Annotated in this window: 205 protein-coding genes, 4 tRNA genes, 1 other RNA gene and 2 pseudogenes (2 of these 212 only partly in view); 123 read left to right on the top strand and 89 right to left on the bottom strand. The window is 71.9% G+C overall.

The features are described 5' to 3' along the window. Positions 1-64 carry the 3' end of a preprotein translocase subunit SecA gene (gene secA / locus JQN84_RS01240; RefSeq protein ID WP_204956564.1) on the top strand. Its footprint begins 2864 nt before the window's first position, so only the last 64 of its 2928 coding nucleotides appear in the window; its start codon lies beyond the left edge, outside the window; it ends in the stop codon at positions 62-64. A 194-nt stretch (positions 65-258) separates the two neighbouring features. Here the strand turns inward: secA and JQN84_RS01245 are convergent, their stop codons facing one another. Together JQN84_RS01245 and JQN84_RS01250 are read right to left on the bottom strand one after the other, a co-directional pair. Beyond that, the gene (locus JQN84_RS01245) at positions 259-840 is read right to left on the bottom strand and encodes an Rv3235 family protein (protein ID WP_204956565.1); all 582 of its coding nucleotides are present in this window, start codon (positions 838-840) and stop codon (positions 259-261) included. A gap of 102 nt (positions 841-942) precedes the next feature. Further along, positions 943-1170, bottom strand: a complete 228-nt coding sequence (locus tag JQN84_RS01250; RefSeq protein ID WP_067306191.1) for a helix-turn-helix domain-containing protein — start codon at positions 1168-1170, stop codon at positions 943-945. Between the two features lie 197 nt (positions 1171-1367). On the opposite strand from JQN84_RS01250, the gene JQN84_RS01255 reads away from it, so the two are divergent. Next, positions 1368-1877: a DUF6912 family protein gene (locus tag JQN84_RS01255; protein ID WP_204956566.1), complete on the top strand. Its 510-nt coding sequence runs from the start codon at positions 1368-1370 to the stop codon at positions 1875-1877. A gap of 16 nt (positions 1878-1893) precedes the next feature. Here JQN84_RS01255 and JQN84_RS01260 read toward each other — a convergent pair whose 3' ends face one another. Beyond that, entirely contained in the window at positions 1894-2880 is a 987-nt protein-coding gene (locus JQN84_RS01260; protein WP_204956567.1) for a hypothetical protein, read from the bottom strand. Between the two features lie 418 nt (positions 2881-3298). Here JQN84_RS01260 and pruA point away from each other — a divergent pair, with 418 nt between their 5' ends. From pruA to JQN84_RS01300, 8 genes are all read left to right on the top strand, one after another. After that, positions 3299-4927, top strand: a complete 1629-nt coding sequence (gene pruA / locus JQN84_RS01265; protein WP_204956568.1) for an L-glutamate gamma-semialdehyde dehydrogenase — start codon at positions 3299-3301, stop codon at positions 4925-4927. Between the two features lie 218 nt (positions 4928-5145). Next, positions 5146-5661 (top strand): PadR family transcriptional regulator, encoded by a 516-nt coding sequence (locus tag JQN84_RS01270; protein WP_067306179.1) that lies wholly within the window; start codon positions 5146-5148, stop codon positions 5659-5661. A gap of 64 nt (positions 5662-5725) precedes the next feature. Then, complete coding sequence (gene prfB / locus JQN84_RS01275; protein WP_204956569.1) at positions 5726-6847, top strand: peptide chain release factor 2; 1122 nt, start codon at positions 5726-5728, stop codon at positions 6845-6847. Between the two features lie 118 nt (positions 6848-6965). Then, a complete protein-coding gene (gene ftsE, locus JQN84_RS01280; RefSeq protein WP_088642977.1) occupies positions 6966-7646 on the top strand; it encodes a cell division ATP-binding protein FtsE in 681 nt (226 codons plus the stop codon). A gap of 70 nt (positions 7647-7716) precedes the next feature. Next, positions 7717-8592, top strand: coding sequence for a permease-like cell division protein FtsX (ftsX, locus tag JQN84_RS01285; protein ID WP_204956570.1), 876 nt, complete (start codon positions 7717-7719; stop codon positions 8590-8592). A gap of 161 nt (positions 8593-8753) precedes the next feature. After that, the gene (smpB, locus tag JQN84_RS01290; protein WP_204927317.1) at positions 8754-9233 is read left to right on the top strand and encodes an SsrA-binding protein SmpB; all 480 of its coding nucleotides are present in this window, start codon (positions 8754-8756) and stop codon (positions 9231-9233) included. A gap of 105 nt (positions 9234-9338) precedes the next feature. Next, positions 9339-9714: a transfer-messenger RNA gene (gene ssrA / locus JQN84_RS01295) on the top strand. 384 nt (positions 9715-10098) lie between these two features. Further along, entirely contained in the window at positions 10099-11079 is a 981-nt protein-coding gene (locus tag JQN84_RS01300) for a hypothetical protein (RefSeq protein WP_204956571.1), read from the top strand. Positions 11080-11247: 168 nt separating this feature from the next. On the opposite strand, the gene mdlC is transcribed toward JQN84_RS01300, so the two are convergent. Both mdlC and JQN84_RS01310 read right to left on the bottom strand, forming a co-directional pair. Then, positions 11248-12843 carry a benzoylformate decarboxylase gene (gene mdlC / locus JQN84_RS01305; protein WP_204956572.1) on the bottom strand — a complete coding sequence of 532 codons (1596 nt, stop codon included), beginning with the start codon at positions 12841-12843 and terminating at the stop codon, positions 11248-11250. Between the two features lie 158 nt (positions 12844-13001). Continuing rightward, on the bottom strand, positions 13002-13805 hold the full coding sequence (locus tag JQN84_RS01310) for an S-methyl-5'-thioadenosine phosphorylase (RefSeq protein ID WP_204956573.1): 804 nt from the start codon (positions 13803-13805) through the stop codon (positions 13002-13004). 141 nt (positions 13806-13946) lie between these two features. Between JQN84_RS01310 and JQN84_RS01315 the strand changes: the two genes are divergently transcribed. Together JQN84_RS01315 and JQN84_RS01320 are read left to right on the top strand one after the other, a co-directional pair. Next, positions 13947-14546 carry a YqgE/AlgH family protein gene (locus tag JQN84_RS01315; RefSeq protein WP_204956574.1) on the top strand — a complete coding sequence of 200 codons (600 nt, stop codon included), beginning with the start codon at positions 13947-13949 and terminating at the stop codon, positions 14544-14546. Between the two features lie 84 nt (positions 14547-14630). Then, positions 14631-14703, top strand: a tRNA-Ala gene (locus JQN84_RS01320). 446 nt (positions 14704-15149) lie between these two features. On the opposite strand, the gene JQN84_RS31870 is transcribed toward JQN84_RS01320, so the two are convergent. After that, positions 15150-15278, bottom strand: a complete 129-nt coding sequence (locus JQN84_RS31870; protein ID WP_255553766.1) for a hypothetical protein — start codon at positions 15276-15278, stop codon at positions 15150-15152. Between the two features lie 518 nt (positions 15279-15796). On the opposite strand from JQN84_RS31870, the gene JQN84_RS01325 reads away from it, so the two are divergent. Genes JQN84_RS01325 through JQN84_RS01340 form a run of 4 tightly spaced genes read left to right on the top strand, consistent with a single transcriptional unit; the run spans position 15797 to position 19373 of the window. Further along, the gene (locus tag JQN84_RS01325; RefSeq protein WP_204956575.1) at positions 15797-16762 is read left to right on the top strand and encodes an ABC transporter substrate-binding protein; all 966 of its coding nucleotides are present in this window, start codon (positions 15797-15799) and stop codon (positions 16760-16762) included. Between the two features lie 51 nt (positions 16763-16813). Beyond that, positions 16814-17665, top strand: a complete 852-nt coding sequence (locus tag JQN84_RS01330; protein ID WP_204956576.1) for an ABC transporter permease — start codon at positions 16814-16816, stop codon at positions 17663-17665. Further along, positions 17662-18504, top strand: coding sequence for an ABC transporter permease (locus tag JQN84_RS01335; RefSeq protein ID WP_204956577.1), 843 nt, complete (start codon positions 17662-17664; stop codon positions 18502-18504). The genes JQN84_RS01330 and JQN84_RS01335 overlap by 4 nt, the downstream gene beginning before the upstream one ends. A 23-nt stretch (positions 18505-18527) precedes the next feature. After that, positions 18528-19373, top strand: coding sequence for an ABC transporter ATP-binding protein (locus JQN84_RS01340; protein ID WP_204956578.1), 846 nt, complete (start codon positions 18528-18530; stop codon positions 19371-19373). A 230-nt stretch (positions 19374-19603) separates the two neighbouring features. Here the strand turns inward: JQN84_RS01340 and JQN84_RS01345 are convergent, their stop codons facing one another. From JQN84_RS01345 to JQN84_RS01355, 3 genes are all read right to left on the bottom strand, one after another. Further along, positions 19604-20317: an EcsC family protein gene (locus JQN84_RS01345; RefSeq protein WP_204956579.1), complete on the bottom strand. Its 714-nt coding sequence runs from the start codon at positions 20315-20317 to the stop codon at positions 19604-19606. A 214-nt stretch (positions 20318-20531) separates the two neighbouring features. After that, on the bottom strand, positions 20532-24620 hold the full coding sequence (locus tag JQN84_RS01350; RefSeq protein WP_307820942.1) for an Ig-like domain-containing protein: 4089 nt from the start codon (positions 24618-24620) through the stop codon (positions 20532-20534). Between the two features lie 299 nt (positions 24621-24919). Next, on the bottom strand, positions 24920-27148 hold the full coding sequence (locus JQN84_RS01355) for a DUF4153 domain-containing protein (protein ID WP_204956581.1): 2229 nt from the start codon (positions 27146-27148) through the stop codon (positions 24920-24922). 124 nt (positions 27149-27272) lie between these two features. Between JQN84_RS01355 and JQN84_RS01360 the strand changes: the two genes are divergently transcribed. Next, on the top strand, positions 27273-28250 hold the full coding sequence (locus tag JQN84_RS01360) for a lytic polysaccharide monooxygenase auxiliary activity family 9 protein (protein WP_204956582.1): 978 nt from the start codon (positions 27273-27275) through the stop codon (positions 28248-28250). A 39-nt stretch (positions 28251-28289) separates the two neighbouring features. On the opposite strand, the gene mgrA is transcribed toward JQN84_RS01360, so the two are convergent. Further along, a complete protein-coding gene (gene mgrA / locus JQN84_RS01365) occupies positions 28290-29279 on the bottom strand; it encodes an L-glyceraldehyde 3-phosphate reductase (RefSeq protein WP_204956583.1) in 990 nt (329 codons plus the stop codon). Positions 29280-29525: 246 nt separating this feature from the next. Here mgrA and JQN84_RS01370 point away from each other — a divergent pair, with 246 nt between their 5' ends. The 3 genes from JQN84_RS01370 (at position 29526) to JQN84_RS01380 (ending at position 33498) form a co-directional block, all read left to right on the top strand. Continuing rightward, a complete protein-coding gene (locus tag JQN84_RS01370; protein ID WP_204956584.1) occupies positions 29526-30998 on the top strand; it encodes a magnesium chelatase ATPase subunit I in 1473 nt (490 codons plus the stop codon). A gap of 2 nt (positions 30999-31000) precedes the next feature. Next, positions 31001-32956: a vWA domain-containing protein gene (locus tag JQN84_RS01375; protein WP_204956585.1), complete on the top strand. Its 1956-nt coding sequence runs from the start codon at positions 31001-31003 to the stop codon at positions 32954-32956. Positions 32957-33018: 62 nt separating this feature from the next. Beyond that, positions 33019-33498: a hypothetical protein gene (locus tag JQN84_RS01380; RefSeq protein ID WP_372445908.1), complete on the top strand. Its 480-nt coding sequence runs from the start codon at positions 33019-33021 to the stop codon at positions 33496-33498. Here JQN84_RS01380 and JQN84_RS01385 read toward each other — a convergent pair. Continuing rightward, entirely contained in the window at positions 33463-34494 is a 1032-nt protein-coding gene (locus JQN84_RS01385) for a GlxA family transcriptional regulator (RefSeq protein ID WP_239484619.1), read from the bottom strand. The genes JQN84_RS01380 and JQN84_RS01385 overlap by 36 nt on opposite strands. Before the next feature lie 70 nt (positions 34495-34564). On the opposite strand from JQN84_RS01385, the gene JQN84_RS01390 reads away from it, so the two are divergent. Next, on the top strand, positions 34565-35863 hold the full coding sequence (locus JQN84_RS01390) for an MFS transporter (RefSeq protein ID WP_281900287.1): 1299 nt from the start codon (positions 34565-34567) through the stop codon (positions 35861-35863). 22 nt (positions 35864-35885) lie between these two features. Here the strand turns inward: JQN84_RS01390 and JQN84_RS01395 are convergent, their stop codons facing one another. Beyond that, the gene (locus JQN84_RS01395) at positions 35886-36617 is read right to left on the bottom strand and encodes an RICIN domain-containing protein (RefSeq protein WP_204956588.1); all 732 of its coding nucleotides are present in this window, start codon (positions 36615-36617) and stop codon (positions 35886-35888) included. Between the two features lie 55 nt (positions 36618-36672). Further along, entirely contained in the window at positions 36673-36957 is a 285-nt protein-coding gene (locus JQN84_RS01400) for a DUF427 domain-containing protein (protein WP_204956589.1), read from the bottom strand. Positions 36958-37128: 171 nt separating this feature from the next. Here JQN84_RS01400 and JQN84_RS01405 point away from each other — a divergent pair, with 171 nt between their 5' ends. The 10 genes from JQN84_RS01405 to JQN84_RS01450 all read left to right on the top strand — a co-directional run bounded on the left by JQN84_RS01405 (position 37129) and on the right by JQN84_RS01450 (position 48650). Beyond that, on the top strand, positions 37129-38511 hold the full coding sequence (locus JQN84_RS01405) for an FAD-binding oxidoreductase (RefSeq protein ID WP_204956590.1): 1383 nt from the start codon (positions 37129-37131) through the stop codon (positions 38509-38511). Next, entirely contained in the window at positions 38508-39845 is a 1338-nt protein-coding gene (locus JQN84_RS01410; protein ID WP_204956591.1) for a class I SAM-dependent methyltransferase, read from the top strand. The genes JQN84_RS01405 and JQN84_RS01410 overlap by 4 nt, the downstream gene beginning before the upstream one ends. 209 nt (positions 39846-40054) lie before the next feature. Then, on the top strand, positions 40055-40960 hold the full coding sequence (locus tag JQN84_RS01415; protein ID WP_239484620.1) for a S1C family serine protease: 906 nt from the start codon (positions 40055-40057) through the stop codon (positions 40958-40960). A 104-nt stretch (positions 40961-41064) separates the two neighbouring features. Then, positions 41065-41298: a zinc-ribbon domain-containing protein gene (locus JQN84_RS01420; RefSeq protein ID WP_204956592.1), complete on the top strand. Its 234-nt coding sequence runs from the start codon at positions 41065-41067 to the stop codon at positions 41296-41298. A 258-nt stretch (positions 41299-41556) separates the two neighbouring features. After that, entirely contained in the window at positions 41557-42645 is a 1089-nt protein-coding gene (locus tag JQN84_RS01425) for a hypothetical protein (protein ID WP_204956593.1), read from the top strand. After that, on the top strand, positions 42642-44138 hold the full coding sequence (locus JQN84_RS01430; RefSeq protein WP_204956594.1) for a hypothetical protein: 1497 nt from the start codon (positions 42642-42644) through the stop codon (positions 44136-44138). The genes JQN84_RS01425 and JQN84_RS01430 overlap by 4 nt, the downstream gene beginning before the upstream one ends. A gap of 83 nt (positions 44139-44221) precedes the next feature. Further along, positions 44222-46528 (top strand): putative bifunctional diguanylate cyclase/phosphodiesterase, encoded by a 2307-nt coding sequence (locus JQN84_RS01435; protein ID WP_281900272.1) that lies wholly within the window; start codon positions 44222-44224, stop codon positions 46526-46528. A 120-nt stretch (positions 46529-46648) separates the two neighbouring features. Next, positions 46649-47407: a MerR family transcriptional regulator gene (locus tag JQN84_RS01440; RefSeq protein ID WP_204956595.1), complete on the top strand. Its 759-nt coding sequence runs from the start codon at positions 46649-46651 to the stop codon at positions 47405-47407. A gap of 62 nt (positions 47408-47469) precedes the next feature. After that, positions 47470-47754: a putative quinol monooxygenase gene (locus tag JQN84_RS01445; protein WP_204956596.1), complete on the top strand. Its 285-nt coding sequence runs from the start codon at positions 47470-47472 to the stop codon at positions 47752-47754. Between the two features lie 119 nt (positions 47755-47873). Further along, positions 47874-48650, top strand: a complete 777-nt coding sequence (locus tag JQN84_RS01450; protein WP_204956597.1) for a hypothetical protein — start codon at positions 47874-47876, stop codon at positions 48648-48650. Between the two features lie 35 nt (positions 48651-48685). Here the strand turns inward: JQN84_RS01450 and JQN84_RS01455 are convergent, their stop codons facing one another. Next, positions 48686-50236, bottom strand: coding sequence for a GntT/GntP/DsdX family permease (locus tag JQN84_RS01455; protein WP_204957272.1), 1551 nt, complete (start codon positions 50234-50236; stop codon positions 48686-48688). Between the two features lie 48 nt (positions 50237-50284). Then, positions 50285-51838 carry a gluconokinase gene (locus JQN84_RS01460; RefSeq protein WP_307820946.1) on the bottom strand — a complete coding sequence of 518 codons (1554 nt, stop codon included), beginning with the start codon at positions 51836-51838 and terminating at the stop codon, positions 50285-50287. 243 nt (positions 51839-52081) lie between these two features. Between JQN84_RS01460 and JQN84_RS01465 the strand changes: the two genes are divergently transcribed. After that, entirely contained in the window at positions 52082-53173 is a 1092-nt protein-coding gene (locus JQN84_RS01465) for a hypothetical protein (protein ID WP_204956598.1), read from the top strand. Between the two features lie 83 nt (positions 53174-53256). Next, complete coding sequence (gene yidD, locus JQN84_RS01470) at positions 53257-53643, top strand: membrane protein insertion efficiency factor YidD (RefSeq protein ID WP_204956599.1); 387 nt, start codon at positions 53257-53259, stop codon at positions 53641-53643. A gap of 58 nt (positions 53644-53701) precedes the next feature. Here the strand turns inward: yidD and JQN84_RS01475 are convergent, their stop codons facing one another. Next, complete coding sequence (locus JQN84_RS01475) at positions 53702-53920, bottom strand: hypothetical protein (protein ID WP_239484622.1); 219 nt, start codon at positions 53918-53920, stop codon at positions 53702-53704. A gap of 115 nt (positions 53921-54035) precedes the next feature. On the opposite strand from JQN84_RS01475, the gene JQN84_RS01480 reads away from it, so the two are divergent. The 5 genes from JQN84_RS01480 to JQN84_RS01500 all read left to right on the top strand — a co-directional run bounded on the left by JQN84_RS01480 (position 54036) and on the right by JQN84_RS01500 (position 61945). Beyond that, the gene (locus JQN84_RS01480; protein WP_281900231.1) at positions 54036-54737 is read left to right on the top strand and encodes a TetR/AcrR family transcriptional regulator C-terminal domain-containing protein; all 702 of its coding nucleotides are present in this window, start codon (positions 54036-54038) and stop codon (positions 54735-54737) included. A gap of 54 nt (positions 54738-54791) precedes the next feature. After that, on the top strand, positions 54792-55952 hold the full coding sequence (locus JQN84_RS01485; RefSeq protein WP_204956600.1) for a phosphotransferase family protein: 1161 nt from the start codon (positions 54792-54794) through the stop codon (positions 55950-55952). 96 nt (positions 55953-56048) lie between these two features. After that, a complete protein-coding gene (locus JQN84_RS01490) occupies positions 56049-60350 on the top strand; it encodes a PDDEXK-like endonuclease domain-containing protein (RefSeq protein WP_204956601.1) in 4302 nt (1433 codons plus the stop codon). Between the two features lie 195 nt (positions 60351-60545). Next, on the top strand, positions 60546-60845 hold the full coding sequence (locus JQN84_RS01495; protein WP_204956602.1) for a helix-turn-helix domain-containing protein: 300 nt from the start codon (positions 60546-60548) through the stop codon (positions 60843-60845). Between the two features lie 95 nt (positions 60846-60940). Continuing rightward, positions 60941-61945 carry a trypsin-like serine peptidase gene (locus tag JQN84_RS01500; RefSeq protein WP_204956603.1) on the top strand — a complete coding sequence of 335 codons (1005 nt, stop codon included), beginning with the start codon at positions 60941-60943 and terminating at the stop codon, positions 61943-61945. Between the two features lie 127 nt (positions 61946-62072). Here JQN84_RS01500 and JQN84_RS01505 read toward each other — a convergent pair whose 3' ends face one another. Next, complete coding sequence (locus JQN84_RS01505; protein WP_204956604.1) at positions 62073-65135, bottom strand: DEAD/DEAH box helicase; 3063 nt, start codon at positions 65133-65135, stop codon at positions 62073-62075. A gap of 120 nt (positions 65136-65255) precedes the next feature. Between JQN84_RS01505 and JQN84_RS01510 the strand changes: the two genes are divergently transcribed. Beyond that, positions 65256-66335: a hypothetical protein gene (locus tag JQN84_RS01510; protein ID WP_204956605.1), complete on the top strand. Its 1080-nt coding sequence runs from the start codon at positions 65256-65258 to the stop codon at positions 66333-66335. A gap of 42 nt (positions 66336-66377) precedes the next feature. Here JQN84_RS01510 and JQN84_RS01515 read toward each other — a convergent pair whose 3' ends face one another. Both JQN84_RS01515 and JQN84_RS01520 read right to left on the bottom strand, forming a co-directional pair. Then, entirely contained in the window at positions 66378-67196 is an 819-nt protein-coding gene (locus JQN84_RS01515) for an inositol monophosphatase family protein (RefSeq protein WP_307820948.1), read from the bottom strand. Further along, positions 67193-67954 (bottom strand): DUF5919 domain-containing protein, encoded by a 762-nt coding sequence (locus JQN84_RS01520; RefSeq protein WP_204956606.1) that lies wholly within the window; start codon positions 67952-67954, stop codon positions 67193-67195. The genes JQN84_RS01515 and JQN84_RS01520 overlap by 4 nt, the downstream gene beginning before the upstream one ends. A gap of 399 nt (positions 67955-68353) precedes the next feature. Between JQN84_RS01520 and JQN84_RS01525 the strand changes: the two genes are divergently transcribed. Beyond that, positions 68354-68632 carry a globin family protein gene (locus tag JQN84_RS01525; RefSeq protein ID WP_204956607.1) on the top strand — a complete coding sequence of 93 codons (279 nt, stop codon included), beginning with the start codon at positions 68354-68356 and terminating at the stop codon, positions 68630-68632. Further along, positions 68629-69588, top strand: coding sequence for an FAD-binding oxidoreductase (locus tag JQN84_RS01530; RefSeq protein ID WP_204956608.1), 960 nt, complete (start codon positions 68629-68631; stop codon positions 69586-69588). Before JQN84_RS01525 ends, JQN84_RS01530 begins: the two co-directional genes overlap by 4 nt. Positions 69589-69616: 28 nt before the next feature. On the opposite strand, the gene JQN84_RS01535 is transcribed toward JQN84_RS01530, so the two are convergent. After that, positions 69617-70087, bottom strand: coding sequence for a macro domain-containing protein (locus tag JQN84_RS01535; protein ID WP_204956609.1), 471 nt, complete (start codon positions 70085-70087; stop codon positions 69617-69619). 105 nt (positions 70088-70192) lie between these two features. Here JQN84_RS01535 and JQN84_RS01540 point away from each other — a divergent pair, with 105 nt between their 5' ends. Further along, on the top strand, positions 70193-71521 hold the full coding sequence (locus tag JQN84_RS01540) for an AAA family ATPase (RefSeq protein WP_204956610.1): 1329 nt from the start codon (positions 70193-70195) through the stop codon (positions 71519-71521). Between the two features lie 33 nt (positions 71522-71554). Then, entirely contained in the window at positions 71555-71938 is a 384-nt protein-coding gene (locus JQN84_RS01545; protein ID WP_204956611.1) for a globin family protein, read from the top strand. A 6-nt stretch (positions 71939-71944) separates the two neighbouring features. On the opposite strand, the gene JQN84_RS01550 is transcribed toward JQN84_RS01545, so the two are convergent. The 4 genes from JQN84_RS01550 to JQN84_RS32190 form a co-directional block, all read right to left on the bottom strand. Next, positions 71945-72823, bottom strand: a complete 879-nt coding sequence (locus tag JQN84_RS01550; protein ID WP_204956612.1) for a cellulose binding domain-containing protein — start codon at positions 72821-72823, stop codon at positions 71945-71947. A 210-nt stretch (positions 72824-73033) separates the two neighbouring features. Then, positions 73034-73885 (bottom strand): aldo/keto reductase, encoded by an 852-nt coding sequence (locus JQN84_RS01555; protein WP_204956613.1) that lies wholly within the window; start codon positions 73883-73885, stop codon positions 73034-73036. 69 nt (positions 73886-73954) lie between these two features. Continuing rightward, on the bottom strand, positions 73955-75154 hold the full coding sequence (locus tag JQN84_RS01560) for an endonuclease (RefSeq protein ID WP_204956614.1): 1200 nt from the start codon (positions 75152-75154) through the stop codon (positions 73955-73957). 64 nt (positions 75155-75218) lie between these two features. Further along, a complete protein-coding gene (locus JQN84_RS32190) occupies positions 75219-75440 on the bottom strand; it encodes a TM2 domain-containing protein (RefSeq protein WP_281900201.1) in 222 nt (73 codons plus the stop codon). Positions 75441-75586: 146 nt separating this feature from the next. On the opposite strand from JQN84_RS32190, the gene JQN84_RS01570 reads away from it, so the two are divergent. Continuing rightward, positions 75587-76786, top strand: coding sequence for a hypothetical protein (locus JQN84_RS01570; protein ID WP_204956616.1), 1200 nt, complete (start codon positions 75587-75589; stop codon positions 76784-76786). On the opposite strand, the gene JQN84_RS01575 is transcribed toward JQN84_RS01570, so the two are convergent. The 4 genes from JQN84_RS01575 to JQN84_RS01590 form a co-directional block, all read right to left on the bottom strand. Beyond that, positions 76720-78153 carry an amino acid permease gene (locus JQN84_RS01575; protein WP_204956617.1) on the bottom strand — a complete coding sequence of 478 codons (1434 nt, stop codon included), beginning with the start codon at positions 78151-78153 and terminating at the stop codon, positions 76720-76722. The genes JQN84_RS01570 and JQN84_RS01575 overlap by 67 nt on opposite strands. A gap of 125 nt (positions 78154-78278) precedes the next feature. Then, complete coding sequence (locus JQN84_RS01580) at positions 78279-78998, bottom strand: YqeB family protein (RefSeq protein ID WP_204956618.1); 720 nt, start codon at positions 78996-78998, stop codon at positions 78279-78281. A 2-nt stretch (positions 78999-79000) separates the two neighbouring features. Then, positions 79001-79774 (bottom strand): ABC transporter permease, encoded by a 774-nt coding sequence (locus tag JQN84_RS01585; protein ID WP_204957277.1) that lies wholly within the window; start codon positions 79772-79774, stop codon positions 79001-79003. A 5-nt stretch (positions 79775-79779) separates the two neighbouring features. Further along, positions 79780-80679: an ABC transporter ATP-binding protein gene (locus tag JQN84_RS01590; RefSeq protein WP_204956619.1), complete on the bottom strand. Its 900-nt coding sequence runs from the start codon at positions 80677-80679 to the stop codon at positions 79780-79782. 133 nt (positions 80680-80812) lie between these two features. On the opposite strand from JQN84_RS01590, the gene JQN84_RS01595 reads away from it, so the two are divergent. The 4 genes and pseudogenes from JQN84_RS01595 to JQN84_RS01610 all read left to right on the top strand — a co-directional run bounded on the left by JQN84_RS01595 (position 80813) and on the right by JQN84_RS01610 (position 84874). Continuing rightward, positions 80813-82054 carry a sensor histidine kinase gene (locus JQN84_RS01595; RefSeq protein WP_204956620.1) on the top strand — a complete coding sequence of 414 codons (1242 nt, stop codon included), beginning with the start codon at positions 80813-80815 and terminating at the stop codon, positions 82052-82054. Then, a pseudogene (locus JQN84_RS01600) lies at positions 82051-82799 on the top strand (response regulator). The gene JQN84_RS01595 and the pseudogene JQN84_RS01600 overlap by 4 nt, the downstream one beginning before the upstream one ends. A 70-nt stretch (positions 82800-82869) precedes the next feature. Beyond that, the gene (locus tag JQN84_RS01605) at positions 82870-84294 is read left to right on the top strand and encodes an ATP-binding protein (RefSeq protein WP_239484623.1); all 1425 of its coding nucleotides are present in this window, start codon (positions 82870-82872) and stop codon (positions 84292-84294) included. A gap of 88 nt (positions 84295-84382) precedes the next feature. Beyond that, complete coding sequence (locus tag JQN84_RS01610) at positions 84383-84874, top strand: hypothetical protein (RefSeq protein ID WP_204956621.1); 492 nt, start codon at positions 84383-84385, stop codon at positions 84872-84874. Positions 84875-84938: 64 nt separating this feature from the next. Here the strand turns inward: JQN84_RS01610 and JQN84_RS01615 are convergent, their stop codons facing one another. After that, a complete protein-coding gene (locus JQN84_RS01615; RefSeq protein ID WP_281900192.1) occupies positions 84939-85718 on the bottom strand; it encodes a D-Ala-D-Ala carboxypeptidase family metallohydrolase in 780 nt (259 codons plus the stop codon). A 319-nt stretch (positions 85719-86037) separates the two neighbouring features. On the opposite strand from JQN84_RS01615, the gene JQN84_RS01620 reads away from it, so the two are divergent. Then, positions 86038-86673: a DUF6642 family protein gene (locus tag JQN84_RS01620; RefSeq protein WP_204956623.1), complete on the top strand. Its 636-nt coding sequence runs from the start codon at positions 86038-86040 to the stop codon at positions 86671-86673. A gap of 28 nt (positions 86674-86701) precedes the next feature. Continuing rightward, positions 86702-87166, top strand: coding sequence for a PPOX class F420-dependent oxidoreductase (locus JQN84_RS01625; protein ID WP_204956624.1), 465 nt, complete (start codon positions 86702-86704; stop codon positions 87164-87166). 73 nt (positions 87167-87239) lie between these two features. On the opposite strand, the gene JQN84_RS01630 is transcribed toward JQN84_RS01625, so the two are convergent. After that, positions 87240-88472: a serine hydrolase domain-containing protein gene (locus tag JQN84_RS01630; protein ID WP_204956625.1), complete on the bottom strand. Its 1233-nt coding sequence runs from the start codon at positions 88470-88472 to the stop codon at positions 87240-87242. 77 nt (positions 88473-88549) lie between these two features. Between JQN84_RS01630 and JQN84_RS01635 the strand changes: the two genes are divergently transcribed. From JQN84_RS01635 to JQN84_RS01645, 3 genes are all read left to right on the top strand, one after another. After that, positions 88550-89143, top strand: coding sequence for a pentapeptide repeat-containing protein (locus JQN84_RS01635; protein WP_204956626.1), 594 nt, complete (start codon positions 88550-88552; stop codon positions 89141-89143). Positions 89144-89366: 223 nt separating this feature from the next. Then, positions 89367-90266 carry a hypothetical protein gene (locus JQN84_RS01640; protein ID WP_281900183.1) on the top strand — a complete coding sequence of 300 codons (900 nt, stop codon included), beginning with the start codon at positions 89367-89369 and terminating at the stop codon, positions 90264-90266. A 76-nt stretch (positions 90267-90342) separates the two neighbouring features. Next, entirely contained in the window at positions 90343-90780 is a 438-nt protein-coding gene (locus JQN84_RS01645) for a nitroreductase family deazaflavin-dependent oxidoreductase (protein ID WP_204957281.1), read from the top strand. A gap of 13 nt (positions 90781-90793) precedes the next feature. On the opposite strand, the gene dacB is transcribed toward JQN84_RS01645, so the two are convergent. Together dacB and JQN84_RS01655 are read right to left on the bottom strand one after the other, a co-directional pair. Continuing rightward, positions 90794-92377: a D-alanyl-D-alanine carboxypeptidase/D-alanyl-D-alanine endopeptidase gene (gene dacB, locus JQN84_RS01650; protein WP_204956627.1), complete on the bottom strand. Its 1584-nt coding sequence runs from the start codon at positions 92375-92377 to the stop codon at positions 90794-90796. Positions 92378-92474: 97 nt separating this feature from the next. Next, complete coding sequence (locus JQN84_RS01655; protein WP_204956628.1) at positions 92475-93200, bottom strand: MIP/aquaporin family protein; 726 nt, start codon at positions 93198-93200, stop codon at positions 92475-92477. Positions 93201-93415: 215 nt separating this feature from the next. On the opposite strand from JQN84_RS01655, the gene JQN84_RS01660 reads away from it, so the two are divergent. After that, entirely contained in the window at positions 93416-93697 is a 282-nt protein-coding gene (locus tag JQN84_RS01660; RefSeq protein WP_088641796.1) for an adhesin, read from the top strand. A 5-nt stretch (positions 93698-93702) separates the two neighbouring features. On the opposite strand, the gene JQN84_RS01665 is transcribed toward JQN84_RS01660, so the two are convergent. Next, positions 93703-94812 carry a beta family protein gene (locus JQN84_RS01665; protein ID WP_204956629.1) on the bottom strand — a complete coding sequence of 370 codons (1110 nt, stop codon included), beginning with the start codon at positions 94810-94812 and terminating at the stop codon, positions 93703-93705. Between the two features lie 219 nt (positions 94813-95031). On the opposite strand from JQN84_RS01665, the gene JQN84_RS01670 reads away from it, so the two are divergent. Continuing rightward, positions 95032-96381, top strand: coding sequence for a cellulose binding domain-containing protein (locus tag JQN84_RS01670; RefSeq protein WP_204956630.1), 1350 nt, complete (start codon positions 95032-95034; stop codon positions 96379-96381). An 83-nt stretch (positions 96382-96464) separates the two neighbouring features. Here the strand turns inward: JQN84_RS01670 and JQN84_RS01675 are convergent, their stop codons facing one another. Then, positions 96465-97154, bottom strand: coding sequence for a response regulator transcription factor (locus JQN84_RS01675; RefSeq protein ID WP_204956631.1), 690 nt, complete (start codon positions 97152-97154; stop codon positions 96465-96467). A 297-nt stretch (positions 97155-97451) separates the two neighbouring features. Between JQN84_RS01675 and JQN84_RS01680 the strand changes: the two genes are divergently transcribed. After that, a complete protein-coding gene (locus JQN84_RS01680) occupies positions 97452-97859 on the top strand; it encodes a hypothetical protein (protein ID WP_204956632.1) in 408 nt (135 codons plus the stop codon). 248 nt (positions 97860-98107) lie between these two features. After that, positions 98108-98500, top strand: coding sequence for a cupin domain-containing protein (locus tag JQN84_RS01685; protein ID WP_204956633.1), 393 nt, complete (start codon positions 98108-98110; stop codon positions 98498-98500). A gap of 51 nt (positions 98501-98551) precedes the next feature. Here the strand turns inward: JQN84_RS01685 and JQN84_RS32505 are convergent, their stop codons facing one another. Both JQN84_RS32505 and JQN84_RS01690 read right to left on the bottom strand, forming a co-directional pair. Further along, positions 98552-98965 carry a pyridoxal-phosphate dependent enzyme gene (locus JQN84_RS32505; protein ID WP_372445872.1) on the bottom strand — a complete coding sequence of 138 codons (414 nt, stop codon included), beginning with the start codon at positions 98963-98965 and terminating at the stop codon, positions 98552-98554. Then, entirely contained in the window at positions 98962-99798 is an 837-nt protein-coding gene (locus JQN84_RS01690; RefSeq protein WP_372445873.1) for a threonine synthase, read from the bottom strand. Before JQN84_RS01690 ends, JQN84_RS32505 begins: the two co-directional genes overlap by 4 nt. 115 nt (positions 99799-99913) lie before the next feature. Here JQN84_RS01690 and JQN84_RS01695 point away from each other — a divergent pair, with 115 nt between their 5' ends. After that, positions 99914-100696 (top strand): aldo/keto reductase, encoded by a 783-nt coding sequence (locus tag JQN84_RS01695; RefSeq protein ID WP_204956634.1) that lies wholly within the window; start codon positions 99914-99916, stop codon positions 100694-100696. 68 nt (positions 100697-100764) lie between these two features. Here JQN84_RS01695 and JQN84_RS01700 read toward each other — a convergent pair whose 3' ends face one another. Together JQN84_RS01700 and JQN84_RS01705 are read right to left on the bottom strand one after the other, a co-directional pair. Continuing rightward, positions 100765-101892, bottom strand: a complete 1128-nt coding sequence (locus JQN84_RS01700) for a glycoside hydrolase family 12 protein (RefSeq protein WP_204956635.1) — start codon at positions 101890-101892, stop codon at positions 100765-100767. Between the two features lie 154 nt (positions 101893-102046). Further along, the gene (locus JQN84_RS01705; RefSeq protein WP_204956636.1) at positions 102047-102826 is read right to left on the bottom strand and encodes an IclR family transcriptional regulator; all 780 of its coding nucleotides are present in this window, start codon (positions 102824-102826) and stop codon (positions 102047-102049) included. Positions 102827-103022: 196 nt separating this feature from the next. Here JQN84_RS01705 and JQN84_RS01710 point away from each other — a divergent pair, with 196 nt between their 5' ends. Both JQN84_RS01710 and ctaD read left to right on the top strand, forming a co-directional pair. Then, the gene (locus JQN84_RS01710; RefSeq protein ID WP_204956637.1) at positions 103023-104129 is read left to right on the top strand and encodes an FAD-dependent monooxygenase; all 1107 of its coding nucleotides are present in this window, start codon (positions 103023-103025) and stop codon (positions 104127-104129) included. 137 nt (positions 104130-104266) lie between these two features. Then, positions 104267-106024 (top strand): aa3-type cytochrome oxidase subunit I, encoded by a 1758-nt coding sequence (ctaD, locus tag JQN84_RS01715; RefSeq protein ID WP_204956638.1) that lies wholly within the window; start codon positions 104267-104269, stop codon positions 106022-106024. 198 nt (positions 106025-106222) lie between these two features. On the opposite strand, the gene JQN84_RS01720 is transcribed toward ctaD, so the two are convergent. The 4 genes from JQN84_RS01720 to JQN84_RS01735 all read right to left on the bottom strand — a co-directional run bounded on the left by JQN84_RS01720 (position 106223) and on the right by JQN84_RS01735 (position 112145). Next, positions 106223-107449 (bottom strand): MFS transporter, encoded by a 1227-nt coding sequence (locus JQN84_RS01720; protein WP_204956639.1) that lies wholly within the window; start codon positions 107447-107449, stop codon positions 106223-106225. 64 nt (positions 107450-107513) lie between these two features. Next, positions 107514-108095 carry an isochorismatase family protein gene (locus JQN84_RS01725; RefSeq protein ID WP_204956640.1) on the bottom strand — a complete coding sequence of 194 codons (582 nt, stop codon included), beginning with the start codon at positions 108093-108095 and terminating at the stop codon, positions 107514-107516. Between the two features lie 68 nt (positions 108096-108163). Continuing rightward, a complete protein-coding gene (locus tag JQN84_RS01730; RefSeq protein ID WP_204956641.1) occupies positions 108164-109450 on the bottom strand; it encodes a nicotinate phosphoribosyltransferase in 1287 nt (428 codons plus the stop codon). A 16-nt stretch (positions 109451-109466) separates the two neighbouring features. Next, a complete protein-coding gene (locus JQN84_RS01735; RefSeq protein ID WP_204956642.1) occupies positions 109467-112145 on the bottom strand; it encodes a LuxR C-terminal-related transcriptional regulator in 2679 nt (892 codons plus the stop codon). A 197-nt stretch (positions 112146-112342) separates the two neighbouring features. Here JQN84_RS01735 and JQN84_RS01740 point away from each other — a divergent pair, with 197 nt between their 5' ends. From JQN84_RS01740 to rdgB, 9 genes are all read left to right on the top strand, one after another. Further along, the gene (locus tag JQN84_RS01740) at positions 112343-113908 is read left to right on the top strand and encodes a hypothetical protein (RefSeq protein ID WP_204956643.1); all 1566 of its coding nucleotides are present in this window, start codon (positions 112343-112345) and stop codon (positions 113906-113908) included. Positions 113909-114038: 130 nt separating this feature from the next. Continuing rightward, positions 114039-114329: an ATP-dependent Clp protease adapter ClpS gene (gene clpS / locus JQN84_RS01745; protein ID WP_088641781.1), complete on the top strand. Its 291-nt coding sequence runs from the start codon at positions 114039-114041 to the stop codon at positions 114327-114329. A 118-nt stretch (positions 114330-114447) separates the two neighbouring features. Continuing rightward, complete coding sequence (locus JQN84_RS01750; protein WP_204927332.1) at positions 114448-114942, top strand: DUF2017 domain-containing protein; 495 nt, start codon at positions 114448-114450, stop codon at positions 114940-114942. A gap of 55 nt (positions 114943-114997) precedes the next feature. Then, positions 114998-115486 carry a M67 family metallopeptidase gene (locus JQN84_RS01755; protein ID WP_204927214.1) on the top strand — a complete coding sequence of 163 codons (489 nt, stop codon included), beginning with the start codon at positions 114998-115000 and terminating at the stop codon, positions 115484-115486. Between the two features lie 62 nt (positions 115487-115548). Then, positions 115549-115914 (top strand): MoaD/ThiS family protein, encoded by a 366-nt coding sequence (locus tag JQN84_RS01760; RefSeq protein ID WP_204956644.1) that lies wholly within the window; start codon positions 115549-115551, stop codon positions 115912-115914. Positions 115915-115925: 11 nt separating this feature from the next. Beyond that, the gene (locus JQN84_RS01765) at positions 115926-116891 is read left to right on the top strand and encodes a PLP-dependent cysteine synthase family protein (protein WP_204956645.1); all 966 of its coding nucleotides are present in this window, start codon (positions 115926-115928) and stop codon (positions 116889-116891) included. Positions 116892-117083: 192 nt separating this feature from the next. Next, complete coding sequence (locus tag JQN84_RS01770; protein ID WP_204956646.1) at positions 117084-117830, top strand: MBL fold metallo-hydrolase; 747 nt, start codon at positions 117084-117086, stop codon at positions 117828-117830. 54 nt (positions 117831-117884) lie between these two features. Next, the gene (gene rph / locus JQN84_RS01775) at positions 117885-118613 is read left to right on the top strand and encodes a ribonuclease PH (protein WP_204956647.1); all 729 of its coding nucleotides are present in this window, start codon (positions 117885-117887) and stop codon (positions 118611-118613) included. Further along, entirely contained in the window at positions 118610-119224 is a 615-nt protein-coding gene (gene rdgB, locus JQN84_RS01780) for an RdgB/HAM1 family non-canonical purine NTP pyrophosphatase (RefSeq protein WP_088641776.1), read from the top strand. The genes rph and rdgB overlap by 4 nt, the downstream gene beginning before the upstream one ends. 62 nt (positions 119225-119286) lie before the next feature. Here rdgB and hutH read toward each other — a convergent pair whose 3' ends face one another. The 7 genes from hutH to JQN84_RS01815 all read right to left on the bottom strand — a co-directional run bounded on the left by hutH (position 119287) and on the right by JQN84_RS01815 (position 128435). Further along, positions 119287-120825: a histidine ammonia-lyase gene (gene hutH / locus JQN84_RS01785; RefSeq protein ID WP_204956648.1), complete on the bottom strand. Its 1539-nt coding sequence runs from the start codon at positions 120823-120825 to the stop codon at positions 119287-119289. Further along, entirely contained in the window at positions 120813-122003 is a 1191-nt protein-coding gene (gene hutI / locus JQN84_RS01790) for an imidazolonepropionase (protein WP_204956649.1), read from the bottom strand. Before hutI ends, hutH begins: the two co-directional genes overlap by 13 nt. A 54-nt stretch (positions 122004-122057) precedes the next feature. Next, positions 122058-123413: a formimidoylglutamate deiminase gene (locus JQN84_RS01795; RefSeq protein ID WP_204957282.1), complete on the bottom strand. Its 1356-nt coding sequence runs from the start codon at positions 123411-123413 to the stop codon at positions 122058-122060. Then, a complete protein-coding gene (locus JQN84_RS01800) occupies positions 123410-124624 on the bottom strand; it encodes an allantoate amidohydrolase (protein WP_204956650.1) in 1215 nt (404 codons plus the stop codon). The genes JQN84_RS01795 and JQN84_RS01800 overlap by 4 nt, the downstream gene beginning before the upstream one ends. A gap of 173 nt (positions 124625-124797) precedes the next feature. After that, positions 124798-126453, bottom strand: coding sequence for a urocanate hydratase (gene hutU / locus JQN84_RS01805; RefSeq protein WP_204956651.1), 1656 nt, complete (start codon positions 126451-126453; stop codon positions 124798-124800). Between the two features lie 12 nt (positions 126454-126465). Next, positions 126466-127314 carry a MurR/RpiR family transcriptional regulator gene (locus JQN84_RS01810; protein WP_204956652.1) on the bottom strand — a complete coding sequence of 283 codons (849 nt, stop codon included), beginning with the start codon at positions 127312-127314 and terminating at the stop codon, positions 126466-126468. Between the two features lie 80 nt (positions 127315-127394). After that, positions 127395-128435: an LCP family protein gene (locus tag JQN84_RS01815; RefSeq protein WP_307820952.1), complete on the bottom strand. Its 1041-nt coding sequence runs from the start codon at positions 128433-128435 to the stop codon at positions 127395-127397. Positions 128436-128560: 125 nt separating this feature from the next. On the opposite strand from JQN84_RS01815, the gene JQN84_RS01820 reads away from it, so the two are divergent. From JQN84_RS01820 to JQN84_RS01830, 3 genes are all read left to right on the top strand, one after another. Next, complete coding sequence (locus tag JQN84_RS01820; RefSeq protein WP_204956653.1) at positions 128561-129394, top strand: O-methyltransferase; 834 nt, start codon at positions 128561-128563, stop codon at positions 129392-129394. Positions 129395-129531: 137 nt separating this feature from the next. After that, positions 129532-129849: a hypothetical protein gene (locus JQN84_RS01825; protein WP_088641769.1), complete on the top strand. Its 318-nt coding sequence runs from the start codon at positions 129532-129534 to the stop codon at positions 129847-129849. A gap of 63 nt (positions 129850-129912) precedes the next feature. Beyond that, on the top strand, positions 129913-130986 hold the full coding sequence (locus tag JQN84_RS01830) for an expansin EXLX1 family cellulose-binding protein (protein WP_307820953.1): 1074 nt from the start codon (positions 129913-129915) through the stop codon (positions 130984-130986). 157 nt (positions 130987-131143) lie between these two features. On the opposite strand, the gene JQN84_RS01835 is transcribed toward JQN84_RS01830, so the two are convergent. The 4 genes from JQN84_RS01835 to bcp form a co-directional block, all read right to left on the bottom strand. Further along, the gene (locus JQN84_RS01835) at positions 131144-131671 is read right to left on the bottom strand and encodes a GNAT family N-acetyltransferase (protein ID WP_204956654.1); all 528 of its coding nucleotides are present in this window, start codon (positions 131669-131671) and stop codon (positions 131144-131146) included. 85 nt (positions 131672-131756) lie between these two features. Then, positions 131757-131831: transfer RNA gene (locus JQN84_RS01840), tRNA-Leu, on the bottom strand. Then, a complete protein-coding gene (locus tag JQN84_RS32510) occupies positions 131794-132387 on the bottom strand; it encodes an HNH endonuclease signature motif containing protein (RefSeq protein ID WP_088641871.1) in 594 nt (197 codons plus the stop codon). The genes JQN84_RS01840 and JQN84_RS32510 overlap by 38 nt, the downstream gene beginning before the upstream one ends. Positions 132388-132466: 79 nt before the next feature. Further along, on the bottom strand, positions 132467-132943 hold the full coding sequence (gene bcp, locus JQN84_RS01850; RefSeq protein WP_088641767.1) for a thioredoxin-dependent thiol peroxidase: 477 nt from the start codon (positions 132941-132943) through the stop codon (positions 132467-132469). A gap of 250 nt (positions 132944-133193) precedes the next feature. Between bcp and JQN84_RS01855 the strand changes: the two genes are divergently transcribed. The 4 genes from JQN84_RS01855 to JQN84_RS01870 are packed head-to-tail and all read left to right on the top strand — an operon-like array spanning position 133194 to position 135869. After that, complete coding sequence (locus tag JQN84_RS01855) at positions 133194-133913, top strand: energy-coupling factor ABC transporter permease (RefSeq protein WP_145918134.1); 720 nt, start codon at positions 133194-133196, stop codon at positions 133911-133913. Next, a complete protein-coding gene (locus JQN84_RS01860; RefSeq protein WP_204956655.1) occupies positions 133910-134323 on the top strand; it encodes a PDGLE domain-containing protein in 414 nt (137 codons plus the stop codon). Before JQN84_RS01855 ends, JQN84_RS01860 begins: the two co-directional genes overlap by 4 nt. Positions 134324-134337: 14 nt before the next feature. Continuing rightward, positions 134338-135108 carry a cobalt ECF transporter T component CbiQ gene (gene cbiQ, locus JQN84_RS01865; protein ID WP_204956656.1) on the top strand — a complete coding sequence of 257 codons (771 nt, stop codon included), beginning with the start codon at positions 134338-134340 and terminating at the stop codon, positions 135106-135108. After that, positions 135105-135869 (top strand): energy-coupling factor ABC transporter ATP-binding protein, encoded by a 765-nt coding sequence (locus JQN84_RS01870; protein WP_204956657.1) that lies wholly within the window; start codon positions 135105-135107, stop codon positions 135867-135869. Before cbiQ ends, JQN84_RS01870 begins: the two co-directional genes overlap by 4 nt. A gap of 18 nt (positions 135870-135887) precedes the next feature. Here JQN84_RS01870 and JQN84_RS01875 read toward each other — a convergent pair whose 3' ends face one another. Genes JQN84_RS01875 through JQN84_RS01885 form a run of 3 tightly spaced genes read right to left on the bottom strand, consistent with a single transcriptional unit; the run spans position 135888 to position 138212 of the window. Beyond that, positions 135888-136982: a hypothetical protein gene (locus tag JQN84_RS01875; RefSeq protein WP_204956658.1), complete on the bottom strand. Its 1095-nt coding sequence runs from the start codon at positions 136980-136982 to the stop codon at positions 135888-135890. Next, complete coding sequence (locus JQN84_RS01880; RefSeq protein WP_204956659.1) at positions 136979-137695, bottom strand: DsbA family protein; 717 nt, start codon at positions 137693-137695, stop codon at positions 136979-136981. The genes JQN84_RS01875 and JQN84_RS01880 overlap by 4 nt, the downstream gene beginning before the upstream one ends. Further along, on the bottom strand, positions 137682-138212 hold the full coding sequence (locus JQN84_RS01885) for a MauE/DoxX family redox-associated membrane protein (RefSeq protein WP_204956660.1): 531 nt from the start codon (positions 138210-138212) through the stop codon (positions 137682-137684). The genes JQN84_RS01880 and JQN84_RS01885 overlap by 14 nt, the downstream gene beginning before the upstream one ends. Before the next feature lie 352 nt (positions 138213-138564). Here JQN84_RS01885 and JQN84_RS01890 point away from each other — a divergent pair, with 352 nt between their 5' ends. Beyond that, positions 138565-140220: a copper resistance CopC/CopD family protein gene (locus JQN84_RS01890; RefSeq protein WP_204956661.1), complete on the top strand. Its 1656-nt coding sequence runs from the start codon at positions 138565-138567 to the stop codon at positions 140218-140220. Positions 140221-140237: 17 nt separating this feature from the next. Further along, positions 140238-140972 carry a YcnI family copper-binding membrane protein gene (locus tag JQN84_RS01895; RefSeq protein ID WP_204956662.1) on the top strand — a complete coding sequence of 245 codons (735 nt, stop codon included), beginning with the start codon at positions 140238-140240 and terminating at the stop codon, positions 140970-140972. A 216-nt stretch (positions 140973-141188) separates the two neighbouring features. Here the strand turns inward: JQN84_RS01895 and JQN84_RS01900 are convergent, their stop codons facing one another. Continuing rightward, complete coding sequence (locus JQN84_RS01900) at positions 141189-142469, bottom strand: glycosyltransferase family 87 protein (RefSeq protein ID WP_204956663.1); 1281 nt, start codon at positions 142467-142469, stop codon at positions 141189-141191. Positions 142470-142542: 73 nt separating this feature from the next. Between JQN84_RS01900 and orn the strand changes: the two genes are divergently transcribed. Continuing rightward, positions 142543-143133: an oligoribonuclease gene (gene orn / locus JQN84_RS01905; RefSeq protein WP_088641757.1), complete on the top strand. Its 591-nt coding sequence runs from the start codon at positions 142543-142545 to the stop codon at positions 143131-143133. A 99-nt stretch (positions 143134-143232) separates the two neighbouring features. Further along, positions 143233-143305, top strand: a tRNA-His gene (locus tag JQN84_RS01910). Positions 143306-143502: 197 nt separating this feature from the next. Here JQN84_RS01910 and JQN84_RS01915 read toward each other — a convergent pair. Together JQN84_RS01915 and JQN84_RS01920 are read right to left on the bottom strand one after the other, a co-directional pair. Continuing rightward, positions 143503-144759: a L,D-transpeptidase gene (locus tag JQN84_RS01915; RefSeq protein WP_204956664.1), complete on the bottom strand. Its 1257-nt coding sequence runs from the start codon at positions 144757-144759 to the stop codon at positions 143503-143505. Positions 144760-144931: 172 nt separating this feature from the next. Continuing rightward, positions 144932-146206 carry a L,D-transpeptidase gene (locus JQN84_RS01920; RefSeq protein ID WP_204956665.1) on the bottom strand — a complete coding sequence of 425 codons (1275 nt, stop codon included), beginning with the start codon at positions 146204-146206 and terminating at the stop codon, positions 144932-144934. A gap of 187 nt (positions 146207-146393) precedes the next feature. Between JQN84_RS01920 and JQN84_RS01925 the strand changes: the two genes are divergently transcribed. Next, positions 146394-146469, top strand: a tRNA-Lys gene (locus JQN84_RS01925). A gap of 177 nt (positions 146470-146646) precedes the next feature. Here JQN84_RS01925 and JQN84_RS01930 read toward each other — a convergent pair. The 3 genes from JQN84_RS01930 to JQN84_RS01940 all read right to left on the bottom strand — a co-directional run bounded on the left by JQN84_RS01930 (position 146647) and on the right by JQN84_RS01940 (position 148945). Beyond that, positions 146647-146997 carry an immunity protein TriTu family protein gene (locus JQN84_RS01930; RefSeq protein ID WP_204956666.1) on the bottom strand — a complete coding sequence of 117 codons (351 nt, stop codon included), beginning with the start codon at positions 146995-146997 and terminating at the stop codon, positions 146647-146649. A gap of 68 nt (positions 146998-147065) precedes the next feature. After that, positions 147066-147611 carry a flavoprotein gene (locus JQN84_RS01935; RefSeq protein WP_204956667.1) on the bottom strand — a complete coding sequence of 182 codons (546 nt, stop codon included), beginning with the start codon at positions 147609-147611 and terminating at the stop codon, positions 147066-147068. Next, entirely contained in the window at positions 147608-148945 is a 1338-nt protein-coding gene (locus tag JQN84_RS01940; protein WP_204956668.1) for a hypothetical protein, read from the bottom strand. The genes JQN84_RS01935 and JQN84_RS01940 overlap by 4 nt, the downstream gene beginning before the upstream one ends. Before the next feature lie 422 nt (positions 148946-149367). Between JQN84_RS01940 and amcA (JQN84_RS01945) the strand changes: the two genes are divergently transcribed. The 8 genes from amcA (JQN84_RS01945) to JQN84_RS01980 all read left to right on the top strand — a co-directional run bounded on the left by amcA (JQN84_RS01945) (position 149368) and on the right by JQN84_RS01980 (position 155585). After that, positions 149368-149529 carry a multiple cyclophane-containing RiPP AmcA gene (amcA, locus tag JQN84_RS01945; RefSeq protein ID WP_204956669.1) on the top strand — a complete coding sequence of 54 codons (162 nt, stop codon included), beginning with the start codon at positions 149368-149370 and terminating at the stop codon, positions 149527-149529. A gap of 346 nt (positions 149530-149875) precedes the next feature. After that, positions 149876-151012 (top strand): cyclophane-forming radical SAM peptide maturase AmcB, encoded by a 1137-nt coding sequence (gene amcB, locus JQN84_RS01950; protein ID WP_204957285.1) that lies wholly within the window; start codon positions 149876-149878, stop codon positions 151010-151012. Further along, positions 151009-151194 (top strand): multiple cyclophane-containing RiPP AmcA, encoded by a 186-nt coding sequence (amcA, locus tag JQN84_RS01955; protein ID WP_204956670.1) that lies wholly within the window; start codon positions 151009-151011, stop codon positions 151192-151194. The genes amcB and amcA (JQN84_RS01955) overlap by 4 nt, the downstream gene beginning before the upstream one ends. 76 nt (positions 151195-151270) lie before the next feature. Then, the gene (locus tag JQN84_RS01960; RefSeq protein WP_204956671.1) at positions 151271-151933 is read left to right on the top strand and encodes a pentapeptide repeat-containing protein; all 663 of its coding nucleotides are present in this window, start codon (positions 151271-151273) and stop codon (positions 151931-151933) included. A gap of 150 nt (positions 151934-152083) precedes the next feature. Further along, a complete protein-coding gene (locus JQN84_RS01965) occupies positions 152084-152638 on the top strand; it encodes a hypothetical protein (protein WP_204956672.1) in 555 nt (184 codons plus the stop codon). Between the two features lie 124 nt (positions 152639-152762). Continuing rightward, complete coding sequence (locus JQN84_RS01970; protein ID WP_239484626.1) at positions 152763-153314, top strand: helix-turn-helix domain-containing protein; 552 nt, start codon at positions 152763-152765, stop codon at positions 153312-153314. 205 nt (positions 153315-153519) lie between these two features. Beyond that, positions 153520-154875 carry an NsdA family TPR-like regulatory protein gene (locus JQN84_RS01975; RefSeq protein WP_204956673.1) on the top strand — a complete coding sequence of 452 codons (1356 nt, stop codon included), beginning with the start codon at positions 153520-153522 and terminating at the stop codon, positions 154873-154875. 2 nt (positions 154876-154877) lie between these two features. Beyond that, a complete protein-coding gene (locus tag JQN84_RS01980) occupies positions 154878-155585 on the top strand; it encodes an SDR family oxidoreductase (RefSeq protein WP_204956674.1) in 708 nt (235 codons plus the stop codon). 217 nt (positions 155586-155802) lie between these two features. On the opposite strand, the gene JQN84_RS01985 is transcribed toward JQN84_RS01980, so the two are convergent. From JQN84_RS01985 to JQN84_RS02005, 4 genes are all read right to left on the bottom strand, one after another. Beyond that, the gene (locus JQN84_RS01985; protein ID WP_307820954.1) at positions 155803-156300 is read right to left on the bottom strand and encodes an NUDIX domain-containing protein; all 498 of its coding nucleotides are present in this window, start codon (positions 156298-156300) and stop codon (positions 155803-155805) included. A gap of 441 nt (positions 156301-156741) precedes the next feature. Further along, complete coding sequence (locus JQN84_RS01995; protein WP_372445874.1) at positions 156742-157296, bottom strand: HAD domain-containing protein; 555 nt, start codon at positions 157294-157296, stop codon at positions 156742-156744. Between the two features lie 88 nt (positions 157297-157384). After that, on the bottom strand, positions 157385-157714 hold the full coding sequence (locus JQN84_RS02000; RefSeq protein ID WP_204956675.1) for an HflX-like GTP-binding protein: 330 nt from the start codon (positions 157712-157714) through the stop codon (positions 157385-157387). Positions 157715-157842: 128 nt separating this feature from the next. Further along, on the bottom strand, positions 157843-158820 hold the full coding sequence (locus JQN84_RS02005) for a hypothetical protein (RefSeq protein ID WP_239484627.1): 978 nt from the start codon (positions 158818-158820) through the stop codon (positions 157843-157845). A 699-nt stretch (positions 158821-159519) separates the two neighbouring features. Between JQN84_RS02005 and JQN84_RS02010 the strand changes: the two genes are divergently transcribed. Together JQN84_RS02010 and JQN84_RS02015 are read left to right on the top strand one after the other, a co-directional pair. After that, complete coding sequence (locus JQN84_RS02010) at positions 159520-159831, top strand: transposase (protein ID WP_204924187.1); 312 nt, start codon at positions 159520-159522, stop codon at positions 159829-159831. Beyond that, positions 159828-160754 (top strand): IS3 family transposase, encoded by a 927-nt coding sequence (locus JQN84_RS02015; RefSeq protein WP_204956676.1) that lies wholly within the window; start codon positions 159828-159830, stop codon positions 160752-160754. Before JQN84_RS02010 ends, JQN84_RS02015 begins: the two co-directional genes overlap by 4 nt. Positions 160755-160781: 27 nt before the next feature. On the opposite strand, the gene JQN84_RS31880 is transcribed toward JQN84_RS02015, so the two are convergent. Continuing rightward, the gene (locus JQN84_RS31880; RefSeq protein WP_255553767.1) at positions 160782-160904 is read right to left on the bottom strand and encodes a hypothetical protein; all 123 of its coding nucleotides are present in this window, start codon (positions 160902-160904) and stop codon (positions 160782-160784) included. 181 nt (positions 160905-161085) lie between these two features. On the opposite strand from JQN84_RS31880, the gene JQN84_RS02020 reads away from it, so the two are divergent. Beyond that, entirely contained in the window at positions 161086-161670 is a 585-nt protein-coding gene (locus JQN84_RS02020; RefSeq protein WP_204956677.1) for a hypothetical protein, read from the top strand. A gap of 242 nt (positions 161671-161912) precedes the next feature. Here JQN84_RS02020 and JQN84_RS02025 read toward each other — a convergent pair whose 3' ends face one another. The 5 genes from JQN84_RS02025 to JQN84_RS02045 form a co-directional block, all read right to left on the bottom strand. Beyond that, positions 161913-163940, bottom strand: a complete 2028-nt coding sequence (locus tag JQN84_RS02025) for a UvrD-helicase domain-containing protein (protein WP_204956678.1) — start codon at positions 163938-163940, stop codon at positions 161913-161915. Further along, the gene (locus JQN84_RS02030) at positions 163937-166006 is read right to left on the bottom strand and encodes an ATP-dependent nuclease (RefSeq protein WP_204956679.1); all 2070 of its coding nucleotides are present in this window, start codon (positions 166004-166006) and stop codon (positions 163937-163939) included. Before JQN84_RS02030 ends, JQN84_RS02025 begins: the two co-directional genes overlap by 4 nt. A 1018-nt stretch (positions 166007-167024) precedes the next feature. Further along, positions 167025-168287, bottom strand: coding sequence for a 5'-methylthioadenosine/S-adenosylhomocysteine nucleosidase family protein (locus tag JQN84_RS02035; protein ID WP_204956680.1), 1263 nt, complete (start codon positions 168285-168287; stop codon positions 167025-167027). 225 nt (positions 168288-168512) lie between these two features. Further along, positions 168513-169046, bottom strand: a complete 534-nt coding sequence (locus JQN84_RS02040; RefSeq protein WP_204956681.1) for a hypothetical protein — start codon at positions 169044-169046, stop codon at positions 168513-168515. A gap of 192 nt (positions 169047-169238) precedes the next feature. Then, positions 169239-169814 (bottom strand): hypothetical protein, encoded by a 576-nt coding sequence (locus tag JQN84_RS02045; protein ID WP_204956682.1) that lies wholly within the window; start codon positions 169812-169814, stop codon positions 169239-169241. Between the two features lie 155 nt (positions 169815-169969). Between JQN84_RS02045 and JQN84_RS02050 the strand changes: the two genes are divergently transcribed. Beyond that, positions 169970-170179, top strand: coding sequence for a hypothetical protein (locus tag JQN84_RS02050; RefSeq protein WP_204956683.1), 210 nt, complete (start codon positions 169970-169972; stop codon positions 170177-170179). On the opposite strand, the gene JQN84_RS02055 is transcribed toward JQN84_RS02050, so the two are convergent. After that, positions 170176-172659, bottom strand: coding sequence for a tetratricopeptide repeat protein (locus tag JQN84_RS02055; protein WP_204956684.1), 2484 nt, complete (start codon positions 172657-172659; stop codon positions 170176-170178). The two genes, JQN84_RS02050 and JQN84_RS02055, sit on opposite strands and share 4 nt — an antisense overlap. A 227-nt stretch (positions 172660-172886) precedes the next feature. Between JQN84_RS02055 and JQN84_RS02060 the strand changes: the two genes are divergently transcribed. After that, on the top strand, positions 172887-173381 hold the full coding sequence (locus JQN84_RS02060; RefSeq protein ID WP_239484628.1) for a hypothetical protein: 495 nt from the start codon (positions 172887-172889) through the stop codon (positions 173379-173381). Positions 173382-173446: 65 nt separating this feature from the next. Here the strand turns inward: JQN84_RS02060 and JQN84_RS02065 are convergent, their stop codons facing one another. From JQN84_RS02065 to JQN84_RS02075, 3 genes are all read right to left on the bottom strand, one after another. Beyond that, positions 173447-176368, bottom strand: a complete 2922-nt coding sequence (locus tag JQN84_RS02065) for an AfsR/SARP family transcriptional regulator (protein ID WP_239484629.1) — start codon at positions 176366-176368, stop codon at positions 173447-173449. A 172-nt stretch (positions 176369-176540) separates the two neighbouring features. Further along, on the bottom strand, positions 176541-177122 hold the full coding sequence (locus JQN84_RS02070) for a hypothetical protein (RefSeq protein WP_204956686.1): 582 nt from the start codon (positions 177120-177122) through the stop codon (positions 176541-176543). A gap of 328 nt (positions 177123-177450) precedes the next feature. Then, positions 177451-178197 (bottom strand): NADPH-dependent F420 reductase, encoded by a 747-nt coding sequence (locus tag JQN84_RS02075; RefSeq protein ID WP_443673883.1) that lies wholly within the window; start codon positions 178195-178197, stop codon positions 177451-177453. A 182-nt stretch (positions 178198-178379) separates the two neighbouring features. Here JQN84_RS02075 and JQN84_RS02080 point away from each other — a divergent pair, with 182 nt between their 5' ends. After that, positions 178380-179786 (top strand): MFS transporter, encoded by a 1407-nt coding sequence (locus JQN84_RS02080; RefSeq protein ID WP_204956688.1) that lies wholly within the window; start codon positions 178380-178382, stop codon positions 179784-179786. A 96-nt stretch (positions 179787-179882) separates the two neighbouring features. On the opposite strand, the gene JQN84_RS02085 is transcribed toward JQN84_RS02080, so the two are convergent. The 6 genes from JQN84_RS02085 to JQN84_RS02110 all read right to left on the bottom strand — a co-directional run bounded on the left by JQN84_RS02085 (position 179883) and on the right by JQN84_RS02110 (position 188622). After that, positions 179883-180704, bottom strand: coding sequence for an SDR family NAD(P)-dependent oxidoreductase (locus tag JQN84_RS02085; RefSeq protein ID WP_204956689.1), 822 nt, complete (start codon positions 180702-180704; stop codon positions 179883-179885). A gap of 144 nt (positions 180705-180848) precedes the next feature. After that, on the bottom strand, positions 180849-182636 hold the full coding sequence (locus tag JQN84_RS02090; RefSeq protein WP_204956690.1) for an alpha-amylase family glycosyl hydrolase: 1788 nt from the start codon (positions 182634-182636) through the stop codon (positions 180849-180851). Next, positions 182633-184009 carry a maltokinase N-terminal cap-like domain-containing protein gene (locus JQN84_RS02095; protein ID WP_204956691.1) on the bottom strand — a complete coding sequence of 459 codons (1377 nt, stop codon included), beginning with the start codon at positions 184007-184009 and terminating at the stop codon, positions 182633-182635. Before JQN84_RS02095 ends, JQN84_RS02090 begins: the two co-directional genes overlap by 4 nt. Beyond that, positions 184002-185717 (bottom strand): maltose alpha-D-glucosyltransferase, encoded by a 1716-nt coding sequence (treS, locus tag JQN84_RS02100; protein WP_204956692.1) that lies wholly within the window; start codon positions 185715-185717, stop codon positions 184002-184004. Before treS ends, JQN84_RS02095 begins: the two co-directional genes overlap by 8 nt. After that, entirely contained in the window at positions 185714-187678 is a 1965-nt protein-coding gene (locus tag JQN84_RS02105) for a maltotransferase domain-containing protein (RefSeq protein ID WP_204956693.1), read from the bottom strand. The genes treS and JQN84_RS02105 overlap by 4 nt, the downstream gene beginning before the upstream one ends. A 110-nt stretch (positions 187679-187788) precedes the next feature. Further along, positions 187789-188622: a helix-turn-helix transcriptional regulator gene (locus JQN84_RS02110; RefSeq protein ID WP_204956694.1), complete on the bottom strand. Its 834-nt coding sequence runs from the start codon at positions 188620-188622 to the stop codon at positions 187789-187791. Between the two features lie 372 nt (positions 188623-188994). On the opposite strand from JQN84_RS02110, the gene JQN84_RS02115 reads away from it, so the two are divergent. The 9 genes from JQN84_RS02115 (at position 188995) to JQN84_RS02155 (ending at position 197617) form a co-directional block, all read left to right on the top strand. Beyond that, positions 188995-189822, top strand: a complete 828-nt coding sequence (locus tag JQN84_RS02115) for a type 1 glutamine amidotransferase domain-containing protein (RefSeq protein ID WP_204956695.1) — start codon at positions 188995-188997, stop codon at positions 189820-189822. After that, the gene (locus JQN84_RS02120; protein WP_307820957.1) at positions 189819-191462 is read left to right on the top strand and encodes a thiamine pyrophosphate-binding protein; all 1644 of its coding nucleotides are present in this window, start codon (positions 189819-189821) and stop codon (positions 191460-191462) included. The genes JQN84_RS02115 and JQN84_RS02120 overlap by 4 nt, the downstream gene beginning before the upstream one ends. Before the next feature lie 25 nt (positions 191463-191487). Further along, a complete protein-coding gene (locus JQN84_RS02125; protein WP_204956697.1) occupies positions 191488-191922 on the top strand; it encodes a nuclear transport factor 2 family protein in 435 nt (144 codons plus the stop codon). Between the two features lie 79 nt (positions 191923-192001). After that, complete coding sequence (locus JQN84_RS02130) at positions 192002-192460, top strand: nuclear transport factor 2 family protein (RefSeq protein WP_204956698.1); 459 nt, start codon at positions 192002-192004, stop codon at positions 192458-192460. A gap of 68 nt (positions 192461-192528) precedes the next feature. Continuing rightward, positions 192529-193143: a DJ-1/PfpI family protein gene (locus tag JQN84_RS02135; RefSeq protein ID WP_204956699.1), complete on the top strand. Its 615-nt coding sequence runs from the start codon at positions 192529-192531 to the stop codon at positions 193141-193143. Further along, the gene (locus JQN84_RS02140; protein WP_204956700.1) at positions 193140-193577 is read left to right on the top strand and encodes a VOC family protein; all 438 of its coding nucleotides are present in this window, start codon (positions 193140-193142) and stop codon (positions 193575-193577) included. The genes JQN84_RS02135 and JQN84_RS02140 overlap by 4 nt, the downstream gene beginning before the upstream one ends. Then, a complete protein-coding gene (locus JQN84_RS02145) occupies positions 193567-195411 on the top strand; it encodes an AGE family epimerase/isomerase (RefSeq protein ID WP_204956701.1) in 1845 nt (614 codons plus the stop codon). The genes JQN84_RS02140 and JQN84_RS02145 overlap by 11 nt, the downstream gene beginning before the upstream one ends. Next, positions 195401-196282, top strand: a complete 882-nt coding sequence (locus JQN84_RS02150; RefSeq protein WP_204956702.1) for a hypothetical protein — start codon at positions 195401-195403, stop codon at positions 196280-196282. The genes JQN84_RS02145 and JQN84_RS02150 overlap by 11 nt, the downstream gene beginning before the upstream one ends. A gap of 150 nt (positions 196283-196432) precedes the next feature. After that, positions 196433-197617 carry an IS701 family transposase gene (locus tag JQN84_RS02155; protein WP_443673884.1) on the top strand — a complete coding sequence of 395 codons (1185 nt, stop codon included), beginning with the start codon at positions 196433-196435 and terminating at the stop codon, positions 197615-197617. A 59-nt stretch (positions 197618-197676) separates the two neighbouring features. Here the strand turns inward: JQN84_RS02155 and JQN84_RS02160 are convergent, their stop codons facing one another. Continuing rightward, positions 197677-198510 carry an SDR family NAD(P)-dependent oxidoreductase gene (locus JQN84_RS02160; RefSeq protein WP_204956704.1) on the bottom strand — a complete coding sequence of 278 codons (834 nt, stop codon included), beginning with the start codon at positions 198508-198510 and terminating at the stop codon, positions 197677-197679. Between the two features lie 59 nt (positions 198511-198569). Next, a complete protein-coding gene (locus JQN84_RS02165; protein WP_204956705.1) occupies positions 198570-198956 on the bottom strand; it encodes a winged helix-turn-helix transcriptional regulator in 387 nt (128 codons plus the stop codon). A 201-nt stretch (positions 198957-199157) separates the two neighbouring features. Between JQN84_RS02165 and JQN84_RS02170 the strand changes: the two genes are divergently transcribed. Continuing rightward, the gene (locus JQN84_RS02170) at positions 199158-199988 is read left to right on the top strand and encodes a M23 family metallopeptidase (protein WP_204956706.1); all 831 of its coding nucleotides are present in this window, start codon (positions 199158-199160) and stop codon (positions 199986-199988) included. 226 nt (positions 199989-200214) lie between these two features. Here the strand turns inward: JQN84_RS02170 and JQN84_RS02175 are convergent, their stop codons facing one another. After that, a complete protein-coding gene (locus JQN84_RS02175) occupies positions 200215-200499 on the bottom strand; it encodes a hypothetical protein (RefSeq protein ID WP_204956707.1) in 285 nt (94 codons plus the stop codon). Positions 200500-200976: 477 nt separating this feature from the next. On the opposite strand from JQN84_RS02175, the gene JQN84_RS02180 reads away from it, so the two are divergent. After that, positions 200977-202239 carry a DUF6357 family protein gene (locus JQN84_RS02180; protein WP_204956708.1) on the top strand — a complete coding sequence of 421 codons (1263 nt, stop codon included), beginning with the start codon at positions 200977-200979 and terminating at the stop codon, positions 202237-202239. 121 nt (positions 202240-202360) lie between these two features. Here JQN84_RS02180 and JQN84_RS02185 read toward each other — a convergent pair whose 3' ends face one another. Continuing rightward, the gene (locus JQN84_RS02185; RefSeq protein WP_204956709.1) at positions 202361-203332 is read right to left on the bottom strand and encodes an AraC family transcriptional regulator; all 972 of its coding nucleotides are present in this window, start codon (positions 203330-203332) and stop codon (positions 202361-202363) included. Between the two features lie 273 nt (positions 203333-203605). Between JQN84_RS02185 and JQN84_RS02190 the strand changes: the two genes are divergently transcribed. The 12 genes from JQN84_RS02190 (at position 203606) to trpA (ending at position 218683) form a co-directional block, all read left to right on the top strand. Further along, positions 203606-204910: an FAD-dependent monooxygenase gene (locus tag JQN84_RS02190; RefSeq protein ID WP_204956710.1), complete on the top strand. Its 1305-nt coding sequence runs from the start codon at positions 203606-203608 to the stop codon at positions 204908-204910. Positions 204911-204979: 69 nt separating this feature from the next. Beyond that, positions 204980-206455 carry a 4-hydroxyphenylacetate 3-hydroxylase family protein gene (locus tag JQN84_RS02195; protein ID WP_204956711.1) on the top strand — a complete coding sequence of 492 codons (1476 nt, stop codon included), beginning with the start codon at positions 204980-204982 and terminating at the stop codon, positions 206453-206455. After that, positions 206452-207930: an MFS transporter gene (locus tag JQN84_RS02200; protein ID WP_204956712.1), complete on the top strand. Its 1479-nt coding sequence runs from the start codon at positions 206452-206454 to the stop codon at positions 207928-207930. The genes JQN84_RS02195 and JQN84_RS02200 overlap by 4 nt, the downstream gene beginning before the upstream one ends. Before the next feature lie 197 nt (positions 207931-208127). Continuing rightward, complete coding sequence (locus tag JQN84_RS02205) at positions 208128-209051, top strand: SDR family oxidoreductase (protein WP_204956713.1); 924 nt, start codon at positions 208128-208130, stop codon at positions 209049-209051. A gap of 165 nt (positions 209052-209216) precedes the next feature. Then, positions 209217-210914 carry a beta-ketoacyl synthase N-terminal-like domain-containing protein gene (locus JQN84_RS02210; protein ID WP_204956714.1) on the top strand — a complete coding sequence of 566 codons (1698 nt, stop codon included), beginning with the start codon at positions 209217-209219 and terminating at the stop codon, positions 210912-210914. 130 nt (positions 210915-211044) lie between these two features. Beyond that, positions 211045-212232: a monodechloroaminopyrrolnitrin synthase PrnB family protein gene (locus JQN84_RS02215; RefSeq protein ID WP_204956715.1), complete on the top strand. Its 1188-nt coding sequence runs from the start codon at positions 211045-211047 to the stop codon at positions 212230-212232. Further along, entirely contained in the window at positions 212229-213515 is a 1287-nt protein-coding gene (locus JQN84_RS02220) for a flavin-dependent oxidoreductase (protein ID WP_204956716.1), read from the top strand. The genes JQN84_RS02215 and JQN84_RS02220 overlap by 4 nt, the downstream gene beginning before the upstream one ends. Then, on the top strand, positions 213512-214141 hold the full coding sequence (locus tag JQN84_RS02225) for a DsbA family oxidoreductase (protein WP_204956717.1): 630 nt from the start codon (positions 213512-213514) through the stop codon (positions 214139-214141). The genes JQN84_RS02220 and JQN84_RS02225 overlap by 4 nt, the downstream gene beginning before the upstream one ends. A 5-nt stretch (positions 214142-214146) precedes the next feature. Continuing rightward, the gene (locus JQN84_RS02230; RefSeq protein ID WP_204956718.1) at positions 214147-215757 is read left to right on the top strand and encodes an FAD-binding oxidoreductase; all 1611 of its coding nucleotides are present in this window, start codon (positions 214147-214149) and stop codon (positions 215755-215757) included. 19 nt (positions 215758-215776) lie between these two features. Further along, on the top strand, positions 215777-216574 hold the full coding sequence (gene trpC / locus JQN84_RS02235) for an indole-3-glycerol phosphate synthase TrpC (protein WP_443673885.1): 798 nt from the start codon (positions 215777-215779) through the stop codon (positions 216572-216574). A gap of 38 nt (positions 216575-216612) precedes the next feature. Further along, positions 216613-217854 carry a tryptophan synthase subunit beta gene (gene trpB / locus JQN84_RS02240; protein WP_307821023.1) on the top strand — a complete coding sequence of 414 codons (1242 nt, stop codon included), beginning with the start codon at positions 216613-216615 and terminating at the stop codon, positions 217852-217854. Next, entirely contained in the window at positions 217847-218683 is an 837-nt protein-coding gene (trpA, locus tag JQN84_RS02245; protein ID WP_372445877.1) for a tryptophan synthase subunit alpha, read from the top strand. The genes trpB and trpA overlap by 8 nt, the downstream gene beginning before the upstream one ends. Positions 218684-218891: 208 nt before the next feature. Here the strand turns inward: trpA and trpD are convergent. After that, positions 218892-219917 (bottom strand): annotated as a pseudogene (gene trpD, locus JQN84_RS02250) (anthranilate phosphoribosyltransferase); the annotation flags it as partial. Between the two features lie 116 nt (positions 219918-220033). On the opposite strand from trpD, the gene pdxR reads away from it, so the two are divergent. Beyond that, complete coding sequence (pdxR, locus tag JQN84_RS02255; RefSeq protein ID WP_204956721.1) at positions 220034-221455, top strand: MocR-like pyridoxine biosynthesis transcription factor PdxR; 1422 nt, start codon at positions 220034-220036, stop codon at positions 221453-221455. Positions 221456-221471: 16 nt separating this feature from the next. On the opposite strand, the gene JQN84_RS02260 is transcribed toward pdxR, so the two are convergent. Both JQN84_RS02260 and JQN84_RS02265 read right to left on the bottom strand, forming a co-directional pair. Further along, a complete protein-coding gene (locus tag JQN84_RS02260; RefSeq protein ID WP_307820959.1) occupies positions 221472-222047 on the bottom strand; it encodes an anthranilate synthase component II in 576 nt (191 codons plus the stop codon). Continuing rightward, on the bottom strand, positions 222044-223483 hold the full coding sequence (locus JQN84_RS02265; protein ID WP_307820960.1) for an anthranilate synthase component I family protein: 1440 nt from the start codon (positions 223481-223483) through the stop codon (positions 222044-222046). The genes JQN84_RS02260 and JQN84_RS02265 overlap by 4 nt, the downstream gene beginning before the upstream one ends. Positions 223484-223833: 350 nt before the next feature. On the opposite strand from JQN84_RS02265, the gene JQN84_RS02270 reads away from it, so the two are divergent. The 4 genes from JQN84_RS02270 to JQN84_RS02285 all read left to right on the top strand — a co-directional run. After that, entirely contained in the window at positions 223834-225228 is a 1395-nt protein-coding gene (locus JQN84_RS02270) for a class II 3-deoxy-7-phosphoheptulonate synthase (RefSeq protein WP_204956724.1), read from the top strand. A gap of 414 nt (positions 225229-225642) precedes the next feature. Then, positions 225643-228336, top strand: a complete 2694-nt coding sequence (locus tag JQN84_RS02275; RefSeq protein WP_204956725.1) for an RICIN domain-containing protein — start codon at positions 225643-225645, stop codon at positions 228334-228336. A 430-nt stretch (positions 228337-228766) separates the two neighbouring features. Continuing rightward, positions 228767-230137, top strand: coding sequence for a lectin (locus JQN84_RS02280; protein WP_204956726.1), 1371 nt, complete (start codon positions 228767-228769; stop codon positions 230135-230137). A gap of 178 nt (positions 230138-230315) precedes the next feature. Next, positions 230316-230686, top strand: the 5' end (the start) of a protein-coding gene (locus JQN84_RS02285; protein ID WP_204956727.1) for an RCC1 domain-containing protein. 865 nt of this gene lie beyond the right edge of the window; 371 of the gene's 1236 nt are visible here — the first part of the coding sequence; its start codon is at positions 230316-230318; its stop codon lies off the right edge, out of view.

The following is a 230686-nucleotide window of genomic DNA, read 5'->3' on the forward strand; positions in this document are numbered from 1 at the left end:
CTGCCCGTGTGGTTCCGGCCGTAAGTACAAGCGCTGCCACGGCGCCCCCAACGGCGGCGCCTGACACCTCACCGCAACCTGTGCCGGGGACGCCCTCCCGCTCGACAGAGCGGGAGGGCGTCCCCGTCTCTCTCCCCGGCTGCCCCCACCCGCTTCTGCCCGGTGATCAAGAGGTTTGCGTCAGTTCGATCGTCAAAGCTGACTCAAACCTCTTGATCAACACGGCTGGGTAGCCCCACCCGAGCCGGGTCGGGTGGGTCAGATGACCTGGAGGGCGGTGCAGAGCCAGGTGCCGCGACGGTGTTCGAGGCGCAGGGCCATCGCCCAGCTCCGGCCGCCGCCGGTGAGCACGGCGGCCACCTCGACCGCTGCCGGGCGGGGCTGGCACACCCGCAGCCGGAGCAGGTGGACGGCGGGCCGGGTGGAGCGTCGCCGGACCGGCGGGGTACGGGCGGCGGCACGGGCGATCTGCTCGGTCACCTCGACGGTGCGCCCCGGCTCGACCAGGGCCCGGATCTGGCCGGGTGGCCGGTAGCCGTTGAGGATCTCCAGGCAGGTGCCGACGAACCGGTGGGCGGCCCGGGTCGCCTCGGGGGTGCTGGTGGCGGGCGGCGGCAGGGGTGGGGCGGCCGGGTGCCCGGGGCGGGGCCGTGGGTCGGGTCGGCGGCCGGCGGGTCGGCCGGCGGCGGGCCGACCGGTGCCGAACAGGTCGAGGGCGAGCTGGCCGGATGGCCGGGGCCAGAGATCCGGCGCCTCGTCGACATAGGGCGGGTCGGCGACGGGGGCCGGGCGTAACCGGATCGGCGGCCGGGTCGGCCCCGGACGTCGGGAGTCGGCCATCGTTGCCCCCTCGTTCTCTGCGTTTGCCTTCGTTTGCTTCCGACAGCGTCGATTGTCGGACACGGCAATGCCCAGGGTCAATGGCTCAGCGGGATGGCCCGGTCACTCCGGGTCGCGGTCGGTGAGCGGGTTGCCGCGTACCCACTCGGCGGTTTCGGCGTACTTGAGCTGGATGTACTCCTCCAGCCGGGCCCGCTCCACCCGCCACTGCCCCCGTCCGCCGATCTTGATGGCGGGCAGCTCGCCGCTGCGTACCATGTGGTAGACCTGCGAGTCCGACACGTTCAGCTCGGCGGCCACGTCGGAGAGCAGGAGAAACCTCGGCTCCACGGAAACCCCTCGGCTTGGCGTCGTTCGGCCCAGTTTGCCACCGACAGCCTTCCCCGCCCAGCACCGCATGTCCGACCGGTGCGGCGGCTTCCCCCGGGGCGGTGCGCGGTGTATGACGGTCGGGACGTACGGCATGATCGACGTTCGGGGCGGCCACCCGCCGTCCCGGTGGGCGGAGACGACCAGGGGAGACGACGGTGGGCGACGAGCTGGTCCGGGTGTACGTGCCGGCGACCGTGCCGATGCTGGCCCTGCTGCGGGAGCGGGGGCTGCCGGCCAGCGGCGGCCACGCGGTCACCCCCGCCCTGCGCGAGTGGTACGCCGAGGGCGACGAGGAGGAACTGGAGTACGTCGCCTTCACCCGGGCCGCCCAGGACGCCCTACAACTGCTGCGGGAGGACGCCGACGCGCCCCGCCGCCGGGTCGTGGTGTCGGTGGACCTGCCCGCCGGGGCCGTCGGCCGGGGTGACGGTGAGCTGGGCTCCAGCGGGGTGGACCTCGACGGGCCGCTGCCGGCGTCGGCGGTGGCCGCGCTGCACGTGGACGGGGCCGAGGCGGTCGGGGACGTGGCCGCCGCCGTGGACGTGGTGGTCGAGGCGCTCGCCGGTGACCCGGATGCCCAGTTCACGGTCGACGGGGTCGAGGACCACGAGCTGGAGTGGTACGACCCCTCCGAGTGGGAGCTGCTGCTGCGAACCGCGTCCTGACCGGGGCGGGGCCGGGTCAGGACTCGGCAGGGTCCTGCGGGTCGTCGTCGCGCGGGGCCGGGCCGAGGGTGCGGCCGAAGAGGACGACCGTGGTCAACGCGCCCACGAAGAGCACCCAGATGCCGTTGTCGATCCGCGAGGTGCCCATGCTGGTCTGGGCCACCGCGTCCGCCTCGCTCAGCGCGCCGGCCAGATCCAGCAGGGTCCGCCCGCCGATCCGGATGATCACCTCGGTGAGCAGCAGGAACAGGCCGGGCCCGGCCCCGGCGAGCAGATAGGCGGGCCAGCGCGGGGCCGTGGCGTCGGGGGCGTGCCGGACGGCCCGGCGGCGGGCCCAGGTGAGATAGCCGAAGGCGAGCAGCCCGGCCACCAGCCCGCCGAGCAGCGACTCGGTGCGGGAGACCCACTTCGCCGCGCCGACCAGCGACGCCTGGGAGTCTCCCGCGCCGAACAGGTCGAACAGCGGGTCCCGGGCCTGGCTGAACAGCACCACGAACAGCAGCGTGCCGAGGGCGGCGGTGACCACCGCGCCGACCGGGCCCGGGGTACGCGCGCCCGCGAGCGCGCCACCGATGACTGCCGCCGCCGCGCTGGTGCCGGCGATGGTGTTGGTGGTGGCGTTGTCGGCGTACGTCAGGTTGATCGCCAGCGCGGTGCCCAGCCCGACCAGCATGCCGGCCCCGATCGCCGCGGCGAAGCGCAGCGCGGCCCGGTCGCCGAGCCGGCGGGCGGCCAACTCGCTCGCGGCCAGCGCGACGGCAGCCCCGGCGACCAGGGCGGCGGAGATCACCCCGGGCAGGGCGAACGCGGACAGCGTGATCGCGGTGAGGCCGACCGCCGCCGAGTGGATCGCCTCCCGGGTGGACCAGAGCATCGCCGCCAGCCAGCCGAGGGCCAGCACCGCCAGCACGGGCGTGCCCGGGGCGTAGCCGGTGCGCCCGGCCGGCTCCTGCGGCGACCGGTCGATGGACTCGGCCGTCGGGCTGCCGGGCTGGTTGCTCATCGTCTCCCCTTCGACACGGCGCCACCCCGGCACCGGGGCGGGCCCTCGCGCGAACCAGCGTACGCGGGCGGGCCGGACCGCCCCGGGCTGGGCGTGGAGGGCCCTGGCCGGCCCGGGGCGCGGCACCGCCGGCACCGACGCCCGGGCGTGCCGGGGCGGCCGACCGGGTCGGTCTCCCTGCTTTTCTTCGTCCGGATCGCGCTTTCGGTGGGGAATCGTCGCCGTACGGGGGGTGTCCGCCTCGTGATCCACGGTGCGGAGCGGGCGGGGCGTGAGGCCCGCGAGCCGGGCGTGGGAGAATCGCCGGAGGTCCCGCCGCCGCGAACAGCTACCCGCGCGGTGTCCGGCGTCCGGCCGTCCGGTCGGTGCCCGCGGGTCCGATTTCGCCGCCGCTGTCGAGATCGCCCAGGAGCCTGTGATGGACGCCGTGTTCTCCGTACCCGAGCCGCGCAACGAGCCGGTACGCACCTACGAGCCGGGCAGCGCCGACCGGGAGCGGCTGGAGCGGCGGCTGACCGAGCTGGCCGCCGACCGGATCGACCTGCCGATGACCATCGCCGGTGAGCAGCGGATGGCCGGCGGCGACCCGATCGACGTGGTCCAGCCGCACCGGCACGCGCACGTGCTCGGGGTCACCGGTCACGCCACCCACGACGACGCCCGCGCCGCCGTACGGGCCGCCAAGGACGCCGCGCCGATGTGGCGGGCGTTGCCGTTCGAGGAGCGGGCCGCGGTCTTCCTGCGCGCCGCCGAGCTGCTGGCCGGCCCGTGGCGGGACACCCTCAACGCGGCCACCATGCTGGGCCAGTCCAAGACCGCCGTCCAGGCCGAGATCGACGCGGCCTGCGAGTTCATCGACTTCCTGCGGTTCAACGTGCACTTCGCCAGGGAGCTGCTGGCGGCCCAGCCGAACTCGTCGCCGGGGGTGTGGAACCGGTTCGACCACCGCCCGCTGGAGGGCTTCGTCTACGCGGTGACCCCGTTCAACTTCACCGCGATCGCCGGTAACCTGCCGTCCGCGCCGGCCCTGCTCGGCAACACCGTGGTCTGGAAGCCGGGCCCCACCCAGCAGTTCGCGGCGCACTTCACCATGCGGCTGTTCGAGGCGGCCGGCCTGCCCCCCGGCGTGATCAACATGGTCACCGGGCGGGGCGAGGAGGTCTCCGACGTGGTGCTCGCCGACCCCGACCTGGCCGGCATCCACTTCACCGGCTCCACCAAGGTCTTCCAGCAGCTGTGGCGCACGGTCGGCGAGAACATCGCCTCCTACCGGGGCTACCCCCGGCTGGTCGGCGAGACCGGCGGCAAGGACTTCGTCGTCGCGCACCCCAGCGCCGACGTCGACGCCCTGCACACCGCGCTGATCCGGGGCGCCTACGAATACCAGGGTCAGAAGTGCTCGGCCGCCTCGCGGGCGTACGTGCCCCGGTCGTTGTGGTCAGGCGGGCTGCGCGACCGGCTGGCCGCCACCGCCGACGCGTTGACCTACGGCGACGTGACCGATTTCGCCAACTTCGGCGGCGCGGTGATCGACGCCCGCGCGTTCGACAGGCACACCGCCGCCCTGGAGCTGATCGCCGGGGACGACAGCTGCCGGCTGCTGGCCGGGGGCACCGCCGACGACACGGTCGGGTGGTTCGTCAGGCCGACCCTGTTCGAGTGCTCCGACCTCGCCCACGAGACGTTCACCACGGAGTACTTCGGGCCGATCCTCGGCGTGCACGTCTTCGACGACGCCCGCTTCGACGACGTGGTCGCCCAGGCCGAGTCGATCGCGCCGTACGCGCTGACCGGGTCGGTCTTCGCCACCGACCGCCAGGTGATCGACGCGGTGGCCGAGAAGATGCGGTACGCGGCAGGCAACTTCTACATCAACGACAAGCCGACCGGGGCGGTGGTCGGGCAGCAGCCGTTCGGGGGCGCTCGGGCCAGCGGCACCAACGACAAGGCCGGTTCGTGGCACAACCTGGTCCGCTGGATGTCCCCCCGGACCATCAAGGAGACGTTCGTGCCGCCGACCGACCACACGTACCCGCACATGGGCTGAACCGGCGACGGCCGGCGGTGGCGTGCGACGACGTCCCCGCCGGCCGGGCCCGCCCGACCCCGGCGACGGGCCGGCACGCCCTGCGCGGTCGGCGGGGCGGCGGTCGGGGGTGGTCCTGGGAGCACTGTCGTCGGCCGACAGTGCACATTGGAAATCCTCCCGGGTGGCAAATCCGGAAATCCTGGACGCCGGGACGGCAAAGTGGCAGCTTAGACGGCATGGCGGATTCCGGAGTCAACCCCACCGCGGCGGCCCTGCTGGGTCTGTTGCACGAGGGGCCGATGACAGGTGGCCAACTGATGGCCGCCGCTGAGCGCCGACTGGCGCCGTACTGGTCGATGACACGCAGCCAGGTCTACCGTGAGTTGCCGGTGCTGGCTGAGCGTGGTTTCGTGCGGCTGGGCAAGCCCGGCCCGCGGATGAGTCAACCCTACGCGATAACCGCGGCCGGCAAGCGGACCTTCTCCCGCTGGCTGGCGGAGAATCCCGGTCGGGACACCATCCGCAACCCGATCGCCCTGCGGATCGCGTTCGGCAACCTGCACTCGGCCAGCCAGCTCAAGAACCTCTACGCCTCGGCCAACGAATACCACACCGAGGCCCTCGCGTACGTCCGCGAACAGGTCAAGACCGCCAAGAAGGAGGGCGACGAGTACGACGCCAGCGCGCTGGAGTTCGCCGTCGCCTACCACAAGGCCGCGCTGTCCTGGCTCAAGACCGCCCCGGTCGGCTGATCATCGGCCCTGGTAGGTGGTGTGACGTGAGCGGACCGCCGTACGCACAGTACCCTTGTCTGTCGTGACCGCTGCCGATTACGCCGAACAGCTCAAGGAACTCGACGCGACCCTGCGCAACATCGAGGCGGTGCTCGACCTCGACCGTCTGCGGGAGGAGAAGGCCCGGCTGGAGGAGCAGGCGTCCGCGCCGGACCTCTGGGACGACCAGGCCAAGGCACAGCAGGTGACCTCGCAGTTGTCGTACGTCAACGGCGAGATCAGCAAGCTGGGCAGCCTGCGGTCCGGGCTCGACGACGCCCGGGTGCTGCTGGAGTTGGCCGAGGACGAGGCCGACTCCGGGGCGCTGGGCGAGGTCGAGTCCGAGATCGCCACGCTGACCAAGGCCATCCAGGAGATGGAGGTCCGCACCCTGCTCTCCGGCGAGTACGACTCCCGGGAGGCGCTGGTCGCCATCCGGGCGGGTGCCGGTGGGGTGGACGCGGCCGACTTCGCCGAGATGCTGCTGCGGATGTACCTGCGCTGGGCGGAACGGCACGGCTACCCGACGGAGGTCTACGAGACCTCGTACGCCGAGGAGGCCGGCCTCAAGTCGGCCACCTTCACCGTCAAGGTGCCGTACGCCTACGGCACGCTCAGCGTCGAGTCGGGCACCCACCGGCTGGTCCGGATCAGCCCGTTCGACAACCAGGGTCGCCGGCAGACCAGCTTCGCCGGGGTGGAGGTGCTGCCGGTCACCGAGCAGACCGACCACATCGACATCCCGGAGAACGAGGTCCGGGTGGACGTCTACCGGTCCTCCGGGCCGGGTGGGCAGAGCGTCAACACCACCGACTCGGCGGTGCGGCTCACCCACATCCCCACCGGCATCGTGGTGACCTGCCAGAACGAGAAGTCCCAGCTGCAGAACAAGGCCTCCGCGATGCGGGTGCTCCAGTCCCGGTTGCTGGAGCGCAAGCGGCAGGAGGAGGAGGCGAAGCTGGCCGGCCTGAAGACCGGCAGCACCAGCTCCTGGGGCGACCAGATGCGCTCGTACGTCCTGCATCCTTATCAGATGGTGAAGGATCTGCGAACCGAGCAGGAGACCGGCAATCCGTCCTCGGTCTTCGACGGCGAGCTGGACAGCTTCATCGAAGCCGGCATCCGCTGGCGCAAGCAGCAGCAGCTCGCCAACGACGCTGCGTGATCGAGCGTGAACGGGGCGCGTCGTCGATCCCGGGTTGACCGGGCGAATCGATGACGCGCCCCGCATCGGCGGGGCGTGCCACTTGGCTCTGCGGTTACACCGCGTAGACTCACGACCCGTGATTCAGCTTGAGCAAGTGACGAAGACGTACCCGAAGGCGTCCCGGCCTTCGCTCGACAACGTGTCCGTCTCGATCGAGAAGGGCGAGTTCGTCTTCTTCATCGGGCCATCCGGCTCCGGCAAGTCCACGATCATCAAGATGCTGCTGCACGAGGTCGCCCCCAACAAGGGCCGGGTCATCGTCAACGGCAAGGACGTCACGTCGATGCGCTCCTGGAAGCGACCCCACTTCCGGCGCTCCATCGGCTGCGTCTTCCAGGACTTCCGGCTGCTGCCGAACCGCACCGCCTACGAGAACGTGGCGTTCGCCCTGGAGGTGATCGGCAAGACCAAGGCGGTGGCCCGCCGGGTCGTGCCCGAGGTGTTGGAGCTGGTCGGCCTCGGTGGCAAGGAGCACCGGTACCCGCACGAGCTGTCCGGTGGCGAGCAGCAGCGGGTCGCGGTGGCGCGGGCGTTCGTGAACCGCCCGCTGATCCTGCTGGCGGACGAGCCGACCGGAAACCTGGACCCGGACACCTCGATCGAGATCATGCGTTTGCTGGACCGGATCAACCGCACCGGCACGACCGTCGTGATGGTCACACACGACTCCAACATCGTGAACCAGATGCGCCGTCGCGTCGTCGAGATCGAAAGCGGCCGCATCGTGCGCGACCAGGCCCGCGGCGTCTACGGGTGAGCCGGCGCTCCACCCCTGCCGTACGACCTGACGACGAACACCTCACGCCGGAGAGCCGGAGGAACACCCGATGCGGATGAAGTATGTCCTGTCCGAGGTACTGGTCGGACTGTGGCGCAACGTCACCATGACCGTCGCGATGATCATCACGATGGCGGTCTCGCTGACCATGCTCGGCGCCAGTGGCCTGATGTACAAACAGGTCGGCGACATGAAGGACCTCTACTACAAGAACGTCGAAGTCTCGATCTTCCTGAAGACCGACGTCACCGAGCAGCAGCGCACCGACCTCGACGCCAAGCTGAAGAGCGATCCCCTGGTCAAGGAGGTCCTCTACGTCAACAAGGATGAGGCGTACAAGACCTTCAAGGAGATGTACCAGGACGCGCCCGACCTGGTGAACGCCGTGAAGCCGGACCTGCTGCCCGAGTCGTTCCGGCTGAAGCTGGTCAACCCGGAGCAGTACAAGAACATCTACGACCAGTACCAGGGCACCGAGGGGGTCGACGTGATCGTCGACCAGAGCCGGCTGCTGGACAAGATCTTCAACGTGCTCACCGCGATCCAGAACATCGCGCTGGCCGCCGCGGTGGTGATGGCGATCGCCGCGCTGCTGCTGGTCGCGAACACCATCCAGGTGGCCGCGTACAGCAAGCGGCGTGAGGTCGCGGTCATGAAGCTGGTCGGCGCGTCGAACTGGTTCATCCAGGCGCCGTTCGTGCTGGAGGCGGTGGTCGCCGGCCTGATCGGCTCGTTGCTGGGCCTGATCGCGCTGATCGGGGCGAAGCAACTGCTGTTCAGTGGCTCGTTGAAGGCGTTGGAGGGGCTGCTCTCGCCGGTCCAGTGGTCGGACATCTTCCTGATGTTCCCGCTGATGGCCGGCGTCGGTGGCCTGATCAGCGCTGCCACCGCCTGGGTCACGCTCCGCTTCTACCTGCGGGTCTAGTCACGCTTGTGCCTGCGGCTCTGGTCACCGCAGGGCTCTCCGACAAGGACCCTCCCGGGCCGGCAAGAAACGGCGCGGGAGGGTCCTTGTCGTTCGGGTAGCATGATCCCCGCTCACCGGCCGGGTGGTCGGTGCGCGTAGTGGAAGGGAGGTGGCGCCGGATGCCACGGGAAAAGGGTCGCAAGGTGGTCGCCTCCAACCGGAAGGCCCGCCACGACTACGCCATCCTCGACACGTACGAGGCGGGCATGGCGTTGACCGGCACCGAGGTCAAGTCGCTGCGCGCCGGGCGGGCCTCGCTGGTCGACGCGTTCGCCCAGGAACGTGACGGTGAGCTGTTCCTGCACGGCATGCACATCCCGGAGTACACCCAGGGCACCTGGACCAACCACGAGCCCCGGCGTACCCGCAAGCTGCTGCTGAAGCGGATGGAGATCGACAAGTTGATCGGCAAGACCCGCGAGGGGGGCCTGACCATGGTCCCGTTGCAGGTCTACTTCTCCGACGGCTGGGCCAAGGTCGAGATCGCCCTGGCCAAGGGCAAGAAGTCGTACGACAAGCGGCAGGACCTCGCCAAGCGGGACGCCGACCGGGAGATCGCCCGGGTGTCGGGTCGGCGTGGCAAGGGAATGGACGACTGATTCATCCCCTTTGTCCGGCTCAACGGGCCGGACCGGGGCTCGGGATGAAACCCGTTGCGGCAGGCGTTAGTCTGGTCAGTGCCGCCACAACCGGCGGCCCGTCGAGGGGGTGACTGGTTTCGACTTCGTACGCAGCGACAGGGGAAGCGAGCCGAGGAAGCCGACGTCGTCTCGAGAATCGGTCGTCGGAAACCAATAAGCGCCAAGCAAAATCGCGCTGACTTCGCTCTCGCCGCCTGAGGCGAGTAGTGAGTCTGTCGGCCTGGGAACGCCTTCGTCCCAGTTAGCCGGCATCAGCTAGAAGGCTGGCCAATCGGACCCGGTCGCGGGGTCCGTGCGGCGAGATCAATCAGCGACTGGGCCCGTCACACCAACTTGCTCGCGTGAGCGGTGGGGCCGAGTAGAGGCATAGCGAGCTGCGCTCGGAGAAGCCCTGACAAACCGGCGAAGGACCCGGGTTCGATTCCCGGCACCTCCACCACCTCGATGATGCGCCCCGGTCCCCAAGGATCGGGGCGCATCACTGTTCCCCCTCCCGGCACGCCGTGCTCCGCCTTGCCGTGCTCCGCCCCGCCTTGCTCCGCCCCGCCGTGCTCCGCCCCGCCTTGCCTTGTTGATCAAGAGGTTTGCGTCAGACCCGGCGCGGCGGGTGACGCAAACCTCTTGATCACCCGGCCTTGACGGGTGGCGCGTGGTGATCAAGAGGTTTGCGTCAGAATTGGAGATCAACTTGACGCAAACCTCTTGATCACCGGGGCGGGCCCGGGGAGATGGTCTCGATCAACGAGGCGGGCGCGGTGGGCGAGGCGGGGTGAGGTGCTGGGAGGGGAGGGAACCGGGAGGGGTGGGTGGGCGTCTCAGGGGGATGCGGCGACTCGTAGGGCTGGCGTGGGGGTTGGGGCTCGTGGTGGCGGTGGGTGGGTGTGCGGCAGCCGGGTCGGTGCCCGGTGGCGCGGTGCCCGGTGGTGTGGTGTCCGGTGGTGCGGTGGATGGTGAGCTGGGGAAGCAGCGGAAGGTGTTCGACGGGCGGGCCGTCGAGGTCGCCGGGGCCTGGCGGCCCGGTCCCGGGTGGTCGAGCGGATACCTGCCGTTGCAGGACGCCACGGTGCTCATGGGTCAGCCCGGCTTCGACGCCGGCACCGAGGCGGCCTTTCGTGCCGGCTGGTACCGGGACCAGATCGTGCTGCCGACCGATGTGCCCGCCGACGGAGCGATCCGCTTCCCCGATGGTGCCCTGACCGTCCCGCTGATCAGCGCCGCCGAGGCGTACCGGCAGCTCGACCAGGGGGACCCGCCGCCGTGCGAGGGGCGACCCCGGGGACCACGACCCCCCGAACCGACAGCCGGCACCCGGCCGGACGATCCCGTCGCGACCCAGGCTGCCTGCATTCCGCTCACGGTCACCGGAGTCACCCTGGGCACCGCCGAGGTACGTACCAGTCGGGGGGTCGCCGCCGTACCGGCCTGGATCTTCACCGTGGCGGAGCTGACCAGCCCGGTGGCCCGCCTGGCGGTGGCGCCCCGGGCGGTAACCGCCGCACCCGGTCCGGCGGCCCCGGACCGGCCCCTGCCGGACGGGGTGGCCGGTGCCGACCAGCTCCGCCGGGTCGACGGCGCCCGGCTGACGTACGCGGTCGGCCTGGGCGCCTGCGACAGTGGACCCGCCGCCCTGGTGTGGGAGAGCGACGAGGTGGTGGTGGTCGGCGGCGGGGTGGTCCGGGGCACCGGCGAGTGCATCGACCTGGCGGTGTTCAAACCGGTCACCGTGACGTTGGTGGCCCCGCTCGGGAAACGGCCGGTGCTCGACGTCGCCACCGGCCGGGTGCTCACCCTGACCGCCCACTGACCCGGTCCGGGCTTCCCGTCCGAACGTCGCACGCTCGCGTTGATCAAGAGGTTTGCGTCACGTCGGTCGATCAGGATGACGCAAACCTCTTGATCAACGCGGACGGGCGAGCGAGCGGGCGGACAGGCGAGCGGGGGAACAGTGAGTGGGGTGCGGCCAGCATCGCTGTCAGAGGAGGGTGGGGATGGCGGTGCTGATCGGTGTGGGGAGCACCGTGGGGCCGTCGGCACGTAGCGCCCCGGTGAGCGCGTCGGCCAGGTCGGGCAGCGCGTCGACGACGCGGGTGGCGCAGCCGTAGCCCCGGGCGATGGCGGTGAGGTCCAGGCCCGGCAGGTCCAGTCCGGGCACGCCCGGGGTGGACTTCAGCTCGGCGAACGCCTTGAGGATGGCGTACTGCTGGTTCACCGGGACCAGCACGACCACCGGCAGCCGCAGCTGCGCGGCGGTCCACAACGCCTGCACCGAGTAGTGGAAGGAACCGTCCCCGATCACCGCGACCACCGGCCGACCCCGCCCGGTGTCCCGCTCGGCGAGGGCGATACCGACGGCGGCGGGCAGCCCGTAACCGAGCCCTCCGCTGGCCATGGTGAAGTACGACGCCGGGCGGGTCACCGGGAGTCGACGCCGCAACGCCGCGAGGTTCGACGGTGACTCCTGCACCAGCACCCCGTCGGCGGGCCAGCAGGCGGCCAGCGCGGCGAAGAGCGCGTCCGCGTCGGGCGGGTCGTCGGTGCCCGGCGGTTCCGGCGTCGGGCGGGGCGGCGGTGTCGGCCGGTCGGCAGCGGGCAGCAGGTCCAGCAGCGCGGCCAGGGTCAGCCCGGCGTCACCGAGCAGGCTGTCGCCCACCGGGGCCCGTGCGGCCTCGTCCGGGTCGTCGGTGACGTGCAGCAGCCGAGCCCCGGGCGGCAGGTGGTCGCCGGGCACGTGCGGGTAGTAGCGGAACACCGGCGCGCCGACCACCAGCACCACGTCGTGCCCGGTGAGTTTCTCGGCCAGCGGGGCGATCGCGTACGGCAGCACCCCCCGGTAGTGCGGGTGGTGCTCCGGGAACGCGGCCCGCTCCGGTGCCGGCGCGGACCAGACCGGCGCAGCGAGCCGCTCGGCCACCGCCGCCGCCACCGGCCAGGCGGCGGCCCGGTCCACCGCGGCACCGAGCACCAGCACCGGGCTGCGGCTGGCGGCCAGCAACGCGGCGAACTCCCGCAGCCGACGCGGGTCGGGGGCGAACCGGGTGGCCACCGTCCGCACCTGCGGTGGTGGGTCCGCCAGCTGGTGCCAGTCGTCCAACGGCAGGGAGAGGTAGACCGGGCCGCTCGGTGGTTGCGCCGCCGTGGCGTACGCCCGCATGAACGCCGCCGGGACGTCCTGCGCCCGCACCGGCTCGTGGCTCCACTTCACGTACGGCTGGGGCAGCTCGGTGGGGTGCCGGTTGGCCAGCCGGGGCTCCATCAGCAGCATCTCCCGGCTCTGCTGCCCGGCGGAGACGATCAGCGGTGTCCGGTTGTGCCAGGCGGTGACCAGGTTGCCCATGCCGTTGCCGGTGCCCGGGGCGGTGTGCAGGTTGACGTGCGCCGGCCGGCCGGTGGCCTGGGCGTAGCCGTCGGCCATGGCGACCGCCGACGCCTCGTGCAGGGCGTGCACGTAGTGGAAGTCGGCCGGGAAGTCCTGGAGGAACGGCTCCTCGGTCGAGCCGGGGTTGCCGAAGACCGTGGTCAGGCCGAGGGCGCGGAGCAGGTCGTAGGTGGTCTCCCGGACGGTCGCCATCGCCCTCCACCTCCGCGTCCCCGACCCGCCGGTGTCCGCCGGGACCGGGCCCCTGACCTGCCGAATCTATCGGGTGGCAGGCGGCGCTCCGTGCGCTTTGCCGGCTATTGCCCTGTCCGAGGGCTGCCGGGAGCACGTCCGGGCCGTGCGGCGACAGGTCAGGGGAGGGGGAACGGGGTCCGGATGCCGTCCAGCGCGTGCCCGCAGGGGCAGTCGCGGTCGGTGGGCAGGGCGGCCACCGCGTCCAGCAGTACGCCCCGCAGCCGGTCGGTGTTCTCGCCGAAGACCCGGAACACCTCCTCCTGGGTGACCGAGTCGCCCGCCTCCACCCCGGCGTCCAGGTCGGTGACCAGCGCGATGGAGGTGTAGCAGAGGGCCAGTTCGCGGGCGAGCACCGCCTCCGGGTGGCCGGTCATGTTGACCACCGTGCCGCCCATCGCGGCGTACCAGCGGGATTCCGCACGGGTGGAGAAGCGCGGCCCCTCGACCACCACCACCGTGCCGCCGTCGACCGCCGGCACGTCGCGCCCGGCCGCCGCGTCGAGCAGGGTACGCCGCCCCACCGGGCAGTACGGGTCGCCGAACGCCACGTGCACCGCGCCCTGGTCGTAGTAGGTCTGCACCCGGCCGCTGGTGCGGTCGATGAGCTGGTCGGGCACCACGAACGTGCCGGGGCCCAACTCGGGGCGCAGCCCGCCGACGGCACAGGGGGCGAGCACCTGGCGTACTCCCAACGTGCGCAGTGCCCACAGGTTCGCCCGGTACGGAATCAGGTGCGGGGGGTGGCGGTGATCACGCCCGTGCCGGGGCAGAAACGCCACCGAACGGCCGCCCACGGTGGCGATGGTGAGCACGTCAGAGGGGGTGCCGTACGGGGTCTCGACCTGGTGTTCCGTGGCGTCGTCGAGGAGCGCGTACAGCCCCGAACCGCCGATCACCGCGATGTCCGCCGTCGGACCCATCGATCCTCCCTCGACCGCCCTCGATCACCTGTCGGTCAGACCTTAGCCACCACACCGGGTGCAGGCTATGGTGCCAGGCATGGCGGTGACAGCACAGTTGGTCGGTGGTGCCCGGTTGTCGGACCCGGTGCGCGGCTGACGATGTCCGAGACGCAGGGGGAGGGACCGGCGATCAGCGGTCGTGCCGTGGAGTCGATGACCGGGCGGCTGCTGGTCGCGACACCGGCCCTCAAGGACCCGAACTTCGATCGTACGGTGGTGCTGCTGGTCGCCCACGAGGCCAACGGTGCGCTCGGGGTGGTGCTCAACCGGGCCACCGAGGTGGCCGTCGCGGACGTCCTCGGCGAGTGGAGCGATCTCGCCCGGCACCCGGCGGTGCTCTTCGAGGGCGGTCCGGTGCAGCCGGAGTCGGCGATCTGTCTGGCCCGGATGCGTCATCCGATGCGCCGGTTGAAGGGTTTCCAGCCGATCTCCGGCGCGGTGGGCACGATCGACCTGTCCTCCGATCCGGAGCGGATGCGTGACAGCATCGGCGGCATCCGGGTCTTCGCCGGCTACTCCGGCTGGGGGTCCGGGCAACTGGAGCAGGAGATCGAGGACGGCTCCTGGTTCGTGCTCGACGCGCTGCCCGGTGACGCCTTCGTCGACCGCCCGGACGACCTCTGGCCGATGGTGCTGCGCCGGCAGGGTGGCATGATGGCGGCGGTCGCGCACTTCCCGCCGGACGTCGCGTTGAACTGATCGGCAGGGGACCCCCGCGAGATGACCATGCTCGGCCGCGTGTGTATAGTTCTCTCCGTGCCCGGGCGACCGGGACGACCGCAAGGGGCCGTGGCGCAGCTGGTAGCGCACCACACTGGCAGTGTGGGGGTCAGGGGTTCGAGTCCCCTCGGCTCCACCCTTGAGGCAACAGGTCAGCGGCCTGGTCGAGTATCGACCGGGCCGCTTTTCCGTGTCCGGCCCCGGTTGACGACGCCACCCGGGGCACGGGCAGCCTGAGTCGACGGTGGGGTTGACGTCGTCGGCCACCCGGGCACCGGGTCGGTGACGCGGGGTGGCCGGTCGTCGTGACCGCGCCCGTACCGGGCCGGCCACCCGCGCGCTGGGGTGTGGGACCGGCCCACCTGCCCGGCTGGGGTTGCGGGGGTGGGCGGGTCTCCTGCGCCGGGGCCGGCCGCGACGACGCCGGCGGGGCCGTCGGGGGTACGGGCGGGGAACTGCCGCAGTTTCCGGGGTGCTGGGGTCACCGACTACGGGCGGCCCGGCCACCCGGTGGGCGGCAGCGGCCGGTGCGGTAGGTGTTTCCGGATCCGGGCAGGGTGCGCCTGGGCGCGGAGCTGCCGATCAGAACGGGACGAGTGCCTTGCCCGCGCCGGTGCCGGGGCGGATGGCGGGGAACTCCGGTCCCTTCCAGTGGCCGATCGGCGCGCGGGTGATGGCGGGAACGGCCGCGACGGGCTCTTCCACGCTCATGTCCACTCCCGGGGCCGACGGCATCTGGTGGAGAAGCTAGCCGCCGTTGCCGGCCCGGTCAACCACGGGGGATGGATCGTTACCTGCCCGCCGACCTGCGCGTTCGCCGGGTTGCGAGGGCACCGGCACACACCGACTTGGCGTAATGCGAGATATCGTTTCGCATCTTGACAGGGGTTTTCGGGCCCCGTACCTTCGCTGCAAGTCGGCGAGGCGTCAGGGTGCTGCTGGGGTGCAGCCCGACCGCCCGAACCGGCCGTGACCAGCGTTGCCCGGCCATGCCGTGACGCCGTCTGCGGTTCTCGCGGCCCTGATTGATCCCTCCCAATCTGGCAGTTCAGGCATTCCGCACCATCACCGAGTCGATGCAGTTCGCGTCGGACCCGCGCCGCAGCAGCCAGGCGGCCGTATCCGTCGCGGCGGAGCCGTCCCTTCGTACCCACCGAGCCCTCATCCCCGCCGCCGACGTCGGCGGCGGGAGACGTCGGGCCACGCGCGAAGCACATAGGAGCATCACGATGAACACACGACGTACCGGTGCGATGGTCGCCCTTGCCGCACTGCTCTTCACGAGCGCCTGCGGGGGCGCCGAAGGCGCTGCGGACAGCGCGGACGGCACCACGAAGGTTTCCGTCACGACGTTCGGCTGCGAAATCTGGAACACCTGGGCGATCGGGAAGGGCGTCTACGGCAAGCACCGCCTCGACGTCGAGCTGGTCCGCTCCGGAGGTGGCTCGGCGGCGGTCGCCGCAGTCCTGTCCGGCGCGGCCGACTTCGGCTACGTCAACGGCTACACCGCGATCAACGCCTACAACACCGGTTTCCCGATCCAGATGGTGTCCGGGGTGAACGTCAACGCGTTGCCGCCGGCGAAGCCCGCGCAGGGCGTCTTCGTCGGCAAGGACTCCCCGATCAAGGCGGCCGGCGACCTCGCCGGCAAGAAGATCGCGGTCAACGAGATCAACGGCATCAACCAGATCGTGACCGCGAGCTGGCTGAAGGCCAACGGAGTCGAGCCGGACAGCGTCAGCTTCGTGGCGCTGCCCTTCGCCGAGCAGGTCCCCGCCGTGCTCAGCGGACGGGTCGACGCCGCGCAGCTGGGCTACTCGCTGCTGGGCAACAACAACGACAACGTCCGTAGCCTGGCCGACCCCTTCGCCAGCAGCGACAAGATCTACATCGCGACCTACGTCGCCGCCAAGAGCTTCGTCGGCAAGGGCGACGCCGCCAAGCGCTTCCACGAGGCGATCACCGAGACCGCGCAGCAGCTCAGCGACCCGGCCAACACCGCCGAGGCGTTCCGGTTGCTCTCCGAATGCCAGAAGGTGCCGGCGGAGACCCTCGCCGCCCAACCGCAGAACGCCCTCGAAGCGGACGTCGACGTCGCTGCGCTGGACCGGATGGCCCAGCAGATGGTCGACCTGAAGATGCTCCAGAAGAAGCCCGACCTGGGGCCCTTCGTCACCGACTTCGCGCGGTCCTGACCTGTCCTGTCGTCGCGGAAGGCGGGCCACCATGAGGGGAGAGGACGTGACATGGCGTCGGACGTCCACGTGATTGACCAGGTCGAGGCGGACGCCCGACCCACCGGCGGGCCCGTCGCGGCCCGCCGGTGGGGCCCCACACCCGACTGGGTGCTGGGCGTGGCGGGCGTGGTGACCATGTTCGTGCTGTGGGACCTGGTGGTCCGGGCCGGGGCGGTCTCGGTGGACTCCCTGCCGTACCCGGTGGACACCCTGCAACGCGCCGGCGAACTGCTCGTCGACGCGACGTTCCTGACCGAGGTGGCGCAGACCCTCTGGGCGTGGCTGCTCGCGATGCTCGTCGCCAGCGCCGTCGGCATTCCGCTGGGGCTGACCCTGGGCTACTTCTCCGCCCTCTACCGGCCGTCGTCCTCGGTGGTGCACGCCGGCCGGTCGATCCCCTCCTCGGCGTTCCTGCCGATCGCCATCCTGATGTTCGGCCTCGGCACCCAGATGAAGGTGTCCCTGGCGATCTACGCGATCTTCTGGCCGATCCTGCTCAACGCGATGTACGGCGTCCGCGACACCGAACCGCTGATGCTGGCCACGGGGCGGAGCATGGGCTGGACGCGAATCCGGCTACTGACCCGGGTGGTGCTGCCGTCGGCGGCCCCGTCCATCGCCACCGGGCTGCGGGTGGCCAGCTCGACGGCGCTCATCGTGGTGCTCTCCGCCGAACTGCTCGGGGCCACCAACGGGGTGGGAACGGTGATCACCACGTACCAGCAGGCGCAGCGACCCGACTTCGTCTACGCGGGCATCCTGCTCGTCGGCCTGCTCGGAATGGGCCTCTACTACGGCTTCAACCTGGTCGAACGCCTGGTGGTGCCGTGGGGCCAGGCACAGCGGGAGGGTGGACGATGAGCGGGCAGGGACTGAACCGGCCGGTGGTCACGTCGGCGCTGGCGGTGGGACGCGGGGTGCGGTCGCTGTGGCTGCTCGCCCTGCTGCTGGTGGTGTGGGAGGTCGCCGCCCGGAGGGTGGGCTCCCTGTTCGTGCCGCCGGTGTCGCAGATCTTCGGCGCGTTCGTCGACACCTGGCTGTCCGCGTCGCCGTCGTCGCTGTTCCTCAGCTCCCAGTTCCGGGTCGACGTCCTGCCGAGCCTCGTCCGGCTCGGCCTGGGCTACGGCGCGGCGACGGTGCTCGGCGTCGGCCTCGGCATCCTGATCGGGGTGTGGCGGCCGGCCGGCGCGTTCTTCAACCCGCTGATCCGGCTGGGCATGTCGGTGCCGGTCACCGCTCTGCTGCCCATCGCCATCGTGCTGTTCGGCATCACCAGCGGGATGAACGTCTTCCTCATCGCGCTGGGCTGCCTCTGGCCGATCCTGATCAACACCTACGACGGCGTCCGGGGCATCGACCGTACGGTGGTCACCGCCGCCCGGAGCCTGCGACTGACCCGGCGGCGCTACTTCCTGCGGGTCCTGCTGCCCGGTGCCAGCCCCGCGATCTTCGCGGGCATGCGGATCAGCATCGGGATCGCGCTGGTCCTGATGGTGATCTCCGAGCTGTACGCCGCCACCGCCGGCCTCGGGTTCTACATCGTGAGCCAGCAGCGGCTGTTCCAGTTCCCGCAACTGTGGTCGGCGATCGTCCTGCTGGCACTGCTCGGCATCCTCTTCAACGCCGTCTTCGCCCTGGTCGAGCGGGTGCTGCTGCGGTGGCACCGCAACGTGCGCCCCGACAGCGCCGAAAGCCACTGACCGACACCACGTAGGAGCCCCGGATGAACCCCGTGACTACCCGACCGCACCAGCCCGGTGCCGCCCTCGACACCGCCGTGCTCGACGTGCAGCAGCTGAGCAAGTCCTACCGGTCCCGCAAGGGCGACGTGCCCGCCGTACGCAGCATCGAGTTCGCCGTCCACGCCGGCCAGTTCGTGTCGGTGGTGGGGCCCTCCGGCTGCGGCAAGACCACCCTGATGATGTGCATCGCCGGGCTACTGCCCATCTCCGGCGGTGCGGTGATGTTCCGGGGGGAACGGATGTCCGGCCCCCGCGACGGCGTGGCGGTCGTCTTCCAGGACTACAGTCGCTCGCTGTTCCCCTGGTTGACCGTCGAGAAGAACGTCGCCCTCCCGTTGCGCGACCGGGGCCTGCCCCGCGCCGAGATCCGGCAGCGGGTGCAGGAGTCGCTGGAGATGGTCGGCCTGGCGCACGCCGCCGGGTTGCACCCGTGGCAGCTCTCCGGCGGCATGCAGCAGCGGGTCGCCATCGCCCGGGGGCTCGCCGTACGACCGGAAATGCTGATCATGGACGAGCCGTTCGCCTCGGTGGACGCCCAGACCCGGGCCAGCCTGGAGGACCTGTTGCTCAAGGTCTGGGCGGAGACCGGTACGACGGTGCTGTTCGTGACCCACGACATCGACGAGGCGGTGTACCTGTCCGACCGGGTGGTCGTGCTGTCGCAGGGCCCGTCGGTCGTCGTGGCGGACCTGCCGGTCACCCTCGACCGGCCCCGCGACCAGATCGCGACCAAGCAGACCCCGCTCTTCGGTGAACTCCGCGAGCACGTCTACTCCCTGGTCATGGCGTCGCAGCGGCGGACCTCGCTGGCAGGGGAGCCGAGCTGACCGGGTGAACCGGGTCGTGCCGACGCAGCGGCGGGACGGGCCTTTCGGGAAGCCCGTCCCGCTTTCCGTCTGCTCTGCTGCTCGGGACGCGACGGGCCTGACAGAGGTACGCCGCACGACAACGGCTACCCACCTCACAGGCACTGGAGCGGAGGGTTCCCCGTGCGCCTGCGGATCCGGCCGTCCGTCCTCGCTCGGCCGGACCGCTGCCCCGGGCAGCAGCCGGCGGCTCAGATGGACGCCGGGAAGTTGGCCTTGGCGGCGCGGCCCACCAGAGCAGTGAGGGCGGCATCCATCCCGGCTCCGACGAGGCCCCCCGCGATCGGGATCCCCTTGGCCAGGGTGATGGCCGAACGCTGCGTGCCGTACTTGGCGAGAAGCATGAAGCCGACCTGTGCGTTGATCTTCCGAATGACGGCGATCGGGATCGCCTTGATCATTTGGGCGGTCAACTTCGCCCCGACCTTGACTCCCACCCCCTGGAGCGAGCTTGCCAGCGTCCCGCCTGCCGTGGTGAGAAAGATGAAGGTCTGGACGTGCGGATCCGAGATGTCGTAACCCCGCAGGTACGCGATCGACCCGACGAGTCGTGCGTTGATCACCAGTGATCCGGCGATGTTCGCGGGGAGGGTGACGGGCATGGCCACGAAACCGCCCAGGCCGGTGACGAACCCGTTCGTCGACGCCGCAGCCACCGACTCCTTGATCAGTCGATCGATCACCCGCTCGATCGCCGCTTCGCTCGCACGGTCGCGCAGGGGCACCCCGTCGGGATCGATGATCGAGCCTGCTGTGGCCGGGAGGGCCTTGCTGAGGCGGGCCTCCGCGTAGGGGACCGACCCGGTGATCGGGCCGACGCCATCCTGGATGACCTTCACGGTCAGGTTCTGGAAGTGGCGGGCTATCGCGTTGGAAGGGCCCGCGCTGTGCTCGTCCGCGTCCATCGTTTCTCCTCCTGGCCCTACATCAGCCGGCCGGTGACCAGGTGCGGGGGCGCACCGGTGCAGGCGTCGACCGCCGGACGTACGTATGATCCACATAGGAACTTCCAGATCATTGGTTCGATCGGCTAACCGACAGACCCGGTCCGACGCGGCCTGCTCGCACACGTGCTGAGGGGAGGGGTCCCGACGGACCCCTCCCCTCAGTGTCGGGCCGTCACGATCTGATCAGGGTCACCTGCACCGTCTCACCCGGGCTCTGACCTGCCGCGTTGGCGAACCCGACGGTGAACGTCACGTCCAGCCGACCGGTCTTGACCAGCGTCTGCCGGTACGCAGGTGCCACCGTCACGGCCACCGTCACCGTGTTCGCCTTCGCCACCTGCCGGCTGACCGCGTTGACCTTCTCCCCGCTGAGGGTGAGGGTGCCGGCGGTGTTGACCGTCGCGGTGAGTGTCGCCGTACCCGAGGTGGGGTCGGCCTCCACCTTGTCGATCCGTACGGTCGGGGCCGGGGTCGCCGGGTCGACCGTGCCGATGACCGGCTTGGACAGCGTCGACTGCCCGGACGAGTCGACCACCATCGCCTGGAACTTGACCTGCCTACCGGCGTCCTTCGCCGCCGGTGTCCAGTCGAACAGGTAGGGGGCGGTGGTGCTGGTGCCGACCAGGGTGCCGTTGACGAACAGGCTCGTCGAGGCGATGGCGAAGTCGTCGGTGCCCCGGATCAGCGGGTGCACGGTCGACCCGACCTGGAACACCGCCCCGCGTCCCGGGTCGGCCAGTTCGGCCGAGGGCGCGGCGTCGGCGACCCGGCCCACCGCGGTCGGCACTGCCGGTGGTGGGGTCGGCCGGCGCTTGGTGACGGTGACCGTGGCCGCGCCGGTGCCGTCCACGCCGGAGATCGCCTCGATGCCGGTGGCCGGGACCGCCGGTCCGCCCGGGACCGGTGGCCCGCTGCCGAGGTAGCTGCCGGTCAGCGCGAACGGGGCGCCCTCGCGTACGGCGGTGTTGTCGGCGTTGGCGTTGTAGACGGCGAACCCGTTGCCGGTGAGGAAGTTGCGGTAGCCGGTGAGCGCCCCGGCGGTCTCGGTGCCGGCGTCGGTCAGCAGGATGCCGTACGACCGTTGGGGTGCGGGCGGGTAGTAGTTCCCGGTGATCCGGCTGGTGTTCACGAAGCCGTCCGTCCCGCTGGTGTACGCGATGCCGGTCTGCGGGAACCGGCTGTTCGGCTCGCCGGTGACCACGGTGTCGGTCACGTACCCGTGTTGGCGGATGCCGGAGCGGACGGTGGTCTCGGGGGTGCCGTCGCGGCCCCGCGCGCCGTCGAAGAGGATGCCGCCGGACTGGTAGCCGCTGACCACGCTGCCGGTGACGGTCAGCTCGCTCTCGACGGTGCCGGTGCCGGCCCCCCGGATGATGCCGGTCTTGACGATGCCCCAGCCGTGCGGGTGGGCGGCGAGTTCCTCGTCGGTGGTCGCCACCCGCAGCGGGCCGACGACGCTGTCGGCGACCCGGCCGGCCGCGCCGAAGAACGCGATGCCCGCCTCGGCCCAGACGTCGCCGGAGGTCACCGTCACGCCGGAGAGGTCGAGGAACATCTCGTTGGTGTCGGTCGAGCCGAGCGACTGCCGGGACACGGTGATCACGTTGCCGCCGCCGTCGCGCAGGTACGGTTGGTCGCCGGCCAGGTTCCCCAGTGACGGATCGGGCTTGATGGTGACCTTGTCCGCGCCGGCCCCCTTGATCTTCAGGGGCTTGGTGATGGTCAGGCCGTTGCGGGCACCGGTCTGCACCGGGTTGGACGCATGGTTCACCGGCGTCGACGACTCCTGGTAGACGCCCGCGCACACCACGATGGTGTCCCACGGCGAGGCGAAGTCGACGGCCCGCTGGATCGAGGTGAAGTCGGCCGTCGGGCACTGCTTCCGGTCGTCGTCGACCGTCCACGTGGTGTTGCCCTGCGGGTTGGCCACCGGGTCGACGAGTGCGACGTTGCCCGGGGTGTTGTCGTAGCCGGCGAGGTAGGTCGCCGGGTCGGGGCCGCCGAGGGCGGACGGGCCGTGGCCCGCGCCGTCGGCCCGGTCGCCGTCGGACAGCAGTTGCGCCCCCGCGTCGGATTCCTGGAAACGTACGTCGGCCAGCTCGATCGAGCCGGACTTCGGCATGTCACCCACCCCGAACCGGAGTTCCAGCTTCGCCAGCGCACCGACGTCGACGCCCTGCGCCGCGAACTCGGCGAGCGGGACCCGGATCTGGTCCAGGACGATGTGGGTGTTCGGGGTGTTCGTGCCGGTCGACATGTGCAGGGCGTTGCCCCAGCGGGGGTCACCGGCGTCGACGGTCCCCTCGTGACCGGCGGCGTCGCGCAGCGCGATGACGAACCGCTGGGTGGTCGAGGCCGGGTCGTACGACGTGGGCTTCTCGTTGGGCCAGACCGGGTTGGTCGGGGTGCCGTTGACGGTGGTGTCCCGGGTGTTGTCGCCCCGGTTGTCGGCACCCGGGTTGCGGGTGTCGAAGAAGTTCACGGCGGCGCTGAGCGCCAGCGCCTTCAGGTGCCGTACGTCGGCGGACGCGGCCGGGATCGCGGCGGTCAGCGACGCGGTCGAGCCCGGTTCCCAGGCGAGGGTGAGCTGGCGACCGTAGGAGTGGTTGATGGGGCTGTTCTCCCGGGTGCCGTTCTGCCCGCCGAGCGCGCCGGCCGCCGGCAGTGGGCAGGGCTTGGCGGCGGTCGGCAGCCCGGTCTTACCGAGCTGCGCCGGGGCGAAGTCCTGCGGCTCCGGGTTGCACCAGTCGTACCCGCCGGGGGTGCTCGCCGGTTTCGGGGTGACCCCGGCGGCCTGCGCGTACGGGTCGGCGAAGCCGCTGCCGGTCAGGGTTCCGCCGAGGGCGTTACGGGTGAGCGGGTTGTTGACCTCGGGCCGGATCACGTCCACCCGTTCCTGCGGGGCGGCGAAGTAGCTGGTGTTGACCCGCTCGTCGCATCCGATCGCGGTGCCGGACGGGCTGGTCGGGCAGGCCGACGCGGGGACCTGGAGGCCACCCGGGGTGTTGGCCAGCTCACCTGTCAGATAGGGCTGGAACGCGCCCTCGCCGCCGACGTAGCGACGGAAGAACGCCGCCATCGTCGCCAGGCCCAGCTTCTCCTGGTCGCCCATCCGCGCCGCGTCGCCGGAGAACTTGGTGTTCACGGCGGGGTTCAGCGGGTCGGAGTTGTCGATGGCGTAGTTCAGCGCCGGGTCGGTGTAGCTGGCCGCGCCGCTGAGCCGCAGGTTGTGCGGATGGATGTTGTTGGTCGCGAACGGGGCCGAGTTGCCGCAGGCCGCGTCGTTGTTGGCCTGGCCGTCCGCGCCGCCGTCGGCGTACCAGACGGTGTTGTACCAGTTGTGGATCGCGCCGAGGTGCTCCACCTGGATGCGGGGGAACGGGTCGCCCGGGTTGACGTACTGGCTGCGTTCGAACAGCCGCGCGCCCTGGAGGTTGGAGACGTCGCCGTCGCACATCGGCAGGATCGACAGGTACGGCATCCCGTACGGGGCCTTGCGCTCGTAGTCCACCGGGGCGAGCGAGATGACCCCGCGCAGCGGGTACCGCGGGCCGTCGGTGCGGATGCGGTTGTAGTCGATGAAGCTGGACACCGCGTCACCGCCACGCGAGTGGCCCATCAGGCCGATCCGGGTCAGGTCGAGGCGGCCGGCGAGCGTGGTGCCGACGGTGGTGTGCTCGTCGACGGGCAGCCCACCGGGGCGGTTCGCCGCGCTCAGCGCGTCCAGGGTGGCGGCGATGAGCATCCGCCGGCTGTGCATGCCCTTGCCCTTGCTGCTGTCCTGCCGCATCATCAGCTGGTCCTGGGACACCGAGAAGGTGGTGTAACCCCAGGTGGCGAGGTTCTCCGCGAGGTAGGCGTAGCCGTTCTCGTTGTGCTTGAACTGGGCGCAGGTGAGCTGGGCGGTGTCCTGGCCCGAGTCGCACGAGCCGTGGTTGCCGTGCACCAGCACGAGCACCGGCGACGGCGTGGTACGTCGGGTGAAGTCCGGTGTGTACAGCTGGCCCCGGATCTCGATCCGCTCCGCGGCCTGTGCCGTTCCGGCCGTCGGGTCGGCGCCTGAGGAGTTCGGTTCCTGGATGCTGGCGAGGCCGAGTTTGGCCTCCTGGACGGCCTGGTGTCCGAAGGGGCCACGGGCCGTCGGGTCGGGCAGGTCGGTCGTGGACGCCGCAGGCGGCGCGACCGCGATGGGTGACGCCGCGGTGGCCGGCCCCGCCAGGGCCACCGGGGCGGTCACCGCGACGATCACCGAGAGGAGCACGCGCGTGCTCCTCGATGTTCGTACCTTCAAAGGTCTCTCCTCGGAGCGAGATTGAGCGTTCAACGGTCGCGAACGCTAACCAGCCCTCGTTTCTCCGAGGTTTCCGTCGACAGCAGTTTTACGGTTGATCGAATACTGGCCTACCAGGGGAAATGCGCCCTCGTCGGTAACTCGGCGGGTAATCGGACGGGTGCTGGAATTGCGGATGGTCACCGCTATTTCCGCAATCCGTTTATCCCGGTCATGTCGGGGCAGCGGGGGTGGAACCGTTCGTCGGTGGCGAGGGCGGTGCGGGGAGGTCAGCGCGGGGCGCGTCGGGTCTTCGGCAGGTCGAACTGGTCGGCGGCCTTGCAGTCCTTCTGCCCGCCGACCGCGCTCGGGCCCAGCCGCTTCAACTCCGCGCGGGCCCGGCTACGGCCCAGGTTCCAGGCGTACCACGGGTCGGGCTCGGCGAGGTCGTCGTCGATCCAGCTCAGCGTGCACCGGCGCACCCGGTCCGGCAGGTTGGCCAGGGCGGGGGTGGCGTCGGCGGAGAGCGCCCGCAGGTACCAGGCGTCGATCTTGCCGGATTGCTCGTACCTGGCGATGTTGCGGCGGGCCGCGTAGTCCTCCGGATTGAGCACGGCCAGGCTGAGCAGCATCACCACGGCCAGCCCGACGGTGACGCCGGGGATCCACCGGCCCCGCCACCGTACGCCCGCCGCCAGGATCATCAGGAAGACCGCGCCGAGCAGCAGCTCGAACGCCATCACGAAGATCCGTTCCCCGGTGAAGCTGTAGACCTTCTGGTAGGTGTACATCCGCGACAGCGCCGACACCACGATCACCACACTGAGCACGCTGAGCAGCCCGAGCAGGGCCCGCAGCAGGACCCGTTCGGCCCGGGTCTCGCGTCGCGCCCAACGGCTGACCCCGCCCAGCACGGCCACGGTCAACAGGGTCACCACGGTCAGCTGCCAGAATCCGCTGCGTGCGTACTCGGCGTAGCTCAGCCCGGCGGTACGCAGGACGTGCCGCTGACCGCCGAAGAGCACCGTGAACTGCACCGCGACGAAACCGACGAAGAGCAGCGTCAGGGCGGCGATGGCCGGGGCCCACTCCAGCATGCCCAGCCGACGCCGACCCTCCCGGTCGACGGTCGACAGGTCCGGTGGCGCGGCCAGGGTGTACGTGGCGGCGACGGCGATCAACCCGCCGACGGCGGCCAGGAAGAGCCAGCGGAACACCGTGCCGACGTTGACCTCGGGCACGACCGCGCCGAGCACCTGGTCGAACGCGGCGTCGGCGGAGGACAGCAGCAGCCCGAACACGAGCAGCACCACGGCGGTGGCGGCGACCGAGCCGACGACCCGGCGCACCAGCTGGCCGCCGCCGGTGGCGGTCACGTGCCGGCGTACCCAGGGCAGCCCGCGCAGCGCCGCGAACGGGGCCGCGACCAGGCTGAACAGGATGGACCGGACCTGTCTGCCGCCCACGATCGCCAGGGTGGCGCAGCCCAGCGCCCCGAGGACGCAGAAGGTCACCAACCACCAGGCGTTACGGAAGGTCAGCACGGCCAGCAGCGCCAGCGCGGCCACCGCCCAGCCGCCCCGGATCAGCATGTCGGTGCGGGTCAGCGCGTCGGCGTTGCGCCTGACGGCCGCGACCACCCCGACGGTGAGGACCAGCCAGCCGAGGAACCAGCCGATGCCGGTGCGGCTCAGCGGGACGAAGAACGCTACGCCCAACGCCCCGGCCAGGACCGCCGCCGGCACCGCCCAGCCGGTGGCGGGCCGGGGACCGGGCCACCGGGCGCTCAGGAACGACGGCGGGGGCGGGACCGGGGCCCAGGATTCGGGCGCCACACCCCACTGCGCCGGTCGGCCGCCGCCCGGCGGCGTGCCGAATGCGGCAGACCCCGGGCGGCCGAAGACGGCCTGCTGACCGGGGCCGGGCACGCCGGTCCCGGGTGGCGGTTGCTGGCCGGAGGGTACGGGTCGACCCGGGCCTTCCTGCGGGCCGGGCGTCGCCGGGGCGGCGGCCGGGAGCGGGGCGGGCTGGGTCGGCGCGTCGTCCGCCGGGGCCGCCGCGGTGCGCGGTGCCGGCACGCTCACCGACCGGCCCGACCCACCTGCCGCCGACCCTGCCGCTGCCTCGTCGGCCGCCGGGGCGGGCGTCGCCGGGGCCGGTGCCGTGGTTGCCGGTGAGCCGTCGGTGGCTGCTGCCGGGCCGGGCGGGGGCACCGGTGGCGCCGTGGCGACCGGGCCGGCCGGGCCGTCGCCAGCCGGGCCGGCCGCAAGGAGGGCCGGGGCTCCTCCGGCGGCCCCGGGCGCGGTGTCGCCGCTGGTCGGCACCAGGGGCAGGAAGAGCGCGTACCCGAGGGTGCCGTCCGGGACCTGGACCGGGATGGCCCAGCCGGGCTCACCCTCCCGACCGGGCCACCTGATCGCCGGCGGCAGCCCTTCCTGGGCGGGCACGGTCAACAGGTACGGCACTCCGGCCGGCGGGCTGCCCCCGGGGGAGTGTGAGGTCGGTTCCGGTTCGGACACGTACGCTCCTTGATATGGCACGTGCGGTCACTGTAGAGGCAACCGACCCCCGCCGCCGGCCCGCACGCCGTACCGTCGAACCTTTGCCCGCCCGCATCCGTACCAAGGGCGGGAGGTCGACCAGATGACCGTACGCGCAACGTTCGCCGCCCTCGCGGTCGTGGCGGTGACCGTGCTGCTCGATGCGGCTCCTGCCGCCGCGCACGGCGCACCGACCAGCCCGTTGAGCCGTTCGGCGGCCTGTGGCCCGGAGGGGCCGCACGTCTCGACGCCCGCCTGCCTGGCGGCGGTGTCGGCGGGCGCGGCGCTGCGCGAGTGGGACAACATCCGGGTGTACGGCGTCAACGGCCGCGACCGGGAGCGCATCCCGGACGGCGAGTTGTGCAGCGGCGGGCTCTCCGCCTACCGGGGGTTGGACCTGGCGCGGGCGGACTGGCCGGCGACCGAGTTGACCGCCGGGGCGCGGTACACGTTCCGTTACCGGGGCACCATTCCGCACAAGGGCACCTTCCGGCTCTACACCACCCGTCCCGGCTACGACCCGCGCACCCCGCTGCGCTGGGCGGATCTCGACAGGATCCCGTTCCTGTCGGTGACCGACCCGCCGCTGCGTGACGGGTCGTACCAGATTCCGGGGCGGCTGCCCGCCGGGTTGACCGGGCGGCACCTGATCTACACGGTGTGGCAGAACTCCGACACCCCGGACACCTACTACTCCTGCTCCGACGTGCTGTTCAGCCCGGCGGGCGGGGCCGACCCGGGCGACCCGACGCGGGTCGCCACCGATCCGACGCAGGCTGTCAGCGACCCGGCTGCCACCGACCCGGCCGGCGGCCCGACGGCAGGCGTCGGAGCGGACCAGGCCACCTCCGCCGGGGCGACCGCGGCCGGTGACGGTTCCGCCGGGGAGACCGGCGTGCCGGTAGCGTCGGTGACCCGGGTCGGCGGCGGCAACCTCCGGCTGACGGTGGGTGTGGCGGCGGTGGTGACCGTGCTGCTGGTGGCGCTGGTGGCGACCCGGCTGCGCCGCCCGGCACCCGTGCCGCCCGGCCGCCCCTGCGGCGTCCGCAACCATCGGGCCGGCCGTCGCCGCGTCTGGTGACCCGCGCCGGGTGGTCATGATCCACACCCGGCCCGGCCGTCAGGCGAGGAGGCGGTCGATCTCGGCCAGGTCGTCGGGGTTCAGGTCGAGGTGGGCCAGGGCGGCGACGTTGCCCTCCAACTGGGCCACGCTGCTCGCCCCGATGACCAGGCTGGTCATCCGGGGGTCGCGCAGCGCCCAGGCCAGGGCGAGCTGGGCCAGCGTCCGCCCCCGCCGCTCGGCGACCCCGGCGAGGCCCCGGACGGTGGCGAGCCGCTCGTCGGTTACGTCGCTCTCGCCGAGGAACACGCTGGTACGGACCCGGGAGTCGGCCGGGATGCCGTCGAGGTAACGGTCGGTGAGCACGCCCTGGGCCAGCGGACTGTACGCGATGCAGCCCGCGCCGACCTCGGCCAGCGTGTCGAGCAGCCCGTCGTCCTCGGTCCAGCGGTTGAGCATCGAGTACGACGGCTGGTTGATCAGCAGCGGGGTGCCCAGGTCACGCAGGATCGCGGCGGCCCGCCTGGTCTGCTCCGCGTCGTAGTTGGAGACGCCGACGTAGAGTGCCCGGCCGGACCGGACGATGGCGTCCAGCGCCCCCATCGTCTCCTCCAGCGGGGTGTCCGGGTCGAAGCGGTGGGAGTAGAAGATGTCGACGTGGTCCAGCCCCATCCGGCGCAGCGACTGGTCCAGCGACGAGATCAGGGACTTGCGCGAGCCCCACTCGCCGTACGGGCCGGGCCACATCAGGTAGCCGGCCTTGCTGGACACCACCAGTTCGTCCCGGTACGGCCTGAGGTCGGTGGCGAGCAGCCGGCCGAACGCCTCCTCCGCCGCGCCGGGCGGCGGGCCGTAGTTGTTGGCCAGGTCGAAGTGGGTGATGCCGAGGTCGAACGCGCGGCGGACGATGTCCCGTTGCCGCTCGAACGGGCGGTCCGGCCCGAAGTTGTGCCACAACCCGAGTGAGAGGGCGGGCAGTCGCAGGCCGCTGCGCCCGCTGCGGCGGTAGGTCATCCGGTCGTAGCGGTCGGCCGCGGCGAGGTAGGTCACGCCCCCGACCCTAACCCCGCCTCGACCTGCGGCGGCGACCACCGTCGGTGGTCCGGGCGGGAACCAGCCCGGTGGGACCGCCGCCGGGGTGGCTCCGAGCCATGCGCCACGTGCCCCTCGACACCCCTGCCCCTGGCCGGGCTGCCGACGCTGATCCGGGCCCGCGCCCGGCGGTGAGGCGTCGCGTCGGGGACCGGTGGGGGTCGATTCCGGTGCCGGGGGCACAGCGGCCCGGATCGCGCTAGCGTGGGTCGGGTGACTGCGCCCAACCAGGCTCTCCCGGTCCCGCCCGCCGACCTGCCGGGCACCCTCGGCGCGCTGCGCGCCGCCGGACACCGGTACCAGACCGTCAAGCAGGAACTCCGCCACAACCTCCTGGCCCGGATGCGTTCCGGCGAGGACCGTTTCCCCGGCATCGTCGGCTACGACGACAGCGTGCTGCCCGAGGTCGAGCGGGCGTTGCTCGCCGGCCACGACATGGTGCTGCTGGGCGAACGCGGCCAGGGCAAGACCCGACTGATCCGTTCGCTGGTGGCGCTGCTCGACGAGTGGACCCCGGTGCTGCCCGGGTCGGTGCTCAACGAGCACCCGCTGCACCCGCTCACCCCGTCCTCCCGCGCGCTGGTCGCCGAGGCCGGCGACGACCTGCCGGTCGGCTGGCTGCACCGCTCGATACGCTACGGCGAGAAGCTGGCCACCCCGGACACCAGCGTCGGTGACCTGATCGGCGACGTCGACCCGATCCGGCTGGCCCAGGGGCGTACCCTCGGCGACCCGGAGACCATCCACTTCGGGCTGGTGCCGCGCACCAACCGGGGGATCTTCGCCGTCAACGAGCTGCCCGACCTGGCCGAACGCATCCAGGTGGCGCTGCTCAACGTGCTGGAGGAGCGGGACATCCAGGTCCGGGGCTACCAGCTCCGCCTGCCGCTCGACCTGTTCCTGGTGGCCAGCGCCAACCCGGAGGACTACACCAACCGGGGCCGGATCATCACCCCGCTCAAGGACCGGTTCGGCGCGGAGGTCCGCACCCACTACCCGGTCGACCTGGAGCTGGAGCTGGCGTTGATCCGGCAGGAGGCCGACCTGGTCGCCGAGGTGCCGGAGCACGTGTTGGAGGTGCTGGCCCGGTTCGCCCGCGCGGTGCGCGAGTCGTCGTCGGTGGACCCGCGCTCCGGGGTCTCCGCCCGGTTCGCCATCGCCGCCGCCGAGACCGTCGCCGCCGCCGCGTTGCGCCGCTCCGGCCTGCTCGCCGGCCCCGCGTCGGCCGCCGACGACGCCACGGTACGGCCGGAGGCACCGGTCGCCCGGGTCGGTGACGCGGTGTCGGTGACCTCGACGTTGCGCGGCAAGGTGGAGTTCGAGAGTGGCGAGGAGGGGCGGGAGACCGAGATCCTGGGTCATCTGCTGCGCACCGCGACCGCCGAGACGTTCCGGGCCCGGCTGGCCGGACTGGACCTCTCCGGGTTCACCGCGCTGGTCGCCGAGGGGGCGGTGATCGAGACCGGTGAGCTGGTCGCCTCGGCGGAACTGCTGCGCCAGGTCGGCACCGTGCCGGGGCTGGCCAAGGCGCTGGACCGGTTGGGGCTGGGCGACGCGCCCACCCCGGAGCAGGCCGCCGCCGGGGTCGAGTTCGTGCTGGAGGGACTGCACCTGACCCGCCGGCTCGGCAAGGACGTCACCGAGTCCGGTCGTACCGTCTACGGCGGTCGGAGCTGAGGATGGCCGGCAACCGGTTCCGGTACGGCCAGTGGCAGGGCGGCCCCGACCCGCTCGCCCCGCCGTACGACGTGCGCGCCGCCGTGGACTCCGTCGGCGCGGAGGTGCTGGCCGGCGGCAGCCTGCGGGAGGCGCTGCGCGACCTGTTGCGTCGGGGCCCGCAGGGCCGGGGCGGCCTGGACGACCTGGCCGCCCGGGCCCGCCGGCTGCGCCGGGAGGCGTTGCGCCGGGGTGACCTGGACGGCGCGGTGACCCGGTCCCGGGCGCTGCTCGACCAGGCGCTCGCGGCGGAACGGGACGCGTTGCGTGCGCGTACCGACGACGACGCCCGGTTCGCCGAGACGGTGCTGGACAACCTGCCCCGCTCCACCGCCCGCGCGGTGCAGGAGCTGTCCGGGTACCGGTGGACCAGCGACGAGGCCCGGCAGACCTACCAGCGGATTCTCGACGGGCTGCGCGGGGAGGTGCTGGAGCAGCGGTTCGCCGGGCTGCGCGACGCCGCGCGGGCCGCCGGTGACCCGGCCGTGCAGGCGCAGCTCGCCGAGATGATGCGGGACCTCAACGACCTGCTGGCCCGGCACGCCCGCGCGGAGGACACCACCGACGCGTTCGCCGAGTTCATGCGCTGGCACGGCGAGTTCTTCCCGGAGCAGCCGGGCAGCGTCGACGAACTGGTCGACGTGCTGGCCCGGCGGGCGGCGGCGGGGGAGCGGCTGATGCGGTCGCTGTCCGACCGGCAGCGCGAGGAGCTGGCCGGGCTGATGCGGCAGTCGCTCGGTGACCGGCTCTCCGGTGAGCTGTCCGCGCTCGACGCCCACCTGCGTGCGCTGCGTCCCGACCTGAACTGGCAGCGTGGTGAGCGGGTCCGGGGTGACCAGCCACTCGGCTACGGCGAGGCGACCGGGGCGTTGGACGAGATCGCCGAGCTGGACGAGTTGCTGGAGTCCCTGGACCAGCAGCAGCCGGGGGCCACCCTGGACGACGTGGACGTCGAGTCGGTCGCCCGGACGCTGGGCCGTGACGCCGCCGACGACGTACGCCGGTTGCGGGAGCTGGAGCGGGAGCTGCGCCGGCAGGGCTGGGTGAGCCGGGACGCCGACGGGTTGACGCTCAGCCCGAAGGCGCTGCGCCGGCTGGCCGGCACCGCGCTGCGCCGGGTCTTCGCCGACCTCACCGCCGGCCCGCGCGGCCAGCACGACCTGCGTACGGCCGGGGCGGCCGGCGAGGTCAGCGGCGCGTCCCGGCAGTGGGAGTACGGCGACGAGCAGCCCTTGGACGTGGTGCGCACCCTCACCCGGGCGGTGCGTCGGGCCGGCCCCACGGTGCCGTTGCCGCTCGCCGTCGAGGATTTCGAGGTGGTGGAGACGGAGCGGCGGGCGTCGGCGGCGGTGGCGCTCTGCGTCGACCTGTCGTACTCGATGGTGTCGCAGGGGCGGTGGGGGCCGATGAAGCAGACGGCGCTGGCCCTGTCGCACCTGATGGCGACCCGGTTCCCGCAGGACGCGTTGCAGATCGTCGGGTTCGGTCGGGAGGCGGTCACGCTCACCCAGCGGGAGCTGGCGGCGGTGGAGCCGGACATGGAGCAGGGCACCAACCTCCAGCACGCCCTGCGGCTGGCCGGCCGGCACCTGCGCCGGCATCCGGGGGCCGAGCCGGTGGTGCTGGTGGTCACCGACGGTGAGCCGACCGCGCACCTCGATCCGGACGACGGTGAGGCGTACTTCCACTGGCCGCCGCTGCCGGAGACGGTCCAGGCCACCGTCCGCGAGGTGGACCGGCTGGCCCGGGCCGGGGTCACGCTCAACCTGTTCCTGCTCGGTGAGGACCCGGGACTGCGTCGGTTCATGGACGCGGTGGCCCGCCGCTCCCGGGGTCGCCTGTTCACCCCGGACCTGGGTGACCTGGGCGAGTACGTGGTCTCGGACTACCTGCGTTCCCGGCGCGCCTCCGCCCGCTGACCGGGCCGCCCGTCCGGGTGATCCGGGTGGCACAACCGTCCACCCGACCCGGTGGCACGGGGTTGACTGGGGGTGTGGAGCTGCGCGGGGCGTACCGGATCCTGCTCGCCGAGGTCGAGGCGGGCGGGTTCCGGCCGGCTCCGCCCGGCGGGTGGGGCGCGGAGCGGATCGTGGCGCACCTGGTCGCCAACGACGAGCTGATGAGTGAGGCGACCGAGGCGGTGCTGGCCGGGGCGCCGTTCGCCTACTACGACCTGACCGGTGTGCACCGGCCCGAATTGGACGCCCTGGTCGCCGGGTGCGGCGGGCTGCCCGGCCTGGCCACTCTGCTGCGGGCCACCAGCGGCCGGCTCTGCGGGCTGGTGGACCGGCTCGGCCCGGCCGCCGACACCCCGGTCGAGACGCACCTGCGGGAGGGTTTCGACCTGGTCGTCGACGAGCCGCTGCCCTGGTCGCGCACCCTCGACCTGCACGCCCGGGTGCACCTGCCCCGGCACCTGGCGCAGCTACGGATGCTCCGCGACCAGCCGCAGACCGCCTGACTCCACCCCGGACGGCCCGGCGGCGGGGGTGCGGCGGAAGGTGCGCCGGTAGGCCGAGGGGGAGACGCCGATCCGGGTGTTCAGGTGTTGACGCAGGGCGGCGGTGGTGCTGAAGCCCGCCCGCCGGGCCACCTGGTCGATGGCCAGGTCGGTGGTCTCCAGGAGCAGCCGGGCGTGGTCGGTGCGCTGCTGGAGCAGCCACTGCGCCGGGCTCAGCCCGGTCTCCGAGCGGAAGTGCCGGGTGAAGGTGCGCACGCTCATCCGGGCGTGGGCGGCCAGTTCCCGCAGGGCGACAGGTTCGTGCAGCCGCTGCCGGGCCCATTCCCGGGTGGCCGCGATGCCGCTGGCCGGGGTGCGCGGCACCGGCCGTTCGATGTACTGGGCCTGGCCGCCGTCGCGCCAGGGTGGCACCACGCACCGACGGGCCGCCCGGTTGGCCACCTCGCTGCCGTGGTCGCTGCGGACGACGTGCAGGCACAGGTCGATCCCGGCGGCCACCCCGGCCGAGGTGAGCACCCGGCCGGAGTCGATGAACAGCACGTCAGGGTCGAGGGCCACCTGCGGGTAGAGCCGGCGGAACCGGTCGGCGTGCGCCCAGTGGGTGGTGGCCCGCTGGCCGTCGAGCAGCCCGGCGGCGGCCAGCGCGAACGCGCCCGTGCAGATCGACATGATCCGTACGCCCCGGTGCCGGGCGTCCCGCAGCGCGCCGGCCACCGCCGGGTCGATCGTGCCGTCGGTCATCGGTGGGCCGCCGTGCAGGCCGGGCACCACCACCGTGTCGACGGTGGCCAGCAGGTCGAGCCCGTGGTCGGGGAGGACCCGGAAGCCGGCGGAGCTGCGGACCGGGCGACCGCCGGGGGTGCAGGTGTCGACGGTGTAGAGCGGGAGTCGGTCGGGGGTGCGGGCGGCCCCGAAGACCTGGGCCGGGGTGCCCAGGTCGAGGCCGACCACGCCGTCGAGGGCGAGCACGCCGATCCGGTGCGGCCTGATGGTCATGGCCCGATTATTGCGCACCATGGCTTTCCGGCCACTCGTCGCCCACCGGGTCGTGGCCGAGACTCGGAGCGTGACCCGAGCCCGTCGTCTCCACCCGGCCTGGACCGTAGCCGCCGTCGCCTTCGTCGCGCTGGTCGGTGCGGCCGGCTTCCGCGCCACCCCGTCGGTGCTGCTGCACCCGCTGCACGCCGAGTTCCGCTGGCCGCTGGCCACCATCTCCGCCGCCGTCTCGGTCAATCTGCTGCTCTACGGCCTGACCGCACCGTTCGCCGCCGCCCTGATGGACCGGTTCGGCATCCGCCGGGTGGTGACCTGTGCGCTGGCGCTGGTGGCGCTCGGCAGCGGCCTGACCGTCTTCATGACGGCGAGTTGGCAGCTCATTCTCTGTTGGGGCGTCCTGGTCGGGCTGGGCACCGGCTCGATGGCGCTGGCCTTCGTCGCCACCGTCACCGGGCGCTGGTTCGTCCACCGCCGGGGGCTGGTCACCGGGGTGCTCACCGCCGGTGGGACCGCCGGCCAGCTGGTCTTCCTGCCGCTGCTCGCGGTGCTGGTCCGGGACCACGGCTGGCGTACGGCCGCGCTGGTGGTGGCCGGGGCGGCGCTCGCGGTCGTCCCGCTGGTGGCCCGGTGGCTGCGGGAACACCCGGCGGATCTCGGCCTGCCCGCCTATGGCGCGACCGGGGTGACGCCCCGGCCGCCGTCGGCCGGCGGGGCCGCCGCGCGGGCGGTGGCCGCGTTGACCGCCGCCGCCCGGACCCGCCCGTTCTGGCTGCTCGCCGGCGGCTTCGCGATCTGCGGTGCGACCACCAACGGCCTGGTCGGCACCCACTTCGTGCCGGCCGCGCACGACCACGGCATGCCGCAGACCACGGCGGCGGGCCTGCTCGCGCTGGTCGGGCTCTTCGACATCGTCGGGGTCGTCGCTTCGGGCTGGCTCACCGACCGGATGGACAGCCGGCTGCTGCTGGCCGGCTACTACGGGCTGCGCGGGCTGTCGCTGCTGCTGCTGCCCGCCCTGTTCACCGGCGGCACCGGGCCGAGCATGCTGGTCTTCGTCGTCTTCTACGGCCTGGACTGGGTGGCGACCGTGCCGCCGACGGTGGCCCTGTGCCGGGAGTACTTCGGCGACTCGGCGGCGGTGGTCTTCGGCTGGGTCTTCGCCGCGCACCAGTTCGGGGCGGCGTTCGCGGCGACCGGCGCCGGCCTGGTCCGCGACCGGCTCGGTGACTACGCGCCGGCCTGGTACGCGGCCGGGGCGCTCTCCATCGGCGCCGGGCTGTTGTCGCTGCTGCTGCGCCGCCGCCGCGCGGCACCGGTGCCGGTGCCGACGCCGGTCCGGCCCGCCGGGGCCTGGAGCTACCGGGGCTGACCGGGGCGGGACCGGCCGTCGTTCAGCCGAGGGTCCACTGTTGGCCGGCGGCGGCGGTGCAGGTGGCCTGCACCAGGTCGTCGCCGGCCGCCGTGCCGTCGTTGCGGACCTGCGCGCACTTGCCCGAGCCGACGCCGACCAGCAGGACCGGCCCGGTGCCGACCGGGGTCAGCCGCCACTGCTGGTTGGCCTGGCCGTGGCAGCCGAACTGCTGGAGCCGCGCGCCGTCGTCGCCGCTGCCGCCGTCGACGTCGAGGCACTGGCCGTGCCCGGCGTTGGTGAGCGTCACCAGGTCGGGCGCGACCGGGTTGGCGACCCACTGCTGCTCCGCGCCGCCGGTGCAGCCGGCCAGTTCGGCGGTGGCCGTCTCGCCCGCGCCGTCGGTGCCGACGCAGAGGCCGGAGGTGACCGCCCGCAACACGACAGGGCCGGTGACCGTGGCCGGGGTGGTGGGCGGCGGGGTCGGGCTGGGCGGCGGTGTGGTCGCGGCCGGCGGGCTGGTCGACTCGGCGGCCGGGGTCGACGCGGCCGGAGTGGGGGCGGCCGGGGTGGGGGCGGCGGCCGGCACCACCGGGGCCCGGTCGTCGCCGCCGCCGAGCACGCCGGTGGCGAAGAAGACCCCCAGCAGTACGCCGGCCAGGCCGACGGCCAGCGCGGACCGCATCAGCGGATCGGCGGGCAGCCCGGGGCGGGCGGCCCGTCGGACGCCGTACACGGTGCCGGACGGATCGTGGTGCGGGTCGGGGTCGGCCATGGCTGCATGGTGACCCACCGGGCGGGCCGACGACCAGTCGGCCCGCCCGGTGGGATCAGTCGACGACCCGGACGTCCTTCCAGAACGCCACCCGGTCGCGGATGTGCTCCGCCTCGGGCTTCGGGTCGGGGTAGTACCAGACGGCGTCTTCGCTCGTGCGCTCTCCGTCGGTGAGGGAGTAGTAGGAGGCGTCGCCCTTCCAGGGGCAGACCGTCTGCGTCGCCGACTCGGTGATCAGGTCGTCGCGCAGGGTGCTTCGGGGGAAGTAGTGGTTGCCCTCCACCAGGACGGTGTCGTCGCTCTCGGCCACGACCTGGTCGTTCCACACGGCTTTCGGCATGTCACCACGCTACGCCCCCGGCGGGCCCCGGTCGCGGGCCCCTCGGCGAACGTACGTCGCGTCGGTGTCGGGCGGGGACGGACGACCATGCCGATGTCGAGGTTGCCTACTGATCAGAAACGGTCAGTGATGCGGTTCCCCGGAGCAGCGCTTCGCGCGTAAGGTGATCTCATGCGCGCGCTGCGTGATCATGAGCTGGCGGTGGACACGTTGCGACGGTCGTACGCCGCCGTGCCCCCCGGGGACCCCGTACGGCTGGCCAAACGCACCTCCAACCTGTTCCGACCCCGGTCGGCCACCGGCACACCCGGCCTCGACGTCAGTGGCCTCGACGGCGTCCTGTCGGTCGACCCGGTGGCCCGCACCGCCGACGTGCAGGGCATGTGCACCTATGAGGACCTGGTCGAGGCGACCCTCCCGCACGGGCTGATGCCGCTGGTCGTGCCGCAGCTGCGCACGATCACCCTGGGCGGCGCGGTCACCGGGCTGGGCATCGAGTCGACGGCGTTCCGCAACGGGCTGCCGCACGAGTCGGTCATCGAGATGGACGTCCTGACCGGCGCGGGGGAGATCGTCACCACCCGCCCGGACGGCCCGGACGCCGAGCTGTTCGCCGCCTTCCCCAACTCGCTGGGCAGCCTGGGGTACGCCACCCGGCTGCGCATCGAACTCCAGCCCCTGGGGCGGGCGGTGGCCCTGCGCAACATCCGGTTCACCCGGCTGGAGGAGCTGACCGCAGCCGTCGCCGAGGTGATCGCCAAGGGCGAGTGGGAGGGCCGGCCGGTCGACGCGATGGACGGCGTCATGTTCAGCCCCGGCGAGTCCTACCTGGTGCTCGGCTCGTTCACCGACGAGCCCGAGCGGACCAGCGACTACACCGGCCAGGACATCTACTACCGTTCGTTGCGCCGCCGGGTGCGGGACACCCTCAGCGGCCGCGACTACCTGTGGCGGTGGGACACCGACTGGTTCTGGTGCTCGGCCGCGTTCGGAGCGCAGCACCCGGTGGTACGCCGGCTCTGGCCGGCCCGCTGGCGACGCAGCGACGTCTACCACCGGCTGGTCCGGCTGGAACACCGCTACCACGTGGCCGCCCGGGTGGACCGGTGGCGTGGCCGGCCGGACCGGGAACGGGTCGTGCAGGACGTCGAGATCCCGCTAAACGCCACGGCCGACTTCCTGCGCTGGTTCGACCGGAACGTGGGGATGACGCCGGTGTGGCTGTGCCCGTTGCGGTTGCGTGAGCCCGACGGCCCCGGCTCCGCCCGCGCCTGGCCGCTGTATCCGCTACGCCCCGGCCAGACGTACGTCAACATCGGCTTCTGGGGCACCCTGCCGATCGCGGAGGGTGCCACGGACGGCGAGGCGAACCGCTCCATCGAGCGGATGGTGTCGGAGTTCGGCGGCCACAAATCGCTCTACTCCGACGCGTACTACGACCGGGCGGCCTTCGACCGGCTCTACGGCGGGGAGACCTGGCGTGCCGTGAAGGACCGCTACGACCCGGACCATCGGCTCACCGGACTCTACGAGAAGGCGGTTGCACGGAAATGAGCCTGACCGACCGAGAACAGGGGGCGGCGAGCGCCCCGGCCAGTCCGCCGGCAGGGACCCGGCGGGCACCGACAGTCGCCGACGTCGTCCGCGCGGTCACCACGCGGGACCTGCCGGTCCGCATCACCGGCTACGACGGCAGCGCGATCGGCCCGGCCGACGCCGGGATCACGCTCGACATCCGCTCCGAGCGCGGGCTGTCCTACCTGCTCACCGCCCCCGGTGACCTGGGCATGGCACGGGCCTACGTCAGCGGCGACCTCGGGCTCGGCGGGGTGCACCCCGGCGACCCGTACGAGGCCCTGCGGGTGTTGCAGGACCTGCGGCTGCGCGTCCCCTCGCTGGCCGAGGGGCTGGCCCTGGTGCGTGGGCTCGGCTGGGAGCGGCTGCGTCCGCCGCCGGCCCCGCCGCAGGAGGCGCTGCCCCGCTGGCGGCGGGTGATGGGTGGGCTGCGGCACTCCCGCAGCCGGGACAGCACCGCCATCTCGCACCACTACGACGTGTCGAACGCCTTCTACGAGAAGGTGCTCGGCGACTCGATGACGTACACCTGCGCGGTCTACCGCAGCCCGACCGACACCCTGGAGCAGGCCCAGTCGGCCAAGTACGACCTGGTCGCCGGCAAGTTGGCGCTCCAGCCGGGGATGCGCCTGCTCGACGTGGGCTGCGGCTGGGGCGGGATGGTCCGGCACGCGGCCCGCGAGTACGGCGTCAGGGCGATCGGGGTGACCCTGTCCCGGGCGCAGGCGCAGTGGGCGCAGGAGGCGATCGCCCGGGAGGGGCTGACCGGGCTGGCCGAGGTGCGTCACCTCGACTACCGCGACGCCCCCCGCGAGCAGTTCGACGCGATCTCCTCGATCGGGCTGACCGAGCACATCGGGGTGCGCAACTATCCGGCCTACTTCCGGGCGCTGCGGGACCGGCTGCGGCCCGGCGGCCGGCTGCTCAACCACTGCATCACCCGGGCCGACAACCGGGCCCCGCACCGCTCGGGCGCGTTCATCGACAGGTACGTCTTCCCCGACGGCGAGCTGGCCGGGCCGGGCCGCCTGATCAGCGAGGTGCACGACGCCGGGTTCGAGGTGCACCACGAGGAGAACCTGCGGCAGCACTACGCGTCGACGCTTGCCGCCTGGTGCCGCAACCTCGTGGCGAACTGGGACTTCTGCGTCGACGAGGTGGGCCTGGGCACCGCCCGGGTCTGGGGCCTCTACATGGCCGGCTCGCGGTTGGCCTTCGAACGCAACGGCATCCAACTGCACCAGGTGCTGGCCACCCGCAACGGCCCGGACGGCGTGAACGGCTACCCGCTGCGCCCGAACTGGACGCCCTGACCGCACCGCCCGTACCGGTCCGACGGGAGCCACGCCACCGTGGCGCGGCTCCCGTCGGCTGCCGACACGTCGACGTCATCAGCTCGACAGGACGTCGGGTGGCGGGCGTCGTCCGGGCGGACACCCACATGGCGGACGCACAGGTACGGCACACGGGGACCTCAGCCCGACGCGGCACGGTTGCTGCATCGCCGCACCGAGGAGGCCCCATGCCACACCCCGACACCATGCCGCGCCCGACGCCCACCAGCCCGGCCGCCGCGCCACCGCCCCGGTCGTCGACTCCGCCGTGGTCGCCCCCGCCACCATCGACGCCCCCGCCACCATCGACGCCCCCGCCCGCGCTGACGTCCCCGCCCCCGCCGTCACCGTCGCGTTGGCGTCGACGGCTGATGGCCGCCGGCACGGCGATGGTGCTGATGGTCGCGGGCGGTGGCACCGGAGCGCTGGTCGTGGACCGGTTCGTCGACCGGGGTCAGGTCGTCGCCGGTACGACGGCCGTCACCCCGGTCGCCGCCGCCACCATCGACTCCCTCGCCAGGGTGGTCGCCGTCGTGTCGCCGAGCATCGTCACCGTCGAGGTGACCGGGGCGCGGGAGTCCAGCCTCGGGTCCGGCGTCGTCCTCGACACCGACGGTCTCGTCCTGACCAACCAGCACGTGGTGGACTCCGACGGCAGGGTCACCGTGACCCTCGCCGACGGCCGTACCGCCCCGGCGACCGTGGTCGCCCAGGACGCCACCGCGGACGTGGCACTGCTGCGGGCGACCGGGTTGACCGGGCTCACCCCGGCGACGCTGGGCAGCGACGCCACCCTGACCGTCGGGGACACCGTACTGGCGTTCGGCAGTCCGCTCGGGCTGGCCGGGACGGTCACCTCCGGGATCGTGTCGGCCCTGGACCGGTCGGTGGACGGCCTGACCGGGCTGGTGCAGACCGACGCGGCGATCAACCACGGCAACTCCGGCGGGGCGCTGGTCGACACCGCCGGGCGGGTGGTGGGCATCAACGTCGCCATCGCCACCACCGGGGAGGACGAGGGCAGCGTGGGACTCGGGTTCGCCATTGCGGTGGACACCGTCCGCGAGGTGGTGGCCCGACTGGACGCGCGCTGACTGTCACCACCAGGGTGACGAACGGCGGGCCCGGTTCCGGACAGCGGCGGGGCGGAATTCTCCGCCCGGGGTTCCCGGGGCGTCGGGCTGGGTACTGCGGGGCGATGTTCCTCATCTTCGGACTCCGCACCCGGGTCACCCGGTCGGGGGTGGTGACCGCCGTCTGCCGGCACTGCGGCAACCAGGCCGCACAGGTGATCAGCCGCCGGTCGACGAAGTTCACCGTGTTCTTCGTCCCGCTGATCCCGATCCGGACGAAGTACGTGCAGCAGTGCTCGTTCTGCGGCGTCGAGTACGCCGTCGACGCCGACGAGGCCCGTCGCCTCCCGGTCGGCTGACCGTGGCCCGCTTCCTCTGCTGGCTGATCGGCCGCCCACCGGGCTCGTCGACCGCGCCGTTGCACACCGCCTCCCGCCCGCCCTGCACCCCCGGTCGTCGCCCGTCGCGCCGCCGCCGGCCGTCGGCCGGCACCCGGTCGCCCCGGTCACCCTGGAACCGGTCCGCCGGCCGCTGACCCGCCCGCGCCGGAGGCTGTCGACCCGCCCGCGCCGGCGGCTGCCGGCCGGGGTCGGTCGGGGCGGCTATCGTGGCCTGTCGTGACGAGCACCGCACAACGCCTGGCCGCGATCCGGGGCGACGTGCCCCCGAAACGCCACAACGCCCGGACGATCGCCGCGCTCACCGGCAACCCCGGCTGTGCCCGGCGGGCCGTGCTGGACGGGGCCGGGGTGGACAAGACGGCGCTCGCCCAGCGGGTCGGCTTCCCGGCCCGGTTCGGCCAGTCCCGGTTCGCGATCACCCGGGGCAACGCGTTCGAGGCGCAGGTCAAAGCGGACGGCGGGATGGAGCTGCTGCGGCTGGTCGCGCAGCGGTTGGGCGTACCGGTGCCACAGCGGGCGAGCTGGACGGACCTGGGCGGCGCGGACGACCTGCCGGACCGCCGGGAACGCTCGCGGGCCGCGCTGACCGCCGCCGGGCCGGACGCGGCGCTGTTCGACCATCCGCTGCTCGGCCTGGACGTCGCCGGCCACCGGGTGCACCTGGAACCGGACCTGGTCGCCGCCCGGCTCGGCGGCCGGTTCCACGTGGTGGAGATCAAGTCGTTCCCGGTGATCGACGGCCAGGCCGACCCGGCGAAGGTGTCCGCCGCCGCCGTCCAGTCGGCCGTCTACGTGCTGGCGCTGCGCGACCTGCTCGCCGCCGCCGGGCGGGACCCGGAGTCGGTGTCGCACGAGGTGGTGCTGGTCTGCCCGCGTGACTTCGCCAACCAGCCGGTGGCCAGCCTGATCGACGTCCGCAAGCAACTGCTGGTGCTACGTCGCCAACTGGACCGGATGGCCCGGCTGGACGACCTGCTCACCACCGTGCCGGCCGGGTTCACCGTCGACCCGGGCGTCGACCCGGTGACGCTGACCGCCGCGTTGCGTACCGTGCCGGCGCGCTACGCGCCGGACTGCCTGGCCGGCTGCGAGCTGGCGTACTTCTGCCGGGACGAGGCGCGCGGGCAGACCGGGGCGTTGGGCCGGCCGGTGCGCGAGGCCCTCGGCGGCATCGCCGAGGTGTCCGAGGTGCTGGCCCTGGCGACCGGCGAGCGGGCCGCCGACCCGGAGCGGGAGGAGGCCGCCGCGCTGCTGCGGGCCGCCGCCCGGCTGCGCGCCGACGCCCTCGCCGGCCACCCGGCATGAGTACGCTGCGCGCGTTGGCGAAGGCGCAGGCGCTCGCCGCCGGGGTGGCCCAGCCGGTCGCCACCGTCCGGCACCTGCACCTGGCGCAGCGCCCGCTGGTGCTGGTGCCGCTGGCGATGGCCGGTGAGGCGCACGCCCCGCTCGCCGTGCTGGTCGGCACCGCCCCCGACGACGTCAGGCTGCTGATCGTGCCGCAGCCCCGCAACCGGGACCAGCGGTTCCGCTTCGTCACCGAGCTGGCCGCGACCGTGCTGCCCTGGCTGGACGGCTTCCGGGGCGTCTCGGAGGCGGTGGCCGTGGACCGGGGCCGCGACGTGCGCTACCGGTACGTCGACGCCCCGCAGCTGTGGGTGCCGAACCCGGCCGGGATCACCTTCCTGCGGCTGCTCGGCCGCTCGACCCGGTTCCGTCGCCCGGACGGCGAACACCCGGTGCACCCGGCTGTGCCGCTGCTCGGCCGCTGGCTGACCTTCTTCGCCGAACGGGCCGAGCAGCCCGGCTCGTCGGCGCTGCTGGCGATGACCGACGCGCTCACCCTGCACTGGGCGACCGGGCAGAGCGCGGTGGAGGACCAGCACCTGCCGGCGCTGCTCGGCTGGATCGACCCACCGGCCGGCTCGACGGGTGTCGTGGCCGCCGCGCGGGCCGAGGACCCGACGGTATGCCCGCCGGCCGGCCCGGCCACCGACCCGGAGTTCGACAACACGGCGCTCGCCCCGGCGATGGCCGCGTGGGCGGCTGCCGACGACGACCCGGTCGCGCGCGACGAGGCGTACGCGGAGCTGGTGCGGTTGCTGCGCGGGCAGCTCGCGCCCACCTGGGAGCTGATGTGGCGCGGCCTGGGGTTGCTCGACGGGCTGCCACCCGGGGCGCGGGTGGCGGGCCGCTGGGCGGGCGACCGGGACGCCTTCACGTCGTACGCCGAGCACCTCGACGCCGACGGCGGGCCGCAGCCCCGGCACGACGGCGCGGTCGCGGCGGCGGTCCGGCTGAACCGGCTGGAACGCGCCGCCACCAGCTACGCCGTGCAGCGCGCCTACGACGACCCGCTGGTGATGGCCGAGCACCGGCTGGCCGGGGAGGCGTTCGTCGCCGACGTCACCCTGGCCGATCCGGGGCGGGTGGACGACAGCGGCAAGCGGCCGGTGCTGCGGCCGAGGATCCAGGTGGTGACCACCGAGCCGGTGCGGATGCCGGTCGGGGCGACGCTGTGGTCGACGGCGCGGCCCGCCCAGAAGGCCAAGGTGGTCTTCGTGACCCCGGCGGCGGACGGCCGGACCGAGGTGGTGTTGGAGCTGTCGGGCGGGATGGGCCGGGGGCTGACCGCGCCGCCGGGCAGCGTGCCGCAGGTGGGGGAGCGGCTGTGTCTGACCACCCTGTCGGAGGCGTACCTGCCCGCCGGGACGTTCCCCACGGCCGAGGAGACGCCGTGGACGCACGGGGGGCCACCCACCTACGACCCACCCGAGGTGGTGTCCTCAGTGGTCGGATAGCCGACCCGGTGAGTGTGGCGGTGACCCGTCCGGCTGGCTAGGCTTCGATGGTTCGCCGTCCGTGGCCCGTCCGCACGGTCGAGGTGCGCGTTGGAGAGAGAGCCGGAGCGATCACCGTGCTACCCCAGGACGCCGTCTCCGGCGCGCCGACCCGACCGCTGACCCTTCCCCGGGTGGGTGCGGTCGTCGCCGCGGTGGCCGTCGTGCTGGAGTTGATCTGGCTGCTCGCCGCGCTGCCCGAGGCGGCCCTGGTCAGTGACGTCACCGCCACCGCCGTGGCGGGCTGGGCCAGCTACGCCTGCGTCCGTACGATGCGCCGGCATCCCGCCCCGCTACGCCGGTTCTGGGCGCTGCTCGCGCTCACCATGGGGCTGGCCGCCGCCGGCCGGCTGCTGTGGACGGTGGACCGGCTGCGTGCCGACGAGTTGCCGCACACCCCGCTGATCGGGGCGGTCTTCACCGCCGGCATCGTCACCGGCACGGCCGCACTGCTGGCCGCGCTGACCGCGCCGCGCAGCGCGGTAGGTCGGGCCCGCACCGTGCTGGACGGGGTGATCGTCGGGCTGGCCCTGATCCCGATCGGGTGGGTGGTGGTGTTCCGCGACGTCGCCGCCGCCGACCTCGACGATCCGCTGCGGACCCTCGGCCTGCTCTACCCGATGATCGACCTGATGCAACTGACCATCCTGGTGGCGGTGGCCGGCCCGGCCCGCTCGGTGTGGCCGCCGCTGACCCTGATCGGGGCGGGCCTGGTCACCCGGGCCGGCGCGGACGCGGTCTACGTCTCGCTGGTCGCGCACGGCAGCTACACCCCCGGGCACCCGATCGACGTGTGCTGGCCGTTGAGCTACCTGCTGATCGGCATCGCCACCACCCGGCCACCGCCGCCGACCTGCGACGGGGCCGAGGAGATCGGCGAGTCCCCGCTGCCGTCCTGGTGGCGGGTGGCGCTGCCGTACCTGCCGGTCGGCGGGGCGATCATCGCGGTGGTGCTGGCCCGACGCCCCACCGGGCAGACCCCGCCGCTGGTCTTCGTGGGCATGATGGCGCTGCTCGGGGTGCTCGCCCTGCGGCAGGGGCTGGCCGCCAACGAGAACCTGCGGCTGGTGGCCCGGCTGCGTCGGCTCGCCTACGCCGACCAGCTCACCGGTCTGCCGAACCGGCTGATGTTCAACCGGCAGCTGCGCCAGGCGCTGCGCGGGGGGCCGCCGGTGGCCGTGCTGCTCCTCGACCTGGATGGATTCAAGCAGGTCAATGACCGGTTCGGGCACGCCACCGGGGACACCCTGCTGACCAGCATCGCGCTGCGGATGCGTGCGGCCGTCGGCGGCGACGGCACGGTGGCCCGGCTCGGCGGGGACGAGTTCGCGGTGCTTGTCGACGGGGACCGGACGGTCGTGCCGGAACGGCTCGCCGAGCGGCTGCTCGCCGCCCTGCAACCGTCCCCGGGCGAGGAGGACGGCGGCGTCCATCCGTCGGCCAGCATCGGCATCGCCGAGTTCGGCCCGCAGCACGCCTCCCACACCGACCTGCTGCGCGACGCCGACATCGCGATGTACGCGGCGAAGGCGGCCGGGAAGTCCGCGTACCGCACCTGCACACCCGCGCTGCGGGAGTCGGCGGTGAGCCGGGCCGAGCTGATCGCCGACCTGCGACGGGCCGTCGACGAGCGGCAACTGCACCTGGAGTACCAACCCATCGTCGACCTCGCCACCGGCGCGGTCCGCAGCGCCGAGGCGCTGGTGCGCTGGCGGCACCCCCGGCTCGGCCTGCTCGCCCCGGCGGCGTTCCTGCCGCTGGCCGAGGAGACCGGGCTGATCGTGCCGATCGACAGGTGGGTGATCCACGAGGCGTGCCGGGCCGCCGCGACCTGGCGGGCCCGGGTGCCCGAGGCGACCGTGGCGGTCAACATCGCCGCCGCGCACCTGCGCCGCCCCGACCTGATCGCCACCGTCACGGCGGCCACCGCCTCGGCCGGCCTGGCCCCCCGCGCGCTCACCCTGGAGCTGACCGAGTCGGCGCTCATCGACGGCAGCGAGGCGGTGCTGGAACGGCTCGCCCAGCTTCGTGAGCTGGGCATCCGCATCGCCATCGACGACTTCGGCACCGGCTACTCGTCGTTGAGCTACCTGCACCGCATCCCCGCCACCGAACTCAAGATCGACAGGTCGTTCGTGGCCCGGCTGGACACCGACGCGCGGGCGTACGCCACGGTGGAGATGGTCACCCGGCTGGCCGGGGCGTTCGACCTGGCGGTGGTGGCCGAGGGGGTGGAGACCGAGGGGCAGCACGCGGCGGTCACCGCGATCGGCTGCGTCCACGGCCAGGGCTACCGGTACGGCCGGCCGGGCGGCCTGTCCGCCCTGCACGCCCTCGCCGCCCCCCGCTGACGCCCCGCCCGGCCGCCGATCCGCCAGGCGTGCCGGCCCGGCCCGGTCCACCGGCGCAGAATCGGGCTTGACCCTCACGTCGCGGCAGGCCGGAGCCTTGGTGTCGGAAGGGAGGAAACCATGGCGTACACGGTGGGTCAGGTGGCGAAGGCGGCCCGGGTGACGGTCCGGACGCTGCACCACTACGACGATATCGGGCTGCTCTCGCCGAGCGGCCGGACGCCGGCCGGCTACCGCCGCTACGACGACGCGGACCTGGAGCGGTTGCAGCACATCCGCTTCTACCGGGAGCTGGGGTTTCCGCTGGAGGAGATCGCGGTGATCCTCGACGACCCGGATGCCGACCCGGCGGCGCACCTGCGCCGGCAGCACGAGCTGTTGAGCGGGCGGATCGGGAAGCTCCAGGAGATGGTCGCCGCGATCGAGATCGCGATGGAGGCGAGACGGATGGAGATCAACCTGACCCCGGAGGAACGGTTCGAGGTCTTCGGCGACGTCGATCCGGAGGAGCACGCCGAGGAGGCGCGGCAGCGCTGGGGCGACACCGAGGCGTACCGGGTGTCGACCCAGCGGGCGGCGAACTACTCGAAGGAGGACTGGCTGCGCATCAAGGCGGAGCAGGAGGACTGGGGCCGGCAGATCGTGGCGGCGCTGACCGCCGGGACGCCCGCCGACTCGGCGGAGGTGATGGCGCTGGCCGAGGAGCACCGGCAGCTCATCGTCCGCTGGTTCTACGACTGCTCGTACGAGGTGCACACCGGGCTGGCCGACATGTACCTGGCCGATCCCCGGTTCACCGCCTACTACGAGGCGATCGCGCCGGGGCTGGCGGAGTACCTGGCCGAGGCGATCCACGCCAACGCGATCAGCCGGGCCTGAGCGGTGCCGCCTGCGGTGGGTGAGGATGGGGGTTCGTCCCGCCCACCCACCGGAGGTCGTCCGTGTTCATCGTCGCCGGAAGTCTCTACGTCGACCCCGCCGAGCGGGACACCTACCTGGCCTCCTGCGTGGAGGTGGTCCGGCAGGCCCGCTCGGCGCCCGGCTGCGTCGACTTCGCCATCGGCGCCGACCTGGTCGAGCCGGGCCGGATCAACGTCTACGAACGCTGGGAGTCCGACGACGAGCTGCTGGCGTTCCGGGGGTCCGGCCCGGAGCAGGAGCAGGTCGCGGCGATCCGTGGCGCGGAGGTGCACCGCTACCGCATCTCCGCAGTCGAGGCCCCCTGACCGGCCCCTGATCGGGGGTGCCCGGTCGGTGGCCGGGTGCCGGGCTAGGCTGGCGCGACCGCTCTGTCACCAGCGTCGATCGGCTCGGCCGGCGGGCGCGCCACCCCGGGGAGACCGCCGTGAAGCACCCGAAGCTGGCCGCCGCCACGGCCGCCCTCGTCGCGCTGGTGACGGCGGCCGGCTGCACCTCGGACGACAGCGGTGCGGGACCGACACCGACCGCCGGGTCCACGACCGCAGCGGCCCCGACCGAGCCGGCCGCCGTACTGGCCACCGCCGCGCAGCGGATCGACCAGCAGTCCTACCGGTTGACCCTGGGCGACGGCGCGAGCGGCGGGGACACCACCACCCTGGTCTGGGACCCGAGGGGGCGGCGCGGGCGGGAGACGACGACGTTGGCCGTGGCCAACGGCAAGGTGGTCATCGAGCGGCTCGTCACCGGCACCGACGTCTACGTGAAGGTGACCGCCCCGGACCGGCGGGTGCCGGTCTGGGACGGGCGTACCTGGTGGCACCTGGGCACCGTCGAGGCGGCCGCCGGGAAGCGGACCGGGCTGGACAACACCCGGCTGGCCAGCACGCTCGGCGCGGCCACCGAGGTACGCGCCACCGGCGAACGGGCCTACGCCGGGACCCTGGACCTGCGGCGCAGCACCGAGGTGCTCGGCGAGGGGGTGGGTGGGGTGCTCGGCGAGCGGGCCGCCACGGTGCCGTTCACTGCGACGGTGGACGCGCAGGGGCGGCTGGTCCGCTACCGGATCGAGTTGTCCGGCGAGCCGGGCAAGACCTCGGCGCTCGACCTGACCTACGCGGACTTCGGCCTGCCCGTGTCGGCGGACCAGCCGGAGGCCGGCCTGATCGGCGAGGACCCGCCCCGCAACATCCCCGGCGCCTGACCCCGCCCGACCCCGGCCGGCACTGGCGCGGGGACCTACAGGAGCAGGTCGAGGAGGAGTACGCCGGCGAAGCCGACCACCGAGATGATCGTCTCCAGTACCGACCAGCTCTTGATCGTCTGCCCCACGGTCAGCCCGAAATACTCCTTGACCAGCCAGAAGCCGGCATCGTTGACGTGCGAGAAGAACAGCGAACCGCAGCCGACGGCCAGGGCCAGCAGCGCCACCTCGGGACGGTCCAGGGTGGCCGCCAACGGGGCGACGATGCCGGCAGCGGTGATCGTGGCGACCGTCGCCGAGCCGGTGGCGACCCGGATGCCCACGGCGACCAGCCAGCCCAGCAGCAGCGGGGAGAGGTTGGCGTCCTTGGCCGCGTCGGCGACCAGGTCGCCCACCCCGGCGTCCACCAGCACCTGCTTGAAGCCGCCGCCGGCGGCGACGATGAGCAGGATGCCGGCGATCGGCGGCAGCGAGCCGCCGAGCACCGAGGAGACCTGGCTGCGGCTGAACCCGGCCTGGTAGCCGAGGGTGAACATGGCGACGATCACCCCGGCCAGCAGCGCCACGATCGGCGCCCCGGCGATGTCGAGGGCCTGCCGGGCGACGGTGCCCTCGGTCAGGGTCAGTTCGCCGACCGCGCGCAGCAGCATCAGCACCACCGGCAGCAACACGGTGAGCACCGCCGGCCAGAACCTGGGGGTACGCCGGGCCGTCTCGGTGCCGCTGTCGTCGACCGGTGCGCCCGGCCGGCCGGAGCCCGGGTTGACCAGGTCGTCGTCGGTGAGCAGGTCGTCGTCGCCGGCCGGTCCCCGCCCGGTGTCCCGGCCGTCCGACCCGCGGCCGACGGCGGGGCTGCCCGGCCCGCGCCGGCCACCGCCGGTGGTGGCCGGTTGCCGGGTGGGCAGCAGCGCGGCCGGGGCGGTGGCCGGCACGTAGCGCGCAATGAAGTTGCCGAACACCGGGCCGGCGACGATCACGGTGGGGATGGCGATGATCAGGCCCAGCCCGAGGGTGAGCCCCAGGTCGGCGTCGAGGGAGGAGATCGCCACCAGCGGGCCGGGGTGTGGCGGGACGAGGCCGTGCAGCACCGACAGGCCGGCCAGCGCCGGGATACCGATCTTCATCAGCGGTACGTCGGTGCGCAGCGAGACCAGCAGCACGATCGGCACCAGCAGCACCACGCCGACCTCGAAGAACAGCGGTAGGCCGATCAGTGCGGCGACCCCGGCCATGGCCCAGGGCAGGGCGGTGCCGGAGACCCGCCCGACGACCCGGTTGACGATGCCGTCCGCCCCGCCCGACTCGGCGAGCAGCCCGCCGATCATCGCGCCGAGGGCGATCAGCAGACCCACCCCGCCGACCGTGGAGCCGACCCCGGCGCTGAACGACTCGATCATCGTGTCGGGGGCCATGGCGGCGACCACGCCGAGCACCGCCGCGCCGAGGATCAACGCCAGGAAGGGGTGCACCTTGCCCCAGGCGATGAGCAGGACGACCGCGGCGATGCCCAGCAGGGCGGCCACGACGAGCTGGGCGTCACCGGCGCTGGTGGCCGGTTCCGCAGGTGCGGCGAGGAGGGTGAGCACGGCGATCACGACCTTCGGACGGGGTCCGGCCCGACGTGGGGCGGGCGGTCACATGGGTGCGGGGGTGGGTGGTGGCTCCGCCGGCAGGCTGGGGGCCAGCCGGCGCAGCGACGCGAAGGTGGGCACCAGCGCGTCGTACAGCTCGGCGTGCAGGGGGAGCAGGGCGGCGTAGGTGGCGGCGGAGGCCGGCTCGGGGCGTACCGTCTCGTCGATGCGGACCAGGTCGGCGGCGACGTCGACGGAGTCGATCAGCCCGAGCGCCTGCATGCCGAGCAGCGCCGCGCCGAAGCTGGAGCCCTCGTGGCCGGCGGGGAACCGCACCGGCATGTCGAGCGCGTCGGCGAGCATCTGCCGCCACAGTGGGCTACGGGCGAAGCCGCCGCTGGCGCGTACCTCACGGACCTCGTTGCCGGCCGCCCGGACCGACGCCAGGACCAGGGCGAGCTGCTGGCAGACCCCCTCCAGTGCGGCCCGGACGAGATGCTCGCGGCGGTGCCCGTGGGTCAGCCCGACGTACGCCCCGCGCGGCAGCGCGCTCCAGTGCGGGGCCCGCTCGCTGAGCAGGTACGGCAGCATGATCAGCCCGCCGGAGCCGACCGGTGCGGTGGCGGCCAGCGCGAGCAGTTCCTCCTCGCCGTGCTCGCCGAACTCGGGGGCGAGGGTGTCACCGGCCCACTGGAGCACGATCCCGCCGTTGTTGATCGCCCCGCCGACGACCCACCGGTCCTCGGTGAGGGCATAGCAGAACACCCCGCCGAGCGGGTCGACGGCGGGACGTTCGACGGCCACCCGCATCGCCCCGGAGGTGCCGATGGAGCAGGCGACGACGCCGGGGCGTACCGCGCCGAGGCCCAGGTTGGCCAGCGGGCCGTCGCCCGCGCCGACCACGACCGGGGTGTCGGCGGGCAGGCCGGTGGCGATGGCGGCGCGGGCGGTCAGCCCCGGCAGGACGGTGGTGGTGGGGACGAGCCGGGGAAGCTGCTCCCCGGTGATCTGGGCGACGCGGAGCGCCTGGGGGTCCCAGGCGAGCTGGTGGATGTCCATCAGGCCGGTGGCCGAGGCGACCGAGTGGTCGGTGACCAGCGTGTCGGTCAGCCGCAGCAGCACGTAGTCCTTGATGCCGACCCAGTGGGCGACCCGGGCGTGCAGCGTCGGTTCCTGCTCGGCGTACCAGAGGAGTTTCGGCAGTGGGGCCATCGGGTGCACGGGGGTGCCGGTGCGTCGGTGCAGGGCCAGCCCCCAGGGCGCGGCGCGCAGCCGTTCGGCCTGGCTGCTGGCCCGGGAGTCGGCCCAGGTCACCGACGGGGTGAGCGGCTCGCCGTCCGGGTCGAGGCCGATCAGGCTGTGCATCGCGGTGCTGAACGACAGGCCGGCGATGCCGTCGCCCAGTTCGGTGACGACGGTGCGGATGGTCTCCACCACCGCGTCGAAGATGAGCCGGGGGTCCTGCTCGGCGTAGCCGGGGTGCGGCTCGTCGAGCGGGTAGCCGACGGAGTGGCTGGCGAGTTGGTGGCCGTCGGTGTCGTACGCCACGGTCTTGGTGCTGGTGGTGCCGATGTCGACGCCGAGCACCACGCGGCGGCGGTGGTCCGGACCGGTCACGGGTCCCCCCTCGCATCGGCGGTGCGGGCGTCGCGGCCCGGCTGCGGCTGACGTTACCGACGTTGGCAGCGCCCCGCACGGCGGAGAACCGGAAGGTGAGCCGGCGTGCGGTTCGTCGTGGTCCGACAGATTTCCATCCCCCGATCGGGTGGTAAATCCCTAATGCCGGGTCCGCCGGTCTTGTTCCTGCCGTTGAGCCGGGTGAACACCCCGGTTGGTGGCTCGCACGGCGGAGGGGTCGGCGTGGCGATGACTGATTCGACGGGTTCCACCTGGCGCTACACCTGGGCACGGCAGCAGAACGAACGACGGCGGCGGGTCTACCGCACCGTCGAGCGGGCCTGGCGACGTCGCGACGACGAACTGCGTCGGCTGCGTGCCCTCGCCGTCGGTCTGCGGGGCACCGCGGCTGCCGGGGCCGGCCTGCCGTTGGCGTTGAGCCCCGGCGAGGCGGTGCTCTGGACGATGCCCGGCGTGCAGCTGGTCGAGGTCCGGCACACCGCCGTGCTGCCCGCCCCCGACCTGGTCGTCGAGGCGGCGTCGGGGCCGTTGCGCCACCGGCTGCCCGACGGGGTCCGGGCCACCGACGCTGGAATCGCGGTGGTCACCAACCGTCGGCTGGTCCTGGTCGGCGGGCGGGGCCGGCGCGAGTGGGCGTACGGGAGGATGACCGGGCTGCTGCACGACCCGGCGGCCCCGGTCACCCTGATCCAGGTCCTGGACCGGCGGCAGACCTCCGGCGTGCTGTTGCCGCCGGGCGCGGCGGCCGAGTTCCGGTTCGTGCTGACCCTGGCTTTCGCCGACGCCATCGAGCAGCGGCCGGCCGTCCTCGCCCAGCTCGACGAGTTGATCGCCACCCATGCCGAGAGTGCGCCGTTCCGGCCGGCGATCGCCACTCCCGCGCAGGCCCGGTTCAGCGCCCGGGTCCCCGGCGGTCGGCGGACCGTCGCGGTAGCCGCCGCGCTGACCCTGGTGGTGCCGGTGGTGCTGGCCGGGTCCGATCCGCCGGTCACCCCCGAGGTGGCGGCGGCGGCCACCGCCGCGCCCGCTCCGGGCGTGACCCGGCCGCGTACCGGGCCGCCGCAGCCGTCGCCGTCCGTGGTGCGGGAGCGGCGCTGCGGGGCCCCGGCCAACCCTATGGGGTACGACTACTGCGGCGGCGAACCCGTCCGGAAACCCGACCACCGGGTCTGCGACTGGTTCGACTGCGTGCCGCAGTTCTGGGCCGGGCGTGGCTACCTGGTGCTGTGCCGCGACGGCGCGGTCAGCCTGACCGGTGGCCGGCCGAAGCCCTGCGCCGGCCACGACGGCGTCCGCCGCACCGTGCACCGCTGAGCCCTGGGGCTCGCTGGTGGGGGGCCGGTACCGCTACCTCGGCCTTCCGGCCCCGACGGCGGGGCTGGCGGGGCCGTCGCATCATGTACGGCGTGATCCATTTCAAGCGTAAGCAGCGCAAGAAGAAGCGTGACTGGTGTGACGCCGACTGCGACGGCTGCGACGGCTGTGACGGGCTGCCCTGCTGTGACTTCGGCCTGTTCTCCTTCCTGTTGACCCTCGGCGCGACCACTGCCCGGGTGAGCCGGGCGTCGGTGGTGGACCGGGCGGGCCGGGCGGCGATCCTCGGCTACCGGCGGTGGTTGTCGCACCGCTGGCCGGGCCAGTGCCGCTACACCCCGACGTGCAGCGCGTACGGGCTGGCCGCCGTCGAGCGGCACGGCCTGGCCGTGGGTGGCCGGATGGCGGCGCAGCGGCTGCGCCGGTGCCGGCCGGGCGTCCCGCGGGGCACCCACGACCCGGTCCGCTGACGCTGCTGGCGGGCCCGCACGAACGCGACGCAGTGTCCGGCCGCGGCTCCGGCGGGGCCTACGCGACGACGTCCCGGTAGACCTCGACGTCGTAGATGAGGCGGACGGGCTCGCCGTTGGTGGTGCCGACGAACATGGGTTCCGCGGCAGGGGTGCGCCCCCGCCGCCACACCTCGTCGCGGGCGGCGTCCCGGGATTCGCGGTGCACCTTCCCGGCCCGGTGCAGTTCCACCACCCGGCGCGCGGTGTGTCTGTCGCTGTCGAGTTGTATGCGCATCAGCGGCACGGTCGCCACCGCCCTTCCGCGAGTAACACCGTCCACCGGGGACACGACCGGCGAACCTTAATCTAACAGCGTTAAGTTAACTGTGCGCGGTACTAGGCTGCTGCGGGTGGACGCGACCGAATTCACTGGACGACCGGATGGCCGGGCCGCCCCGATCTGGCTACGGTCGGAGCCGGCCCGCAACCGCCGGGCCACCCCGCTGACCCGGGACCGGATCGTGACGGCGGCCGTCGACCTGCTCGACCGCACCGGCGTCGACGGGCTGACCATGCGCCGGCTGGCCGAACGCCTCGCCGTCACCCCCACCGCTCTCTACTGGCACGTCGCGACCCGGGACGACGTCCTCGACCTGGCCGTCGACCACATCTTCGGCGAGGTGCCGCTACCGGCCGCCGGCCCCGACTGGCGCGCCGACGTCCGCACGCTGACCTGCGGATGGCGGGCGGCCATGCTCCGCCATCCCTGGGCGCCGAGCCTGATCGGCCGCCCCATGCTCGGCCCGCACGTCCTCGCCCGCACGGAGTTCCTCCAGGCCGCGCTGGTCCGCGCCGGGCTCACCGGCCGACACTTGGCCGTGGTGACCCGGTTGGTAGCCAACTACGTGATCGGCGCGGCCCTCACCGAAGCCACCTGGCGGCAGACCGACGACCCCGAGGCCCGCGCCGAAGCCCGCCGGCACCTTGAGGCCAACGCCGCCGCCTACCCCACCCTCACCGCCTCCGGTCACCTCGACGACGGCCGGTGGAGCGATGACGACCTCTTCGTCCGGGGTCTCGACGCCATCCTCGCCACCGCGCAGCTGAGCTGACCGCCGCCGGTATTCGGCTCGCGCGCCCGCCGGGCGGCTCGTTACCGTCCGGCCATGGTCCGTACCGTCCGCCTCGTCCTGGTCGACGCCACCGGCCGCCCGCTCGGCGCGCTACCCGACTTCGACGTGCCGGTGCCCTGGTGGCAGGACGCGGCGGCGGTCGTCGCCGGGGCCCGCGCCGCGTACGGCGTCGAGGTGACCGTGCTGCGGCTGCTCGTCGGGCGGCGCGGCCGGCCACCCGGGGGCCACGTCAGCTACCTGGCGGAGGTGTCCGGCCCGGTCCGCGTACCGCTGCTGCCGGCGCAGGTGGCGCAGCCGGCGGCGCATCCGCTGCGCGCGCCGTACGCGCAGCCGGGCGGGCCGGCGGCGAGCCTGGCGTGGGCCGCCACGCAGCTCGACCGGCTGGGCCGGCCGGCCACCGTGTCGACCCAGGAGCGCACCTGGAACCTGTCGGCGGTCTGGCGGCTCGACGGGCCGCACGGCACCGCCTGGCTCAAACAGGTTCCGGTGTTCTTCCGGCACGAGGCGGCGGTGCTGCGGCTGCTGGCCGACGACCCGGACACCCCGGGGCTGCTCGCCGCCGACGACGAGGGGCGGATGCTGCTCGACCACGTGCCGGGGGAGGACCGCTACGGCGCCGACCCCGCCGAACGCGCCGCGATCGCCGCCCGGCACCACGCCCTCCAGGTCCGCACGCTGCCCGCCGCCGACCGGCTCGTCGCCGCCGGGGTGCCGGACCTGCGCGGCGCAGCCCTGGCCCGGTGGCTGCGCGCGACCCTCGCCCCGCACCGGGCGCACGAGCAGCTCGCCGACGTCGAGACGCGGCTCGACGAGGTGACCCGGTGCGGGCTGCCCGACACCCTCGTGCACGGCGACCTGCACCCCGGCAACGTCCGCGCCGACGGGCACCGACACACCATCATCGACTGGGGCGACGCGTTCGTCGGCCACCCGGCCTTCGACATCCTCCGGCTGACCGAGCAACTGCCCGCCGGACCGGCCGCCGCCCTCGTCGCCGACTGGTGCGCACGCTGGCGGGCCGACGTGCCGGGCTGCCGGCCGGAATGGGCGGTGGCGCTGCTGCGGCCGGTGGCGTGGCTGCGGATGGCGGCGGTGTACGCGATGTTCCTCGCCGGCATCGAGCCGTCCGAACGGGTCTACCACGCCGAGGACCTGCCGGAGAACCTGGCGAGGGCGGACGCCGAAACCGGCTGACCGCCGCCGTGGGTGAAGAATGCCGACCGGAGGTCCCGTCCGGGAGGAATTCGCCGGTAGGGTGCCGGGGACCGCCACAGCCAGCAAAGGTGCCGCATGCTCTCCCGCGCCACGTCCGACATCGAATCGCCCGCGCTGATCCTGGAGCGCACCACCGCGCTGGTCGACTACCTGATGGCCGTGCGTGCCCAACTGGAGAAGCCGGCCCGCGCGGTGCCCACAGCGGACGTGTTCTGGCAGCACGACCTGCCCGAGCACCCGGACTGCCAGGTGGGCGTCTCGGCCGACGGGGTGAGCTGGCTCCAGGTCGGCCTACCGGCGACCCCCCGACGGCTGAAGACCCCCGTCGAGTTCGTCGCGCACCTCGCCGACACCCCGCCCTACCCGGCCGAGCCGAGGCTGACCGGCGACGAGGAGACCATCGCGCGGCTGCGGCCCCGCTTCGAGCAGTGGCGGGAGCAGGACTGGCGGCCCTGGGCCGAGCAGGCCGCCCGCACCGACCGGGTACGCCGACTGCACCGCGCCCTGTTCGACCTGATGCACCGGGTCGACATGACCGCCGCCAGCCACGAACTCGTCTGGGGTCACGGCGTCATCCACACCGAGGTCGCCGGCCACCAGGTGCGGTATCCGCTGGTGGTGACCCCGGTCGCCGTCGAGTACGACCCGGACCGGTCGGTCGTACGGGTGGTGCCGCAGGGGCCGGCCCGGTTGCAGACCGACCCGCTGACCGGCCTCGACGAACGGTACCTGCGGCAACTGCTGGCCCTGGCCGGGTCCGGCGGGCAGCTCGACCTCGACGTCTGGGCGGAGTTCGACAGGCGGGAGTTCTTCGAACGGGCGCTGCGCCGCCTCGGCCACGACCCGGTGCTGCGCGACGCCGACGCCCCCGCCCCCACCGGCGGGTACGTGCACGACACCGGGGTGCTGTTCGTCCGACCCCGGCAGCGGATGCTGCGCCGTTTCCTGGAGGAGCTGCGGGCCCGGCTGCTCGCCGGCGACACCACCGGCATCGGCGCGCTCGCCGCGATCCTCGCCCACGAGCCGAGCCGGCTGGAGATGCCGCACGACGAGCCGCAGCGGTGGCAGCCGCTGGGGGAGCGGCTGCTCATGCCGCTGCCCACCAACGAGGCGCAGGAGTCCATCGCCCGCCGGCTCGCCCAGCACCGCAACGTCGCCGTGCAGGGGCCGCCCGGCACCGGCAAGACGCACACCATCCGCAACCTGATCTGCCACCTGATGGCGCACGGCAAACGGGTGCTCGTCGTCGCGCAGAAGGAGGACCCGCTGCGGGTGCTGCGCGACGGCCTGCCGGCGGAGATCCAGCCGCTCTGCCTGGCCGTGCTCGGCCGCTCCGCCGACCAGCTGGTGCAGCTCCAGCTCGCCGCCCGGGAACTCTCCGACCGGGGCGCCACCCTGGACCGTCGCGCCGAACAGCAGCGGGTCGACCGGCTGCGCCGGCAACTGGAGGAGGCCGAACGGGACCTCGGGCTCGCCCTGGCCGGCCTGCGCGCGCTCGCCGAACACGAATCCGCCAGGTACGAGATCGACGGCATCCGGCTGTCCCCCGGCGACGTCGGCGCGTGGCTGCGCGAGCGGGCCGACCGCTACGGCGACATCCCCGACCCGCTCGCCCCCGACCTGGCCGCCCCGCTGACCGGGGAGGAGTTCAGCGACCTGCTCGACATCGCCAGGCGTACCCGGCGAGCCGACCGCGCGCAGGCGTTGCGGGAGCTGCCGACGGTGGCCGACCTGCCGACCGCCGAGGCGATCCGGGACGACCGCCGGGAGCTGGCCGCGACCCGGCACGAACTGGACCGGCTCGCCGACGCCGGGGTGCTGATCGCCGAGGTACGCGCCGTCGGGCAGCCCGCCCTGGAGGAGCTGGGCGGGCAGCTCCGGGAGGCGGCGACCCTGCTCACCGAGCGGGAGGGCGCGTGGACCGACCGGCTCGGCGCGCTGTTGCAGGCCGACGCGAACTGGCGGATCCGGTGGGAGGACCACGTGGCCGCCAGCCAGCAGGCGCTGGCCGACCTGGCCGCCGCCGCCCGGGTCGTCGCCGGGCATGAGGTCGCCGTCGCCGAGCTCCACCTGACCGAGCCGCGCCGACTGCTGGCGCTGCTCGACGAGCTGCGGCAACGCTTCGCCGCCGGCAAGGGCGTCAACAAGCTCTTCCAGGGCACCCTGGCCCGGATCGCCACCGACTGCCGGATCGACGGCGAGGTGCTGCGCAGCGCCGAGGACGTCGACGTCGTCGTCGCGTACGTGACCCGGCGTCGGCTGCGGCAGGCGCTGGCCACCCGGTGGGCGCAGTGGCGCGCGCCGCTCGGCCTGCCCGCCGAGGTCGGCGACGAGCCGGAATACTGGACCGGCCAGCTGCTCACCGCCGCCGCCACCGCGCTGGACTGGGACCGGCGGCGCTGGCCGACGCTGCTGCGCACCGTCCGCCGGGTGCTGCCGCGCGCCGAACACACCGTCGACGTACGCCGGCTGACGGCGCTGATCGCCCTGCTCGGCCGGGCCACGGCGGTGTTCGTCCATGACGAGTTGGTGGCCGAGGAGCACCGGCTCGACGCGCTGCTCCAGCGCGGCATGTCCGGGGTGGAGGCCAGCGACCTGTGGCGGCTGCTCGACCACGCCTACCAGGGCGACCTCGACGGCTGGGACGCCCTGCTCGACGAGGTGCGCCGGCTCGCCGCCCTGCGCCCCGAGGCGCAACGCTTCGCCACGCTCACCGGCCGGCTGCGGCCCGTCGCCCCGGACTGGACCACCCAGTTCGAGGACGGCACCGCCGTCGCCCTGCACGGCACCGGCGCGGACTGCCTCGACCGGTGGCGGTGGCGGCGCGCGCAGACCTGGTTCGACCAGGTCGTCGGCAGCGTCGACCCGGTGGCTCTGGGCCGGCGCGCCGACCGCACCCGGGAACGCATCCGCCAGCTCACCCGGGAACTCGTGGTCGCGTCCGCCTGGCTGGAGGTGTCGCTGGCGCTGGACGACCGGCGGCGGGCCGCCCTCGCCGACTGGACCACCGCCCTGCGCAAGATCGGCAAGGGGACGGGGAAGAACGCCGCCCAGTGGCAGGGCCACGCCCAGAAGGCGATGACCGCCGCCGTGGACGCCGTCCCGGTGTGGGTGATGTCCGTCGACCGGGCCATCGAACAGTTCGCCGGGGGCGCGCGCTTCGACGTGGTCATCGTCGACGAGGCGTCGCAGGCCGACCTGTTCGCCCTGCCCGTCCTCACCCTCGCCGAACGGGCCGTCGTGGTCGGCGACGACCAGCAGATCGGGCCGCAGCTCTCCTTCGTCGGCAGCGTCACCGGCCTGATCAACTCACATCTGGTGGACGTGCCGTCGGCCGAGCACTTCGACCCGGAGAGCAGCCTCTACGACCACGCGGTCCGCCGCTCGCCCGAGCGCATCCTGCTCACCGAGCACTTCCGGTCGGTGCCGGCGATCATCGGGTTCTCCAGCGACACCTACTACGGCGGCGAGATCGAACCGTTGCGCACCGACCGGCCCGCCGGCATCGGTGACCCGGTCGTCGCCGTGCACGTGCCCGAGGGCGTCCGCCAGGACCTGCCCGGCTACGGCAACGTCAACGTCGCCGAGGCCGAAGCTCTTGTCGGCCGGGTCGCCGCGATCGTCGCCGATCCGGCGTACGCGGGCCGCAGCGTCGGCGTGGTCAGCCTGCTCAGCACCAGCGGGCAGGCCCTCTACCTGCTGGCCCGGCTGCGCGAGGAGATCGGCGCGGAGGAGATGGAACGCCGTCGGCTGCGCGTCGGCGACTCCTACACCTTCCAGGGCGACGAACGCGACGTGGTGCTGGTGTCGACGGTCGTCTCCCCGCACCAGGGGCCGGTCGCCGCGTTCACCAAACGCGACCACCACCGTCGGGTCAACGTCGCCGCCTCCCGGGCCCGCGACCAGCTCTGGGTGTTCCACTCGGTGCAGCCCGACGACCTGCGCCCCGACGACGCCCGAGGGCTGCTGCTGCGCTACTGCCAGAACGTCACCACCGCCGAGGAGTCCTACGTCGACCTGGAGCGGCGCTGCGACAGCGACTTCGAACGCGAGGTGCTGCGGCGGATGCTGCGCCGGGGCTTGCGGCCGTTGCCGCAGTTCCGGATCGGCTCGTACCGGATCGACTTCGTGCTGCCCGCGCCGGACGGGCGGCGGCTGGCGATCGAGTGCGACGGGGACGCCTACCACGGGCCGGAGCAGTGGGAGAGTGACATGCGCCGGCAGGCGGTGCTGGAACGGGTCGGCAACTGCGTGTTCGTCCGGATCCGGGGCAGCGTGTTCAGCCGGGACCCGGAGGCGGCGTTGACGCCGCTGTGGCAGCTCATCGAGGAGTTGGGCATCGGAGGGAGCCGGACCGCGGAGGCGTCCTCGTTCTGACGACCGCTTCCGGCTGACGCCCCTCCCCGCAGTCACGTCGAGCGGGACACGTCACGCGACACGCGGTCGTCGCTGACGGCGTGTGATTTACCTCGGTTTATAGCATCAATGCTATGGCCGGGAGATCCTGCGGGCTCGCCGGACGCTTGAGCGGTGCATGGCGGAGCGGCACATCGTGAACGAGGGGGCAGAACGATGAGTGATCGCGTCGACTGGAACGATCTGCGCGACCGTCGACTGGCTGAGCCTGGAGCGGTCGAGGCGTATGAGGCGACCAGGATCGCTTTCGAGCTGGGCCAGGAGGTTCGGCACCTGCGCGAGCGCGGCGGCTGGAGCCAGAGTCAGTTGGCGCGAGCCGCCGGGATGACGCAGTCCGCCGTGGCGCGGTTCGAGGCTGGCGGGACGATACCCACTCTGCCTGTCCTGGAGCGGCTGGCCGGCGCCCTCGACATGCGGCTCGATGTCAGGTTCACGCCGAACACCGAGGCGGCCTGAGCGCCGACCCCTCGCACCGGAGCACGTTGAGTCGAGACCGATCCGGGAAAGGCGCGCCAACGATTTCCTGACAATCCGGCCGTACGTTCCCCGTCATGACATCGAAGCCAACCCCCGGCCTGCGTCGTCGCGTGGGCGTCGCGGGAGCGGTCACCGCGCTCGTGACGACGACTCTGACCGGGCTCGCTCAGCAGCCCGCCACCGCCGCTCCCGGAACGGTCGCCACCCACGCCGTCGCCGTCACCGCCGCCGAGCGGCAGGCAGTGCTGGCGTACTGGACGCCGCAGCGGATAGCGGCTCTGAAGACCCCGTCGGCGCAGGTGCCGCCCGTGGCAAAGCCGGACGGCGCACCATGGACCCGGGCGGACGCCGTGTCGCGTACCGTCGGCAGGCTCTTCTTCACCGACCACGGCGAGGACGCCAGCTGCACGGCGACGGTGCTGGACAGCGCCAACCGCAGCACGGTGGTGACCGCCGCGCACTGCGTCAACAACACCGACCTCATCGGTGAGGACAACCAATGGTCGGCCAACGTGCTGTTCGTCCCCGGCTACACCGACGGCCGGGCGCCGTACGGCAGGTTCGTCGCCCGGCTGTCGGTGGCCCCGTCGACGTGGCTGCTCAACGACCAGATCGAGAGCCTGTACGACTCGTACGACCAGGCGTTCGTGGTGCTCCACCCGAACAGCGACGGACGCCGGGTGCAGGACGCGGTCGGCGTCGCCCAGCGGATCGGCTACGACGTGCCGGGCGCGCGGGTGGTGCACCAGTTCGGCTACCCCCGGGCCAGTTCCGACGAGGCCCGCGAGGGGCTGCCGGAATACACCGGTGAGCGACTCGCCTACTGCGCCGGCCGGGCGGTGGAGCAGCAGTCGACCGAGGACTGGCCGGAGCCGCCAGGCCAGTGGGGCACCGCATGCGTGATGGGCGGCGGCTCCAGCGGCGGCCCGCGACTCACGAACTTCGACCGGCACACCGGGCTCGGCACCGTCGTCGGCGACAACTCCCACGGCTACATTCCGGGGAAGCGTTACCTGGTGGGGCCGCAGTTCAGCACGGCGATCACCCGCCCACTCTTCGAGCGGGCGCAACACAGCTGATTCGGGCTGGGTACCGGGCAGCCCACCTCGCCACGGGTGTGGGCGCCCGGTGCCGACGACGCTCCCCCTGCCGTACGAGGTAGACCATCCATGGGTCCTCCGCCACCAGAATTGCTGTCATCGCCCCTCAGGCGGCGATGGTGCGGGCCGCCGCGTACAGGTCGGCGGGCAGCGGGGTCGCCAACTCCCAGACGATCCGCATCGGCCGTTCCCCGCTGTGCTGCCGGTAGGTCATCGGGCCGGCGTACAGGTAGGCCGGTGCGCCGAGGTCCCGATCCGGCACCCGGGTCTCCCGCACGAACAGGTGCACCGTCGAACCCCGTGCCGCGTGGTGGACGTACCGCTGACCGGTAGGGGACGACTCCGAGGTGGTGCTCTGCGACTCCCACTGGAACAGCCGCTCGGTGATCGCCCGGTCGGCGTACATCGTGGTGGGGGAGTAGTGCTGCTCCGACTTGACCAGGGTGACGAAGAACAGGTCCGCCTGTTCAGCCTCCAACCACTTCACCCCTTCCCGCAACGATCCGGGGTTGGTCATGCCGAACGCCGCGCACGCCTCGTTGCGGCTGTACCGGGCGTGCACCCGCAGCACGCCGACCGGCGCGGTGACCCGGTGGATGCGCTCCCGCAGCACCTCGGCGACCTGACGCAACTCGGCGCAGCGGGCCGGCTCCGCCCACAGCCACTTGAGCCGTTCCTCCCGGGCGGTCAGCGGCACCTGCGGCCCCCACAGGTCGAAGTGCAGCATGTGCCACAGCCGGCCGGCAGGCGGCGGTGAACCGGCGGCGACCCGGGCCAGCAGGTCGAGCCGGTCAACGTCGTCCAGGTGCAGCATCCGGCCGATGGCCCGGCCCAACTCGCGGTCGGCCGGGCCGGGTGCGGAGGTGTCGAGGCCGGCGAGCCGCCGCAGCCCGGTCCATCCGCCGGCCGACGCCGACCGGTAGACGTCCTCGATCTCCAGGCCGGTCTCCCGCAGGAATTCGGCGAGGCTCACGTCACCGAGCTGCCGCAGCTCGGCCACCAGGCCCTTCTTGGACGTGGGCAGCGCGGTGCGCAGGTTGTCGAGCACGATCTCCTTGGCGACCCGGTCGAGCTGCACGTGGCAGCCGCTGGGTAACGACGGGAAGTCCTGCTCGACGGCGGCTCTGACGGCTCGGCGGCTGACCCCGGTCAGCGCCCGCCACCGCAGGTCGAACCGGAAGTTGGCGTGCTGCCCGCCGATGAAGTCGAGCACGGTCAGGCACGGCTTGTCGTCGTCGAGGCGCAGCCCACGGCCCAACTGCTGGAGGAAGATGGTGGCGCTCTCGGTGGGCCGCAGCATCAGAATCGTGTCGACCATCGGCAGGTCGACACCCTCGTTGAACAGGTCGACGGTGAACAGCACCCGCAGCGTCCCGGCCCGGAACTCCCGCAGCAGCCGGTCGCGCTCCGCCCGGTCGACCCGCGAGGTCACCGCCGCCGACGGTACGCCGTGCCTGGTGAACCAGTCCGCCATGAACTCGGCGTGCCCGATGCCCACGCAGAACCCGAGCGCCCGCATCCGATCGGTGTCCACGGTGTCCCGAACGGCCCGGAGGATGATTCGCGCCCGTGCGTCGTCACCGGTGTAGACGTCGTCGAGATCCGCCAGGTCGTACCCCTGGCCGCGCCGCCAGCGCAGGTGCGACAGATCCGTGTCGTCGTGCACCCCGAAGTATTGGAACGGCGCGAGCAGTTGCCGCTCCAACGCGTCCCACAGGTGCAGCTCCACGGCCGCGCGGCCGTCGAACCACCGCCGCACGTCGCCGCCGTCGGCCCGGTCGGGCGTCGCGGTGAGCCCCAGCAGTACGCGCGGAGCAAGCCGCGCCAACAACCGGGCGTACGTCGGCGCTTCCGCGTGGTGGAACTCGTCGACGATCACCATGTCGTACGCCTGCGGGTCGATCTCCCGCCGGTGCAGCGACTGGACGGAGGCGAAGACGTGCGTCCAGTGCGTCGGCACCTGGCCGGCCACCAGGGTCTCGCCGAAGCTGCCGTCCCCCATGACCTGCCGGAACGTCGACAGGCTCTGCCGGAGGATCTGCTCCTGGTGGGCGACGAACAGCAACGAGTCGACGGTCCTGTTTCTGTGTAGCCGCCGGTAGTCCAGCGCCGCCACCACCGTCTTGCCGGTGCCGGTCGCCATCACCACCAGGTTGCGGTGCCGGCCGTGCACCTGCCGCTCGGCGTCCAGGTCGGCCAGGATCTCCGCCTGGTACGGGTACGGCCGCACGTCCAGGTTGGCGATCTGCGTCGGTTCGTCGGGGCGGCGTTCCCCGCTCAACGCCCGCCGCAACCGGTCGGCGTCCCTACCCGGGTCGTAGGTCTCGAACGCCGGGTCGTTCCAGTAGTCCTCGAACGTGGCGGTGAACGTGTCGATGACGTGCGGCTGCTCGACGTTCGAGATCCGGACGTTCCACTCCACCCCATCGACCAGCGCGGCTTTCGACAGGTTGCTCGACCCGACGTACGCGGTGGTCAGCCCGTGGCGGCGGCGGAACAGCCACGCCTTGGCGTGTAGTCGGGTGGTCCTGGTCTCGTAGGAGACCTTGATGTCGGCCCCGAGCTCGGCGAGCCGGTCGAGGGCGCGTTGGTCGGTCGCGCCCAGGTAGGTGGTGGTGATGACCCGCAGTGTGCCCCCGCGCCGGATCAGCTCCCGAATCGCCGGTTCGACGATGCGCAGGCCGTGCCACTTGATGAACGCGCAGAGCAGGTCGACGTGCTGCGCCGAGGCCATCTCGTGGTTGACCTCGTGGCCGATGCGCGGCTGGTGCTTGCCGTTGACCAGCAGTGCGCCGGTGGAGAGCGGGGTGGTGGGGCGCTGCGGGAAGGTCGGCTGCGCCGGGGGCGTGGGTGGGGCGGCGATGGCGTGCAGGAGGTTTCTGGCGTCGGCGATCTGGTCGTGCTGGTCGGTCGAGGCGGGGCTGAGCGTGGCGATGGCCTCCGCGATCCGGTTGGTCAGCTCGACCTGGTGGCGGAGCTTGTCATCGCCGTTGGGAACGGCTTGCAGGGCACGGCTGATCAGGGCGGCGAGGTGACGGGTGAGGGGCTGGTGGGCATCGGCGGGGTCCAGGGGATGGTGCTGGATGTGAGCCGGGTCGAGGTGGTGGAGGTGGGTGGCGAGTCGCCGAGTGATCAGATGCTCGTAGGTGCCCACCTCAGGCTCGTTCATGAGGGTGGAGGTTAGCGGACCTGTGCTCGTTGTACGGACAAGCAGAGCTGTACGCTCCGACAGTCGTAAATCAATATTCTGGCTTGTCAACTTCGAGGGTCTTCGGAATGATGTCCGATCATGTCAACGTTGCCGGCACCGAAGAACTATCTGATGTTCCTTCCCTTCGCAGTGAAATCCGAAGCCACAATACGCGACATATTTGTCATCGCTGACCCGTGGGGCGGTCCATTGGTGGCGGGCTTCAAGGGGACGGATATCCGAGGTGCAGAGAAGCTGACCCTCGTGTATGAAAGCCCGCTTGCTTGGATTCGCACTACTGCTCGTATCGGAAAGTTTGAACACGAGCTACTGCATATGCAGCGCTTCGCCACAGATCACAAGATTGCGACAGGTGAAGAGTTGTATGAAGCGATCGTGGAGGGTGGCGATCCTCCGGATCTTCTTGCCCATCACCGAGGTGGCAGATTTGGATGGGAGCTTACTGCTTTTACGGTATCCCAAAGGCGGCAGGCTCAGGCTCTATTCTTCAAGGTCGCGTCAGAGGTGGCTCAACAGCAAAGGCACAGGGTTGGGCACCTTTCCGGTTTTCAGGTCTACATGTGGTTTGGTGCAGCCGAGGATGTGGCTAGCCTTCCTTTCAGGGACCACGACAGTGCAGCCCATGATCGGCTAATTGAAGCGCTTGTCGCCTTCCGTCCAGATCGCCAGTCATCCCTGTTTGAAGGGGATGCACCACCGCTGGTATTGGATACTTCTAGTATTGTCAGGACAGTGGACGACGTGAGCTTCTATGCTATGCCGTTGATGGGATCGGCTCCTGCAAGTGGGCTCTATGCTATGACTGGAATGAATTTAGGGCTTGCCTTCCAATCCGATCACGACATTTCGGACGAATGGGCGCGACTTCAGGCTCATGTTTCGCGAAAAGATGAGCCGGGGACGGACGGGCTTCTGATCTCGGTTGGTGCTCCCGATCGTATGGGCCGCTGCTTCCTGAGCGAAGAATTGCTGGCCGGGGAGATGCTTCAAAGTCCTCGCCCTATTACTGCTTCCCATCTCTCTACTGTGATTCTCCATTTCTGGAGCACCGGCAGGGCGTTTGAGTTGCTCGGTAATGAACCGTTCCAACGGTGGCCGGAACTCTATCAAGGTTTCGTTCCGTCCGCTCACCCTTTTGTTCGCGAGGCGCAGGCATAGCTTGATTTGCTAACGACTCATTCTCATGCGACCGAGCGTCATTTATGTCAGATTCGTGGGGTCGTGATCGTCCTCAGGTGGGGCGGCGCTGACCAGCATCAGCACCTGTTTGGCTAGGCTGGGAGTGATGCCAAGGGTGACGGTCGAGAGGGGGGAGTGGTGGCTTCCATTACGGTCGACGACAACCGCACCCGCTTCCCGAGCGATAGCCGTTCCGCCCGTCATGTCCCACGGATGATTGGACAGGGTTAGCGCCGCGTCGATCCGGCCTTCGGCCAGCCAGGCAAGGTCTAGGGCTGCGGTCCCAGTCATCCGAACTCGCTGCGCTGCCTCGGCCAACCGTGCTGTCAAGGCGAGCCGTGCGCGGTTCTTGCTGGCGGCGTCCAAGCCGACGGCATAGTCACCGATCGCCACTACCGCATCGCTCAGCCTGCTGGTGTCGCTCACCCGGATGGGCTTTCCATCGACTGTCGCACCGTTGCCTCGGGCGGCGACATACCGGTTGCCAAGGAACGGCACCTCGATGACGCCGAGGACCGCATCATTGCCGTGCAACAGCCCCAGCGATACCGCGCACAGCGGGATGCCGCGCACGAAGTTGGCCGTCCCGTCGATCGGGTCGAGCACCCACTGCATCTCGCCGGTGCCCTGGAGCCCGTCTTCCTCGCCGAGGAAGCCGATCTCCGGAGTGGCGGCCTGGAGGAAGGCACGAACTTCTCGCTCGATCTCGTAGTCGAGCTGCGACGCGAAGTCCCGCTCACCTTTGGCGGTGAGGGCGCCGGGGGATCGGTGCCGCATCATCTCGGCTGCCCGTGCCACTGCCTCCTCCGCCACCGGAAGCAGGTGTCGGTAGTCGCTCACAACCGCCGCCCGCGCTGCCACTGCGCCTCGAAGAACTGCTCGAAGATCGGATACAGGCAGGCCCGGTCCTCCTGGCGTCTGACGACGAACGTCGGGGAATCGACCCCTCGACTTACCGGCAGGTACGGCTGCGCGACACAGAGGTCATCTGCCAGGACCACGTTGAAACGGAGCGTGTCGTCGTAGACGGCCAACTCCAGGCGGTCACGTAGTCCTTCCGGCAGCCGCTCCCGGACCCGCATCAACGTCTCGATGTTCAGCTTGGTCAGGCCGGAGAGCTGACCTGGCGAGAAGCCTTCCTCTGCCTCGCGTGCCTGGACGGCCGACCCTGCGGGGTCGAGGAACAGGCAGCGGGCCCGTCCACCTGACTCGAGAAGGTCACGCCACTGGCTGTCGGCGAAGCCCTGAGCAAGCAGGTTGAGCGAGAGTCCGACAGCGCGAACCGTCTTCGCGCCGCCCAGAAGATGGTCGGGTGAGATCCGGGCGGAGAACTCTGATCGGCTCGAAAAGACGGCGACGAGGTCACCGAGTTGTGTCGCGTCGCTGACCGGCACGTCAGGCGTGTCGGTGGGGAATGGTGTTTCGGCTCGCAGTGCGGCCGTGAAGCGGTCCCGCGCCTCCGCCGGAGCTTTGCCCAGCGTGGTGTCGAGGGCAGATTGCATCTCAGGGCGTGGAGTGACGCCAGCTCCGCCGGCTTCCCACTTGGACACCGTCCGCTCGGCCACGCCGAGGTGTGACGCGAAGTCGCGGATGCTCATACGGAGGGCATGGCGGAGGGTCCTACTCTCCTGACCGCTCCATCGCTGCACGGTCGCCATGGTGCCGCCTCAGCTCATGTCGAGTTAGGTCAACGTGCACTGTATCGGCAGTTGGTGCAGCGCGGTGACCGCGCAGGTGCAGTCCGTGGTCATGTCCTCGGCGGAACCGTCTGACCAGGGTTGATGCATGGCCCGGGGCGGGTGCCGGGCTCCGGGGGCGTGTCGATCCGAACGACGCGCCCTCGTCCCCGCCCGCCCCGGCGCCCGTCACCCTCCCGCCGACGTACAGGGGTCGCAGACACCATGAACGCCGCCGTAACAGACCTCCCCGTCCCCGCCACTGACGAACAGGGGAGAGAACACACTCCGCACCCGCGTGCGCAGGTCACAACCGGGGGCGTGACGCCGCAGGAGATCGTCCACCGGTGGTTGCGGCTGGTGACGGCGGACGCGGAGCTGTCGCCGTACCTCGTCGGGGTGGATCGGGTCCGGCTGGCCGCGCACCTCACGGAGAGCGTGACCGCCGCGCTCGCCGGGGAGCCGGCGGACGCCTGGGGTGGGCTCGGCCTGTCCGAGGAGCAGCATCGGCGCATCGGTGACTACCTGGTCGGGGTGTGCTGGGCGGCCGACCTGCCCGAAGGGCGGATCGCCCGGGTGCGGCGGGCGGTGGCCCGGTGAGGGAGGCCGACGAGTTGCGGTCGGCGCTGCCGGATCGGCTCGCCGCCCACGATGCCGAGCTGTTGATCGCCACGCTCCGCCGGCTCGCCACCGACCCGGAGCCGGCGGCGCAGGCGGTGACGCTGACCGTGCTGGGCCATGCCTTCCGCCGGTTCGCGTTGCTGCCGCATGCCAAGCTGATCAGCGCGCTGGCCGGTGCCGAGGTGCCGGTGGAGTTGCTGCGGCAGGCGGCGGGGCGGGCCGACGACGATCCGCCGTGGCGGCCTGCCCAGGTGCTCGCCCGCGACATCCCCGGCGACCACATCGCCGTCCTGACGGTACGGCCGTGGCGGCGGCTGCGCTACCGGCCCGGCCAGGCCGTCGCCGTCAGCACGGCGCGCAATCCCGGTCGGTGGCGCTGGTATTCCCCCGCCAACGCGCCCCGCCCCGAGGGCACCGTCGAGCTGCACGTTCGTGCCATCCCCGCCGGCAGCGTCTCGGTCAGCCTCGCCCACGAGATGAACCCCGGTGACGTGGTCTGGCTCGGGCCGCCCCGCGACACCGGCCAGCACCTACGCGACGGTGACCTGCTGCTGGTGGCCGGCGGCACCGGTCTGGCCCCGCTGCGCGCCCTGGTCGAGCAGGTCGCCGCCGCCCCCGACGGCCGCCGGGTCACCCTGGTCGTCGGTGCCCGCACCTTTTTCGACCTCTACGACCCTATCGTCCTCGACAAGCTCCAGTGCGCCCACGACTGGCTGACCATCGTGCCCGTCTTCTCCGACGACCCCGAGGCGCACCCGACCGAGCAGGGCGACGCGCTCACCACCGCGCTGCGCCACCACCAACCCCACCAGCAGGTGTACGTCTGCGGCCCGCCCGCGATGCTCGACGACGCCCGCCGCTGGCTGCCCCTGGCCGGGGTGCCCGTGGATCGTCTCCACCTGCCCGATCCGGCAGCCCCGCAGGCTCCGTGGTGAGGCAGGAGCAGGTCCGCCGGGCGTAGGTTCAGGACCGGGCAACAGCGCCGGCCGGGGGGAACAGCAGCACCCGCACGTCGGGCAGGTCGGCGAACGCCTGTGTGATCATCGGCTCGACCACCGTCCAGTCGAGGCCGCCGGCGCCGCAGCCGAGGGCGGGCACCGCTATCGAACGGATCTGCCGCTCCCGGACGACCCGGGCGAGGTCGGTCAGGCCCGACCGGATGTCGGGCAGCTTCGAACTGGCCCGCCAGTGCCCCTTGGTGGGGAAGTTGATGACATAGCGGTGCCTGCCGGACCGGCCGGAGTCGACCACGAACATCCCGCCCAGCCGCACCTCGCCCGCCGCGCAGGCGGCCCGGTAGGCGGCGTAGTTGGCGGGGTGGGCGTGCTTGAACTGGAGGGCGATCCCCTTGCCCATCACCCCCACCGTGTTGACGGCGTTGACGAGCGCTTCGGCATCGGCGGTGAGCAGGTCACCGTCGCTCAAGCTGATCATTCGGGCGTCCTTTCCTGGTAGCGCTGTCGTACCAGGAAGGTGTGACTACGACGTCCTGTCGGCGCGGGCCGGTAGGGTGCCGGGAACGCTGGGGAGGAGAGGCCGATGCTCGGGCTTGAGGTGCCGCCCGCCGTCGAGGCGGAACGGGTCGTCGCGGCCGTCCTGGCCGACCTGCGCTCGGGCGACCATCGGGGCGTGGTGGTCGATTCCCCGCCCGGGGCCGGCAAGTCGACCCTGGTGGTGCGGGCCGCCGCCGAGCTGGCCGCCGCCGGTGAGCCGCTGATGATCGTGGCGCAGACCAACGAGCAGGTCGACGATCTCATCGACCGGCTCGCCACCAAGGCCCCCGAGCTGCGCATCGGCCGGTTGTCGGCGACCGACTACCGGCCGTCGGAGCGGGTGCGGGGGCACGACACGGTCCGGGTCGCGTCGAAGGTCGCCGATCTGGGCGATCCGGCCGTCACCATCGGTACGGCGGCGAAGTGGGCCACGGTCACCGACGGCCGGTGGCCGTGGGCGATCGTCGACGAGGCGTACCAGATGCGCTCGGACGCCCTGCTGCGGGTGGCCGGGCGGTTCGAGCGGGCGCTGTTCGTGGGTGATCCCGGGCAGCTCGACCCGTTCTCCACGGTCGAGACGCTGCGCTGGACGGGCCTGAGCTGGGATCCGATGCAGGCGGCGGTGGCGGTGCTGCTGCGGCACAACCCGGACCTGCCGGTGCACCGGCTGCCGGTGTCCTGGCGGTTGCCGGCCTCGGCGGCCCCGGTGGTCGCGGCGGCGTTCTACCCGTTCACCGGCTTCCGCGCCGGCACCGGCCCGGCCGACCGGGCGTTGACGCTGACCCGGCCGGGGCCGGGCGACGCGCTCGACGCGGCGGTGGAGTTGGCCGCCGGCGTCGGTTGGGCGTTGCACGAGCTGCCGGCCCGGCACACCCTGCGTACCGATGCGGAGGCCGCCGCGGCGTGCGCCGCGCTCGCCCTGCGGGTGCTGGCCCGGGGCGCGGTCGCGGTCTCCGAGCACGCCCCGGCGGGCGTGCCGGTGACCGCCGATCGGATCGCCGTCGGCGCGGCGCACCGCGACCAGGTCGCCGCGATCCGCGCCCACCTCGGCCCGGCCGGGGCGGACGTCACGGTGGACACCGCCAACCGGCTCCAGGGCCGGGAGTACGACGTGACGATCGTGCTGCACCCGCTGTCCGGCCGGCGGGACGCGACGAACTTCCACCTGGAGTCGGGACGGCTGTGTGTGCTGACTTCCCGGCACCGGCACGCCTGCATCGTGGTGGCCCGCGCCGGCATCGGTGAGCTGCTGGACGCCCATCCGTCGACGGAGTCGGTGCACCTGGACGTGCCGGTGAAGTTCCCCGACGGCTGGGCCGCCAACCAGACCACCATGACGTTCCTGGCCGGGCACCGTCCGACGACGGGACGGTGAACTGCGGGTACGCGACGATCCGTACTGAGGGGTGTGCGGACGACGGAACTGGTCACCTGCCCCCGGAGCGCGTTCGACTGGCTCGGGCCGGCCGGGGTGCGCGCGGTGGTGATCCGCTGGCTGCGCCTGGTCGCGGCGGACGCCGAGCTGGCGCCGTACCTGATCGGGCTGGACCGGCCCCGGCTGGCCGGCCGGCTGACCGCCCAACTGGCCCCGGCGCTCGGCGGGCCGGGTGGCGGCCTGGGCCCCGGCGGCGGTGGGCGGGCGGCCGGCGGGGCGTGGCGGCGGCTCGGGTTGACCGACGAGCAGCACTGGCGGGTGCTGGACTACCTGGCGGCCGTGCTCTGCGGCCTGGGCCTGCCGGTCGCCACGATCGTCGCGGCCCAGCGCGCCGTCGCCGGGGAGGCCCATGCTTGACGGCGGTCAGCCCCAGTTGTCGCCGTACTCGCGGACCCCGTCGACGTCGAGGGTGATCCGGCTGTTGGCGGTCCACGCGCCGGTGGCCGCCTGCCAGCTCGGGTCGTCGCGTTCGTCGATCGTGGTCCAGTTGGGCCGGTGCAGCCGGAGCTGGATCGGCCCGGAGGACGCGCCGGGGGCCAGCACGCCGGTGTCGAAGGTCAGCTCCACCCAGCCGGGGAAGGGCGTCCCGGGCACCGGGTAGACGGTCGGCGTCGGGCTGGGGCCGGGCGGCGGCGCGGGCGGCGGGAAGTACTGGAGGGTACGCCGGATGTGGTCGCAGCCGAGCGTCGCCCAGTCGCACTCGGTGGTCAGGGCGGCGTTGCCGTTCTCGAAACGCAGGTGGTAGCGGACCCGCACGGTGGTCAGGTCCAGCGGTCGGCCGCCGGTGTTGGTGATGTTGATCCGGAACTGGGCCTGGTTGTCGGTGGGTGCCCAGTCGAGGTTGAGGTAGTCGACCTTCGCCCGCCCGTACGCGGTGCGCACGGTGGTGACCGCCGAGGTGTCGGAGTAGCCGCCGAGGGCGTACGCCTGCAGCGCGATCCGGTAGTCGGTGCCGGGGGCCAGGTCGGTCAGGGTGACGGCGTTGGTCTGCGTGCTGCCCAGGCCCCGGTAGGCGTTCGGCCCGATCGGCGAGCGCACGTCGTAGGTGATCGGGCCGCCCGGCTCGCCCTTCCACGTCGACGGGGTCCAGGTCAGGCTGAGCCGGTGCGGGTCGTTGGCGACCACCACGGGTGCGCCGGGGGTGGTCAGCGCCGGGGTGTCGTCGGCGCGGGCGACGCCTACCGCGAGCAGGCTCACCAGCGCGGCGAGGGTGGCGGTGGCGGTGAGGGGGCGGGCACGCATGCCCCGGATGCTACGGGCATGTATGCACGTTCATCAATGAGGGAACTGATGATTCGGTTGCGTCATCAGCTCGACAGCGTCCACCCCACCCATACCGGCCCCGGTCCTGCGGAACCGGTCGGCATCGCCGAGAAGCGGAGCCGCCGGGGCGGGGACCCGTGCAGTCGGGTCCCGCCCCGGTGGGTCGCGCCGCGCGGCGGCCGGTGCCGCTCAGGCGGGGATGTAGTCGAACTCGTCCGGGTTCGGGCCGGTCCGTCCGGCCTCGCCCTTGTCCAGCCCGCTGATCCGCTCCATCGCCGTGTCGTCCAGGGTGAAGTCGAAGATCTGGAAGTTCTCCTCGATCCGCTTCGGGGTGGTCGACTTCGGGAAGACGATGTCGCCGCGCTGCACGTGCCAGCGCAGCACCACCTGGGCGGGGGTACGGCCCACCTGCTCGGCGACGTCCACGATCGTTGGATCGTCGAGCACCCTGCCCTGGGCGATCGGGGACCACGCCTCGGTGAGGATGTTGTGCTTGCTGCCGTACGCGCGCACCTGCTCGTTGGTGAGGTAGGGGTGCACCTCGATCTGGTTGACCGCCGGCACCACGTCGGCCTCGGCGGCCAGCCGCTCCAGGTGCGGCACCTGGAAGTTCGACACCCCGATCGAGCGGGCCCGGCCGTCGCGCTGGAACTCCTCAAGCGTCTTCCAGGTGGAGACGAAGTCGCCGTCGTAGCGGGTGGGCAGCGGCCAGTGGATGAGGAACAGATCGACGTAGTCCGTCTTCAGCGCGGACAGCGTCGACTCGAACGCCCTGCGGGCCTCCTCGGGGCGGTGGAAGCCGTTGTTGAGCTTGCTGGTCACGAAGACCTCGCCCCGGTCCAGCCCGGAGGCGCGGACGGCCTCGCCGACCCCGGCCTCGTTGCCGTACATCTGGGCGGTGTCGATGTGCCGGTAGCCGATCTCCAGCGCCCGGCCGACGGCCTCGGCGGTGTCCTTCGGCTCGATCTGGTAGACCCCGAAGCCGAGCTGCGGGATGGTGTTGCCGTCGTTGAGACTGATGTCGGGAACGGTATTCGCCATACCGGGTGTCTACCCGGTCGGGCCGCGTCCTCACGGCCCGACCGGGGTGATCTGTGACAACCGGCCCGTTCAGCCCCAGATCGCGGTGGCCCACTCCGGGTGGTCGACGAACGGGTTGCGGTTGCCCTGCCAGCGCTCGTAGATGCGCTGGTTGCGGCGCTGCTCGAAGGCATCGGGCGGGTCCTGGCGGTGCCACTGGAGCAGCACCGACAGCCGGCCCAGGTAGGGCGCGGAACCGTTGGTGACCGAGTTGTTCATCTCCAGGTTCGGCCAGCCGTCGTCACCCTCGTACCGGATCGCCATATACATGATCATGCGGGCGACGTCGCCCTTGACCGCGTTGCGGGGCTCGAACGAGTCGGCGTCGCTGTAGCTGCCCGGGGCCTCGGCGACCGCGCTGCCGCCGGTGTCGAAGTCCTTGTTGCCCCGGGTGGAGTTGACCGTCACGTCCTCGGGGCGCAGGTGGTGCACGTCGGTGCCCGGCCCGGTGGCGGTGCCGAAGTCGCCGTGCGACTTGGCCCAGACGTGCTCCCGGTTCCAGTCGTTGGCCCCGCCGCCGTTGCTGCTCTTGCTCTGCGAGCGTCCGCTGTAGAGCAGGATCACGTTGTTGGCGTTCGCCGGGTCCTGGTCGGTGTCCTTCAACGCCTCCCACGCCTGGTCGTAGCTGAGTTTGGTCTGGGTCTTGATGATCGTGTGCAGGGACGCGCGCAGCGCGCTGCCGGTCTTGCCCATCGCGTTCGCGTAGTACGTCGAGTCGTACGGCCCGGTGGAGCCGGTCGGCCCGGGGGTGGGGGAGGCGGTGGCGGTGGGCGTCGGCGTGCTGCTGCCGCCGCCGAGGCTCATCGCGGTCGGGCTCTTCAACCCGCCGTGGCTGAAGTACGCGGTCAGCGTCCCGGTGGCGGTGACCTGCCGGCCGCGCAGCGACGGGTTGGTCAGCAGCCCGAACGTGCTGCGGTAGTCGGCGGTGACCTGGACGTAGAGCATCCGGCTGGTGCCGGTCTCGGTGGCGGTGTCGGCCAGGGCGATGGCGGTGTCGGCGGTGTAGCCGGAGGTGAGCACCGTGTTGGTGGCGGTCGGCTGGCCGATGACGTACCCGGTGACGGTGGCGGTCCGGCCGTCCTGGGTGGCGAGGGCCTGCGCCACGGTCGACGTGGCCGCCGCCGACGCCGACGTCGCGGCCACCGCCACCGGGACCGCCAGGGTGACGGCGGCGGTGAGCACGGTGACCAGCCGCCCGGTTCGCGGGCGGATGCTGCTCTTCATATCCATGCCCGGCGATGTTATCGGCCGCAACCCGCCCGGCGGGAGGTCGCCGAGGTGAATTCCCGCCGCCTCACTTGACCAACGGCTGGCCCTGCTTGTCGCGGAACGCGCCGACCAGGATCAGGATCAGATCGATGAACGCCCAGATACCGAACCCGCCGATGGTGATCAACTGGAGCACGCCGGTGCCGACCTTGCCGGTGTAGAACCGGTGCGCGCCGAGCACGCCGATGAAGAAGCAGAGCAGCAGGGTGACGACCCAGGACTTCTGAGTGGTGACAGGAGCGGTCACTGCGGTCCTTTCTCGGGTGGAGACAGCCGCGGGAGCGTATCCACCGACCAGGTGCCGCACAAGATTGAGACCAGCGGCCCTGTCCGGACGGACGAGCCTCCCCGCAGGGGAACCGTGGCCGCCCGGACGGCGTCTGAGCATCCATGATGCCCCTCCCGGCCGGTCACGCTCCGCGATCGGGCCGCCGGCTCGCCGCCGCCGGCGTCGGGCTCGCCGCCCTGGCCGTGCCGCTCTGGGCGGTCGGCATGACCGTGTGGCAACCACTTACCGAACCGGTCGGCCCGTGGTCGGAGCGGCTCCCCGAGGCGTCCACCTACTGGGCCCGTGACCTGCGTTTCCTGGCGCTGCTGGCGGCCGTTTGCGGGTTGGTGTTGGCCGGTGCGGGCCGACGCTCCTGGCTGACGCCGGCCGTGCTGCTCGGCGGCGGCGCACTGGCCGCCGACGTCGCCGTCGACCGGGCCGACCCCACCGGCCCCGGCGCGACGGTGGCACTCGTCGTCGCCGGCTGGCTGGCCGTCGGCATCACCGTCGCGTCCGCCGTACGCCGGGACGGCGCGACCGGTGTGGACGGTCCCCGCCGGGCGGGCGGGACCGGCCCGTCAGACGCGCCCGGCGGAGCGGGCCTGGCCGGCGCGGCAGCAGTTGCCCGGCCGGACCGGACCGTCGGTCCGGCAGACCCGCACCGGCCGGTCGGCGTGGCCGGCCGGGACCGGGCCGTCCTGGCCGGGGTGGCCGCCGTCGCGGCGGTGCTGGCGCTGACCGCCGTGCTGACCCGGTCACCGACCGGCCGGGAACCGGCATTCGATCCGGCAGCCCTGGTCACTGCCCTGCTGTTGCTGGCGGTGACCGTCACCGGGGCGGCGGCCGCCGCCCCCGCCCGGGGTCGACGTCGGCTCACGGCGGCGACGGGTGTGGCCGTGACCGGGGGGATCGGCCTGCCGCTGGTCCGGCTCGTCGGACCGGCCGACCGGCTGGTGCCGGCGGCGCTGCTCGGCGCGGCACTGCTGCTGGGGGTGACGCTGCTGACCCGGCCCGCCCTGCCGGCACGACGCTATCCGCTGCTCGTGCCGGTGGCCCTGCTCGCCCCGCTCGCGCTGTGGCACGTCGCGTCGCTGGTCAGCGCGGCCCTCTCACCCGGTGCGCCGTTGACCGCGCTGGCCGGCAACAGCCCGGTCGGCGGCGGCGACCCGGACGTGCTCCCCGCGCTGGCCGGCCTGGTCGCCGGTCTCGGCACCGCGCTGGTGCTGGCCCGGACGGCAGGCGTCCCGGGGCGGCCCGGTCACCGCCCGGCACCACCGGCCGGTGGGTCGGCACGGCCGGCCAACGCGGAGCGCCGGTACCCGTAGCAGGCGTAGATCAGCCCGCCGAGCAGGAACCAGACGGCGAACCGCAGCCACGTGACGTGGTCGAGGAAGCTGATCAGCCAGACCGAGAAGACCACCCCGAGCGCCGGCACCACCGGCATCCCGGGCAACCGGAACGTCCGCGGGGCGTCCGGGCTGCGGTAGCGCAGCACGATCACCGCGACGCAGACCACCACGAAGGCGAGCAGGATACCGATGTTGGTCAGCTCGGCGGCCTGCCGGATCGGCAGGAAGCCGGCGATCACCGCCGAGGCCACGCCGACGATCCAGGTGACCCGGGTGGGTACCCGGCGCACCGGGTGCACCTTGGCGAACCAGGCCGGCAGCAGACCGTCGCGGCTCATCGAGAACCACACCCGGGTCACCCCGAGCATGAAGGTGAACATCACCGTCAGGATGCCGATGATCGCCCCGACGGCGATGACGCTGGCCAGGCCCGAGAGCCCCACCGAGGCGAACGCGGAGGAGAAGCCGCTCTCCGGGTCGATGTCCCGGTAGTTCTGCATCCCGGTGAGCACCAGCGTGGCCAGCACGTACAGCACCATCGAGATGACCAGCGACCAGACGATCGCCTTCGGCATGTGCCGGCGGGCGTCGCGGGACTCCTCGGCGGCGGTGCTCATCGCGTCGTAGCCGAAGACGGCGAAGAAGACCGTGGCCGCGCCGGTGAACGCCCCGCCCAGCCCGAACGGGAAGAACGGCGAGTAGTTGGCGGTGCGGACGTGGAAGAAGCCGACCACGATGACCAGCAGCACCACGGCCACCTTCACCCCGACCACTACCGTCTCGAAGCGGGCGGCGGTCCGGATGCCCAACGTGAGCAGGAAGGCGATCAGCAGGCAGAGCAGCACGGCGAACAGGTCCACCACGTGCCCGTCGCCGGTGCCCGGGGCGCCCAGCATCCAGGCCGGCAGGTCGACACCGAGCTGCCCGACGAGGAAGCCGAAGTAGCCGGAGATGCCGATCGCCACCACCGCCACGATCGCGGTGTACTCCAGCAGCAGGTCCCAGCCGATGAACCAGCCGACCGCCTCGCCGAGCACCGCGTAGCCGTAGGTGTAGGCCGAGCCGGCCTTGGGGATCATGCCGGCGAACTCGGCGTACGACAGCGCCGCCGCCGCGCTGGCCAGCCCCGCGATCAGGAACGACACCAGCACGGCCGGCCCGGCGGTCTCGTTGGCGACCGCCCCGGCCAGGGCGAAGATGCCGGCGCCGATGATGCCGCCGACGCCGATCGCGGTGAGCTGCCACAGCCCCAGCGAGCGGGACAACCCCTGGTCGGTGTCGTCGGCGATCTCCTCGACCGGCTTACGGCGGAAGATCCCACCGCGGTCGACCGTGGCGGCCATCGTCGTCCCCTTCCGCCGGGAATGCATCCACCTAGGTTGATACTCCCTGTGCGGCGGATGCACAATCGGCGACACCTTGGTCACGCTCGAACGAGGTGCCGGGCGGTCGGACCGGGGACGCCGGGCTACGGCTGCGGCGGGGCCTGCCCATCCGGGTGCGCAGCCGCCCGCCAGTACTGCCGTCCACCCTCGTCCCGGACGACCACCCCGATCCGGGCCAGTTCCGCGCGCAGTTCCCGGACGTCGCGCGCCCGGTGGGCGTCGACGGCCCGCTGGCGGGCGCGCAGCAGCGGGTCCGCCCCCGGTGGCAGGTCCGGCAGCCCCGCCACCCACCGCCGGTACGCGTCCCGGTGCGGGTCGGCGTCCCGCCACGGCCACCCGTGCCCGTCGAACGCGTCCCGCAGCTGCCGCCGGCTCAGGTCGGAGCGTTCCCGGGCCAGCTCCGCGCCGGCCGGGCCGAGCAGCACCAGCTCCCGGCCGTCGACGAAGACGGCGGTGACGGTGCGCCGGGCCAGTTCGCGGTCGACGCCGTCGCGGCGTAGCCGGACACCGCCCCGGTCCACCGTGACGATCAACCGTTCCCGGGTGCCGACGTAGGCCAGGAGCAGCCCGGCCAGCATCCCGAGCAGCAGGCCCCCGGCCAGCGCCCGCCGGTACGGCAACCCGGCGACCAGCTCGAACCAGCCCTGCACCGGAGCCCACGGCAGCCCCGCCACCCAGTCGGCGACCATGGGCAGCCGCCCACCCAGGGCACCGCCCAGCAGCGGGAAGCCGACCCACATCACCAGCAGCTCCCCGACGTCGCCACCGACCCTGGTCGCGCCGCCCGGCTCCTGCGCCCGCATCGTCAGTGCACCTCGCGCCGCAGCGTGCGCACCGTCCCGACGGCGATCGGCGCGACCACCCAGACCAGCAGGGACACCCCGAGTCGACCCCACTGTCCGGCCGTCATGTCCGGGCCGAGCAGCGGCTCCATGGTGATCGAGGTGTCGAGCCAGCGGGCCGGGCCGTGCAGCGCCGTGATCATCGCGGACAGGATGCCCCACACGGTCGGCAGCAGCAGCGAGGTGACGATCGCCAGCGGGGTGTTGAGCAGCAGCAACCCGAACCCCGCGCCGATCAGCACGTTGATGGCCTGGAACACGGCGGCGTGCCCGGCCGCCGTCCAGTCGAGGTCCCAGCTGCCCGCCCCGCCGGTGATCCCGGCCAGCAGGGTGCCGACGGCGGCGACGGCCAGGCTCACCAGCACCGACGCCAACGCGGCGAGCAGCACGGCGGCGAGCTTGGCGACGATCACCCGTTCCCGGCGCGGCACCAGGGCGAACGTGGTCAGCGCGGTGCGTTGGGACCACTCGGCGGTGATCGACAGGATGCCCAGCACCGGCAGCAGCAGCGCCACCGGCGCGAGCGACGCGGTGAAGAAGTTGCTGAAGGTCTGCGCGGCGTCGTCGACGAAGCGCAGTTGCAGCGCGACGATCGCGGCGGCGATCAACCCGATCGAGGCCAGCAGCCAGCGGCCGGCCCGGGTGTCGCCGAGCTTGCGCAGCTCCACCCCGACCAACCGGGCCAGGGACGGCCCGGTCACGACCGGCCGGACGGTGGTGGGGGGAGTTGTCGTCATGGTGGTCACTGCACGGCCTCCTTGGTGCTCGCGCCGGCGGTCAGGGTGAGGAAGAGCTGTTCCAGGCCACCGCCGCCGGCCGGCCGCAGCTCGGTCAGGACCAGCCCGGCGTCGGCGGCGGCCTGCCCGACGACGCCGGGTTCGGCGTGCACCACACACCCGCCGTCGGCGCTGCCGGTGGCGTCCAGCCCGGCCCGGTCGAGGGTGAGCCGCAGGGCGCGGGGGTCGCGGGCCCGGACCAGGGTGCCGGCCCCGGCCAGCAGTTCGTCCTTGCCACCCTGGGCGACCACCCGGCCGCCGCCGATCACCACCAGCCGGTCGGCGACCGCCTCCACCTCCCGCAGCAGGTGGGAGGAGAGCAGCACGGTGCCGCCCCGGTCGGCGAAGTCGCGCAGCAGGCCGCGCATCCAGAAGATCCCCTCCGGGTCCAGGCCGTTGGCCGGCTCGTCGAGGACCAGCACCCGGGGTTCGCCCAGCAGCGCCAGCGCCAGGCCGAGCCGCTGCCGCATGCCCAGCGAGTACGCCCCGACCCGCCGCTTCGCCGCCACCGGGTTCAGGCCCACCCGGTCGAGCACGGCGGGCACCCGGTCGGCGTCCACGCCCATGGTGCGGGCGGCCAGGAACAGGGTCTCCCGCCCGCTGCGCCCGACGTGCTGCGCCGAGGCGTCCAGCAGCACGCCCACCTCGCGGCCCGGGTTGGGCAGCTCCCGGTAGGGCTGACCGGCGACGGTGGCGGTGCCGGAGCTCGGGCGGGTCAGCCCGCAGAGCATCCGCATGGTGGTGGATTTGCCCGCCCCGTTCGGGCCGAGGAAACCGGTCACCGTGCCCGCTTCGCAGCGGAACGAGACGTCGTCGACGGCGGGGTGCGGGCCGTACCGTTTGGTGAGGTGCTCGACTGCGATCATGCCGTCGAGCCTGTCCCAGCCACCCGGCCGGGCGCTGCGGCCGACCGTCGAGAGCCGCCCCTACCTCGGTCTACCCGCAGACCTCGACTTTGGTTGGTGTCCGGGGCGCCGTCCGGCTTTCTAGCATGGGTGGGTGAGTGCTGCCGTCGTACCCGATCATCCCTGGCTGCTGCCGGGGGCGCTGACGCCCGAGGCGAGGGCGCCCCGACGGACGCCGCGGGACTGGCTGGTCGACACGGTGGCCTTCCTGCTGGCCGTCGGCTGGGCGCTGCTGGCGTTCGGCGACGCGACGTCGCCCGACCCGCAGTTCGCCCACAACGCCGGGCCGTCCTGGCTGGTCGGGGTGGACCTGGCGGCGGGCCTGGGCTACTGCGCGGCGCTGTGGCTGCGTCGGCGCTGGCCGGTCGGGCTGGCCGTGGCCGGCCTGCCGCTGGCGCTGTTCTCGGTGACCGCCGGGGTGGCGATGCTGGTGGTGGTCTTCACCGTGCTGGTCCACCGGCCGCTGCCGATCGGCGCGGCGCTGGTCGGCTTCCACCTGGCGGTCATCCCGCTCTACACGGTCGTGCGCCCCGACCCGACGCTGCCCTACTGGGCGACGGTGGCCTGGACGGTGATGTTCGTCGGGATCGTGGTGGCCTGGGCGTTGTTCGTCCGGGCCCGCCGGCAGCTGGTGCTGTCGCTGCGGGACCGGGCCCACCGGGCCGAGGCCGAGCAGCAGCTCCGCGTCGAACAGGCCCGCCAGCTCGAACGCACCCGGATCGCCCGGGAGATGCACGACGTGCTGGCGCACCGGATCTCGCTGCTCAGCCTGCATGCCGGGGCGTTGGAGTTCCGCCCGGACGCGCCGCCGCAGGAGGTGGCGCGGGCGGCCGGGGTGATCCGGGGCAGCGCCCACGCCGCCCTTCAGGACCTGCGCGAGGTGATCGGGGTGCTCCGGGCCGACGCCTCCGGCGGCGACGCCGCACCGGAACGCCCCCAGCCCACCCTCGCCGACGTGCCCGCGTTGATCGCCGAGTCCCGGGCCGCCGGGGTCCGGGTCACCCTGGTCGACGAGGTCGCCGACCCGACGCGGGTGCCGACGGCGGTGGGGCGCAGCGCGTACCGGATCGTGCAGGAGGGGCTGACCAACGCGCGTAAGCACGCCCCCGACACGACGGTCGGCGTCCGGCTGGCCGGCGGGCCGGGGCGGGAGTTGGCGGTGGAGATCCGCAACCCCTGGCCGGTGGGCAGCTCCGCGCCGGCCCTGCCGGGTGCCGGGACCGGGCTGGTCGGCATCGCCGAGCGGGTCACCCTGGCCGGTGGCCGGTTGACCCACGGCCGGGACGGGGCGACCGGCGACTTCCGGCTGGCGGCCCGGCTGCCGTGGCCGGCATGAGCAGCCCGGCTGCCGTGGCCGGCGTGCGCAGCCCGGCCGACCGGCTGCCCGGCGGTGCCCGGTGACGACCGACGGCGACGCCGTCCCGGTGCGGGTGTTGATCGTCGACGACGACCCGCTGGTCCGCGCCGGGCTGTCGATGATCCTCGGCGGCGTGCCGGACGTCCGGGTGGTGGGCGAGGCCGCCGACGGCGACGAGGTGCCTGCCGCCGTCGCCAGGTGCACGCCGGACGTGGTGCTGATGGACATCCGGATGCCCCGGGTCGACGGGCTGGCCGCCACCGAGACGCTGCGGGCGTCGCCGGACCCGCCGGAGGTGCTGGTGCTGACCACCTTCGACGCCGACGAGCAGGTGCTGCGGGCGTTGCGGGCCGGGGCCGGCGGTTTCCTGCTCAAGGACACCCCGCCCGCCGAGATCGTCCGGGCGGTGCTGCGGGTGGCCGCCGGTGAGGCCACCCTGTCGCCGACGGTGACCAGGCAGTTGATCAGCCACCTGACCGTGGGGCCCACGCCGGGTCCGGACCGGCGTCGGGACCGGGCGCTGCGACTGCTGGCCGGGCTCACCGAGCGGGAACACGAGGTCGCGGTGGCGCTCGGTCACGGCCGGACCAACGCGGAGATCTCGGCGGAGCTGTTCATGAGCGTGGCGACGGTGAAGGCGTACGTGTCCCGGTTGCTGACCAAGCTGGAGCTGAACAACCGGGTGCAGGTGGCGCTGCTGGTCCACGACGCCGGCCTGGTCTGAGGATCTGTAGCACTCAGCCTTGATACCCTCATTTTTGGTAGTATCAACTGTGAGTGCGTGGGAGCAGGGTATGCGCGGCTTCGTGGGCCGGGACCGGGAACTCGCCCTGCTCGACGGCATGCTGGCCAAGGTCATCCGGGGAGGGCGGGCGGGCCGCCCCGGGCGGGCACTGCTGATGCGGGGGCGGCGTCGGGTCGGCAAGTCCCGCCTGGTCGAGGAGTTCGTCGACCGGGCCGGGGTGCCACACGTGTTCTTCACCGCGTCCGCCCAGCCCACCGTGGCTGCCGATCTTGCGCTGTTCGTCGAGGCGGTGGTCGGGTCCAGCCTGCCCGGCGCGCACCTCTTCGCCGCTCAGCGTCCGGGCACCTGGGACGCCGCGCTCACCCTGCTGGTCGCTGCCCTGCCGACGGACCGGCCGGCCGTGGTGGTGCTCGACGAGCTGCCCTACTTGATCGCCACGGACCCCGGGCTGGAGGGCACCCTGCAGAAGGTGTTCGACCGGGAGCTGTCCCGGCTACCGGTGCTGGTGATCGGCATCGGCTCCGACCTGGCCATGATGGAGGCGTTGAACGACTACGGCCGGCCGTTCCACCAGCGGGCGACGGAGTTGGTGGTGCCGCCGCTGAGTCCCGCCGACGTCCGGGAGATGCTCGGGGCGGCACCGGCTGACGCCTTCGACGCCTATCTCGTCTCCGGCGGCCTGCCGCTGATCCTCGACGAGTGGCCCAGCGGGGCCGGCCTCGCCGACTACCTCGCCGACGCGGTGACCGATCCGACCTCTGCCCTGCTGGTCAGTGCGGAACGGGCGCTGGCAGCCGAGTTCCCCACCCAGTCGCAGGCCGGACTGGTGCTGCGGGCGATCGGCTCCGGGGAGCGGACGTTCTCACTGATCGCACGGGCCGCCGGTGACCTGCCCCAGGCTTCGCTCAGCCGTGCGCTGCGACTGCTGGTCGACAAGCGCATCGTCGAGGTGACCACCCCGCTGTCCACCCGCCCCTCGCGGGAAACCCGTTACACCGTGGCCGACCCGTACCTGCGTTTCTGGCTGACCTTTCTCGGTCCGTACCTGCCCGAGATCGAGCGCGGGCGGGGCGATCTCACCCTGGCCCGGCTGCGTACCTCCTGGACGTCCTGGCGGGGGCGGGCGATCGAGCCGGTGGTACGGGAGTCGTTGCGTCGGCTGCCCGCCGGCCACCTGCCGGAGGGCACCGGCGTGGTGGGCGGCTACTGGACCCGGACCAACGATCCGGAGATCGACCTGGTCGGGGCGGACCGGGGACCGGTCGCCCGACGGATCACCGTCGTCGGCTCGGTGAAGTGGCTGGAGAAGCGGCCCTTCGACGGGCACGACCTGGGACGGCTCACCCTGCACCGGTCCCGGCTGCCCGGTGCTGACGAACGGGTGCCGCTGTTGGCGGTGACCCGGGCCGGCGCGGTGGTGGACGGGGTGCGGGTGGTGACGCCGGAGGATCTGCTCACCGCGTGGGGGGATTGAACCGCCGCCGGTCACCGCCCGTACCACTGCGCGAGGATGCGTTGTGGCGATTCAGCCGCAGCCGCTGCCGAGTTGCGGGAGGCCTGCCGTGCGAGTTGGTGAGCAGTCGACGGACCCCATCGATCAGGTTCTGGGCGAGGTGCCGGTGCCCGCCTCGTTGACACCCGAGGACGTCCGGCTCGCGGTGCGGGCGGTCGTGGTGCACGCCGCCGAGGAATGGCCCAACGGGCCGCTGTGCCGCAACGACGGCGCGTCGTACCCGTGCCGGCTGCACCGTTGGGGGCGGCGGGTGCTGGAGAACCACGGGTTGAACGAGCGTCAGATCGACGCGTTGATCCGGCACGGCAACCCGTTCGTGCACGTGCCCTTCCCGTTCACCTACACCACGCCCCGGCCCGGCGCGGCCCCGGCGCGGACCGCCCCGGCGGCCGGCTACCCGGCCCGCGGCCAGGTCGGTCGGCCGGTCGTGCCCGGGGCGCGGCCCGCCGCGGCAGGGATGCGGCCGGGCGTGCGCCCCGGCGTTCCCGGCCGGCCGGTGACGCCCCCCGCCGCCGCGCCACGCTGGCCCCGGGCGAGCTGAGCCCCGACGCCGGCCCGGCCCTGGTGATCCCGTGGGGCCGGGCCGGCGTCGGCCGTCGCGTCGGTCAGTTGCCGACGCCGCAGTCCGGAGCGGCCCAACTGGTGCCGTTCGTCAGGTTGTCCCGGTTGTTCTCCCGCCGGGAGTCCACGTGGACGTGGTCGTCGTGCCCGGCGGAGCCGGGGCCGTAGATGCCGCTGAACCCGTGGTCGCGGGAGGCCCGGGCGACCTCGCACAGCGACCTGTTCTGAGAGGTCACGTCGGCGGCGTTGCCGTAGAGGTGCTGGCTGTTCGAGGCCCCGCCGACCTGCTTGTTGCAGGTCTTGTCGCGGAACCCGCTGGTGACGTAGAGCGGCTTGTCGCCCAGGTCGCGCCGCAGCGCCTCCAGCTTCCACATGGTGCGCACCGCGTTGGCCTTGGTGTCGGTGGCGGAGAGCGGACCGCCGCTCCAGCCGCCCTTGCCGCAGCCGTCGTCCAGCTCCCGGTAGCTGAAGTGGGCCGGCGTGCAGTCGTTGTCCTGCAACTGGTAGAGCTTGCTGAAGGTCTGCTTGCCGGCGATGCCGTCGCTGCGCAGCCCGTACGCGCTCTGGAAGCGCTTGACCGCGGCGGCGGTCTCGGGTCCGAAGTCGCCGTCGATCCGGACAATTCCCCCTCGGGCCGCCCATCCGGCCACCCGGATCTGCAACTGGCGGACGTCGTCGCCGGAGCGCCCCTGGTAGAGGTCGCGTTTCCAGGTGTAGCAGCCGTCGGCGTGGGCCGCTGGCGCGGCGGCCACCGTGGCGATCGCGGCTCCCGGCAGAGCCAGGGCGAACGCGACGAGTGCCCGCCGCACAGTGTTCTGGCGCACAGAAGTCCTCCCGATTGGAAGTGAATGGGGTGGTGAACAGGTCATCGCGCGGGACGTCCTGCAACTTCCACCCTGACAGCTACCTGGCCGATACGCGGCAATAAAGGGGAATCGTCCTCGTAGTCGGCGATAGCTGGGTATTGCCTGTGAATGGCGATGAATGGTAATTCGGGCAGGTGGGGTCAGCCGGTGACGGGAGGGACGGGAATTCCGACACCGGTGAACTGCCCCGAAACGGATCAGCCGGGCACCGATGGCGGTGTGGGTCCGTGACCCTGACCCGGTAACGTCGTCCCGGCGGGGACGGGGAGGTGGGCCGGTGGCGCGGGGCGGGGTCTTCTGTGTCGAGGGGCAGTGGCACCGCGACCTCAACGAGCGCGGATCCGTGCTGCCCACCCTCGAACTGCTCGAACGGCTCGGCCGCATCCGCTACATCCACAAGGACGCCGCCACCCGTGACGAGCTGTTCTACTTCCTCGACCGGTGGCTGCTCAAGCAGTACGCCGACCACCGGGTCGGCTTCTTCGCCATGCACGGTGAACCCAGCCGGCTCTGCCTCACCGACTGGGACTCCGTCGAGCTGGCCGACGTCGCCGAGCGGATGGCCGGCCGGGGCGAGGGCCGGCGGCTCTACTTCGGCAGCTGCTCGGTGCTGCGCGCCTCCGACGCCACCCTGCGGGACTTCCTCGACGTCACCGGCGCGGCCCTGATCTGCGGCTTCACCCGTGAGGTCGACTGGGTCGAGTCGGCCGCCTTCGAGACCGTGCTGCTCGACGTGCTCGCCAACGGCCAGCGGCACAACGCCGCCGAGCTGCGGATGGGTTCGGCGCACTGGGCGCCGCTCGCGGCGTACCTCGGCTTCCGGGTGATCTACGCCAACGGCCGTGCCTGGCGTCCCGCCGCCCGACCCCGGGTGCCCGCCCAACCGGGCCGGGTCGGCGGCCGGTCCGGCTGACGCCCGTCGGGCCTGGTAGAACCGGGGGATGGCACGCAGCGTCGCAACCAACACCCGGGTCGACCGGGACGCCCTGCTCGACTTCGTCCGGCCCCGGCACCGGGTCCTGCTGATGACCACCCGCGCCGACGGCCGGCCACAGTCCTCCCCGGTCGCCTGCGGCGTGGACGCCGCCGGACGCCTGGTGATCTCCACCTACCCGGAACGGGCCAAGGTCGCCAACATCCGTCGTGACCCCCGGGTCTCCGCCTGCGTGCTCTCCGACGACTGGGACGGCCCGTGGGTGCAGGTCGACGGCATGGCCGAGGTGCTCGACCTGCCCGAGGCGCTGGACCCGCTGGTGGAGTACTTCCGCAGCATCGCCGGCGAGCACCCGGACTGGGACGAGTACCGGGCGGCCATGGTGGCGCAGGGCAAGTCGCTGATCCGGATCACCGTCGAGGGCTGGGGCCCGATCGCCACCGGCGGCTTCCCGCCCCGCCTCGCGGACTGACCTTCCGGTACGACGCCGGCCGTCGTCGTGCCGGCCGGCGTCGTCAGCCGTCACCCGGTGGCGGCCCGCCGGCTCAGCCGACCAGGGCGGCGTAGACGAGCTGGCGGAGCTGGGAACGCAACGGGTAGGTGCTCGACGGCATCAGCTGGGTGAACAGCAGGGCGGTGATCTCCTCGGCCGGGTCGACCCAGAACGCGGTGCTGGCCAGCCCGCCCCAGTAGTACTCGCCGACGCTGCTCGGCACCTTGGCCGGCACCGGATCCTGCACCACGGCGAAGCCGAGCCCGAAGCCGATGCCGTCCAGCACCGTCTCGGCGAACCCCTCCGGCTGAAGCGACGCCAGGTCGCCGCCGCCGGGCAGGTGGTTGCGGGTCATGTAGCGCACCGTCCGGGGCCCGAGCAGGCGTACGCCGTCCAACTCGCCGCCGCGCAGCAGCAGTTGGGTGAACCGGTGGTAGTCGGCGGCGGTGGAGACCAGCCCGCTCCCGCCGGAGAAGCACTGCGGGCGGGTCAGCGCGGCGACGCCGAGCTGGTCGGCGCGGACCGCCTGGCCGGTGCCCGGGTGCGGCGTGTACAGCGCGGCGAGCCGCTTGGCGTCGGCCGGGTCGACCCAGAACCGGGTGTCGGTCATGCCCAGCGGGGTGAGGATCCGTTCGGTGAGGAAGTCGTCCAGGTTCTGCCCGGAGACCACCTCGATCAGCCGGCCCAGCACGTCGGTGGAGACCCCGTAGTTCCACCCGGTGCCGGGCTGGAACAGCAGCGGCAGCTTCGCCATCCCGGCGCTGGCCCCGGCCAGGTCCAGCCCCGGCGGCACGCCGAGGTCGTAGCCGGCGGCCCGGTAGAGCGCGTCGACCACCGAGGTCTGCGCGAACCCGTAGGTCAGCCCGGCGGTGTGGGTGAGCAGGTGCCACACCCGGATCGACTCGACCGCCGGCACCGTGTACGGCTTGAGCGCCGAACCCTTGTCGAAGACCCGGACGTCGGCGAACTCCGGCAGCCAGCGGCTGATCGGGTCGGTCAGCTCGAACCGACCCTCCTCCCACAGCATCATCGCCGCGACCGAGGTGATCGGCTTGGTCATCGAGTAGATCCGCCAGATGGTGTCCGGCTCGACCGGGGTGCCCGCCTCCACGTCGCGCAGCCCGTACACCGAGGAGTGCGCGACCTCGCCGCGGCGGGTGACCACGATCTGCCACCCGGCCAGCCGGCCGTCGTCGACGTACCTGCCGAAGTGCTCGTCGATGCGGGCCAGTCGGGCCGGGTCGAAGCCGGTGCGGGCCGGGTCGCTGCTGGGTGCCACGCTCACCCGCCGAACCTACTAGCCGGTACGCGCCGGACGGAAGGTGCGGCGGTGGTGTCGGTGCTCGCACCTAGGGTGGAGCGGTGCCGCAGACCATCGAGGACGAGACGTTCCGCCACACCGACTGGTACGCCGAGGAGCTGACCGACAGGCACTTCGTGCGCTGCGTCTTCATCGACGTCGACCTGACCGAGGCGGTCAGCCGGGGCGCCTCGTTCACCGGGTGCGACTTCGGCGGGGTGTCGTTCAACGCCTCCCGGCACACCGACTCGGCCTTCGTCCGCTGCGGGTTCCGCCGGTGCAACCTGTTCGAGGCCGAGTTCACCGGGTGCAAGCTGGTCGGCAGCACGTTCGAGGGGTGCGCGCTGCGTCCGCTGCGGGTTTCGGGCGGGGACTGGTCGTTCGTCGGGTTGCCCGACGCCGACCTGCGGGGCGCGCAGTTCAGCGACGTGCGGATGCGCGAGGCCGACCTGTCCGGGGCCGACCTGAGCGGCGCGACCCTGGCCCGGGTGGACCTCTCGGCCGCCCAGCTGCGCGCGACCCGGTTCACCGGGGCCGACCTGCGGGGCAGCGACCTCGCCGGGTTCGACCCGACGGCTGTCGAACGGGCCGGCGCGGTGATCGACCCGCAGCAGGCGCTGATCCTGGCGCAGGCGTTGGGTTTCCAGATCCGCTGACCGTCCCGCCTGCTGTCGATCTCCCTGCCATTCTGGCCCTGAGCTGCGGTTTTCTGCCGGGCAGGAAACTTTCCATCGGGATCACTTGGTAACAAACTGGAAACGCCCTCCCGCTGGCATATGGCGCATCCCGGCCTTGAAATGAAAACGTGAAAACGCTCACGCCGCGACCGCACCCCCTCCCCGAGCGGTCCCGGGCGTCGGGCCGGGGAGTGGGACACGCGTGAACGACCAAGAGACCTGGCGGATCGGGCCGGGCCCGACGACGCGCAGCGCGCAGCGGCGGGAGGCCCGTCGTCGGCAACGCCGCCGTTGGGCGATCGGCTCGGTGACGGCCCTGGCCTGCCTCGCGGTGCTGGTGACCTATCTGGGCCCGGATTCGGACCCGGCGGAGCCCGACCTGGTGCTGCCGGCCGGCGCGCCGACCCCGGCCGGCTATCCGACAGGTGCGGCGGGGGTGGGCGAGTCGGCCGAGGCCGGAATCGCCACCCCCGGCCTGCAGCCCCGGGAACGCACCCCGCCGCCGAGTGAACCGCCGACGCCGACGGGCACCCCGGTGGCGGCCCCGTCGCCGGCCGTGCCGACGCTGAGCGTCTCCCGGGCCGACGTGCCCGCCGAGGTGGACCTGACCGCGCTGGGCACCCGGGACTGGGTGCACTGGGGGCTCAACCGGCCGGAGACCGTGGTCCGCAAGGGCGGTGGCACCGGTGAGATCCGGGACGAGGGCGGCCGGGGCGCACGCGACCGGTACGACACCAATCCCGAGCTGTTCGGGTGGCGCGACGGAACCCCGGTGCCGGCCGTCTCCGCCACCGGTGTCGGCGTGTTCGTCTGCGGGACGGGCAACGGGTTCACGCTGTCCGTGGCCGGCGACGGCGAACCGCGTACGGTGCACCTGTTCGCCGGGGTCTGGATGGCCCAGGGACGGTTGGACGTGCGGCTGTCCACCGGCGGGGCGACCCGCACGCTGCGGCTGGAGGACCCGCACACCACGCACACCGCCCAGTTCGTGATCAAGTTCCGGGTGCCGAGGGGTGAGCGGCTGTCGATCAGCTGGACCGTCGAGGAAACCTTCCGCAGCAGCTGCGGCAACGTGAACCTGCAGGCGGCGGCGGTGCGTTGAGCTGTTCGCCCGTTTCTGGGGTTTATGTCGGGATAACGTGTCCGGGTCGATGCCCACGAGCAACCCGGAGACGCCGATGCCGACCGACGAGCAGGTGCTGGACAGCCCCGAGGGCTGGGTCGCCGACCACATCCGCCGGTACGTCGCCACCGGCGGGGCGGAGGGGCACGAATGGCAGCCGGGCGTGTTCACCCTGCTGTTGACCACCAGAGGCCGGCGCAGCGGCAAACTGCGCCGCACCGCCCTGATCTACGGCCGGGACGGCGACGACCACCTGGTCGTCGCCTCCCAGGGCGGCGCGCCCCAGCACCCCTCCTGGTATCTCAACCTGCTCGCCGACCCCGACGCGCAGGTGCAGGTGGGCCCCGAGACGTTCGGCGTGCGGGCGCGCACCGCCGAGCCGGCCGAACGGGCCCGGATGTGGCCGACGATGACCGCCATCTGGCCCGCCTACGACGAATACCAGAGCAAGACCGACCGGGAGATCCCGGTGGTGGTGCTGCACCGGCGCTGACCGGGCGACGGGCTCAGCAGACGATCGGCTTGACCCAGGAACACTCCCGGCCCTCGGGCACCCGGGGCACCTCCGGGGCCACCGGCGGGGTGGCCCGCGCCGACCCGCCGTCCCCCTCGCGGTAGCCGGCCAGCGCGATCGCGATCTGGTCCTCCAGCCCCTTCACCGACGAGGTCAGGAAGTTGTTGAGCACCACCGAGAAGGCGAGCAGCCGGCCGTCGCCGTCGGTGACGTAACCGGAGAGGCCGGACACCCCGGTCAGACTGCCGGTCTTGGCGTGCACGTTGTCCGCCGCCGGGGTGCCGCGCATCCGGCTGCGCAGGGTGCCGCCGACGAGGCGGTCCGGGTTGCCGGCGATCGGCAGGGCCGCGTACCAGGTGTCGAACCAGGGTTCCCGACGGACGGCGGCGAGCAGCGCGACGAACTCGCCGGCCGGGATCAGGTTGCGCCGGGACAGCCCCGAGCCGTCGAGCTGACGCAGCACGCCGGTGTCCACTCCGGTGTCGGCGACGTACTCGCTGATCGCGGCGAGCCCGGCCGGCCAGCCGCCCGACCCGGAGATGACCCGGCCGATCTCCTTGGTCAACACCTCGGCGTGCCCGTTGTTGGACAGTTTGAGGAAGGGCACCAGCAACTCGGCGAGAGGCATCGAGTCGTGCCGGGCCACCGGGACGGCGTCCGTCGGGGTGGCCCGGCCGGGCACCGTCCGCCCGAGCACCCGCACCCCGTGGCGGCGCAGCGCGTCCCGGAAGACGGCGGCGGCGTAACCGGTGGGCTCCCAGACGGTCATCCAGTCGCTGACCGCTGCCGCACCGGCCGCGATCCGGCCGGTGACCACGATGGTGTTGCCGCCGTGCGTCCGCTCGAACGACAACGTCGTCCCGCCCTCGGCCACCGTCTCGGCCCGGTTGTCGATCCGCAGGTAGCCGTTGGGTGGGGTCATGGTGACCACCGGCGGCGCACCGGCCCTGTCCGCCGGGGCGGCCCGCACGATCACCGTGCCCGCGTCGTAGTCGGTGTCCGGGGCGAGGCTCAGTGCGGAGACCTGCGCCGCGTAGTAGTACGACTCGTCGTCCCAGGCCCACTCCGGGCCGAGCCGGGTGGCGTCGTAGCGGGTGTCGTCGGCGACCAGGTTGCCGGTCACCACCCGTACCCCGCTGTCGGCGACCTGGGCGGCCAGCGCGTCGTAGTCGGCGGCCAGCATCGTCGGGTCGCCGCCGCCGCGCAGGTAGAGGTTGCCGGAGACCAGGCCGGCCCGGCGGCGGCCGTCGGTGAGCACGTCGGTGCCGAACCGGTGGCCGGGGCCGAGCAGCGCCAGGGCCGCCGTCGAGGTCAACAGCTTGGTGCTGGAGGCGGGCACCAGGCGGCGGTCGCCGTCGCGGTCGTAGAGGGTCCGGCCGGTGGCGGTGTCCACCACGACCACGCCGGCCTGTGCGCCGGCGAGCAGGGGATCGGCCAGGACGGCGTCGATGGTGGCGTGCAGCCGGGTGGCCGCCGGGGCGGGGGACTCGGCGGTCGCCGGCAGCGCACCGGCGGCGGCCACGGTGGCGACCAGCGCCACCAGCGCGAGCGTCCGGGGGAAGAGACGACGATGCATGCGACGACGCTGCCACGAAGGTTTCCGTCGGGCAAGCCCCGGTGCCGGAGGTTTTCTTCCAGGGCTGGCGGCCCCGGGTGGGCGGTCCGTCGGTGGGTCAGGTGGGATCCGGCGCGGCCGGGTCGGGTGCGTCGGGTTCGGCGCGGAAGTGCCGGCTCGGCTTCACCAGCAGCGGCGCGGCCAGTGCGGCCAGCGCCCCGCCGAGCAGCGGGAAGACGATGAACACCCACAGCTGGCGCAGCGCCGCGCCCCCCTCGAACACGGCCGGGCCGAACGACCGGGCCGGGTTGATCGAGGTGCCGTCCAGGGTGATCCCCACCAGCAGCACCGCCACCAGCGCCAGGCCGATCGCCAGCCCGGCGAAACCGGCGTGCTCGACCCGGCTCGTCACCACCAGCACCACCAGCACGAACAGGAACGTCAGGATGACCTCCAGCACCGCCGTACCGCCCTGGTTGATGTGCACCCCGTAACCGTTGGTGCCCAACACGCCGGTCTGGTCCGCCACGCCGCCCCAGCGGACCAGCCCCCAGATGGCGAAGCCGGCCACCGTGGCCCCCACGAACTGCGCCAGCCAGTACGCCACCGCGCCGACCGCGGAGATCTTGCCGGAGAGCAGCACCCCCAACGTCACCGCGGGATTGAGGTGCGCGCCGGAGAGCGGTCCGATCGCGTACACCAGCCCCACCAGGACGAACCCGAAGGCCAACGCCACGACCACCACGCCGCCCTGGAGTTGGGCGAACACGGCGGTGCCCACCCCCACGAAGACAAGCAGCAGGGTGCCGATCAACTCGGCGGCGTACCGTCGGGCAGCGTCCATGCGCTCAGCGTAGAAAGCCGCCGGGTCGCCGGGAGCAGAAACGGGGATCTCCGACAGACCCTGCTCTATTTGACGAACCCCTGGCCAGGGGGCACGGTGGGGGAGAGGGCCGCGCGGCGGCACCGCCGGGACCGCCCGGCGGCACCGGTCCGCCGCAGGGGCGCGCATCTGTCGTCGCGCCACGTTCCGCCCGACAACTCCCGAGGAGTCCCATCATGCTCACCATGACCGACAACGCCGTGCTCGTGATCCGTGACCTCGCGGCCCAGCAGGACGTCGCCCAGGACGGTGGGCTGCGGATCGCCGCCGACACCGAGGCCGGCGCGCTCACCATCGAACTGGTGCCGGTGCCGGCGCAGGGCGACCAGGTGGTCGACACGGAGGGGGCGCGCATCTTCCTCGACGCCGAGGCCGCCGAACTGCTCAACGACAGCTCGGTGGACGCCTCCGTCGACGACGAGGGCGTGGTGCAGTTCGGGTTCACCGAGCAGGAGTGACCCGGTCACCGGCCCCGCCGGTGCTCACCGCCCCGGTGTGGGCGGGTGAACCCGGTGCGGTCGTCGGTGGGCGTCGGCGGGCTGCGACGCCGCCCGTCGGCCGGGCCGGTCAGCGCCGCCAGCACGTGCGCCAGGTGGTGCGACGTGCTCCACGCCGTCCAGTTCGCCGGTGAGCCCGCGCCGGTGACCCGGCGGGCCCGGCGCAGCAGTTCGTGGTCGCCCCAGGAGAAGCCCGCCCCGGCGGGCGGCCAGTGCCCGGAGGTGACCAGCGTGCGGCACAGGTCGGCGAACCGATCGTCGCCCCGGCCGCCCCGCCGCGACCAGCGGTAGATCCACCAGCCGTCCTCGGTGGTGTACCGCACCGTGGGCAGCCGGTCGCCCGGCTCCACCCCGCCTGACTCCACCCCGCCCGGTGGCGCGGGCGACACCCCGTAGTCGCCGTAGCCGACGCCCAGGTCGGCCAGCCGACGCCAGAACAGCCAGTCCCAGCGGTCGACCCGGACCGGCTCGTCGGTGGCCAGCCGGGACAGCGACGGCGGCATCCCGCCGGCCGCCACGGTCACCGTGCGCCAGGCGTGCCGGCGGGCCCAGTCCACCACCCGGCGTACCCGGGGCTCGGCGACGCGCAGGTCCGCCAGGCAGCAGACGTCACCGGCGTCGACCAGCAGGTCACACTGCTCCGGGACCAGTCCGGTGCGCCGCCACACCCGCTCCACCGCCGCCGTCGTGGCGTCCGGGCCGGTGCGGTCCCGGCCGGGCCGCAGCCGGACCACCACCCCCCGGGCGTACGCCCGGCACGCCGCGCCGTGCGCGGCCAGCCGCCGGTCACCGCAGGCCAGCCCGACCACCGGCTGCACCGGTACGCCCCACCGGGCCAGCTCGCCGCCCGGCCCGTCGGGCAGCGCGCACACGTCGACGGCCGGCACCAGCCCGGCGGGTAGCCGGCGCAGCATCTCGGGCAGGCCGGTGTCGGCCGGGGACACGTCGAGGACCGGGACGACCAGGGGAGCGTGGGCGCTGTCCAGATGACCCAGCGCCTCCAGCTCACCGCGTCTGCTGGTGAGGATGGGGCGGTAGACCGGCTCCGCCACCCGACCCCCGGGGGCGGGCACCATACCTCAATCTACCGGGCCGGACGCCCCCACCACAGGGGTTACGACGGTCGCGTCACCGACCATCCGGTCCCGTCGACGGTCACGACCCCGGTCCCGTCCACCTTGGACATTGACAGTGGTCGGTGCCGGTGGTGGCATGGGTGGGCGGTACGCCGGGCGTGGAAGGGCATCCGAAGACCCATGTCCCCGCTTTTTGCTGCCCGGAAGGCGTACCCCCTCATGACCTCCTCGCGTCACCGTGCCGGTCTGCTCGCGGCGCTGACCGCCGCCGCCGTACTGCTGCTGGTCGTCCCGCTGCCCGCCGGGGCGCTCGCGGTACCCGAGCCGACCACCCCGGTCACCGGCAACGCCACCCACTTCGACGCCCTCGGCGCACCGTACGGCGGCTGCGGCCTGCCCCAGGCGGAGCTGGACGCGCCGGACTTCGTCGCGCTCAACGCCTACGACCTGCCCGGCGACTACTCGTCGTACCCGATGCGGCCGATCCCGGCCAGCCAGGCGGCGAAGATCGGGCTGTGGAACAACGGCCTCAACTGTGGCCGGTTCGTCCGGGTCACCGTCGGCGACTACTGCACCGGCGTCAACGACGGCGCGCCCGGCCAGCCGTTCTGCCGCAACGGCTCGTGGACCGCCGACGCGTACAGCGGGGCGACCCTGACCATGGTGGTGGCGGACAGTTGCGGCGACGGCAACGCCTGGTGCCGCGACGACCCCTACCACCTGGACCTCTCCACCGCCTCGCTCAACCGCTTCGTGCGCAACGGCACGCCGGTGGGGGACATGAACCCCACCCACTGGAACAACCGGCACGTCTCCTGGTCGTTCGTGCCCGCCCCGGACTACTCCGGCGACATCCGGATCGGCTTCATGAAGGGCGCCCAGCGGTACTGGCCGGCGATCGCCGTCTCGCACCTGGCCAACGGCATCCACGGGGTGGAGTACCTGGCCGGCGGGGTGTGGACGGCCGCCACGATGAACAGCGACATGGGACAGTCGTACGTGATCGGGGCGACCGCCGCCGGGGGCACCGACTTTCAGATCCGGGTCCGCGACGCGGCCGGCACGCTGATCAACAACGGTCGGGTCTACCGGTTCGCCCTGCCCGCCTCCTGCGGCGGGACGTGCTCGGCGGCGTACACCCGGGTCGACTACACCACCTCCGACGGGCCGACCCCGACCCCGACCGGCACCCCCACGGTCACCCCCACCGCGACGCCGCCGGTCACCCCCACCGCGACCCCCACCCCCACCGGCACCCCGGCCCCGGTGACCGGTTGCTCGGCCGCCTACCGGGTGACCGGCTCGTGGTCGGGTGGCTTCCAGGCGGAGGTCACCGTGCGCAACCTCGGAGTCAGCGCCATCACCGGCTGGACCACCGCGCTGACCTTCGCCGGAACCCAGCAGATCGCCTCGTCGTGGAGTGCCACGGTCAGCCAGTCCGGCCGGCAGGTCACCGCGACCAACGCCCCCTACAACGGGAGCCTGAGCCCCGGCGCGACCACCAGCTGGGGCATGGTCGTCACCGGCGACAACCAGCCCCCGACGGTGGCGACCTGCGCCGTGCGGTAAACCACCGGTGACCGGTCCGCCCGTGGCGGCGGGCCGGTCGACCGGCCCCGGGCACCACGATCCCGGGCACCGTGAGCCGGGCGCTACGTCCCGGGCGCGGCGAGCCGTACCCCGACCCCGCGTACGGTGTGCAGGTAGCGGGGCTGCTGGGCACTCTCCCCGAGCTTGCGGCGCAGCCAGGACAGGTGCACGTCGACGGTCTTGTCCGCCCCGCCGTAGGGGATCTGCCAGACCTCGGTGAGCAGTTCCCGCTTGGTCACCACCGTGCCGGGGCGGCCGGCGAGATGGTGCAGCAGGTCGAACTCGCGCGGGGTCAGCTCGACCGGCGTGCCGTCCAGGGTTACCTGACGGGCGCGCGGGTCGATCCGCAGCCCGCCGACGACCAGCACGGGCTCGCCGTCGGGCCGCTCGGCCCCGCCCCGGCGCAGCACCGCCCGGACCCGGGCGTCGAGCTGGGCGGCGGTGAACGGCTTGACCAGGTAGTCGTCGGCACCGGCGTCGAGCAGCCGGACGATCTCCCGCTCGTCGTCGCGGGCGGTGGCCACGATGACCGGTACGGCGCTGACCGCGCGCAGCATCCGCAGCAGCTCACCGCCGTCGAGGTCGGGCAGGCCGAGGTCGAGCACGACCAGGTCGGGCCGGTCGTCGAGGGTGAGCCGCAGCCCTTCCATCGCGGTCGACGCGGCGGCCACCGCGTGCCCCCGGTCGCGCAGCGCCCGGACCAGCGGGGTGCGGATGGTCAGGTCGTCCTCGACGAGCAGCAGGCGGGCCACCCCAGCAGGCTAGCCCCGGGCGGCGGCCCCGACCGTCGACCGGGCGGGGCCGGCCGGTCCCGGTGTCCGCCCGGTCGACGGGCCGGCGCTGCCGCCGCCGTCGGCGGGCGACGGCTCGTGCCGGGGGTGTTTTCGCAGCTCATAGTGGTTGCGTGTCAGGTAACGGACAGTTGGGTGAGTGGTCGCAAAAGGTGTAACCGACATATTTTCGAGGTACGGATCCGCTCGGTCGGCGCGGGTCACCATCCCCCCAACGCTCCCGGCCCGAGCAGGTGGCCGGCAGGCAGGAGCACCACGATGTCCAGCACCGGTTCCCGGCGTCGCCCGGTCAACCAGCCCGTCCCCTGCCGCACCGACCTGGCCCTGGCCGATGCCCAACTGGCCGGCGACCGGCGGGTGGGGCTGCCCGCCTCGGCCCGGATGCTCTACGCCGTGGTGCACGCCAACGGCACCCTGGCCCGCGGGCTCGGCGCGGCGTCGGCCACCCGGCTCGCCTCCGGCATGTACCAGGTGGTCTTCGACCAGGACGTGAGCACCGGCGGCTACGTGGGCACGATCGGGCTGGCCGGCAGCGCCGGGCTCGCGCCGCCCGGCGGGATCAGCGTGGTCGGTCGGACGGGAATCCCGAACGGGGTGTTCGTCAGGACGTTCGCCACCGACGGCAGTGTCTCGGACCGTCCGTTCCACCTCGCGGTCCTGGCCTGAGGAAGGCGGAGACGGGCGCACGGCGCCGTACGGCACACCGGCCGTCCGTCGCCGCGCTCCGACCGTCTCCCACCACCGCAGCCATTCGGCGGTACGCCAGCGGGGACCTGGTGCGACCGGTGCGGTGCCCGCGCCGGTCTGGGGTGCTCGATGCCCGATCCGTCGGTGCGCAAACCTGCCCGGGGCCGGGAATTGCCTCATCTGCACGACACGGCGTGATCCGTTGCCGTTGCGGGTATGACCGGAACATGGAGCATTTCACGATCGCGACGGTCGCCGAGAAGAGCCCGGACTTCCGCCGGGTGCTGTGGACCGGGGAGAAGACCCAGTTGGTGATCATGACCATTCCGCCGGGCGGGGAGATCGGCGAGGAGGTGCACGACGGGATCGACCAGATCCTGACCTTCGTCAGCGGTACCGGGGAGGCCCGGGTCGGCGGGGAGACCCGGGACGTCGCCCAGGGCGACCTGGTGGTGGTGCCGGCCGGGACGAAGCACAACTTCGTCAACACCGGGCCGAACCCGCTGGTCCTCTACACGGTCTACGGCCCGCCGGAGCACGCCGACCAGGTGGTGCACCACACCAAGGAGGAGGCCGACGCGGCCGAGGCGGCCGGCGAGGACGAACCGCCGACGTCCTGACCCGCAGCCGCCGTGCCGGCGTCCCGCCCACCGGGGGACGCCGGCACGGCGTCAGCCCACGGGTACGGCGGAGACGTCCACCGTCTCCGGGTACTTCAGCCCCGACCCCGTGTTCAGCACCACCACCCGCTCGTCGGGGCGGATCCAGCCGCCGGCCCGCAGGTGCCGGGCGGCGGTGAGGCAGGCCGCCCCCTCCGGGCAGAGCAGCAACCCCTCCCGGGTGGCGAACTCCCGCAGGTCGGTGAGGATCTCCGCGTCGTCGACGGCGACCGCCGTCCCGCCGCTCTCCCGCAGCGCGGTCAGGATCAGCTCGTCGCCCAGCGGGGCCGGCACGGTGATCCCGAACGCCACGGTGTGCGCGTCGGCCCAGGGGCGGGCCCGCTCCTCACCGGCGGCGAACGCCCGCACGATCGGCGCGCAGCCGGTCGACTGCACCGCCACCAGCCGGGGCAGCCGGTCGCTCACCCAATCGGCGCGCAGCCGGTCGACTGCACCGCCACCAGCCGGGGCAGCCGGTCGCTCACCCAGCCGAGTTCCCGCAGCTCGTGCAGGGCCTTGTGGATGCCGATCAGGCCCACCCCGCCACCGGTGGGATAGATGATCACGTCGGGCACCTGCCAGCCGAGCTGCTCGACGATCTCGTACCCCATCGTCTTCTTGCCCTCCAGCCGGTAGGGCTCGCGCAGCGTCCCGGCGTCGAAGACCGCCCCGTCCGCGTCGGCGACCAGCTCGGCCACCAGGCGTCCGGCGTCGCTGATCAACCCGTCCACCAGGCGCAGGTCGGCACCGGCGGCGACGCACTCGCGGCGGCAGATGGTCGGGGCGTCCAGCGGCATCACGATGGTCGCCGCCATCCCGGCCCGCGCCGCGTACGTCGCCCAGGCCGCTCCGGCGTTGCCGTTGGTGGGCATGGCGAACCGTCGTACGCCCAGCTCGCGGGCCCGGCTCACGCCGACGGCGGCACCCCGGGCCTTCAACGACCCGGTCGGGGTGAGCCCCTCGTCCTTGACGATCAGGTCGGCCACGCCGATCTCGTGGCCGTACGCCGGCGCGCGCCACAGCGGCGTCCAGCCCTCACCCAACGTGGTGACGTGCCGCTCGTCGGCCACCGGCAGCAGCTCCCGGTAGCGCCACAGGTCGGCCGGGCGCAGCCCGAACCGCTCGGGTGTCACGGCGGCGGCCACCGCCGCCAGGTCGTAGCGGGCCAGCAGCGGTGACCCGCAGTCGCACAGATTGGTGAGCCGGTGGGCGTCGTGCTCCCGGCCGCAGCGCGGACACTCCAGGTGGGTCAGGTACACGATGCTCCTCGCCGTCGGCCCGGTCGGTGCTCGGCACACCGGCATTCTCCGGCAATCGGCCCGGGTTCGCCGCTCGCCCGGCATGCCCGCGCCGATCACGGGTAGAACGGTCGGTATGGACCTCGACCAACCCACCGTCCTGCTTCCCGGCGACGTACGCATGCCGTTGCTCGGCTTCGGCACCTGGCAGGCGACCGGCCGGGCCGGCTACGACGCCGTGCTGGCCGCGCTGGACGCCGGCTACCGGCACCTCGACACCGCCACCATGTACGGCAACGAGGAGGAGGTGGGTCGGGCGGTGCGGGAGAGCGGGCTGCGCCGCGAGGACGTCTTCATCACCACCAAGCTGCCGCCGGACCGGGTCGGCCGGGAACGGGAGACGATCGAGGCGAGCCTGCGGGCGCTGGGCACCGACCACCTCGACCTCTGGCTGATCCACTGGCCGCCGTCGTCGCCGGCGGACAGCATCCCGGTCTGGCGGGAACTGCTGGCCGCCCGGGACGCGGACCTCACCCGGGCGGTGGGGGTGAGCAACTACGGCACCGCGCAGCTCGACGAGCTGATCCAGGCGACCGAGGAGAACCCGGCGGTCAACCAGATCCGGTGGAGCCCGTCGCTGTACGACCGGCAGCGGCACACCGAGCACCGGGACCGGGGGATCGTGCTGGAGGGCTACAGCCCGTTCAAGGCCAGCGACCTGAGCGACCCGGTGCTGACCCGGATCGCCGCCGCGCACGACGTCTCCCCGGCGCAGGTGGTGCTGCGCTGGCACGTCGACCACGAGATCGTGGTGATCCCCAAGTCGGTGACCCCGGAACGCATCCGCGCCAACGCCGACATCTGGAACTTCTCGCTGACCGCCGAGGAGATGCGCGACATCGACGCCCTGGGCGGCTGAGCCCGGACAGGGTGCGGGGGCGTGACCGGCAGGTCACGCCCCCGCGTGGTGGTGGGTGGTGTGGGGTCTCAGGCGCGGGCGCAGGTGACGCCGTTGAGCGAGAAGCTGGTCGGCGCGGAGTACGTCCCGCTCAGCGAGCCCTGGTAGCCGAAGCTGGCGGTGCCACCGGGGGAGATGCTGCCGTTGTGCGCGGCGTTGCGGGCGGTCACCGTGGACCCGCTCTGGGTGACGGTGGCGTTCCACGAGCTGGTGACCTGCTGCCCGCTGGGCAGGCTGTAGGTCAGCGTCCAGCCGTTGATGGCGCTTGCGCCCCGGTTGGTGATGGTCACGTCGGCGGTGAACCCGTTGTTCCACGAGTTGGACGTGTACTTCACCGCGCAGCCGCCGCCGGTGGGCGGTGGCGTGGTCGGCGGGGCGGTGGTGGGCGGCGGGTTGCCGCCGGTGTTGACGGTCTGGGAGAAGTTGGTGACGGCCAGCCCGGCGCCGCCCTGCCAGGGCTCGAAACCGGCCTGGATGCTGGTCAGGTACCAGTCGTTGGTGATCGCCCCCCGGTTGCGGGTGTCGGCGATGAAGTCGAGCACGTTGAAGCTCATGCTCTGGATCGCCGACGGCGCGACGTAGGAGATGACGTTGTTGCCGCCGTTGTTGCCGCGCCACACCTCCCAGCTGCGGCCCGCGATGCTGGTGTTGCCCACCGGCGAGCCGATCGGCTGGATGCTGCCCTGCCGGTTGAACCAGATCATGATCTCCATGGCGTTGACCCCGTCCCGCTTGGGCGACGGGTCGAGCCAGATGTCGTAGGCGGCGTCGTAGATCGCGCCACCGACGTAGTTGAAGGAGATGCTGCCCGGCGCGCTGCTGATCGACTTCACCTGGGCCGGCAGGTTGGTGCCCGGCGAGCAGTTGGTGTAGTGGCAGCCGACGAAGATCGACGGGTACGACACCGGCGCGCCGTTGGTCGGCGCGGAACCCTGCTGGCTGGTGATGCTGAAGCCGCTTCCGGTGACGTTGATGCACTGTTGGGCGGCGGTGCCCCAGCGGTTGTTCTGCACCACGTACCGGCCGCCGATGACGGTGGAGCCGAACTGCTCACAGATCTGGGTGTCGGCGGAGGCGGTGCCGCCGGTGGCGACGGCCACGATCGTGCCGACGGCCAGGAGGCCGGCGGCGGCGAGGGCCCGCAATGGACGCTTCATGATGCTCCTTGGCTGCGGCGCGGGGGCGCCGGAGTGTCTCGGACGTGACCGGGAGCGCTCCCACGGTCCCGAACACATTTACATACTTGAAACTGTGATGCAACTGAACCGGTTAAGTTAACCGCCGATCTCGTCCACGTACCTGAACCGCGTCCTACAGGTTGGGTGCGAGCAGGGTGCGTGCCATCCGGGCCTGCGCCACCGTCTCCCGCAACACCGCGGCCAGCCGGGCCCGCGCCTCCGGCCCCAGCCGGTCCACCGGCGCGGCCACCGAGATCGCGTCCACCGCCGGCTCCCGCAGTGGTATGGCCACCGCCACCGCGGCCAGCCCCGGGCTGCACTCCTCCCACTCCTCGGCCCAGCCCCGCCGCCGCACCGCGGCCAGCTCGGCACGCAGCGCCTCCGGCGTGGTCACCGTCCGCCCGGTGACCGCCGGCAACGGCCACTGCAGCAACCTGTCGACCTCCTCGTCGGAGCGGGCGGCGAGCAACGCCTTGCCGGCCGCGGTGGCGTGCGCGGGCAACCGGCGACCCACCGCGCAGACCGGCCGGACGATGTGCGCCGAGTCCCGCCGGGCCAGCAGCACCACCGCGCCCCGGTCGAGCCGGTAGAGCTGCACCGTCTCGCCGGAACACTCCGCCAGCCGGTCCAGGGTCACCTCGTGCAGGGCGGCGACGTCCGCGCCGGCCAGGAACGTCGCGCCGACCTCCAGCGCCCGCAACCCCACCGAGAACCGGGTGCCGGTCGGGTCGGCGGCCACCCACTCGCGGTCCAGCAGGGTCCGCAGGATGGCGTGCAGGCTGCTCTTGGGGATGCCCAGCGCCCGGCTCAGCTCCACCGGCGAGCGGGGGCCGTCCGGAGTGGCGAGCGCCTCCAGCACGTCCAGCGCCCGACCCGCCGACTTGACCGAGCGGTATGACTCGTCCGTCGTCACGTCGTCACTGTAGTGAGACGGACGACATCCGGCCGATGGGTATTCTTCGATCGAACCTCGTTCAGCTGGCTGAACAACTTTCTGTCCAGTCCGGAGGGTGCCGGGAGGGGGAACATCGACTCTGGTGTGCGCCGATCGCGCGGAGTAGTGTCTTGCCTTCACCGCGTACCGATCCCCTCCGGAGGCGTACACCACCATGCGTGGCTCCCCCCTGCGCATCCTCGTCGTCGGCGCGGGCATCGCCGGCCTGGCCGTCGCGCGGGCCCTGCGGTTGGCCGGCTTCCGGCCGGACGTCACCGAGAAGCTCCCCCCGAACGAACTGTCCGACACCGGCCTCTACCTGCCCGGCAACGCCGCCCGAGCGCTGCGCCGGCTCGACCTCGACGGCCCGGTCCGCCCGCTCGGGCAGGTGATCCACCGGCAACGCTTCCTCGACGCCGCCGGCGACCCGCTCTGCGAGGTGGACCTCGACACGCTCTGGGCCGAGGTGGGGGAGTGCCGGGCGCTGCCCCGCCGCGACCTCTACCAGGTGCTGCTCAGCGGTGCCGGGGGTGCCGTGCGGCACGGGGCCGAGGTGAGCACCGTGGAACTGCTGCCCGCCGGTGTGGCGGTCACCTTCACCGACGGCACCGGCGGCGAGTACGACCTGGTGATCGGTGCCGACGGCCCCCGCTCGGCGGTCCGCTCCCTGGCCGCGCTCGGCGGGCCGCCCCGCCCCGCCGGGCAGGTGGTCTACCGCGGCGTGGTGCGCGACGGCCCCGACGTGGCCGACTGGACGGCGCTGCTCGGCCGGCGGGCCGGCTTCCTCGTGGTGCCGCTCGGTGCCGGCCGGCTCTACTGCTACGCCGACGAGGCCGGCACCGTCGCCCCGGCCGACCCGGTCGGCCGGCTGCACGAACTCTTCGGCGGCTACGGCGGGCCGGTCCCGGCGGTGCTGGCCGCCTGGCGCGACGTGCAGGTCGGGCTCACCGACGAGGTCGAGCTGGGCCGCTGGCACCGGGGCCGGGTGCTGCTGGTCGGCGACGCCGCGCACGCCACCGCACCCACCCTGTCCCAGGGGATCGCGATGGCGCTGGAGGACGCCGTGGTCCTCGCCGAGTCGCTGCGTGCCGCCGGCAGCGTCGAGGCGGCCCTGGTCGCGTACGAGAGCCGCCGTCGTCCGCGTACCCGGTGGGTGCGGGACCGGACCCGCGACCGCAACCGCACCCGGGACGTGCCGCCGGCGCTGCGCGACCCGTTGCTGCGCGGGCGGGGCGGGCGGATCTTCGGCGAGCACTACCGGCTCCTGGTCGGCCCGCTGTAGGTGCGCCGGGTGACCGGACATGGTGCCAGAGCACCCCGAGCGGTGCTGCCACCTGCCGGGGACTAACATCCTTTCGGATGACGGCCCGCAGTTGACGAGGCGTGCCGAGCGGGACAACCGAGAACCGGAGGCCATTCGTGACCACCGTCGCACCCAAGCCGGTCGTGACCCGGCCATGGCCGGTCCGAGAGCCGGTCAAGGGGTCGGCCATCGCGCGGCTGCTGCGCACCACGGACGCGAAGCAGATCGGGATCATGTACATGGTCACCGCGTTCGTGTTCTTCATGATCGGTGGCCTGATGGCCCTGATCATGCGAGCCGAGCTGGCGCGGCCGGGCATGCAGTTCCTGTCGCCGGAGCAGTACAACCAGCTGTTCACCATGCACGGCACGATCATGCTGCTGTTCTTCGCGACCCCGATCGTGTTCGCGTTCGCCAACTACGTCGTGCCGTTGCAGATCGGTGCCCCCGACGTCTCGTTCCCCCGGCTGAACGCCTTCGCGTACTGGCTGTACCTGTTCGGCGGCACGATGGCGACCGCCGGCTTCCTCAGCCCGGGTGGCGCCGCCGACTTCGGCTGGACCGCCTACACCCCGCTGAGCAGCATCGAGCACTCGCCAGGCGTCGGCGCGAACATGTGGGTGGTCGGCCTGGCCATCTCGGGTCTGGGCACCATCCTCGGCGCGGTCAACCTGATCACCACGATCCTGACCCTGCGCGCCCCCGGCATGACCATGTTCCGGATGCCGATCTTCACGTGGAACATGCTGGTCACCAGCCTGCTGGCGATCCTGGTCTTCCCGCTGCTGGCCGCCGCGCTCTTCGCGCTGGCCGCGGACCGGCTGCTCGGCGCGCACGTCTACGACCCGGCCACCGGCGGCCCGATGCTGTGGCAGCACCTCTTCTGGTTCTTCGGCCACCCCGAGGTGTACATCATCGCGCTGCCGTTCTTCGGCATCATCACCGAGATCATCCCGGTCTTCTCCCGCAAGCCGATCTTCGGCTACAAGGGTCTCGTCGCCGCCACCATCGCCATCGCCGCCCTGTCGATGAGCGTCTGGGCGCACCACATGTTCGCCACCGGCCAGGTGCTGCTGCCGTTCTTCAGCTTCCTCAGCTACCTGATCGCCGTGCCGACCGGCATGAAGTTCTTCAACTGGATCGGCACCATGTGGCGGGGCCAGATCACCTTCGAGACGCCGATGCTGTTCGCCATCGGCTTCCTGGTGACCTTCCTCTTCGGTGGTCTGACCGGGGTGCTGCTGGCCAGCCCGCCGCTCGACTTCCACCTGCACGACAACTACTTCGTCGTGGCGCACTTCCACTACGTGCTCTTCGGCACCATCGTGTTCGCCGTCTTCGGCGGCATCTACTTCTGGTTCCCGAAGATGTTCGGCCGGATGCTCGACGAGCGCCTGGGCAAGATTCACTTCTGGCTCACGATGATCGGCTTCCACACCACCTTCCTGGTGCAGCACTGGCTCGGTGCCGAGGGCATGCCCCGCCGGTACGCCGACTACCTGCCCAGCGACGGCTTCACCACGCTCAACATGATCTCCACGATCGGCGCGTTCATCACCGGTATCTCGACCCTGCCGTTCATCTGGAACTGCTGGAAGTCGTACAAGACCGGGCCGGTCGTCGAGGTGGACGACCCGTGGGGCCACGGCAACTCGCTGGAATGGGCGACCAGCTCCCCGCCGCCGCTGCGTAACTTCGACCGGATGCCCCGGATCCGCTCCGAGCGCCCGGCGTTCGACGCGAAGTTCCCCGAGCTGGCCGCCGGGCAGAGCCTCGCCGGCCCGCCGGAGGGTGGTGCCAAGCCACTGACCAGCGAGGTCAACGGTGGTGCCAGCTACCAGGAGGACACCGCCGGGAACCTCGACCAGCGCTGACGCTCGGCACGAACCGCCGAAGGGCACCGCACCCCACCGGGGCGCGGTGCCCTTCGCCGTTACTCGCGATGACGGCGGACCTCGCACCACCGGCCACCGCGCACCTACGGCGGCCGGGTGCCGCCAGCACCGCGCGCCGCCTGCCACCCGGGCGGTGCCGGCCGTGACGCGGCTACGGGCGGGTCGGCGGGCGGTGGCTCAGGCCGCCGGTGCCGGTTCTGGTGCCGGCGTGGACAGGGTGGATGCCGGGGCGGCGGGTGGGCGGCGGCGGGAAAGCACCACGGGTAGCACCGCCAGGGTCACCAGCAGCCCCACCGCCCCGGTGACCACGAAACCCCAGAGCGGTGCCGAGGCGTCGATCACCGCGCCGGCCAGCGGCGCGCCGAGCGCGATACCGACGGTGGTGGCGGAGCCGTGCAGGCCCATCGCCTCACCGCGTACCCCGGCCGGGGCGAGCCGGCTGACCGCGTCGGCGGTGGCGGCGATGGTGGGGGCGCAGAGCGCGCCGGCCGGCAGCAGGGTCAGACAGAGCAGCCACCAGTGGCCGCCACCCAACCCGACCGGGATGGTGCAGAGGCTGAGCAGGGCGGCCAGCGCCAGCGGGGAGAAGGAGCGGCGGACGGCTCCGTAGGCGAAGCCGCCGACCAGCGAGGCGATCGCCCAGGCGGTGAGCACCGCGCCGGTCCAGCCGACCTCACCGCCGGCCCGCAGCACCGCCACCACCGCCACGTCGGTGCCGCCGAGCACCAGGGTCGCAGCGGCGCTCACCGCGAACACCGCGAGCAGCCGGCTGGTCAGCCACTGCCGCCGGGGCACCCGGGGCTGCGGGCCGACCGGTTCGTCGGCGCCGCGCGTCGGCGGGTCGAGCAGCCAGAGTGCGATGCCCGCGCCGACGATGCCCGCGCCGACCGCCCAGAGCGTGACCCGGGGCGACACGGCGGTGGCCAGCGCCACGGCCAGCGCCGGCCCGATCATGAAGGACAGCTCCATCGACATCGAGTCCAGCGCGTACGCGGGACGGCGGCGCTGCGCCGGCACCAGCGCGGCGATCGACTGCCTGACCACCGAGAAGACCGGCAGCGCGAACAGGCCGGCCACGAACGCGGCGGGCAGCAGCAGCGGCAGGCTCAGCGTCGGGGCGCTCACCCAGAACGCCGCCTCGACGACGGTGGTCACCGCGACCACCGGGCGCAGGCCACGCCTGTCGACCAGCCGGCCGAGCAGGGGCGAGCCGATGGCCGCACCGGCGACCGAGGCGGCACCGACCAGGCCGGCGGCACCGTAACCCCGGCCCAGCTCCAGCACCACGTAGAAGGTGAGCGTCACCCCCGTCGCCGTGAGCGGGATGCGGGCCAGCACCGCCACCAGCAGCAGGGCCCGCAGACCGGGCTGGGCCAGGGCCTGCCGGTAAGGCGTCAACGTCATGATGCTCCGTACCTCCGGCGGTCATCCTCGACCGGGGGTACGACATCGGCAAGCGATTACCTGCTCATGCGGCGCTGATCACCGGCTCCCCGCGCAGGGTCACCCCGGCCCCGTCCATCGCCCGCAGCGCCACGTCCAGCGTCGCCGGCGCGACCGCCGCCGTCAGGTCGAGCAGCACGGTGGTGGCGAAGCCCTCCCGGGCGGCGTCCAGGGCGGTGGCCCGGACGCAGTGGTCGGTGGCGATGCCGACCACGTCGACCCGGTCCACGTCGTGCCGGCGCAGCCAGTCGACCAGGCACTCGCCGTCGTCGGCGTGCCCCTCGAACCCGGAGTACGCGGCGGCGTGCTCACCCTTGTGGAAGACCGCCTCGACCCGGTCGGTCACCAGGTCGGGGTGGAACTCGCTGCCCGGGGTGCCGACCACGCAGTGCCGGGGCCACGACTCGACGTAGTCCGGCGGATCGCCGAAGTGCGCCCCCGGGTCGACGTGGTAGTCCTTGGTGGCGACCACGTGGTCCCACCGCTGCGGCTCCCCGGCCAGTAGACCCGAGATGCCGGCGGCGACACCCGCGCCCCCGGCGACGGCGAGGGAACCGCCCTCACAGAAGTCGTTCTGCACGTCCACGATGATCAGCGCGTTGGCCATCGGTGCCCTTTCTCTCCGCTCACCGCCGGTGACCCCACCTGCGGCACGACCCAGTCTGCCCCGGCGGCTCAACCGGCCGGCACGACCGTGACCGGGATCGCCGGATCACCGGCGGAGAGCTTCAACCCCTCCCACGGGATCGAGATCAGGCACTGGCGCAGGTGCTCGCGGGACTGCTCGATGCCCGGCAGGTCGACCGGTTCGCCGTCGACCACGTACGAGTGCTGGAGCAACCGGTCGTTGGCCTGCCGGTCCGGTACGCCCTGCGAGACCACGACCTCCTCGGTGGCGGTGCCGGTCGGCTTGTGCCGGCGTACCGCGACCTTCCGGCCCCCGATGGTGGCCTTGTTCTCGGAACGCTTGACCACCGGCCGCCCGTCCACCTCGACCAGCTTGTAGACGAGGCTGGCGGTGGGCGCGCCGGAGCCGGTGACCACGGCGGTGCCCGCGCCGTACATGTCGACAGGTTCGGCGGCGAGCGCGGCGATGGCGTACTCGTCGAGATCCCCCGAAACGATGATCTTCGTCTCGGTGGCGCCGAGCGAGTCGAGCAGTTCCCGGGACTGGTGGGCGATGACCGCCAGGTCCCCGGAGTCGATCCGGACCGCCCGCAGCTGCGGCCCGGCCACCTCGATGGCGTTGCGGATGCCCTGCCTGATGTCGTACGTGTCAACCAGCAGCGTGGTGTCCCGACCCAGCGTGGCGACCTGCGAGGCGAACGCCGTCCGCTCGTCGTCGTGCAGCAGGGTGAACGCGTGCGCGGCGGTCCCGGCGGTGGGGATGCCGTAGCGCTGGCCGGCGGCCAGGTTGGAGGTGAACCGGAACCCGGCCAGGTACGCCGCCCGCGCGGCGGCCACCGCCGCCTCCTCGTGGGCCCGCCGGGAACCCATCTCGATCAGGGCCCGGCCCCGGGCCGCGGTGACCATCCGGGCGGCTGCCGCGGCCACCGCGCAGTCGTGGTTGAGCACCGACAGCACCAGCGTCTCCAGCACCACGCACTCGGCGAAGCCGCCGGAGATGGTGAGGATCGGGGAGCCGGGGAAGAACAGCTCACCCTCGGCGTACCCGTCGATGTCGCCGGTGAACCGGTAGTCGGCCAGCCACCTGGCGGCCGGCTCGTCCACCACCCCGGTACGCAGCAGGAACTCGACCTCCTCCGGAGCGAACCGGAACTCCCTGACCATGTCGATCAGGCGGCCGGTCCCCGCGACCACCCCGTACCGGCGTCCGGCGGGCAGTCGCCGGCTGAACACCTCGAAGGTGCACCGGCGGTCGGCGGTGCCGTCGCGCAGGGCGGCACTGACCATGGTCAGCTCGTAGTGGTCGGTCAGCAGCGCGGGGCGTAGGTGGCTCACCAGCCCAGCCTAGAGTTCAGCTGGTCGGACCGTCGCCGTGGCCCGGGATCGCCCGCAGCGCCGCCCCCAACCCGGCCCGGCCGGTGATGCCGAGCTTGCTGTAGACCCGCTGGAGATGGTTCTCCACCGTCCGGGGCGACAGGAACAGCCGGCCCGCGATGGCCCGGCTGGTGACCCCGGCGGCGGCGAGCAGGGCGACCTCCAGTTCCCGGCCGCTGAGCGTGGGCCGCAGCGCGTCAAGCGCCGGGGTGCGGATCTCGTCGCAGCGGGTGAGCAGGGCGGCGAGCCGTTCGTGCGCGGCGGCGGCCGACGTCGAGCGGTCCCGTCGCCACCCGTGCAGCGCCGTCGCCGTGGCGTCGACCGCCCAGACCGTCAGGTCGAGTTTCGCGAGGCTGTCCGCCACCTCCAGCAGGGCCTCCCCGTCACGTGCGGCGGCGGCCCGCGCGTGCCGGGCGAGCAGCGGGGTCAGCGCCCCGTCGACGGTCTCGGAGAGTTCGGTCAGCCGCTGCGCCACCGTACGTCGGCTGCCGTCGGTGCAGGTCGGCCCCACCGGGGCGGTGGCCCGGCCGAGCCGGACCAGGTCGTGCAGCACCAGCACCTCGTGGCCGGCGAACCCGTCGGCGCGCAACCGGTCGACCAGCACACCGAGGTGCCGCGCCGCCCCGGCCTGGTCACCCCCGGCGGCCAGCACGGCGGCCCGGGCCTGTTCCAGCCACGGCTGGAGCACCGCCATGCCGGGGGCCTGGGTCCGGTCGGCCTCGGCCATCGCCTCCACGGCGGTCGCCGGGTCGCCCCGCAACACCGCCGCCTGGGCCCGTTCGGCGTGCGCCAGTCCGGCGAAGACCCGGCTGGTGGCGAGCACCGCGCACGCGCCGAGGCTGGCCTTGAGCGCGTCGTCGCCCCGACCGCGCAGCCGCGCCGCGTACGCCTGGAGGATGGACAGGTAGCCGGTGCCGAGCCGGAAGTCCCCGGCGTCGGCCTGGTCGGCGAACTCGTCGGCCACGATGGCGTCGATCCCGGGGAGGTCCCCGGAGAGCGCCAGCCGGGTGCCCCGGGCCAGTTCCATGGCCAGTTGCAGGTACGGCATGTCGGCCCGCCAGTTCGCCGCCTCCGCCTGCACCCGGTCGATCGCCGTGGCGCTGGCCCGGAACCGGCCGTGCACCGCGTCGGCGTGGGCGATGGTGCACCGGGCCAGCTCCCGGGCGGCGACGCTGGCGGCCGGCCGGTCCAGCACCGACCGGCCAAGCCGCAGCGCGGTGTCGACCTCCAGGCCGTGCAGCCGCATGATCGCCTCGAAGGCGCGGACCCGGGCCTGGTGTCCGGGGTCGGTCAGGGCCCGCCCGGCCGCCGCGACGGTGTCCACCGTGGATCGTTCGCTGAGCCCCCAGTAGCTGACCATCCCGCGCACGGTGAGCCAGCGGCTGTGGCGCTCCTCGCAGGCGATGTCGTCGGCCACCGCGTCGAGCACGCTGATCGCCTCGGCCGGTCGGTCGCCGAACATCAGGATGGTGGCGAGCAGTTCGGCGGCGTCGTAGCCACCGTCGGCGTCGAGCGCGGCCCGGGCCAGCCGGGTGGCCAGCGGCACGTCGTACCTGGTGAACGCCTGGACGGCGGCGTGCAGCAGCAGGGCCGGGTCCTGGACGCTGCCGGAATCGAGCCGCCACACCGCTACCCGGAGCAGATCGCCCCGGCGGCGGCCGCCGGCCGCCTCCACCTCGTCGGCGAGCTGGGCCTTCAGGCGGCGGGTCCGGCTGACCGGGCAGCGACGGCGGATCACCTCGCCGTACAGCGGGTGGGCGAGCCGGACGTCCATCCGCCGGTCGTCGGGCACGACGGCGATCAGCCCGCGTTCCTCGGCGACCTCCACGGCGGCCGGATCAGCGGCCCGGTCGAGCAGGCGCAGGCCGAGCGGCTCACCGAAGGCCACCAGCTCCACCACCGCCCGGACCACGGGGTCCAACTGGCCGATCCGGGTGTCGATCAGGTCGGTGAGGCTGGGGGCCAGCTCCAGCCGGCCGGTCCACCGCCAGACCCCGTAGGTGCGGACCAGCTCGCCTCCGGTGGTGGCGGCCAGCACCAGCTCCCGCAGCAGCAGCGGGTTGCCGGCGGAGAGGCGGAACAGCCGCTCGGCGGAGCCGGCGTCGACCGGCCCGTCCAGCAGGGCGGCGAGCAGGTCGGTGATCTCACCCGGGCCGAGCGGGGCCAGCTCGGCGTGCCCGACCAGGTCGTCGGTCCACAGTGCCCGGATCGGCAGCGGGATCTGCTCGCCGCTGCGCAGGGTGCCCAGCACGGTGGTGTTCTCGGCGCGGGCGAGCAGGTGGACCAGCGCCGCCGAGGGCGGGTCGAGCAGGTGGGCGTCGTCGATGGCGAGCACGATGCGCCGCCCGGCCGCCTGCTCCTGGAGCACGTCGACGCCCCAGCGCAGCACCCCGGCGGGGGAGAGCCCGGGTGGCTGCTCGGCCGGCAGCACCGGGGCGAGCCCGCCGAACGGCAGTGCCGTGGTGGCCGTGCTCGCCGCGACGAACGACAGCGCGTACCGCTCGGGAGACAGTGCCGCCACCGCCTCGCGGAGCAGCCGGCTCTTGCCGACCCCGGCGCTGCCGCTGAAGAAGAGCCCCTGCCCCCGACCCTCGTGCACCGCTGCCAACAGACGGTTGAGTTCATCCGTTCGGCCGACGAAACTCCACCGACTCATCCGAGCAGCATATCGATGTAAATCGGTCCGGAGACACCCGATCACGCTGTGAAGTTGAGTAATGTCGCAGTTACTGCTGAGTACCCGAGATGTTCCGGTGAAACCGGCTGCGGCCCGTAACCTTCCCGCAGCCCATCGTCACCGATCGGACGTCCTACCGCGGGTGCAGCCAGACGCCCGCGTCGAGCGGAGGCCGAATGAAGCCCGGTCCACTCTCCGAGGTCGACATGACCGACGACCCGTCCGACCATCCCGACGCCGCGGGGCTGCCGTCCCACGGCCCGCTCCCGGCGCACCCGTGGGCCGTCGAGGTCGACCCCGACGAGCCGCTGGCCGTGGTGGCCGCCGGCCCGGCCGGGGCGGCCCGCCGCGAGGTGCTCGCCGCGCTGCTCGGGGTCCCCTCCGGAATGCTGGCCACCCCGGCGGGCAGCTGCCTGCTGGTCCGGCACGCCCGGGTGGCGACCCGGGCGGCGTACGTGCCCGGCTACCGGCAGCCGCACTCCTACGGCGCCGACCAGGCCGCCGCCGGCCCGGCGCTGGCCCGCGCGCCCCGCCGGGTCGAGCTGAGCCTGCCGGAACCGCTGCTGCGGCACTTCGCGGTACTCGACACACCGGACACCGACACCCTCGGCGTCGCCGGTGGCCGGATCCTGCTCGACGCGGTTGTCCGGGCCGGCGCGCTGCTGTTCGTGATCGGCGCCGACCAGACCTTCACCGCCGCCGAACTGCACCTGATCGCCGAGGTGGCGCGGAGTCGGGTACGGGTCTTCTTCGTGGTGACCCCCGGCGCGGGCGGCTGGGCGGCGACGGAGCCGGCCGCGACCGACGACACCGGGGTGGCGCTCGCGTCGCCGCCCGACGCGCCTCCGGCCGGCGGCCCGGTCGACCCGGTGGCGGTGACCGTCGCGGCCCACCGGGCCACGCTGCTGTCGGCGGTGCCGGAGCTGGCCGAGGCCGACTGGTACCCGGTGCACCGGGCCGAGCATCCGGCCCTGCGCCGGGCGCTGGTCGGCTGGTCGGCCATCGAGGGACTGCGTCGGGCGAGCTCCCGGCCGCCCGTGCCGCCCGGCGCGCACGGGCGGGTGCCGGTGGCCCCCGAACCACCAGGTGACGACTGGGCCGACGGGTTGGCGCGGCAGAGCCGGCTGCGTGCCCGCGGCATCCGTCAGCAGCTCGCGCTCGAACTGGCCAACATCCACCTGCGGGCCGTCCAGGAGATCGTCTTCGGGGTGGGCTGCGCGGGCCTGCCGCAACTGCTCGACCGGGAGCTGGAGGCGCTCTCCCTGCTCGCGACCCAACAGCAGGACCGGGTCGTCCGGGAGATCCTCGACGGCGCCACCGCCCGGATCTTCGGCGGACCGGTCGCCGAGGGGGTACGCCAGCGCATCGGCGCGGCCGTCCGGTGGGGGTTGGCCGACCATCCGTCCGGTCAGGAACTGGACCGGGTGCTCCTGGTCACCGGCACCGCCGGGGTGGCGGTGCTGCCCGGGGCCGGCGCGCTGGACGCCCTGCTCGGTCATCCCGGGGCGCCCCGGACCGAGGTGCTGCCCCGGATCGGGGTCGCCCTGTCCGGCGGGTGCTGGCAGCACTGGCGCAGCCCCGGCAACGACGATCCGAACGCCGCCCGCTCCTGGGTGCAACGGGCGCTGCGCGAGGTCGAGCTGGAGTTGTCCCGCGAGGTGTCGCGGCGGTTCGAGGCGTTCCGGCTCGCGCTCGACGCGGTCCTGACCGACGCTCTCGACCACGGCATCCTGCTCGCCTGAGCCGGGTGTCCCGGTGCGTATCCCCGCCGTGTCGGCACCCCGCCCGGTTTCCGCAGCTCGGGAGGGTGATCCGGGCCGCCCCGGCGTTCCGGTTCATCGGATCGCCGCTTCCGGTGGCACGATGGGGGACATGGCCGCTCCACAGGTTGCCCCGGTCGAGACGCCGGACACCGACGAGGTGCCGGTCGAGGACCGGCAGTGGGTGACGATCGTCTGGGACGACCCGGTCAACCTCATGACGTACGTGACCTGGGTCTTCCAGAAGTTGTTCGGGTACAGCCGGGAAAAGGCCGAGAAGCTGATGCTGGACGTGCACCACAAGGGTCGGGCGGTGGTCTCCAGCGGCGCCCGGGAGCGGATGGAGCACGATGCGTCGCAGTTGCACGCCTACGGCCTCTGGGCGACGGTGGACCGTTCGTGAGCGCGAGGAGTGAGCCGGGTTTGCGAGCCCCGCAGTCGCGGGCCAGGGTGGTCATGAGTGTGCGGAGTGAGCCGGGTCCGCGGGTCCGGCGGTGGCGATGGGGGTTGACGCGGTGAGCATGTTCCGCCGCCAGGGCGGCTGTTACGTGGCGACCTTCGCCGTCGACGAGGTCCGGGTGTTGCGCAAGGTCGCAACCGAGGTGGTCGGCCTGCTCACCGACGGTTTCGACCACACCGACCCGGTCGTCGGGCGGCTCTTCCCCGACGCCTATCCGGACGATCCGGCCGGCACGGCGGAGTTCCGCCGGTACACCGAGGGTGACCTGAAGACCGCCAAGATCGACCAGGCGGGCGCGGTGCTGGCCGCGCTGCCCGAGTCGGCCGGTGGCGAGGTGCGGCTGGACGCCGAGGCGGCCGAGGCGTGGCTGCGGGCGCTCAACGACGCCCGGCTGGCGATGGGCGTCCGGCTGGAGATCAAGGACGGCACCGACCTGGGCGAGGAGCTCGACGACGCGGTCGCCGACGACCCCACCTCGTCACGGGTGTTCCAACTGTCGGTCTACGCCTATCTGGGTTATCTCCAGGAATCCCTGCTCAACGCCATGATCGACTGAACTGTGACGGTCACCGCCTCGCCGGGCCCGGCGGGTGGGCGCTAGGCTGGGCCACGTGCTGAGCATCGACCGGTCGATCGTCGACGCGATCGTCGCCCACGCGCGCCGGGACCACCCGGACGAGGCGTGTGGGGTGGTCGCCGGACCCGTGGGCGGCGACACCCCGACCCGGCACATCCCGATGGACAACGCGGCCCGCTCGATGACCTTCTACGAGTTCGACTCGATGGAGCACCTGCGGGTGTGGCGGGAGATGGACGACCGCGACGAGGAACCGGTCGTCATCTACCACTCGCACACCGCCACCGAGGCGTACCCGTCCCGCACGGACGTCGCCTTCGCCGGTGAGCCGGGCGCGCACTATCTGCTGGTCTCCACCCGCGAACCGGACACCGAGGAGATCCGCTCCTTCCGGATCGTCGACGGCGTGGTGACCGAGGAGCCGGTACGGATCGTGGACGCCGGGGTGGACCCGCACGCGGTCCAGTCCTACATGTTCGGGCAGAGCCCGGCGACGGTCGACTACGAGTGTTCCGGCAGCTGACCCCCAGCTCCGCACACCCTGTTCCGTCCGGCACCGAGGCACACCCGACCAAGGAGTACGTCATGGCCATCGAGGTTCGCATCCCCACCATCCTGCGCAGCTACACCGGCGGCGCGAAGGTCGTCGAGGGCACCGGGGACACCCTGGGCGACCTGCTCACCGACCTGGACACCCGGCACGCCGGCCTGAAGGCCCGGCTGGTCACCGACGCCGGGGCGCTGCACCGCTTCGTCAACGTCTACGTCAACGACGAGGACGTCCGTTTCCTGGGCGCGCTGGACGCCAAGCTCAACGACGGCGACAGCGTCACCGTCCTGCCGGCCGTCGCCGGTGGGGCGTTCGGCTTCGCCGCCGCGGCGGCGATCAGCCAGCACCGTGCGGCCACCGCGGCGGTGGCGGCACGGCGCGCGGCCGTCGCCCCCCGCTGAGGGCGGGCGTCATGGCGCGGTACGACAGCCTGCTCGACGCCTGCGGCGGCACCCCCCTGGTGGGGTTGCCCCGGCTCTCGCCGACGGTGCCCGACGGGGCGCCGCCGGTGCGGCTGTGGGCCAAGCTGGAGGACCGGAACCCGACCGGCAGCATCAAGGACCGCGCGGCCCTGTTCATGGTCCGCGCGGCCGAGCAGGCCGGCCGGCTCCGCCCCGGCGACACCATCCTGGAGCCGACCAGCGGCAACACCGGTATCTCACTGGCCATGGTGGCCAAGTTGCGCGGCTACCGGCTGGTCTGTGTGATGCCGGAGAACGTCTCCACCGAGCGGGTCCAGCTGCTCCGGATGTACGGCGCCGAGATCATCTTCTCGCCGGCGGCGGGCGGCTCGAACCAGGCGGTCGCCACGGCGAAGCAGATCGCGCTCGACCACCCGGACTGGGTGATGCTCTACCAGTACGGCAACGAGGCCAACGCCCGCGCCCACTACGAGACCACCGGCCCGGAACTGCTGCACGACCTGCCCACCATCACGCACTTCGTGGCGGGCCTGGGCACCACCGGCACCCTGATGGGCACCGGGCGGTTCCTGCGGGAGAAGGTCGAGGGCATCCAGGTGGTGGCCGCCGAGCCGCGCTACGGCGAACTCGTCTACGGCCTGCGCAACATCGACGAGGGTTACGTCCCCGAGTTGTACGACGCGTCGGTTCTCACCCGGCGCTTCTCCGTCGGCACCCGGGACGCGGTGCTGCGTACCCGGCAGTTGGTGGAGGTGGAGGGGATCTTCGCCGGGTTCTCCACCGGGGCGATCCTGCACGCCGCCCTGTCGGTGGCGCACGAGGCGGTGCGGGACGGCCGACGGGCCGACGTCGCCTTCGTGGTCTGTGACGGTGGCTGGAAGTACCTCTCCACCGGGGCGTACGGCGGCACCCTCGCCGACGCCGAGAACGCCCTGGAGGGGCAGCTCTGGGCATGACCCGTGTGGGGCCGGTCGGCGGAGGCGTCGGTCGGCCCTCCGGGTGTCACGTTGATGACAACTTCCAGAAGATGATTCTTGCCCTGCCGTCGCTGCGCGTAGGCTGCGCACCGTGGCGTACGCGTCGGTAGAGATCATAATCGGTGCTGACTCCGGCGTGTCGACTACATACCGTAATTGTGGGGCGACCGGATGCGGCTGACCGTCCTGGGCTGTGCGGGAAGCTTCCCCGGCCCCGAATCCCCCTGCTCCGCCTACCTCATCGAGGCGCAGGGTTTCCGGCTGCTCGTCGACTTCGGGCCGGGCTCACTGTCCACCCTCCAGCGGTACGCCGGCCTGCACGCCCCGGACGCCATCCTCCTCACCCACCTGCACTGCGACCACATCCTCGACGCCGCCTCGTACGTGGTGGTCAGGCGGTACGCCCCCGACGGGCCCTACCCGCCGCTGCCGGTCTACGCCCCGTCGGGCGCCCCGGACCGGCTCGCCACCGCCTACGGCCAGGACGACAGCAACGTGGAGGACGTCTACCAGTTCTACGGCCTCCAGCCGGGCACCTTCCCGATCGGCCCGTTCACCGTCACCGTCGACCGGGTCAACCATCCGATCGAGACGTACGGGGTGCGGCTGGAGCACGAGGGCCGGGTGCTCTGCTACTCCTCGGACACCGCACCCTGTGACGCCCTGCTGCGGCTCGCCCAGGACGCCGACGTCTTCCTCTGCGAGGCCAGCTACCTCGACGGGGTGGACAACCCGCCGGATCTGCACCTGACCGGCCGGGAGGCGGGCGAGACGGCCACCAAGGCGGGAGTGGGCCGGCTGCTGTTGACCCACCTGGTGGCGGCCTGGGGCAGCGAGTCGCACACCGTCGCCTCGGCAGCCGGGTCGTTCACCGGGCCGCTGGAAGTGGTGCGGGCCGGCGCCAGCTACGACATCTGAGCGCACCCGGGCACCCGGGCAAGCGCCGATCATGTGACCGCATAGGGTGCAGGGATGGCGCGACCTGACGGGCGGCGGCCCGACCAACTCCGACCTGTGACGTTGACCCGGGGCTGGAGCACCCACCCGGAGGGCTCGGTGCTCGTCGAGTTCGGCGGCACCCGGGTGCTCTGCACCGCCAGCGTCACCGAGGGCGTGCCCCGCTGGCGCAAGGGCTCCGGGCTCGGTTGGGTGACCGCCGAGTACGCGATGCTGCCCCGGGCCACCAACACCCGCTCCGACCGGGAGAGCGTCCGCGGCAAGATCGGTGGGCGGACCCACGAGATCTCCCGGCTGATCGGCCGCAGCCTGCGCGCCTGCGTCGACCTCAAGGCGCTCGGCGAGAACTCGATCGTGCTCGACTGTGACGTGCTCCAGGCCGACGGCGGCACCCGGACCGCCTCGATCACCGGCGCGTACGTCGCCCTTTACGACGCGGTGAGCTGGCTGGCCGGCCGCAAGTCGTTGGCCGGCAGGCCGGAGAAGGTGATGCACCGGTCGGTGGCCGCGGTCAGCGTCGGGATCGTCGCCGGGGAACCCCTGCTCGACCTCTGCTACGTCGAGGACGTCGCCGCCGAGGTGGACATGAACGTCGTCTGCACCGGCGACGGCGATTTCGTCGAGGTGCAGGGTACGGGCGAGGACGGTGTCTTCTCCCGGGCGCAGCTCGATGCGTTGTTGGACGTCGCGTCGTTGGGTTGTCTGGAACTGGCCGAGGCGCAGCGGAAGGCTCTCGCATCATGAACAAGGTCCTGCTCGCCACCCGCAACCGTAAGAAGCTGGTGGAGTTGCAGCGCATCCTGGACGGCGCGCTCGGCGCGCACCGGATCGCCCTGCTCGGCCTCGACGACGTCGAGGAGTACCCGGAGCTGCCCGAGACCGGCCTCACCTTCGGCGAGAACGCCCTGATCAAAGCCCGGGAGGGCTGCCGGCGCACCGGCCTGCCCACCATCGCCGACGACTCGGGCATCGCGGTCGACGCGCTCAACGGCATGCCCGGGGTGTTCAGCGCCCGGTGGGCCGGCCGGCACGGCGACGACCGGGCCAACCTCCAGCTGGTGCTGGACCAGATCGCCGACCTGCCCGACGAGCACCGGGGGGCGTCGTTCGTCTGCACCGTGGCGCTGGTGCTGCCCGGCGGCAAGGAGCACCTGGTCGACGGCCGCCAGCCCGGCCGGCTGCTGCGCGCCCCGCGCGGCGAGGGCGGCTTCGGGTACGACCCGATTTTCGTGGGCGACGGCCAGGAGCGGACCAACGCGGAGCTGACCCCGCAGGAGAAGGACGCGATCAGCCACCGGGGCAAGGCGTTGCGCGAGTTGGCGAAGCTCGCCGCCAAGGTGCTTCCCGCCACCTGACCGGCCCGGCCGCCCGTACCCGCCGGGTACGGGCGGCGACGTCCGGTGTGGACGGCGGACGGTCAGCGCAGCGGGCCGACCGCGCGTTCGATGGCCGCCCGCAGGTCCGGGCCGGCGAGCACCGACCGGGCCGACTCCAGCACCGGGGCGAGGAAGACGTCCGGCCCGGGCGCTCCGGCCGCCGGGCCGAGCGCGTCCAGCGCGGCGCGCCCGGCCGGTGACGGCGTCAGCGGCGCGCGCAGCTGGAGTCCCCGGACGGCCGCCAGCAGCTCGACGGCGAGCAGGCTGGTGAGGTTGTCCAGCACGGTACGCAGCTTCTTGGCCCCCGCCCAGCCCATCGAGACGTGGTCCTCCTGCATGCCGCTGGTGGGCAGCGAGTCGACCGAGGCGGGCGCGGCCAGCCGGCGGTTCTCCGCGACGATCCCGGCGGCCGTGTACTGGGCGATCATCAGCCCGGAGTTCACCCCGGCGTCGGGGGACAGGAACGCCGGCAGGTCCCGGTTGCGGGTCACGTCGAGCAGCCGGTCGACCCGGCGTTCGGCGATCGCCCCCACCTCGGCGGCGGCGATGGCCAGGTAGTCGGCGGCGAAGCCGAGCGGGGCGCCGTGGAAGTTGCCTGTCGACTCGACCCGGCCGTCCGGCAGCACCACCGGGTTGTCCACCACCGAGACCAGCTCCCGGTCGGCCACCGTCGCGACGAAGTCGAGGGTGTCGCGGGCCGCGCCGGCCACCTGCGGGGCGCACCGCATCGAGTACGCGTCCTGCACGGCGTGCGCCAGGTCGTCGCGGTGCGAGTCCATCACCCGGGAGTCCTGGAGCAACCGGTGGATGTTCGCCGCCGACGCGGCCTGCCCGGGGTGCGGCCGGATCGTGTGCAGCTCGGGCAGGAACGGCCGTTCCGAACCGAGCATCGCCTCGATGGCCAGCGCGGCGGTCACGTCGGCCATGGCGAACAGGTGCCGGGCGTCCGCGATGGCCAGCAGCAGCATGCCGAGCATGCCGTCGGTGCCGTTGATGAGCGCCAGTCCCTCCTTGGCGGCCAACGCTACAGGGGTCAGCCCCGCATCGCGCAGCGCGTCGGCGGCGTCGACCCGCTCGCCGCCCGGGCCGAGCACCCATCCCTCGCCGAGCAGCGCCAGCGCGCAGTGCGCCAGCGGGGCCAGGTCACCTGACGCGCCGAGCGACCCGTGCTCCGGCACCCACGGGGTGACGTCGGCGTTGAGCAGGTCGACCAGCGCCTGCGCGACCAGCGGCCGGACCCCGGAGCGGCCCAACGCCAGCGAACGGACCCGCAGCAGCATCATCGCCCGGACCACCTCGCGGGGCATCGGCGCGCCGATCCCGGCGGCGTGCGAGCGGATCAGCGCGTGCTGCAACTCGGCCCGGCGCTGCGGGGTGACGAACGTGTTCGCCAACGCCCCGAATCCGGTGGAGACGCCGTACACCGGGCGGCCGGCGGCCTCGATGCCGTCCACGATGTGTCGGCTGGCGGCCATCGCGTCGACGGCGGCCGGGGCGAGGACGACCCGGGCGTCACCCCGTGCCACGGCGAGCACGTCGGCGGGGGTGATCCCGGTGGGCTGGACGGTCACAGTCGACATTGCGGCACTCCGTTGTGCAGAACCTGGCGGATCAGGGGAACACCGGGCCGGTAGGCCAGGTGCAGGTGGGACGGGGCGTCGAGGATCATCAGGTCGGCCCGCGCCCCGGGGCGCAGCACCCCGACGTCGGTGCGGCGCAACGCCCGCGCGCCGCCCGCCGTCGCGGCCCACACCGCCTCCGCCGGGGTCATCCGCATCTCGCGGACGGCCAACGCGACGCAGAACGGCATCGACGAGGTGTACGACGACCCGGGGTTGCAGTCCGTGGCCAACGCCACGGTCACCCCCGCGTCGAGCAGCCGCCGGGCGTCCGGGTACGGCGACCGGGTGGAGAACTCCGCCCCCGGCAGCAGGGTCGCCACGGTGGGCTCGTCGGCGCCGGCCGAACCGGCCAGCGCGTCGACGTCGGCGTCGGACAGGTGGGTGCAGTGGTCGACGCTGGCCGCGCCCAACTCGACCCCGAGCCGCACCCCCGGCCCCGGGCCGAGCTGGTTGGCGTGCAACCGCAACCCCAGCCCGGCGGCCTGCCCGACGGTGAGGATGGCCCGCGCGTGGTCGGCGTCGAACGCGCCCCGCTCGCAGAACACGTCCACCCAGCGGGCGTACGGCGTGGCGGCGGTGAGCATCGGCCCGCAGACCAGCCCCACGTAGTCGTCGGGGCGGCCCGCGTACTCGGCGGGGACGACGTGCGCGCCGAGGAAGGTGGTCTCGGCGGTCACCTCGGCGGCGATCCGCAGCGAGCGGGCCTCGTCGGCGACGGTCAGGCCGTACCCGCTCTTGATCTCCATGGTGGTGGTGCCCTGCCGCATCGCCTCGTCGCGCAGCCGGCGTACGGTGTCCCGCAGGTCGTCGTCGGAGGCCGCGCGGGTCGCGCCGACAGTGGTCCGGATGCCGCCCCCGGTGTACGGCTCACCGGCCATCCGGGCCGCGAACTCGGCCGCCCGGTCCCCGGCGAACACCAGGTGGGCGTGGCTGTCCACGAACCCGGGCAGCACCGCACCGCCCCCGGCGTCGATCCGCCGGTCGGCGGCCGGGGCGTAGCGCGCCGGCCCGATCCAGACGACCCGACCCGCCTCCACCAGCAGGGCCACGTCGCGCCGCAGGCCCAACGGGCCGCCGCCGGGGGTCGGCACGTTGGTGACCAGCTCGCCGATGTCGTCGACCAGCAGACTGCTCACCACACACCTCCCGCCGCCGGCCGCGGCAGCCCGACCGCCGCCGGCCCGGTACGGCTAGTCACCGGTCACCGCCGCGACCGCCGCGCGCAGCTCCGCCGGCACGTCCACGGTCAGGTGCCGGCCGTCGCGCACCACCTGCCGCCCGTCCACCACCACCTGGTCGACGTCGGCGGCGGTGGCCGCGAAGAACACCCCCACCGGCGGCACCCCGGCGGTACGCGGGCTGTCCAGCCGTACGGTCACCAGGTCGGCGCGTTCCCCGACGGCGATCCGGCCGGCGTCGGCCCAGCCCAGCGCGGCGTGCCCGGAGACGGTGGCGGCGTCGCGCAGCGCGGCGGCGGTGAAGTGCCCACGTCGCCGGGTACGCAGCCGCTCGTCCAGCTCCACCGCGCGGGCCTCCTCGAACAGGTCGACCACGGCGTGACTGTCGCTGCCCAGGCTCAGCGGGATGCCGGCGTCGGCCATCAGCCGGGCCGGCCCGATCCCGTCGGCCAGATCCCGTTCGGTGGTGGGACACAGGCACACCCCGGTCCGGTGCTCGGCCAGCAGGGCCAGGTCGGCGCTGGTGGGATGGGTGGCGTGCACGGCGGTGACGTCCGGGCCGAGCACGCCACGGTCGGCGAGCAGCCCGGTCGGGGTACGCCCGTGCGCCGCCCGGCAGGCGTCGTTCTCGGCGGGCTGCTCCGACAGGTGCACGTGCAGCGGGGCGCCCTGCCGGTACGCCCACCCGGCGACGGTGGCGAGCTGTTCGGCCGGCACCGCGCGTACCGAGTGGATCGCCGCCCCGCGCAGGGCGTGCGCCCCGGCCGGGCGGAACCCGTCGACCCGGTCCGCCCAGCGGCGCGCGTCCCCGTCGCCGAAGCGCCGCTGCACCCCGGCCAGCGGCTCCCCGGCCACCGAGGCGGTCAGGTAGCAGGCGTCCAGCAGGGTGATCCGGATGCCGGCCTGGGCCGCCGCCTCGACCAGCGCCGCGCCCATCGCGTTCGGGTCGTCGTACGGCCGGCCGTCGGGGCCGTGGTGCAGGTAGTGGAACTCGCCGACGCAGGTCACCCCGGCCAGCGCCATCTCGGCGTACGCGGCCCGGGCCAGCGCCAGGTACGCGTCGGGGTCGAGCCGGCCGGCGACGGCGTACATCTCCTCCCGCCAGCTCCAGAAGTCACCCCGCCCGCCGTGGGTACGCCCGCGCAGCGCCCGGTGGAAGGCGTGTGAGTGGGCGTTGGCCAGGCCGGGCAGGGTGAGGCCGGGTAGCCGTACCGCCTCGGCCAGCACCTCCACCCCGGTGTGCGGCGACGTGCCCCGGGCCAGCGGGGTGACGGCGGTGAACCGGCCGTCCTCGGCCTCGATCAGCACGTCCGGGGTCGGCGCGGCATGATCGGGCAGCCACGCCTGCTCGGCCAGCCAACGGGTCAGTGGCATGCCAGCTCCTCCAGCACCCGGGCCAGCGCGACCACCCCGGCCGCGCAGTCGTCGTCGGTGGCCGACTCGGCGGGGGAGTGCGACACCCCGGTCGGGTTGCGGACGAACAGCATCGCGGTGGGCAGGTGCGCGGCGAGCACCCCGGCGTCGTGGCCGGCCCCGGTGGGCAGCACCGGCGCGGCCAGCAGCTCCGTCAGCCGGTCGGCCAGCCCGCCGTCGAAGGTGACCAGGGGCGTGGCCGACTCCCGGGTGACGGTCAGCTCGGTGCCGTCGCGGCGGGCCCGTTCGGCGGCCTTGGCCCGGACCGCCTCGACCAGGCCGTCCAGGGTCTCCGGCGCGGCGGCGCGGGCATCCAGCCAGCCGGTCACCGTCGACGGGACCGCGTTGGTGGCGTTGGGTTCCACCGACACCCGGCCGACGGTGGCGTGCGCGTCACGTAGCCGGGCCTCCTTGTTCGCCGCGAGCACGGTGAACGCGAAGGTGAGCATCGGGTCGCGGCGGTCGCCCATCCGGGTCGTACCGGCGTGGTTGCCCTCGCCGCGCAGCTCGAAGCGCCACCGGCCGTGCGGCCAGATGGCGCTGCCCACCGCGACCGGCGCGTCGGCGTCGACCAGCGCCCGCCCCTGCTCGACGTGCAGCTCCACGAAGGCGGCGAACCGGCCGAGCAGCGCCGGGTCGGCACCCGCCGGCCGGTGGCCGAGCGCCTCGGCGAAGCTCACCCCGGCCGCGTCGCGCAGCCCGGCCGCGCGGTCGGCGTCGATCTCGCCGGTGAGCAGCCTCGACCCTAGGCACGGTACGCCGAACCGCGCCCCCTCCTCCTCGACGAACGCGGCCACCACCACCGGCCGGACCGGGGTGACGCCGGCGGCCCGCAGCTCGTCCACGGCGAGCAACGCGCTGACGATGCCGAGCGGCCCGTCGTACGCCCCGCCGTGCGGCACCGAGTCGAAGTGGCTGCCGGTGAGCACCGCCCCGCTGCCGGCCCGCCCGTCGGTGTCCGGGTCGCCCCACCAGGCGAACAGGTTGCCGTTGCCGTCCTCGCTGACCGGCATGCCCCGCAGGTCGGCCTGCGCCCGGAACCACTCCCGCAGCCGCAGCTCCGGCGCGGTCAGCGCGTACCGCAGATAGCCGCCGCTGCCGGCGTCCCGGCCGACCGGCGCGATCTCGTCCCACAGCTCCCGGAACCTCACGGCAAGGCCGCTCACGGGGTGCCTCCGTTGTTCGTGACTGCGGTGCTCCGCTGCGCTGCGCTCCTCGCACTCACGGGGTTCCTCCGTTGTTCGTGACTGCGGTGCTCCGCTGCGCTGCGCTCCTCGCACTCACGGGGTTCCTCCGTTGTTCGTGACTGCGGTGCTCCGCTGCGCTGCGCTCCTCGCACTCACGGGGTCCCCTCCGCCATGGGGATGCGGACGTCGGTGCGCTCGGCGACGTCACGGGCGGCGTCGTAGCCGGCGTCGACGTGCCGGATGACCCCCATCGCCGGGTCGTTGGTGAGCACCCGTTCGATCTTCTGCCCGGCCAGCGCGGTACCGTCGGCCACGCAGACCTGACCGGCGTGCAGCGACCGGCCGATGCCCACCCCGCCACCGTGGTGGATCGACACCCAGGACGCGCCGCTGGCCGTGTTGACCAGCGCGTTGAGCAGCGGCCAGTCGGCGATCGCGTCGGACCCGTCGGCCATCGCCTCGGTCTCCCGGTACGGGCTGGCGACGCTGCCGCAGTCCAGGTGGTCCCGGCCGATCACGACCGGCGCGGACAGCTCTCCGGCGGCGACCATGTCGTTGAACCGCACCCCGGCGACGTCCCGCTCGCCGTAGCCCAGCCAGCAGATCCGGGCCGGCAGCCCCTGGAAGGCGACCCGTTCGCCGGCCAGCCGCATCCACCGCGCGAGGGACTCGTTCTCGGGGAACAGGTCGAGGATGGCCCGGTCGGTGGCGGCGATGTCGGCCGGGTCGCCGGAGAGCGCCGCCCAGCGGAACGGCCCCCTGCCCTCGCAGAACAACGGCCTGATGTACGCCGGCACGAAGCCGGGGAAGTCGAACGCCCGCGCGTACCCGCCGAGCTGCGCCTCGCCCCGGATCGAGTTGCCGTAGTCGAACACCTCCGCGCCCGCGTCGAGGAAGCCGACCATCGCCTCGACGTGTTTCGCCATCGACGCCCGCGCCCGGTCGGTGAACTCGGCCGGCTTGGCCGCCGCGTAGTCCCGGGCGTCGGCCAGTTCCACCCCCTCCGGCAGGTACGACAGCGGGTCGTGCGCGCTGGTCTGGTCGGTGACCACGTCGACGGCGACGCCCCGACGGAGCAGTTCGGGGAAGACGGTGGCGGCGTTGCCGACCACGCCGACGCTGAGCGCCCGCCGGTCCCGCTTCGCGGCCAGCACCCGGGCGACGGCGTCGTCGAGCGAGTCGGCGACCTCGTCGAGGTAGCGGTCGTGCATCCGCCGGTCGAGCCGGGTGCGGTCGACGTCCATGATCAGGCAGACGCCGTCGTTCATGGTGACCGCGAGGGGTTGCGCCCCGCCCATCCCGCCGCAGCCGGCGGTGAGGGTCAGCGTCCCGGCGAGGCTGCCGCCGAAGCACTTCGCGGCGACGGCGGCGAACGTCTCGTAGGTGCCCTGGAGGATGCCCTGGGTGCCGATGTAGATCCACGAGCCGGCGGTCATCTGCCCGTACATGGTCAGGCCGAGGGATTCCAGGCGGCGGAACTCGGGCCAGGTGGCCCAGTCGCCGACCAGGTTGGAGTTGGCCAGCAGCACCCGGGGGGCCCACTCGTGGGTGCGCATGACCCCGACCGGGCGGCCGGACTGCACCAGCATCGTCTCGTCGTCGCGCAGCCCGGTGAGGGTGCGCACCAGCGCGTGGTACGACGGCCAGTCCCGGGCCGCCTTCCCGGTGCCGCCGTAGACCACCAGGTCGTCGGGGCGTTCGGCCACCTCCGGGTCGAGGTTGTTCATCAGCATCCGCAGGGCGGCCTCCTGCGGCCACCCCTGCGCGGTACGGGTGGTGCCACGGGCGGCACGGACGGGCTGGTGCATGGCGTACTCCTCTCAGCCGAGGAACAACTGACGGCGGGCGGCGGACGACTCGAACGCCTCCAGGCGGCGCTGGGTCTGGATCGGGGCGGCGTCGCAGATCGCCTGGAGCACCACCATGGCCAGGGTCATCGGGGCGGTGTGCAGGTCGAAGACGAGGTCGGTGCCGACGGCGGCGGGGAGCACCAGCTCGGCGTACTCGGTGGCGGGGCTGACCGGGGAGTCGGTGATCGCGACGACGGTGAGGCCGGCGTCGCGGGCCGCGCGCAGCGCGTCGAGGGTCTCCCGGGGGTAGCGGGGCAGCACGAAGGCGAGCAGCGCGTCCGCCCCGGCCGAGGCGGCCTGTTCGAGCCGGTCGGTGAGCAGGCTGCCACCGTCGTCGAGGACCCGGACGTCGGGCAGCACCTTGGCGGCGAAGTAGGCGAAGTAGGCGGCCAGCGGCGCGGCGGCCCGTAGGCCGAGCACCGGCAGCGGGCGGCTCGCCGCGAGCAGCCGACCGGCGGCGGCGATCCGGTCCCGGTCGGCCAGTTCGCCGGCCAGCCGGTCCAGGTTCGCCATCTCGGCGCGTACCGCGCGTTGCAGTTCGTTGCCGTCGTCGGCGCGGCCGTCGGGGCCGGCGGTGAGCTCGCGCAGCCGGCGGCGCAGCGCCGGGTAGCCGTCGTGGCCGAGCGCCACGGCGAACCGGGTCACCGACGGCTGGCTGACCCCGGCCAGCTCGGCGACCTCGGCGGCCGACAGGTAGGCCACGGTGGCGGCGTGCTGCACCAGGCAGTGTGCGATGCGCCGCTGGGTGGGGGTGAGCCGGACCCCGTGGAACAGGTCGAGCAGCCGGTCCGGTGGCGCGGCGACGGCTCCTTCATTCATGCCGCGACTCTATGCATGAAAAATTTCAGAGGCAAGCACTGTCTTCCCGCCCGGAGGCGATCACCGGGTTGACGCCGGGCTCAGCGGGCGGCGCGGACGATCTCGGCGGTGGCGTCCCGGCGGACCGCGTCGTAGAACGCCTCGGACTTCTGCTCGTCGGCGAACACCACGCTCTCGGTGCCCACCCGGCCGGTGCCCCGCGACGGGCTGGTGACGAAGGTGAGGTTGCCGCCGCGCAGGCCGCGCAGCTCGGTCGCCAGCTCCAGCAGCGACATCTCCCGGTCGACGGAGACCGACGCCGAGGCGGCCCGGACGAAGTCGTTGAGCTTGCCCGGACTGGTCAGGATGCCGCCGCCGGCCGCCTTGTCGAGGATCGCCCGGATCACCTGCTGCTGGTGCCGGATCCGGGCGAAGTCGCCGTCGGGGAACTGCTTGCGCTGGCGGGAGTAGTCCAGCGCCGTCGCCCCGTCCATCGTCTGCCGGCCGGCGGGGAAGGTGCGCAGCGGCGGGTGGATCGAGGTGAACCGGTGGTCGACGGTGATGTCCACCCCGCCCAGGGCGTCGATGATCTCCTGGAAGCCGGCGAAGTCGACCACCGCCACGTGGTCGACGTGGACCCGGGTGAACTCCTCGACGGTCTGCACCATCAGCGGGATGCCGCCCCAGGCGTACGCCGCGTTGATCTTCGCGGTCCGGCCGCCGTGCCGGCCGTCGGCCGACCGGGGTACGCGGACCCAGGTGTCCCGGGGGATCGAGACGAGCTGGGCGCTCTTCCGGTCCTTCGGCAGGTGGGCCAGGATGATCGTGTCGGTACGGGACCCCTCGGTCCGCTCCGGGTCCCGCGAGTCGCTGCCCAGGATCATGATGTTCATGGCGTCCCGGGCGACCACCGGCGGCCGGTCCTGCGTCGGCACGCCGGTGAAGGCGTCCACCCGCTCGACGTCGTTGTCGACCGAGCGCAGATAGAGCGCGCCCGCGCCGACGCCGCCCGCCCCGAGCAGGGCCAGCGCCAGCAGCACGATCAGCGCGATCCGCCAGCCCCGCCGACGCCCCGGCGGCGACCCCGGGGCGTCAGCGGCCGGGGTCGGAGCGGATTCCGAAACGTTCTCACCTGCGGGCACGGCCGCATGTTACTGAGCCGTCACCCCGTACGGCAGCCCGCGTACGCCCGACGGCCCGAGGCCCGGAAAGCCGCCGTACGCTGGACGTTCAGCCGCCCGTCACCTGCGGCTGGTAGAACCGCGCCGTGGATGCGACGAGACTGCGCCGGGCCATCGCCCGCACCCCGCTGGCACCGGTGGCCGCCTTCCCCGGACGGCTCGCCCGGGTCGCCCGCTACGACGCGAAGGTGCTGCGCACCTCGGCCCGCTGGCTGGCCACCTCCCGGGAGCACCACAACTACACCTACGACCTCACCCGGCTCAGCCGGGAGCACCTGACCTGGTTCGTCAGCGTGGTCTGCGACGTCCCGGTGGCCCGGGTCCGGGGCTACCTCACCGAGATCACCGGCGACGCGGAGCTGCGCCGGCACATCGAACAGGCCACCGCCCGGTCCGCCCGACGCGGCCTGGCCGACCGGCGGGTCCGCTACGCCCGCCGGGTCGGCTGGTACGCGATCGTCCGGGCCACCCGGCCCGCCCACGTCGTCGAGACCGGCACCGACAAGGGGTTGGGCAGTTGCGTCCTGGCCGCCGCCCTGCTGCGCAACGCCGCCGAGGGCCATCCCGGCCGGCTCACCTCGCTGGACGTCAACCCCGAGGCCGGCTACCTGGCCCGCAGCGCGCCCTGGTCCGACGTGGTCGACCTGGTGGTCGGCGACTCGGTCACCGCGATCGCCGCCCTGGACCGGCCGGTCGACCTGTTCCTGCACGACAGCGACCACAGCCACGACCACGAACGCCGCGAGTTCGACGCCGTCGAGCCGAAGCTGGCCCCCGGCGCGATCCTGCTCACCGACAACGTCACCACCACCGGGGTACTCGCCGAACACGCCGAACGCACCGGCCGCCGGTTCCTCGCCTACCGGGAGACCCCGCTCGACCACTGGTACCCCGGCGACGGCATCGGCGTCGCCTGGTGAGGCCCGACCGACGGTGACCCGGGCCGGACGCCGGACGCCCCTGCCACGGCAGCAGGGTGCCGGCCGATCGGGTGTTGCCCCCGGGCCGGTCGCGGATCGATGATGGCCGAACCGCCACCCTCGACGCAGGAGCCGGCATGCAGGTACTCCACCACCCTCGCGTGGCCTGGGACATGGCCCGCCTGATCGTCTCGGCCGTTCCCGACGACCGACTCTTCGACTGGTTGTGCGCCGAAGTCGGCGCGCTGCTCGGCCCCGAACACGCCGGCTCCCTCCAGGACACCCGGCGACGGCTCCAGCCGTGGGCCCGGACCACGCCCGAGGCTGCCGCCGTCGAAGCCGGCCGCTGGCGGGTCCGCCTGGAGGACCTGCTGCGCACCCGGCCGGAGACCGCCGAGCCGCTACGGTCGCTTACCGTGATCGCGTCGGGCCTCCACCGCAACCGGATCGGCTGACCGGCTTAGCTTTCGCTTAGCCCGCTTGTCCCCGGGTCGTCCCCTGCGGCAGCATCGGTCGGCGTGACCGACGGCAGCGTGTCCCAGGAACCCGACCCCGGGCCGGGCGGCGACGCCCCCGCCGGGCGTCCCGGGCCGGGGCGTCGCCGCGCCCGGGGCGGCGGACGTCGCCGCTGGCTGGCCGCCGGTGGCGTCGCCGCGCTCGCCACCGTGCTCGGGCTGAGCCTCGCGCTGCGCTCCGGAGCCGCCCCCGCCTGTGCCGCCCCGCCGGCCGGGCTGGCCGGTGCCGGCCCGGTCGCCGCCGGGCGGCTGCCACTGGCGGCCCCACCCACCGGCAGTACGGTCCACAAGGGAAAAGCCACCTTCTACGACTCGAAGGGGGCCGGCGGGAACTGCTCCTACCCGTCCGCCCCGGCCGACCGGATGTACGTGGCCCTCGGCCCCACCGAGTACAGCGCCGGTGCGGCCTGCGGCGGGTACCTCGACGTCACCGGCCCCCGGGGCACCGTCCGTGTCCTGATCATGGACCAGTGCCCCGAGTGCGCCCCCGGCCACGTCGACCTCTCCCGCGAGGCGTTCGCCCGGATCGCCGACCCGGTGCAGGGCATCGTCGGGGTCAGCTACCGCGCGGCGGTCGACCCGCCACTGTCCGGCCCGCTCACCTTCCGGATCAAGGAGGGCGCGTCGCAGTACTGGTTCGCCGTGCTGGTCGCCGGGCACGGCAACCCGCTGCGCGCCGTCGAGGTGCGGCAGGGCTCCGGCGCCTGGCGTACCGCCGTCCGGCAGGACTACAACTACTGGCAGATCGACTCGGGTGCCGGCCCCGGCCCGTACGCCGTCCGGGTCACCGACGTGTACGGCCACCGCGTCACCGCCACCGGCGTCACCATGTCCCCCGGCCGGGTCCAGCGCAGCACCGTGACGATGTACGGCGGTAGCGCCCCCGCCGCGCGGAAGAACCCGACCAGCCGGCCGTCCCCGAGCCCCGGCGCCACCCCGAGCCGGGCCACCGTCAGCCCGTCGACGGTCGCCCCCACCAGCTCGCCCGGCACACCGCAGGTCAGCGCCCCACCCGCGCTCGCCGCGTCGGCGGAGCCTGGCACTGGCCGACCTGTCGACTGCGCGTCCCGGGGCTGATCCCCACCGGTCTTTCCATCGTCGCTGCCCGCCTCGGCCCGGTCCGTGCGGAAGCGTCCTCCACCGGGCGTCGCCCGAGCGACCCGTCCGTCGGGAGCGGGATCCGCCGGACGTCGCCGGTCGACCCGGTGCCGGTCGAGCGCGGTCCGTCGGACGGTCAGGCCGGGGTGTCCAGGTCCCGCCACATGAGGATCTCGTCGCGGTCGTCGCCGGCTGCCACCCGCAGCGCGCCCGGCAGCCGGCCCACCTCCCGGTAGCCGAGCCGGTCGTAGAACCTCTCCAGGCCGAGCCCACCGCGTACCGTGACGTGCAGCGCCCGCCAACCCAGCTCGGGCGCGCGCCGGGCGGCCTCCCGCATCAGGGCCTGCCCGTGGCCGCACCCCTGGGTGGCCGGGTGCACCATCACCCGCTTGAGGACGCCCCAGTGCGCCTTCAACCCGAACCGGTTGTCGGCGAGGAACAACACCGCGACCGGTCGGTCACCCGCGTAGCCGACCAGCATCCGGTCCGGACCGTCGGTGACGGCGGCGAAGGTCGCCTCGGCGACGGGACGTACGTCGGCGGCGGTGACCGGGGCGACGAAACCGACCGCACCGCCGGCGTTGGTGACGTCGACCCAGAGGTCGACGATCTGCTCGCGCAGGGCGGGGGTGAGGTCGGGGTCGAGGACGAAACGCAGGCTCACCCTGCCGATCCTGCTGCGCCGACGCGTCGTACGCCCACGATCGTGACCCTCCTGACAGCCGGAGAACCGACCGTCAGAGGGGGAGTAGGGCCGACGGGACTCGAACCCGCACTGATGCGGACCTAAACCGCATGCCTCCTGCCATTTGGGCTACGGCCCCTCACTGTGTACACCGTCACCTTCCAGGGCCATTGCGTGCGACGGCGGAGCCGTCTGCCGATCGGAAAACCGGTGGGTGTCACAGCCTCCGCATCGTAAACCACATCCGGCGGGGACACCGCCGCCCGGTTGGAACCGGCGTAGGTGGCCGTCTGGCTGTGGCAGTTCGGGCAGAGAAGCCGCAGATTGCTGGGTTGGTTGTCGAGGAAGTCGCCGTTGATGTGATCAACGTGCAGTGTCAGCGGCCTACCTTGCCAGGTGGCCCCGACTCCGCACGCCTCGCATTCCTCCGGCAGCCCGATGGCGGCCAGGGCCCGTTTAAGACGTGATCCCGGGACCCTCCGCCCCTCTGCACGCTTGATCAACAGTTGGGTCAGGGGCGTGCGGACTCCCCGACCACCCTTGTTGTGCAGTCGGCCGGTGAAGTGGGACGTGTCGATGCCCAGCCGCTTGAGCTGACGACTGATGTGCGCGTGCGAACCACCGCTGAACCGGACCCCGAGAACGCGCAGGACATCGGCGATGCTGCGGGACTGCGCCGCCGCTTGGGCGAGCATTTCCGGCGTGTACTTGTACCGGGTCACCCACGCACGGTAGCGGCGAGGTCCGACATCGTCGGTCGTCGGCCGGACGCGTTCAGTCGAGGCCGAGGTCCCGGCGCAGCTTGGCGACGTGGCCGGTGGCCTTGACGTTGTAGAACGCGTGCTCGATCTTCCCGTCCGGGTCGATGACGAAGGTGGACCGGATCACCCCGGTCACCGTACGGCCGTAGGACTGCTTCTCGCCGAAGGCGCCGTACGCGGTGAGCACCGCCCGGTCGACGTCGGCGACCAGCGGGAAGGTGATGGCGTCGCGCTCGCGGAACTTCGCCAGCTTGGCGGGCTGGTCGGGGGAGATGCCGACCACCTCGTAACCGGCGGCCTGGAGCGAGGCGAGCGAGTCGCGGAAGTCGCAGGCCTGCTTGGTGCAGCCGGGGGTCATCGCGGCCGGGTAGGCGTACAGGATGACCCGGCGACCGCGCAGCGCGGCCAGGGAGAGCGTCTCCCCGGTGTCGGTGGGGAGGGTGAAGTCGGGGGCAGGGTCGCCGGGGGCGAGCCGGTCGGGCGCGGTCATGGCGACGACCCTACCGCCGGGCTGCGCCGCCCCGGCCGATCCCCGCCGGGACACCCGGGGTGTTCCCCCGCCGCCCGGCACTGCCCGGTGCGGCGCGCGCCCGTCCCTGCGTTCCCGCAGCGTGCGGGACGGCGGCCGGTGAGGGGCCCGGCGGTGGCCCGCTGGTGAACAACGCCATGCCTTGTTGCCGCATCTTGGCAACAACCCGGGCCGGGAAATAGGCTGGGCCTGCCGGCCGACTGGAGGTCATGTGGAAACCCTGGCGATGCACATCTCGAACGGCATCATCAACGGTCCGGTCGCGGGGATCTTCGCCGCCGTCGCGCTGGCCGCCCTGACCTTCTGCGTGCTGCGCGGCCGGCGTGACCTGGACGACCGGCTGGCGCCGATGGCCGGCCTGGTCGCCGCGTTCATCTTCGCCGTGCAGATGCTCAACTTCCCGATCTTCACGGCCGGGGTCTCCGGTCACCTGCTCGGCGGCGCGCTCGCCGCCCTGCTGGTCGGCCCCTGGGTCGGCGCGCTCTGTGTCTCGGTGGTGCTGATCGTGCAGGCCCTGGTCTTCGGTGACGGCGGCGTCGCGATGCTCGGCCTGAACATCACCAACATGGCGCTGCTCGGCACCGCCGCGGCGTACCTGCTGATCGCCGGCCTGCTGCGGGTGCTGCCCCGCACGCCCACCGGCCTGGCCGTCACCGCCTTCGTCTCGGCGCTGGTCAGCGTGGTCGTCGCCTCCCAGGGCTTCGTCGTGCAGTACTGGCTCGGCGGCACCACCGACCTGGGCGGCAACCTGACCGGCCTGGCCGGCACGATGGCCGGCGTCCACCTGCTGATCGGCATCGGTGAGGGGCTGATCACCGCGACCACCGTCGCCACCGTCGCCAAGGTCCGACCCGACCTGGTATACGCGTTGCGCGCGCTCAAGCCGGCGACCGCGCCGGCCCCCGTCCCGGCTGTCGGAGGTGCCCGGTGAGGAAGCGGTCCTGGGGTTTCGTGGCGGCCGGCCTGCTGGTCGCCCTGGTGCTGGCCGGCGTGGTCAGCAACTACGCCTCGTCGCACCCGGACGGCCTGGACTCGTCGCTGCTCAAGGGCTGCACGGTCAACGCCGACGACGAGATCACCGGCGGTTCCTGCCCGGCCCAGCAGGCCAGGGACCACGAGTTGGCGGACAGCCCGCTCGCCGACTACGGCATCCGGGGCGTGGACAACGGCTTCCTCTCCACCGGCCTGTCCGGGGTGGCCGGGGTGCTGCTCACCTTCGCCGTCGGCGGCGGCCTGTTCTGGCTGCTGCGTGGCCGCCGCCCGGCCGGCGGCGACGGTCAGCCGGCCGGCACCGACGGCGGCGCGCGTGACGACCGGCAGCCCGCCGGCACCGCCGGCTGACCGGGCGGTACGACGTGGGTGCCGGACACGCGCACGTGCTCTACCGGGACACCCCCTCCCGGGTGCACCGGCTGGCACCCGAGGTGAAGATCGCCGCGATGGTGCTGTTCACCATCGCCGTGGTGGCCACCCCGCGCGAGGCGTTCTGGGCCTTCGGCGGCTATGCCCTGCTGGTCGCGGTCGTCGCCGCACTGGCCCGGGTCGGCCCGCGCTGGCTGCTGCTGCGCGCCACGATCGAGGTGCCGTTCGTGCTGTTCGCGGTCGCCCTGCCGTTCCTCGGCGCGGGTCCGCGTACCGAGTTCGTCGGGTTGAGCCTGTCGGTGGACGGCCTGCACGGGGCGTGGAACATCGTCGCCAAGGGCACCCTGGGGGTGCTCGCGTCGCTGCTGCTGGCCGCCACGACCACCACCCGGGACCTGATCGTCGGCCTGGACCGGCTGCGCTGCCCGCAGATCATCACCCAGATCGCCACGTTCATGCTGCGCTACCTCGACGTGCTGGTCGGCGAGGCCCGCCGGATGCGGGTGGCCCGGATCTCCCGGGGTGACGACCCGCGTTTCCTGTGGCAGTTGCGCGGCTTCGCCGCCGGGGTGGGCGCGCTGTTCCTGCGGGCCTTCGAGCGGGGTGAGCGGGTCTACCTGGCGATGCTCTCCCGGGGCTACACCGGGCGGATGCCTGCGGTCTGGCAGGGTGCCGGGGCGGCGACCGCCGGGCAGTGGGTGGCGGCGGCGACCGTGCCGCTGGCGGCGGTGACGATCGCCGCCACCGCCGTCGTCCTGACATGATCGGGTACGTGCAGACCGCTGTCTCCCTGGACGTCCGTGGCGTCCGGTACGCGTACCCGGACGGTCACGTCGCCCTGGCCGGGGTGGACCTGGCCGTGCCGCGCGGCGGGCGGGTGGCCCTGCTCGGCCCGAACGGCGCGGGCAAGACCACGCTGGTGCTGCACCTCAACGGCATCCTCACCCCGTCCGAGGGGTCGGTGAGCGTGGGCGGGCTGACGGTGTCCCGGGACCGGGACACCCTGGCCGAGATCCGCCGCCGGGTGGGCATCGTCTTCCAGGACCCGGACGACCAGCTCTTCCTGCCCACGGTCGCCGAGGACGTGGCGTTCGGCCCGGCCAACCTGGGGCTGCGCGGTGCCGAGCTGGCCACCCGGGTCGACGAGGCGCTGACCGCGGTGGGGATGGCCGAGCACCGGGACCGCGCCCCGCACCACCTGTCGTTCGGGCAGCGGCGTCGGGTGGCGGTGGCCACCGTGTTGGCGATGCGCCCGGAGATCCTGGTCCTCGACGAGCCGTCGTCCAACCTGGACCCGGCGGCCCGCCGGGAGCTGGCCGGGATCCTGCGCGCCCTGCCGGTGACGCTGCTGATGGTCACCCACGACCTGCCCTACGCGGCGGAGCTGTGCGAGCGGGCGGTCATCCTGGACGCCGGGCGGATCGTCGCCGACGCCCCCACCGTCGACCTGCTCGCCGACGCGGACCTGCTCTCCCGCCACCGCCTCGAACTGCCCTACGGCTTCCACCCCCGACCGATCGGCTGACCACCGCCGGCAGGCGGGTCAGCTGCGGGCCGGTTCGACGGCGGGCCGGGGCGCGGCGGCGCGGGCGGCGGTGTGCAGCCGGAGCAGGCCGGCGGCGACCGCTCCCACCCCGGCGACCAGCACCCCGGTCAGCAGCACCCGTGCGACGCCGCCCGACCACGGCACCGGGGCGACGGCGCGGGACAGCACGGTCAGGTTGGCGACGCCGACGAACAGGGCCAGGCACGCGCCGGCCAGCGCGAGCACGAAGTCGGCGGCGGGCCGGCGGGTCAGCGCCCACCCCCCGGCAGCCACCGCGCCCAGCCCGGTCAGCAGCGGCCACAGCTGCCCGGCGGCCAGCCCCAGCAGCACCCCGCCGACGCCCTGCGCCCCGGCGTCCAGCTCGCGGCCGAGCACCAGGGCGACGGCGGCGGCCCCGCCGACGGCGAGCACTCCGCCGACGCCGCGCAGTGCCCGGGTTCCGGCGGGTGTGCCGGCCGGCAGCAGCCCGGCCGCGCCGACCAGCAGCGCGCCGAGGGCGACGGCCACCCACCACGGGTACGGGTCCGGCGGCGGCACCCAGTCGAGGGTGCCGCGCAGCTCCACCGGCTCGTCGCCGTCGCGCAACGGCACGACCCACTCCCGGACCCGGTGTTCCCGGCCGGGGTCTGCCGCCACCGGGGCGGGCACCCCGGACTCCCGCCACAGGGCCCGCTGGTCGTGCCAGCGGACCCGCCTGTCGTCGCCGATCCTGCGCCACTGCGGGGCGGCGGCCGGGTCGGCGGTGGCGGGCAGCGCGGTGTCCCCGGCGAGGGTGCGGTTGAGGTACGTGGCGGGAGAGCGGACGTTCTCGTACACCCCGCCCGGCCCGACCCGCAGGTACGGCTCCCCGGAGTAGCCGATCACCTCGACGTCCCGGTCGGAGTGGTTGACCAGTTCCAGCCGGGCACCCGCCTCGACGGCCCGGACGGTCAGCCCCGGCCGGGCCGGGGTGATCCCGGTCACCGTGGTGCGGTAGTCGGTGCCGTCGGGGGCGTCCGCCCCGTGCGCGTACGCCGGTACGGCGCAGCCGAGCAGGCCGAGCAGGACGGCGGTGACCAGCAGGACGGCCCGCCGCAGGGGTGCCGGGTTCACTTGCCGGCCGCCTCCACGGCCGTGGTGATTCCGGCCGGGGTGCGGTCGGACACGACGGTGCCGTTCACCTTGAGGGTCGGGGTGCCGGTGACCCCGGCCTTGCTGGCGTCGTCGGTGACGTGTTCGGTCCACGCCGTGTAGGTTCCGTCCCGGACGCAGGAACCGAAGTCGTCCTTGTTCAGCCCGACGCCCGCGCCGATGTCGATCAGCTGGTCGTTGCTCAGCCCGGCACCGCCCTCCGGCGGCTGCTGGGCGAACAGCGCGTCGGTGAACTCCTTGAACTTGCCGCCCTTGGCCGCGCAGCCGGACGCGGCCGAGGAGCGGGTGGAGTATTCCGTGGTGGAGAACCGGTTGAGGTAGGCGACCGGGTGGAAGACCACCCTGGCCTTGCCGGCGGAGACCAGCTGGTTGATGGTCTCCCCGCTGGCCTCCTGGAACTCTTTGCAGACCGGGCAGAGGTAGTCCTCGTAGAGGTCGATGGTGACCGGTCCGGTGCCGATCACGACGCCGGTGCCGGCGTCGTTCGTGCCGGGCGGGGCCGTGAAGGTGTCCGACTTCTGGCTGGAGTAGACGCTCCATCCGATCAGGCCGGCGACCACCAGCACCACCACCGCGCCGACGGACGTCCAGAGGGTCCGCTTGCGGCGTTTCTCCCGGGCGATCTGCTCGCGGACCACCCGCGCGGCCTGGTTGCGTCCCTTACGACTGCTCATCGTCGTCCTCCACGGATGGGTCGCCCGCGAGCCAGCCGTCCACCGAGAACGGGGTGCGGGGCCAGATCAGCAGGAATCCGGCCAGGGCCAGGAATCCCAGGTCCCGGAGGATCTCCGGGAGGTAGCTCGGGGACTGGCCGGCGGCGAGCTGCCCGCCGCTGCCGAAGCACCCGCAGTCGATGGCCAGGCCGCGGGCCCAGGCCGAGGCGATGCCGGCGACGAAGACCACCAGCAGCGCGGCGGAGATCCCGGCGCCCAACCGGGTGGCCAGCCCGGCGAGCAGCAGCAGGCCCAGCGCCAGTTCCACGAACGGCAGCGCGGCCCCGATCGCCGTGGCCACCTCGTAGGGCATCACCTGGTACGCGTTGACGGCCCGGCCGGAGGCGGCGAGGTCACCGACCTTGGTCGCGCCGGCGTACAGCCAGACGGCGGCCAGGCCGAGCCGGGCGACGACGCCGAGCCAGGGGCGGACGAGCGGCCAGCGGCCGGCCGGGGTACGCGTGGTGGTCACGTTCATTGGTCGTCCCACCCGGCCCGCGGGTTCCCCGGGGTGACCGGTCGCCGGGTGGCCGGCCGGGGCACCGGGGGCCGGTCGGGGCCGGGCGGTGGTCCGCTACGGCCGGTGGCGCAGGGGTCGCGGTGAGCGGGGATCACGTCAAGCCAGGCTACGCGGCGTGGCGGGAGCGGGCAGGGTCGTTCGGCCCTTTCCATGGTCCCGCTCACGCCGGGAACTTTTTCCCCCTGCCGGACGACTACCTGGTCATGACGTCCCACCACCTGCGGCAGGCCCCCCGGCCGCCGTGGTCGCCCCGTGCCGTCGCGGGGTGGCCGGGTGGGCGTACCGGCCCGTGGTCAGCGAGCATGGCGGGATGAACGCAGTCGATCGTCGCCGGCTGGCCCGGCTGGGGGCCGCCGCCGGCCTGCTGGTCACCCTCGTCGCCCTGCTGCTCGCCCCGGCCGGTCCGGCGAGCGCCCACGCCGTGCTCTCCAGCAGCAGCCCGGTTGCCTCGTCCGTGGTGCCGAGCGCCCCGTCGGAGGTGGTGCTGACCTTCAGCGAGTCGGTCCGCAAGGTGCCCGACAAGGTGCGGGTCATCGCCCCGGACGGTTCCCGCGCCGACCGGGGTGAGCCCCGGTTCGAGGGCTCGGTGGTGACGATCGGGGTGGACCCGGCCGGGCCGCAGGGCACCTACCTGGTCAGCTACCGGGTGATCTCCGCCGACAGCCACCCGGTGTCAGGTGCGTTCACCTATTCGGTGGGTGCGCCGTCGACGCCGCCGACCGACGCCGGCTCGGACAGCCGGGCCGACCCGGTGGTCGGCGTGGGCGTGAAGGTGGCCAAGTACCTGGGGTACGCCGGCCTGCTGCTGGTGGTGGGCCCGGCGCTGGTGCTCGCCGCGCTCTGGCCGTTGCGGCTGTCCCGGCGGGGGCCGGCCCGGCTGCTCTGGTCCGGTGTGGGGCTGCTGGCCGTCGCGACGGTCGTCGAGGTGTGGATGCAGGTGCCGTACACCGCCGGTGGGGGGCTGCTCGACGTCACCGGCGAGGGTCTGTCCGAGGTGCTGGGCAGCGGGTACGGCACCACGCACCTGATCCGGCTGGGCCTGCTGGCGGCGGCGGTGTTCCTGCTCCGGCCGCTGACCCGGGGGCCGGTGGGGCGTACCGACGGGATCATCCTGACCGCGCTCGGGGCGGCCGGGTTGTTCACCTGGCCGCTGGCCGGGCACCCGGCGGCCTCCCCGGCCCCGGCGGTGTCGGTGCTCGTCGACGCGGTGCACCTGGGCAGCATGGCGGTCTGGCTGGGCGGCCTGGTGATGCTTGCCGGGTTCCTGCTGCGCCGGGCCGACGAGCGTGAGCTGGGGGCGATCCTGCCGATCTGGTCCCGCTGGGCGGCGCTGGCGGTGGCGGCGCTGCTGCTGGCCGGCGTCGTGCAGGGGTTGATCGAGGTGGCCAGCGTCGAGGCGCTCACCGGCACCACGTACGGTCGGCTGCTGCTCGCCAAGATCGGGCTGTTCGCGCTGGTGGTGGCTGTGGCCGCGTACTCCCGACAGTTGGTGCGCCGGCGGACCGCGGCGGCCCGGCCGCTGCCGGTGCGGCGCGCGGTCTGGGTGGAGTTGGCGGTCACCGCGGTGATCCTGGGCGTGACGGCGACCCTGGTGCAGACCCCGCCGGCCCGAACCACCGTCGACGGGGGGTCCGGTGCCGACGCCGGCTACTACTCGACCACGCTGACCAGCCCGCTCTACTCACTGCAGGTGGAGCTGGACCCGGCCGAGCGGGGCAACAACTCGATGCACCTGTACGCCTACACGCCTGACAACCGGCCGCAGCCGGTGGTGGAGTGGAAGGCCACCGCCGCGCTGCCCTCGGCCGGCGTCGAACCGATCGACATCCCACTGCTCAAGCTCACCGACAACCATGCGACGGGGGAGTTCAGCTTCCCGTCGGCGGGTGAGTGGCAACTGCGTTTCACGGTCCGTACGTCCGACATCGACCAGGCCACGGTGACCGCCACCGTGCCGATCAAGTAGAGAAGGGCCCGTCCCCGATGATCCGTCTCCGGCGCTCCGCATCCGCCGCCGCGCTCACCCTCGCCGCCGTCACCGCCACGGTGCTCGGCTTCGCCGGGCCGGCCGCGGCGCACGTCACGGTCAACCCGAAGGAGGCGACCCAGGGCAGCTACGGCCGGTTCGCCATCCGGGTGCCCAACGAGAGCGACACCGCGTCCACCGTCAAGATCGAGGTGAACCTGCCGGAGAACGCCCCGGTCGGCTCGGTTTCCACGATGCCGGTGCCGGGGTGGACGGTGGCGGTGGAGAAGCGCAAGGTGGACCCGCCGATCGAGGTGCACGGCAGCCAGCTCACCGAGGCGGTGTCGAAGCTCACCTGGACGGCCGCCGCCGGTGGCGGCGTCAAGCCTGGCGAGTTCCAGGAGTTCCCGATCTCGCTGGGTCCGCTGCCGCAGGTGGACAAGATGGTCCTCAAGACGCTCCAGACCTACTCCGACGGCAACGTGTCGCGCTGGATCGAGGAGCCCACGCCGGGTGCGGAGGAGCCGGAGAACCCGGCGCCGGTGCTGACCCTGACGGCGGCGGCCGGGTCCCCCTCGGCGTCCCCGGCGGCGGCGGGCGCGCCGGCCGCGAAGGACGACGACGATGACGACGACTCGGGTTCGACGGCGGTCGTGCTGGGTGTCGCCGGTCTGCTGGCCGGGCTCGGTGGGCTGGCCCTGGGCGGGTTGGCCTTCGCCAGGACCCGGCGGGAGTCGACGCCGAAGCCCTGAGGCTTTCCACCCGCACCGGCCCGTCGGACCCGTCCGGCGGGCCGGTCGCGTCGTGCGGGGCCGTCGGACGGGCCCGGACGCGGTGACGGCCCTCCGCGCTGCCGACGCGGAGGGCCGTCTCACCGGGGGATCGGTGTGCCATGGGTCGTGACCGACTGAGCCCAGATTAGCGCCAAAGGTCGGACAAGGGAATATCTGTCCTATTAGTGCTGCGGCCTATTGGTGCTGCCGGCCGGCGGCCGGCACGGGCTCCTGCTCCCGGCTGCGCTCCCGGCGGACCGGCAGCAGCACGAGCAGCAGCAGCGCCAGCAGCACGTACGCGTTACGCAGCAGGAACTCCCAGGGGGTGTCCGTGCGGGCCGGCGCCACCCCCCAGTCGTAGAACGAGACCACCCCGTAGGCGATCACCAGGCCGGTGCCGGTGGCGAGGGTGAGCAGCCGCCGCCGACGGCGCGCCCCCGCCGGGGTCGAAGGGTCGGCGTCGAGCGCCGCGTCCACCAGCACCACCACCGCCGGGATGAACCAGTAGATGTGGTGGGTCCAGGTGATCGGGCTGACCAGGCCGCCGACCAGCCCGGTGAGGGTGAGGCCGGTCAGCCAGTCGCCGGCCCCGGCGGCGCGGGCCGCCCGCCACAACCCGTACCCGAGGATCGCCACGACCAGCACCAGCCAGAGCAGCCGGTTCGGCTCCTGCGGCGCGTCGATCCGGCTGAGCAGGCCGAACAGCGACTGGTTGCCGGTGTAGTCGGTGCGCCCCACCCGGTCGGTGGCCCACAGCTCGTGGGTCCAGAACCGCCACGAGTCGCGGGGGGCCACCGCGGCGGCCAGCAGCGTCGCCGCCGCCGCCGTGACACTCGCCACCACGGCCGCCCGCCACCGCCGGGTCACCAGCAGGTAGACGATGAAGATGCCCGGGAACAGCTTGAGCGCCGTGGCCAGCCCGACGCCCACCCCGGCCCAGCGTCGTGCCTGCGGTACGGCGAAGAGCAGGTCGGCCAGGATCAGCACCACCAACAGCATGTTGATCTGACCGAAGGTGATCGTCTCGCGGGTGCTCTCCACCGCGAAGACCAGCAGCACCGCCACGGTGAGCGCGTACCTGCGGTGCAGACCGTGCCGGGCGATCACCGGCAGCACCAGCCAGCGGGTGGTGACCACGACGGCGACGCAGGTCAGCGCCGTGAAGATGACGATGGTCAGGCCCAGCGGCAGCACCCCGAACGGCCGCAGCAGCAGGGCGCTGAACGGCGGGTACGTGAAGTACAACTCACCCTGAACCCGGTCGGGCTGCACGTAGTCGTAGAGCGGATGCCCGGACGCCCACCAGTCCATCGCCCGCATGTAGATCTTCAGATCGAAGAAGTCGTGCACCAGGCCCGGCAGGTAGAGCGCCGGCAGCACGGCCGCCAGCGCCAGCACCGTGACGACCCGGCGGACCGTACGACTTCGCTGGTCCTCCGGGGTGGTGACGGGGGACGCGACGGATTCGGCGGGCACGGGGAAACCCTAGCGGTCCCACCCCGCGACAGTGCCGAGGCGCGGGGACCTGGGCTGCGCGTAGTCTGTTCCGGTGGCTGACCTTCTCGTCTGGATCGACTGTGAGATGACCGGGCTCGACCTCGGCAGCGACAAGCTGATCGAGGTGGCCGCACTGGTCACCGACCCCGACCTCAACGTGCTGGGGGAGGGTGTGGACGTGGTCATCCACGCCGACGAGGCGGCCCTGGAGGCGATGCCGGAGATCGTCCGCACCATGCACGCCAAGTCGGGTCTCACCGAGGAGGTACGCCGTTCCACGGTCACCCTCGCCGAGGCCGAGGACCTGGTCCTGGAGTACGTCACCAGCCACGTGAAGGACCCGCGCACCGCGCCGCTGTGCGGCAACTCGATCGCCACCGACCGGGGCTTCATCGCCCGGGACATGACCCGGCTCGACGCCCACCTGCACTACCGCATGATCGACGTGTCGTCGATCAAGGAGCTGTGCCGGCGCTGGTACCCCCGGGTGTACTTCGGCCAGCCGCGCAAGGGGCTGGCGCACCGGGCCCTGGCCGACATCCGGGAGAGCATCCGCGAGCTGGAGTACTACCGGCGCACCCTGTTCGTGCCGCTGCCCGGCCCGGACGTCGAGACGGCCAAGGCGATCGCGGCGCAGCTCTAGGCAGGCGGTCACCGAGGGGCGGAACCCGCTGGACGGGCCCCGCCCGGGTGTGGCTATTATTAGTCCGCACCCGCCCGGGAAACCGGCGCGGACGGCATGGTGGCTGTAGCTCAGTTGGCAGAGCACCGGGTTGTGGTCCCGGTTGTCGTGGGTTCAATTCCCATCAGTCACCCGGTTGGTGGATCTGCTCCACCTCAGCTCAGGCCCCCTCAGTCGAGGGGGCCTGAGTCGTTCCGGGGGAGAACCGGGGGCTGGCCCGGCGGGCGTCACACCCCGCACGTGGACCGGCCCCCGCCTGGTGGCAGGGGCCGGTCGTGGAAGGTCGGTGCGTGCCGGTCGATCAGGACCCGGCTGGCCGGCTGCGGTCGGTCAGGGGGTCGGCTCGGCGCTCGGCTCCCCGGCGTCCGGGTCGTACGGCAGGGCGCTGCCCTTGACGTACTGGTCCCAGCTCATGTTCCAGTCGGTCCAGCCGTTGCCGTTCTGGAGCTTGCGCTCGGTGCCCTTGACCGTGATCGGGTCACCGATCTTGGTGTTGGCGAACAGCCAGGCACCGTCCTTCATCGACACGTTCACACAGCCGTGCGAGACGTTCGTGGTGCCCTGCTGCCCCTCCGACCAGGGGGCGGCGTGGATGAACTCGCCACCCCAGGTGAGCCGCTGGGCATAGTCGATCTTGGTGCGGTAGCCCTCCTCCGGACCCAGCTCCTCCATCGTGTCGAAGACCGTCTTGCGCAGCTTCTCGATCACCACCATCGTCCCGCTGGACGACGGGGTGCTCTTCTTGCCCAGGCTGACCGGAATGGTCTTGACGACCTTGCCGTCCTTGGTGACGGTCATCCGCTTGGTCTTGTTGTCGACCTGCATCACCACCGACGGGCCGATCTTGACGTCCACGCTCAGGTCGGCCCGGCCGTACCAGCCGTCGCCCATCGGCAGCCCGCCGGCCTGCACCCGGTACGAGACCGTCGTGCCCGACTTCCAGAACTCCTTGGGCCGGTAGCGGACCTCGGTGGGGCTGACCCAGTGCCAGACACCCTCCTGGGCCGGGGTGCTGGTGACCGTCATCCGGCGCTGCACGTCGTCGCGGTAGTCCTCCGGGACGGCCCGACCGAACTTCACGACCAGCGGCATGCCCACGCCGACGACCTGGTTGTCGCCGAGGAAGCTGGTCACCCGCACCTGCTTGTCCGGCTTGGCCATCACCGTGAAGGTGCTGGTGGCCGTGGCCGGCTTGCCGTCCTCACCGGTCGCCGTGACGGTGGCGGTGTACTTCTCCCCGTACTCCAGCGCGCCGGCGGGCAGCCAGCTCGCGCCGTCCGCGGCGAGCTTGCCCTCGACGGCCTTGCCGGCCGCGTCGGTGAGCGCGACGGTGGCGTCCTTCGCGTCCTTGGCGGTGAAGACGATGCCGGTCGAGGCCGGGACGTCGGTGGCGTCGGCCTTCGGTTCGGTGATGGTCGCGCTGGCCTTCGGCGCGGTCTGCTCGCCGCCGCCCTGCCAGCTCGACGGCTTGTCGCCGCCCGAGCCCGTGCAGGCGGAGGTGAGGGCCAGCGCCGCGGCGAGGACCCCCGCCGCGAGCACCCGGCGTCGACCGGTACGCCCGGTCAGGTGGTCCTGGACAACTCGCATGATTCCCTCACAGTCGTGGTCCCCGATGTCCCATCGTCCCTCACAGACGCAGCGGCACGCCCGTCGGTTGCGAACGGTGAACTGAAACACGCCGCCGGGCGGGACGCGACCACGCCGGGTAATCAGCCCGTCCCGGTCCGGGTCGGCGCGGCGCGCCGACCCGGACCCGGGGTCAGACCAGTGGACCCGAGCCGCCCTGCGGCACCTGCACCGCGCTGCCCTTGACGAAATCCGCCCAGGTCATGCTCCACGCCGTCCACCCGTTGCCCGGTTCGAGCTTGCGCGGGGTGCCCTTGACCGTGATCGGGTCGCCGACCTTCGTCTGGGAGAAGAGCCACCTGCCCATCGCCATCGACACGTTCACGCAGCCGTGCGAGACGTTCCGCCGGCCCTGCACCCCCTCGGACCACGGGGCGGCGTGGATGTACTCGCCGCCCCAGGTCAACCGCTGAGCGAAGTCGATCTCGGTGCGGTACTGGTTGGCCGGGTCCGGCTCGTCCATGGTGTCGAAGACGGTCTTCTCCTTCTTCTCCATCACCACCATCGTGCCGCTGGAGGAGGGCGTGCTCTTCTTGCCCAGGCTGACCGGGATGGTCTTGACCAGCTGGCCGCCCTGGAAGACCTCCATCTGCTTGGTGGCGTTGTCCACCTTCATCTCGAAGGCCCGCCCGATCTTGGCGGTGGCCGACCGGTCCACGTTGCCGTACCGGCCGTTGCTCAGCGGAATCCCGGCCAGCGCGATCCGGACGCTCAACGTCGTCCCCGGCTGCCAGTACTCAGGCGCCCGGTAGTACGCCTGCGTGCCGCTGGAGACCCAGTGCCAGGCCCCCGGCTGCGGCGGATCGGTCTTGACGAACATCCGCTTCTGGACGGCCGCCCGGTCCTTCTTCGGGATACCCGGGCTGAACTCGGCCACCACCGGCATGGCCACGCCGTACGTCCGGTCGTCGAAGAGGTACAGGCCGGAGCCGATCATCGACTTCGGCTTGGCCATCGTGGTGAACGTGCTCACCCCCTGCCGGGGCTGACCGTCCGCGCCGGTGCCGGTCACCGTGGCGGTGTACCTGGTGTTGTACTTCAGGGCCGACGACGGCACCCAGGAACTGCCGTCCAGACGCATCTTTCCGCCGACCTGCTTGCCGTCACCCGTGGTGAGGGTGACCGAGGAGACCTTTCCGCCGCCCGGGAGGTCGGCGCTGATCTCGGTGCTGACCGGCCTGCTCTTCGCCCCGTCCGCCGGGCTGACCGTCAGGCCGTCCGCCACCGGTGCCGACGGTGACGCCCCACCGGACTGCGCCGGGGTTACCGCCTCGGTGCTCGGCGAAGCCCCGGTGCCGCCGACGAACTCGGCTTCCTTCTTCTGGTCGCCGCCGCAGCCGGCCAGAGCCAGCGACGCCGCCAGGACGAGAGCGCCCGCCATCGCCCCGCCCCGCGTGAACCTGCCCATCCCCACCTCTGTTCTCGCGTACCTGGCGGACATCGTGCCCCATGGCGGCCACCAGCTCGATGCCGGACGCTCTCCGGCAGGGGGATCTGAAGCCTTTTGCCCGTTAAGCTCGCCCGAAGGGTGGAGCCGGGTATCGGATTGGAACCCCGCTCATGGCCCGTGCTAGTGTTCTCTCCGTTGCCAACGAGCGCCGCTAGCTCAACTGGCAGAGCAGCGGACTCTTAATCCGCGGGTTCGGGGTTCGAGTCCCTGGCGGCGCACCACCGAAAAGGCTCTGACCTGGGGTTTCACCCTGGGTTGGAGCCTTTTGGCGTTTCTGTCGGTGGTTCGGTGTCTCGGTGGGTGCTCGGGAGCCGTTGGACCATTCCGTGCCCGCGTGGACCGGGGCCTACATCGGTGCACCTGGCGCTCCGACCGGCGGGTGTCTTCGATTGCTGGTTTCAGGCTGGTGCCGGTGGGTGGTGGGCAACGACTGCTGCTGCGGGGATGCAGTCGTCGATGAGGAGGGCGACGAGTTCGTCGAGTAGTAGTTCGAGGTCGTCGGGGGTGGTCAGGTCGTAGTGCTTGTTGACGATCCGTTCGTCGGCCACGCGGACTGTCTCTAGTTCGGCCTCGCCGGTGCTCCAGATCGTTATCGCGGCGAGCCATGACGGGGACTCGAACTCACTGATGACGATCGGGTTGCCGTGGTTCGGCTCGATCGGTCGGGTGTGCCCTGTCATGCCCAGCCGCGTCCACGTCTGGGCTCGGGCCAGCACGGCGTCGGACAGTGTTTCCAGTGGGAAGGTCACGCCCCGACTATCACACGCTCTGCGCGGGAGGGCTGGCGTCGGTCCCGGACGTGCCCAGGTCGAAGCGGTCAGGCGGCATGCCGGGCTGCGATCTCGAATGCCTTGGTCCAGGGGAAGGTGAGCCGGCGGTCGTTGCCGGTGCCGGGTGGGTGTGGTTCCCAGTCGTGGTCGGGTCCGAGGAGGATGTGTATGCCTTCGTCGCGGAGGTTGGTCACGGCGCGGCGGTAGGGGTGTCGTGTGGCGAGGGCGGTGTTGACGAAGGGGACGATGACGGTGGGTATGTGTCGTCCGATGAGTTCGGCGATGGTGGTCATGGCGTAGTTGTCGGCGAGGCCGAGGGCGATCTTGTTGATCGAGTTGTAGGTCGCGGGTGCGATGACCAGTGCGTCGGCGGTGGGTAGCGAGCGGCGGGTACCTGGGGATGTCCGGTAGTCGGATCGCACGGGTGCCCCGGTCAGTTCTTCGATGGCTGGGATGTCGAGGAAGCTGGTCGCGTGGGGTGTGGCGGTGACCGCCGTGGTCCAGGACCGTTGGCGTGCGGTGTTGATCAGGGTGGTGACGTCGGGGGCGGGACCGGCGGCGCAGACGACGATCTGGAGGTGCCCTGGGGTCACCGGGGGATCCCGGCGGTCTGGGTGAAGTCGACGACTGCGGCGCGTACCGGGCCGGTGGCGAGGCGGGCGAGGTCGTTGGTGAGGCGGTGGACCGCTGGGCGGCAGCGGATCTCTTCGGGTGCGATCTCGTATGCGGTGCGGAGGGCGTTGAGGCCCTGTTCGTGGCGTCCCCACTGGGTGTAGGCGCGGGCCACGTCGACGTAGAGGGTGGCTTTGCGTTCGGCGAGGGTCACCTTGCCGAGGGGGATGGTGCGGGCAATGGTGATGGCGGTGCCGGCGTCGCCGAGGGTGAGGGCGATGTTGACCCGGTGCAGCAGGACGTTGGTGGCACCGAAGCCGGTCCACCGGTCGTTGCCGTCGTAGCCGAGTCGGGTCGCGGCGCGGGTGGCCTCGTCGAGCATGGTGTGTGCGGTGTCCCGGTCGTCGCGGCGGGCTGCGGCGACGGCACCGCGTAGGACGAGGGCGCCGTACACGGCGACCGCGTCGGTCGACGCGAGGCGGGTGCCCCGGTCGAGTACGCCGGCGGCGTCTGCGGCGAGGGTCACCGCCTGCTCGTCGTGGTTGTTGCTCATCAGGGCGTGGGTCATGATCCGTGCGCTCGCGGCGACGGCCACCGGGTCCTGGCTCGTCGCGGCGGCGCGGGTGCTCCGCTCTGCGGCGACCAGGGCCATCCCACGGTCGCCCAGCTTGAGCAGGACGCTACCGACGACGTGGTACAGCTCGGCGGCCAGGACGTCGACCTGCCTTCGCTGCGTGTCCTTCGCGTCCGCCCTGGCGGGTTCGAGAGCGGGTAACAGCGTGCCGAGCCGGTCGAGGACCCGTTCGTATCGGCAGGCCTGGTAGTCGCGTTTGACGGCGGCCACCTTGCCGGAGAGCTGCTGCACGGACAGCACCGTGGCGGGTTGTTGCCGGGGCGAGACGAGTGCGTCGAGCACCGGTGCGACGCCGGGGGCGGCGGCGACGCTGACCGCAGCGCTGCGCAGGAAGTCTCGCCGTTGCACGTCACCATCCGAGTCCAAGCTGTGGTGGCTGTCCTCACCAGTATCGGCATCCGGGTCGGTGTGCGGTGGCGTGGTGCTCGCGGCTGCACCGTTGGTGCCCGTCGCCCGCAGGGCTGTGAAGCGTTCGCGGACGTCGGGTGTGGCTCGGGCCAGCACGGTGTCCAGCGCGGCCTGCATGTCGGCGCGGGGGATGACGTTGTCGCCCTGGCTGCTCCACTTGGCCACCGTCCGGCGAGCCGCGCCCAGGTGCTCGGCGAAGGCGGTGACGCTCATCCGCGCCGCCTGGCGTAGGGCGGTGGCATCCCGGCCGGTCCAGGTCGTGATCGGAGCCATCGCACGTCCTCCCGACAGGGACCGTCTCCTGCCTGGTGATCGTAGCGGCACCTGGGGTTACCGCAGGTGCACCGGCGGTGCACCGACAGGACATTCCGTGCACGCCCTGCCCCGGGCGAGGGTGGGTGTGCCGGGCCGCCTTCTCAGGGCGCGCCGGTAGGTCAGCGGCAGTCTCAGAGCAGGGAGCTTCGGATGGATGTGCCGAGCGGTGACAGGCCGGAGCGCGACCCGAGGCCTCCGCAACTGCCGTCACCGGCCAGTCCGCCGGCAGCACCGTTGACTCCTCGTTCGCGTACCGCCAGAAGGGCTGCGTGGGCGGGTGGCGGTCACCTCGCTGCCGAGCCGCCGGCCGGCAGCGGTGGGTCAACCGGATCCCGGTGGACCCACCGCTGCGAAGGACGCGTCGTGACGGGGGAGCGGGCATGACCGTGTACGTCTCCCGCTACGCGAGCGGCCAGCAGGAGCGGCCCGGCCCACCGGCGTCGACAGAACCCATGCCGGCGGGGACCGCGGACCCGCCGCTGTTGACCCACGTGTGGCGTCGGTTCTTCGCGCAGCGGACCCGACGGGAGCTCCCCCGGTGAGCGTCGACCAAAGCCCTCCAGCGACTACGGCGGGCTGTCGCAGCCCGATGGGCCATGAGCATGTGCCGTCGCGTCCGCACTGGGGCTGCCGCGCCTGCGGCCATCCATGGCCCTGCGACGGGGCCAGGAGCGCGCTCCTGACGGAGTACGCGGGCAATCGGATCGGCCTGTTCCTTTATCTGGCCGGATGTCTGCACGAGGCCATCGACGACCTGAGCCAGCCGGACGCCAGCGGGACGAGCAACTGCGAGGACCTGTTCGACCGCTTCGTCGACTGGGCCAGGCGACGCGCCGGCTCTCCCGGGGCGACGACCAGCACACCAGTGTCTTCGAAGGAGGCGTGATCGTGAGCGGCATCGGTCTGATTACCGCTGTGGGGCGACCGGCGATCGCGGAGGTGTTTCACACCCTGGTGGTGCAGCCGACGAGCTTCTGCAACCTCGACTGCGCCTACTGCTACCTGCCTGACCGCCGGTCCCGCCGTCTCATGACCGTGGAGGTGGCGCGGGCATGTGCCATCTCGATCGAGCAGCAGGGCAGCGAGCATCCCGTCAGCGTCGTCTGGCACGGAGGCGAGCCCACCGCCACGCCGATCGGCCACTTCCGAAACCTGCTCACCGCCTTCGAGCCGCTACGGCGAACGGGCCGGGTGCGTCACGAGATCCAGACCAACGCCACCCTGATCGACCAGCGGTGGAGTGACCTGTTCACCGCTTACCGATTCGAGATCGGTGTCAGCGTGGACGGCCCTGGCACCCTGAACCGCAACCGGGTCGACCGCGCCGGTAGGCAGACGGTCGATCGGACGATGCGCGGCGTTCAGATGCTCGCTGACGCGGGCCTGGAGTACACGGTGATCTGCGTCGTTACCCCGGAGACCATCGACCACGCCGACGACCTCCTCGACTTCTTCACCGACCTGCCCGGGTGCCAGTCGGTGGGCTTCAACATCGAGGAGCAGGAAGGCGCAGCCCGGCTGCCCGTGTCGGAGGGCTCCGCGTACCGGTTCTGGCGGCAGCTCGTGCAACGCCGAACCGCCGGTAGCGGGCTGCGTATCCGTGACCTGGACCGGCTGGCCGATTACCTGACCGCCGTTCGCGCCGGACACGTTGACCACACACCCCATGAACCGATTCCCACGGTGTCCTGGGACGGCCAGGTCGTGCTCCTGTCACCGGAACTGCTCGGCATCACCGATTCCGAGTACGGGGACTTCATTGCCGGCAACGTGGTCGAGGAACCGATCACCGCGATGATCGGCCGGGCCGGCGGTCTGCGTTACGTGACCGAGTTCGTCACCGCGCTCAACGACTGCGCCGACCGGTGCGGGTTCTACGACTTCTGCCGTGGCGGACAGGCCGGCAACCGCTACTTCGAACACGGCACCTTCACCGTCCGCGAGACCAACTTCTGCCGTACCACCCGACAGGCCCTCGTCCGTGCCACCGCGGACCACCTCACCCCGACCGGAGGACCAGCATGAACGACGCCCTCGCCGCACTCGTCAACGCTCCGCCGCACCACCTCGACAGTCTCGGTGTCACACCGTCCCAGGCGGTAGCGTCGATCGACGCCGCGAAGTTCGACAACCGGCCCACCTGGGACAACCGTGGCAAATTTGACAGCCGTCCGGGCTGGGACAACTGGGACAAGAAGAAGCGCTGACAGTGAACTCCCGACACTCGGGTGGTGCGACGGCCGGCCCGTCTCGCACCACCCTCGGAATCAGGTAAAGGACCACATGCGGACCACGACAGTCGGCGAGCTGCGGATACTGCTCCCGGAGCTGGACCCTGACGATCTCGACCCCATCAGCGACCCGACCGACGACCTCAGCGACGCCACCATCGAGAACGTCTCCTGGCGTGGCGGCACCCTGGACGGCGTTACTGTCCGTGGTAGCCGGCTCGTCGGCGTCGATGTGAGTGAGAGTGGTTGGGAGGGCGGGTCCCTCTTCGGCTGCGAGATCACCCGTGCCGACTTTTCCGGCACCACTCTGTCCGGCGTCAGCATGGAGCGCTGCGCCGTCACGGGTTCCCGGTTCACCGGCACCCGGCTGACTGATGTTCGGTTGAAGGACGTGCTGTTCGAGGGATGCCGCTTCGACTACGCGTCCCTCACCCGTGTCACCGCAGCCGGAGCCGTGGCCTTCGTGGACTGCCTTTTCACCGATGCCACCTGGTCGTCCTGCCGCCTACCCAACATCGTCCTGCGGTGCTGCCAACTGGCCCGCCTGGAACTCGACTCCTGCCACCTCCATGGCGTGGACCTGCGAGGCAACGGCCTACACGACCTGAAGACCGGTCTCGGCAATCTCCACGGGGTCACCCTCGACGAGGACCAGCTACCCGACCTCACCCACCTGGCCGTTCAGGATCTCCACCTGACCGTGCGCAAGCGGTGACATCGCCGGTCTTCATGCCCTGCCGGTCGCCCGCTGCACAGCACACGAACACATCGGGAGAACAACGTCGTGGCCTATCACCCAGGGCCGAACAACCTGCTTCGCGCGGCTCGGCTGGCGCTGCCGTCTCCGTCCGGCTCGGGGCGGCCGATGTCCCGACAGGAGTTGGCTGACGCGGTCAACGCCCACACCCACGCGCACGCGGGATGCCGCAGCGTCGTTGACGCCCGCTACATCGGCAAGCTCGAACGAGGGGAGCACCGGTGGCCGTTCGAGCCGTACCGCACGGCGTTGCGGGAAGTCCTCGGTATGACGACCAACGCTGATCTCGGCTTCTTCATCATCCAGGGACACGCCAAGGATCCTGAAGCGAGCCCGGAGAAACCAGGACCAGAAGCTAACTGGACCTCACCCCCCGGTGTCGACCCGGGCCGCCCGGTTTCGGTAGTGATCGCGGCTGGTCCGGTCATCATGCCCCGAGCGGCGGCGGTGCGGGTGACCGTGAACGTCCACGCCGAGACTGTCACGGCGCTGGTCCGTCACGACGACGCGACCGGCGCTGTCGCGGTCCTCGCGGGACCCGTCGAAGTGATGATCGAACCGTCGGATGTCGGGCGGGACCGCCTCGCGGCTCGCCCGAGTGTGCCCTCGACTACGACAAGCCTCTGCCAGGTGTCCCGGCTTTCGGAGCGGCGGCACCGATGACGAATGTGCGGGTTTCGCAGCCGGCCATGGATGGCCGGAGTTCGTCGGCTCTGCGCTTTCCGGGGCTGATCAGTCAGCAGCAGGTGGCCGAGGCGCGCAGGGACCTCGGCCGCCGGTTGGCCGCGTGGCGTGCCGAGCAAGGGCTGACGCAGATGCAGCTCGCCAGCAGCATCTGTTACTCCGCAGTTCGGTCGCCAACGCCGAGATCGGCCGGGACACCAGCGTCCGCCGGTTCTGGCAGGACGCCGACCGGGCGGTCGACGCACAAGGGGCGCTGCTCGCGGCGTTCGACCAGATGGCCGCACTGGTACGGGACTTCAACACCCAGCGGGCGCAGGCGCGGGACGAGGAACGCCACCGACGCGCCGGCCGGACCGCCACCCGGACCACTCACGCGGCGACGGGTGACTGCGGGTGCGGGACGGTGGTCGTTGGCCGGTGGACCGGACAGGAGACCCGCGCGTTACGCGAGGCGCTCCGGATGACCGTCCACGACTTCGCCCGTCACCTCGGGGTGGCGCCTGAGACGGCCTCCGGCTGGGAACAGCACCACACGCGCACACCACCACCGACGATGGCCACACAAGCCGCCCTGGACGAGACGCTCATGATCGCCGACAGCAACGTCAAAGCCCGGTTCCTGCTGATCCTCGACACCCCGAACCACCACGCGTAAGCCAGCCGGAAAAGCGGTGAAGGCTGCGCGGCACGACCGCCACGCCGCGTGAGACGGCAAGGCTTCCCCACCGCCCCCGGTCGGTGGCATGAGTAAAGCGAGATCCAGGTATCTGAATACGACTTTCGCTCACGTTCGATACGGCCGCGACCACGCCTTGACCAGAGAGCTGTAGGTCGCATCCTTGGGCATTGAGGAGGCAGCGATGGCGTCGCAGCTACCGGCATCCGATCGGGATCGGCTCATTCACCCGCTCAGCGTCGTGCGCGCTGCACGAGGGTGGACATACCAGGACGTGGTCAGTGCGATCGCGAAGCACAGCCGGAATATGGCCGCCCGGCGAGAGAAGGCGTGGCGTTGGGAGCACTGGGGAGTGGTCCCCGATCTCGAAAGCCAGCTCGCTCTCGCCGCGGTACTCGACATTCCGCAGGAGCGCGTACGGGAGGCGCCATGGCCGCAGTGGCTTCCCGCCGGTGACCCGATCCCGACCTCCTTCGGATGGACCCAGTCGGGCGGACTGCAGACACTCGTCAACGCATTGGAGTACGCACACGTGGACCGCCGTGCCTTCATGAAGATCACAGGCGTGCCCCTGGTCGGCATCGCCGAAGCGTGGCTGACCATCGAACCCCGAGAACTCGTTGCCGTCCTGCGAGGCGGCCAGGTGACCGCTGACCTGGTCGAACGTATGGAAGAGGGTCTTCCGCGACTACGCTTCCTGGAGGCGACCCGAGGCGGTGATCAAGCCCGGGCCCTCATCCACGCCGAACTCGGCATGGTGGTGGATGTCCTCGACCGATCCGCCTACACGGCTGTGGTAGGTCAGCGACTGTACGCCTTGGCGGCAGAACTCGGCAGGATGGCCGGCTGGGCGTCGTTCGACGCTGGCCTGCACGCAGCGGCGCAGCGCTACTGGCTCGCCGCACTACACGCCGCACACGCCGCCGCCGACCGACTGCTGGGAGCCAACATCCTCAAATCGATGAGCCTGCAGTGCTGCGACTTCGGCCGCCCCCGAGAGGCACTGGAGCTGGCGCGTAGCGCCCACGAGGGTGCCAGAGGGGTGACCCCACGCGCCGCCGCGATGCTGGCGCTACGGGAGGCCAGGGCTCACGCAGCGATCGGCGACAGCGCGGCATGTGAACGCCTCCTCAAACAGGCCGACGTCGAGTTCGATCGCATAAAGTCGACCGACCCGGAGGCCGCCTATCTTGGGTACTTCGACGAATCCGAGTTCAACGCCCAGGTCGGGACTTGCTACCTGGATCTGGGCCGATCGCAAGAAGCCGACAGGTACTTCAGCCGAACGCTGCGGTTGGTTCCACCCACCAAGGTGCGCGACCGGGCCACGTACGTAATTCGCCGTGCGTCGGCGCAGACGCAACTCGGAGACGCCGACCACGCGGCATCGCTCGTCGCGGAGGCGATACCACTGATCCGTGAGGCCCCATCAGAACGGAACATGCGCCGCGTCGTTCGAGCACGGCAACGGCTCCCGTTCACCAAAGCCGACCCGCGTGCTCGCGCCCTCGATGACCAGCTCGCCACCCTGGGGGTCTGACCATGGCTGCCGACATCAAGGTCGCCGTAGTGACCGGCGCCAACCGTGGACTCGGCGCAGCCATCGCCCGCAACCTTGCCGAGCAAGGCCTGCACGTGGTGCTCGCTGGCCGAAACGAGTACTCCGTCGACCACGTGGTGTCCGACCTGACGAGGGACGGACTATCCGCCAGCGCACACCAACTCGACGTCAACGACCCGGCCAGCGTGGCGCGTGCCTTCGCCGACACCGCAAAGCGCCACGGCCGGCTGGACGTCCTGGTGAACAACGCCGGTATCGCCATCGACCGCGGCCAGACAGCGGCGAGCCCCGACTTCGAGCGGGTCCGCAGCGCCCTGGACACCAACCTCCTGGGCGCGTGGCGCTGCTGCGCCGCCGCCGTGCCGGAGATGAAGAAGAACGGCTACGGCCGCATCGTCAACGTCAGCAGCCACCTCGCCTCACTCGCCACCATGGGCGACACCAACGTCTCCTACCGCGTGTCCAAGGCGGCCCTGAACGCGCTGACCCGGGTCCTCGCGGCCGAACTGGACGGCACCGGCATCCTGGTCAACGCATGCTCACCGGGACGCATGAACACCAGATTGGCGTACGGAGAGACCGACCGGACGCCGAAGGAAGGTGCCGAAACACCCGTGTGGCTCGCCACCCTGCCGCCCGACGGGCCAACCGGCGGCCTGTTCGCCGACGGCAAGCCAATCGACTGGTAGAAGACACCTGTGACGCATCGGCTGCTGCCGCCGCCGCGCCGCCTACTCCAGTCGGCCGCTCAAAAGGTTTGGTGAGTGAGTCGAGGTGGAACAGGCAGCAGTTGCTGATCGCTGTGTTGTCGAGATCGTGTCCCCAGCGGGGCTCGGCGGCCTTCGGGAGTTTCGCTGTGTCCGACCTGCCACGAGCGCCGCGTCCATGGCTCAATCCGGCCGACGACTACCTGGTTGAGACGGTGACTCCATCTTCGAGGTAGACGCCGCCATGCCCGATCGCGGCGACGGCTGCGGCAACCCGTCGAGCCAGTCGTGGGATCAACACCTCGTCCAGGCGTTCCGGCTCGACGAAGTCGAACCGGTCGAGTTCGTCCGGGCACAGTCGTATCGCCGTGATCTGGTCCGCTGTCAGTACGCCTCCGTCGAAGACGAACATGAGCCCACCGTCCCACGGTGGGCTCGCCGGTACCCAGTCGACGCACAGCAGCGTTCCCGTGGGCACGGGAAGACCCAATTCCTCCTGGATCTCGCGTACACAAGCATCCGCCGGGGACTCGTCCGGCTCCACCACTCCGCCGGGAATCTCCCACATGTCCTTGTAGGTCGGGTGGACCACCAGCACCCGGCCGACCTGGTCCCGGAGGATCACGCCGGCGGCAGCGCGGACCCGCGTCACGCTGGCGATGTAGGAGAGGTCGGGTTCGGTCTGTGTCTCGGCCACGCGACAGACCCTACGGGCTCGCCCCTGACGAATGGTGCGTTACCAAAGGAGGGATGCCCGAACCGCAGCGACTGGCCCCGCCCCTTGTAACCGCGATACGTCAGCCCCCAGCGGCACAGGGGCCGGGTATACCTCGGCGATTTTGCCGTCGCCGCACCGGTCGACGTCATGGCCGGCGGCGGCCAGCATTGACAGCAGCCCGGCGCCCCGGAAAGCGGCATGAGCGATGCGGTCCGCGGCCACGCTGAGCGGAATGATGCCGGTCGTCTCGCGTACCACCTCGTCGGTCAACCGGTAGGCCAGACGACGCCGCCACACCAAGGTCATGGTTAACCAGGTCTTCGACTGAGCGGCGGGCCGTAGTCCTCGGTCGGCACACCAACGTGAGGTCTCCACGCTTGGGGCGCTGGACGCCACGTTGATCGTTTATCGGCGGTCGGGTCAGTTGGCTGGACCGCTCGACTCGCGGTGGCAGCCGATGTCGTGGTGGTGGTTCAGCCATCGGCGTACTGCCGTGAGGTCGATGTGGGTCAGTCCGCTGTGTGGGTCGACGTGGTGCAGGAGTGCCGGTTGTGGGTGGTGTGCGGCGACCCATCGCCGGTCAGCGTCGGTGGTTTCGTCGTCGAGCCAGACGAAGGGGCGTCCTGCCGCCCAGCGCAGCAACGGTCTGGTCTTCCAGTGCACTCCACGCGGTGGTTCCTCGTCGTCGTCGGGCCAGTCGATGATGGGGAGGGCGGGAAGACCGATCCGGGGTGCCACGACCTCGTTGGCTTCGGCCATCCAGGTGCTGGCCCAGGCCAGCTCACCTGGCAGGGCGAGGAGCCGTTGACCGTCGGCGGGATCGAGCCGGTCCAACAGAGGATTGCCGTGGCGGTCGGCACCGTCCGCCGCTGTGCCGCTCCAACGAGTACCGACCTGGTGCGGTCGGGCCCGTAGCGGGATCAGCACGCCGTCGATGTCGACAAAGATCAACGGTCGTCTGACGCTGGCGGGCACTGCGGAACCGTACCGCGATCGGCGGTCGGGGCCGCTGACGCCAGTGGCCGGTGACCTTCAGCGGCGCGAGAACGGCATGGGCGGATGTTCAGGCGAGGTCGTCGCCGCTGACCACCGGGCACCCGAAGAGATCGCTGAGAACTGTTCTCTGATGGTCGGTCAACGGGTTGACGAAGACGGCCATGGCGACCGCGGCTGACCGGCATGCGTCGGCGACTTCGTGGGCCTTGCCCGAGCTGAGCAGGGTTCGCCGGGAGAACGGCGATGTCATCTTGCTCGCACCGCCGCGGGAGATACCCCGTCTCTGGATCTGCCGGCCAACCACTCGTCCACCACGTGCTTCCACTGAAGCCGCCAGAAGGTCAAGTTTCGCCTCAACCTGTTTGTCCTTGGCGGAGAACAAGCCAACCAGCATCACGCCGGCACCTGCCAGCCGGATGCTTGGGTGCCCAGCTCGCCTTCCTGTCACTACGCAAGGTTACAAAGCCCCACCACCTCTCGGGCGGTCGTGGTGCCCGATCAGGACGTCCAGGTCATGGGAGTTCATCACTGGGCAAGCTGGCGGCAGGCATCCCGGTCGTGTGGCAGCCCGGCCTCCTTGAATACCAGCCCGCAGTTTCCGTTCTTCGGATCCCATAGCTGGTCGTTGATGACGAGAGCTCGAAGGAGCGCACGCTGGGAGTCGGTCAATGGCCGGCGCGGGCCGTGCGGCTCGGCGAAGGCAAAGCGCACCAGGGCGCCCCATCCGTCGTCGAATCCGGTCCAACCGTCCCGCCTGGCAACCTCGCAAGCGGCCGTTGCGATCGTGTCGAAGTCGGGCGCGACGCGGATCGCTGCGGGGACGAGTTCGAACTGGTGCAGACTTGGAGGCGGCGGCTCCGCCAGCGCGGCGAGGATCAGCTGTTGACTCCGTGGGTCGTCGTCGTGGACCAGCGCGGCCCGCAGGCGGACCGCGGGGTCTGGGTCGGAGAGTAGGTCGCGCAGATCCACGCCTAGCTGGCCGAGGCAACGGACCCAGAGGGCTCGCGGTCCGGGACCGCGTTGCAGCTGATCTCTGATGATGGCAGCGAGGTCCTCGCGCTGGTTAACCAGTGGCGCCATTTGGGCGATCGCCGTGAGCTGCTCCGCATAGAACAATGCGCGGCCGGACGCCGCCGTTTGCAACAGCGCCAGCACCACTGGGTATGCCGCTGCCACGGCATTGGCGACGTCGGGGAGTTCCTCGGCGAAGTGCGGGTTCCCCGCTAGGAAGGTTACGGACGAGGCTGCGTCACCCAGAAACTCTACGAGCGCATCGACCGTGTCCGGATGTGCCCGGCCTTCGCCGAGCAGGGCGGTCACGGCCCGGACGGCTGGCGCAGTCGCGGTCTCGGGGAAACCCTGATGCAGCACTGCGACCTGGAGATGATCCAGCGCCGTCTCACGGGCCTGGGCATCGCCGCACTCCAGGGCGCGCAGATGCTCCGGAGTGTCTGTCGCCCGGCCGTAGGCGTGCCGTAACTGCCACCAGTCAACCGTCATCATCGACTCTCCGCTTGAACGAGAAGACACCGATGATGGCGGGGACCGCTTCAACCCCACCACACGGTTAGCATCCGATCTTCGCATGATCGAGTGCATTCAACTCGGCATGAGAGGGTGGGTGAGCGTGATTTCGCCTGCTCGTGGATCTCGCCATCGGTGTGTGGGAGGTGTCGGGTAGGTGGTGCCCGATCAGGTCGAGGTCGGTCGGCTGAGCGCGCCTTCGCGCTGTAGGTGGGGTGCTGTCGGGGCGGGGCACGTCTGCGGGTCGGTCCTTGCTGTCGCTGTCCGGCATGCGGTTTTGGCCTGATGGGAAGCGGCGCCGTGGCTCTGGCTGGTCTGTCGGCGAGAGCACTGTCTCGCAATGTGAGACATCTGACCCGGCTGGTCAAGATTTTTCTGCTTGTTTCGGGCGTGGATTTGTGCTGTTGGGGTCCAGTGCGGGTTGGTGGGTGTCGGTGCGTCCGGCTGGGTCCGGAGACGTCGTGATCGGCTGCTGGTGGCGCTGGTTGACAGGGTGCTGCCGGGGGAGGCGTACTGGTACGGACATGACCGCGTGGCGGTCTGTCTGCCGGCTCCAATCGGCCAGGCTGGCGACGTTCCATGGAGGAGCGTCGCGGGTCGTTCGAGGCTCGGGGTGAGGTTCCCCCGGTAGCTCGGAGGCTTTCGATCATGCTCTGATGGAGCTGAAGGGAGTCATCCGTGGCAGCACCGAAGAAGTACCCCGATGAGCTGCGTGAACGTGCGGTGCGCTTGTATCGGGAGTCGGACCCGAAGCCCGTGATCCGGCAGCTGGCACGCCAGCTTGGTGTGCATCACGAAGCGTTGCGCAACTGGATCCGCCAGGACGAGGCCGACCGCGGTCAGCGTGACGACCGGCCGACGACCTCGGAGGTGGAGGAGCTGCGCCGGCTGCGGCGGGAGAATGCCGAGCTGAAGCGGGCCAACGAGATCCTGAAAGCCGCGTCGGCTTTTTTCGCCTCGGAACTCGACCCGACCCGGCGACGGTCGTGACGCTCGTCAACGAGCTACGCGATCGCTTCGGGGTCGAGCCCGTCCTCCGGGTCCTCAACGTCGCCCCGTCGACCTACTACGGCTGGCTCGCCCAGGCCGCCAACCCGTGTGCTCGGCGGCGGGAGGATGCGGAACTGGCGGTGGAGATCGCGGAGATCCACGACGTATCGGGTGGCACCTACGGCAGTCCAAGGGTGCACGCCATGCTGCGCCGGCAGGGCCGCCAGGTGGGTCGCAAGCGGGTGGAGCGGTTGATGCGGACCGCCGGCCTGCAAGGGGCGTTCCTGCGCAAGAAGTGGCGCATCCCGTCGACCCGGTCGAACCCGAAGGCGACACCGGCTCCCGATCTGGTGAACCGGCAGTTCACGGCTGCGGCGCCGAACCGGTTGTGGGTCGCCGACGCCACCCGCATCCCCTGCGGTGAGGGCGTGTTCTGGCTGGCCGCAGTGCGGGACGTGTTCTCCAACCGCATCGTGGGCTGGCGCTGCTCTGACCGCTGCGACACCGACCTGATCCTCGGCGCCCTCGAATACGGCATCTGGTCCCGCGACGTCCGCGACGGCCAACTGATCCACCACTCAGACCGCGGGTCGAACTACACGTCGTTCCGCTTCGCCCAACGCCTGGCCAACAACGGCATCCTGCCCTCCATGGGGTCGGTCGGCGACAGCTACGACAACGCCCTGATGGAGAACTTCTGGTCGACGTTGAAGATCGAACTGGTCTACCGCAACTCGTGGCGCACCCGCGACGAGGCCGAGAACGCGATCTTCACCTACATCGACGGCTGGTACAACACCCGCCGCATCCAGAAAGACCTCGGCTGGCGATCCCCAGACGAGTACGAAACCGCCTGGCACACCCACCAGGCCCGACACGACCAGACGGCTATCGTTCAGCCTGAGCCCACCGGCGCCAGGTAACTAACCCTCCGGCAAACCGGGGGAACCTCACCCCACGAACATTATGGTCAGCTCGTCGAGGTAACGGTCGACGGCGTCCCTCCGACGCCACGCCTTGTCTACCATTCGCTGGTCGGTGCGCTGCATGATCGCGGAGTCGACAATCCACATGCCGTGGCAGCTTCTCTGATTCCAGAGATCGCCACCGACGCGGAAACCTGGCGTTAGGTACCGAACACCGCTCGGATGGGAGACGATGACTAACCGATCTCGACCTCGCATGCCATGTCGGTGCCCGATGCACCAGAGCGGGCGTGTACCCTACATGCCCCTGACGTGCTAAGGACAACAGGTGACACATAACGACGAAGTCGCAAGGTGGACGCACATGTGGGCAGCTGCTGCCGTCCACCTTTCTCAGCAGCTGGAGTCGATCTGGGACGATGAGATGATCGCGACCTCCATTGGCACCCGCGACGCCCTTTCGCTAGTTCTTGTCGACGCCATCCGCAATGTCCAGCGCGGCGCTGAGAAGGTGTGCGGGAAGGGTAGTGCGGCCGTCAGTGCGTTCGTGGCCTCGCAACCAACCCTCAAGGATCTGAGGGATCGGTTCGAGCATTTCGACGCCTATGTGGTGGGCGATGGACATGGCCAGCGAGGAAATGGGCAGCCTCCACTGATCTTAGACGTACCAAGTGGTATCGAGGTTTCGGCAAGTCAGAGTGGCGGCGATGGCGGCCATATCATCGTCGTGAAGGTAAGTGAAAGAACTGGGCCAAGGGAGTATCTATTTTCATCTCGTGCCGCGACCGATGCTGCACGGGTGTTGGCTCGTGAAACTGTGCGCGCGGCAGGCCTCCTTGACTGGCGCCATGAAGAAAAATGCAAGACGTGTCCGGAATCGCTCCCGCAGCCTCGCATCGCAACACAGAAATAGTGGCCGACAGTGTCAGTCGTGACGTCAGTTGAAGTGGGCTGCTGTCGCAGCCCGAGGAGGAGGTTCGTGACCGAAGTGAACGGGTACTATCCGTCAACGTGATCAGTAAAGGAATCCGCTGCCTTTGATTCTGAATCGCGACGCAGAGAATGTTGATGCCGTCGACTTCAAGGCGTTAACGCCGAGGTGTGCTGAGAGCGGATAGACGAGTGCGCTCCGTTTCTAGGTCGTCGGCTCTGCCCTCAAGCCCTACGCCCCGACTGACGAAGTCGCCGGAAGGGCGTGGCTGATATTTCCGTCATTGACTCCAGAGATTCCATTCCCGGATCCCAGTTTCGATTGATCTCAGGCACGCCCGCATCGTCGAGCATGGCGAAGAACTCGGCGATGCGCCCGTGTCGGGCGTATGGGCTGGTGGTCGTGAAGATGATCCGCTGGGCGGCGCGGGACAGCCCGACAAAGAACGTGGAGGTCGACTCGATGGGATCTCGATCGTGTGCCCACCACTGTTGGTCATCGAGACCAAGGAAGAATACAGTATGGTATTCAAGGCCCTTGGCGCGGTGGGCGGTCAATAGGACGACCGCGTCGGAGCACTCGAACTGATCGGCCACATCAGTCCACTTGGCGCTCGCGGATATCACGGTAGCAAGCCGGGCCTGAAATGCGTCCGTGACGAGGTGCAGCTGCTCGCCCGGAGTTGCTGACTTGACGTATCGGCGCAGCGCAGCCATGTCGAGCAAACCGAGCAGGAAGCTGGCCACGTCGTCACCAGCGGTCCGTTCTGGCGGATGGGCCCTCAGCCATGCTCGCAGGCCGACGATCGATGTGGACAAGTCGTCACCGATGCGCCGTTGAACGATGTTGTCGCCCTCGGCACCGTGAATCCGGGTCAAGGTCGCCAGCACCTCGTGCCACACCTTGGGCAGTCCCCGCGGCTGGTCGGCCAGCCGTAGCAGGCCCAGCAGCAGGCGGGTGATCTCGTGTTTCAGTAGATCCTGCAGGCGCATCGTGGCGACCAGAGCGTCGTCGTTGCGCACGTTGATGCCGTGGCGGGACAGCTGCGCACGGAACCGGCTCTCGAAGTCGGCGATCTTCTGGCGGGCCAGCAGGGCGAAGTCCGCCGGTGCCCGGCCAGAGGCAGCGATGTCACCGGCGATCCAGTCGGCGATGACGGCGGCCTCCCGGTCGAGGCTGGAGAAGGTCCACACCTCGGCGGGGTTGCCGTCGATGTCGTCGTCGGCTTTTGCCATCACCGGTACCGCGTTGGGGTCGAGTCTGGTGGCGATGACGTGCTGTACGTCGACCAGGGCTTTCGTGGACCGGAAGTTCCACGTCAGCGGGTAGGTGGTCGCGTCGAACGCTTCGGCGAACCGTTCGAGAGCCTTGGGTAGCGCGCCCGCCCAGCCCATGATGCGCTGTTTGCTGTCGCCGACGGCAGTGGCCGTGGGACCGCCGGCGAACACCGAGACGAGGAACGAGAACTGGGCACTGGTGGTGTCCTGGAACTCGTCGACGAACACATACGGATACGTTATTCGCAGTGCCTGCCGCAACTTCGGCACGCACCGGACGAGCAGTTCGGCCAGCCGGTTGAGCATGACGAAATCCACCCTTGCCGGGCCACGCCCGAAGGAGCGTAGCCGCCACCACTGCAGCGCCGCATAGGCGGCGGCGTCGTCCGGACCGGCGGCCGGCACTGTGACCGGCAGTTCCCAGCTACCGACGGTGTCGGCGATGAAACGGCTCGCGTGCAGCTGGGCAACCTGGAGACGAATCGATCCCGGAGCACTCGGGATGATGTCACTGAGAAAAGCCTCGACCTGACGTTCGGAGGCATAAGAGATCTCGTACCCGTGCGGCATCCGCCAGCTATCGGGTAGCGCGGAGGCGAACCGGTCGACTAGACCTTTGGTGAATGCGTCGAAGGTCATGGACACGAAGCGGTCGGCGTGTTCGGGAACACGGGCAGCGACTCGCCTGCGCAGATTGGCGGCGGCGTCACGCTTGAACGAAATCGCCAGGATGCGCTGTGGCCACGGGCATCTGCCCGTCTGCAGCAGGTAGGCGGCTTTCTGAGCGAGGAACTCGCTCTTGCCAGCACCGGGCCCGGCGACCACTGCGGTGTTTCCTTCATGGTACAGCGCTCGCCAGGCGGCCGGTTCCAGCTCATCGATCCCGCTCGGCCGCCAGTCGGCGTCCGAGACCAACACAGTAGGCCGCGTCATCGTCGGCGTGCTCGCCTCGTCGTCGGCGTCGGGTCGGCTCATAGTCCGACCCGACGGCGAATGTGTCTGATCAGGGCGGTGAGGACCTTCGGGGCGCCGTCGCGCAACTGTTCGTCGGTGAGGCGGCCTAGTGCCCGCAGATGGCTGCTCGGCTTCGAGTGGGTCAGGAAGAGGTAGCGGTACCAGCGCAGACGCAAGGCACGATCTGATTGTTGCCAGAACGCCTCGTCGCTGCTCTCGTCACCGATGACGCGGGCCAGCGCGTCGCTCTGGTGCGGTCCGGTCTCGCCGGGTTCGAGCTTCGTGTACGCCGCACGGAACTTGGCCAGCATGATGTAGTCGAGATCGAGCGGCTGGGCATAAAAGATCCCGAATGTGCGCAGGTGCTTGATGATCGGCCACAGTTCGGTGAGTTTGAGGCCGTCGTCAATGTCATCGACCTCGGCGTAGTCGTCTAGGCCGGCGAGTGGATCGATGCCGTTGGCGAGGAGCCGGTTGCAGGCGTCGCGCAGCCGGGCCGGGCCTGCGCCGGTGCGGCCGTAGTCGAGGTCCAGCAGCGTCGCGTGCGGGATGCCCAAGTCGTTGAGCAGTTTCCACATGTGGTTGGTGTGCCGTCCGCCGAGCGGCACTAACGCGACGAAGGAGGGGTCGAGGTCCACGCCTTGAGCTTGGGCGATGCGGGGGATGACTAGCTGTTCGGTGTCCCCCTCGCCGAGCACGACGAACTTGGCGAAGTACAGCTCGGGGTGCGCGCGTACCGCTTCGCGAATGTACTTGCCGGCTTCGGTGTCGTCCGGGGGAAGCGTGATCGGGCGTACTGATGATGTGGCCGCGGCTGGGTCGCTGCGGAAGTAGCGTAGGTCATCCGGTTCGATGCGGGTCAGCACGCTGGCAGAGTGGCTCGACAGGATGGCCTGGGCCGCTCCGCCGGCGGCAAGGTCCTGCAACTGGCGGACAATCCGAGACAGGAAGAACGGCGATACGCTGTTCTCCGGCTCCTCAACGCCGACCAGCGTCAGGTTCGGCAGCTGAGACGCATCCAGCGTGAAGTCCGCCGCGTGGGCGCGGTCACAGACTGCGGCTTCGACGTCCAAAGCTGTTGCCGTCAGCGCGAGGTGCAGCAGCGACCGTTGCCCGTCGCTGAGCAGGCGAGCGGGCCGGGCGCGTCCGGTCGGATCCGGCTCGAAAACCAGCTCAGTGTCACGGACGAGCTGATCGAAATCGTCGTCAAGCAGGCGCAGTTTCGGGACCGCGTGCGTCCCGGCATCGTGTAGCTGGCGCCACCGCGATCCCAGCGCGTCCACGACAGCCTTCACGACCGGCTCGCCTGTGAACTGCTGCGCTACCTCAGCGGCGTGCTTCCTTACCATGGTCCGCAGCTCGGCCGACCATTGCGCGGCCCGCCACAGCCTGCTGCCCAGAAACGCGGTCATCTGGCGTGCGCCGTCACGTGACGCCGGGATGTAGATCATCTGGATACGGCTGCGTTCGGCCGGAGAGAGCGGTGCGTAGTCATCCTCACCGTAGTCTTCGGCCAGCGTGCTCACGACGATGCGAGTCTCTGTGGTCGTGCCGTCTACGGTGCCGTCATCTTCCCATGTGGCCTTCAGGACGATGCGGACCTTCAACTCGCCGTTGTCATCGGCAGCCATCCGCGTGAAGAACTCCGGAACCGACCGCCTGCCGACGGTCGCAGGTTCTGCGGATCGGCCGCCCTCGACCTGGCCGGGATCCTCGTCGGGGCTCTCCTCCTCGTCGAGTTCTCCGTTGACGCCCTCCTGAAGATCGGTTACCTCGTTGGCCCCGGCATCCGTATCGTCGGTACGTTGATCGTCCTCATCGAGCTCCGGGAAGGCGAGCACCACCTCGATCGTTAAATCGCGGCTGGTGGCAGCTTCGGACTCGTCGACGGGGACATGGAAATCATCCACGCGTACGGCACGTTCCCGGCCGGTGATTCCGAACAGCCGCAGCAGCGCCTCGCAAGCGGCGGTCTTCCCGCTGCCGTTGGTGCCGATGAAGGCGGTCAGGTCCGGCCCCAGGTCGATCGTGGTGCGGCCCGGCCCGAAGCACTTGAAGTTCTCCAGCACAAGCGTCTCGATGTACATCCTTCACTTCCCCGCACGACGAGATCGAGGGCAGCGCCATTGCGCCGATCAGAGTATCTGCCCCCGGATGATCTTCGAATCGGGATAGTGGCGCCCCACTGAAAGAGCGTTTCGCATGTCTGTCAATCGGGCGTGTTGAAGGTGCGGCGTTGTCGGCGGGTGGCGGGACCGCCTCGGGTGAGGCGGGCGAGCATGCCGGCGATGGCGGCCCAGCGGATCATGGCCTCCGAGGCCGCGGGACGGTTTCGTAGTCGCGGGCCAGCCTGCGGTGGGGGTGAGCCAGTCCGGCAAGCCGTGACTGCGGGTGTCATGGCAGGGTCCAAACACGGGCGTGCATCGGTGCTCGACGGGTGCTCGGACGCCGTGGACGCGACCGTGGTTGGATGGACTGACTGGGACGCCGGCTCGACTGAATCGGGCCTGGCCGCGAACTGATGGACTCACGCGATCCGGTTGGACCAGACGACTCAACCAAGATCAACCTCTTAATCCGCGGGTTCGGGGTTCGAGTCCCTGGCGGCGCACCACAAAAAGGCTCTGACCTGGGGTTTCGCCTTGGGTCGGAGCCTTTTGGCGTTTCTGTTGATGGCGCGGTGTCTCGGTGGGTGCTCGGGAGCCGTTGGACCCTCCCGGCTGCCGGTGGACGAACGGCATGTTGGCGAACGTCCGGACCGCCCAGCATTGCCTATGCGTTCTTCCGTCCGCTGCCTGATGATCTTGCTACGTGGTCGGGTGGTGGTGGGTTTCGGGCCGTCGGTCGGATGTGATCCGGGTTGACCCGGGCGGCGGCCATTACTTCTGCGGGAGTGCTTCTTCAGCGAGTGCGGCGACTGCGTGGAATGCCGTGGTCCAGGGGAATGCGAGTGGTCGTTCGTTGCCGGTGCCGGGTGGGTGTGGTTCCCAGTTGTGGTCGGGGCTGAGGGGGATGTGTACCTGACGCTGGACGTGGATCGTTTGCGGCGAGTTTCACCGTCCGGGGTAGGTCGGGCCGTAGGGTCCTCAGCGCGGCGGATCACGGTTACACGTACGGGCGGAGCAGGTCGCTGAGGTCAGCGCGGCCAACCTCGGCTAGGGCCGCAGGCAGTTCGGCAAGCCGGCCGCGGACCTCCAGCCACTCCCACAGCTCGCGGGGCTCATCGCCTTGGGCGAAGCGGGCCCGGTCGAAGCCGGGCACACCGACCAGGTCGGCCAGATCCTGCCAGTCGAAGTGGAGCCGCCGGATGACGTCGACTTTCACGGTGCCCGGGATCGCTTCGTTGGGTGGCACCGGAAGCGGCGTGCCCCCTCGGCCGCCTGTTCGTGCGGGAAGAAGTCGGCCGAGCAGCTTAAACAGCACCTCGGCGCTGGCGCGGGCCGCGAACTTCTTGAGGCGGTCGCCCTTGTTGAAGTCAGCGTTATCCATCACGCCCTTGGCGACGAGCCAATGCGGCACCTCGCGCTCGTGCGCCACGGTGGCGATCGTCGCGGCCTCCATCTCCAGGCCGAGGATCTTCCGCATTCCCATCTTCCTCAGGTCCGACCAGATCCTCGGATCCTGGATCACTGCGCTGCCACTGGCGAGCGGGCCGGGGTGGACGGCGAAGGGCAGTCGGTCAGGTCCGTCGACGTCCTCGGCGAGAATTCGCTCGATCTTCGCGGTACCGGCACCGGTCAGCGCCCATGCGCCCTCTTGCCAGACGATGAGATCGTCGGCCGCCAGCCGAGCCAGCCGGTCCGACCAGGCGGCCTTGGGGAAGTACCGCGGCCGGGCCGGGTGTCTGCGGGGGTCCTGTCCCTTGTGGAGGCACTCCAGCAACCAGATTGCGGACTCCTGCTCGGTGGCGATCCCGTGGCTGGGCAGGTCTGAGGGATCGAAGTCCTGTGCGGCGCGTAGCCATCGGTCGTTCAACGGGTACTGCTGGTGGGCGCCCTGGAATGTGTCACCGGCCTGCTTTCCCTCGTCGTACTCGTAGACGGTCGTGGCGACGAGCACGTCGCCGGGGGCCGTGTCGTCAGGATTGCCGGCGCAGACGCCGCACATCGCTAGGCAGGTAGGCTGAAGTAGGTCGGTCAGGGTAGTCGCGATCGGCCCTGTTCGACGCCCGCCCATACCTGTGGGCCGCGCGAGCGCCACGGTGATCCGGTTGCCCGTCGACGACTCGTACTCGCCGGTCAGATACGGGGTGAGCCCCTCGGGGTTCCGCTCGTGCCACTGCCCCGCCCCGACACCGTTCGTGGCCGACCGGGCTGCTTCGAGCTCCTCCGGTAGAGCGGCGATGATCAGGACGTCAACGGGGCTCAAGTGTCCTCCGATTCGGCCGAGGGTGATCGGCGTCAGCGGGCGGGTCTATGACCATGCTAGTCGTGCGCGGTCCCGACCGCGTTCTGCGAAGGGCTGACGGTCTCTGTTGGACCATCCCCTTCGAGCGCCGAGCAGTCCGGACTTCTCGGTTGGTAGGCAGGCAGGGGACAACCGGGTCTGACGCCCCAGAGGCGCGGTCCGGAAGTGAGGTCGGCGCGACGAGCGCTAAGCCGACACGTCCAGGTCGGCATATCGGACTACCTCGCACGCAAGTGCCAGAGCAACGGCGAGCTCGACGACCGACACGACCACGAACGGCCAGTGGTAAGGGCCGTTGGCCCAGTAGATGACCACAGCGGCTGTTGCCGGCATGCAGAACGTACCCAGGTCGACGATGAGCTGCAGGATCTTGCGAGAGCGACGGCGCTCATCGGAGCGGTGTGTCCGCTCCCATCCGAATGCCTTCCCCGTCGGGTCGAGATCCGGAGTGAGGTGATCGCGGATGTAGCGGCCGATCGCCGAGACCTTTTCGTCGTTGACCAGATAGGTCCAACCCAGGACGGTGCTCACCGGTGGCAGCAGGAGCAGCAGGTTGGCGTGGCCTTTGGAGGCCAGACTGGCTGTGATGACCGCCGCCATCGCGGCGAGCGTGACGTAGATCAGGTTGTCACGGAGGCCGATCCGGGTCTTCTGTTCGTCCTTCAGGCGTTCGTACTCCACCAGCAGCAGGCGGACGGCGGACTCATCCGGATCAGCCATCCGTTCCTCCCGATCGACAGAGTGCTGTCGCATCATCTAGGTCGGGAGTTGTTGAAGGCAAGGGTGGACCGGTTGCCGGACTGTCCTGCGCGGTGCCCAGACACCGGACTGTCCCTCTGTAGCCAGCGGTGATGACTCCGTTAGATCCGCAGACCTCGGCTGCGGATGAGCCGGGGCCCGGGCCCGGCGGATCTAACGGCTCGGCTCGGTGGTGAAGTTGCCGTCAACGGTCAGCAGGAAACGGCGCGGCGTCTGGCTGGCGGCGAGCTTCCTGGCCCAGGCGCCGCGAATCCGGGCCACCGTCAGCGTCGCGCCCAGGGCGCCGTGGAAATCGGTAGCGTCAGCCGGGGCGTCGAGGACCACCTGCATGACCCGGCTGCGGGGGCGTAGGCCGGCCTCCGCGTCGGCAGGGTGCAGATCCCAGGCGATGACGTTGCGGCCGATGCCACGGATGTCGGCCTCCTCATCCGGCTGCATCGGCATGATGTCCAGTGCGATTACGCCGTCGTCGTCGAAGGTGATGGTGATGGTCGCGGCCTCGTAGCGGCGGTTGGGTTTCGGGGGTTCCAGATCGAAGGGGAAGTGCAGAACCCAGAACTGGCGGCTGTGCAGATCAGGACGCCTCGCGAGCACCGGATCGAGCTCGGAGTGATCCGCCGGGTAGACCATCGGACGGCCGAAGGACACTGCCGCCTCGCGAAGCAGCCGGTGCTCCCCGAGGACCGGTTCCTCGGCGTAGAGGTCGAGGACCAGGACGGCGTCGGGCATCGGGCCACGATAGCGAACACTGACGCCGAGGCCGCGTGGGCGACAATGGGCGGGTGCAGCATGCCGACGAATCCCCATTCACGACTTCAGGCCGCGGGCTGCTACCGGGCAGGCGCCCGCGTGGCGAGTCCGTCTCGTACCCCGGCCCGGTCCGGGTGCAGGTCTGCCGGGCGCTCCACCGCGACTGGGCCGACCTGGCGGAATACTTCGAGATCCCGCCGTCCCAGCGGGCCCGGTTCGACAAGGGCCGGGAGGCGTCCGCCGTCTGGGACTGGCTGGAGAGCCGTAAGCGTCTCGGCGAGTTGGACGGCGCGCTGCGTGCGTTGGGCCTGGCGCACTGTGCCGACCTGCTCCGCCAGGCCTAGCGGTGGACCGTGCCGATGGCGACCAACGGCGCCCAGTAGAAGAGCGGCTCGCCCTTGATGTCGCCGTCCGCCAGCAGGGACCGGGTGGCGCGGTGTACCGCCTCCGGGAGCGTGGTGTTGACCATGCCACTCAGGATCTCGTCTGCGTATCGGGCGGCCTGCTTCGAGTCGCTCAGCTCACCCAGCGTCGCGAGCACCTCGTCGGAGCGGGACGCGAGCGCGAGCGTCGCCAAGCTCACCGGGTCACTGGGCCGCATCGTAGTGATCGAGGCCGCCCCGCAGGCCAGTAGCGCCAGCCGACGGGGAGTGGACGCCCCGATAAGGTCAGCCGGCACGAGCCAATCGTCGCGGTCGAGCTCAAGGTAATGGCCCAGGCCGGGCACGGGCCGCCCGTGGCTGATCACCACCATCATCTCGCCGCCATCACGGAGCCGTGCGCGGGCGTCACCCGAGGTGGCGAGCGGGCGTAGACCAAGCCTCCGGGTGTCCACTCCCGCCAAGTCGTGGTGCAGGACGTACGGGCTGCGCCACGTGTCGGCCGTCACGGAGGAAGCTGACAGGCCCTTCCGACGGGCCGCAAGCTGACGCTGGACGGTCAGCGACGGACAGACCGCGTACCGGACGTGCTCGCCGAGCACGACACCGTCGGCGAGGGGCAGGCCGCCCCACGGCACCATCCACAACGCACCGACGGGCACGATGAGCAGCGTCGGCTCGGGCTCATCGAGCAGCGACCGGAGCAGTTCCGGAGGTAGGGCCGCGGCCATCGGCCTCAAGTCCTCGATATACAGGCTGATCCGCTCGTTGGCATCGCCGAGCCGACCCAGGACCTCGCGTGCGGCTTCGTCGAGGGCGGTCGTACCGATCCGGTATGGCCGGTCCGGCGCGCGCCACAGCCACCAGATCCGGCTCACATCTGCCGGGTCGACCAGAACATAGAGGAGGTGAGCTGCGGGAGGTAAGGCGGCCAGCATCGGCTTGCCGTCGCGCGCCGGTGGCAGGTAGACCGCGGCCAGCTGGTCGTCGAGGGATGCCTCGGCCTGGCCAGCCAACCCGTGCCGAATCCCAAAGGCGCCGAGCAGGCGGATGCGATCCCGCCGGTCGCCCCTCAGCCGTTGGTCGGCGCGTACCAGAAGGTCCTGGAGCAGGTCGAGCTCGCCGAAAGCCTTGTCCGGCATCCCACCTGCGATCAGACCGGCCAGGCGCCGGCCCGCGAGGCAGTCTGCCACCACGGCGAACGCCGCCGCATCGTCGGCGTCCGCCACTGCCGCGAGTGCCCGGGAGTAGGCCAGCTCGAACCGGTCGCGGTACTCCCGCTGGGAGGACTCGTCGCGGTGCGCGGCCCGGAACTCTTCGATCGAGTAGATCGACTCCAGTCGCGTTCGCGCGGCGGCCTCCACCTGCCCGAGATGTGCCTGCGCCTCGGCCATCTTGTCGAGGGCGTGCCATATGCCGCCGATGTCATCGATCTCCCGATAGGCGGCGAGGCTCCGGCCGAACTCCTCGATCGCTTGCTGCCACTCGCCCCGCCCCCTGGCGAGGCGGGCCATGTCCTGCAGGGCATGGGCCCGGGCACGTGGGAGCCGGGCGGCCTCCGCCTGGCGAAGGCCTTCGGCGTACCACCGCTGCGCGACGTCGAACTCCCTGCGGTCGAGAAAGAGGTCACCCAGGCCGCTGAGCGTATTGGTCAGCCCGACCGGGTCGCCGATCTGGGTGTACAGGCCGTGCGCCTCCTCCAGCAGCGGCACCGCCTCGTCGAGCCGGCCCGCCCGGTGCAGGAGCGCACCCGCCCGGTGGGCGGCGTTGGCCCTGCCGATCGGCGAACCGACCCGGGTGAACGCGGCGAACGCGGTGCGGGCCAGTTCGATCGCGCCGTCCAGGTCCTTCGCGCGCTCGGCGCACTCGGCGAGGCCCAGCGCAGCGTTCGCACCGTACAGGAGGTCACCGAGCTCGGTGGCGAGCGTCTCGGCACGCCGGAACCACTCCTCGGCAGTCCTGCCCGTCGAGTACGCCAGCGACAGGTACCCCAGAGGCACGCTCGCACGCAGCTCCCCGAACCGGTAACCATCGCCGACAGCAACCGACACGGCCTCCTCGTACGCGTCAATGGCGTCGTCGATGCGGTCGCGCGCCCGCGCGACGTCGCCCGTCCCGATCCGAGCGTGCACCAGCACCACCCGGTGGCCGGCCGTGGGCTCGAAGCCCGCCAGTCGCTCGAAGATCGCGGCCGCGCGGTCCAGATCGCCGGATTGCAGGGCCAGGTCGCCCTCGGTCTCCAGATCAAGGATCGTGTGCCACGCTGTCTCTTCCAGTCCGGGAGACAGCGGCCCGAGAGGCGCGCAGGGGTCGTGCAAGTGACGGTAGCGGCTGCGCAGCGCGACGGGCCCGGGCGGCTCGACCCCGTCGAGCAGCATGAGCCGCGCAGCGCGGTCCTGCGCCGACCACGCGCGGAGCAGCGGCAGGGTAGCGGGATGGTCCACGATCGCTCCTTGCTCAGGGTCCACGTGAGCGCCGGTGCGCCTCAGCGGCACCAGACGCGCATCTCGCGGTCGTCCAGGAATACCACGGCTGCCGGCCGGTCGGGATCCGGACGACCGGCCGGGTCGCTCGTCGGGTCCGAAAGACCCCGGAAAGACACGGAATCCCGGACGGCGCAGGTGGGAACCGCCGTGTTGAATACGGGAGTCGCCGGCGACGTACGATCACGGTGACGGCGAAGCATCAGACCGGGATTGCGGCACCGGTGCGGGGGAGGGGGCAGGGTGTGTTCGGTTCGAAGAAGAAGATCAACGATATGATGGCGCAGCTCAGGCCCGACCTGAGTCGGGAGTCGCTCGGTGTCGGGCCCGACTTCCCGGGCATCGCCCCGAACCCGCTCCTGAGCGGTGATGCACGCAAGCGCAACGCGGAACTGCGTACGGGGGTGCTTGCGCTCGGTGTTCTCGTCGACTGGCGGGAGGTGAACAGCAACCCTCGCGTGGTCCTGATGTTCGACGTGGAGACCGCCGACGGCATCGCGTTCCGCGGCATCGCGGACGAAGACCTCACGATCACCGAGCTCACCCGACTCGCCCCAGGGCAGACGTTGCCCGTGCGCTACCGGCCGGCCGTCATGGACCACTACGTCGCCCTTGCCCGGGACGCGGACCCGGCCCGTGTGCAGCAGCTCTCTGACGAGATCGCGCGCCGCAAGCGGACCTGACCCGAAGCCGTCGGGCAGTCGCGGCGACAACACGGGCGCATCCTGGTCGAGTTCTGCCGCCCTCCTCATGGAGTACGCGACGTTCGGGCGTGTACCGCCTTCCGTCGGGCCCGGGCGATGCCCTCATGCGCGTTCTCCTGCTCGTCGTGGTCACCGGTCGCGGTGGCGATCGACAGCGCAACGGCGTACCGGGCCACCGCCTCGGTGGTACGCCCCGCGGCCGTCAGGACGTCACCGAGGATGTTGAGCGCGCTCGCCTCCCCGTAACGGTGCCCGATCGAATGCAGAATGCGGATCGCCACGGTCAGGTCACCGATCGCCCGCGCGTGGTCGCCGCGAGTGCCGTGCACCCGTCCCAGGTTCGTCAGCGCGACTGCTTCGCCGTAGACGTGGCCGGCCGACCGGAAGATCTCACGTGCCGCCGACAGATGCCCGGCCGCCTCGTCGTGCCGCCGGAGGCTGGTGCACACGTCACCGAGGTTGGTCAGGGCCGCGGCTGCTCCGACTACGGCGCCGGTCTCGCGGAACAGGGCGGCGGCGCGGAGCAACTGGTCGTACGCCTCGTCGAAGTGGCCCGGTCGGGTGTTGGCGTTGCCGAGGTTCACCAGCGTGGATGCTTCGCCGTACCGGTCGCCGACGCGGCGATAGGCGGCGAGCGCGGCCCGTTGGTGCGCCTCAGCGTCGTCACGGCCGAGACGTTCGTAGACGATGCCGAGGTTGGACAGGGCACGGGCAGCGCCGAGTTGGTCGCCGCACCTGTCCAGGATCGCGGCAGCCTGGGACAGGTGCGTCTCGGCGAGTTCGTAGCGGCCGAGGAGCCGGTGGACGGCACCGACGTTGGTCAGCGCCACGCCGTACCGGGACGCGTCACCGCTGCGCTGTGCCGCTTCGAGTGCGTACCCGTGCAGCGCCTCGGCGTGCATGTATGCGCCGCCTTCGAGGTGGCGGTAGAGCGTGGCGGCGAGATCGGTCGTGAAATGGGGTCGGTCGTGTTCAAGACCGGCGGCGGCGGTGGCGACGAGTCCAGGTAGTTCCGCGTCCAGCCAGGCCTGTGCCGCGGTCGCGTCCGGGAAGCTCGGCGCGCGCGCCACCGCCGGGCGGTGTGCCCGGTCGGCGGGGTGCAGCCGGTCCATGGCCGCCGCGGCGGTGGCGAGCAGGTGGGCATGCAGCCGGTCGATGGCCCCGCCGGGATCGTCGTCGGCGGCCAGCTCGGCGGCGTACGCGCGCAGCAGGTCGTGCATCATGTACCGGCCGGGCGACTCCGTGCGTACGAGGTGCTTGCGGGCCAGCACGTCGAGCTGCATCGCGGTGTCGGTGCGTGCCATGGCGGCTAGCGCGGCGGCGGCGCCAACGTCGAACGACGGGCCGGGATGCAGCCCGAGGTTGCGGAACAGTCGGGCCGCCGCCGCCGGAAGCTGCCGGTAGGACCAGGAGAACACCACCCGCACGGCGGCACGCACGTCACCGCCCGGATCCAGCAGCCGCAGCCGCCGCTGCCGGTCGGCAAGCTCACCCACCAGAGCGGTGAGCGGCTCCCCGGCTCGGAAGGTCGCGAGTTCCGCCGCGACCCGCAGCGCCAGCGGGAGATGTGCACACTGGTGAGCCAGTGTGGCGGCGGCCTCCGGTTCATGATCGACGCGTGCGCCGACGAGTGAGCGTAGGAGCGTCAGGGCCTCCGGGGTGGAGAGCACATCCAGCAGGAGGCGGCGGGCACCGTGCAGGGCCACCAGTCCGGCGAGGCTGTCGCGGCTGGTGACGATGACCGTACCCGTCCCCGGGATCAGCGGCCGGATCTGGTCGACGGAGGCGGCGTTGTCGAGAAGGATGAGCAGCCTGCGGCCCGCGGTCTCGGCCCGGTACCTGGCGGCCCGGCGGTCGAGGTCGGTCGGGATGCTGGTGGCGGGAACGCCGAGGGACTCCAGGAGGTGACCGAGCGCGGCGCGGGCCGACACGGGGCGCTGCGGATCGTAGCCGCGTAGGTCCAGGTAGAGCTGGCCGTCGGTAAAGCGTCCACGCGTTCGGTGTGCCCATCGCACGGCCAGGGTCGTCTTGCCGACCCCGGCGGTGCCGCAGACGACGGCGATCCGCACGGCCGTGCCCCGGTCCTCGACCAACTCCTCCAAGGCGGACAGCTCGGCCGCACGGCCGGTGAATCCGGCGGTCTCAGCCGGGAGCTGATTGACCGGTGACACGGCGGCGGCGGTGTCGACCAGCGGATCCACCGGCGGTGCGGGTGTCTCATCGTCGAGGACGCGTAGATAGGCCGCGACGAGGTCCGGTCCCGGACCGACGCCCAGCTCGTCGGCGAGGTGCCGGCGCACGGCATCGTAGGCCGCCAACGCCTCGTCACGCCGGCCGACGCAGTGGTGGGCCAGGACCAACCGTGTGTGCACCGCCTCGTCCAGCGGATGTGCCGCCGCCTCCTCACGGAGCAACGGCAGCGCCCGCTCGCCGGCTCCCAGGGTCAGCAGTGCATCGGTGTAGCGGACGATCGCCGCTCGGCGGTCGTCGAGCAGCGAGCGGACCTTCGGATGCCCGGCGAGCGTGGGTACATCGGCAAACGGTGCCCCCTGCCACAGCCCGAGCGCGTTGGCGAGCTGCGCTGCCACGCTCTGCGGATCACCGCGACGGTCCGCCTCCGCCGCAGTGGTCAGCAGATCGCGAAACCGAGCGAGGTCGACCGCGCCGGCCGGCAGCCGGAGCGCGTACCCGCCACCGGTAAAGGGCAGGACCGTGCTGGGTGTGTGAGCTCGTCGGCCGGGTTCAAGGAGGCGGCGCAGATGCTTCACATGAGTCTGGATCACATTCGTCGCGGTGGGGGGCGCCTGCTCGCCCCACAACACGTCGATGATGTGCGAACCCAGCAGCGGGCGGCCGTCCGCGAGCACGAGCAGGCCGAGCACGGCGCGGCGGCCGACCGGACCGAGGCTGATCTCCGTGCCGTCGCGCCAGAGCCGGACGGGACCGAGGACCTGGACGACAAGCAATCCGCACTCCCTCGCAGCAATGCCCGAGGTCCCCATTCTGAGGTGTCACCCGGCTGGATTCCAGATAGGCCGGCATGACTGTCAGAACGGATGCGGCACGTCGGTCCCGCGTCCTGAACCGGGGCGGAACCCGGCCCCGGTGGGCCGAGTCCCGCCACCTGATGGCGGTCGTTCAGCCGCCGCAGGTGAACTGCACGTAGTTCGACTCGGTGCGGGCGGCGGCGGTGGAACTGCCCAGCCGGGCCTGATGGATGCCGAGCACGGCGAAGTAGGCGGCCCGGCAGTTGGAACTGGCGACACTGGTGACTGCCTCGCCCGGCTCCCGGTAGGGCGTCGCTACGGCCAGGCTGCCGTACTGGCTGATCTCCCAGCGATTCAGATCGGGCACCCAGAAGTACAGCGTGGCCTTCGCGCTGAGGTAGTCGACCGGTGCCGGGCAGGACGAGGACGCCTCGCCGACGGCGAGGAAAAAGCCACCACCGTCGTTACGCAGCACCTGGCTGAATGCCGAGCAGGTCACGACCGCAGCGGTGGTCTTGGTCGTGCCGGCACTCGGACGCAGGGTGAATGTCTGCGGCCCAGCCTTGCGTGCCACCCACTCGGCGCTCTGCGGGGCGGGCAAGGTGGCAGCGGCCTCGGCGATCATCCTGTCCACCTGGGCATCGGTGAGCGGGGCAGGCGCGGCGTAGCCGGGGGCGGCGAGCGTAAGGATGCTCAGCATCCCGACGACAGCGGCGCAGGCGAGTCTTTTCACGCGGGGCTCCTTCGAACCGTACCGTCACAATCTGTGCGGTGGGTGTCCGGAACGTATCGGCGGTGGTTGGACCCCCGCTGGACGAATACTGGACGGGTCAGAGCCCCACCGAATCTCCCTCTCGGACGCATACTGCTGATCGGCTGCTTCGCCTTCGTGGGTGGACGTTGTGCGGCGGAGGTTCAGGGCGAAGGCGGTAATCCAGGTCCAGCCGACTCCGATGGTGAGGCGCTGCTTTACGTAGAGCGGTTGCGTGGCTCTTCGGATGATGCCCGGCGGTCCTGGCGGATACCAGGACCGCTGGGCCTGGGTGGCATGGGACGCTTCTTCAGGGCTGCACAGGTGCCCCGGCCACCTTCCTGCGGGCTTCGTCAGCAGCCGTGACGAGGTTGAACACCGTGTACGGATCGTGGCCGCGGAACAGCAGGGAGATGACCAGCGCGGCCATCGCCTCCAGATGCCGGGCGTACGTGACGTCGCCGACCGCCAACGGCGCACAACCCAGATCCTCGATCAGCGCACCCACCGTGGCCCGGGCCTGCTCGTCGTCGCCGCAGAAGGGGACCACCAGGGGCCGACCGTCGAAGGAGGGCGGGTCGAGCTGCCAGACCTTCGCCTCACACAGGTTGAACGCCTTCACCACCCGGGCGCCGGTGCGCTGCTGAATCTGCTCGGCCAGCGAGGTGGCGCCGGAGGTGACCGAGAAGCCCGTCAACTCCACCGGGTTGGTGCAGTCGACGACGACCTTGCCGGTCAGCGCACCCCGGCCCCCGGCCGCGTCGAGGACCTCCGGGACGGCCGTGTACGCCACGGCCAACAGGGTGACGTCCGCCGCCTGTGCCGCGTCGGCGAGCGAACCGCTCCGCGCTCCCAGGGCGGTCGCCAGTTGCTGCGCCTTGGCGGCGCTACGTCCGCCGACCAGCACGTCGTGGCCCGCCGCCGCCCAGCGCCCGCCCAACGTGCGTGCCATCGTGCCGGTACCCAGGATGCCGATTTTCATCATGTCCTCCGCTGTCTCGGCCGGCCGAGCGGTCCGGCAAGTGGGGAAACGATAGAGGTACCCGCCGGGCACCATTGCTGAGTGGTACCACCGCTACCAGCAAATCTGCTGATCTGGTTGCTCAGGCCGCGCCGGCGGACAGTGAGACTCACCTGTCCACTGTCTGCAAGGAGTGTCCCGCGGTGTCCAATCTCGCCGAATCAGCGCCATCGGGTCGGGAAGCGACGGCGGACCTATCGCCCGCGCCTCAGTCGCGCGTGCGCGCCAACCTGCTGCTGCTCCTGCTGTGCATGGCCGAATTCATGATCGTGCTCGACTTCTCCATCACCAATGTGGCGCTGCCGACGATCCAGCGCGAGCTTTCCTTCAGTGACGGATCGCTGCAGTGGGTGGTCAGCGCCTACGCCCTCGGCTTCGGGGGCTTCCTGCTGCTCGGCGGCCGGATCTCCGACCTGTTCGGGCGTCGCCGGCTGTTCATCATCGGCCTGGTCGCCTTCTCCCTGGTGTCGCTGCTGGCCGGCTTCGCCCAGGACGCCACCCAGCTGATCATCCTGCGCGGGCTGCAGGGCCTCGCCGCCTCCCTGGTCGCGCCGGCTGCCCTCTCCCTGCTGACCACGTCCTTCCCCGAGGGCAAGGAGCGCAACCGGGCGCTCGGCGCGTACGGCGCAGTGCTGTCCTTCGGTTTCGTCGCCGGCGTCATCCTCGGCGGCGTCCTGACCGACGGGCTGAGCTGGGAGTGGGTCTTCTTCGTCAACGTGCCCATCGGCCTCGCCACGGCCGTGTTCGCCCCGGTGCTCGTGCCCCGCCCGGCCGCCGCCGCGGGCCCCCGCCCCCGGCTCGACGTGCCCGGCGCGATCACCATCACCGGCGCCGCGGTGAGCATCGTCTACGGCTTCTCGATCGCCAACACCGAGGGCTGGCTGTCGGTGAGCACCCTGGGGTCGTTCGCGCTGGGCCTGGTCCTGCTGGCGCTGTTCGTCCTGGCCGAGCGCCGTTCGGCGGAACCACTGGTGCCGCTGGAGATCTTCAAGGTGCGCAGCATCGTCGGTGCCAACGTGGTCAACGTCCTCCTGATCGGCGCGTTCGTCGGCATCACCTACGTGCTCACCCTCTATCTGCAGCGGATCAAGGACTACAGCCCGCTGGAGACCGGGCTGAGCTTCGCGGTGCTGGGCCTGACGGCCATGGTCGCCGGCTTCAGCGGGGCCAAGCTGGCCGGCAAGCTGGGCCTGACCCGGGCCATGCTGCTCGGCGTCCTGCTGCAGGCGGTCGGCGCGTTCGTGGTCGCCACGCTCCCGGCCGAGAACTCCCTGGCCTACATCCTGGTCGGCACCGCGCTTGTCGGCTTCGGCAACGTCGCCGCAGTCGTCATGATCAGCATCACCGCCACCGCCGGCGTGGCGGACCACCAGCAGGGCCTGGCCGGCGGGCTGCTCAACACCTCGCAGCAGCTCGGCGCGGCGATCGGTGCGGCTGCTTTCGCCGCGATCGCCGCGTCGCGGACGGCGTCGCTGCTGCCGGAGGGCACCACCGGCAGCGTCAGCGATCCGGTGGCCCTGCTCTCCGGGTTCCGGTATTCGCTGGTGTGCACCGCGATCGCGGCCGTGATCGCGGCCGTGATCGGCGCCGTGATGCTCCGGACGCGCGCGGACAGCCCCTCCTGAGACCGACCACCGATCCGGCCCCCCGCCCGCCCCCCACGGGCGGGGGGCCGGCTGCGCGGCGCGGCTGCCGGCCGCGCCGCGCAGCCGTGCATCCGGTCAGACCGGCGATCGGTTGGTCAGTTCCGCCGAGAGCGCCCGCAGGCGTGCCCGGTCGGCCTCGTCGTAGGCGGCGGGATGCGCCTGCGCCTCGCGGAGCTGGTCGAAGTAGCGTCCGGTGACGCCATCCAGATCGGCGTCGAGAGCCAGCCGGGACACGGCCTCGACCCCGTCCGCAATGGTGCTGATCGGGGTCGACACGATCTTCGTCGGCATGTACGTCGCCGGGTGTAGGGCGTTGACGGTGACTCCGCTGCCCTGAAGCTCGGCGGCCAGGTCAAAGGTGAACATGATCTGCGCCAACTTGCTCTGGCAGTAGGCCCGGCGTCCGCCGTAGCCGCGGGTGAGCATGACGTCGGTGAAGTCGATGGGCGTCTGCCCGGCCGAGCTGACGTTGACGACCCGGGCCGGGGCCGAGCGACGCAGCAGATCCAGCAGCCGGTGCGAGAGCAGATAGGTGGACAGGTAGTTCACGGCGAAGCGCAGTTCGAAGCCGTCGGAGCTCTCCAGGCGCGCGGTGCCGCCGGGCACGTCGGCGCCGATGCCGGCATTGTTGATCAGCACGTCCAGCCGGGGCTCGGCTGCGGCGACCTGGTCGGCGAGGGCGTGCACCCCGGCCAGCGAGGAGAAGTCCGCCTGGTAGCCGCGCGCCTCACCGCCACCGGTCGCCCGCACCTGGCGCACGGTGGCGGCGATGCGCTCGGCCGAGCGGCCGTGCACCAACACGGTGGCACCGCGACGGGCGAGGGCGACGGCCAGGCCGCGGCCCAGCCCGTCGGTGGCGCCGGTGATCAGCACGGTCGGCGGCTGGCGCAGTGGCATGGTGCTCGCTCCTCAATGACTCGGCGAAGGCTCCGGCGTCGGCGGCGTGCCGGAAACTGGAAACGGGCGGGCCCCGTCATACCGACGAAGCCCGCCCGCGCGGTTCAGTGTTGCCCGGGGCGGTCAGGCCACCCAGGGCACCGTTCATCCTGGCATTGTAGGTGCCAGGTTGGTGCCTGCGGCGGTGAGCCAGACGACCGCACCCGGGGCGATCCCGGCCCCTGCGGGACGCCCCGGGCCCCCGTAGCGCTCGTCCGCCGTGTCCAGCAGGACCGACCACACCCGCGGGTCGGCGACCGCGTCCCAGCCGAGCGGCCGGTCGGTCAGGTTCGCCACGCAGAGCAGCACGCCGTCGCCGTGGTCGCGGGCGAACGCCAGCAGCGGCTCACCCGGGCCCGGACGCCGCCACCACCGCACCGGCTCCGGTCCGGCGGGCACCTGCTGGCAGATCCGGTTCAGCCTGGTGATCAGTCGGCCCATTCCCCGATACAGATCGCCGCCCGGGGCGTCGAGCAACGGCGACGGGTCCACGGGGGCCCACTCCCGCCAGGGTTCGGCACCGCCGTGCTCCGAGCCCATGAACAGCAGGGGCACCCCGGGTGTGGCGTACTGCAACGCCAGGAGGGCCCGCAGCGCCGCGGCGGCGTCCGGGCCGTCGCCGTGCACGCGACGCCACAGCGGCTGGTGCGGCGCGGTGATCTCGTCATGGCTGACCGGCAGCACCACCGGGCGCGCGGCGGCGCGATCCACGGCGGCGGCGAGCGTTTCCCGCAGGTGTGGGCGCTGCTCCGGGCCGGCGGCGAAGTACGTGAAGGTGTCGTGCGCCCAGCCGAGGTCCCAGCACAGGTCGAAGCCGAGGCCACCGGCGTCCACCGGCTCCGTGACCCCGTCGGTCAGCCCTGCCTCCTCGGCGATCAGGAGCGCGCCGGGATGCCGGCGGCGTACCGTGCCGGTCAGCTCGCGCAGGAAGTCGATTCCGGGCCGGTCGAGCACGTCGCCGCCGGCCCACCCGCCCGGTTCGCGCAGGAAGTCGCGGCGGGTGATCGAGCTGACCGCGTCGACGCGCAGCCCGTCGAAGTGGAACTCCTCCAGCCAGTAGAGCGCGCTGGCGACGAGGAAGTCACGCACCTGCGGGCGCTGGTAGTCGAACGTCTTGGTGCCCCAGAGCGGGTGCCAAGCCCGGTCCGGGTCGGGCGGCTCGTACAGCGCACCGCCGTCGAAGTCGGCCAGCGACCAGTCGTCAGGTGCGAAGTGCGCCGGGACCCAGTCGAGCAGCACGCCGACACCTGCGGCGTGCAGCCGGTCGATCAGGTGGCGCAGCTCGTCCGCGCCGCCGAACCGTGCGCTGGGCGCGAAGTACGAACTGACCTGGTAGCCCCAGGAGCCGCCGTACGGGTGCTCGGTGACCGGCATCAGCTCCACGTGGGTGAAGCCGTACCGGCGCACGTACGGCACCAGGTCGTCGGCCAGCCGCCGGAACCCGCAGCCGGGACGCCAGGATCCGGCATGCACCTCGTACACCGAGACCGGGGTGTGCCGCTGTGGGCGTCCGGCGAGCCAGCCCGCGTCGGTCCACCGGTGCCGCGACGGGGCCGGGACCACCGACGTGTGCGGCTCCTCGGGTACGACCTCGCGGGCCCACGGGTCAGCCTTGTGCCGGACCGTGCCGTCGCGGCCGTGAACCTGGAACCGGTAGTGGACGCCGGGCCGGGCCTGCGGCACCACCGTGTCCCAACAACCGTCCTGCAAGCGGGCCATCGCCTCGTGGACCGCCCGGCCGCCCGGGTGCCACCAGACCAGATCGACGGCCTCGGCGGCCGGTGCCCACACCCGGAACCGGGTCGGCCCGCCGACGCCGTCCGGGTGCGCCCCCATCCGACGCCACAGGGCGTCCGGCCCCGCGTGCACGGCCGGTGCGGTACCGGCGCTCACTGCGGCATCCCGGCGCCGAGCCGGTCGAGCGTGGCGAGCGGGATGGGCAGCCAGGCGGGCCGGACGGTGGCCTCGTAGACCACCTCGTAGACGATCCGGTCCAGCACGTAACCCTCCAACAGTTGCTGGCTGCTCCCCGGATCGACGCCCGTGCTGTCCGCGTACCCGGCGCACAACGCCTCGCGATTGAGCGCGGACCACTGGCTCAGGCGTCGGACCGCGTCCGCGTCCGGCGCTTCGTCGCGTACCGGATAGTGGGTCGCGTAGTCGAGGGACCGCAGCAACCCGGCGACGTCATACAGCGGCGAACGCGGCGCGCGGCGCTGCGCGAGAGGCCGGGCCGGTTCACCCTCGAAGTCCAGCAGCCACCAGGTGTGCGAGGTGCGCAGCAGCTGACCCAGGTGCAGGTCGCCGTGCACCCGCTGGATGGGCACCGGCGTGGACAACCCGGCGAGGCGCCGGTACCGGGCGTGCAGGAACGGGGCGTGCGACCGCAGCGCGGGCACGACAGCGACGGCCTCGTCGAGGTGGGCGGCGAAGTCTGCGGCCACGTCTGCGGGGTCGGCGACGTCGACACCGAAGGCGGTACGTAGATCGGCGTGCACCTCACCGACCGCGGCTCCGATGCGGCGGGCCTCGAACTCGAAGTCGCCGCCCGAGCGCGCCACCGCCGCCGGAGCGTCGTCGGCCAGTACGTCGCGGACGCTGGCCAGGGCCATCGCCCAGCCGTCCACGGCGTGCGGGGCGTACCCGCTGAGCATGCCGAGGGTGGTCGGCTCACCCTGCAACTCGCCCTCCACGGCCCCGAGTAGCGGGGCGACGTGGTCGGAGCCCAGCCGGGTGAGTGCCCGGTGCAGCTCCAGGTCGAGATTCAGCCCCGGCTCGACCTGGCGGAAGATTTTCAGGATGACCTCGTCGTCGAACACGATCGAGGTGTTGCTCTGCTCGGCGGCCAGGACCCGCACGAGCGACGGTGCCGGCGGCCCGGAGTCCGACAGGGCGGCGGTCAGCCGCGGGCCGAGCCGGTCCGGCAGGCCGGTGCCGGGCTCGGGACGGAAGCGGTTGGTACCGCGCTCGACGCCGCCGGCTATCGCCCGCAACAGAGCCAGCGCGGCGGCCGGGACGTCAGCCGGGTACGACGGTACGGCGTCGAGCCCGGGTACCACCTGGTAGTACTGCGGGGCCCGGTCGTCGAATCGCACCTCGAGCAGATCGAGCCGGGCCGCCGGCCCGTCCCCGTCGCCGCCGAGCGGCACGGAACTGACCGGCCGCACCTCGCGGACGGCGTGGCCCTTGGCGCGGAACCACCGTTGCTCGGGTAACCAGGCGGCCAGGTGTGCCGCGTTGACCGGGGCGTGTGTCGGATCAGTCATCTCGACCCTCTTCGGTGGGACGCAGGGCGAACCAGTAGAAGCCGTGTCCGGGCATGGTGAGCACATAGCTGTCGGTGCCCGGGCTGGGGAACCGCACGCCGCCGATGAGTTCGGTCAGGCGGTGTCCGGCGTATGCGGACAGGTCCAGCTCGACCGGCTGGGCGAACCGCGAGAGGTTGTTGACGCACAGCACGACGTCCTCGGTGCCGTCCGCGTGGCGCAGCCGGCGCAGGTAGGCGAAGACGCTCGGGTTGGTGGCCTCCAGCTCGTGGAAGTCGCCGACGCCGAAGGTGCTGTGCCGCTTGCGGACGGCGAGCAACTGGCGGGTGAAGTGCAGCAGCGACGAGGTGTGGGCGAGCTGGTTCTCCACGTTGACCGACTGGTAGCTGTTGATGGGGCTGAGGACCAGCGGCAGGTGCAGCTGCCCGGGGTCGCAGGAGGAGAAGCCGGCGTTGCGTTCCGGCGTCCACTGCATCGGGGTGCGCACGCCGTCGCGGTCGCCGAGCCAGATGTTGTCGCCCATGCCGATCTCGTCGCCGTAGTAGAGCACCGGCGAGCCGGGTAACGACAGCAGCAGAGCGGTGAACAGCTCGATCTGGTTGCGGTCGTTCTCCAGCAGCGGCGCGAGGCGGCGGCGGATGCCGATGTTGGCCCGCATCCTCGGGTCCTTGGCGTATTCGGCGTACATGTAGTCGCGTTCCTCGTCGCTGACCATTTCGAGCGTCAACTCGTCGTGGTTGCGCAGGAAGATGCCCCACTGCGCGCCGGAGGGGATTGCCGGCGTCTGCGCCAGGATCTCCGAGATGGGTAGCCGTGACTCGCGGCGGACCGCCATGAAGATGCGCGGCATCAGCGGGAAGTGGAACGCCATGTGGCACTCGTCGCCGCCGGTCGCCGGGTCGCCGAAGTACTCGACCACGTCGGCCGGCCACTGGTTCGCCTCGGCGAGCAGCACCCGGTCCGGGTACTCGTCGTCGATCACCTTGCGGATCAGGCGCAGGAAGGCATGGGTGGCCGGCAGGTTCTCACCGTTGGTGCCGTCGGCCTCGAACAGGTACGGCACCGCGTCCAGCCGGAAACCATCGGTGCCCAGGTCGAGCCAGAAGCGCAGGACGTCGAGCATCGCCTCCTGCACGGCCGGGTTGTCGTAGTTGAGGTCCGGCTGGTGGCTGAAGAAGCGGTGCCAGTAGAACTGGTGCCGCACCGGGTCGTACGCCCAGTTGGAGGTCTCGGTGTCGACGAAGATGACCCGGGCGTCCGAGTACCGGTCGTCGCTGTCGTTCCAGACGTAGAAGTCGCCGTACGGCCCGTCGGGGTCGGTGCGCGACGCCTGGAACCAGGGGTGGCGGTCCGAGGTGTGGTTCATGACCATGTCGATGACCACCCGGATGCCCCGCTTGTGGGCCTCGTCCAGCAGGCGGACGTAGTCGTCGAGGGTGCCCAGTGCGGGATGCACCCGGCGGAAGTCGCTGATGTCGTAGCCGCCGTCGCGCAGCGGCGAGTGCAGGAACGGCGGCAGCCACAGGCAGTCGATGCCGAGCCACTGGAGATAGTCCAGCCGCTCGGTCAGCCCGCGTAGGTCGCCCAGCCCGTCCCCGTTGCTGTCCTGGAAGGCACGCACCAGGACCTCGTAGAAGACGGCGGTGCGATACCACTCGGGTTCGGGGGCGACCATGGACACCTGAGCGGCCGGTGAGGTGGTGTTCATACCTGTTCCAGGGTGAAGAATCGGGCGACCGCCACGCCGGGATCGATGCGCACCACCGCGTTGTCGTGCCAGGTGCGGCTGCGGCCGGTGGCCAGATCCCGCAGGCGTAGCGGGCGGTCGGGTGACAGGCCCAGAGCCTGGGCGTCCAGCCGCAGCGGCGCCTGCCGGCGGCGGACGGGGTCGAGGGTGACGACGCACAGGACGATCTCGCCGGTGCGGTCGTCCGTCTTGGAATAGGCGACGAGCTGGTCGTCCGCCACGTCGTGGAAGACCAGTCCGCGCTGCCGGCCGAGGGCGCGGTGCCGGTGCCGCAGCCGGTTCAGCCGGGTGATCCACGGCCGCAGCGAGGGCCGGGACTCGGCGTCGGCGGGCGGGCGGTAGTGCAGTTCGTACTTCTCGCTGTGCAGATAGTCCTCCCGGCCGGGACCGGCCGGGGTGTTCTCGTACAGTTCGAAGCCCGCATACATGCCCCAGGACGGACCGAGGGTGGCGGCCAGGGCCGCGCGGATGGCGAACATGGCCGGTGGCGCGCCGGCCAGGTGCCCCGGCAGGATGTCCGGGGTGTTGACCCACAGGTTGGGCCGCAGGTGGTCGGCGTCCGCGGTGAGCTCGCGCAGGTAGCCGGTCAGCTCCGCCTTGGAGGTCCGCCAGGTGAAGTAGGTGTAGGACTGGCTGAAGCCGACCTTGGCGAGCCCGTGCAGCACGGCGGGGCGGGTGAAGGCCTCGGAGAGGAAGACGACGTCCGGGTCGGTCTGCTTGACCCGCTCGATCAGCCACCGCCAGAAATCGAGCGGCTTCGTGTGCGGGTTGTCGACCCGGAAGATCCGGACGCCCTCGCCCACCCAGTGCAGCACCACCCGCAGGATCTCGGCGCGCAGCCCGGCCGGGTCGTTGTCGAAGTTGAGCGGGTAGATGTCCTGGTACTTCTTCGGCGGGTTCTCCGCGTAGGCGATGCTGCCGTCGGCGCGGGTGGTGAACCACTCGGGATGCTCGGTGACCCAGGGATGGTCCGGGGCGCACTGCAGGGCGAGGTCCAACGCGACCTCCAGCCCGTGGTCGGCGGCGGCCCGGACGAAGGCCCGGAAGTCCGCGGCCGAGCCGAGGCGGGGGTGGATCGCGTCGTGGCCGCCCTCCCGGGCCCCGATCGCCCACGGGGAGCCGACGTCGCCGGGAAGGGCGGTCGCGGCGTTGTCCCGGCCCTTGCGCGCCGTCCGGCCGATCGGGTGGATCGGTGGCAGATAGAGGACGTCGAAGCCCATCGCCGCGATGCCGGGCAGGTGGGCGACGGCGGTACGCAGGTCGCCGTGCACCGGGCGGCCGTCGGGGTCGAGACCACCGGTGGAGCGCGGGAACAGCTCGTACCACGCGCCGGTCAACGCCCGCTCCCGCTCGACCAGCAGCCGCCGGGTGGGCCCGCGGGTGAGCAGCTCGCGCAGTGGGCGGGTGTCCATGATGTGCCGTACGGCGGCGTCCAGGGCGGGCCCGGTCCGCTGCGGCAGGGCGGCGTGCCGGTCCCGCAGGGCCCGCGCCGCCGCGCGCAGACGACGGCCGTCCGCGCCCGGCACCCGGCGTGCCGCCCGCAGCAGCAGCAGTTCCCCCTCGGCCAGCTCGTTGGCCAGTTCGTCGGCCGCGAAGCCGGCGGCCAGCTTCGTGGTCAGCGCGTCGAGCCAGGTGTGCCAGGGTGCGCTGTAGGCATCCACCCGGTAGGTCCAGTAGCCGCTGCGGTCCGGGACCAGGGCGCCCGTCCAGCGGTCCAGGCCCGCGTCGGTCAGCTCCATCGGCCGACGGTGTTCCCCGCGTTCGCCGGGGCGGTGCCACACCAGTTCGGCACGGACCGCGTCGTGGCCCTCCCGGTAGACGGTCGCTCCCACGTCGACCCGTTCGCCGACGACTGCCTTGGCCGGGAAGCGGCCGGCCCCCACGGCCGGGACGACGTCCTCAATGGCCAGTCTCAGACTCACGTCTGCTCCTTCGCTGTCGGTGTGTCACCGACAGTGCGGAGCGGCGCGGGGTCACGGCCAATAACGGGTGCTCGTTGTGTCGACTACCGACACGTGTAACCCGGGGCGGGTCAGGTCACGGCGGCCAGAAGGTCGCTCAGCGCCCGCGCGTCCGCATCGTGCACCGGGGTCTGCAGGACCATGGTGAGCTGTGGGTGCTCCACCAGCCGCAGGTGGGACAGGTCCAGCTCCAGCGCGCCGGCCCGGGGGTGCGCGAGCCGGTTCACCGCCATGCTGAACTCCGCCACCGGATAGGACTCCCACCAGCCCAGGAAATCGGTGCTGTCGCGGGACAACCGGTCGACGACCTGGGCGAAGCGGGGGTCGCCCGGGTATTGCCCGGCGGCGGCCCGGAACTGCGCCACGATCATGCGGGCGGTCTCGTCCCAGTCGAGCAGCAGCCGGCGTACGCCCGGATCGCGGAACAGCAGCAGCACCAGGTTGCGCTCGTCCTCCGGGATCTCGGCGAAGTCGAGCCACAGTGCGGACTGGGCGGCGTTCCAGGCCAGCACGTCGAACCGATGGTCGATGATGTAGGCCGGGTTGGGCTTGACCGCGTCCAGCATGCGCTGCACCGCCGCCAGCACCGGCTTGTCGTCGCCCGGTGCGGGCGGTAGCGACAGGCTGGCCAGCACGAACAGGTGCCGACGGTGTTCGTCGCCCAGCCGCAGCGCCGTCGCCAGCGCGTCGATGACCTGACGCGAGGCGGGGATGGCCCGGCCCTGCTCAAGCCACGTGTACCAGGTCAGGCCCACGCCGGACAGCTGCGCCACCTCCTCGCGGCGCAACCCCGGGGTCCGGCGTCGGTTGACGCCGTCGGGTAGGCCCACGTCACCCGGCTTCAGCTCCGCCCGCCGTGCCCGCAGAAAGGCCGCCAGCTCCTTGCGGCGTGCCGCGTCGTCCATTGTCCTGGCCCCCATCATCGACCCCACGCAGGCTTTTTCCTCGATACTAGCAAGGCTGATACCAGTATATCTGGCCCCTTGTTGCAGATGGGTACCGCAATGTATGGCGGGTTCGCCCGTAGCGAACGCCACGACCGACCATAATCGATGATTTGGCAGTTCCGGGCGTGAATGTGCAAATGCTTCACCGGCTCCGTGAGTCCTGTTCAACTGCGATTCCGTGTAGTCGCTGAACTTGTTCGCGGAAGGGGCCGCAGTCATGGCTTCCGACGCAGTCCGTCGCTTAACTCGGAAGGGCAAGGCGAACAACGGAGCCGCCGACGAACGCAGCGGCGAGGTTGTCCAGTTCGCACAAACCCAAAGGGAGCTCAAATGAGCAGACGGATTCTCGTCGTACTCTCCGAGTACGGCTACTGGGCAGAGGAACTGGTCGGGCCGGTCGAGGCATTCGACAGCGCCGGCTACCAGGTCACCTTCGCCACGGCGAACGGGCGCCGGGCGCACGCACTGCCGCCGAGCCTGGACCCCGACTACATCGACCCCCCGCTGGGCCGCTCGGTCACCACCGTGGACATGGCCAACCGTGGCCGCCGGCTGGACGAGTCATCCCGGCTGGACAACCCGCTGAGCATCGCGGATCTGATCCCCGAACGCCCGTATCTCAGCTCGCTCAACCCGCTGCGCCGGCTCGAGGAATACTACCGCGAGCTCAGTGCCTCGGTCGGTGACCTGGTCGCCAGCTTCGACGCCCTGGTGCTGGTCGGCGGCAGCGGACCGATCGTCGACATGGCCAACAACGAACGCCTGCACGAGGTCGTACTCGGTTTCGTGGCCGCGGACAAGCCCATTCTCGCGGAATGCTACGGCGTTACGGTGCTCGCCTTCGCCCGGGACCTGGAGACGCGGGCCAGCATCATCGCGGGCAAGCATGTGACCGGGCACCCCAAGGAGTACGACTACAAGGACGGAACCGGCTTTCTGGGCGTCGAGTTCAACATGGGCCCGCCGCCGTACCCGCTGGAGTACATCCTGCGCGACGCCACCGGACCGGGCGGACAATTCCACGGCAACGTCGGCAAGGAACTGTCGGTCATCGTCGACTACCCCTTCATCACCGCGCGTTCGACGCCGGACTCGGCGCTGGCCGGCGCCAAGCTGGTCGAGACGCTGGAGCAGGGATTGCGGCGGGACGGCTGGTGAGCACGGCGGGCACGGGCCACGGTCCGGCCGGACGGCCACGGACCGGCAAGGCGGCCCTCGTGGAGCAGTTCGCCGCGGACGGCCTGACCTACATGTTCGGCAATCCGGGCACCGTGGAACAGGGGCTGATCGACGAGGTCACCGACTCGGAGATCGACTACCTGCTCACTCTGCACGAGTCGGTGGCGGTGGGCATGGCCGACGGGTACGCCCGGGCCACCCAGCGCCCCGCCCTGGTCCAGCTCCACAGCGGCGTCGGGCTCGGTAACGGCATCGGCATGCTCTACCAGGCCAAACGGGGGGGATCACCGCTGGTGGTGCTGGCCGGGGAGGCCGGAGTGCGGTACGACGCGATGGACTCGCAGATGGCCGCCGACCTGGTCGCGATGGCCCGTCCGGTCACCAAGTACGCGACCCGGGTGATCGACCCGGCCTCGCTGCTGCGGGTGATGCGGCGGGCCGTGAAGATCGCGATGACCCCACCCCGGGGCCCGGTGCTGGTCGTGGTGCCGGCCGACGTGCTGGACGCCAACGTCACCGATCCCGTGGTGCCGACGGTCATCCCGGACACCCGGGTGCTGCCCGAGCCCGCCGTGCTCGCTGCGGCCGCCGAGATCCTGGCCGCCGGCCGTCGGCCGCTCGTGCTCTTCGGCGACGGCGTCGCCACCAGCGGCGCCCAACGGGAGTTGGCCGCGGTCGCCGAGCTGCTCGGCGCGCCCATGTGGGGAGTGAACTCCTCGGAGGTCAACGTCGACAGTCGGCATCCGCTGTACGGCGGGCAACTCGGGCACATGTTCGGCGCGGACAGTGCCCGGACGGTGGCGGACGCCGACACGGTGCTCATCGTCGGCACCTACGTCTTTCCCGAGGTGTTCCCCGAGCTGACGAGCCCGTTCGCGCCGGACGCCCGGATCGTGCACGTCGATCTGGACGCGTACGAGATCGCCAAGAACCACCCGGTCGAGCTGGGTGTCGTCGCCGACCCGAGGCTCACCCTCGCCGGCCTGGCCGCCCGGTTGGACCGGCCGGGCCGGCAGCGACCACCGCGCTGGGACGGCGCGGCACCGCCCGGCGACGAACCGGGCGACGACGCGGGACTGATGAACCGGTTCGTCAGGACGCTGGTCCGCCGCGCACCGGACGACCTGGTGATCTTCGACGAGGCGCTGACCGAGTCGGGTCCGCTGGCGGTGCACGCACCGCCGCGGGTGCCGGGCCGGTTCTTCCAGACCCGGGGCGGTTCGCTCGGGGTCGGCATCCCCGGCGCGCTCGGCGTCAAGCTGGCCCGCCCGAGTCAGCAGGTGGTGGGCTTCACCGGCGACGGCGGCAGCATGTACACGATCCAGGCGCTGTGGACGGCCGCTCGGCACGACATCGGTGCCAAGTTCGTGATCTGCAACAACCGCCGCTACCGCCTGCTCGACCTCAACATCGAGCAGTACTGGCGGGATGGGGGCATCCCCGCCCACCTGCACCCGGACGCGTTCGACCTGTCCCGGCCCGCCATCGACTTCGCCGCGCTCTCCCGCTCGCTCGGGGTGCCCGCGCAGCGGGTGAGCACCCCACAGGAGGTGCCGGCCGCAGTCGAGGAACTGCTCGCCACCCCCGGCCCGTTCCTCATCGATCTGGTCACCGACTGACCACCGTCACCCGAAGGAGCAGACCATGCCCGACGCCCTGAGCGTCGAAGCCGTCCAACGGTTCGTCCAGGACTGGTACGACGCCCTGGACCGGCACGACCCGATCGACGCCGTGGTGCCGTACCTGGCCGACAACGGCCTCACCATGCAGTTCCCGGAGGCGACCCTGCGCACCGAGGACGACTTCCGCGGCTGGTACGACACCGTCACCCACCGGTTCTTCGACGAGATCCACGAGGTCAAGCGAGCCGACGTCGAGCTGCTCTCGCCGCTGCATGCCGACGTCTCGGTCCTGGTCAACTGGCAGGCCCGGGTGTGGAACCCGCCTGCGGCGACCAGCGAGTGGCTCGGCTTCGACGCCAGCCAGACCTGGTCGGTCGTCCTGCAGGACGGCCAGCCCCGGATCCGTTCCTACGCGGTGGACGACCTGGCCCCGATGCCGGGTTCCGCCCAACTGTGACCGCCGCACCCGCGGCGGCACCCCTTCCGGTACCCGCGCACCGCGGGACCACCGAGCACCACGAGACAAGGAGACCACCATGTCCGAACTCACCCCGCAGCGGGTCAAGGACGCCTACGACGCACTGATGTCCGGCGACCGCGCCCGGGCCGCCGAGTACTGGGACCCCAAGGTCCGCTTCCTGACCCCCGGTAACCACCAGTACGCCGGCTGGCACGAGGGCCTGGAGACCTTCCTCGACTTCATCGACAAGGTGCAGGAGGCCTCCGGCGGCTCGTTCGTCATCGACCCGGTCACCATCCTGGTGAACGACGAGGGCTACTCCATCGACGTGAACCGGACCTCCGGCACCCGGGCGCACGCCGCGGCCGGCGCCGAGTCGCCGTACGAGCGGCTGCAGATCGAGGGCCTGCACCTGCTCAAGTGGGTCAACGGGCGGATCGTCGAGGGCCGTGGCGCCATCTTCGGCGACGGCCTGACCAACTTCAACCAGTGGTGGTCGCCGGTCGGCTCGGACGGCCGCCGGGTCACCGTCTGATCTCTTCCCGCACTGCCGGGCCGGCCGCCGTCCGGCGGCCGGCCCGGCCCTTTCCCCGAAGGATCACGATGACCACGCACGGATACCACCCGCAACGCGGTCGCCTCGCCGGACGCCGAATCGGCATCCTGCTCGAAAGCGACTACGTCGAGCCGGAGATCTCCTACTACCGCCTGCGATTCGCCGAGGAGGGCGCCGAGGTCGTCCTGCTCACCCGGCTGTGGGGCAACGACTCGCTGACCTTCACCGGTCACGAGTACCGGGCGCCGCTGACCGTCGACGGTGACCTGGAACGCCTCGACTTCGCCGAGATCGCCCGGCTCTCCGCGCTGATCGTGCCGGCCGGCATGGTCGCCGACCGGCTCCGCTACACCGAGGACGTCGATCGCCCGGCACCGGCCGTGCAGTTGCTGCGCCGCGCGTTCCGGCTTCCCCACCTGGTCAAGGGCTTCATCTGCCACGGCCTCTGGCTGATGTCGACCTCCCCCGAGCTGATCGAGAACCGCTCCGTCACCTGCCACAACAACCTGGTCGGCGACGTACGCAACATGGGCGCGAACTACGTCGGCAGCGACGTGGTCGTCGACGGCGACCTGGTGACCGGGCGCACCGTCGAGCAGGCCCATGTCTTCGCCCGCACCGTCATCGACCGCATTCTCGCGACCGAGGAGATCCTGCCGTGACCCGCTTCTCGCACGTGGCCCTGAACTGCCGCCGGCTCGACGACACCGAGGAGTTCTACACCAGGTGGTTCGGCTTCCGGCGTACCCAGCACTTCGACCTCGGCGACAGCCAGATCGTCTTCCTGCGCTCCGGCGACGTCTACCTGGAGCTGTTCGGCCTGCGTGAGCCGGTGCAGGAGGCGGGCCGGCCCACGGCCGACGGGCCGCCGGCTCCCGGGACGGTGCGCCACATCGCGTTCCAGACCGAGGACGTCGACGAGTTCGTGCGGGCGATGGGCACCGCCGCGCGGATCACCCTGGGGCCGCTGGACTTCGACGGCTTCATCCCCGGCTGGCGTACCGTCTGGCTCACCGACCCGGACGGCGTCGTGGTCGAGGTCAGCCAGGGCTACCGGGACCCTCAGCCGTGCCAGGGCGGTCACGGTGAGCGCTGAGCCACTCGCCACGCGCACCATGTCCGACACCGTCGGCGGGTACGTCGTGGCCGGTGACGGCAGCCGGATCCGGGTGCGCACTTTCGGCGGCGACGTCGTGTCGCTGCACCTGACCGACAGCACGGATGCCTGGCTGCTACCCAACCTGGGCGCCGAACGGGTCTCGGTCACCGGGCGGCTCGGCGACGAACTGGTGCCGGGCCGGCTGATCTTCGCCTACGGCCCGGCGTACGTCGAGGCCGGCTCGGTGCGCCACACGTCACAAGAGATCGTGGTGGTCGGTAGCGCCGCCGAGCCGTACCTGTTCGAGCGGCCCGGGTGGTGGGTCGACCAGCTCCGGTCACTGGCCGGGTTCTACCGCCGGGCGCAGTTCGGGACGGGGCCGGCCGACTTCGCCGCCTACCGCACCGGCATCGACCTGGCCGGGGCCCGGCTGATCGGGGACCGCCAGGAGACCGACACGCTCGCCCGCCTGGTGTACGGGATGGCGACCGCCTACCTGCTCACCGGGGACGCCGACTTCCTGGACGTGGCCGAGCGCGGCGCCGAGTACCAGCAGCGGCACCTGCGGGTGGTGGATCCCGAGCGTGCCGTCACCTACTGGCAGCACGCGTTGGACGTGGGTCCCGGGCCACGCCGCGCCGTGCTCGCCTCCGAGTTCGGCGACGACGCCGGCGCCCTGGCCGCCTACGAGCAGATCTACGCGCTCGTCGGGCTGGTGCAGACCTACCGGGTCACCGGCGACCCGGCGTTGCTGGCCGATATCGAGGGCACGGTCCGGCTCTTCGAGACGGTCTACGCCGACCCCCGACGGGGTGGCTACTACTCGCATGTGGATCCGGTGGAGCTGGACCCGCACGCCGCCTCGCTGGGGCCGAACCGGTCCCGGAAGAACTGGAACTCCGTCGGCGACCACGCACCCGCCTACCTGTTCAACCTCTACCTGGCAACCGGCGAGGAACGCTACCGGCGGATGTTGGAACACACCTTCGACATGATCGTGGAGCACTTCCCCGATCCGACAGGGTTGCCGCTGGTCCGGGAACGCTTCCACGAGGACTGGACGCCGGACACCGGGTGGGGATGGCAGCAGGACCGCGGCGTGGTCGGCCACAACCTGAAGATCGTCTGGAATCTCCACCGGATGCAGGCGCTGGTAGGCAAGGCCGAATACCGGGCGGTTGCCGCCCGGCTCGCGGCGGACCTGCCGGCGATCGGCCGAGACCCCTACCGCGGCGGCTGGTACGACGTGCTGCACCGGCGGCCACACCGCGGCCGGCACGAGTTCGTCTGGCACGACCGCAAGGCGTGGTGGCAGCAGGAACAGGCCATCCTCGCGTACCTCAGCGGCGCCGCACACCACGGGTCGGTCGGGCCGGGCGGCCTCGACTACCTGCGGCACGCGCGCGAGGCCGCGGCGTTCTACAACGCCTTCTTCCTCGATCAGGAGGCCGGCGGCGTGTACTTCGCGGTGCAGGCCGGGGGCATCCCGTATCTGCGCAGCGGCGACGAGCGCGCCAAGGGCAGCCATTCGATGAGCATGTACCACTCGGCCGAACTGGCCTATCTGGCCACCGTGTACGGCGACCTACTGGTGCGCGGGGAACCGCTCGACCTGTGGTTCAACCCGCGATCCGACGCCCGTTTCCCGGACGGGTTGCTGCGGGTGGCCCCGGACGTGCTGCCCCGGGGCCGGGTGCGGCTGGAGCGGGTGCGGATCGACGGCACCGACTTCACCGACTTCGACCCTGCGGGGCTGCTCGTGCGGTTGCCGCGCTCCGCGCACCGGCTCACCGTGCAGGCCACCCTGCGAGCGGACGACCGTGGCCGGTGAGGAGGGCCTGCGGTCGCGGCCCGGCACCGCGAGCTTCGGTGGCACCCGGCTGCTGGCCGGGGGTGTGGAGTTCACCGTGCCGGCCGGCGTCGCCCGGCAGACCTCGCTGGTCCTGGTGGACCCGGACGAGGGACGCTGGCTGACCGAGGTGCCGGTGCCGGACGTCGGCCACGACGGCGGCCTGCTCAGCGTCGTCGTCCTCGGGCTGGACCCGGACCTGGTCGACTACCACTACGTCCAGGACGGCCGGGCGGTGCTCGATCCGTACGCCCGGGTCCTGCTGCGGAGCCTGAACGGCCCGGACGGATGGCGCTGCCGGATCACGCCGGGGCGTGCCCCGGCCCTGCCCGGTGCCGGTGCGCTGGTGCCTGACGGTCCGGTGGCCACGGCGGCGCTGGGTGCCGGTGGGTACCGGGCGCTCGCGGACCGGATCCCGGAGTTCCTCCGCGACGGCGTCCGAGCGGTGGTGCTCGCCGGTGTGCTCGCCGCCGACCATCACCACTTCGCGCCCGGCGCCGGTGGGCTGCCGGTGGGCCTGTTCGCCGCCGCCGGCCCGGGAAACCGGCCGGACGGGGAGTGCCGGGCGCTGATCCGCCACCTGCGCGATGCCGGACTGGCAGTGCTGCTCGACATCAGTTCGGTGGCGCGCATCGCGGAGGGTGACGGGTGGTTCCTGCGGGAGGCGCTGCGGTGGTGGGTGCACGACTACGGAGTGGATGGGTTGCAGCTGCCTGACAGCGCCGTTCCGGCCGGCCGGGAGCGGGACATGGCCGAGGCGTTGCGGTCGGACCGGCTTCTCGCCGACCGGACGTCCCTGGGTGCCCCTCGCGGCGACGGCCGCACCGGTGCGACAGGCCCAGCAGGGCGATGACGGATGCCATTGCGGAGCGTGACGAAAGGCGGCGCTGACGGTGACGAAGAGGCGCGGCCGTGGAATGCCGACAACGTTTTGTAATCATCGCGCCTCAAGCTGCCATATCGATGAACATTGCGACACCGTGAACGAGAGACAGGTACCACGATGCCCTACCGCCCATGGACCGATACGGCCCTGTTACCGGCGCGCGACGGTCTCACCCGGTTCGCGCACCAGATCATGGCCGAGATGCCCCGCGCGGATCAGCGCCGCTGGGGCGAGACGTACATACGCGGCCTGCTGCTGGGTAACGGCCGGCGTTCGGTCCGAAGCATCGCGGAGGGTGCTGACGTCCCGGACGCCGTCCAGTCTCTGCAGCAGTTCGTGAACCAGAGCCCCTGGGACTGGGCCCCGGTCCGCCGCCGAACAGCCCGCTATGTCGACGAGCACATGACCACGCACGCGTGGCTCATCCGCCCCATATACATCCCCAAGCGGGGTGGCCAGACCGCCGGTGTCGCCCGCCGCTACGTCCCCCGGACCGGCCGCACCCTCAACTGCCAGTACGGCCTGGGCCTCTTCTTGTCGGACGCCGAGACGAGTGCGCCCGTCGACTGGCGGCTGGTGCTGCCCTCACCGGCCGGGACCGGGGCACGCTCGTGGCTCCCCGGCCGCAGAGAGGTGGGCCCGAGCGAGCAGAGCGAGTGGTGCCACGTGCTCGCGATGGCCGACGACGTGGCGGCGGCGGTGCCAGTGCGTCCCCTGGTGGTCGGGCTGCGGCACGTCACCGGCGTGGAACGACTGTTGCAGGGCCTGCGGCAGCGCGGCCTGCCGTTCGTTGTCGAAGTCAACGACAGCATGCCGGTGCTCCGCCAACTGGCCCCGTCGTCGCTCCCGGGCGGGGCCAGGCCCGGGCTGACCCAGATCCGTTCGCTGGTGCAGGAGACGACCGCGCGCCGGCAACCGGTCATGTGGCGGCAACTGCACGACGCCGCCCTGCACCGCTCGTATGTCACCACCGTACCGGTCCGGCTGCCGGGCACCGTGGCCGGCTCCGGCGGCGGAGCCGACTGCCTGCTCGTGGCCGTCTGGTCGGCGGCGGCCACCAGCGCGGCCAACTTCTGGCTGACCGGCCTGCCGGAGTCGCAGGTGGGTCACGTGCTCACCCTGGCCCAGCTCGCCGCGCGCCGCGAGCGGGACGTCGACACGCTGAGTGAAGGGTACGGCCTGCTGGACTTCGAGGGCCGCTCGTCGCGTGGCTGGCACCACCACATGACGCTCGTTTCGGCCGCCTATGCCTTCGCCCAGCTGGGGACCTGCTCCCAGCAGCAGGAGCAGAGGGCCGGCTGAGCGCGGGTGCCCGGGCGCCGCGACCGGACCGGCAACCGGTCGCGGCGTCCGAGGCCAGCTCATCCGAAGGACAGGACCCTCCGGTGCTGCACCAGCTCACCGGCCGGGGGAGTGCTGCCGGCCGGCCGGGTGGCCAGCCAGAGGACGTCACGGGCCGCCTCGTCCGGGCTCTGCGCCGACGACATGTCATCGAACCAGGGGCGCGAGGCATCGGTGTCGACCAGGCCGGGACACACCGCGCCGACGTAGACGTCGTGCCCGGGCCGGTCGCGCTCCATCATCCGGGCGGCCACCCGGGCCGACGCCACCTGGCCGACCTTCGACGGAATGTTGATCCAGCTCGGCCAGCCCCGGGCCTCGGCCTCGCCCTTCTGCACCAGGCGGACGTATTCGTCCATCACGTTCTCGACGTCCTCCAGGCTCATCCGGTCGGTGTCGAAGGCGCTCCACAGCGGTCTGGGCAGGTGCCGCCGCGAGCCGAACGAACTGGCCACCACCAGCAGCCGGGCGTGCTCGTTGAGGAGCGGCAGGAAGTGGTGCAGCATGCGATATGTGCCGTGGTTGTTGGTGTCCACGAACTCGGCCACCTGCTCGGCGGGGGGCAGTTCCCGCGAGATCCGGGCTGCGGCATTGGAGATCAGCACGTCCAGCCCGCCGTGCCGCTCGCGAATCATGTCGGCCGCCGCCGCGACGCTGGCCTCCACCGTCACGTCCAGCGGGTGCAGCCGCGGGGCGAGACCCTCGGCACGCAACAGCTCCACCGCCTGCTCACCACGCGCCGGGTCGCGGGCCGTCAGGTAGACCTGCGCCTCGGGCCCCAACTCCCGGCACAGCGCCCGCACCAGGGCCAGGCCCAGCCCTTGATTGCCGCCCGTCACCAACGCGACCGCCATCTGCCGCTCTCTCCCATCGCGCTGCCACATCCGCCTCCTCCACGGTAGACGGCGCGCGATTACCCCGAGGTAACCGCGACGGCGTCGGTCTGCTCCCCGTGGGCCTCCAGCACGTCCGACCCGTGTCGCTCGGCCCAGCGAGACAGCATCTCCACCGGCTCTACCAGGGTCTGCCCCAGCGGGGTCAACTCGTACTGCGTGATTGACGGCTGCTCGGGCAACGCCGAGCGCCCGACCAATCCGTGCCGCTGTAGTCGCCGCATCGTCTGGGCGAGCACCTTGGACGACACGCCACCGATCAGCGCCTTCAACTCGTTGTGCCGCCGGGGACCCTGACTGAGCCCGTAGATGACCACTACGGACCACTTGTCCGCCAGCAGCTCGATGGCCAGCCGTGCCGGGCAGTCCGCCAGGAAGACGTTCCCCGGCCGTATGAATACGCCCACGCAGGCATAGTACCCGCAGCGTGAGAAAATCGTGTTGTTAAGGTCACTCTCCGGAGCGGGAGGAGGCCCTCCTTCGCGGTGCGGGTAGGCCGCCGCCCCTCGGTCGCGGGGGCGGCGCACGGCGAAAGGGTGGGCGCACGGCGTGACGGGTATCCGAAGAACGACCTTGCCCCGCGCCGGACGGGGCCGTAGGTTGCATTGATGATCCTGAGTGGGCAGCCGGGCTCCGGCTCTCCTTGCGATGCTGGTCACGGCGACCCGCGGCCCGAGGACCTCGGTGGGATCGCCTACCTGCGGGGGCTCACCAGACGTGGGTTCATCACGGCCGCGGCGTTGGCGGCGTCGGGGGTGTCGGCCGCCTTCGCGGTGCTGCCCGACGCCGCTCGGGCCGCCGGCAACTATCAGCGGCCGTGCGGGAACGTTCGGATCTCCAGTTCGTGGCAGGACCACCGGAGCCGCACGCCGCCCTCGGGCGAGCCGGGCACCGACTACGCGGTCGGCGCGGGGACCCCCGTGGTGGCCGCGGCGAACGGCACGATCCGTCTGGTGAAGACCGACACCTCGACCGCGGCCGGACGCGTGGTGGGGATGGCCCACGACGACGGCAACTACACCCGGCACCTGCACCTGTCGCGGATCGCCGTCGCCACCGGCCAACGCGTCTCCCGGGGCCAGACGATCGCGTACTCCGGCTCCTCGGCGAACGGCAGCGAGTCCGGCGTGGGGCCGCACGTGCACACGAGCCTCTGGCTGAACACCGGCGCTCCGACGAACTTCGGCGCGACCGTCGACTTCGAGAACCATGTCGGGGACGCCACCGACCCGAACCCACCGGACCAGGAGGTTGATGAAGTGTTCATCGCGAACGTGCGGGGCAGCTGGTATCTCGTCGTCCCGCAGGGCACCGCCAAGCCGCGGGCGGTGGTCCTCGGCGGCGACAGCAACGCCGCCGCCGCCGGCCTGCCCGTGCTGAACTTCACCTGGGATCCGTCGATCAACGCGCTCCGGGGGGCGGTCGACGGCATCGGTTGATCTCCGCCGGCGTCCGCCGGTCGCTCGGCCGTACCAACCCCCGGGTCCCCCGGGGGCCGTTCGCGGTGCGCCGTGGACGGGGTGGCGGGCGTCACCCCGGCGTCATTAGTGTCCTCAATGGACGGCGCTCCGGTGGTGCGGGCATGATCGGCTACCGCCATGGGGCTGCTGAGAAGCCTTTCGGCTCCCAGGGCTCGCCGCCCGCCGTGCCGGTCTATGGCTTCCCTCAGGCCCACGAGGTCCAGTCGAGTCCGCGGCGTTCTTCCCGGCCCTGACCCGCGACGTGATCCGGCCGCACCGGCGGGACGAACCAGGGCGCGCCGTCGTGGTACCGCTCGGCGGCGGTCTGCTGTTCAACGGCTTTCTGATCGTCGGCCGGCAAAGCCGGAGCGGTCGGCGGCATCGACCATGCCGGGAGTGTCCGGGCACCCGGGAACGCGTGGTCGACCCGGCCCAGCGCATTGCCGGCCGCGAATCCTTCGCCCCGGGCCTGACACGACGAGCTGATCAACCGGGTGGACCGCCCTTCGCGCGGTCACCTCACCTCTGGTTCCCCGTCGGTGCTGGTGGGCGCTTGATCACCAGCACCGGACGAGCCGGTCGGGCATGCCTATGATCAGGACCGCAGGCATGTCCGCGCTGGTCCACCCCCTGGTGGAGCTGTCACCCATGATCGAAGGACGCCCATGGCCCGCCCGTACGCGCCCGGACCGAAACGGTTCGTCTTCACCGCCGAGGCGGCGGGGCAGAGTGTGGTGCTCATGCCCCGGGCGGGGGTGATCTCCCGGATCAGGCAGGGGGACCAGCCCTGGTCGGAACACCTTCGGACCGGCCGGGCCAACCGCTGCCTTCCGGGTGCGCACCGGGCCACGCCGCGACGCCGAGTGCGCCAGGTGGTCGTGAGCAGCGGGTGCCGGGTGGGTCGCGCAACGCCCTGGGCCCGCAGCGGCCGGGTCCGGCCGCTGCCGGTGCGCGGGAGGTCGGAGCGGTGAGAGACGTCGTCTTCGCGCGCCGTGGCAGCGGCTGGCTTCCGCAGGTGATCCGTACGGACGGTGAGCTGAGGCTGAGGCTCGCCGCCGGGGCCGACGTCAACCACGAGCCCCGGACGTTTACGGTCCCGATCGGCGCGGCCCATCTCGCGGTGATCCGGGAGGACCTGGCCCGACACCTGCTGCTGTTCAGTGCGCTCCTGCCACTGTGCGACGCCGCCGGGACCGGGGGTGGGCTCGACGAGGACGCCGCCGTCGCCCTGCTGGACCCGGTGCTGCTCTCCGCGCCTGCGGACGTCGATGCGCTCTTCCGGCGTATCGAATGGGACCGGAGCCGGCTCGTCGCCCATGGGGCCGACCTCGACCTCCTGGAGCGCGGTCAGGTCTACGCGGCGATGCGGGCCGCGACGGAGACACCGGACGAGAGCCGTGCCCAGGAGTACCACGCGGCCCGCCGTCGCGCCGAGCGCGGGGTGGTCCTCGGGCCCCTCGATGCGGGGGTCCTGCGGTTCACGGGCCAGTACCTGCACGGCGCGACGCTGCCCAGGCGGCTGCCCGATGCCGTCGACCCTGCCCTGCTGCCCCAGGTCATGCAGGTGATCGCCACCGCGGAGCAGGCGTGCGCCGGGATGCGGATCGGCCTCGATCCGCGCCGGGGGAAGCGGGCGACCGACAAGCGCGACTGGGAACGGATGACGGCGACCGTCGACGCGGCCGTACGCCGGGCGTACCCCGATCTCGTCGACGACGCGGTGCGGACGGTGAGTTTCCTGATGTGCTCGGAGGCCGCGGACCGCGCCCGGAACAGCCGGGCGGACGACGACGAGGCTGCCGACGAACACCCGGAGGTGGACGACGGCGCGCGGAAGACCGCCCTGTCGTTCACCGATGACAAGGGTGACGCGCAGACGTGGCTGCGGGGCGGTCCCCGTACCGCCTCCGCCGCCTTCTGGGACTTCGTCGCCGATCGCTCCGCCGGCGACAACGAGGTGTTCACCATCGAGGACGAGGAGCGGGGCGAGGGCATCCAGCTGCACTTCTATGCCGACTCCATCGCCCGGATCACGACGGTGCGGCCCGGGGTGGCGGGGTCGGCTCCGCAGTACCGGGTCGAGTACCGCCTGGTCGACGGGATCGGCGGGTACCGGACCCTGGTCGGGGTCTTCGTCCGTGGTGGTTGCGCCGCACTCGACCGGCACGGCCCGTGGACGCCGGATGTCGCCGAGATCGAGCGGGCGCGTCGTCGGCGCGACGACGGGTAGTCCCGGAGGGGAACCCACCCGCGCCGCTGCGTTCTCGACATCGGCGTCTCACGATGCGTGGAATTGATCGACATGGTTCCGTGCTGTCGGCGATACCACCGTTGCCTGTGATCGCGGCGCGTCATGATTCGTCGGTGCAGGGGACCCCGCAACCCGGCCCACCACCCAGTCCGTGATGTGCCCGATATCGGCCAGGCGTGTCATTGAGGATTTTTCGGAAAGCGAGATGAAATCCGACCGTGCTCTTGTATCCCACCATCTCGGGTATCGAACTCAGTGGGGTTTTGGTGTAGGTGAGCAGTTGAACGGCCTCCTGCACCCGGCGTCGGGTGAGATGCAGTGCGGGCCCTTCCCCGACGAGGTCCCGGAATGTCTTGGCGAAACTCGACCTGGACATGCCCGCGCGCTGGGCCAGCAGGTCCAACGTCCAGGGTCGTTGAAACTCCCCGTAAATGGCCGACAGGGCACGGCTGACGCCGGGGTGGCCGAGTGCCCGTAGCCCCGGTGCGTCAACCGTCAGCTTGCGCAACACCACTCGGAGCGCGAGCACGAAGACCATCTCGAAAGCGCGAAGGGTCACCAGCGGGCTGCCCGGTTCGCGGCGTTCGGTCTCCGCCACGAGTGACTCCAGTGTCCGGAGCAGGAGAGGCTCGTGGTCGAGCTCGGGTTTTCCCAGCATGAAGATCGGTGGGAGCGAGCGGTACAGCGGGGGCTCGCCGCCCGGGTCGTAGTTGAGGCTGGCGCACATCAGCTCGGTGACCGGGCCCGCCTCGCCGATCCGGACAATCGCCGACTCGCCGAGGCGGCGTTCGGGGAGCACGCTACGTAACGGCCGGGTCGGGGTCGGGGATCCGTCCCCTAATGTGTGCGCGGTGCCATAGGGAAAGATCGCCAGGTCGCCCCGTTGCAGTAGAATAGGCGGCCGACCGGGAAGTTTGACGTAACAACTATTTCGCAGGGCGTAGTGCATCACCGCGCAGTGGTCGTCGTCGCCTTGGACGTTCCATGGGCCGCGTGCGATCCAGCGGCTGTGAAAAACGCTGACCAGACGTATCGGTCTGAGCAGCTCAGCCAAGACGTCAAGATCATTCATGGACGATCCTTAAGTGGAAGCGGAAAGTTCTTAATTGATCGTACCTAAGTCTTCCATGAATATTGCGGGTGACAGCGGGCCGTTTGGCCGCGACGATCGGTAAACCACTTGCGGATTTCAGGACAAGCTCCATGCACGGGGGGCCTTCCTGGCGTAACGCTGAGTTTTGCGGGCTCGACCCGGTCGCATGCCTCTCGCGACGTCCGGTCACGCCTGCCCTGACGACGCGTCGCCAGCCGGCCGTCCGGCACGGACGAGATGGAGAGGACGCCGATGCGGATACTCATCGCCGGGGCGGGCATTGCCGGCCTGACCGCGGCCCTGAGCCTGCACGCGGCCGGTCTCGACGACATCCGGCTGGTCGACGCCGCCCCCGAGATCCGTCCCCTGGGCGCGGGGATCAACCTCCTGCCCAACGCCGTCCGGGAGCTCGCCGCCCTCGGCCTGGACGAAGCGGTCGGCGCGTCCGCCGTCTCGACCACCGAGCTGGTCTACTTCAGCCGGCACGGCGAGGTGATCTGGCGCGAACCACGGGGCCGGGCCGCCGGTCACCGATGGCCGCAGCTGTCGGTGCACCGTGGGAAGTTGCAGATGGTGCTCCTCGCCGCCGTCGAGGAACGCCTCGGCGGACAGCGCGTCCGGGCCGACGCCCGGGTCACCGACTTCCGGCTGCTGCCCACCGGCCGGGTGCAGGTCAACCTGGCCCACCGCACCGGCGGCACCACCACCACCGAGGCGGACGCGCTGATCGGCGCGGACGGCATCCGCTCGGGCGTTCGTCGCGTGCTCTACCCCGGTGAGGGGCCCCCGGTGTGGCAACGGCAGGTGGTGTGGCGGGGCATCGCCAAGATCCCGCCGTTCGCCGACAACCGGTCGATGTTCATCGGCGGCGACCGTACGTGGAAGGTGGTCGCCTATCCGATAGCGCCCCGGCCGGACGCCGCCGGGCTGGTCGACACCAACTGGGCGGTGGCCCGCACCTTCGGGCCGGACGAGGTGGTCGACCGGGCGGAGTGGGACCGGGTGGTGGACCCGGCGAAACTGCTGGCCGCGCTGGACGGCTGGGTCTTCGGCCCACTGGACGTCGCTTCCCTCGTCACCGCCGCCAAGGCCCCCTTCGAACAGGCCATGGTCGACCGCGATCCGCTGCCCCGCTGGACGTTCGGGCCGGTGACCCTCATCGGTGACGCCGCCCACGCGATGTGTCCGATGGGGTCCAACGGCACCACCCAGGCGATCGTCGACGCCCGCGCCCTGGCCGCCGCGGTGGCCGGTCACCCGGAGGTCGACACCGCCTTCACCGCCTACGAACGGGAGCGGCTCGACCGGATGACCCTGCTCCAGAACTGCAACCGCGCGTTGGGTCCCGAGGTGGTCGTCGCGATGGCGGACCGGGCCAGCTCCGTCACCCGGCCCGGCCCGTCGGCGAGCGCCCTCGACCGGGAGTTGGCCGAGGTCTCCCGACGCTACGCGGAGCTGGGCGGCTTCGACGTGGCGATGGCCAACACCGACTCGTCCTACTCGGTCCGCCGCCGACCCGGCCCCGGCCGACCCACCCCGCAGGAGACCGGCTCCTGACCCTTCGCCGGACCACCGATCCACCCGCCGGCGACCGCCTGCCGTACCCCATAACCAAGGAGATCAGACATGACGCGAACCGGTGAGCAGTACCTTGACGCCCTCCGCGACGGCCGGGAGATCTGGCTGGACGGGGAGCCGGTCAAGGACATCACCAGGCACCGCGCCTTCCGCAACACGGCCCGGTCCATCGCCCACCTCTACGACCTGACCCACGAGGCGGGGTTCGCCCCGACCCTGACGGTCGAGTCCGGATCGGGCGAGCGGATCCACCGGGCGTTCCACATCGCCCGCAGCTACGAGGACCTGGTCGCCAGGCGGAAGGCGCACAAGATCTGGTCCGAGGCGACCTTCGGGTTCCTCGGCCGGTCACCCGACTACATGGCCTCCGGGCTCGCCGGGTTCGCCGCGCTGCCCGAGGTCTTCGCGGGTGCCGGGTTCGACGGTCGGGAGAACGTCGCGGCGCACCACCGGCGGATGTCCACCGGTGACCTCTACCAGGCGTTCACCATCACCAACCCGCAGATCGACCGGACCCGGTCGGCGTCCGAGCAGGAGGAGAACGACCTCTACCTGCGGGTGGTCAAGGAGACCGACGGCGGCATCGTGGTACGCGGCGCGAAGATGATCGGCACGGCCGCGGCCTTCGGTGACGAGGTGGTGGTGGGCACGATCGAACCGCTGGCCCCGCAGGATGTGGAGTACGCGCTCAGCTTCTCCGTCCCCCTCGACACCCCCGGGTTGAAGTTCGTCTCGCGTACCTCGTACGAGGCCAGCGCCCGGAGCGTCTTCGACAACCCGCTCTCCTCCCGGTTCGACGAGAACGACTCGTTGCTCGTCTGTGACGACGTCTTCGTGCCCTGGGAGCGGGTGCTCGTCTACCGCGACGTGGATGCCAGCCTGCACCAGTGGTGGGCGACGCCGGCGTACAACAACTTCGTCCACCAGTCGGCCACCCGCTTCTGGACGAAGCTGGAGTTCCTCACCGGTCTGGCGATCCTCATCGCCAAGGCGAACAACACCTATCAGCTCCCTCCGGTGCAGATCCAGATCGGTCGCCTGATGAGCTGGGTCAACATCGCCCGCTCGATGTTGATCGCGGCCGAGACGGAGTTCGTGCCGGTCGGGTCCGACGGCGGTGTCATGATCAACCCTGAGATCGCCTCCGCGCACCGGGCCATGGCCGGTGACATCTATCCGAAGGCGGTCGCCGAGGTCAAGCTGCTCGCCGGCGGCGGACTGATCCAGTTGCCCGCCTCCGGCTACGACCTGCTCCACCCCGAGCTGGGGCCGGTGCTCGCCAAGTACGTCCGCTCGCCCGGCCACCCGGCCGAGGCGCGGATCAAGCTGCTCAAGCTCGCCTGGGACGCGTTGGGCTCGGAGTTCGCCTCCCGGCACGAGCAGTACGAGCGCTTCTACCACGGCGCACCGCACGTCTACCTGCCGGCGGTGGTCCGCGACGGCCGGCCGGACCTGTGCGAGCAGCTCGCCCAGTCCTGCCTGGACGGCTACGAGCTGGACAACTCGATGTACGGCGCCTCATGACCGATCGCAAGGTCTCCCCGGGCGGCGCCCCGGCGGCCGGTGCCGTCGGGGTGCCCCACCGCTGGCGGGCGCTGGCGGTGCTCGCCTGCACCCAGTTCCTGCTGATCCTCGACACGGCGATCATCAACGTGGCCGTTCCCTCGATCGGCGCGGATCTCGACATCTCACCCACCGGGCTGTCCTGGGTGGCCAACGCCTACCTGATCACCTTCGGTGGCCTGCTCCTGCTCGGCGGGCGTAGCGCCGACCACGTCGGTCGCCGCCGGGTCTTCGTCATCGGCCTGGTCGTCCTCGTGGTCGGCTCGGCGGTGGGCGCGGCCGCGGACTCGGCCGGCTGGCTGATCGCCGGCCGGGCGATGCAGGGCCTGGCCGCCGCGCTGGCCGCTGCCGCCGCCCTGGCGCTGGTGCTGGGCATCTTCCCGGAGGGTCCGGAACGCCATCGCGCCCTGGGCATCTTCGCCGCCATGGCCGGTGCCGGGGGTGCCGTCGGCACCGTGCTGGGCGGACTGCTGACCGACTCGCTCGGGTGGCGGTCGACGTTCCTCATGAACGTCCTCGTCGGGGCGGTGCTGGTCGTCCTGGCCCTCCGGCTGGTGCCTGACATGCACGAGCCCGGGGACCGCCGGGCCTTCGACGCGATCGGCGCCGGCACCGTCACCGCCGGACTGGGGCTGCTGGCGTACGCGTTGGTGTCCACCGGCAACCTCGGCTGGCTCGCCGGCCGTACGGTCGGCGCGGCAGTGCTGGCGGTGCTGTGCCTGTTGGCGTTCGTCGTCGTCGAACGGCGCAGCAGCCACCCGTTGGTGCCGTTGGGTGTCTTCCGGCGGCGTCGGCTGCGCACCGCCAACGTCCTGGGCGGGTTGGCCCAGCTCATCCTCTTCCCGACGTTCTTCTTCGTCAGCATCTATCTCCAGGACGTGCTCGGCTACTCGCCACTGGGCGGTGGGCTCGGTCTGTTGCCGATGTCGCTGGTGGTGATCGGGGTGGCCGGGATGTGCGAGCGGCTGATCGCCCGGCTCGGCCTGGAGGTCGCGATGACGGCCGGCTTCGTCCTGGTCGCCCTGGGCATGCTCTGGCTGTCCCGGCTCTCCCACGACGGCGACTTCGTCTCCGACGTGCTCGGCCCGACCGTCCTGCTCGGCATCGGGCTGCCGCTGGTCACCGTGACGACGAACGTCGCGGCGACGGCCGAGGCGACGGTCGCCGAGGTCGGGCTCGCCTCAGGGCTGATCAACACGAGCCAACAGATCGGCGCGGTCGTCGGTCTGGCGGTGATGGCCGGGGTGGCCGCCGCCCGGACCAGCCAGGTGACAGGCGACGATCCGGCCCGGCTGGACCCGGCGGCGACCACCGCCGGCTTCCAGGCGGCCTTCCTGGTGGGTGCGGTGGTCGCACTCGTCGCGGCGGTGGTGGCGGTCCGGCTCCGTCGGGCCCGGCCGGTGACCCCCGGTCCCGCGACAGTCTCCGGACGGTAGGCCGTCGCGGGACCGCGCGTCCGGCGGGCGGGGCGAGGGCCCGTCGGACACGCCGGTCCGCGACGGCAGGCGATCCGGTCCGCCGGCCGGTCCCGCTCGGACCCGGCCGGCACGAGGACCCGCACCGACGGGTCCTGCACGAAGCGCCACGTCCCCGGACACCGGCGCTGTCTACCACGATGCAAAGGAACTGAATGATGACCACAGAGCAGGGCAGGCAGTATCTGGTGTTCGGCGCGACCGGCGCCCAGGGCGGCGCGGTCGCCCGGACCCTCGCCGAGCGGGGCCACCCGGTGCGCGGTTTCGCCCGCCGGGACACCGGGTCGGTCCCGCCGGGGGTCAGCCTGGTCACCGGCGACCTGGCCGACCCGGCCGCCGTGCGCGAGGCGTTCACGGGCGTCACCCACGCCGCCGTCACCCTCCCGCTGGTGTACGACGCACAGACGGTCGCCGGCTACGCGCGCAACATCGCCGACGCCGCCCGGCAGGCCGGTGTGCAGCTGCTCGTGTTCAACACCAACACCTGCATCCCGGACGAGGCGACGCCGTACCCGGCGTACGAGACCCGGCGGGCCACGGAGACGATCCTGCGTGACAGCGGTGTTCCGCTGATCGTGCTGCGCCCGCCGGTCTACCTGGAGAACCTGTTCAACCCCGGGGTGGGCGGAGCGTTGGCCAACCAGAACGTGCTGGCCTATCCGCTGCCCGCCGACCGCCGGGTGGCCTGGCTGTCGCACGGCGACCTGGCCGCGGCGATGGTGGCCGCCCTGGACCGGCCGGATCTCGTCGGCAGGTCGGTGCAGTTCGGCGGCGGCGAGGTGGTGACCGGCCCCGAGCTGGCCGAGATCTTCTCCGGGGTGCTCGGCAGGCGGATCAGCTATCTGCCGTTGGAGGTCGACGCCTTCCAGGAGGGGTTGGCCTTCGCGTTGGGCGGGCCGGCCGCCACCGGTGTCGCCGGCATCTACCGCTGGGTCGGCCAGGAGGCCGGCCGGGACCTGTTCGACCTCGACCCGGCAACGCTGCCGAAGGCGTTGAACGTCGGTCCGCGGCCGATCGCCGAGTGGGTCGCGGCCCAGCCGTGGCAGCAGTTCGCCCAGGAGAACCAGACCGAACCCTCCTAGGGGGTCGCCTGGGCAGTCCGGCCGGCACACCGGTGTGCCGGCCGGACTGCCCAGGCAGTGACGACCCACCGCTCGCAACGGCGCGGGGGATCCGCCGTACGACCTTTGCGGAAGGGACTCGAACACATGTGGTCAGCACGACGGCAGTCGGGGGAGCCGATCGCGGTGATCGGTGCAGGATGCCGCCTTCCTGGCGCGCACGGCACGACGCAACTCTGGCAACACCTGGTCGACGGTCGGGACCTGATCGATGAGGTTCCGGCGGACCGGTTTCGCATCGACGACTACTTCGCTCCGGCGCCGCCGCCACCGGGCCGTACGAACAGCCGCTGGGGTGGGTTCGTCACCGGGGCCGCCGAGTTCGACGCCGAGTTCTTCGGCATCGACGACGAGGAGGCGGCGAGCCTCGACCCGCAGCACCGGATGCTGCTGATGACCGCGTGGGAGGCGCTGGAGGACGCCGGTCAACTGCCCGAACACCTCGCCGGCAGCCGGACCTCGGTGTTCGTCGGGCAGAGCCAGGCCGACTACTGGGATCTCCAGAGCGCCCGACTCGACCGGCTCGGCCTGGCCGCCGTGCTCGGCGGACAGCAGCGCAGCATGGCCGCCGGTCGGCTCTCGTACGCCTTCGACCTGCGGGGGCCCAGTCTGACCGTGGACGCCGCCCAGGCGTCATCGGGGGTGGCGGTGCATCTCGCGGCGCAGAGCCTGCGCTCGGGTGAGAGCACGATGGCCGTCGTCGCCGGGATCAACCTGGTCCTCACGCCCACACCGGCGGTGATGTTCGGCCAGGCGGGGGTGTTGTCCGGCAGCGGGCGGTGCAGGTTCGGCGACGACACCGCCGACGGGTTCGTCCGTAGCGACGGCGTCGTGGTCGTGGTGCTCAAACCGCTCACCGCCGCGCTCGCCGACCACGACCGGATACGCGCCGTTCTGCTCGGCAGCGCGGTGAGCAACGACGGTCGGGCCAAGTCCGAGCTGGCCGCGCCGTCGGTGACCGGTCAGACGACCGCGATGCGCGCGGCGTACGCGGCGGCCGGGGTGCGCCCGGCGGAGGTCGACTACGTCGAGGCGCACGGGACCGGCACCCGGATCGACGCGGCCGAACTCGTCGCGATGACCGGGGTGCTGGCCGAGGGACGGCCCGCCGGCCAGCCCTGTCTGGTGGGGTCCATCAAGACGAACATCGGCCACACCGAGGCCGCCGCCGGTCTGGCCGGCCTGGTCAAGGCGATGCTCTGCCTGGAACACCGGCTCGTGCCACCGAGCCTGCACTTCCGCCACCCCCGGTCCGACGTCGACTGGGACCGGGTGCCCCTGGTCGTACCCGGTGCCCCGACCCCGCTGCCCGACCGTGGCCGGCCGGCAGTCGTGGCGGTCAACGGGCAGGGCATGTCCGGCACCAACGTCCACCTGGTGCTCGCCGAGGCGCAGGCGACCGACCGGCCCGACGCCGGGACGACCCGGCCGACGGGAGCGTCCGACCCGGGCGTCGAGGGGTACCCGCTGGTGCTCAGCGCCCGCACCCCGGCCGGCCTGACCGAGCTGATCCACAGCTACCTGGACTATCTCGCGCCCGCAGGCGCGGGTGCCGCGTTCGACCTGCGGGACATCTGTTACAGCACCAACGTCAGGCGTCGGCGCTACGCCCACCTGACGGTCGTGCGGGGCCGTACCCGGGACGACCTGATCCGCGAGTTGCGCGCGGTGCTGGCCGACGGGCCGGGGGAGAGCGTGCCGGACCCGGCCGACCTCGGGCCGGCGGGCCGACTGGTGCCGCTGCCTCCGCGCCCGTGGCGGACCTCCCGGCACTGGCTGCACTGGGCGGTGCCGCCGGGCCCGCAGCACGCCTTCCGTGGCTGACCGGCGGTAACCGCCGCCACCGAACCGACCCACCTCACCGGGCGCGGCTGTGCCCTGGCGTCTCCTGCCGCCCCGGTGCGTGCCCCTCTGTCCAACCACCGTCCCGTCCCGTCCCCTCAGAAAGAGAGCAATGGCGAACGCAGCGATCACCGACCTGTCCAGCCTGGCCCGGATCGAAAACGTCAGGCTCCTCGACCCGCTCAACGCGGACTCGGCCTGTTTCCGGCTGCGCACCATGAACACGCAGACCGACGTGTCAGCGATAGTGGGCGCACTGCGCGCCCTGATACCCGGCCTCGACGAGGTCGCCACGTACTCGTTGGACGAGTGCCTCTCGGCGATGCGTGACCTCGGCATGTTCCTGGGCTCCCTCAAGCGGCACGGCGTGGAGCCGCTGCCGGTGGTGCCGGAGGTCACCGCGGTGCTGGAGGAACTCGGCCGGCGGACCGACATGGTGCCCCGGGACACCGTGCACCACTACACCACCTGGAACCCGGTGGGGCACCGCCAGCGGATGTACACCGGGGACCCGCAGGAGAGGTTCCTCCAGGAGTCGGTGCGGATGGTCTTTCCGGATCTGCGTACCGGCCTGAACACGTGTGACGTGCTGGCCGACACCGCACCTACCGATCCGGAGTTCGCCCCGCTGCTGGACGAGTTGAACGTCCGGCTGCACGCGATGGTGGACTCGATCGACCTGGTGCTGCGGCACGTCAGCCCGGTCTTCTTCGCCCGGGTGCTCCGCCCCTACTTCGAGGAGATCACCGTCTCGGGCCGGGAACTGCTCGGGCCGGCCGCCGCGCAGGTGCCGCTCTGGCTGGTCGACCAGGTCATCTGGGCGACCGACCGCAGCGAACCCGGGTACGACGAGTTCATCCGCCACTCGGTCCCCTACAGCCTGCCCCGGTGGCGGAGCTACTACACACGGTGGAGCGAGGGCAGGTCGGTGGTGAGTCGGCTGGTCGACGCCTACGGCGGGCTGGACGGCGCGACGACCGGCCGGGAGTCGCCGGTGTTGCGCCGCGGCGCGGAGGCGCTCGCCCGGGTGCTGCGGACGGTGGTGGTGTTCCGGGGGCGGCACCTCGGCATCGCCCGGCAGGCGTACCAGGCCGATCTCCGCCTCTACCCGGTGGGCAGCGGCGGCGCCAGCGTCGACCTGCTCCGGCAGATCATCGATCTGACCCGGCAGAACGCCGGCCTGGTCCAGGCCCGCCGGCCGAACCCGTCGACCGAGGTGCCGACGATCCGGCCGACCGCGCCGGCCGGGCCGGACCGCAGGATTCCGCAGCAGCGTTGGCGGGACGGGGTGGCCCTGTGAGGGTGCTGATCGCCGGTGGCGGCATCGGGGGCCTGACGCTGGCCCTGAGTCTGCACGCGGTGGGGATCACCGACATCAGGGTCGTCGAGGCGGCACCGGCGATCCGGCCGCTCGGCGTCGGCCTGAACATCCTGCCCAACGCGGTGCGTGAACTCGCCGAGCTGGGGCTGCTCGACGAGTTGTCGGCGGTCGGGGTCCAGACCGGGGAGCTGTCGTACTACAACCGCTTCGGATCGTTGATCTGGAACGAACCGCGCGGGCGGGCCGCCGGCTACCGCTGGCCGCAGTTGTCGATCCACCGGGGGCGGCTGCAGCTGGTGCTGCTCGACGAGGTGCGCCGACGGCTCGGCGACGAGACGGTGGTCGCCGACGCCCGGGTGCGCGACTTCGACATCCGGGCGGACGACTCGGTGCGGGTGATCGTGGATCATCCGGCCGCCGGTGGGGTCGGCGAGTTCGACGCCGACGTCATGGTCGGTGCGGACGGCATCAACTCGGCGGTCCGCGCCGCGCTCTATCCCGACGAGGGCGAGCCGCCGTGGAACGGGCTGCTGGTGTGGCGGGGGTCCGCCTGGCGGACGCCGTTCCTCAACGGCAGCACGATGATCATCGCCGGGGACGAGCGACGTCGGGCCGTGGTGTATCCGATGTCCCGACCGGCCGGGCCCGGGCAGCCGGTGCTGATGAACTGGGCACTGGCCCGGCCGGCAGCCGAACAGGACCGGCCGGCCCGGGCGGACTGGAACCGGAGGGTCGAACCGGATTCCTTCCTGTCCGACTTCGCCGATCTCCGCTTCGACTGGCTGGACGTGCCGGAACTGGTCCGGGCCGGTGGGGAGGCGTTCGTCTATCCGATGGTGGACCGCGACCCGCTGCCCCGGTGGACCTTCGGCCCGGTGACGTTGCTCGGTGACGCCGCGCACGCCATGTACCCGATGGGTTCCAACGGAGCGACCCAGTCGATCGTGGACGCCCGGGTGCTGGCGTTCTGCCTGGCCCGGCACGCCGACCCGGTCGCCGCCCTGGTCGAGTACGAGCAGCGGCGTCGGCCGGTCACCACGGATCTGCAGGAGCGTAACCGGCAGCTCGGGCCGGAACTCGTCATCAGCCTGGCGGCCCGGCTGGCCCCTGACGGTTTCACCGACGTGCACGAGGTCATTTCGGCAGGTGAGCTGGCCGAGATCTCCGACCGGTACGCCCGGTCGGGCGGCTTCGACGTGACGACTGTCAACGACCGCCCGTCCTACGACGTGCCGGACGCCGCACGGGTGGTGCTGCCGTGAGGGTGGACAGTTATCTCGACGTCTCGTGTCCCTGGTGCTACGTCACCAAACGGCACCTCGACGCGGCCGTACGGGAGTTCGACGGTCCCGAGGTCCGGATCGTGCGGCATCCCTACCAGATCGACGGCGAACACCCCGCCACGCCGATGCCGATGCTCACCTGGCTGGCCGGCAAGTACGGCGAGGAGAAGGCGGCCCGGATGAGCGCCGAGGTCACCAGGTACGGCCTCGGCATGGGCATCGCCTTCGCCAACGAGGCCGGCTACGCGGTCAACACCCTGGCCGCCCACCGGCTGCTCTGGTCGGCCGGCCGGGAGTACGGCGAGGAGGTCCAGGGACGGCTGGAGGAACTGCTCTTCGCGGGCTACTTCGTCGACGCCGTCGACGTGTCCGACCCCGAGGTGCTGGTCGATCGCGCCACCCGGGCCGGAATGGCACCCGGGCGGGCGGCCCACCTGCTCGCCACCGACGCGGGCACGGACGAGGTACGGGAGTTGGTCCGGCGGGCCCGGCGGGAGACCGCCGTGGTGCCCCTGGTCGTGGTCGACGGCCGACGTCGGCTCGACGGCCCGCAGGAAAGCGACCGCCTGCTGGCGGCGCTCCGACAGACAGCGGAAGGAAGGTGAACCCGGTGGAACTGACCCGTCGTGGAGTGCTGGGTGGTTCGGCGGTGGTCGGTGGCGCGGCGGCTGCCGCGTTCGTGGGCGTGGCACCCGCGGTGTCGGCCCGGCCGGCAGCGGGGGACGGCGGCACCCTCCTGACCGTACGGCCCGGTGATCCGCAGTACGCCGACCTGGTGCGGGGCGTCAACCAGCGGTGGGTGGGCCGCCCCGGCCAGGTGGTGGTGGCCACCTCGACCCCGGACGTGGTGCGGGCGGTGGAGCAGGCGGCGCGTACCGGGCGGCGGTTGTCGGTCCGCAGCGGCGGCCACTGCTTCGAGGACTTCGTCAGCGATCCGGCCGTGGAGATCCTGCTGGACCTGGGGGGCCTGGACCAGATCGGCTTCGACCCGGCCCGGCGGGCCTTCGTGGTCGGGGCCGGCGCCCGGCTGGAGGAGGTCAACCGTCGGCTCTTCGCCGGCTGGGGGGTCGCGTTGCCGGCCGGTTCGTGCCCGAGCGTCGGGGTCGGCGGGCATATCTCAGGTGGCGGCTACGGCCCGCTCAGCCGCCTGTTCGGGCTGACCGTCGACCACCTCTACGCGGTGGAGGTGGTGGTGGCGGACAGATCGGGTGCGGCGCGGGCGGTGACCGCCACCCGGGAGGCCGACGATCCGCACCGGGAGTTGTGGTGGGCGCACACCGGCGGTGGCGGCGGCAACTTCGGGGTGGTCACCAGGTACTGGTTCCGGTCACCCGGCACCGACACCACCGACCCGCGCCGGCTGCTGCCCCGGCCACCGGCGGAGCTGCTGGTCAACACCGTGATCTGGCCGTGGGAGGCGATGGACCGGGCGGCGTTCACCCGGTTGCTGCTCAACTACAGCCGGTGGTACGTCGCCCGCAACCGTCCGGGCCTGGTCGAGAACCACCTCTACAGCCACCTGATCACGTTCCACCGTTCCGGGGGCGCCGTCGTGCTCAACACGCAGGTGTCGGGGCAGGCGCCCGACCCTGACGGTCTGCTCGACGACTTCCTGGCGGCGGTCGGCGACGGGGTCGGCGTGGCCGGGCAGAGCACCGTCCGGCGCAGGCTGCCCTGGCTGCTCGGCACCCAGTGGTCCGGGTTCGCCGACCGGCCGGTCGGTCGCCGGATCAAGGGCAAGTCGGCGCTGCACCGGACCGCGTTCACGCCGGCGCAGGCGGCAGCCATCCACCGGGCGTTGACCTCGACCGACTACTCCCACCCGGGCAGCGGGGTCCTGATCGCTCCGTACGGCGGTCAGGTCACCGCCGTCGCCGGGTCCGCCACCGCGAGTTCACACCGTGACGCCGCGCTGATGCTCATGTATCTGAGCGAGTGGGACGACGAGTCGGAGGACGCGACGCACATCGGCTTTCTCCGCGGGTGCTACCGGGACGTCTACGCCGGCACCGGCGGCGTCCCGGTGCGCGACCGCGGTACGGGTGGCGCGTACATCAACTATCCCGACGTCGACCTGCGGGACCCGGCGTGGAACCGGTCGGGCAGTTCCTGGCAGGAGCTGTACTACGGCGCCAACTACCCCCGGTTGCAGCGGGTCAAGAGCCAGTGGGACCCGCTGCGGCTGTTCCAGCACCGGCTCTCGGTCGAGCCGAATCGATGAGGAGGACGTACCGATGAGCGTGTTGCAGGAGATCGTGCGGGACGTACGCGCCGATCTGGCGGCCCGGGAGGCGCGCGTCGGACCGGCGGTGCTGGAGGAGATGGTCGCGGCGGCGGCCCCGCCGTTGGACGCGGTGGCCGCGCTGCGGGGCGACACGGTGCGGGTCATCGCGGAGATCAAGCGGCGCAGCCCCGCCAAGGGGCCGCTGGCCGACATCGACGACCCGGCAGGTCTCGCCGGGGCCTACGTGGCCGGCGGCGCGGCCGCGATCAGCGTGCTCACCGAGCCGCGCCGGTTCGGTGGCTCCCTGGCCGACCTGACCGCGGTCCGTGCCGCCGTGCCGGTGCCGGTGCTCCGTAAGGATTTCATCGTCTCCGCCTATCAGCTGTGGGAGGCGCGGGCGCACGGCGCGGACCTGGTGCTGCTGATCGTCGCCGCGCTCGGTCAGCCCGAGCTGGAGTCGTTGTTGCGCCAGGCCACCGACCTGGGGCTGACCACCCTGGTCGAGACGCACGACGCCGAGGAGGTACGCCGGGCGGTCGACGCCGGCGCGCGGGTGATCGGCATCAATGCCCGCAACCTCAACACCCTGGCGGTCGACCCGGGGGTGTTCGCGACGTTGGCGGCGCTGGTGCCGGACGACGTGGTCCGGGTCGCCGAGTCGGGGGTCCGGGTCCCCACGGATGTCGGGGTCTACCGGGATGCCGGCGCGGCGGCGGTACTTGTCGGCGAGGCGCTGGTGACCAGCGCGGATCCGGGGGCATCGGTGGCCGCCCTGGTGGCGGCGGGCCGTCGGCCGGCGGGAGCGTCCCGGTGACGCCCCCGTGGGCGGCGTCGCCGCAGGCCTACGTGGCGGTGGTCGCCGAGGCCCTCGACGGCCCCGAACTGCCCGATGGCGCGGACGGCCACTTCGGGCAGTTCGGCGGGCAGTTCATGCCGGAGGCGCTGATGGCGGCGTTGGCGGAGGTGACGGAGGCGTACCACCGGGCCCGTAAGGACCGGGAGTTCCATGCCGAGTTCGCCGCGCTGCTGACCGGGTTCGCCGGGCGGCCGAGCCCGCTGACCGAGACGCCCCGGTTCGCCGAGGGCACCGGGGCGCGGATCCTGCTCAAGCGGGAGGATCTCAACCACACCGGCTCCCACAAGATCAACAATGTGCTGGGTCAGGCGCTGTTGACCCGCCGGATGGGCAAGAAGCGGGTGATCGCCGAGACCGGCGCCGGCCAACACGGCGTCGCCACCGCCACCGCGGCGGCATTGTTCGGTCTTGAGTGCGTCGTCTACATGGGCGAGGAGGACATCCGCCGGCAGGCGCTCAACGTCGCCCGGATGCGGGTGCTCGGCGCGCAGGTCGTCCCGGTGACAGTGGGCAGCCGCACCCTCAAGGACGCCCTGAACGAGGCCATCCGGGACTGGGTGACCAACGTGGAGACCACCCACTACATCCTCGGCACGGCGGCCGGACCGCATCCCTTCCCGGCCCTGGTCCGCGACTTCCACCGGGTGATCGGACTGGAGGCGAAAGCCCAGCTGGCCGCCGTCAGCCCGACACCGCCGACGGCCGTGGCGGCCTGCGTCGGCGGCGGCTCGAACGCCATCGGCGCCTTCCACGCGTTCGTGCCCGACGACCGGGTGCGGCTGTACGGCTTCGAGGCCGGCGGTGCCGGCGTGACGACCGACCGGCACGCCGCCTCGATCACCGGCGGCTCGGTGGGCGTGCTGCACGGTGCCCGTACCTACCTGCTCCAGGACCGGTACGGACAGACCCGGGACAGCCACTCGATCTCGGCGGGGCTGGACTACCCGGCGGTCGGGCCCGAACATGCCTGGCTGCACGACACCGGCCGGGTGCGGTACGAGCCGGTCGACGACGACGAGGCGATGCGTGCCTTCGCCCGGCTCAGCCGTACCGAGGGGATCATCCCGGCGATCGAGTCCGCGCACGCGCTGGCCGGCGCGCTGCGGATCGCGCCCTCGCTGCCCACCGGCCCGGACGGCGCTCCACCGGTGATCGTCGTCTGCCTGTCCGGACGCGGGGACAAGGACATGCACACCGCCATCGAGCACCTGGGCCTGGAGGGGGACGACCGTGGGTGACCCGACCGGGCCGCAGACCAGGCTGAGCCGGACGCTGAGCGCCGCACGGGCGCAGGGGCGGGCGGCGCTGATCGGCTACCTGCCGGTCGGCTTCCCCACCGTGGCCGGCTCGATCGCGGCGATGGAGGCGATGGTCGAGGCGGGCGTCGAGGTGGTCGAGGTCGGCCTGCCGTACAGCGACCCCGCCATGGACGGGCCGGTCATCCAACATGCCGTGGACGTCGCGCTGGCCGGTGGAACCGTCACACCGCACGTCTTCGAGGCGGTCGAGGCGGTCACCGCCGCCGGGGCCGCCGCCGTCTGCATGACCTACTGGAACCCCGTCGAGCGGTACGGCGTCGACCGGTTCGCCGAGGAACTGGCCACCGCCGGGGGCTGCGGGCTGATCATTCCCGACCTCATCCCGGAGGAGGCGGACCGCAGCGGCTGGACGGCGGCCAGTGACGCGTACCAGCTGGACCGGATCTACCTGGTCGCCCAGACCTCGACGGCCGGGCGGCTGGCCCGCACGGCCACGGCCAGCCGGGGCTTCGTCTACGCCGCCGCGTTGATGGGCGTCACCGGCACCGGCGGTGCCTCGGCGGAGGCGGCGCAGGCGCTGGTCAGCCGGGTGCGGACGGTCACCGACACGCCGGTCTGCGTCGGGCTCGGGGTGTCCACCGGGGCACAGGCGGCCCGGATCGCCGGCTACGCCGACGGGGTGATCGTCGGCGCCGGTTTCGTCCGTCGACTGATCGACAACGAGGACCCGGGGGCCCGGCTGCACGCGGTCCGCGGCTTCGCCGGCGAGTTGGCCACCAGCATCCGGGATGCCCGTGTGCCGGCCTGACCTGTCGGGCGGACCGACAGCCGAGGTACGGCTGTCGGTCCGCCCGCCGTCCTCACCCGGCCACGGCACCTCGTCCGGCCGACGATCCGGCGGTGTCCACGTGACCGTCGCCCGCCGGGCGGACCCGGTCGGGCCCACCGGTCGGGCGTGCCCCGACCGCCCCGGCGTCGCCCGGATCCCGGGTTCCGCCGCCGACGAGCGCACCGCCGACCTCCCGCCAACGATCGAGCAGCCGGCGGGCGGCACCGGAGTCGATGGACTCGGCGGCGAGGCGTACCCCGGCCGCCAACCGGGCGGTGACCGGTTCGTCGGTCGGGCGGGCCGCCGCGATCCCGGCCGCCGCCGCGAGCAGCACCGCGTCACGCACCGGTCCGGTCACGCCGGCCAGCACCTCGCCCGCGACCCGCGCACTGTCCTCGGGACCGCAGGTGCGCAACGCGGCCAACGGGGAGTAGCCGATACCGATCTCGCGGGGGTCGAAGACCTCCTCGCGCACCGCCAGGTCACGGACCACCCAGACCCGGGACGTGGTGGTCACCGTCAACTCGTCCAGCCCGTCGTCACCACGGAACACCAGGGCGCTCCCGCCGGCATGAGCCATCACCCCCGCCACCAGCGGGGCGGCCCGCAGATCGGCCACCCCGATCGCGTGGGCCGACGGCCGGGCCGGATTGGACAGCGGCCCGAGCAGGTTGAACACGGTGGGCACGCCGAGCTCCCGACGGACGGCGGCGGCGTGCCGCATGGCCGGGTGGAACACCGGCGCGAAACAGAACCCGATGCCCACCTGGTCGACCAGGGTCGCCACCTCGGCGGCGGAGAGCCGCAGCGGCACCCCGAGGCGCTCCAGCACGTCGGCCGAGCCGCTCGACGACGAGACCGAGCGGTTGCCGTGCTTGACCACCCGGATCCCCGCGCCGGCCACCACGATCGCGGCCATCGTGGAGATGTTCACCGTCCGGGCGCCGTCGCCGCCGGTGCCGACGATGTCGAGCGTCGGACCCGCCACCGGCACCGGCACCGCGTGCGCGTACATGGCCTGCAACAGCCCGTCCACCTCGGCGACGGTCTCGCCCTTGGCGCGCAACGCCACCAGGAAGGCGGCCAGCCGGGCCGGCGGGACCGCACCCCGCATCACCTCGTCCATCGCCCACTCGGTGTCCTTGGCGGTCAGGTCCTCCCGCCGCAGCAGGGCGCTCAACAGTGCGGCCCAGTTCCGATCGGTCTCGGTCATCAGTTGCCCCCTCACGTCCTCCTGCCCACTGTCGGATCGGGCGGCAGGTCGTGCCAGGCCACCCCGGCGGCGAACGGCCGGTCCACTTCCCCCGTCGCGGACCGGGGAGCAGCGTGATGGCCTGGCGGTTGTTCATCCACGTCGACCGGGACTGCGGCACCCCGTTGACCGTGCAGATCCACGACGCCATCCAGCGGGAGATCGTCGCCGGTTCGCTGCGACCGGCGACCCGGCTGCCCTCCAGCCGGCAACTCGCCGCCGACCTCGCGGTCTCCCGCAGCGTCGTGGTGGAGGCGTACGACCGGTTGATCGCCGAGGGCTACCTGGACGCGGTACGCGGGTCGGGCACCCGGGTGGCCCGGCACATCAGCCCGGTCACGGCCCGACCCGAGCCGGTGCACCGGCCCGAGGCGCAGCTCGTCCGCTTCGATCTGCGGCCGGACGCCGGCGACGGGGTCCACTTCCCGCACAGCGACTGGCTGACCGCGTACGACCGCGCGGTGCGTTCGGTCCGGCTGCCCGATCTGGACCGGCCGCCGTCCTGCGGGGTGGCGGCGTTGCGTACGGAACTCGCCGGTTATCTCGGTCGGGTCGTCGGGGTCCGGGCCGAACCCGGGCAGACCCTGGTCACCGCGGGTTTCTCGGCGGCGCTGCGGCTGCTGAGCGGCGCGTTGCGCCGGATCGGCATCGACCAGTTGGGCGTGGAGGATCCCGGCCACCCCCGGCACCGACGCCTCGCCGCCCGGTTCGGCCTGCGCCCACACCCGGTGCCCGTCGACGACGGGGGGATCGACGTACGGGCCCTGGCCGCCAGCGGGGTGCGGGCGGTGCTGACCACCGCGGCCCACCAGTTCCCGACCGGGGTCACCATGAGTGGGGAACGCCGTGGCCAGTTGTTGCGGTGGGCCCACGACAACGACGCGTGGATCATCGAGTTGGATCACGACGGCGATCTGTGGATGGAGCCCCGGCCCCGGCCCCTCGCCCTGCAACGCGAGGCCCCCGACCGGGTCGTCTACGCCGGTACGGCCAGCACGATCCTCGGCCCGGGGCTGCGGGTGGGCTGGCTCTGCGTCCCGTCGCCGCTGCTGCCCGTCGTCGACCGGGTCGGCGTCGACCGGGAGTTCGCGGTGGACAGCCTGACCCAGCTGGCCTTCGCCGAGTTCATCCGCAGCGGGCTGCTCGACCGGCACGCCCGGCGGATGCGGGCCCGCTGCCGGGCCCGGCGTGAGGCGTTCAACCAGGCGGTCGGACGCCACCTGCCCCAGGCCCGCACGATCGGCTCGACGGCCGGCCTGTACGCGTACCTGAGGCTTGCCGGGCAGCTCGACGAGGCCGCGCTGCTGACCGGGGCGGCCTGCCGCTCGGTGCTGGTCGCCGGTGGCAGGTCCTTCGCCGTCGACCGTCCGCCGCCGTCCGCCGCCCTGGTCGTCGGGTACGCCGGACTTCCCCGCTCGGGACTGTTCGAGGCGTTCCGGCTGGTCGGGGAGACGGCGGCGGGACTGCCCGGCCAGCCCTGCCTGCGGCACACCGCCTGACGGCCCCGACCGGGCCTCAGACCGGAACCGACGTGGTCAGGAAGTTCTCCAGCAGCCGCCTGCCACCGACGGTGGTGATGCTCTCCGGGTGGAACTGGATGCCCTCCACGGGGAGGTGCCGGTGCCGCAGACCCATGACGAACCCGTCGTCGTCGGAGTGCGCGGTCGCCTCCAGCACGTCCGGCAGCGGCTCGCCGACCACCAGCGAGTGGTAGCGGGTGGCGACCATCTCCGGCGTCAGGCCGGTGAAGACGCCCCGCCCGTCGTGCCGCACGACGCTGGTGCGGCCGTGCATCGGCCGGCCGGAGACCAGCACCTCGGCGCCGAAGGCCAGCCCGATGGCCTGGTGACCGAGGCACACCCCGAGCACCGGCACCCGGCCGGCGAAGAGTCGTACCAGCTCCACGTGACCGGAGTCGGCCGGATGCCCCGGTCCGGGCCCGAGCACCACCGCGTCCGGTTCCCAGGCCAGCAGTTCGGCCTCCGGCAGCGTCTTCGACCGTACGGTCTCGGCCTGCACGCCGAGGTCGCGCAGGTACTGCTGGATGATGTGCACGAAGCTGTCGTAGGCGTCGATGAGCAGCACCTTCACGGCAGCAACTCCTCTCCGGTCAGCGCCCAGTAGGCGGCTGACATCTTGTGTAGGGTCTCGGCCCATTCCCCCTCGGGGTCGGACTGCGCCACGATCCCCGCCGAACTCTGGGTCGAGTAGCGGACCCCGTCGAAGGAGACGGTGCGGATGCAGAGCGCCAGCTCGCTCCAGCCACGCGGGTCGATCAGGCCGACGGTGCCCGCGTAGCTGCCCCGGTCGTCCCGCTCGATCTCGCTGATGATCTCCATGGCCCGCAGCTTCGGCGCGCCGGTCATCGTGCCCGCCGGGAAGGTGGACCGCAGCGTCGTCCACACGTCGGCACCGGGCTCCAGCCGGGCGGAGACCGTCGACACCAGGTGGAACACGTGGGAGAAGGTCTCCACCGCCATCAGCCGGTCGACCGCCAGGCTGTGCGGGCGGGCGACCCGGCTGACGTCGTTACGACACAGGTCGACCAGCATGATGTGCTCGGCGCGCTCCTTGGTGCTGGCGAGCAGCGCGGCGATGCGTTCGTCATTGCCCGTGCCGGTGGGGTCGCGGCGGGCGGTGCCGGCGATCGGCCGCATCACCAGCAGGTCCTCCTCGGTGCGGAACAACAGCTCCGGGCTGGCACCGATCAGGGTGGTGCCGTGGTGCGGCAGGAGATACATGTGTGGCGACGGGTTCTTGGCCCGCAGCCGGCGGTAGACCTCCAGCGGGGTCAGCGACGTGCGCACGTCGATGCGGTGGCCGATCTGGATCTGGTAGATGTCACCGACGCGGATGTGCTCCAGGCAGCGGCGCGTCCAGCCGAGGAACGTCTCCCGGTCGACGTTGTCGCTGACCTCGTCGGGGACCGGTGCCGGGGGCACCCCCGTCGGCTGCCCGGCCGGTCGGCCGGCGGGCGGCACGCCGGGGGAGGCGGGGAAGCACGGGTGGTCGCCGCGCAGGTGCCGGACCCGTCCCGAGCCCGCGTCGAACCAGACCGAGTTCCGGAACAGGGTCAGGGTCAGATCCGGCAGGTCACCTGCGGGCCGGGGCGGCAGCTCCTCCATGTGCCAGGCGGTGCCGTATCCGGCGGTGAGCAGGAAACCGAAGGCGTACGCCTGCCTCGGCTCGTCGGTCTGCACGTCGAAGAGGCCCTGGGTGTGGCGCAGCAGCTCCCAGACGCCCGCCGGCCGGTCGAATCCCCACCGGCCCGGCCCGTCCGGACGCAGGCCGAGCCCGGAGGCGAGCTGCCGGAGCGCGTCGACGATCGTCGGCACACCGTCGAACTCCAGGTGTTCCCGGTACAGCCGCACCTGCGCGAGACGCCCCCAGCCGACCACCGATCCCCGTCGCTGCGGCTCCGGCCCGGAGAGGCTCTCCAGCAGGAACACCTCCTGGCTGCCCAGGCCGTCGGCGAGGGCCGCGTAGAGCTCCAACGGATCGCGTTCGGCCAGCTCGGTCGACACCACCGTGACCGGTAACCTCAGTCGGTCGAGCAGGCCCGTGGTCGGCCCCGCGTCGTGATCCGTCCGGGCGACTCCACTCGTCAGCATCACATCCCCCTTCGCCGCTGCCAGCCAAGCAGGTGTCCCCGGGCGACCCCAGACCATTTGCCGGCTACCGGACCGGTCCACTTCGGCCTCGCGGCACCGACCGGCCGAGAGGATCGCCAGGTCATCGGGGGGTGCCAGGGGGGTCGCCGGGTGCCGGGGTGGACTGCGGCAGGTTTGACGGGGCCGGGTCCGCCGGGCCTACGCTCAGCCCTGCCGGCCCATGACCCGTCCCACAGATCCATGCTCTGCCGACGCGGAAGGCTGCCATGACCCGCGCTCTGCTCGCTGCTGCGCACCACGTCCCCACCACCGACGCCCCGACGGCTGACCACTGGCGCGGCCGGCCGGTCGCCCAGGCACCCGACTGGCCGGACAGCCGGCTGCTGGACCGGGTCGTCGGGGAGCTCAGTACCGCGTCCACCCTGGTGTCACCGCAGGAGTGCGACGACCTGACCGACCGCCTGGCGCAGGTCGCCCAGGGTGCGGGGTTCCTGTTGCAGGGGGGCGACTGCGCCGAGACGTTCGGTGGCACCTCGTCCCTGGCGGTCCGCCGGAAGCTGGAGACCCTGCTGCAGATCGCGGTGGTCCTCACGTATGCGGGCTCCCTGCCGGTCGTCAAGATCGGGCGGATGGCCGGGCAGTTCGCCAAACCACGGTCGGTGCCGACCGAGACCCGTGACGGGGTGACCCTGCCGGCCTACCGCGGCGACGCGGTCAACGGCATCGAGTTCACCGCGCAGGCCCGTCGGCCCGATCCCCGCCGCCTGCACGAGATGTACCAGGCGTCGGCGGCGACCCTGGCGATCATCCGGGCGTTCCTGACCGGTGGTTACGCCGATCTGCGGCAGGTGCACGCGTGGAACCAGGACTTCGTGGCCCGCTCACCCGTCGGGCGGCGCTACGAGCGGCTCGCCGACGACATCGACCGCGCGCTGCGCTTCGTCCAGGCCTGCAACATGGACCTCGCCGGGACCCGGAGCGTCGACCTGTACACCAGCCACGAGGGTCTGCTGCTCGACTACGAGGAGGCGTTGACCCGGACGGACCCGCGCACCGGTCGGCGGTACGCCGGCAGCGGCCACCTGCTGTGGCTGGGGGAGCGCACCAGGCAGTTGGACGGTGCCCACCTGGCGTACCTGACCACCATCGCCAATCCGATCGCCGTGAAGCTCGGTCCGGCTACCACCGCCGACGAGGTGGGCGCCTACATCGACCTGCTCGACCCGCAGCGTCGGCCCGGCCGACTGACCTTCATCGCGCGGATGGGGGCCCAGGCGGTCCGTGACCGGCTGCCCGCACTGGTCGAGGCGGCGGTTTCGGTCGGCGGTGTGGTTACCTGGATCAGCGACCCGATGCACGGCAACACGATCACCGCCCCGAGCGGGCACAAGACCCGGCGTTTCGACGACATCGTCGACGAGGTGACGGGCTTCTTCGAGGTGCATGCCGCGCTGGGCACCCATCCGGGTGGCCTGCACATCGAGTTGACGGGCGACGACGTGGCCGAGTGCGTCGGTGGCGGCGAGCCGATCGCCTTCGACGACCTGCACGCCGGGTACGAGTCGGCGTGCGATCCCCGGCTGAACCGCAGCCAGTCGATCGAGTTGGCCTTCCGGACGGCGGAACTGTTGCACGCCCAGTTCCACGGCAACGGATCGTAACGGTCCCGGCGGCGGCCGTGGGTCGTCCGACGACCGGCAGGCGTGCGCGACGCGGGCCGGGCCGGGTCTGTCCGGTCACGATTACGCATAGGCGGTTGACAATTGGTGGTTGCGGCCCAAAAGCGTGACGCCTACGCTTCAGGGCAGAATTCCGTGACCACGGGCAAGAACGCTCGGGCGGCCGGCGGGAGTTCCCTGTGGCGGGGCACTGCCGCCGGCTGATGCCGGTCGTTCGAACGTGCACCTTGCCACTGCCGGTCGCGGTGTCTCCAGTAACCCGCCAACGGCCGAACCCGCCGGAGCACCCTGTCTCCCGGCGCGGCGGCCCATGTTCGCCCGGCGGGTTCACTGTCGCACCCCCAGGACACCTGTCCAGCGGACATGTCTGTCGGTGGCCTGCGAAAGGAACGCTACGTGAAAACAGCCCTCTCCACCGCCCGAAGGTCGCTGCTGGCCGGCGCGTTGCTCGTCGCCGCCGCGTGTCCGGCCGTGATCGCGAATCAACTGCCGGCGTCGGCGGCAGTCCAGGCGACCTACTACGTCGCGCCGGACGGCAGCGACACCAATCCCGGCACGATGGAGTCGCCCCTGCGGACGCTGCAACGCGCCCGGGACGTGGTGCGTACTGTGAACGTGAACATGACCGGGGACATCCAGGTCTACCTGCGGGGCGGCCGGTATCCGGTGAGCAGCACCATCGAGTTCGGCGCGGCCGACTCCGGCAGCAACGGCTACCGGGTCAGCTACTCCGCCTACCCCGGTGAGACCCCGGTGCTCGACGGGGGCGTGCCGGTCACCGGCTGGACCCAGCACAGCGGGAACATCTGGAAGGCGCCGCTGGACCGGGCCAACAAGCTGCGCGCGCTCTACGTCAACGACAAGCGCGCCGTCATGGCGACGAAGACGGTCGGCTCGGCGGGTTGCTACGGGACGTACACCATCACCGCCGGGCAGGCCGCGTGGGCGTGGGAGTCGGGCTCGCAGTGCGACGGCGCGAAGTACAACCTCAACGACTTCCCGGCGATCGCCCGCAACGCCGAGGACATCGAGATCGAGACGGCGACCACCTGGACCACCGCCATCGTCGGGGTACGCCAGGTCACCTCCGACGGGGCGAACCGGGTGGCGTTGTTCCAGCAGCCGGGTGCCGCCATCGCCCAGGGCGCGTTCAACGGCAACGCCCAGAGCGGCGGCAGCCACAAGCTGATGAACGCCTACGAGTTCCTGGACGCGCCCGGTGAGTTCTTCTTCGACAAGGGCGCCAGGACGCTCTACTACTACAAGAGCAGCGCCGAGAACATGACGACCGCGTCGGTCTTCGCGCCGAACAACGTGACCACCCTGCTGCGGGTCGCCGGCACCTCGACGGGCAGCCACGCGCGCAACCTCACCTTCGCCGGGCTGACCGTGCAGCACTCCGACTGGAACCTGTTCTCCGTGGCCGGTTCGTCGTACAAGCAGGCGCAGCAGGGCAACCTCGGGGCGCAGGCGTACGCCAAACGCAACTTCCACGACTACTACTACCGCAACGTCGACGTCACACCGGGCATGATCCAGGTGGAGAACGCCGACAACATCCTGCTGAGCCGCAACCGCATCCAGCACAGCGGCGCCGACGGCGTCAACATGGTCAACGACGTGCAGAACAGCCAGTTGACCGGGAACTTCACCAACGACATCGCGGGTTCCGCGATCACCGTCGGCCACCCGCAGCACGTCTACATCGGCGACGGCACGTCGACCAACCGGGAGAAGTGGCTGCCGCAGGTCGAGGGGCTGCCGAAGAACATCGACATCAGGAACAACTACCTGTACGACAGCGCGGTGCTGTTCAACGGGCACAGCCCGATCTCGGCGTACTTCGTGGACACCCTGACGATCCAGCGCAACCGGATCGAGAAGTCGCCGTGGTCGGGCATCACGCTCGGCTGGGGCTGGTGGAACTTCGACGGCTCATCGGGTTCGATCGCGCCGAACCGGCCCACCACGACGGCCCGGAACAACACCATCAGCTACAACCACATCATCGACACGGTGCAGCGGCTCAGCGACACCGCACCCATCTACACGTTGGGCGCGCAGCCGGGGACGACGATCACCAACAACTACCTCCAGGGGGTGCCGTCCGGGCACAAGTACGGCCTGCACCCGGACGAGGGTTCGGCGTACATCACGTTCCGGGACAATGTGCTCAGCGTGGACAAGAACATCACCTGGATGATCAACTCAGACGACTTCGGGCGCAAGCACGACCTGAGCATCACCCAGATCTACGGCCCGATCAACAAGGTGTCCAACAAGAACCTGCCGAACAGCACGGTCAACGACATCCTGGTCTCGTCCGACTACGTCTGGCCGGCGGCGGCGTACGGCATCGCGGCCAACTCCGGGCTGGAGGACGCGTACCGGGACATCATCCCGGCGGCGAACCTCTCCCTGCCGAACTACGTGCTGCCCGCCAGCACCTTCGTCACCAGCGCCTCGGCGACCATCCCGATCCGCAGCACCGGCGACGCGGGAAGGACGGTCTGGCTGGCCCCGGCCGGCACGACCACCTTCACCGCCGGCCCGACGATGACCCGGGCGGCGGGCACCGCCACCTCCATCGCGGTGCCGACGAACCAGGGCGAGTACCGGCTGTTCGTGGTGGACGCCCAGGGCAACCGGTCGGCCGAGTCCGGCTCGCTGGTCCGCCAGCAGGGCACCGGCAGCGGTCAGCAGGGTGGCCGGCTGGTGGGCGGGCAGTCCGGCCGCTGCGTCGACGTGCCCAACGCCAGCACCACCAACGGCACCCAGGTGCAGCTGTGGGACTGCACGGGCGGCACCGGCCAGCAGTGGACGTACACCAGCGGCAGGCAGTTGACCGCGTACGGCAGCAAGTGCCTGGACGCGAGCGGCGCGGGTACCTCCAACGGCACCGCGGTCATCATCTGGGACTGCCACGGCGGTGCCAACCAGCAGTGGAACCTCAACGCCAACGGCACCCTGACCAACGCCCAGTCGGGGCTCTGCCTCGACGCGAACGGCGCGGCCACCGCCAACGGCACGAAGCTCATCCTCTGGTCCTGCAACGGCGGGTCCAACCAGCAGTGGAGCCTGCGCAACTGACCTGGCATCCCCGGGGCCGGGCCGACCGGCCCCGGGGAACCGCTGCGTGAGCTGCGGTCCGTCGCCGTGGAGGGGTGACCCCGGGCCGCAACCCGCCCGACACAGCATTGACATATTTCACTATCCGACCTAGGGTCTTGCCGAATCGATTCGACGTCCGGCGCCACCACACCGGACCTCGACCGGGTGGCGTTCGGGCACGACGTGGACCACCGGCCGATTCGACGACCAGCCGGTCCCGCCTGGGCAGCGGGCCCCGCAAGGCTGGCAGCTGCGGCGACGGGCCGGTCGGCGTCGTACGCGTACCGCGCGTCTCCCGGTGGGCCGTCCTTGGCGGGTGCGGTCGGCGGGAGCAGTTCGGGCGCGACACGTCGGAACCGTCGTGGACCCCGTACCCGAAGCAGTCATGCCGAGTGGCAGGAGCCCCATCGTGACAAGGCGCAGATCCATCCTCGGTTCCCTCGCGGCGGCGGCGGCCCTCGTCGTGACCGTGGGCGCGACGACCCTCGCCGGCGGCCCCGGCACCACCGCCGCGGCGGCCGGTGTCTCGGCGGCCGCCGCGACCGCCGGGTGCGGCAAGGCACCCACGTTGACCAGCGGCCAGCGGACCATCCAGAGCAGCGGCCAGAACCGCAGCTTCATCCTCCGGATCCCCGACGGCTACGACCGCAACCACCAGTACCGGCTGATCTTCGGCTTCCACTGGAACGGCGGCACCGCCAACGACGTCGACGGGGGCGGCGCGGACGGGGCCGCCTGGTCCTACTACGGGCTGCGCCAGCAGGCGAACAACAGCACGATCTTCGTGGCCCCCCAGGGCAACGGCAACGGCTGGGCCAACCCGGGCGGCCAGGACGTCACCTTCGTCGACGACATGGTCCGGCTGATCGAGAACGACCTGTGCGTCGACACCACGCAGCTGTTCGCGCTGGGCTTCAGCTACGGCGGCGGGATGAGCTACTCGCTGGCCTGCTCCCGGGCGAACGTCTTCCGGGCCGTCGCGGTCTACTCCGGCGGGCAGCTCAGCGGGTGCAGCGGCGGCAGCCAGCCGATCGCCTACATGGGCATCCACGGCATCGGGGACCCGGTGCTCAACGTCTCGGCCGGCCGGTCCCTGCGGGACACCTTCGTGCGCAACAACGGGTGCACGGCGCAGAGCCCGCCCGAGCCCCGGGCCGGCAGCCTGACCCACATCACCACCACCTACTCCGGCTGCCGCGCCGGCTACCCGGTCGTGTGGGCCGCCTTCGACGGCGGGCACACCCCGGGTCCGGTCGACGGGGGCGGGGACAGCGGCGTGCGGACCTGGACCAAGGTCGAGGTGTGGCGGTTCTTCACCCAGTTCGGCAGCACCGAGCCGACGCCGAGCCCGACGGTGACGCCGACCGGTAACCCGACCACCCCGCCCCCGGGCGGCACGGGTGCCGTGCGCAACTCGTCCTCCGGGCGCTGCCTGGACGTCAACGGCGGCGCGCAGACCAACGGCTCGGCGGCGATCATCTGGGACTGCCACGGGCAGGCCAACCAGAGCTGGACCTCGACGGCCGCCCAGGAGCTGCGGGTCTTCGGCGGCAAGTGCCTGGACGTCAACGGCGCGGCCACCGCCAACGGCAGCTCGGTGATCATCTGGGACTGCAACGGCCAGGCCAACCAGCGGTGGCGGTTCAACGCCGACGGCACGATCACCGCCGTCGGCTCGGGCCGCTGCCTGGACGTGGTGGGCAGTGGTACGGCCAACGGCACGCGTACCCAGATCTGGGACTGCAACGGCAGCGCCGGCCAGCGGTGGAGCCGGAGCTGAGCTGCTGGGACGTCAGCGGAGGACATCGGTAGGACCAAGGTTGCCCCGGCGGGAGCTATGCATTGATGCAATTCAATGCATAGGGTCACTGCTGTACGAGGTGGGTCGATGCGACCCGCCGGGGCGACGCTGCCTCCGCCGTGCAGAAATCGACGTTCGTCTGGGGAGAGAACAGAACATGAACGAACAACAGGACAGTCGGCTGTGGGCCCGATGGCGGCGGACGGCCCGCACCGCCGTCACCGCGGCGGCGGTCTCGCTCGGGATCGCCACGCTCGCGGTCGGCTTCTCGGCGGGTGCGGCCGTCGCGGGGGTCGGCGTCACCGGGCAGGGCACGTCCGGCGTCGCGCTCGCCGCCGCCCCGGTCTCCCAGATCACCACGGGTGACCTGCACACATGTGCGGTCCGTACCGACGGCACACTGTGGTGCTGGGGGGACAACTACGGCGGCAAGCTCGGTGACGGCACCACCACCAACCGCACCACACCGGTGCAGGTCGGCACCGCCACCACCTGGTCGAAGGTCGACGCGGGCACCAGCAACACCTG

The sequence above is a fragment of the Micromonospora humidisoli genome, assembly GCF_016900955.1.
Lineage (GTDB): Bacteria > Actinomycetota > Actinomycetes > Mycobacteriales > Micromonosporaceae > Micromonospora > Micromonospora wenchangensis.

What these genes read in the sequence shown, in the direction of transcription:
- JQN84_RS01760 (WP_204956644.1), top strand. Translation starts at nt 115,549, where the DNA reads ATGGCCATCGAGGTTCGCATCCCCACCATCCTGCGCAGCTACACCGGC.
- JQN84_RS02135 (WP_204956699.1), top strand. Translation starts at nt 192,529, where the DNA reads ATGACCACGCACGGATACCACCCGCAACGCGGTCGCCTCGCCGGACGC.
- JQN84_RS02155 (WP_443673884.1), top strand. Translation starts at nt 196,433, where the DNA reads ATGCCCTACCGCCCATGGACCGATACGGCCCTGTTACCGGCGCGCGAC.
- dacB (WP_204956627.1), bottom strand. Translation starts at nt 92,377, where the DNA reads ATGCATCGTCGTCTCTTCCCCCGGACGCTCGCGCTGGTGGCGCTGGTC.
- JQN84_RS01300 (WP_204956571.1), top strand. Translation starts at nt 10,099, where the DNA reads ATGCGGCGACTCGTAGGGCTGGCGTGGGGGTTGGGGCTCGTGGTGGCG.
- JQN84_RS01765 (WP_204956645.1), top strand. Translation starts at nt 115,926, where the DNA reads ATGGCGCGGTACGACAGCCTGCTCGACGCCTGCGGCGGCACCCCCCTG.
- JQN84_RS02085 (WP_204956689.1), bottom strand. Translation starts at nt 180,704, where the DNA reads ATGCCACTGCGCCAGCCGCCGACCGTGCTGATCACCGGCGCCACCGAC.
- JQN84_RS01825 (WP_088641769.1), top strand. Translation starts at nt 129,532, where the DNA reads ATGCAGGTACTCCACCACCCTCGCGTGGCCTGGGACATGGCCCGCCTG.
- JQN84_RS01570 (WP_204956616.1), top strand. Translation starts at nt 75,587, where the DNA reads ATGCCCCTCCCGGCCGGTCACGCTCCGCGATCGGGCCGCCGGCTCGCC.
- JQN84_RS02195 (WP_204956711.1), top strand. Translation starts at nt 204,980, where the DNA reads ATGACGCGAACCGGTGAGCAGTACCTTGACGCCCTCCGCGACGGCCGG.
- JQN84_RS01520 (WP_204956606.1), bottom strand. Translation starts at nt 67,954, where the DNA reads ATGAGCATCCGCGACTTCGCGTCACACCTCGGCGTGGCCGAGCGGACG.
- JQN84_RS02040 (WP_204956681.1), bottom strand. Translation starts at nt 169,046, where the DNA reads ATGGCTGATCCGGATGAGTCCGCCGTCCGCCTGCTGCTGGTGGAGTAC.
- JQN84_RS01325 (WP_204956575.1), top strand. Translation starts at nt 15,797, where the DNA reads ATGAACACACGACGTACCGGTGCGATGGTCGCCCTTGCCGCACTGCTC.
- JQN84_RS01315 (WP_204956574.1), top strand. Translation starts at nt 13,947, where the DNA reads ATGTCCGAGACGCAGGGGGAGGGACCGGCGATCAGCGGTCGTGCCGTG.
- JQN84_RS02025 (WP_204956678.1), bottom strand. Translation starts at nt 163,940, where the DNA reads ATGAGCCGACCCGACGCCGACGACGAGGCGAGCACGCCGACGATGACG.
- JQN84_RS02030 (WP_204956679.1), bottom strand. Translation starts at nt 166,006, where the DNA reads ATGTACATCGAGACGCTTGTGCTGGAGAACTTCAAGTGCTTCGGGCCG.
- JQN84_RS01340 (WP_204956578.1), top strand. Translation starts at nt 18,528, where the DNA reads ATGAACCCCGTGACTACCCGACCGCACCAGCCCGGTGCCGCCCTCGAC.
- JQN84_RS01360 (WP_204956582.1), top strand. Translation starts at nt 27,273, where the DNA reads ATGACCGTACGCGCAACGTTCGCCGCCCTCGCGGTCGTGGCGGTGACC.
- JQN84_RS31880 (WP_255553767.1), bottom strand. Translation starts at nt 160,904, where the DNA reads ATGTGGATTGTCGACTCCGCGATCATGCAGCGCACCGACCAGCGAATG.
- JQN84_RS01655 (WP_204956628.1), bottom strand. Translation starts at nt 93,200, where the DNA reads ATGGACGCTGCCCGACGGTACGCCGCCGAGTTGATCGGCACCCTGCTG.
- JQN84_RS01550 (WP_204956612.1), bottom strand. Translation starts at nt 72,823, where the DNA reads ATGCGTGCCCGCCCCCTCACCGCCACCGCCACCCTCGCCGCGCTGGTG.
- JQN84_RS32510 (WP_088641871.1), bottom strand. Translation starts at nt 132,387, where the DNA reads ATGCTCGCCCAAGCGGCGGCGCAGTCCCGCAGCATCGCCGATGTCCTG.
- JQN84_RS01500 (WP_204956603.1), top strand. Translation starts at nt 60,941, where the DNA reads ATGACATCGAAGCCAACCCCCGGCCTGCGTCGTCGCGTGGGCGTCGCG.
- JQN84_RS01415 (WP_239484620.1), top strand. Translation starts at nt 40,055, where the DNA reads ATGCCACACCCCGACACCATGCCGCGCCCGACGCCCACCAGCCCGGCC.
- JQN84_RS02205 (WP_204956713.1), top strand. Translation starts at nt 208,128, where the DNA reads ATGACCACAGAGCAGGGCAGGCAGTATCTGGTGTTCGGCGCGACCGGC.
- JQN84_RS01490 (WP_204956601.1), top strand. Translation starts at nt 56,049, where the DNA reads ATGCTCTCCCGCGCCACGTCCGACATCGAATCGCCCGCGCTGATCCTG.
- JQN84_RS02215 (WP_204956715.1), top strand. Translation starts at nt 211,045, where the DNA reads ATGGCGAACGCAGCGATCACCGACCTGTCCAGCCTGGCCCGGATCGAA.
- JQN84_RS01420 (WP_204956592.1), top strand. Translation starts at nt 41,065, where the DNA reads ATGTTCCTCATCTTCGGACTCCGCACCCGGGTCACCCGGTCGGGGGTG.
- JQN84_RS01385 (WP_239484619.1), bottom strand. Translation starts at nt 34,494, where the DNA reads ATGACCATCAGGCCGCACCGGATCGGCGTGCTCGCCCTCGACGGCGTG.
- JQN84_RS01720 (WP_204956639.1), bottom strand. Translation starts at nt 107,449, where the DNA reads ATGACGTTGACGCCTTACCGGCAGGCCCTGGCCCAGCCCGGTCTGCGG.
- JQN84_RS02270 (WP_204956724.1), top strand. Translation starts at nt 223,834, where the DNA reads ATGACCCGCGCTCTGCTCGCTGCTGCGCACCACGTCCCCACCACCGAC.
- bcp (WP_088641767.1), bottom strand. Translation starts at nt 132,943, where the DNA reads ATGACCGCGCCCGACCGGCTCGCCCCCGGCGACCCTGCCCCCGACTTC.
- JQN84_RS01580 (WP_204956618.1), bottom strand. Translation starts at nt 78,998, where the DNA reads ATGCGGGCGCAGGAGCCGGGCGGCGCGACCAGGGTCGGTGGCGACGTC.
- JQN84_RS01375 (WP_204956585.1), top strand. Translation starts at nt 31,001, where the DNA reads ATGGCCGGCAACCGGTTCCGGTACGGCCAGTGGCAGGGCGGCCCCGAC.
- JQN84_RS01560 (WP_204956614.1), bottom strand. Translation starts at nt 75,154, where the DNA reads ATGGATATGAAGAGCAGCATCCGCCCGCGAACCGGGCGGCTGGTCACC.
- JQN84_RS01510 (WP_204956605.1), top strand. Translation starts at nt 65,256, where the DNA reads ATGTCAACGTTGCCGGCACCGAAGAACTATCTGATGTTCCTTCCCTTC.
- JQN84_RS01645 (WP_204957281.1), top strand. Translation starts at nt 90,343, where the DNA reads ATGCCGACCGACGAGCAGGTGCTGGACAGCCCCGAGGGCTGGGTCGCC.
- amcA (WP_204956670.1), top strand. Translation starts at nt 151,009, where the DNA reads ATGAACGACGCCCTCGCCGCACTCGTCAACGCTCCGCCGCACCACCTC.
- yidD (WP_204956599.1), top strand. Translation starts at nt 53,257, where the DNA reads ATGTACGGCGTGATCCATTTCAAGCGTAAGCAGCGCAAGAAGAAGCGT.
- JQN84_RS01915 (WP_204956664.1), bottom strand. Translation starts at nt 144,759, where the DNA reads ATGCGAGTTGTCCAGGACCACCTGACCGGGCGTACCGGTCGACGCCGG.
- JQN84_RS01965 (WP_204956672.1), top strand. Translation starts at nt 152,084, where the DNA reads ATGTCCCGACAGGAGTTGGCTGACGCGGTCAACGCCCACACCCACGCG.
- JQN84_RS01885 (WP_204956660.1), bottom strand. Translation starts at nt 138,212, where the DNA reads ATGAACGTGACCACCACGCGTACCCCGGCCGGCCGCTGGCCGCTCGTC.
- JQN84_RS01260 (WP_204956567.1), bottom strand. Translation starts at nt 2,880, where the DNA reads ATGAGCAACCAGCCCGGCAGCCCGACGGCCGAGTCCATCGACCGGTCG.
- JQN84_RS02185 (WP_204956709.1), bottom strand. Translation starts at nt 203,332, where the DNA reads ATGAATGATCTTGACGTCTTGGCTGAGCTGCTCAGACCGATACGTCTG.
- JQN84_RS01710 (WP_204956637.1), top strand. Translation starts at nt 103,023, where the DNA reads ATGCGTGGCTCCCCCCTGCGCATCCTCGTCGTCGGCGCGGGCATCGCC.
- JQN84_RS01920 (WP_204956665.1), bottom strand. Translation starts at nt 146,206, where the DNA reads ATGGGCAGGTTCACGCGGGGCGGGGCGATGGCGGGCGCTCTCGTCCTG.
- JQN84_RS01400 (WP_204956589.1), bottom strand. Translation starts at nt 36,957, where the DNA reads ATGCCGAAAGCCGTGTGGAACGACCAGGTCGTGGCCGAGAGCGACGAC.
- rph (WP_204956647.1), top strand. Translation starts at nt 117,885, where the DNA reads ATGGCGCGACCTGACGGGCGGCGGCCCGACCAACTCCGACCTGTGACG.
- rdgB (WP_088641776.1), top strand. Translation starts at nt 118,610, where the DNA reads ATGAACAAGGTCCTGCTCGCCACCCGCAACCGTAAGAAGCTGGTGGAG.
- JQN84_RS01270 (WP_067306179.1), top strand. Translation starts at nt 5,146, where the DNA reads ATGGCGGATTCCGGAGTCAACCCCACCGCGGCGGCCCTGCTGGGTCTG.
- JQN84_RS02045 (WP_204956682.1), bottom strand. Translation starts at nt 169,814, where the DNA reads ATGCCCGACGCCGTCCTGGTCCTCGACCTCTACGCCGAGGAACCGGTC.
- JQN84_RS02130 (WP_204956698.1), top strand. Translation starts at nt 192,002, where the DNA reads ATGTCCGAACTCACCCCGCAGCGGGTCAAGGACGCCTACGACGCACTG.
- JQN84_RS02075 (WP_443673883.1), bottom strand. Translation starts at nt 178,197, where the DNA reads ATGGTGCCCGGCGGGTACCTCTATCGTTTCCCCACTTGCCGGACCGCT.
- JQN84_RS02005 (WP_239484627.1), bottom strand. Translation starts at nt 158,820, where the DNA reads ATGATGACGGTTGACTGGTGGCAGTTACGGCACGCCTACGGCCGGGCG.
- JQN84_RS02190 (WP_204956710.1), top strand. Translation starts at nt 203,606, where the DNA reads ATGCGGATACTCATCGCCGGGGCGGGCATTGCCGGCCTGACCGCGGCC.
- JQN84_RS01975 (WP_204956673.1), top strand. Translation starts at nt 153,520, where the DNA reads ATGGCGTCGCAGCTACCGGCATCCGATCGGGATCGGCTCATTCACCCG.
- JQN84_RS01810 (WP_204956652.1), bottom strand. Translation starts at nt 127,314, where the DNA reads ATGAATGAAGGAGCCGTCGCCGCGCCACCGGACCGGCTGCTCGACCTG.
- JQN84_RS31870 (WP_255553766.1), bottom strand. Translation starts at nt 15,278, where the DNA reads ATGAGCGTGGAAGAGCCCGTCGCGGCCGTTCCCGCCATCACCCGCGCG.
- JQN84_RS01890 (WP_204956661.1), top strand. Translation starts at nt 138,565, where the DNA reads ATGAACGCAGTCGATCGTCGCCGGCTGGCCCGGCTGGGGGCCGCCGCC.
- JQN84_RS02160 (WP_204956704.1), bottom strand. Translation starts at nt 198,510, where the DNA reads ATGGCGGTCGCGTTGGTGACGGGCGGCAATCAAGGGCTGGGCCTGGCC.
- JQN84_RS01310 (WP_204956573.1), bottom strand. Translation starts at nt 13,805, where the DNA reads ATGGGTCCGACGGCGGACATCGCGGTGATCGGCGGTTCGGGGCTGTAC.
- JQN84_RS01960 (WP_204956671.1), top strand. Translation starts at nt 151,271, where the DNA reads ATGCGGACCACGACAGTCGGCGAGCTGCGGATACTGCTCCCGGAGCTG.
- JQN84_RS01695 (WP_204956634.1), top strand. Translation starts at nt 99,914, where the DNA reads ATGGACCTCGACCAACCCACCGTCCTGCTTCCCGGCGACGTACGCATG.
- JQN84_RS01335 (WP_204956577.1), top strand. Translation starts at nt 17,662, where the DNA reads ATGAGCGGGCAGGGACTGAACCGGCCGGTGGTCACGTCGGCGCTGGCG.
- JQN84_RS01330 (WP_204956576.1), top strand. Translation starts at nt 16,814, where the DNA reads ATGGCGTCGGACGTCCACGTGATTGACCAGGTCGAGGCGGACGCCCGA.
- JQN84_RS02200 (WP_204956712.1), top strand. Translation starts at nt 206,452, where the DNA reads ATGACCGATCGCAAGGTCTCCCCGGGCGGCGCCCCGGCGGCCGGTGCC.
- pdxR (WP_204956721.1), top strand. Translation starts at nt 220,034, where the DNA reads ATGGCCTGGCGGTTGTTCATCCACGTCGACCGGGACTGCGGCACCCCG.
- JQN84_RS01770 (WP_204956646.1), top strand. Translation starts at nt 117,084, where the DNA reads ATGCGGCTGACCGTCCTGGGCTGTGCGGGAAGCTTCCCCGGCCCCGAA.
- JQN84_RS01605 (WP_239484623.1), top strand. Translation starts at nt 82,870, where the DNA reads ATGCGCGGCTTCGTGGGCCGGGACCGGGAACTCGCCCTGCTCGACGGC.
- amcA (WP_204956669.1), top strand. Translation starts at nt 149,368, where the DNA reads ATGACCGTGTACGTCTCCCGCTACGCGAGCGGCCAGCAGGAGCGGCCC.
- JQN84_RS01660 (WP_088641796.1), top strand. Translation starts at nt 93,416, where the DNA reads ATGCTCACCATGACCGACAACGCCGTGCTCGTGATCCGTGACCTCGCG.
- JQN84_RS01980 (WP_204956674.1), top strand. Translation starts at nt 154,878, where the DNA reads ATGGCTGCCGACATCAAGGTCGCCGTAGTGACCGGCGCCAACCGTGGA.
- JQN84_RS01685 (WP_204956633.1), top strand. Translation starts at nt 98,108, where the DNA reads ATGGAGCATTTCACGATCGCGACGGTCGCCGAGAAGAGCCCGGACTTC.
- JQN84_RS01485 (WP_204956600.1), top strand. Translation starts at nt 54,792, where the DNA reads ATGGTCCGTACCGTCCGCCTCGTCCTGGTCGACGCCACCGGCCGCCCG.
- smpB (WP_204927317.1), top strand. Translation starts at nt 8,754, where the DNA reads ATGCCACGGGAAAAGGGTCGCAAGGTGGTCGCCTCCAACCGGAAGGCC.
- JQN84_RS01505 (WP_204956604.1), bottom strand. Translation starts at nt 65,135, where the DNA reads ATGAACGAGCCTGAGGTGGGCACCTACGAGCATCTGATCACTCGGCGA.
- JQN84_RS01680 (WP_204956632.1), top strand. Translation starts at nt 97,452, where the DNA reads ATGTCCAGCACCGGTTCCCGGCGTCGCCCGGTCAACCAGCCCGTCCCC.
- mdlC (WP_204956572.1), bottom strand. Translation starts at nt 12,843, where the DNA reads ATGGCGACCGTCCGGGAGACCACCTACGACCTGCTCCGCGCCCTCGGC.
- JQN84_RS01700 (WP_204956635.1), bottom strand. Translation starts at nt 101,892, where the DNA reads ATGAAGCGTCCATTGCGGGCCCTCGCCGCCGCCGGCCTCCTGGCCGTC.
- JQN84_RS01880 (WP_204956659.1), bottom strand. Translation starts at nt 137,695, where the DNA reads ATGAGCAGTCGTAAGGGACGCAACCAGGCCGCGCGGGTGGTCCGCGAG.
- JQN84_RS01495 (WP_204956602.1), top strand. Translation starts at nt 60,546, where the DNA reads ATGAGTGATCGCGTCGACTGGAACGATCTGCGCGACCGTCGACTGGCT.
- JQN84_RS01440 (WP_204956595.1), top strand. Translation starts at nt 46,649, where the DNA reads ATGGCGTACACGGTGGGTCAGGTGGCGAAGGCGGCCCGGGTGACGGTC.
- pruA (WP_204956568.1), top strand. Translation starts at nt 3,299, where the DNA reads ATGGACGCCGTGTTCTCCGTACCCGAGCCGCGCAACGAGCCGGTACGC.
- JQN84_RS01895 (WP_204956662.1), top strand. Translation starts at nt 140,238, where the DNA reads ATGATCCGTCTCCGGCGCTCCGCATCCGCCGCCGCGCTCACCCTCGCC.
- JQN84_RS01665 (WP_204956629.1), bottom strand. Translation starts at nt 94,812, where the DNA reads ATGGTGCCCGCCCCCGGGGGTCGGGTGGCGGAGCCGGTCTACCGCCCC.
- JQN84_RS02110 (WP_204956694.1), bottom strand. Translation starts at nt 188,622, where the DNA reads ATGGACGACGCGGCACGCCGCAAGGAGCTGGCGGCCTTTCTGCGGGCA.
- JQN84_RS01395 (WP_204956588.1), bottom strand. Translation starts at nt 36,617, where the DNA reads ATGGCCGACCCCGACCCGCACCACGATCCGTCCGGCACCGTGTACGGC.
- JQN84_RS01245 (WP_204956565.1), bottom strand. Translation starts at nt 840, where the DNA reads ATGGCCGACTCCCGACGTCCGGGGCCGACCCGGCCGCCGATCCGGTTA.
- JQN84_RS01940 (WP_204956668.1), bottom strand. Translation starts at nt 148,945, where the DNA reads ATGGCTCCGATCACGACCTGGACCGGCCGGGATGCCACCGCCCTACGC.
- JQN84_RS01625 (WP_204956624.1), top strand. Translation starts at nt 86,702, where the DNA reads ATGGCACGCAGCGTCGCAACCAACACCCGGGTCGACCGGGACGCCCTG.
- JQN84_RS01540 (WP_204956610.1), top strand. Translation starts at nt 70,193, where the DNA reads ATGCTCGGGCTTGAGGTGCCGCCCGCCGTCGAGGCGGAACGGGTCGTC.
- JQN84_RS01475 (WP_239484622.1), bottom strand. Translation starts at nt 53,920, where the DNA reads ATGCGCATACAACTCGACAGCGACAGACACACCGCGCGCCGGGTGGTG.
- JQN84_RS01405 (WP_204956590.1), top strand. Translation starts at nt 37,129, where the DNA reads ATGCGCGCGCTGCGTGATCATGAGCTGGCGGTGGACACGTTGCGACGG.
- JQN84_RS01590 (WP_204956619.1), bottom strand. Translation starts at nt 80,679, where the DNA reads ATGATCGCAGTCGAGCACCTCACCAAACGGTACGGCCCGCACCCCGCC.
- JQN84_RS02170 (WP_204956706.1), top strand. Translation starts at nt 199,158, where the DNA reads ATGATCCTGAGTGGGCAGCCGGGCTCCGGCTCTCCTTGCGATGCTGGT.
- JQN84_RS01585 (WP_204957277.1), bottom strand. Translation starts at nt 79,774, where the DNA reads ATGACGACAACTCCCCCCACCACCGTCCGGCCGGTCGTGACCGGGCCG.
- JQN84_RS01750 (WP_204927332.1), top strand. Translation starts at nt 114,448, where the DNA reads ATGTTCCGCCGCCAGGGCGGCTGTTACGTGGCGACCTTCGCCGTCGAC.
- JQN84_RS01725 (WP_204956640.1), bottom strand. Translation starts at nt 108,095, where the DNA reads ATGGCCAACGCGCTGATCATCGTGGACGTGCAGAACGACTTCTGTGAG.
- JQN84_RS02115 (WP_204956695.1), top strand. Translation starts at nt 188,995, where the DNA reads ATGAGCAGACGGATTCTCGTCGTACTCTCCGAGTACGGCTACTGGGCA.
- clpS (WP_088641781.1), top strand. Translation starts at nt 114,039, where the DNA reads ATGGCCGCTCCACAGGTTGCCCCGGTCGAGACGCCGGACACCGACGAG.
- JQN84_RS01535 (WP_204956609.1), bottom strand. Translation starts at nt 70,087, where the DNA reads ATGATCAGCTTGAGCGACGGTGACCTGCTCACCGCCGATGCCGAAGCG.
- treS (WP_204956692.1), bottom strand. Translation starts at nt 185,717, where the DNA reads ATGAACACCACCTCACCGGCCGCTCAGGTGTCCATGGTCGCCCCCGAA.
- JQN84_RS01670 (WP_204956630.1), top strand. Translation starts at nt 95,032, where the DNA reads ATGACCTCCTCGCGTCACCGTGCCGGTCTGCTCGCGGCGCTGACCGCC.
- JQN84_RS01555 (WP_204956613.1), bottom strand. Translation starts at nt 73,885, where the DNA reads ATGGCGAATACCGTTCCCGACATCAGTCTCAACGACGGCAACACCATC.
- hutU (WP_204956651.1), bottom strand. Translation starts at nt 126,453, where the DNA reads ATGCACCAGCCCGTCCGTGCCGCCCGTGGCACCACCCGTACCGCGCAG.
- JQN84_RS01740 (WP_204956643.1), top strand. Translation starts at nt 112,343, where the DNA reads ATGAAGCCCGGTCCACTCTCCGAGGTCGACATGACCGACGACCCGTCC.
- hutH (WP_204956648.1), bottom strand. Translation starts at nt 120,825, where the DNA reads ATGTCGACTGTGACCGTCCAGCCCACCGGGATCACCCCCGCCGACGTG.
- JQN84_RS01575 (WP_204956617.1), bottom strand. Translation starts at nt 78,153, where the DNA reads ATGGCCGCCACGGTCGACCGCGGTGGGATCTTCCGCCGTAAGCCGGTC.
- JQN84_RS02095 (WP_204956691.1), bottom strand. Translation starts at nt 184,009, where the DNA reads ATGACTGATCCGACACACGCCCCGGTCAACGCGGCACACCTGGCCGCC.
- JQN84_RS01410 (WP_204956591.1), top strand. Translation starts at nt 38,508, where the DNA reads ATGAGCCTGACCGACCGAGAACAGGGGGCGGCGAGCGCCCCGGCCAGT.
- JQN84_RS01345 (WP_204956579.1), bottom strand. Translation starts at nt 20,317, where the DNA reads ATGGACGCGGACGAGCACAGCGCGGGCCCTTCCAACGCGATAGCCCGC.
- JQN84_RS01870 (WP_204956657.1), top strand. Translation starts at nt 135,105, where the DNA reads ATGATCGGGTACGTGCAGACCGCTGTCTCCCTGGACGTCCGTGGCGTC.
- ftsX (WP_204956570.1), top strand. Translation starts at nt 7,717, where the DNA reads ATGCGGATGAAGTATGTCCTGTCCGAGGTACTGGTCGGACTGTGGCGC.
- JQN84_RS01430 (WP_204956594.1), top strand. Translation starts at nt 42,642, where the DNA reads ATGAGTACGCTGCGCGCGTTGGCGAAGGCGCAGGCGCTCGCCGCCGGG.
- JQN84_RS01735 (WP_204956642.1), bottom strand. Translation starts at nt 112,145, where the DNA reads ATGAGTCGGTGGAGTTTCGTCGGCCGAACGGATGAACTCAACCGTCTG.
- JQN84_RS02125 (WP_204956697.1), top strand. Translation starts at nt 191,488, where the DNA reads ATGCCCGACGCCCTGAGCGTCGAAGCCGTCCAACGGTTCGTCCAGGAC.